The sequence below is a fragment of the Paenibacillus wenxiniae genome (genome assembly GCF_039822605.1).
Lineage (GTDB): Bacteria > Bacillota > Bacilli > Paenibacillales > Paenibacillaceae > Saccharibacillus > Saccharibacillus wenxiniae.
In genome coordinates this window covers 403,700-634,385 of record NZ_JBCGUH010000003.1, presented here as the reverse complement: position 1 = coordinate 634,385, position 230,686 = coordinate 403,700, and the positions used below count along the sequence as shown (strand labels likewise).

The window sequence follows — 230,686 nt, the reverse complement described above, 5'->3', positions numbered from 1 at the left end:
GGCGGAGATCGTAGGCTATTTCCCTGTTACGACAAAAGAACAGGCTGTTGAAGCGATTGAAGCGGCAGCAGCAGCTTTCCAAACATGGAAGAAAACCGATATCGAAGAACGCATTACGAGCATGCGCAAAGCGATCCAGAAGATCCGAGCAGCTGAGAACGAAATCGTCCATTTGCTGTCCAGAGAGCACGGTAAGCCGCTGTATGATGCACATGGCGAAATTTATGTTTCGTTGATGTGGATGGAGTTTGTTTGCAATGAAGCGGCAGCGGCTTTACAGGGAGAGGTTCAAGAGCATGATCATGGTAAAACGATTGTTTCGTATGATCCGATCGGCGTAGTAGCGGCGATTAGTCCGTGGAACTATCCGATTGCGTTGTCGACGATTAAGATCGCGCCTGCGTTGCTGGCGGGTAATACGATCGTGCTGAAACCAAGTCCGTATGCACCGCTGGCAGCAGCAAAGGTAGCTGAAATTATTGCAAGCGAATTTCCAGCGGGCGTGATCAATGTCGTTCATGGAGCTGCCGATGTGGGCGTGGAGTTGACGACGAATCCGCATGTGGCGAAGATCGCTTTTACAGGCGGAACCGAGACAGCCAAGCATATTATGAAAGCGGCGTCGGACACGATTAAAGATATGACGCTGGAGCTAGGCGGTAATGATGCGGCGATCTTCCTGGACAGCTTTGACGTTGAAGATGAGCGCGCGATGCGCCGGATTGTCGTCTCCAATTTCTTAACGACCGGTCAGATCTGTATGATCGCCAAACGTGTATATGTACATCGTTCAATCTACGATCAGTTTGTAGAAAAATATATTGAGGCAGCTAATCGCTGGATTCGCATTGGCGATCCGTTCCACCCGGATACGACGGTAGGTCCGGTCAATAATGTGAAGCAGAGGGATTATGTGCTAAGTCTGGTGGAAGACGCAAAACAGCGCGGGGCGAAGGTGATTCCGTTAGGTCGCATTTTGGATCAGCAGCGGTTTGAGCAAGGGTATTATCTGCAACCGACGCTCGTTCTAGGTTGCGATGTGCATGATCCGATCGTGGTAGAGGAACAGTTCGGTCCTACGGTTCCGATTTTGCCGTTTGATAACGAAGAGCAGGTGATTCGTCTGCACAATGAAAGCATCTATGGATTGACGAGTTCAGTATGGGGCAAAGAAGAGGATGCGATTTCTGTGGCGCGTCAGCTTGAAGCCGGCACGACGATGATTAATACGGCGGCGGTTCAGGGGTTGGACGTTCGGTTCCCATTTGGTGGTGTCAAGCAATCCGGGATCGGCCGCGAATATGGTACAGAAGGTATTCGCACGTATACGGAGCAGCATGTGATTAATGTGCCGAAGATGTTGGATTTGCCTTATATTCCGGAGTAAGTGGTTTGGGAGTTGTTCGGAAGTACTGCTGTTGATGGTAAGTGTAAAATATGATGAAGCGCCCTATTTGCTGATTGTTGAGAATCGGCAGATAGGGCGTTTTTTCTGATAGAAAGGCGAAGTTAGGCTTATAATGTATGTGGTAATGCTCGTCTGAACTTTCATAGCTAACCGGTATAGAATAATCGTTGAAATTATTCGTAGATCATTTCCTTAATAACGACTATTCAGTAGCTCTGTTAACGTATTCATTTGTTCTATCCACTTTTTATAAACATACATAAGGTGTGAATGGTAATCTGTTTATTACATATTATCTATTAAAGTCTAAAAATAACAAATGTAGAGATGGGAAATTCACCACGGTAGGGAATCGGCTTCTTTTTTTATTAAAAACATACCCTTGATAAAAATGCCAATTTACGATAAATTATCGACACTTTCATGTAAGTGTATATAGTTTATTCAAAATAACGCTAAATATAATTATATTATTTTTATAATATATACACTTAATTTTAAATGTATGTATTATAAAAAAGGAGGTGGTTGATTTGGATGATATCATCATAGAACAAATAAAAGAAATTTTTCAACAGACCGGTCTTACGGAAGAAAGATTTTTTGAAATTATACGACAAAATCCTGATATTAATAGTCTAAATGATTTTATTTTAGCGATTAAGGGACGACATACGCTAATTGATTTGAAAATTAATCGTGAGGATAATTCAGATATCCAGGAATTATTTGAGGAACATAATGGAATCATTGATGCAGCTACCCTGCGAGAAAAAGGATTTAGTTATTATCAGTTAAACAAACTTGAGAAAAAAGGTATAATCACAAAAATAAAACGAGGACTTTATGTGCTATCAGATGTTAAAAAAGAGTTACATGATATGGTGGAGGCGGCGCTGTATGTTCCTAGAGGTGTAGTATGTCTCTACTCTGCATTGGCTCATCATGAACTAAGTACATTTACTCCGAGTGAGTATCACTTTGCAATACCACGTAAGGGAAGCAAACCGTCACTTCCAATGTATCCACCCATTCGTCTGCACTATTTTGATAATGATACATTCGGAATAGGAATTGAGGAGTTCGATATAAACGGGTTTTCTGTAAAAATTTACGATCTTGAACGTACTATTTGCGATGTTATAAAGTTCAGAAATAAACTTGATGCTCATATCGTAAAGGAAAGTTTAAAACAGTATTTTACTAATAGAAAGATCAATTACGGTAAGTTAATTCAGTATGCGAAGAAAATGAGAGTTAAATCTATCCTAAATAATTATCTTGAGGTGTTGTGATTGGTTACGAACTTCGCTGCTTCAATCATTGATAAACTTAAGAATGTGGCTAAAGAAAATAATAAGGCCTTCAATGCAATATCCATTCTTTACTATCAGGAACGTTTTCTTAAACGCTTGTCGATGTCTAATTATCAGGAAAATTTCATCTTAAAAGGTGGATTATATTTATATTCAGTCACGAAATTCAAATCCAGACCAACGAAGGATATGGATTTCTCTGGTCAAAGGCTAAGCAATGATTCCGTTACTTTAGTCAAGATTATTACAGATATTTGTAAGGTACAGCCGAACGATGTTGAGAATGACGGAATCGTTTTTCATACTGAACAGATTCAGCACCTAATCATTAAAGAAGATGCTGAGTATGAAGGTGTTCGAATTACAATTCCTTGTTCCCTTGGTAATATGAAAGAAAGACTACAGTTGGATATTGGTTTTGGTGATGTCATCATCCCCAATCCGCAAACAATCGATTATCCTGTGCTTTTACCTCATATGAGTACACCAGAATTATTCGTCTATACGAATGAATCAGTCATTGCTGAAAAGTTTGAAGCGATGGTTTCTTTATCAGTCGTGAACAGTCGAATGAAAGATTTCTATGACATCTTTACACTAGCAAGAACTAGTTCGTTTAAGGGATTTCAATTGTGCCAGGCGGTTTCAGAAACGTTTAAGCGTAGAGCAACGATTACTGATAAAGATCATATTATTTTCTCCAAAGAATTCTATAATGATAAGCGTCGATTAACAATGTGGAGCAACTTCATCGACAATTTGAAACCTGATCATTCACCTACTTTTCAAGAAGTAATGGAATTCATTCATACTTTTCTCAAACCGATTTACAATCATGTACTGGATGAACGGGATTTTCTCAGTGAATGGAATCACCATAAAGCAATTTGGGAAGACTGACAAGCTAATTATCAATGAAACTGGATTTATACCACTCTGCTATCGACCCAGCAGTGGTTTTTTAGTGACGTTGGAATTAGAGTTATCCGTAGAGTTTAGATACCCAATAACATAGCTCTGTTCCAAATATTTAGCCTGGTGTCCGTTACTTTATTTTATAGATAATACGGAGAGCGACACCATAAGCAGAATAGAAATTTCACATAAAAAAGATCCAGCCACCTAACATGACTGGATCTTCTCTAACCAAACTAAACTAAACCTCAAACTCAGCCATCCCATCTTCAGTCAATGCAAACGGCCCGGCTGTAATCAGCCCATTCACTCTCTTCACCCCGAAAAAGTCCGAATCCAACAGATACGCACGTCCATCCGGCTCCTCAAACCCCATATTCGTATGATACGCCTTCCCAAGCAGATCCGTCGTCACCACCATAGCAGCACTATTTCCCCGTAGCCATTTAGCCGCATCGATCTGAACGCGCACTTTACTTATCACCGGATCAACCTCAACTTGTATCCCCTTTTGTTCATAAACGTTCCCATCGGACTCCAATTCATGCCGACTCGGAACTGCCCCATTTAGAAACACATTCCCACCCATCGCCACCGGCAGCACTGCATTTCCGATAAAAAAGTCCTTCGCCGCATCGCCAAGCTCGATAAGCTCTTCTTTCGTATATTCCCACCATCGCTTATCTTTGACATTCGGATGCTGATCATAGCCACCCAATCCCACCGCATGTAAATAGCAAATCGAATCATCTGGCACCCCGTCCATTACCGTCTTGCCATCCGCTCCAGCTTCATCCCTCGGCTTGAGCGGAAGATGCTCGAAAAACGTAATCGGCACAGGTTCTACATTGGCGTCATCGTCTCCCAAAAAGATATTGTTGTAATACCGATCATCGCCACCTGTAATATTCGAGTACCCTGCCATTGCCGTCTCATGCGGAAAATGATAAGGCGTAGTACGCGTAACCTCAGAACGAACGACAAACCGCCCTGCAAACAGATTATGAGCAAATGCCCCGCCCTGCGCCATATTTCTAAAATTCATCGGCGACAAGAATAGATTATGATCGACCATATACGGCCCATGACAAACCTCTACGAACAGGTCTTCCGACAGATTATCCCAAAACACATTACGGCAAATGCGCGTACCCTGTGCCTGCCAATCGAGCCAGAGCGCACGGTAGCAGCTATACAAAATATTGTCGCTAATTTGCGTATCTAATGCAGCATGTAGCTTGATGCCAGCCACTTCCGCACCGTGTCGAAGCCGTTTGTGATGAATATTGTAGATCCGATTCCCCACAATATGGCTGAACGCTGCACCCATATGACCGACAATGCCAGCCTGTTCGCAATCGTGAATTACATTGCCACGCACGACATGGCTACCAACGGTATCTTTATGCCAGCCGTCACGTAATGCGCGCAAAATCACTTCCTGCTCGCGCTGTGTTCCGCCTTTGCTTTGCTGCTCCAGCGACTGACTATGTCCTGTGCCGACGGCAGTACCGAGACTAATCCCTACGCATTTCGATTCGCAGATTGTATTGTTTTCAATGATCCAGCCTTTACTCCAGTGCGGGCCGATCAAGCCTTCCTGATAATCCGTCGGTGGTGCCCATTGCGGAGACGCTTGACGAAGGGTGAAGCCGCTAACGGTAATATAGTCACGCCCCGGCTGGTCAGGCCAGAAGCAATACGGGCGTACATTCACTTCAACATGTTCATGACGGGGATCTTTGCCGCCGAAATTAGCCCAGATTTTGGTTGTCGTCAAACCGACTTCTGCATACCACGTCAACAATGAATCGTGAGCATATTTGGCTTCCGGCCAAACTTTAGGATTGCGAACGCTTTCATAACTCTCGCATTCATACAATGATTTACCATCCAGATACACATCACCAAGATGAACGGGAAAGCGTCCATCGAATAACCAGTCTCCGCTAAGTTCTACTTCAAACGGATTACGCACGGAAAAGATGGAATTCGGCACTTCGGTACTCCACACGTGATCACCTTCGGATGTCCAGTTGGTAATCCGTTCAGCACCTGTAATGACCGCTTCTCCATCACCTGCGGAACGATACACGATGCGATGCTCGGCTGTGCCTCCATTCGCTGGATTTACCCATTCTCTGTACACACCTGCATGAACGATAACGGTATCGCCGGGCAAGGCATGTCCCGCAGCACATGATATCGTGCGTAGAGGTTGATCTTCTGTGCCTTTGTTGCGATCGTTGCCATGTATAGATACATGATATTCCATAATCCATCTCCTTATTCCTACCTCAAAAAGCGCTAAAAACCGCTTATACACGGAAGGCAGGCTCATTTTCAAATGGTTGCTGTATCGAATTATTATACTAGAAAGTAGGTGGAATGAGAGATATAGGAAAGTGGAAGTGAGGTGAGGAAATATCTATACAAGTTTACGGTTGGGTAGTCTTAGGTTGGATAGTCCGAGCTTGTAAATAGGTGAAGAAGTTAAAACAATAAACACGCATATATGTGTAAGCCGTCTTTCACCGTGGGAACAACCTAAGCGAAAGAACGACTTCGGTGTTAACGATCTTCTCACACGAGATGCAATGAGAAGTGATATTTGCGAAGAAAGCTGTTTTACAGCTGTAATGTTAGTGATTTCCTGGCATAAGGTGCAATGAGAGAGTGAGGTTTGCAAGCAAAACATCTTACTGCTTTTGAGCACGGGAATTTACAATGATCACTTACTCCGTAGATTCCTATACGAGACCGGAGTCCGTCCCCTTATTCCTTGCCGTAGTAGTGTCTGCTTCAGTAAAAACAGTTTGCGTATACACTCTCGATCACTAACCGATGGGTATAGACGACTGCTTCTTCATAGAATCGACCAGATACACCCACCCGATCAATCCACACAACACAAATCCAAACGCATGCAGTGCGCCGTAAATCGGAATGAAATCGAGTATGGTCAAGTCGAACATTCTTTTCAGCAATGGATAGAACATGGACACGACGATAACGGTGTAGAAGGCAAGGCAGGAAAGAACTAAAAAGACCGTCGCCTTTTTGTATAACACGTTTCGCTTCAAGTACGTAAGCAAATACGTAGTATACACTACAATATTACAGGCAAACAATGCGACACCGATGTATTCGATCGGCTTGGAAAAGATCATCCCGATCGCGATCAAAATTGGCCCGATAATATCGATGACAACGACCCACGGATACCAGTTCTTTTTCGCCATGATCCGCCCTAACATGCCGATAAAAATCGGAACAATCGCTGAGGAAAAATGAAAGTGGATGGAGCTTAATGCATGTGTTGCCGGAGTGGCTTGAAAGAAAGTCCATTGATACTGATACAACGTAAACCACACGCCCCCGATAAAAAAGTACACCAGTCCTGCGCCAATCGCAATTTCGGCTATTTTCCCTTTATGTATGATCATCGTAGCAATTCCATATAGGCCAAGCAGTAAAGTGAGCAATAACCAGCCCAGCGAAAGTGCGCCCGGTATAGACGTACCGGCTAATCCCCACATTGTACTGCTCATTACAGATACTAGTGCCAGCAGTGCGGCGGGAAATTGAAACCATTTGATTGCCCAATAGATCGCTCGTTGAGCGGTATTCTTTTCATCATATTTCAACAGTATAATGACTAGCGGTACGATGACAAAAGCCGCCAGCAGCAGGAACTTTTCGACGAGTTGCAGTTGGAAATAATCAAGCGAAAATAGGAGCAGGATGATCACTACACCTGGAAACGTTGCTGCTAGTAATGGGATCATGCGTTGCTTTGAAGAAGTAGGCATGTAGGCTCCTTTCTAAGGATGCTTTTTTTATAGGTGTCTATATCCGATTGCGAATGGAAGCTTCCAATCTTTTTTTAAATAAACGGTTACACAATACGAGCCAGCGGCGTCTTACTTATAGCACAACTCATCTTACTATATCCTACTACATACAGCTAATACGAAGGGGGCACACATATGGATATTCAAGGGATACTTAGCACGTTATTGCCGTTGCTACCTAAGGTACTGGTAATCGCGTTCGTGTTGTTAGGCGTGATTTCTCTCAGTTATATGTTCTACCGAAAGAGGGGTGGCAAGATAAAGTTTACCGTCACCCAATTTGCAGCAGGTTATTTGCTCATCCTATGGTTTGGTCTGGTCATGATGTTAACTACATTTAGCAGGGGAGCAAACTTTGAGGGATGGGTCAATTTTCGGCTGTTTAGCGGTTATTTGAGTGCATGGAATCAGTGGTCGCTTAGTGAGTTTCAACTGCTTATTTTTAATATGATGATGTTTATGCCGCTTGGTTTTTTGCTGCCACTGCTCGGTATGCGCATGCGGCGTTTTACGCCTGTGCTGGTCGTTTCGCTAATGATCACGGTGGGTATTGAGCTGACCCAGATGCTGAGCCGTAGAGGAATTTTTGAGTTAGACGATATTTTCCATAACACACTGGGTAGTATAGCAGGCTACTTGATGGTGCAGGCGATTTGGAACAGTATGAAGCAGCGAAAGCTTGACTTTAAATCGGTAGGGCTTGCGTTATGTATTCCCATCGCGTTTGTCGTATTGTTCACCAGTGCATTAGCGGTGTATGAGTCCAAAGAGCTGGGTAATCTCGCCATTCGCCCAGCAATCAAGCAAAATATGGATGGGATCGAGATTGATCTGAATACGAAGCTTCCAGAGACGGTCGAGCCAGTTTCCCTTTATGTAAATGATAAAATTTACAATCTGGCATATGGTAAGCGTATAGCTGCGCTTGTGCAACAATCGTTCCAGCTTGAGCAAAAGCAAGGCAACCGTATCGATGGAATGAACCGCATCTGGTCATTTACCGACATTAACGGCAATCCGTACACATACAATTATAATGTAAAGGACGGTGGATGGCAGCTGTATGGTGAGGGTGGGGAAGAGATGAAGCTCAGTAAGGAAAAACTGATCCAGCACAGAGGATTTTATGAACAATGGATGCAGGATCATGATATGCTGCCAGCTAACACCGTATTCAGCATTCAGAGCGAAAATACACTGAGATGGGATATCACTAAATCAGTGGATACTATGGCCGAAGATGAAACCGATTTTGCAGACGGGATGGTTATGCTTATCCCTGCTGCTGTGGACCAGGAAGCACCTCGTGATTTATTTTATATGATGAATCAGAATAAGTATGTGCGCAAAGTGGATGTGATTAGTCCGGCACAAGCGTATGCGCAAGTGCTTGCAGGAGATTTCTACATGTATGCTAATCTGGAAAAAGGCGACCTGCTGCGTGTTGAAAAACATGAGCTGGCATATACGTATGATTCAAAAGGGTATTACCAGCCAGTATATCGCTTTACTGGAACTTTAAATGGAGAGGCATGGGAAACGCTCATACCGGCGATGTCGAATGCTTGAGGATGTTGGATGCTGGAATTGATGTTTAGTTCAATCTTCAAGTGATCGTGATGATAGAACGGTGTTTATTTAGTGCCGTCTTCCAGTTTTAGTCTTGTGTAATGAGATGATAACCATCTGCGGCATCAGCTGGACACAATTGGCAGAAGGAAAGAGTCTATTTTATAAACACGACTACAGGAAATATGGAGGGTATACATGATGATCACGAAAACGATCGATGGCATAACTTTTACACTGAAAAAAGAGTTTGATTTTCGCTTTTTAGCTGAATATGGAACGGTATTTGTCGTATTTGAAAGCCAGGATTCGGGATATATTTGTTTTGGTGTACAAAACGATCAACGGAAACTATTTATTAAAGTAGCAGGCGTAGCAACGGTATACAGCAATGTAAGTGCACATATAGCGATTAGTCGGCTGCAAGCTACGGTTTCGATTTATGAGGATTTACGTCATCCAACGCTTATTGGCATGATCGAACATAAGGAGATCCGCGGCGGCTATATAACGGTGTTTGAGTGGTTTGCAGGAGATTATATGGGCAGGCAGTACGATTCGTTTGAGAAATTTATAGCGCTGCCACTGGATTAGAAATTCGCTGTGTACGATGAAATCGTGCATTTTCATATCCATGTCAATGAAAAAGGATATATTGCAGTAGACTTTTATGATCGAAATTAAAATGATTACATAAAAATTGAAGTTGAATGATTGAATAGATAGTACAAATTTCTCTCAATGAAAAGAAAATCGCAACTCTCTCTACTACAGGGACAATCTCGAAAATTCATCTTCAAAGGCAAAGTGGGTCTATTAATCCATGTATTGAGAGAGAAGGTTTCTTCTATTTAAAAGCGTTGCGTAGCTCTGCGAGTATTCGAACTAGCGTTTCAATTTGATCTAAAGATAATGTAGTAAGCATGATGCCAAAGTTATCTTGTGCCTCTCGTTGAGCTAACTCTAGCTCTTCTACTCCGCTATAAAAATCAAATAGTTCTGTAGGTTGGATTTCTAATGCTTTAACAATTTTTTCTAAAGTGTCAATAGAGAAGTTTCGTTCCCCTCGTTCTACTGAACCTATATAAGCATCATCTAGTCCTGATAATTCTGATAGTTTCTGCTGTGTGAGTCCTTTAACTTTTCTGATTGCTCTGATCCTAGTACCCACTAAATGCCTTAAATCCATTCTTTACTCACCTCGATATTAAGACTAAAAGAGTAATTAATTATAAACTATTATAATAAAGTCAGTCATAGTCATTGTTTTTACTCCTCATGAGTACTATAATTAAAATATATTAATACTTATAAGTAGTTTTTTGTGAATAGAAATTAGAAAAAATAGTATTGAATACAAAAAAATCTGTTTTAAGGATCAAAAATAAATGGATATAATTCTAGTTTGAATTGTGAAAATTATTTAATCTACCTCATTTTATTAGTTTGAAAACTAGTATAATGTTAGTTGAATGCTTAAAATTATAAGTAAAAAATATAAGAGCGTAGATTGAAAGTGAATTGTTTTTGTTGGTTGATACATTTATACTAAGTCATACTTTTTGCAAATAAATAAGAATTGTTCTAAGGTTTCCTCTCTCATGCGTGCTTCCCTTATAACTTCTCTAGCTGAAGTGAAAAACAAATCTGTAGTAACCGGTAGTATCATAGAGAGTAAGTTAATCTTAAAATCATCAAAACTAATTATGTTTAAAAAAATCCCTTTCTGTGCAGCTTGTTGTATGAGAATTTCTTCATTTTTATCGCCTAACTTAGTAGCATGAGGGCCATAAATAAAAGTTAATCTATTACAATTACTTTGGAAAGTTTTTTGAATTGCATGGTCTACGTCTGTTGGTGTAAAGATTTTATCTTTTGCCTCGATCACATAAGTAAGAATGTTATCATTATAAAAATCTATGTCGCCTACTTCTTTTGATGAGCTACCCGCCTGATTAACAACATGTGTTTCTACTTTTGTATCTCCTTTTAATGAGAAAGAATACATGTTCAATAAAGCACCGATAGCAAGAGCAAGAGCTTCGCCACCCATTGATTTTGCGACTAGATCATTCAATAGACTGTTAATTTCAAGATAGGTTGGGTTTTTTAAAGAAGAAATTGTAGCTATTCCACTATTTTTTTTGGCTATTTTTTGTAAATAATACATTGAAGAAATTAATGCTGTCATCGCTGTTCCATAGTCTGTAATTTGGGGCAAAAGCATGCACAATAATTGAAGAGTTTCTTTATCTTTCCCACTTCTAACTGCATTTGTTAAGCTTAGTTCTTCGAATCGAGCAGGTTTATTTAAAAAAGGTTCATTTGATCCACCTAAAGCATTTTGTAAAAATTCACGTTCAAATTTAATTAATACTTGATGACATAGAGAACGAGCATCATACGCTCCTGGTAATTTTGATTTCTTTTGTAAGCAAATAGGGTTAATGCTTGGGTCAGTAGCTTTAGCTAGAAACGCATTAACCATTATATATTTGTAAGTTTTATGAGTACCATGTAATACGGTATTTATAGCTTTGCTTAAAGCATCGTCAGGATCGAAAGTGATTTCTTGCGCTTCATTGTAAGATTGAAGAAGTAATTTTTCAGCGGTTTGAAAGTTCATTGCTTATTCTCCTTAGCAAAATTTTAGTTCGATATGACTATGTAAGTTTATTATACAATATATTGTAGAGAAGAGGTTTTAATGCATGCCATACAAATATAAAGGCGTTTCGCTGTTTACTGGAGCTGGAGGTATGGATGTAGGTTTTGAAAAAGCGGGGATCCAAGTGGTTTGGGCTAATGAAATTGATAAAGATGCCTGTGCTACTTTTAAAGAAAATCATCGAGAATCATTTCTTAGAGAAGGTGATATTTCTCATTATATAAATGAACTAAATGATTTAAAAAATATAGATATACTTTTTGGTGGTCCTCCTTGTCAGGGGTTTTCAGTGGCTGGAAAAATGGATCCAGAAGATATTCGTAGTCAATTAATCTGGACATTTATTGAAGCAATAGAAAGATTAAAACCTCAAGTATTTGTAATGGAAAATGTTAAAGCATTAGGTACATTAGAAAAATGGAAAGATGTTAGAGAAAGTATTCTTAAAAGAACATCTAGTATGGGATATACATGCTTTCCATTTTTATTAAATTCCTCTCATTATGGAGTCCCACAAAAAAGAGAAAGAGTCTTTTTTATAGGTTTTTTAGAAAAAAAAATAGAGTATGAAAAAATGATGTTAAGACTGAAACAATTAATGGAAAAACCTACGTCAATTCGTGAGACTCTTGCTCCTTTAGGACCTGCAAATACTGAGAGAAACCCGTTAACTTGTACTGCCAAAATTACATTGGCCTCTAATCCAATAATGCGAAAATCACCTTATGCAGGAATGATATTTAACGGTATGGGAAGACCGCTAGATATAGATCATTATGCTAATACTTTGCCTGCCTCAATGGGAGGAAATAAAACACCTATAGTAGATGAGGAATTATTGTACGGGAATGCTATAAATGACTGGGTTGTAGAATATCATTCTGCGTTACTTAACGGTAAAATAGACTCGAAATTTCAACAAGTTCCTAATAGATTAAGAAGAATTACAATTAAAGAAGCAGCTCTTCTACAAACATTTCCTGAAGATTATGTGTTTAAAGGTAGCAAATCAGCTATTTATAGACAGATTGGGAATGCAGTCCCTTGCAAATTAGCAGAAATCGTAGCTAAACTAGTAATTAGTGAATTGGAAAATGAGCCGATTATAAGAAATCAAAATATTGATGTTGGACAGGTTACATTTGAAGATTTTCTTTTAATTTAAAGAGGATTTTACTAGAGTAATAATGAGGTTGTATATAATGCTTTAGAGTCTAGTCAAAAATTTGATTATGCATCTATAAGTGTGAAATTGGATATAATAAATCTTTAATTTCTAAGTCCACATATATATGTGGACTTTTTTGTAATTAGTGTATTAATTTAGAGTATGATCACGCTGACACATGAACGTTTTTCTCTTTAAATATCGATCTACATCTTATTTATTCTCTTTAGGGTTGAGGTCGTGATGGATGAAGGGCCTAGAAATAAATATAAATAGTCAGCCCGGCGGCTAAGTGGGGCAGAACAAAATACAGCGTATCGAGAACAGTAAAGCTCAAGCAGCTCTAGCGGCTTGAGCTTTATTGTGTAGTTTGAGTTTTTATTGTTGAGTTTAAATGATTACTCCATAATGAAGAAAGAACGCAACTAAACCGGGTAGTCTTTTAACAAATCATACATACAAGTGGGAGCGTGTTAAGCATGTTTACCGAATCCAATCATGAGCAACAATTGTCATTCGATATTCGGCGGTCTATCCTCTTACATGCATTTATCCAACAATGGTCGATGCCAGCGTATCGGGTGATGCTGAACGAGCCGGATCAAGCGATTCACGTGGAAGTTTATTATTTTCCAGCCGTTACTGAGGAGGATGTGGCTAGATTTGCGACGGTTGGGTTATCCAACACCGTTCGGTCCACCGGGCAAACCATTGGTACAGAATGGATGATGGCGCTGACGTCTGATCTGGGGGACGAGCCAGTTGAACGAATATTTGCTTATATCTGTGATCTACTTGCGCACCATATTGAGGTGGCTCCACATTCTCGCATACCGCGAGTGATGGGGGAAAGTGAGCTTGCGCCGGATAACTGGTCAACGAGAGCGCTTTTGCTTGATGAGCTGAGGGGAGAAAGTGAGGAGCTGGAAGCGATTCGAATCGGGGATGAGATCGTGCAGGTGATCTGGGCGGTGCCGATTACCGGGCAAGAAGCGGGTTTGATTTTACAAGATGGTGTGGAAGCGTTCGACTTATATATGGAAGACAGCGAATATGAGATTATTGATCCTTGTCGGGTATAGGTATAGGTATAGGTATAGGTGGGGTATGGCAGTTCAGATGTATGCATATATGCCGATTCAAAGAGTACAATGGTAATACAGGTAATCAACCAAGTTGATTTCAGCGATATGAATACGCACGTATAGTGTTGGTAAGACGAGCACATTGGGATAAATGTATTCATGTTCTCATATTAAATGCATATCTGATGCACACCCAAAACACCCAAAACACCCAAAACACCGGAAAGATGTGCTACCTACATCTCTTCATCTATTTTAATCACACGCTAGTACATTATTATTCTTAATAGGAGAGTCGAACCATGATGAGGGAGAATCCTATTCATATCCTACAACATAGAACAGACTGCATTTTGTATTACGCGCAACTTGATATGCCAAACGAATCTACAGCAGGCTGGATCGGTGGGAATGCGCCAGCATATTTTGACAATGAGAAACATGTTATCGATAAGCAGGAAAAAAGTTCAACCGATGAGCAGCAAAAAAGTACAACCTATCTCTTTTACCTGAGTCTAATGCATCCCTTTAAGCCAGACCATATGATTTCGATCTTCATTCCTGGGGATTATGACGACTATGTGGAACATAACATCTATCCTCATTGTGCGATCCAGGTGATCGAGCATCCTGTTTCAATGGAGAGTAGTAAAGATACATTTACAAATCCCGATCTGATCAAGCATCATATCGTGCGCGGAGAAATGATCCATGATAGTGAAGCGATGGCAGTGCCTTTTCTAATTAAAGTAGGCGGTACGCCAAAATGGATCCAACAGGAAGACTATTATATGACAGAACTGCATGCCGAATCGTTCTCGTTCTTCTTGCAAGTGGATGAAGAAGGGTATCCTGAAACGTTAATTGCGGACGATGGTAGTTATCCGTTTGGTTTTGGTGCGCTGTATGTTTACGCTAAAATAAAGGGAAGCGAGATCGGAAAGCTTGTAGCTGGCTTCTGGCAGTTTTCTTAAAGACACTGAATGGTAATGCCCGAAGGTATAAGCAAAAAGCGAAAGGCAGCGTGAAGATCATGAGCATGCGATACACCGACTATGTTCGTTTAAAAAAAGGCAGATACCAATCTGTAGGCAAGTTTGGCGATGATATTTATGCGTATGAGATTTTAACAGGGGTGACCGACTCTCCCCAGTATCATCAGATTTCCAAAGAGGAATTTGATTCGTTTGAAAGCTGGGGGCAGCAAGAGCCAATGGATATGAAGAAGTTTTATGAAATTAAAAATCGACCTGCGCTGTGCGGTGGCTATCTGGGCAGTGAGTATTTGGATACGTCGCGGCTGCGAGATCTGTAAAGGAGTGACTCGGCTTGCATTTGTTAGATATTAATGAACTTTCCTCATCGCAAATTACAGACATCTTCAACCTAACCGATAAACTACAGCAGTCGGGTGACCAGCCATTACTACACGGTAAAACGGTCATCCTGTTTTTCCCGGAGAGCAGCTTGCGAACGAGAATTACATTTGAAAAAGGGATCAAACAATTGGGCGGCGAATCGATACTATTTCCGCCGGAGACGCTGGATCGCAGAGAAGAACTAATCGATACGATCAACTACATACAAAATTGGGCAGATGCGATCGTTGTCAGGCATGCTGACTTTTCGAAAGTAGTAGAGATGTCGGAGCATGCACGTATTCCGATCATTAATGCAATGACATCGGTTAATCATCCCTGCGAAATTTTGACGGATCTTTATTCGATTCGTGAGCAGCGAAGTGACTATACGGAGCTGACGTATACGTTTATCGGCCCTGCCAGTAACATATCCAGATCATGGGCAGACATTGCCAGCGTGATGAATTTAGATTTCCACCATGTTAGTGTACCAGGGCAGGCATTTGCGGAGCCTTCGTCTAACTATACGTTCCATACGGAGCTGGAAGAGGTTTTACCGTATAGTGATGTGATTTTGACCGACTCTTTACCGAATGAATTTCGCACCGAGGAGTATATTCGCCGCTATGGCATCACATTAGCCCGAATGCAGTTAACGAAGCCTGGCTCGATGTTGAATCCCTGTCCGCCCTTTTTCCGAGAGGAGGAAGTGAGTAGGGATGCGATCGATTCGGATTATTTTGTAGGTCATGCGTTTAAAAAGAATTTAATTTATGTGCAGCAGGCGATTTTGTTGTATTGCCTTTCTGTTTCATGCTAGATTAGCCTGATCGAAGTGAGAAGTGAGAAGTGAGAAGTGAGAAGTGAGAAGTGAGAAGTGAGGGGCAAAAATTGCGTGTACACATGTATTCCATCTGTCAATCCATGCACCAGACTTTCCATATTCGGCTGCAACCGATGCGATGTCGCAACTCATACAACAACCGTGCTCCAACAAGCAACGCTAACGCATCTGCAATGCCCAGCGACCCAATCATTCCGATCTTCCACCTTACCCGTTGAAAGGATACCTGATCACCATGAGTTTCCACTATAAAGAATATATACGCCTGAAAGATGGCGGCTACCATTCTGTCGGCAAATTTGGCGAACATATTTATGCGTATGAAGTGCTAACTGGCTTTACCGATACACCGGAGTATCATCAGATTTCCAAAGCGGAGTTTGATTCGTTTGAAGTCTGGGGTCGGAACGATAATATGGATATGCAGAAATTTTATGAGATTGCCGAGCGTCCTGTTTTGTGCAGCGGGTATCTGGGCAGAGCGGAGTTGGATACTGCACTTTTGCGGGATGTATAAGTGTAGCGATCGGCAACACCTATACATCCTACCACAATTACCAGTCGGATCATTGTTTCGATCCACGCTCTCGCTTGAGCGAAACAACTGGTGAATAGCAATGAATGTTACTTGCTACGTATGATTATGCACGATTGCTTCAAGAGGGCGCCAAACCACACGTATACACAACGATGAATCTTCTGCAACAGGCTGAACAGAAGACCTGGAATAGGAAGTTGATAAAGCTCAAGCGCGTAAGTTGCTTGAGCTTTTAGTATGGGATCATTGCGTTTCGATTTTCGTTCAGGGTACATCCCCATTCCTTGATGTGCGTTCAGGTGGTGATCATTTGGTTCATAGTGGAAGGAAAGTGAACCCGTTCAGTCTTACCGGATTGTCCACCCATCCAACAGGTTGAAAATATATATAAATCGATTGCATATGCCCATTCATCAAACGAATAAAATGTATATAAGGTGAATTTGTGACCGGTTGCACGATATTAGTAATTTGCAAATAGCAAGAGAACGTTGTCCTGCATAGGGAGAACGTACAAGCGACCCCTACAGTTGCTGCTCCAACTACGGTCATTCCGCAATATGTGAATGATGCCGAGATTGTGGACGGGCGCTTAACGTCTATGTTACGAGCATTGTCGTGGAGTGTGACCCGTTTGAAAAAGGGCATTAACTAGTTGGTTTTTGCGAATTTACTGCGGAATGCCGATGGCGTGATTCCTTCCTTTTTGGAAAAGCAGGAAGAATAATGAGAAAGATGATGAAAACCAACTTCTTCGGCAATTCGTGCTACAGGCCAAGAAGTGAGCAACAATAGTCGTTTGGACTGTTCAATCCGATAATGTTGCAAATAAGCCATCGGTGTCATGCCAAAAACTTTAAACATGTTTTTTGCCAAATAATTCGGATGGTAATTGAGTGCCTTTTGCAGCACTGTATTCGTAATATCGTCCATGTAATGGTTACGAATGTACAGCTCAATCTGCTCTGCCAAATGAAAGGCAGTAATATCGCTCGGCTCTGCTAGATCACGATCCAATTGTTGCAAAAAGGACTGAAAGATAGCTTGGCGTCGCCAGTTCCGCATCGATTTCGGTTCGGCTTCTTGTTTGAAAAACAGCTCCAGTTGTTCCATCGCTTTGGTAGAGATTTTCATATGTTTGGGAATAAAGATCGAGCATAGATCGCTATGATTCAGATACGCTTTATTTTTATGCTCTGCCATGAGTGCCTGCTGCTGATGGAGACAGTCTTTCATATCTGCACACTCTTGCCAACTGCCAAAGGTTTGAAAGTGAATCCAGATAATTTCGGTTTGTACGGTGCAGGGTGCAAATCCATAATGATGACCGTCCGGCAGCAAAATGATCCATTCGCCTGCATTTAATTGCCAGCACCCCCCGTTTTCACTGACAGGCAGACTGCCTTTGATCACAACGATCAGATCGAATACGCCGATACAGTTGCGGTCAATATGATAGTCGCCAATATCGTACGAAGCATGACCACAATCAACGAAATAAGGGATAGGCGGTGAAATAAAATGCAAAATGGACGCATTCATATACACAATTCCTCCAAAGGTTGAAAATATTAAAATTTAGGTTAAATACGCTTGTTTATTTTAATCTATAGTATGACATATTATAAGTAAAGCGCTTTCTTAAATGTTGTAATGATATAAATCGGTAGTATCCATGTATGTTTTTACAGAATGGAATATTGAACAATTATTCAGGGGGGATAGGGATGAAAAAGCAGAAATTGGCCGTATGGGTACTAGCCGCAATGACGACACTAAGCGTTATGCTGAGCGGTTGCGGAGGAAATGCAGGCAATAATGAGAGCGCTACCGCTACTGCGAATGGGGGAACCACACAGCCAACAAAAGTTGTGTTTTGGACGTTTGTGGATGCTCATCAGAAATTTATGGAGAGCATGGCGGAAAGTTGGAATAAAGCGCATCCCGATAAGCAGATCGCGCTGGAAGGCACAACGATTCCGTATGATGATATGCATACAAAGCTGCTAATTGCACTGCAATCCAGTGTGGGTGCTCCCGATCTGGTCGATATCGAACAGAGTAAATTCCCGAATTTTATGAAAGGCAAGCCGCAATTGATTACCCTGAATGATATCATTGAACCTGAATTAAGCCATATCGTAAAGTCCAGAGTGGACATTTACAGCAAGGATCATACGTATTACGGAATTGATTATCATGTTGGCGCAACGGTCATGTATTACAATAAAGAGCTGATGGATAAAGCGGGATTAAACGCCGACGATATTAAAACGTGGACTGATTTTGAAAATGCCGGTAAAGTGATGTTGGCTAAAACCGGCAAGCCGATGATTACATTTGAAGGTAACGGTAACTGGTCATGGTGGCCAGCGATCAGTCAGCAAGGCTCTGACCAGGTAGATGTTAACGGTAAACCGACTGTAGATGCACCGATCAATGTGAAGACGATGGATTTCTTTCAACATATGGTGAAAGAAGGAGTCGCTGCTGTTGCTCCAGGCGCTGGTCATGATACCGAAGAATATTTTGGTTATATGGACGCTGAAGGTGCCGCATCGGTATTTATGCCATTCTGGTTTATGGGGCGCTTTACAGACCATATGCCTGACCTTAAAGGCAAAATGATCATTCGTCCGATGCCTGCTTGGACAAAAGGCGGCAATCGTTCCGCAGGTATGGGCGGTACCGCAACCTCGATTACGAACCAGGCCCAAAATCCGGAATTGCTGAAACAGTTTTTGGCGTATGCTAAGCTGTCCAAAGAAGGTAACATTCAAATCTGGAAGCAGCTTGGATTTGATCCGATCCGTACCGATGTATGGACTGATCCGGCAATGAAGGAATCCAATAAATATACCGACTATTTTGGTACGGATATTTTTGATACATTGCTAAGCGTTAAGGATCAAATCGCCCCGGTTAACATTCGTGACATTTCGCCAAAAGTGTTTGACGATATTCGTAATGTAGCGATGCCCATGATCTTTATCGATATGAAAGACCCGGCAACCGTATTGAAAGAAGTACAACAAAAATTAGAATGATCTTCTGTAAACATGGAGTTGAAGCATCTAAAATCGGTATGACGGTAGCTGATATTCAATCGCTGCCGTCATATCAACATTAAACATACTGAAAAATGTGAAAGGAGCGGAGGTGATTCGATGCAACAAAAAATAACGAGAACAACAACTTTCGCGATCAAACCAAAACGTCGATTAGTCAATCCGCAGCAGCTTGCCCCGTATTTGTTTGTATTGCCGTTTATCATTTCGTTTCTGCTCTTTTTTGCCTATCCTTTGCTAAGTGCGATCATGATGAGTTTTCAGAGCGTATTGCCTGGAGAAGTAACATTTGTCGGTCTGGATAACTATCGGGAGCTATGGAATACAGATTTTGCTGATGCATTGTATAACAGCAGTCGGTATACGTTGTTTACGCTCGTGCTGCTGATTCCGATTCCTTTGTTGCTTGCTGTCCTGTTAAATTCCAAAAAAATGCCGTTCAGCAATTTTTTTCGCTCCACGCTATTTATTCCTGCTTTGACTTCGGTCGTAGTAGCTGGTGTCGTGTTTCGGATGATGTTTGGAGAGCTGGACGGGGCATTGATGAACTCGTTCCTCCACTTGTTCGGTATTTCTAGTCAGCGTTGGTTATACAGCTCCCAACTGTCCATGTTTGCTTTGCTCGTGCTGGCTTCATGGCGCTGGATCGGCATTAATTTGCTGTATTTTCTGTCCGCTTTGCAAAATATCCCGTCTGATTTGTATGAGGCGGCAGATATCGATGGTGCCAACACCAGAACGAAATTGCTGAAAATTACGGTGCCGCTGTTGAAGCCGATTACCATTTATGTGTTAACGATTAGCATTTACGGTGGGTATGCGATGTTTACCGAAAGCTATATGTTATGGGCAGGGAAGCCCTCTCCACAAAATATAGGGCTAACGATAGTCGGCTACATTTATCAGCAAGGTTTTCAATATTTCAATCTGGGTCTAGGTGCTGCCATAGGGATCGTACTGTTAGTCATTACGCTCGTAGTCAGCATGGTGCAGCTTACTTTAACCGGTATGTTTAAAAAGGAGGAGTAAAGTAATGAACACAGCACAGCATAAAAAATTTTCGCTTGCTTCTTTGCTCCTGTTCGCGTTGTTCTCGATTTTGGGCGTGCTGATGATGTTTCCGCTATATGCCTTGTTTTTGGCTTCGTTGAAGCCGGCGAGTGAATTATTCCGGTATGGATTAAATGTCCGGCTTGATTTCAGCTTGATGAGCTTGGACAATTACCGCAGCCTGTTTGGTGGCAAAGGTGAAGCAAGCTATTATTTTCAGTGGTATTTTAACAGTGTGATAATTACGGTTCTGTTTACGATATTTAGTCTGCTTTTTTCCTCTATGGTTGGCTATGGACTGGGGATGTATCGTTTTAAAGGCCGCAATTTGATCTTCACGCTTGTGCTGATCGTGATGATGATTCCGGTAGAGATTATTTTGCTGCCATTATACAAATTAGTAGTTGGCTTGAAGCTGATCAATTCCATCTGGGGTGTCATCCTTCCTTTTGTGGTCGCACCGCTGCCGATTTTCTTTTTTCGCCAATTTGCGCTCGGTTTGCCCAAAGATTTTATGGATGCAGGACGGATTGACGGATGTACCGAATTTGGCATTTTCTTTCGGATCATGGCACCGCTGATGGCGCCAGCATATGGAGCGATCGCGATTTTACAGGCGATGAATAGCTGGAATAATTTTCTATGGCCGCTAATCGTGCTTAGAACGACGGACAAGTTTACATTACCGATTGGGCTTGCTTCATTTGTGACACCGCTCGGCAGTAACTATGAAGCTTTGATCGCAGGTGCGGTGCTGGCGATCTTACCGATTTTGCTCCTGTTCTTATTTTTCCAGCGGTACTTTATCGAAGGACTGACTGTAGGCGGAGTTAAAGGCTAGTACATTGAGCGAGATTAATTTGAGTTTTAAGTCGGATTTAAACGCTTATTTATAATGATTTTTGTACACAAAAAATTAGAATTTAACTTGGTCTGTGTACTGGTGCTGTTGCGATTAAGCAAAGTCAGGCGGCTCCTATAGGCTGACTATGTAAATAATGAAGGATAGAGGTGAGAACTTGCATTTACTTCGGAACCATACATTTGAAATGCTCCTGTCACCTTACGGAACGTTGGAATCGTTAGTTATTGTCGACGATCCGGTAAAGATGAATTGGGTCATCGATGCCGATTATGTGACAAAAGCCGGGTACGCTGATGAAGATAAGCGATTCGGGCAGTGGAGTGTTATCGCAGATGGTGAATGGATCGAGAGCACCAGCCTACCCCTGCATATTGAAGTCGTAGAGGATCAAGCGGCTACCGTTCATTTTGCACATCCTAAACTGACTGTGCAACATGAATACGTGCTAAACAACGACGGGGAGTGGACTTGGAATATTCGTTGCTCCAATCCAAGTCATTCGGCTGTCGTGCTCAGCGGTTTTCATTGTTGGTTCTCGCTGGCGTATATTATGTTTCGCGATCATAATGTGTTAAAAAATATGAACCATTCCTGTGCGGTTTTTCCTCATCTAGGCGGAGACTATAGCAAATTTGCGGCTGTACGTCGCAGTAATGAGGCTCCTCATCTTGCCGTATACAGTACAGGTGAGCGTGTTGCCGCTTTGGGCACCCATTGCAGTTATGTCAATCGATTTTTGGAGCAGGTGTCACCATCACTGGATGGAATGTTATACCACCGACTGTCCTTTGTGGAGGATGGCAGCTCGCTACAGCAGTCGGCAGACGATGATTGGATTTACGGTGGCGACTACAGTTCCATAAAGCTTGAGCCTTTGGACGAAAAAGTATGGTCGTTTGTGTTTACGACTTTTCATGAACAAGCCGACTTTTATACTAAAGCAAAGCAATATGAGCACCCGGTGTGGAACTATTCGTCTGTAACGACGACGGAAGGAAAGTTTATAGCTGAAGTGCAATTGCCGGAAAATGAAACTTTGCAGTCGGCGATCATGTATAGCGTGACCGGTGCTACAGGCGTTGTTAAAGAAACCGATATTTTAAATGAATTTAAAAACGTGCCTGATTCCGAATGTAAGCGATTGCGAATAGTACGGCCTATCCAAGCTGCTGGAGAGATCAAGCTGGTGGCTACGCTGTCTAACGGAAAATGCGATGTGCTGGTCGGCAATGTGCTTGAACCGCTCCATATCATGATGGAGCAAAGAGCAGCCTGGCTATGTAACTATAGCTTTAACGCAGACGTTGCGACAAGGCCGTATGCGATTTTGCCACTATCCAATCAAGGAGAATCACTGGGCAAATTATCATTTATTTTAATGAAAAATCTGCTTTCAATTCCGATAACAGAGCAAATACGCAAGGTGGAAGAAACCGCTTTTTTTGATCTGAAGCAGCACTGGTTTGAAAATGGGAACTTTCAGTGTCCAAAACCGTTATATGGCGAGTTTTATCGTATTTATGATTTTGATTATATCGGTCATGTCTATTATTTGCTGTCCCAATTTGAGCCATCCCAGTTGCATTATGGAAGCCCAGTGATGTATTTGAAGTGGGCAGCCGAGGTGATGTGTATGAGGCTTGACGAACAGTTCCACCAGAATAAGCGTGAGCAGGAAGAATCCCAGCTTGTGGGCGTATTCGTGCTTTATATCGCTGATTTGTTACACGATTTGCAGGAGCATCGTTTGACGGATTGGCACGATAAGCTGAGCAAGCTATGGCTGACACTGGTAAGCAGGTTGCAGGCAGATTCTGCTACTTACAAGGGCGCGATTACAGAGCATTTTTATGATAACGCAGGCTTTGCGCTCACATGTCAAGCATTATGTCTGGCAGGGTTAACGGTTGAAGCGGAACGGTATGCGCCACTGATTGTTGCCAATATCGGGTTTAGCAATGATTACAGAGCCAATGCCCCGGATCGCTGGTGGGAAGCGTTATCCTTTATGACGCATTCGTTATGGGGTGGATTGGCGGCAAGTGCTGCTCTGTTCTGTTATGAAAAGCTTGCCCATGTTCACTTGCTCGAAGCCGGTTATCGCGCCACGATGACGATGTTCCATTGTTATGACTGGAATGTTCATTCTACGATGCGCAAGCTCAAACCAGGCGAGGCAGCTTCAACATACAGCATTGCCGCGCCGAATCTGAATATGCCGCAACTGTCCCGAAACCGCTTTGGACAATCCATTTTCAAAACATCGAATGATCCGTTATTTAGTAGTCTGTTTGCAGATATTAAAGGAGATGACTGGGATATGGGCGAAGAACTGGTGGCTTATTTGCTCGGTTTTGGATCAACGACTTATTTGTATACCGACAGTAAAGGGCAGCTTCAGTGCATCAACGGTCTAATTGAACCGGATGAATCCGGCGGCTGGATGATTACGAGCTATGCCGCTTATCCAACCCAATATGTACTGCTGGAGCAAGGGTTAGTATTTACTTCACCAACAGGAGAAATCGTGAAGCGTGTGATGCTGACAAACGGTAAATTTGAAAGTGCACAATTGATGATTTGACGAAAGCTGGGGCAATGAAGCGTTATCGAATGTCATCATCCCTCTGTATCCTGCTATAACGATCGTCGATACCGACATGAATAGGATCGATCCCTATGAAGGAGGCTACAATGAATACGTATTCCAAGAAATGGACATGTATTACGATTGCGGTGCTGCTGCTCTTTCCAAATTTGCCCCTCTATGTGAGCGCTTCGTCCGCGACAGCAACAACAGTGAAAGAGAATACAATCGCCAATGCCAGTCTATCGGCAAAGGTCGGTGATCTCGGACAAATCGAAGAACTGTATATCAATAATAATCCTCTTAACAAACAAGGACAGCCGATCAATTTTGTGCTTCCCAATACGACTTCGCCACAAAATGATATCCAGCATCAGTGGATGGGGGAGATGCTCTTTTCGTATCGTACAGGGGACAGTGCACAATTTCCATCGAACAGGGACAGTTTTGTAGAGGTGGATACGAACAAAACGCTGGCAGCTGGCGGCTCCACCGGATATTCGGTCATCAATCCCGATAACCCTTCTATTAATAAAACGGTATCCGCGGATGGAAAACGAGTCGAAATCAATTTTATCGGGCAACATTTGGATTCTTCCGCCCAGCGTGTAATGAAAGGCTTCGATGTAAAATCCGTTTTCGATATGCAAACCGATGATGGCTCGCTGCTGTGGAAAATCACCATCAAAAACAAAAGTAATAAATATATAGAATTTGGCGATATCGGCTTGCCGATGCCTTGGAACAATAAATATCAGACGTTAGCCGATACGTATGATGACCGTGTAACAGTGCATAATTTTGCTGGTGCCGATAGTGGCTATTCATATGCCATTCGTACGAGCGGTGAAGGAAACTTTATGATGTTTAGCCCGGTGCCGGAAAGCGGTGCGCGGATTGAATATGTGGATTACTGGATGCACGAAAATGGAGAGCGACGTGCTGGGGATACATTTGCCAACTGGACGGGCGACAGTGGCGGCTGGTATCCGGGGTTGAATGTGCTGTATATTCATTCCAAAGATATCCAGCAAACAGGGCGAGGTTATTTTACCGACGCCACCAGTCTGGTGCTAGCACCAGAGCAATCCCAAACGTATACATTTAAATTTTCGGCGATTCGTGCCGGCGATAATACACCGCAGAAAAATGCGGCGAGCGTCAATAACAGCTCCCACTCGATGGAAGATCGCGAAGCTAATTTGCGATCCGTTCTTTACAAATCCGGTATGATTGATGCCGTAGCACTGCCAGGCTTTCAGACCGCCATCAATATGCCTGTAAAGCTGGATTTGCATTATGACGACAGCCTGATTGATGTGAATTCGATTACTATTCAGAATGTAGGCGAAAATGATCCGTTCGATGCCGCACATATTCCGAATATTAAGCCAGGCCAGAGCCGGAGCGAGATGGTGGATCATTCGCGTGCGGGACGCGGGCTTCCCGGCGGTAATGTGGGCTACAGCAAATCGTGTACGTTTCTGGAAACGAAAATCGTAAATGGTGAGCAGCATCATCTTTATTCGCTCCAATTCGATACGCTCGGCAACAATAGCGTGCGTGTACAATATAAGCTGAAAAAAGGCGATGAATGGGTGGACAAATTTACCCAATTTGAATTTAATGTGTTGGCTGAATTGGATGCTACGGTGACAGCTCATTCCAAGTTTATGGTCGATAAGACCCAAGACAAAGACCCGACCAGCCCGACCTATGGCAACTACTTCGATTGGTATTTGAGCGGTGGGAAAGATTTGAATATCAATCACTGGGGCGACGATTGGAGCCATGATAACATTAACTTTATAACGATGAAAAATGTGCTTGCTCCCAATCCTGACGAAATTCGCTCCATTGAAACGTACTTGATCGACTTTATGTGGAAGCGGTTTATGAAAAATACGCAGGACAGCTATATCGTTGCCAACTGGCTCAAAGATTCGGGTGCGTATACGGATAAAGACAAGCCCTATACGCGTGCATTTTCCGAAGTGATGGAAGCAACTGGATTTTTTAATATGTACCGGATTCAGAAGGCTTATCCGAATCTGATTGAATATCGGGAATCACCACAATTTTATTTGGAAAAGGCGTATAACATCTATTACAAACGTGCTTCCGCTGATGCAATTGGATTTTATGGCGAACAGCAAATTCCGGATATGATTGAAGCGCTCAAGGAAGAAGGCATGCCGACCGAATCGGCTAATCTTCAGAAGAAGTTTGCTCTGGATAAAGGACGGAATATTACGTACGCGGCTTATCCGTACGGTTCGGAATTTGAATATGACAATACCGGTGAAGAAGGAGCTTATGCCGCGGCGAAGGCATTGCGAACGTATTATCCTCAAGATACACGTGCAGGCGCAGCTGAGAAAAGCATGGAAATGGCAGACTGGAAAACCCGTGCGATGAGAGGAATTCAGCCAACCTGGTTTCATTATTCCGTCCCAGTTTTCCGTGGGGGTGAAGGCTGGTGGAACTTCCAATATACCGCTTCATTAGCCGGATACATTATGGATGACTGGCTTCGTTATGAAAATGACGACAGATCATTAGCACAGACCGCGCTTGCGCAGCAGCGTAATTATGCGGCAAAGATTTCAAACTTTAATGCCGTTAACATGGGCCATATTACAGCCAACTCGGTTGGCAGCACATCCTGGCGCTACTCTATGTACAAAGGGGGCACCGGCACAAAAGATGTATACGATGGTGGCTCACGCGTGATGAGCAACGGTTGGAACGATTTCTCTGGTGAATCGGAAGAAGGGTTGTATGGCTCTTTGCTGAGCATCAGCTCTGATATCGTAACCGATCCGGTATTCGGTCTGTTCGGATATGGAGCGTTGGTTACCGTCGAAGGTGACACCTACCGGATTACACCAAAAGATGGATTTGGCAAGCGAATCAACCTGCTAGATCAAAAAATGTATCTGAATGCGGAAAGCGACAAAATCGAAAGTGCGCAAATTCAAAAAGACGGCAGTGCGTTCACATTGCAGCTGCTGAATACAGCCGGCAAAGAGCATACGTCTCGCATTTCATTTGACGGAGTAGGCATGAACAATGGCTACTATAGCCTGATGTTGAATGGCACAGCAGCCGGACAGTTTTATGTGAAAAATAACAAGGGTACAGCGATGTTCGAAATGGACAGCGCGCCAAACGCAAAATTGACCATTACCAAAATGACCGGCGGTGAAAATGCAACACCGCATAGTACAGTTGAACTGGCAACAAGCAATCCGCAGGCGCTAAAGCCGTTTATGCTAAACGGTATAGTAACCGATGATGGCGCACCAGCAGGGAAATTGACGTACCAATGGGAAGTCGTCAGCGCTCCAGAGGGCGGAAAGCTAAGCTTTAATCATCCGCAAGCAAGTATTACGCAAGCTACCGGTACCAAACAAGGTGCATATACCGTGAAACTTAGCGCGAGCGACGGACAGAAAACCGCTGCTGGGCAAGTAACGTTCGAGTTGGCTGCACCGCCAGATAAACAGCCGCCAATGATTACGCAGGCGACGGCGGTTCAGGATACGTATAATACTAGTGTCGTACTGCTGTCCGGCAAGGCGACCTCTGATCCGTTGTACAGCGAGTCAGCAACGACGCAACTGACCTATGCTTGGTCTGTTAAACAACAACCGGAAGGTAGCGCCACTATTCCGTTCATCGATGGCGCTAAAGCATCCGCCTATGCTTCGGTAAGCAAGGCAGGCACGTATGTGTTTACTTTGACCGTTGCAGATGGAGATAAGCAGGTCAGCAAAGATGTGACGCTTCAGATCAAGCAAGATGCTGTTAATGCTTATCGGGCGCTTAACGTAGTGACCAGCAAAGGTATAGCTCCGGTGCTTCCAGGTCAAATTAACGTGCTAGCCGAGGATGGATACCGTGAACGGGACATCGTTTGGGATAACATCGATCCGAACAAGTATGCCAATACAGGTCAATTTGAAGCAAGCGGTACAATCAAAGACAGTGCGTTAACCGTACAAGCTGCTGTATATGTAGTAAATGCAGAGCTGCGCAATGAGGCACTGACAGCAACTGCTTCCGCCAGCTTCTCTGGCGGCGATGGCTACCCGGAAGCGATGAACAATGGCATCGATCCGAAAAGCTCGTCAGATTTCTCACCGAACCGTAATGCTGCCAACAGCGCATGGCACAATTGGGGCAGAGAAGGTGAACCGTCATGGGTGATGTATGAATGGGACCAGCCTTTCTTAGCTTCTTCGATGAATGTGTATGTGTTCCAAGATGGCGGAGGTAACTTCCGTCCGAAAGACATGCAGCTTATGCTTCGTGATGAGGACGGACAATGGTATACGCCACGCGGTATAAACGGTCTTGGCAATGAGCTGGATAAATACAATACGACGACGTTTGAACCCACCTATATTACCGGTATCCGTCTGGATATGAAGCCTACTGCCTTGGGCACCGGTATTCTGGAATGGAAAGTAAACGGCTATACGGATGCAGTGAATAATTCAGAATTGGTCAAATTGTACAATTATGCTAACTCTTTAGATGAAACGAAGCTCGCAGAGCCGGGTCTTGAACCGATTGCCACCGCAAAAGCGGAAGCGGCTGCCGTCATCAAAAACAGAACGGCTACCGATGAAGAAGTGGCTCAAGCACGTGAAAAATTGCTTGCCGCTCTGCGTCTGCTGCGTCCACGCGAGGGCAATATGGCTTTCTTAGCTAATGTTTCGTCTAGTTATACTTCGCCGTGGGAAAATCTAGCAGCGGTCAATGACGGCAATAAAGAGAGCAATAGTTTGCATTGGGGAACATGGGGACATGACAATGAAGAGGAATGGGTGCAATACGACTGGCCACAAGGCGCTACAATCCGAAGTTCGAATCTGGTACTGTGGTCAGATGGAGGTGGCATCCAAGCACCTACCCGATTAGTCTACTCGTATATTCCGGCAGATAGCGTTACGAACGAATGGGTTATAGCGGGATCGGTTACGAACGGAATCCAAGTAGTGGATCATACCCCAGCCCAATCTTCAAATCCGTATACGTTTGGCAATGGACTGGAAGTGAAAGCACTGCGAGTGAGTCTGACAAAGCAAGCAGCGAATATTAACGGGGTTGGTCTATGGGAATGGGAAGCGTCTTCCGATGCAACCGAATCGGCTCGTGAAGCGCCGACAGCTCCAGCTGGGGTAGCACCGTCTACCTTAAATGGAAATGATGGCAAGCTGATCGATGTCACAACAGAGATGGAGTATAAAAAAGAAGATGCAACACAATATACTGCCATCACAGGCAACGAGGTTACAGGTCTGACCGCCGGCAATTATTATGTCCGATATATAAAAACCGATTCGCAAAATGCTAGCCTGGCTAAGAAAGTTACCGTTCCGGAAGGGCAAGCTCAGCAATAAGCGCTGCTGGATTCGGGCGGACGGTAGCATAGCTAATTTTTGAATGCCCAGGGGAAGTACAGGTAGCGCGCGGTAAATTATAACAAGTAGGAATGGTGTTACCGTATAGCGCTGGCTTAGTTAGGCGACATGGTACACCATACCCTATTCATGGACGAACAGCCCTTCACCGATAATGGTAGCAAGGGCTGTTTGTTGCGTTGCCAGCAGGAACACAGCATACAAAGCATGAGCCATAAGTATACAGTGACTGGCTATAATTCCATTGTACTCCTATGAAAACCATGTTACTCTGAGGAGTGGCAAACGCAAACGGGATGTTATGCAGCACATCCAGGCAACCAAACCATTTTAGCTGCAAAGAAAGGTAACACGAATGATTAAAGTTGATAATTTGTCCTTCTCGTTCCCACAGAAGGAATTGTATACGAATATTACATTTACGCTTGAGGAAGGTCAGCACTGTGCCTTTATCGGAACGAGCGGTAGTGGCAAAAGTACGCTGGTCGATATCCTGCTCGAACCAAGCAGATACTTGTTCGATGGTAAGCTGGAGATTGATCCAGCCTGCACGATTGGATATGTCAGTCAGTTCTCACAGGTGGATGCTAATGCAGAAATCACCGTTTTTGAATATATCGGCGAAACGTTTATTAAGCTGCAAAATGATATCAACGCGATCTACGCGGAGATGGAAACGACAGACGATATGGATGCATTGATGGAGCGATGCCAACTGGCGCTGGACGCATTTGAAGCGGTGGATGGACATAATTTTGAAAATACGATCAACAAGCAGCTCAATCTAGCGAACCTGATGAAGCTGAAAGATACGAACGTATCCGCTTTGAGCGGCGGCGAATTCAAGCTCGTTCAGGTGATGAAAGAAATGCTGAGTCGCCCCGATCTGATGATCATGGATGAACCGGATGTATTTTTGGACTTTGAAAACCTGAATGCACTCAAAAAGCTGATCAATTCCCACAAAGGCATGCTGCTCGTCGTGACGCATAATCGCTATCTGCTCAATCATTGCTTTAATAAAATTATTCATCTGGAAAATAAAGAACTGCAAGAGTTCGATGGACGATATATCGACTATAACTTCTCTCTACTGCAAACGAAGATCGAGATGCAGGAGATTGCCGTAGCGGAAGCGGAAGAAGTGGCACGCAATGAAGCGCTTATCGATAATCTGCGCACGATCGCCACGTACAATTCGGATGAATCGCGCGGTAGAGCGCTCAAAGCGAGAATGAAGCTACAGGAACGTTTTGAAGCGAGCCGGATTAAAGCGCCATTCGTGGATGTGAAGCAACCGACGATTTATTTTGAATTGGAGAAGCCGTTGGAGCAAGATGCGGTGGTCGTCAGCGTGCAAAACTATGGCATTTCGTTCGATGAGCTGCTGCTGGAAAACGTAAGCTTTGAGATTGGAGCGACCGATAAAGTCGCGATTATCGGCGCTAACGGAACGGGGAAAACGACGCTGCTGCGCGAAATCGCGCGAAATCAGCATCAGTCGATCACGATCAACGAGGAAGCACAAGTCGCGTATCTATCCCAGATTCAAGACGAAACGCTGCAAGGTTCCAATACGATGCTGACCGAGTTCATCGAAGCTGGATTTGCCACATATGACGATGTACGCGCCCATCTAGCGACGTATGGCTTTGAAGGCGAAATTCTGAACCAAAAGATCGAATCGTTGTCCGGCGGCGAAAAGAATATGCTGCAACTGGCGAAAGTAGCTGCCAGTGGAGCCAATCTGCTGCTGCTCGACGAGCCGACCAGTCATCTGGACATTTATACGCAGATTGCATTGGAAAGGGCGATGATCGAGTACAAAGGTGCGATAGTGATGATTTCCCATGACTTTTATTCGGTTGTGAATGGGATGGATTATGTGCTGATCATCGACAATAAGACGATTCGGAAGATGAGCATGCGGAAATTCAGACAGATGATCTATGCGAGTCATTTTAGTAAGGATTATTTGCAGGCGGAAGAGAAGAAGAAGGCTGTGGAGATGCAGATTGAGCTGCTGTTGAAGGCTGGAGAGTTTGAGAAGGCGAAGGTGTTGGTGGAGGAGTTGGAAGGGTTGATTAAGTTGGTTTAGTAGACCAGCGCGAGCGAGTGTGAATTGAAAGCTCGTAAATCATCCTAGAGAAAATACACATCTATATACGTTATAAAGTATGTCGAAAATAAATGTTAAAATGAAAACCACTTCGGAGTAAGGAGTGGTTTTCATTTTATATGCATTACTAGCAGATCATGTCATACATCAGCTCTTTAAACTAAAAATACTCTACCACTCCGCCACCCACACCGGCTTTGCCTCTACATAACCCATCCCCTCTAAAATCTCCCACCCTGAATCAATCATCTGCGGTTTGCCTTGCGACCATAATTCCGGTCGCTCCTGTAACAAATAAGCGAGAATTTCAGCGATATGCTTCGGTAAGGCTAAGTGAATAATTGTTTCTGTTTCGTTATATTGTGCAGTTACATTATAAAATGCCCAGAATGTATAAGGTTTTTCCTGGGGTGGCGTTGCTTGGAACTTTAACGTAACTTTACTATTTTTGTTGTTTTTCGCAGACAGATTCAAGGTGAAACAAGCGCCGCTGGAGTACCAGTATACAAATGCTTGATCGTGTACCGTTATATTACGAAGCGAAGTTTTCATAGGTCGATTCGTTCTCCTTCATCTCAGTCTATGTATATGTATCGCGTCCCAAATAGATTTTACTGCCACTTATGATATCATAAACGTATCCCTGTTTTATCCAAAGGAGGAATTTCAACATGCTAGGACTCGACGTGAAGAAAGTAGATCAGGATATCGTTATCAAGCATCAATTCACTAAGATTGTCATTCCGGTTGCGGATATTATCAGCGTCTCGCTGGATGATACGTATGGTGGCAAAGAAGCGGATGCGATTCGAATTGGGACGCCATATGGTACGACTGATCGGGTAGCCATTCAGACGAAGGATAGGAATTACATATTGTTTACAACGAATTATACGCAGATTATGAATACGATCGATTCCGCGATTGAAGCTAGATAATATCTCGATATATCACTAGATCATTTCAGCAATATATTTTAAAAAGGCTACTGACATTACGCTGTCAGTAGCCTTTTTCTATAATCAGATAGGTGAGCGAAGAAGGAAGGCAGGCAGGCAGGCAGGCGTAAAGATAGACAACCTTTACTTTGACTAGCTGGACTACGTGCCATTCCACTAAACAACCCAATTTGACCAACAGAAAGGATGATAGATAATGAATTTCACTTCTGTACGCATCATTACCGACGAGCTGGATCGTCTTGTATCTTTTTACGAAAAGGTACTTGGCGTTCAACCAGAACGGCTTGCGCCTGTATTTGCGGAGCTGGTGCTACCGTCTTGTACACTGGCAATTGGGCATGCGCAGACAGCGCAGTTATTTGGTGTGGATTCTGTCATAGCCGCGAGCAATCGCACGGTGATTTTGGAGTTTCGTGTTGACGATATTGAAGTGGAGTATGCGCGCCTGGAGTCAATCATAGAGCCATCGCAGTGGGTGCAGCCGCCAACTACGATGCCGTGGGGCAATCGCTCGATGCTATTTCGTGATCCGGATGGGAATTTAGTGAATCTGTTTGAGCCGGTGACGGAAGAGGCGATGCGGCGGTTTGGGGCTAGATAGATCAGAGAAGGGTTCGGAAAAGTGCCGCGATTCCTTTAGAAAATAATTATTGTGTGCTGCGGCATCCCGTATATATCCTTTCTTTATTTCATTTAGAGTAGGGGCAAAACATGCTGCTATATGCAACCATGCAAATACCTTGCTATATGCGACTATGCAAACATCTTGTGTGAAGACCCCGACTGATGAATAACCAATTATATGTGTTTGGCTCATTTAACCTATGAACTTTCTCTTCCAGCAAACTCATTCATCTATGCAGGATTCGGCTTGTGCCTTTATAGATGGGAACCGGGTAGGAGCGGATATGATTCCATCCACCATAATGTGTACATGGAATCGATATTCGACCCACATTCGCTATCCGATATAATGTGCTCAAAAATCCTGCGACAGCTCATGATAACCAGCCAGCTTCTCCCGTGTCATGGCGATAATCCGATCCAGCTCCTGACGTCTCGCTTCTAATTCCACGAGATATTTGGATAAAATCTCAGTTCGTTTGCTCAGTGTCGGTATAAAATGAGCTGGATCTTCACCTTGCTTGATCTTATCCATCACACAGCCGTCACGGGTGAACTCGGTAATTTCCTCCAGCGATAAACCTAGCTTTTTTAAATGGACAAGGCATTGGATATACGTAACATCGCTTTCGCTGTATACGCGTGCGCCGCCCGGTTTGCGATTCGGGCTTTGCAAAACGCCGATTTGTTCATAATAGCGAAGCGTGTAGGCGGTTAATCCGGTTTGTTCGGTGACCTGGCTGATGGTTAGCATGGGTGGGTCTCTCCTTCGTTCGATACGTTTGTTATGATCGTACACCTTCGAGCTAGCTCGAAGTCAAGTTTATCACGGGCTAATGTACCGATGTACGTTCGTTTAAACTACATTTGTTGCGACATGGTGCATGCTTACGCTTCATTGCATACGATGTGGTCTGGATATTGCGCTGGATACGATTTTATTTCCGATGCTTGACTTCGAGTCGGCTCGAATTTGTATACTGCAACCAGACCCATTCTGGTGCAGCGAACAAGCTACTCTACAAGTGCATAGATCCATCACATGGAGTAGATCGATATGATGCATAAGAATGGATGCCGAGAGAGGATGCGATAAGCATGGAGATTATTACCGACCAACTGACGTGGAAAGACAGCTACAAATTATATACAGGTTCGATTGTGCCGCGGCCAATTGCACTCGTATCAACGATATCTGCGGAAGGTATTCCGAATCTGGCGCCGTTTAGTAATTTTTGCGGCGTATGTCCGCAGCCATTTACGGTTGCCTTTGCGCCTTTGATTCGTCCGGAGGATGGGATGAAAAAGGATACGCTGCGCAATATTGAAGCGACCGGGCAATTTGTCATTAATATTGTGACCGAGCAAATCGTATCGCAGGTGAATGAAGCGTCATTTGAGTTTGCTTATGGTGTGAGTGAGTTCCAACAAACAGGATTAACACCGATTCCGAGTGCACAGGTACAGCCATATCGTGTGAAGGAAAGCCCCATTCATATGGAGTGTGTGTTGGAGGATATTTTAACGATTGGGGAGGGAGCCGGGTCTTCGAATCTCGTGCTTGGTCGTGTTGTACAGATGCATATTGAAGATGATCTTTATGACGATGGGAAAATTGATCTGTTCCAGCTTCAACCGGTTGCTCGTCTGGCAGGGGAGTATTATGCCCGTATGTCCGATGTGTTCACGATTGCACGTCCACAGCGTAATGGGTCGGCTCATGTAAAATAAACCGATGCATCATTGAGCGAATTGGAATTATCTATAGGACATGTAGGACATGATGATAGGCATAGGTGTGGGAGAGACTTTAGACGGACGATACAGTTTGTTGGAGCGGTGTAGATTTATTTGTATGAACGTAAATAGGTTTGTATTGTAATGGTTTGCACACGTTATGTAGTTTAATTTAATAGCAATCTATGCATTTCAGCTCTATTCGCATTATATCGAATAATCACAATCACAAATTTATAAAATCGCAAATCGCAAATCGCAAATTGTAAGTCACAAGTCACAAAGTCGCAAATTGTAAGTCACAAGTCACAAAGTCGCAAATCGTAAGTCACAAGTCACAAATCACAAATCACAAAATCGCAAGTCGTCAATTACAAATCGCAAAATCGAAAAAGGAGGAACGGTACTCATAGTCCTCCTTTTTCAATAAAGTTATCTCGACGAATGCTGACGTCTCTACGTTCGAGATCGACCTTTAGCTATTACCTGCCATCTACTATCCTCTATGCGCCACAGCGCGAATTTCTACTAATTGCTCTGGAAACGCCAGATACGTTACCCCGATCATACTGCCTGCCGGACGATGCTCACCAACATAATCTTTGAACAGCTCAATCGCTTTTTCTCCATGCTTCTGTGCATCAGTTAAGTACAGCTCCACATACGCTAAGTTGGATTTGGTCACACCGAATTGTTCCAGTACGCTATCCAAATTATTCAGCGTCTGTCGTACCTGAGCTTCGATATTTTCCGCACCTACCAGTTCGCCGTCTGCATTGTGGGCAAATTGACCGGAAATATAAATCGTGTTATCGACGCGATAGCCTTGAGAAATGCCGTGATCCCATAGGGAGTGGTTGTACGTTTGGATCGTTGTCATGATGGTAGCCCCTTTACTTTGAATTAAGGCTAGTATAAACTGGGCACAAATCTGGAGATAGTACGCACAATAAAGATAGGTACGATCGGAAAGGATAGTGTGGAAATGGGTATAACAGACTTGAAAGGGAACGAGACGATTATTGCGGATACGCCATTTGGCTATACGATGTCGGTCATTGGTGGTAAATGGAAGCTGGCGATTTTGTACCTGCTGGCGGAACGGCAACCGGTTCGTTTTAATGAGATGCAGCGCCAGCTGGGCAAGATTACGTACAAGGTACTGAGTACACAACTGAAAGAGCTGGAAGCAGACGGACTGGTGAAGCGTACCGAATATCCGCAGATTCCACCGAAAGTAGAGTATTCGCTCATGCCTAAGGCAGAGACATTGCTGCCTGTATTGGAGCAGTTATGTGAATGGGGTGCACGCAATCAATAGCGAGGTGCGGTGCTTGATCGCCTTATAGTGTGGAGTTGCTAGCATACTCATTACACCCATGATACGGATAACTTTACAATATTCGAACTAAAGCAATCTGGTTGCTAGGATACTCATTGCATCCATGATACCTTTTGCGCATCTGTCGTTGATAACTGTGCTATATATAGTTACTCATTACACCTCTGTCGTTGAGCATCGTACTATCGATCGGTCCTCTCTGCTATCGGTTCTTTAGCATCAGCCTATCGGTAGTTAATCAGTTACCCATTGCATATTTATTGTTTAGCGTAAGAATACGAGTGTCTTTTACTCGTTACATAAAATAGTTCTTACATTCGTATGACCTGCTTTCCAGCGGTGTTGGATTTAGAATGGTATTCTTTTTATGACGATGCTGCTTTCATGACAATGTTGGTCTCATGGTAATGTAACTTTGCCAACCTTATATTCCTGCTCATAAATTGCTTGTACCTGCTGCCAGATTTCCTGCGCCTGATCGCTGAATTTGAGCTTTGCGATCTTGCCTTTGGATATAAAAACGCCCCTTTGATCGCGGTGGATGCCTATCGCGCCTTGATATAACTGCTCGGCGCCGTGTGTAGGTGGAGGGAAGAATAGCTTCATGAGCGGTTTGACGAGTAGCGGTAAGCCGGAATTTTTACCTTTGCGTAGCGTATTGTTGCCGCCCGGATCGACACTGCGCAGCAGGATGCCTTCGTTGGCGAAGGATGGCGCAGCTGCCTTTGTCCATAGCGATAGCGCTAGCTTGGATGAAGCATAGGGACCGATCAGTTTGCGGAAGCGCTGCGGTCGTTTTAGCGTATCGTTACTAATGCTACGAGTGAATTGAAAAGCAGACGATGACGTGTTGATGACCGTTCGGAGCGTACTGCGCTGAAGGAGCTGTCGCAATTCCATCAGGATTATATACGGTACAACGGTCATCAGCTCATAATGAAGCTCGCGCCCTTGACGGGAATAGCTTAACTCGGAAAAGCTTCTACCTGCATTGTTAAACAGAACGTCAATCTGTTGTTCCTGTTGTTGAATCTGATGCAAAACAGTACGCAGGCTATCATAATCGGCGAGGTCTGTGACCGTATAGGGGCGCAGCTGTCTGCTCTGGGTCGCTTGCTGAATATGTGTATCGTCTGTAGGAAATTCGGAACGATTAATGGCAATGACCTGCCAGCCTTCGTGTAGAAGCTTGCGTGTAAGCTCCAGACCAATTCCAGCGTTAGCGCCTGTAATACAGGCGGTGTAAGGATGAGTAGGCATAGGTTAGACTCCTTTACGTATAGGGTGAATTGATGATGAGACCCATCGTACAACTTGAAGTCGACTCCAGGTCAAGCAGGGAAATGGGTGGAGATAAAGACGGATAAAAATACAGAGATAGACATAGGTATAAACATAGATATAAACATAAACATGGATAAAGACAGAGACAGGTATAGAAATAGAGACGCAAACACAAACAGAGATACAGACACAGAGACAAACACCAACAGAGATACAGATAGAAATAAAAACAATATGGACGGGACGATCAGCTTGACCTGGAGTCAGCTCCAGGTTGTAACATGAACAGTATAATAGTCGACGGGAGTGAGCATCATATGAGGACGGAGACCACTTTTACGATCAAACAGGTCGCTGAGCAAACTGGCATCAGTGAAGATACGATTCGTTATTATGAGCGGATTGCACTGTTGCCGAAAATTGCTCGCAAACAAAATGGACATCGTATGTACCGATCCGCGGACATTGGGACGATTCAGCTGCTCACCTGTTTGAAAAAGACAGGTATGTCGCTGGATGAAATGCGCCCTTTTCTGGATGTGTCTGCGGATGCTGATCCGGCGGAATATCCGGAGCTGGTCGATCTTTTACGCAATCATCGTGCCCATATTGTAGGCCAGATTGCTTCGTTGCAGCAGATTGTTGATTTTGTCGATCGGAAGCTAGAAGAAGGCAAGTATCGCCGTGACGTTGCCGAACGGGAGCAGGATGATTGTACAGGCGCCATCACAGTGGAAGAAAAGGAAAAGTTAGTTTCCACCGTGCAGATGAACTATTTTCCGATCACTGCGCGAACGATGGAGTAAGTTAGATAGAGATGCTGGCTGCTTCATTATCACCTGGTCTCAATTACCTGATCTCACTCACAGAAAGGACGAATCCAACATGAATAAAACAGATCGCATGCTAGCGATCATTATCGAGTTGCAACGTTATGGAATGCGGCGGGCGGAAGATCTGGCAGCGCAGTTTGAGACGAGTGTGCGGACGATTTATCGGGATGTGCAGGCGCTGAGTGAGGCAGGCGTTCCGGTGATTGGGGCGCCGGGCATAGGGTATTCGCTGATGGAAGGGTATTTTCTACCTCCGGTTAGCTTTACGGCGGAAGAAGCGGTAGCATTACTCGTTGGGGCGGACTTTGTGCATATGCGATTGGATGCGGAATATGGAATGAAGGCGCGCCATGCACAGGAGAAGATTGAGGCGATTTTGACGAAGCCTGTGCAGGAGGAAGCAGCGCGGGTACGATCGGCGATTCGGTTGCTGCATGAGCGAATGGCCGGAACGACGATGCTGGAAAAAGAGCGATTGGAGCCGCTGCGACGAGCGATTTTACATAAGCAAAGCGTGCATGTTCATTATTCGAAAAGTGTGTCGGAGTCAGCACATTCCCGTCATAGTGTGCGCACCATCGATCCGTATGGATTGGTATTCACCCAGGCGGCATGGATGCTGGTCGCCTATTGTCATGAGCGGCAGGCGATTCGGCATTTTCGATTGTCGCGTATACGAGCATTGACGGTACTGGAGCAGACATTTGAGGTACAGCCGGGCTTTGATCTGCATACACGTCAGGTGGTGGACGACCGTCATGTCGTTGTACGCATGCGATTTGATGCCGCCGCTGGAGAACAGGTGCAGGAAACGGGAAATTTTTATATGGAATCGCTGGAACCGGACGGGGAGGGATGGCTGGTGACGTTTCGCGTACGGCGGATTGAGGAAATTTTGCAATGGACACTCGGTTGGGGGGCAGCTGTGGAAGTATTGGAGCCAGAATCGCTACGCCAACGACTGCGCGAAGAAATTATACACATGCAAAAACGCTACTGACACTATGCTGTCAGTAGCGTTTTGTTATGCTGAATCCATCTTCGATATGGGATTAAAGGAGCTGGATGGAATGATGAATCAAACAGAGCAAGTATGTGTAGCTGAGGTAGTCCGCAGTCTGGAGCAGACGGTGAATAGCTATATGGAAACATTGGGGCATGTATCGTTAGAGCAGTTGCTGTGGAAGCCAGCTCCAGCAGAATGGTCGCTTGGACAGATGCTGATGCATCTGATTCAATCGGCGCAAGGGATGCAACTGGCGAATGTACGGCGTTGTCTGGCTGTGAAAGGAACAGGAGCGAATGCAGACGGTAATACACAGACTGTATCCGGTCAGCTAATAGATGACGTTCAGGTAGAGAAAACCGCGCACGGTGAAGCGTTATTCCAATACGGTAGCTTTCCACCGGAGCGCATTGAGGTGCCAGCATCGCCGTACTATACGCCCTTACCGCCGGAAAATAAGGAGCAACTTGTAGATGGATTAACGGAGACGCTGCGCCAGGTGAAGGAAATTGCTCCAGCTGTAAAAAAGGTACGGGAGCAGGTGCTGGCAAGGTGTTCAGCATCTTATGCGAAGTCAGAAGATATCGATTCCAATCGTAATCAAAATTCAAATATACATTCGTACTCACATTCAAATATAAGCTCAAAGGAAAATTCAAGCTCAAATTTAAATATAATTCATACCGATTCAACGAAAGATTCCCATACAGATGCTAATCCCAATCCCAATGCAGACGATTTCCTAAAGCACATGACAGCCAAAAGTATAGATGCCGATGATATACCAAAATGCGCCCATAGCGAACATAAGCTATCCCTGCCAACAGTCGCTCATCCACGTCTTGGTGGATTGAATGCATGGGAATGGTTTTGGCTGATCGAGATGCATTATCGGCATCATCTGCACCAACAACAACGTTTGGAGGAGGCTTGGGCATATGAGCATGCTTAAAGACAATGATGCAGCACAACGGATGGATCGTTGCTCGGCGGATCGTGATGGGGAAGGGATAACGGCAGATACGTCTGCCGATTTGGCTCCTCTTGTAGCAGTCCAATCTGGTTTCACTTCTGCCAGACAATGCTCACCACCATTCGATTTACACTCACCGTTATTCCATCTATGCTCACCGACATCCGAACGATCCTACTGGATCGGTGTCGTCTCGGAAACGCATGTGCAGCGCGGTGTTGCAGGGGGCTTTGCCCAATTATGTCATGGTAAGGCAGCACCGTTACGTAAAATGAAGCGTGGCGATTGGTTTGTATATTATTCGCCGCGCACCGAAATTAAAGGCGGTGAGCCATTACAAGCATTTACCGCCATTGGACGCGTACAAGATGATGAAGTGTATGCCTATGCGATGTCCGATACGTTTATTCCTTTTCGCCGCAATATGGATTATATCGATTGTCAGCAGGCGAGCATTCGCGGGCTGCTGGATCAGCTATCTTTTACACGCGACAATCGCAACTGGGGAGTTTTGTTCCGTAGAGGGCAGTTTCAGATTACGGCAGATGATTTTCAGCTGATCGCTGAAGCGATGGGCGTGGATATACATGTGGGATTAGATGTAGGATTAAATGATTTCAACAGGTAAGGTGTGGAAGCATCCCGATCTAACAAGCAAGGAAAAGGAAAGGGATGCTTCATGTGCGGAGAATACGCAATATGCTGGAATATTTAACGTTCTATTCATGTTTAAAATTCACTGGTATTTAAAATTACGATCCATGTTGTAATCAATCTCAATTCCGCCACATGGTGCTCCAAATGCTTTAATGCTTCAAATACTCTAAATTCCTCTCACGTTCTATTCAAAATTCCTCCAGCACTTTCGACTTATCTCCATACACTTTATCCAGATGTTCTTCGCCCCAATAGCACAGTAGATCGAGCGCAGGCTTAAGGCTTCTGCCATACGAGGTGAGGGCATAGTCGACTTTGGGCGGAATCTCGGTGTACACGTTACGAATGATAATATCATCTTTTTCCAGTGCTCGAAGCTGAGTCGTTAGCATCTTTTGCGTAATATCGGGTATTAAGCGGCGCAGCTCAGAGGTGCGTTTGGAGCCGTCCATCAGGTGGTAGATGATGAGCGGCTTCCATTTGCCGCCCATAACTTCGAGTGCAGCTTCAACGCCGACTCTGTACTTTTTCGCGGATTGTCCATGTTTGTGCTCGTTATGGTCGGTCACCGGTGCTTCCTCCTTTGAAAATCGCAGATTGTGCGGATGTTATGATAAAGATTGAAAGATTGAAAGATTGAAAGATTGAAAGATTGAATCTCCTTTTAAAAGGTACAACGCTGCTGATGAAGCTACACGCTACAATCATGCCGATTCAAACGGTATGGATCGTCCTGAAATGCAGGTACGTTGCTGTTCCTAAGGTACATTGACGTGCCTATGGCACATCAAAGTGCGTACTTCCGCGCTGCCTATAGCCATGTTTATAATAGCATTACACCCCAGTGATGACTACCGAGTATAGGCGCAGCAAGAGGAGGATATTCAGATGAACGTGTTAATTGTCGTGTCGCATCCGAGACAGGATTCGCTAACATTTCAGGCGGTAGACCGTTTTGCACAAGGATTGACAGATGCCGGGCATCAGTATGAGATCGTCGATTTGCACCGGATCGGGTTTGATCCGATTTTGCAGGGGATGGACGAACCGAATATGGAGGTTCACCATCAGACCTTTTCGGCTCAGGTTGAAACGGAGATGCAGCGTCTGAAAAGGCATGATGCGGTCGCATTCGTATTTCCGCTCTGGTGGTGGCATTTGCCAGCGATGCTGAAGGGCTATATCGATCGTGTGCTGAATAATGGTTTTGCGTATGGAGCGAACCAATTGCATTTGCAGCAGGTGCTATGGTTAACGCTGGCAGGTGTGTCGAAGGCGCAGATGGATAAGCGTAATTATCGAGTAGCGATTGAGAATTTACTTAATGTCGGCATCGCTGATTATTGCGGTGTATCCAATTCCAGAGTGGAGTTTCTGTATGAAACGGGTGGCATGGAGCCGGAGCATTATGAGCGCTTGCTGGAGCAGGCGTATCGCGCCGGATTGGAATATGCACAGGAGCCAGTGACGGAGAAGTGATTATAGCACTAATCGATAAACAGGCAGATGGACATAGGCAAGGCGAATGAGCAACCGATAAAGGTCTGAAGTTGGAATGGACGTGGACGGTAAAAGGAAAAGAGTACCTGCTGTAAACGAGTACCTACCTCTGAACAGTAGGATCGCATAATGATCCATAGCCCCAGATCACCGATCGGTTGTTCGGTAGTCTGGGGCTATTGTGTGTATATCCGCTGTATAGCTAGTATGTTGATTGAGATTAGTTTTAACTTCACATCTGCTTCAAAATATCTGCTTCAAATTCGGATAGATAAACATGTTAGCACACAGTCAAATACAATATTTAACTTGGTCAGGGTACTAGAAGTCATCGCGCTGCTAGTACTCCTTTAAAAGGATTGCCCTGCCAAAACGCGCAGGCTGGATTGCTTCAGCGTATCCATCAATTGGATGTATGGTTGCGGTCCATAGCTGATCCGCGCAACGCCGCAAGCTGTCAATGCTGGGATCGAAGGAGATGCTGCCGAGATCATTACATTGACAGCAACCTGAGACTGCTGGCAAACGAGCTGAATTAACTGCTCATCAACGAGTCCAGGTACGAAAATGCCATGCGCGCCAGCTTCGGCATAGGCGTGTGCACGCTGCAAGGCGGCTTCAATATGAGCAAGATCATGCGTTTCCACAGCAGCTTGCAAAAAGATATCGGTTCTCGCGTTAATAAATAACGGAATGGCTGCCTCGTCAGCTGCTTCGCGTGCTGCACGAATACGTGCCTGCTGTTGCTGAATGGAGTATAAGCCATTCCCTTGTGGCAGTTGATCTTCCAGATTAATACCGACGGCACCTTGTTGCATGATCTGTGCTACATGCCGCTTCACCTGTGCCGCTGTCTGCCCATATCCACCTTCGATATCAATCGTAACGGGCACATCGACGCGCTGACAAATACGCTGTACATTGGCTAGCACTAGCTCAAATGGCAGCTGCTCGCCATCCGCATAGCCATGCGCGGTAGCGACCGACCAGCTTCCAGTCGCAATCGCTGTCGCGCCTGTTTCTTGAATGATCTGTGCACTACCAGCATCCCATACGTTGACGAGTAGGAGTGGGTGATCCTGCTGATGGAGTTGGTGTAGACGTCTTGCTTGTTCTGCTTGTTGATTCATAATCTGACCTCCAAATGGAATGAATGAAAAACAACGATAGGCTTGAAATCTACGCTTATTGTAGTTGCTTTCGCTCTTCCCCATCGCCGAAAATCAGGCATGAATAATGAATAATGAATAATGAATAATGAATAATGAATAATGAATAATGAATAATGAATAGTGAAGGGTATACTTTGCTTTTTTGACCGATCTACTTTTAAATCCCCGTTCATCGACTCCCAACCAGCCAGCCTAATGCGGTTGGACTTTTTTGACGTCATAGCTACGCCGCTTCATACACTCCATAGATCACTCCATCTATCCATTTACATCTGTCAATTAATGCACCAAACTTTCCATATCCGGCTGCAACCGATGCCGCAACCCATACAACAACCCTATTCCTACAAGGAACGCTACCGCATCCGCAATGACCAGCGACCAGATGACCCCGTGGAATCCATTCAACTGATTCGCCACAAACAGCACCGGAATCAGCGTCACCCCTTGAATAACCGACATAATCATCGCCGCTGTCCCCTGCCCGGTTGCCTGGAAAATACCGATCACCAGCGTTGTCACTCCGGTAATGAACAGCGACAGAAACGTCACATGTAAAATATAACTGCCCATCATAATCAGCTGTGGATCATTAGTAAACAGGCTGATCAGATGATCGGATACAACATACACAATCATGCCAAATACGACCGCCAGCGCTACGATCGTCTTGATCGTAAATCCAATCGTTTGCTTCATGCGCAATCTGTTCGCTGTAAACGAGAAGGCGATCAATGGCACGACCCCTTCGCACAGCCCCATCAACACAAATTCCGGAAATTGCATCAGCCGTGACGAAATACCATACGCCGCTACCGCGCTATCCCCATATTCAATCAGAAAATAGTTGAAAATAAGTGACATCGCGCCAAGAAAGACGCTCATCACAAATACGGGCGCGCCGATTTTGAACACATTGCTCAGGATTTCTTTGCTTATTTTGAACCAGCGCATCGAGACGGTGAGAAACAAGCTTTTCAGCCCCAGATGATGCGTATAAAAGGCACAGGCGACCAGATTAGAACCAACGGTAGCTGTGGCTACACCGATGACGCCCCAGTGCAAAACGAAAATCGCCAGCGCATCCAGTAGGATATTAACGACTACACTCAAGATCATACCGACCATCGACGTGATCGCCGATCCTTCGGAACGTACGATATTTTCCAATGTGAAAAATAAAACGACAACCGGTGATCCAAGCAACATGACTGTTACATAATCTTTCGTATAGGCAAATGAGTCTGTCGTTGCACCAAGACTACCAACGATCCAATCGATCAACGGCAAGCCGACTGCAATCACGAGTACACCAAGCAACAGGCTGCTATAAAAGGCAAACGAGGATACATGCTTTGCATCGTCATATCTCTTCTCGCCGAGCAGACGCGAGATAAACGTACCACTGCCCATGCCGATCAGATTGCCGAGCGCCATAATGATCGCGAACAATGGCAATATCAGCGCCAGTGCAGTCAGCATCGACGTATTGTGAAGCGTGCCGAGAAAATATGCGTTCAAAATGGAATAAATAACACTCATCGACGTGCCCAGCATCATCGGAACGGCAAAGTGTGCAACGGCTTTAGCAATCGGAGCTTTTTCAAAATAGTGCAGGTTTTCGGTATCCATAGGATCACTGCTTTCTGTGAAGTTTATCTAACACTGTTAGTTTGTGCCTTACAGTGTTAGATGGTATCATGGGGATAATCAAAAGTAAAGCATAAACTTACAGTGTTAGATAAATGCGAATTGAAGGATGAAACGAGATGAAAAAACAACAGCCTCAAATTTCAGAGGATAAAATTTTGGAAGCATCGTGGGAATTGCTGGGCGAAGATGGTATCGAAAAGCTCAGCATGCGAAGGCTTGCCGATCGATTAGGCATTCAGGCACCATCGTTATACTGGCATTTTAAAAGCAAGCAACATTTATATCAGGGACTTGCTAATCAGGTGTCCAAACTCATCGTCGACCAGTGTCACAGTCAGGGCGATTGGAAGGAACGTTCGACTGAGCTAGCGGTAACGATGCGCCGTGTGCTTAGTCAGTATCCGTGTTCCACTCAAATGATGATGATGACGATGCCATTCGAGCAAGATATGATCCGGTTCACCAACTACATGCTGCGTTGTGTGGAGGATACGCCACTGGAGCCGGATGAACAGATGCAGGCGATAACGACACTGTCGAACTTTGTGCTGTTTTTCGTGCTGGATCATTATCAGCAGGAGCGCAATGTAGAGACGATTTCGGAGCAGCGGCATGCAGAGCTGGATCACGAGATGCTTGGCATTATGGATACGATGAGCGATGAAGATACCGGATTGTTTCGCCGAATGTATACGCAGCAGCTATTTGAGTTGATGGGATCAGATCGCGCCTTTGAGTTTGGGCTGCGTGTCATTTTGTTAGGGATTGAGCAGATTATTGCGGAGAAACAAAAAGAAGATGAATGATGTCTAGCCTTTTTTTCACAGAATATAGTAGGATCAGAAGGAATAGATTATGATAAAACAGAGTAAAGTATCTCCATGCACGCATATTCTTTTGAAGAGGTGTAATTCATGTCACTCCAACCTGCGGCAGTCATTGTTATCGGAATGCATCGTAGTGGAACATCGCTGTTGGCCGGGGTGATTCGTGCTCTAGGCGTTCATTTTGGTAAAGAGGAGCAGATGGTTGCTCCTCGTGAAGATAATCCAGAAGGCTTTTGGGAACATGCAGAAATAGTAACCATTCATGATGAACTGCTGCGAACGTTATCTTCTTCATGGGATACAACGCAGCCACTGCCTTACGAATGGTGGCTCACTGAAGAGGTGCAGCCATTTCGACAACGACTCATTCAGGTGATCACAAGAGACTTTGCTCATTTGTCATTATGGGGATTTAAAGATCCTCGAGCCTCCCTGTTATTACCTTTGTGGCAGTCTGTTCTGGATGAATTACAGATTGATGTACGTTATGTGATGAGTTTGCGTAATCCGCTTAATGTAGCAGACTCCCTGTATAAGCGAGATCAATTTGACTACGATAAATCTTTGGCTATGTATCATTTATACATGCTATCCTGCCTGCATGATACATATCTTCGTCCACGTATCCTCATTGATTACGATCAACTCATTGAACAACCTGTAGAAACGGGACGCAAAATTAGTGCATTTCTGAATATTCCATACACATCGGCGGATGAAGCCCAAATTAGTCTGCTATCCAAGCCTTCTTTGCGACATAGTCGTCGCTCCGTTCAGGATGTCTGGGATGATGTCTCGATTCCATCCGCAGTCAGGCATACCTATGAATTAGCTTTAATCGCTGAGCAGGAGTCCGAGCCTGTACAGGGCAACATGTTGCATCGCCGTATACAGCAAGCATATGAGCAGCTATTGCAGGCTCAAAGATTACTGTATCATCCACAATCGCATCGCATTCGCATCTATTGGGCTGAAGCTGACGCGCCATTTGGTGAAGATCGCTCAACATATATATCTGTTCATCCTGTCAAAAAGAAAAGTGTGCATATCGTGGAATTTCCAGAATCGCCTGGATCGGCGCTACGGATCGATTTCTTTGCGCAGCCGGCTTACATTAAGCTGTCTGGTCTATCCCTGCTGAACGGTGACCACGATATTAATCTTTTGCATTACCCGGTAAAGGGTGTTCATTTTTTAGCTTTTTCAAATGCGACTACACATGGCGATTCAATTTCAGGCATTACGACAGACGAAAAATCGTATATCGTTATTCACAATCTGCCTGCATGTGAAGGGAAAGTTCGTTTACGCCTGGAATTGCTGTATTCGTTTGAATTGAATGATGGCATGATTCGTGCGTTTCAGGCGAAGGAGACGATGCTCACTCATCGTCTACAGGATGCGGATGCACAACAGGCGGCTTTATTAGCTTTACATGCGCAGCAAGAAGAAATGATCGAACAGGCGGCTGCACATATTGAACAGCAGATCGAAATATTGGAGCTGCTCTGTGAAGAAGGAAGACGCAGGGAAGAACGATTGCAGGCAGTTAGTCTGGAGCTTCAGACAGAACAGGTAGAGACCACTCGCCTCCAGCTGGAACTGGAGAAGCAAGAGCAGCAACTTCATAACGAGTACAATCTTCTGTTAAGGCAAAAAAAGCTGGAAATTGACAAATATAAAAAAGAAGCATCCCTGTATGCCGACTCATTGTCATGGAAAATCACATTGCCGCTGCGCATAATAAGAGAAGTGGAGCGTAACACCAGAAAGCGTTGCAGACGATGGGCTAAACGTCTATTACAAGGATATACGATCCGCCGAGAACGTCATGCTCATTCTGCCAGTCTAAATGACAGGCTGCCGTATAAACAGTATGCGTTAATGTTTTCCCATACGAATTATTTAGAGTCGATGGGCGGCACTGAAAAGTACATTCATGAGCAGGTATCTCATCTTTCTGAAAGCAATATCGGTATTATTCAGATTTATCCAGGTCAGCGATATTTGTTTTTGGACATGAAGGAAGATACGTATTATGGCGTTGTTGTAGGTAATCAATTCCGCGGCTTTTATTCCATACGTGAGATTGCAGCGTGGCTTTCCAGCATTCATCCACGTCTAGTTCATATGTATACGCATCATTTACTGAACTGGCAAAACCGAGATTATCGAATGTTGCTGCAACAAGTAGAGACGGATGTACTGCTGCCCCACACTTTTTTTATGCACGACTTTTTTGCCGTTTGTTCCAGCTACCATATGATGTATGAGTCACGAATCAGTCATAATGTTCAGAAAGTACAGGAACGCTATACCTGTATACCTGATATTATTGCTACGGCTGGCCAGTCAGCATCGATCTGTCAAAGCTGCATACACGGCACGGTGTTAAAGGAGTGGAGACAAGCTTTAGAACCTACACTTCTGCAAGTTGACCGGGTGATCGTGCCTTCTGAATTTGTTCGAGAGACGGTGATCGCGGTTTATCCAGAGATGCAGAGCAAGCTGCTTGTGCAAGAACATCTTATTTTTGACAATCAGAAGGTTGTGACGAAGCCCAAGCCAGACCATCGAAAAATCAGGCTTGCCTATTTGGGATATCGTATGGATAACAAAGGCTGGTCAACATGGGAGCGATTGTACCAGGATGATGCGCTGAGTCGCTTATATGAATTTCATCATATCGGCTCGCAAGAACATTACTCCAATCAAGTGATTCACCATCGGTATTCCTTTCTTCGTGAAGGAACGATGGGAGCCTCCAATCTATTGATTACGCAGGACATTGATCTCGTTGTATTATGGTCCATCGTGCCAGAGAGTTATTCTTATACGTTACAGGAGGCAATAGCAGCGGGAATTCCTGTGTTAACATCGCCGATTAGCGGCAATATTGCCGCGACGATCGATGCCCATCCTGAGATTGGCAAAGTGTTCAGTGACGAGCAGGAGCTGAAAGCTTTTTTATTGGATTCTGACTATGTTAGAGCGTATGTAGCAGGCGAACGAGCACGCTATACACTCACATATAATCATCTGCCGACTGATGAAAGAGAGGTTCGTTCATGATCATTACGACATCGATATGCGCCAATTATTTGCCGAAAGCTATCGTATTGGCTCGATCCATAAAAGAGACGAATCCAGAAGTCCGCTTTATTTTGTGCTTACTGGAGCGAAATATTCATCCCGCCGCTCAGAACTGCTCTTATTTTGATGATATTGTGCTAGGCAAAGATCTTGGCTTTGAGCAATTTGATAAATTTATTTTTAAGCATGCGATCGTGGAAGCGTCAACCGCTATCAAAGGACAGCTTTTTCGCTATCTGTTTCAGCATTATCCTGATGAACATCGCTTTGTTTATTTGGACCCTGATATTAAGGTGTATGGCCAGATGCATGAGCTAAATGATGCATTAAATGAGCATGCTATCGTATTAACCCCTCATCTGTGTCATCCTGAAGATATTATGGATGCTGTGATGGATAATGAACTGAGTGCATTACAGCATGGCGTGTTTAATCTGGGCTTTCTGGCGCTTGCCCGTTCAGAGGAGTCGTTGCGATTTGCGGATTGGTGGGCAAGTCGACTGGAAATGTTTTGCTATGATGATATTCCGCGAGGTATTTTTACCGATCAAAAATGGATAGATCTAGCACCATGCTACTTTGATGTACATATTTTCAAACATCCAGGCTATAATGTGGCACCGTGGAATCTATCCAAGCGCAAGCTTGAGCTGAATTCTGAATGGACGGTGAACGGTCAACCGTTACGTTTTTTCCATTATTCCGGCTTTGATTCAGGTGCCAATGAAGGGATGATTAATAAGTATGTGCCTGATCGTAGTAACGCTGTGTATACGTTACGAGACGAATATGTACATGAGCTGGAACATGCTGATCAGTCCAAGCTTGGCCATACAGATTGGTCTTATGATTTTTATATGAGTGGCGAGCGAATTGAGCGGGAGTCTCGTCTGATCTATCGAGATACACCGGAGATGCCGTATCGGGTAGAAAATCCGTTTGCACTCAGTAACGATTATTTCAAACGGTATATTAGTGTGGAGCAGATTGCCGGCAATGTAATCAAACAGGGCAAAAAGCTGCTCAAGCGTCTCGTGAATCGCTAATCATACCAGGCAATGGACATGAAAATTAGGAGCAGCATATGACGAAAACAAGATGGGCTTATGCGGATTTGCTTGGGATTATGGCGATCGTTGGCATCGTACTGATCCATCTAACGGCACCCGTGGTTGATATTCAAAATCAGATCGAAAACATTCATTTTTGGTGGATCGCCAATAGTATGAATGTCATCTTTCGCTGGAGCATTCCTGTATTGACGATGGTGAGCGGAGCAGTATGGCTGTATTCAACGCCCAGGCAGTCGGCATGGGCTTTTTACTGGCAAACCGGCAGGGCTGCTGTGCCGTTGTTTTTACTCTGGAGCATCGTGTATACCGTATGGGATCTACGCCATGCTTCACAAGCATTCCGCTGGACAGACTGGTTAACAGGTTTAGGCAAAGGCACACTCCATTATCACCTATGGTACGTGTATATGATGTTCATTTTATGGCTATGCGTCCCCCTGTTCAGGCAGATGACAGCAAGAATGACGCCACATGCTTTACTACGTATTGGCATAGCAGGGTTCGTTGTATCCAATATATTATCGTTTTTATTTGGAAGCTGGCATCCTACGGGCTTTGTGCTGGACATGTTTAGCTTACCAGCCTATATAGGATATGTATGGATCGGTTATGGATTGTCGCTAATGCATTGCAGCAAAAGGACAGAGTGGTTGCTATATGGAGGCGGCTTGCTTGCTTGTGTCATCATCGTCATATGGAGCAGCACCATTCCAGCCACAACGATACGGATGAAGTTCGATGTGTATAGTTATACTTCCTTACTCGTACTGCTTATGGCTATTGCTGTGTTTATCGCAGTAAAGCGTTTGATGAATGCACATACGGTCAGTTCACGTTTGTTATCGATGCTTGGCGCTGCTGTATTTCCTATGTATTTAAGTCATGTATGGGTGCTGGAATGGCTGTATCAATATCGTCCCTGGGATCTCATTCATGAAAATCCATTTGCATATATCCCGATTGTAGTCGTGCTGGTTGGAGTAGGTTCATTTTTACTGGATCGTATCTGGTGCGGCCTATGTATCACCTTGCAGGAAAGCGGCAAGCTAGTTATTCGACTATGGCAGGAAAAGGATTCACTTCCCTCTCCAGTCGAGATTTATCGATACCGTGAAATGCTGCGTAATATGATTTTAAAGGACTTACGTACACGATATAAAGGGTCCATGCTCGGATTTTTATGGACATTTATGAATCCGCTATTGATGCTATGCATCTATACAGCGGTATTTTCGTTTATTATGAAAGCGAATATTCCTCATTTCCCATTGTTTATTCTAATTGGCTTGTTGCCCTGGAATTTTTTCTCACAGTCGATTACCGGAGGGTCCAGGAGCATGATCCATCATGCAGATTTGATGAAAAAGCTATATTTTCCACGAGCCATTATTCCATTGTCTGTAGTAGGCAGTAATTTGATCAACTATTTATTCACCCTTATGATTCTTATTCCGGCTTTATGGCTGGATGGCATTTCGCTGACGCCAGCGTTGATAAGCTTTCCGGTCGTGCTGATCCTACAGACATTGCTCATTTTACCTATTGTTATGGTAGCTTCTTTAGCAACGGTGTATTTCCGCGATCTGGAGCATATTTTAGGTGTGATGATGCTTGTTGGTTTTTATCTTACCCCTATTTTGTTTCCCTTATCCTTTATTCCAGCCGCGTATCGCTGGTTGTTTGAATACAATCCAATGACCACAATTGTGCAGGCCTATCGGGAGATGTTCCTCTACGGACAATGGCCGCAGATTGACTTGCTATGGCCTATATTTTTAATTGTATGCGGCGTAAATGTAATCGTATTTGTCGTATTTGCTTTACTGCAAAAAAATGTAGCTGAAGAGGTATGACGATCGTAATAAAGGAGCATACGTATGATGAATGCAATTGAGCTGCACGATGTATCCAAAAAATTCAGCAAGCGAGGCGGACAGCGTAATACGATCAAAGAGCTGTTTTTGACTCCGGGCACGGAAGAAGCTAACGACAAATGGGTGCTGCACGATATCGATTTAAGTCTTCCTCAGGGTACCAGTCTCGCGCTGCTTGGCAAAAATGGTTCTGGAAAAAGCACGCTGCTCAAGCTAATCAGCCGCATTCTGTATCCAACATCTGGTACGGTCAAAGTGAATGGTAAAGTGGCTACATTGCTAGAGCTTGGAGCCGGTTTCCATGTTGATTTTACAGGTAGAGAAAATATTTATTTTAATGGTTCTGCACTCGGTTTAACACGTCGCGAAATTCAGAAGAAGATTCAGAGCATCATTGACTTTTCTGAGCTGGGCGAGGATATCGATCAACCGGTACGTAGCTATTCCACTGGAATGTATATGCGACTTGGCTTCGCGGTTGCTATTCATATGGAGCCAGATATTTTGCTTATCGATGAAGTGCTAGCTGTAGGGGATCATGAATTTCGGAAAAAATGCATTAATGCGATTCTTCGATTAAAAAGTGCAGGCACGACCATTTTGTTTGTTAGTCATGCAGGTGAGCAGGCGAAAATGATTTGTGATGAAGCGATCTGGCTGGAGGGCGGTAGAATTAAGCTGAGTGGCCCAACACGTGACGTATTGAAGGCGTACGAGCAAAGCGAAGCAGCGCATGATTATTTGGCTGAATATTATTATCGTATGGGCAGTCGTAGTCAGCAGCAGCAAGAATTCAAGCAGGCATTAGCGTTTTTTAATCAGTCACTGGATAAAGGGTATAACGAGTTTTCGGTCAAAATTTTGCGATCATCGGTTTATTTGGAGCTGGGTATGCAGGAAGAAGCGGCTGCGGATGCCGTTCGATGTCTGGAAATTGCTCCGCCGGGCACAGATATGAACAGCGTAGTGGAGCATGTTCATTTTGTGAATAAACGTAAAGTGGAGTGGGTGAAATCGGATCGCACCAAGCTATACAATAACACCAGCACCGAGCCGTCCTTTCTGATTATCGGTACGCAAAAGGGCGGCACAACTTCACTGTATCATGATCTGGTACAGCACCCTGATATTCACGCTGCCGCTGTCAAAGAGATTCATTTCTTCGATGACCAGTATCAGCATGGGTTTGACTGGTATAAAAAGAACTTTCCACCTGATTTGCCTGCCGGTCATATGACAGGTGAGGCAAGCCCTTATTATCTTTTTCATCCGCAGGTGCCTGCACGAGTACGTGAATGGCTTCCTGATGTGAAGCTGATCGTCATGTTACGCAATCCTATAGATCGTGCCTATTCTCATTATCAGATGATGGTGCGGCGTGGATTAGAGCCGCTATCCTTTGCCGAGGCGATCCAGGCAGAGCGCTCACGAATCGAGGAAGATTATGCGCGTATGGAACGCGATCCCCGTTTTAACAGTTCCAATTGTGCCGTTTATTCGTATGTAAAGCGTGGATTGTATGTGGAGCAGCTAGAACGATGGTATCGACATTTCCCGAGAGATCAGATTCTGGTCTTGCATAGTGAGTATGGCTTTCAGCAACCCGCACACAATTACGAGAAGGTGCTGAATTTTCTCGACATGCCGCTATGGGAGCCAGAGCAGTATGTGCTACTAAATGAGGGCGATTATGAGCAATCGATACCAGCGGATACGCTTGCATGGTTAAAGGATTATTATGAAGAACCTAATCGTCGCTTATTTGCATGTATTGGAGCACAGTTTGATTGGAATTAAGTTCTACCGTTCAGAAAGGAGGGAGCGACGATATGTTTGGAATACGAAGACGGCGCACAAGAGCTATTCAGGAAATTATCATTCATGCAGGCATGCACAAAACGGGGACGACCAGTATTCAAGAAACGTTGTTTGCTCATGCTGATCAGCTCAAGCAGCGTGACCTTCTTTATCCGACATGCTGGCCCTCCAATCACTCTATACCGATATTTAGCCTATTCAAAAGAGACCCGTCTTATTTTGAAAATATCGTAGAGGAGCGGAGTCGTCAGGAGATAGAGCATACCCGTCAGCACTTTATGCGAGTGTTACAACAGGAAATCGCAACCTCTACCCCAACACGGCTCGTGCTATCGGGTGAAAATATTTCGCTATTAACGTATCGTGAGCTACGTAGCTTCCGTCTTTTTTTACAAAACATAACTGGTTACCGTGTGCCGATCCGGGTGATTGTGTGTGTGCGACATCCTGTTCCGTGGCTGATCAGCGCTACCCAGCAACGATTAAAGTCGGGGCAACATTTACAGACGATTTTGGATGTGAAAATGCGAGCGATTATTCCACAGCTTTTTCAGCAGCGAATTGGTAATTTGATGCGTGTATTTGGTAAAAAAGCACTGACGGTATATTCTTTTGATGATGCTGTGCAATCTGTGTATGGTCCGGTTGGATATTTTCTACAGCAGCTCGGTTATGCGGAAGAAGATATACTATCTTTTGATATTAAAAAAGCGAATGAAAGTATGTCGTTCATGGCAGCAAGATTTATAGCATTCATTAATGAGAAGTGTCCGATTATTTTGTGTAATCGCAAAAATGAATTACGTACACGACAGGATATCGATCCGTTGCTGGCGATTCGTGGGCCTAAGTTCGACATTGCCTATACGTACAAAAAAGATTTTTTGCAGCTGGCTCAAGCTGATCTGGCATGGCTGAAGGCGAAATTCAATATCAGCTTTACGTATGAATTATCCGAGCCAACGGAGGATAATATATCTTTTCCTGACTCTACTACGATCAAGGATATAAAAGCAGCGTATGATCGACTGCCGATTGTTTTACAACAGTTAGTCATTGAATGCTGGGATGATCATTTTCCTGAGGCACCGCTGGTAGACGTGCTTCATCTAGCTGTTACCGATTATCGCTAAGACGTGCATACGCTACACTGGAATATGTTCCTCAATAACCGTATGATGCACATCTACTACGCTAACAAACAATGTGCAGCTCTAGCCTCGTAGGGATAAAGCTGTTTGAGAAAGGAGCAATCGTTATGCATAGGACTGATCTGCAAGCACAACTCGCAGCTATTCAGCATAAGCTGGAACAGGTAAAGGCGAAAGATACCGAATTCACTGAATTTGGCTCCAGCTCGCATCGCTATGCCATGAATCCCGTTCTCTCGAAGGCAGAGCTAGAGCAGTGGCAGCGAGAGCACAAAATCATCTTGCCTGAGCCGTATGCCGAATTTCTACTGACGATCGGTAACGGTGGTGCAGGTCCGTATTATGGCGTGTACTCGTTATCAACAGCGACTTCCTATACGGAGCCGCCAGCGCTATCGTTACCTGCAATTCTTCGTCCGCGTATGCCGAAGGCAGAATGGAATCAGGTGATTGCACCGCTTATTTGGGATGAAGATATTTCAGATGAACAGTATGAGTTTACGGAATCTCAAATACTTGGCGGCATGTTATGCATCGGTACACAGGGTTGCGACTATGATATGTACCTTGTACTGGATGGAGAGTACCGTGGCAGAGTCGTATATACGAATGATTTTTATGAAGATGCGCCCTTTTTCTTCGTGTATGATCTGACGTTTCTCGACTGGTATGAACGCTGGTTGGATGAAATTCGGCTGGACTATGATCGAGCGTGGTTTGGCAGCCGTATGCCAGGGGATGAACAGACACTGTTACATACGTATACTCATGCTGCTGATTCGGATATACAAACGGATGCGCTTAACGCGCTATTTAAGTTTAAGCAGCTATCCTCGGAAGGATTGGCATTACTGCATCAGCTAGTGGAAAATGACACGGTCGGGCAGCATACCGTGACACATGAACATCGTTTAATCGCGATTCGCTTAATTTGCAAAAGTACGCCGGAGCAAGGCAAGCCGTATGTCATACAACTGCTAACGTCTGACTATGCAGATCATCTATTGCAAGGGCTACAGATCGTGCATCATTCGCGTGAGCGGTGGAATACGGCGGAGTTTGCACCGATCGTAGTGAAGCAGCTGGATCGAATCGAGCAGGCGGAGGCACTGCGTTTTGCCGGATATATTTTGCATGAACAGCCTGGGGTTACGTTGCGACACTATGAGCATGTGTTACGCAGCTCGGATGAAGAGATACAACTAGCAGCGCTGTATGCGACGCGGGATTGTACGGATAAGCTTGCCGATGTGGGGTTAATCGAGCAGCTATTGGCTGATGCGTCGCCTGATATGCGCCATCAAATGATAATGTACTGGGGCATCCTTCCGCATGAACGCCTGCTGCCCTATTATGCAACCATGTGGCCAGAGTACCGGAATCATCCGGCATTTCGGTTAAAGTTTATAGAGGCATTGCAGCAGCTTGGGTTGCCGGAAGATTATTTTGAAGGAAACGATGAATAATAAATAATGAACGATAAATAGTGAATAATAAAGTATATATTCCATATCGCCGCGTACATTCCAAGAAATAGAAATCTATATAAAATCGTAGCAAATCGGTAGAAAATACCGAAACATTCATATGAACGAGAGTGTTAGCATGCAGGCGGTAAAATAAGCTGGCATCGTAAAAAGCCGTTCTCTATGTTAGCAGAGAAAGGCTTTTTTACGTGCTCTTTATCATATCGGGTTACTGGAGCGTAAACTTGAAATTCGCCGTGGAAGAGATTTACAATAGAACTACAACATTCATTGTGGATACATGTTATCCAGTTTGAACAGTATACAAAGCTGCGGATGGAATTGAAATATCATTCATGTGTTCGATCCAGCGGCAGGTTAAATAAGGAGGTTGGTAGTTTGAAATTTAATCCGAGCCTGGAGCAGGCGATCTGTGTACTGGTGCTGCTTGCTACGCAGAAGCCGGGCATTGCGCTATCCTCTGATCGGGCTAGCGATATTCTTGGTGTATCCCGTTCCTATTTTCGCAAAATTACACGGAAGCTCGTGTTGCAAGGCATTGTTCGCTCCACCCCGGGTAATAACGGCGGACTGTCGCTCGGGCGTGCTGCTGAGGATATTACATTGCTGCATATTATCGAGGCGATGGAAGGAGAACTGGCGCTGTATGAAGATGGCGGCTTGATGAGCAATATTTTTCAAAACGGCACCTATGTAGAGCGCGGCGTGGAGCTGCTCAACGATGTATTTGCTGGTGCAGATACGCTGCTCAAGCAATATTTCTCCAGCTTCACACTGGCCAGCATGATGGCAGAAGCGATGGGCGATGATCATTCTACGCTGAATTGGAATACGACAACATTGCGTGAATGGCTGAGCCATACCGGACTGCGCATGTCCTGACGCGTTTATCCGTGTATTCTTTACCGGAGTGATGGATGCCCCGGCAACAATAGTTTGCATCAATGCCCTGGTATCTAACCTAAGTTAACTATTAATTTTAATCGTGTGCGGGCAGATCTACAACGCAGCTCATGATTGGAAGCAAATATAAAGTCAAAACTCATCTCAGTCAAAATACGAAATATGGACGGACGTAACGAACGGATTTGGACAAATGGCTCATGAATAACTCATGTTAATCAAGCCTGTATCCATATCGTGTCCAAAACGAATGGAGCATAGCTATTCATTGGGTTTGGACTCGGACGATTGCCTACCTTTTGTACACGATATCGCAATCCCGTCATTATTCACGATTCATAGATCACACCGCTTTGTCACACCGCCGTTTATTGCTGCGTCACCGAAACGAACAAGATCGACACACATTGTTATCATCAATCGGGAGGTACGAACAACATGGCAAAAAACACATCAATTCCGCAAACGAAAACTTTTGGACCAATGGGCAGCATCCCGCTGCTTGACCGGGATACGCCAACTCTTTCTCTGAGTGAGCTGGCTCGCGAGTATGGACCGATCTATCGATTCCAGCATCTAGGTGGACATTCCATTATTATTGTGACGGGACAGGAGCTGATGAAAGAGCTTGAGGATGAGCAGCGTTTTGACAAAAGTATCGATGGATCGCTGCAACGAGTACGTGATTTTGCTGGGGATGGACTGTTTACAAGCCGGACGGACGAGCCGAACTGGCGCAAAGCGCATAGCATTTTGATGCCTGCGTTTAGCCAGCAGGCGATGAAGGGCTATCATGATATGATGAGCGATATTGCGCTACAGCTAGTGCAGAAGTGGGCGCGTTTGAATCCAGATGAAGCCATTAATGTGCCGGAAGATATGACCCGGCTAACGCTGGATACCATCGGATTGTGCGGATTTAATTATCGATTTAATAGCTTTTACCGTGAGGAAGCGAATCCGTTTATTCAGAGTATGGTGCGTGCGCTGGACGAAGCGATGCATGCTACAACGCGTTCACCACTACAAAGCAAGCTGATGGTCGCCAAGCGCAAGCAGTACAAGGAAGATATCGAGTCGATGTTCTCACTCGTAGATAAGATTATTGCGGACCGCCAGCAGCAGGGCGATCAGGGAGAAACCGATCTGCTTGCACGTATGCTCGGTGCGGCTGATCCCGAAACCGGCGAGACGCTGGATAATGAAAATATTCGCTATCAGATGATTACGTTTTTGATTGCCGGGCATGAGACGACAAGTGGACTGCTCTCATTTGCGACCTATTTTCTGATGAAAAATCCGTCTGTACTGGAGAAAGCGAGAGCCGAAGCGGAGCGCGTCATTAGCGGTGATGTACCAACTTATCAGGAAGTATTGCAGCTATCGTATGTACGGATGGTGCTGAACGAATCATTGCGACTCTGGCCGACTGCTCCAGCCTTCGGTCTATACGCCAAAGAGGATACCGTAATCGGTGGTCAATATCCGCTGGCTCAAGGCGATGAGATTCGTGTGATTTTACCGGAGCTGCATCGGGATAAAGAGGCATGGGGCGATGATGTGGATGAGTTTAAGCCAGAGCGTTTTGCAGATCCGGCGAAAATTCCAGCCCATGCGTACAAGCCATTTGGTAACGGACAGCGTGCATGTATCGGCATGCAGTTTGCTCTGCATGAGGCGGTACTGGTGATGGGAATGATTTTGAAGCATTTTGACCTGTCCTTTAACGGTGAATATGAGCTGACTATCAAGCAGACACTCACGCTCAAGCCAGATCAATTTACTATCCGTCCTAAGCTACGTAGCGGTCATGTGCCTGCACTGGCAGGAGCGATCCAGTCTACAGCTATGGATGCGGAAGCAAGCAAGCAGCAGAGCGGAGCACAGGAACGTGCTGGTGCATTAAGCGGACTGAACGATCGTCCACTGCTTGTGTTATACGGCTCCAATATGGGCACCTCGGAATCGATTGCACGCTCACTGGCAGATACGGCGAGTCTGCACGGTGTGCGAAGCGAGGTAGCAGCCCTGAACGATCGCGTCGGTGATCTGCCGCGTGACGGTGCGCTGCTCATCGTCGCTTCATCCTATAACGGCAAGCCGACGACGAATGCCCTACAGTTCCTCCAATGGCTCGACCATGTAGAGGATGGCGAGCTGGAAGGTGTGACGTACGCGGTATTTGGTTGTGGGGATCGCAACTGGGCAAGCACGTATCAGCAGGTGCCACGTGATATCGACGAGCAGATGGAGAAGAAGGGTGCTGTGCGTTTCTCGGCTCGTGGTGAAGGCGATGCCAGTGGTGATTTTGAGAAGCAATTGGATGACTGGAAGCAGACGATGTGGGCGGATGCGATTGAAGCGTTTGGTTTGCGCTTTAATGAGGATGCCGCGCAGGAACGTGCTGCGCTAAGTTTGCAATTTGTGAGTAATGTAGCCGGAGCACCACTTGTTTCTTCATATGAAGCGGTATATGCGACCGTGCTGGATAATCGTGAACTACAGCATACCGATAGCGGACGCAGCACACGTCATATCGAGCTACAGCTTCCGGACAATATCGAATATCATGAGGGTGATCATCTGGGCGTGTTGCCGCAAAATCCTGCTGGCTTAGTACAGCGTGTACTGCAACGCTTCCGTTTGCAAGAAAACCATCAGGTCGTACTGACCGCAAGCGGCTTGAGTGCAGGCCATCTGCCGCTGGATCGTCCGGTACGCTTGCAGGAACTGCTCGCTTCCAGTGTGGAGCTACAGGAGCCAGCCAGTCGTGCACAGCTACGCGAATTGGCTGCCTATACGGTATGTCCTCCACATAAAAGAGAGCTGGAGCAGCTGTTACAGGAGGATCAATATTATGGGGAGATTTTGTATAAGCGTGTAACGATGCTGGATTTGCTGGAAAAATATATGGCGTGTGAAATGCCATTTGAGCGTTTTCTGGAGCTGCTGCCAGCGCTCAAACCGAGATATTATTCGATCTCCAGTTCACCGAAACAGGTACGGGATCGTGTGAGCATTACCGTGGCTGTTGTGCATGCACCTGCACGCACAGGTACAGGAATGTACAAAGGCATTGCTTCCAACTATTTGGCCGAACGTGCCCCACAGGAGCAAATTCCAGTGTTCGTGCGCACGCCAGAATCCGGCTTCCACTTGCCGGACGATCCACAGGTGCCTATCGTTATGGTAGGACCGGGCACTGGTGTGGCACCGTTCCGCGGATTCCTACAGGCGAGAGCCGCTATGCAGCAAGAAGGACAGACGCTGGGCGAAGCGCATTTGTATTTTGGTTGCCGAAATGCGGCGGATTTCCTGTATCGGGACGAGTTGGAGAAGTATGCTGCACAGGGCATCGTTTCGCTGCATACTGCCTTTTCACGCGAAACCGAGCAGTGCAAAACGTATGTTCAACATCTGATGACGCAAAATGCCGAACAGATTATGGATGTGCTGTGTGAGCGCTGCGGAATGCTGTACGTTTGCGGAGACGGCACACGTATGGCGCCGGATGTGGAAGAAGCGCTGCGTACCACCTATCGCTCACGTTATCACAAGAATGAGCAGGAGGCGGCGATCTGGCTTGATGCGCTACAACAGGAAGGTCGTTATGCGAAAGATGTATGGGCGGGTGTATAAAGTTAGCTGACGTGTAAGCATGGATGGATCAGCGTCGTGATGTAGATGATTTTATAAAAATGGTATAAAAGAGTATAGGATGTAAAAGACTATAAAAGCATATAAAAGCATATGAACAGGACAGCCTATAAAAGCCCTTTTGAGCGAATATGGGAACGGCTGTGTAAAAAGAGATATTTTAAAAAATGTATAAAAGAACTTTTTAAAAAAACCTCTAAAAGAAACGTTTAAAAGGACTTTTTAAAAGAACTGCTTAAAAGAACTGCTTAAAAGAACTGCTTAAAAGAACGATAGCTTTATACAAGTAGCGAAAACGGGTGACCCTATGCGAAGGGTTGCCCGTTTTGTTGTTTAGATGTCTGGCTAAATCTACTCAACCAGCGAGCGTTGAAAGTTGGGGAGCAGAATTGACCTGTTTGCTCGATGCTGTAGTTGTAGTTTGTTATAATTGCCTCTTTTTATAAAGATATAATTTCCATAACTGTGCCTTTTCCGTAGTGACGTCTTTTCTCTATATTAGTCTCTTCCTAATCGATATATTGGCGCGCTTGCTTACTTGGTAGATACTTTTTCTATCTTCTATCTCCTGTTTTGCTACTTTTCTACTTTCCTTCTCTCTACTTTCCTTCTCTCTACTTCCCACCTCCCTATCTCCCCCTTCTCTAAGTTGTAATTCTCTATGCTCTACCTCGGTATCTTCCGAAAAAAGACTGAATTGGTTAGGGCATCTCTACACGTTGTAGTATGATGGGAAGAGGCGAGCAGGGTAGTGATCCCTGTCTAAACAACGTTTGTTAGTACAAAGTGACTTCTATTAGGATAGAATGACTTATTTCAAGAAAGCAGGACATGAACTATGACTGAATTATCAAACGATCGAAAACGATATCGTTTTAGCGAGGCTCCGATCTGGGAGTTATTGCGTGAATATTATGAGCAGGAAGGGTTAGATGCATGGCGCAATGACGGCATACCGCAATACGTGACAAGCAATCCGATGATTGCGGCGGCGTATACGGATATGATCGTTGCTTTTTTACTGGATCGCCAGCAACAGGGTGGTGCACGGGAAACGATCTATATTGTCGAAATCGGTGCAGGGGCAGGGCGTTTGGCAGGTCATATTTTGCATGAGCTTTGCCGTGTGCGCGATGAAGTAGTGGAAGGATTACCATCCTTTCGCTATGTGATGACCGATCTGGCGGCAGACAGTGTGGCGGCATGGCAACAGCATCCGGCGCTGCAAACGTATGTGGCGCAGGGAGTGCTTGACTTGGCCCGTTTTGATGCGATGGCGGATACAGCGTTACAGCTAGCGGTAAGTGGCGAGACGCTACAGGCGGATCGGTTGCAGGAGCCGATTGTGCTGATTGCCAATTACTTTTTCGATAGTTTGCCACAGGAGCTAATCCGTCTGGAAGATGGCAAAGTGTATGAAGCGGATATTGAACTCATTCCCGTAGCGCCAGATGGGCAGACGGGTACAGACTATCCGAAGGAAATAGGGACGCAATTCCAGCAGCAGTCGGAACAGCAAGCATCCGATATCGATGATCGCGCGCGTTCGGCTTCCCATCGTTTGAACGAGCTTCGCATCGAATATACGTATCGTCATGCACCGGAATATGAGCAAGCGGATCATCGCTATGCCGATCTGTTGACCTTGTATCGGCAGCAATTGGATGATGCGTATGTACTGTTACCGTGGGCGAGCATCGATTGCTTACAGCGACTGAATCGACTGTCGAAGGCAGGATTTGTGCTCATCACCGCGGACAAAGGCGAGCATTTGCTGGATGGTTGGCGACTGGAGGAACCGCCAGAGCTGACGCTACATGGGGGCGGTGGCTTTTCACTAAATGCTAATTATCATGCGATCGGTTATGTGTTTGGTGAGCAGGGAGCCGAGGTGCTGTTTCCGCCGCATCATTATACCGGTATCAATGTAGGGTGTATGCTGAATGTGGCGCAGCCGCGGCGTTATTCCGGTTTGCGTATGGCTTATGATCGCTCGGCAGCCCGTTTTGGGCCGGATGAATTTTTTAGCCTCAAACGCTGGATCGATGAGCGACTGGATGAGATGGAGCTGGCGCCGTGGCTGGCGTTCTGGCGACTGGGCAATTATGATGCGGAATTTTTCATTCAGAGCACGGAACGTCTGTCGGAATTGCTGACGGAAGCAAATGATGAGGAATATCTGGATCTGCTGCACGGGATCGAGCGGATGTGGTCGTCGCATTATGTGATGGCGCAGCGCTATGATCTGGCACTGGATACTGGACTGCTGCTGTTCGAAATGGAACAGTATGAGCAGGCAAAACATTATTTGCAGCAGTCTGTAGCGGAGGAGCAGGAAGAGACGGTACCGACAGTGTTTTATTGTCTGGCGATCTGCTGTCTGGAGCTTGGCGAATTGGAGCAGGCTGGTGAGTATCTGGAGCAGTTGCTGGCGGTAGAGCCGGAACATGGGGAAGCGCAGGCGTTAATGGAGGCACTACGTGAAGGGGAACTGGACTAAAGCATATAGCAAGTGCGAATAAAATATCCTTATGAAAAACACCGCATTATATATGCGGTGTTTTTTCTATGCAGATAAATGATACAAGGTACGATTGATACTAGAGTAGAGGGTTATAGCCTGGTTGCTGTTCATTTTATTTAGCAGTAGAGAAGACGCTAGCAATGAGCCGAACAGCGTATGACTATATATTATGCCGATCAAATAACGTAATAGCACAATAAAGTGAAATACGTAATAACGTGATGGCGTAATAACGTCGCAATATGCCAATACAACCGCATCCAGATCAGGGCGCGGTTTTTTATCGTGGGAAGTCGGATGATGATATAAACATAAACTAAGAAAAGAAAATAGATCATTTTACAAACTTGTACGTACATGTACAAAAGTATTTAACAAACTGAATCTAAACTAGCATATAAAGGCTCTATTTTTATCATTTTTATAGATGGACGCAATCTTATATGTATGTAAGATATAGCAAACGGAAGGCAGCGAATAAGGGAAAAGGAAAACTGATCGTGTTAGTGATTTGCTAACACGAGGTTTAATGAAAAAGTGATTTTTGTGAAACAAAATATCTTACTGCTTCAACGCTAGGATTTCTTAACATGGAGTTCAATGAAAGGTGATTTTTACAAAGCGAAATATCGTACTTCTCTGGATCACGATAATCTACAACTTACTCTTACTCCGTAGATTTTTTATGATATGGGAGTCAGCTCCGTTATTCCTTCCCAAAGTATTAGAGGTCTCACAATCCGCATTTATATCTACGCCCTATTTCATCGTAACGCTCCAAACAGCGTTCAAAATATAGTTTCGCACAAGTTGTAAGGATCATACGCAATGCAAATTGACAAATGTACGTACAATATCTATACTGAGATTGTTCAGCAAAAAGAAAGCGTATTCTTTTTAACATAACATTATGTAAGATTGCGATGAAATGAAGCCGGAATCGATATAGCTTCACTCCTATAGATAGCAGTGCTAAACGGAGCAAGGCTTGCCGTACTCCGGAATAACAAACGGAATTGGGGAAAGGAGTTACGCGATGATGAGCGACAACCGTGCAAAGGATGCGATTACAAGCGGAGCGACTTCGCTGGGCATCGAATTTGGCTCGACTCGAATTAAAGCGGTATTGATCGATGAGCAGTTTGAGACGATTGCATCAGGTAGCTACGAATGGGAAAACCAGTTAAAGGATGGCTACTGGACCTACGATCGAGACCTGATCATGACCGGTATGCAGACGGCTTATCGTGAATTGAAGGAGGATGTACAGCAGCGTTATGGGGTGAAATTGCAGCAGACTGGTTCGATTGGCTTTTCCGCGATGATGCACGGCTATATCGCTCTGGATGCCAATGGCGAATTGCTCGTCCCGTTCCGTACATGGCGTAATTCCACCACAGGCGCAGCTGCACGTGAGCTAACCGAGCTGTTCGGATTTAATATTCCAGAGCGCTGGAGTATCGCGCATCTGTATCAGGCGATTCTGAATGAAGAACCACATGTAGCAGAGCTACAATCGATCACGACTTTATCCGGCTATATCCATGAGCTGTTAACGGGTGAACGTGTGATCGGTATCGGCGATGCGTCGGGGATGTTCCCGATTGAAGATTCCAGTCATGCTTATCATCCTGTCATGATCGAACAATTTGACAAGCATGTAGCAGGCAAAGGTTATCCGTGGAGGTTGGAACAGCTATTGCCAGTCATTCGTCTCGCTGGTGATGAGGCAGGCAAGCTAACGGAAGCAGGCGCGAAGTTGCTTGATCCAGCTGGTGATTTGCAAGCAGGGATTCCATTTTGCCCACCGGAAGGTGATGCCGGAACAGGCATGGTCGCGACCAACAGTGTCCGTAAGCGGACAGGCAATATTTCGGTAGGCACATCGGTATTTGCGATGATCGTGCTCGAACATGAACTGTCACGCGTCTACCCTGAAATCGATATGGTTACGACGCCAGATGGCAGTCCGGTCGGTATGGTGCATGCGAATAACTGCTCCAGCGATCTGAACGCCTGGATGGGATTGTTCCGTGAATTTGCCGTCGCGATGGGTTATGAGAGTGATGCAAACGAGCTGTTCAGTGTGCTATTGAACAAAGCGCTGGAAGCAGATCCAGATGGCGGCGGATTGCTCAGCTACGGCTATTATTCCGGTGAAAATATTACCGGATTGGAGCACGGTCGTCCGCTATTTGTGCGTACACCGGAAAGTCGCTTCAATCTGGCTAACTTTATGCGTACCCATCTGTTTACCGCATTTGGTGCGCTCAAGCTGGGCATGGACATTTTGACCGAGCAGGAGCAGGTAGCAATCGATTCGGTACTGGCGCATGGCGGTCTGTTCAAAACGCCGGTTGTTGGTCAGCGTATCGTAGCGGCAGCGCTAAATGTGCCGGTATCGGTCATGTCGACAGCAGGTGAAGGCGGCGCATGGGGCATGGCGCTACTCGCTTCATACCAGATCAATCGGGATGGCGAGCAAGCACTGGCTGATTTCCTGGAACAGCGTGTATTTAGCGGCGTTACAGCGGAACGGATCGAGCCGGATGCAGCGGATGTGGACGGATTTGGTCAATTTATCGAGCGGTATCGTCAGGGGCTTGCGATCGAGCGTGCGGCGGTTGAGCATCTGAGCTAAAACGGGAGGGAACATCAATGCTGGAGCAATTGAAAGAGCAGGTATATGAAGCGAATCTGGAGCTACCGAAGCATGGACTGGTCAAGTTCACATGGGGCAATGCGAGTGCGGTTGACCGTGAAAGCGGCTTGTTCGTAATCAAGCCGAGCGGCGTCAGCTATGAGAAGATGAAGCCAAGCGATATGGTCGTTGTCGATCTGGACGGCAATGTAGTGGAAGGCGAGATGCGTCCATCTTCCGATACTGCTACGCATGCTGTACTGTACAAGCATTATGAGCAAATTGGCGGCATTGTGCATACGCATTCCACCTGGGCGACGATCTGGGCGCAGGCTGGACTGGATGTACCGGTGATGGGCACGACGCATGCCGATACGTTTTACGGAGCGGTGCCGTGTGCACGCTTTCTGACACAGGCGGAGATTGATCGCGGTTATGAAGCGGAGACAGGCAATGTGATTATCGAGACATTCCAGCAGCGCGGGCTTGATGTGATGGCGATTCCGGCGGTACTGCTGCACGGACATGCACCGTTCACATGGGGCAAAGATGCACATGCAGCGGTTGTGAACAGCGTCGTGCTGGAGGAAGTGTGCAAAATGAATCTGTACGCACGAGAGCTAAACCATTTTGCCAAAGAATTGCCACAGGGCATTCTGGACAAGCACTATTTGCGCAAGCACGGTAAAGACGCATATTACGGTCAAAAGTAAAACATTGTAGTAGTAAAATATTGTAGTAAAAGTAAAGCATATAGCTTATAGCAACGATAAACTAGCGTATAGCAAAGATAAACGTGTAAGCGCGCGGTAACTCTATTTTACATCGACATATATGCCGAATGAATGATGACTCCATACGAACGACAACATAAATAAAGCTAGTGTAGATGCGGTTTACATGATTAACAGAGCGTCTTAGCAGGCGCGAATGATACCTAATCAACGGAAAAGAGGATGATATCCATGACAGCAACAGCAGCGAAACAGTTCTGGTTTGTTGTAGGTTCCCAGCATTTGTACGGAGAAGAAGCACTCGGACAGGTTAAAGCGAACGCACAAAAAATTACAGATGCACTCAATGCAAGCGGCGTACTGCCATATCCGCTCGTACTGCAAGACCTTGCGGTAAGCGCAGAAGCGATCACCAGCGTGATGAAAGAGATCAACTACCGTGATGAAGTAGCAGGTGTGATCACATGGATGCACACGTTCTCGCCGGCAAAAATGTGGATTCGCGGCACGAAACTGCTGCAAAAGCCACTGCTGCATCTGGCAACACAGTATAACGAAAGTATCCCGTGGTCAACGATCGATATGGACTTTATGAACTTGAATCAGGCGGCACACGGTGATCGCGAGTACGGATTTATCAATGCACGTCTGGGCAAACAGAACAAGATCGTTGTCGGCTACTGGGAGCGTCCAGAAGTGCAGCAGCAAATTGCGGATTGGATGGATGTTGCGGCTGCATACAATGAAAGCTTTAACATCAAAGTAGCCCGTTTTGGCGACAATATGCGTAATGTTGGCGTAACGGAAGGCGATAAAGTCGAAGCGCAAATTCAGTTTGGCTGGACGGTTGATTACTTCGGTATTGGCGATCTGGTCGCAGAAATCGGCAATGTAACCGAGCAAGAGATCGACGATCTGATGGCACAATACAAGGAATTGTATGATTTCGACTATGGCGATTACGAACAAGGTGCATGGGAAGCAAGTGTACGTGTGCAAGCGAGCTATGAAATTGCTCTTAAGCGTTTCCTCGATCGTGGCGGCTATAGCGCGTTCACAACGAACTTTGAAGACCTGCACGGCATGAAGCAATTGCCAGGTCTGGCGGTACAACGTCTGATGGCGCAGGGCTACGGTTTTGCTGGCGAAGGCGACTGGAAAACAGCAGCGCTGGATCGTCTGCTGAAAATTATGAGCCATAACCAGAACACTGGCTTTATGGAAGATTATACTTACGAGCTGGCGGCTGGACAGGAAGCGATCCTGCAATCGCATATGCTGGAAGTCGACCCATCGCTTGCAGCGAACAAGCCAAAAGTGGTCGTGTCCCCACTCGGTATCGGCGATCGCGAAGATCCTGCACGTCTTGTATTCGATGGCAAAGCAGGCGAAGGTGTGGTCGTATCGATGGCAGACTTCGGTACACATTACAAGCTGCTGATCAACGAAGTTTCCGCATTCGAGCCAACAGTTCCAGCACCGAAGCTGCCTGTTGCACGTGTACTGTGGACGGTCAAACCGAACTTCCAGGACGGCGTAAGAGCATGGATCGAAAATGGCGGCGGTCATCATACGGTAGTTTCCCTGAACCTGACTACAGATCAGATCGTAACGTATGCGAAGCTGGTTAATCTGCCGTATGTCGTCATTAAGTAATAGCCTAGCATGTTATAGCACTAGTTTATACGCAAACTGTTTTGGTTAGCAGACACCACTCCGGCATGGAATAAGGGGATAGACTCCGATCTTCCACAGAAATCTACCCAATATTACCATGCTGCCTACACGTAGACCAATTTGCATATAAGCCCTAGATTTATCAGTGTACTCGATAAGTTTGTTCAGCACATGTTACCCCCATGACTGCTCAGATATTGAATAGACTGACAGATAAAATATCATAACTATAGCTAGATTATAAATAGCTTCATGAATGAATAGCTTGATAGCTTTATACTTTTGTAGACTCCTATTGGTAGCTTTACTAGCTTTATATGTCTAGTAGCTTTATAAATGAACAACGATATAGCTTTAACCTGCAATTTTGCAATAAGGATGCCTTTCTTTACGGCATCCTTATTTGCCGTTCTCCTAGCTAAAATAGCCTCTATTTATATGAATCTGCCTTCCATGCACATTATTTCGCCCAATTCCTTTTACCACCAACCAGTATTGGGTAAAAACGGAAAAAGAGCCGAAGGAGGAACAGCATGTTATATGCCCATACAAAAGCAAAGCTAGTGATGTCTGCGTTACTGCTTGCCCTGCCGTTGTCTGCCTGTGCGACCGAACGTGAAGCGATGGAAACTGGAACGGAAACGACGACTGTACAGGAGGAGGTCAAGCAACCCGCTATGGCTGCGGAGCGCACGTCAGCCGCTGCTTCAAGTAAAACCGGGAATATCGCATTAGTCGATTCGCTGCAAGGCGGATACACCGAGCTAGCTACAGGTCTGGACATTCCGTGGTCGATGCAATTTGCCGGTGATACCGTGTACATTACCCAGCGTGGCGGTGGGATTGTGCAGGTAAAGGATGGCAAGCAAACGGTACAAAAGGTACAGACAAGCAAGCCGCTACGTGTCGTTGGTGAGGCAGGGCTGACCGGACTTGTGCTTGATCCCGATTTTGCCAGTAACCAGACCGCCTATATTTATCATGCTTATGAGCAAAATGGGAAAGGCTTCAATCGGATCGTGCGTGTGAAGCTGACGAATGGCGTATGGAAAGAGCAAAAGGCACTGCTGGAAGGCATTCCAGGTGGAACCATTCATGAGGGCGGACGACTTGCCTTTGGTCCGGATGGGATGCTGTACAGCACATCCGGTGAAACGGGACAACGCGAATTATCCCAGGATCGTTCCAGTCTGGGCGGTAAAATTTTACGGATGACAAAGGACGGCAAGGTGCCGCAGGATAACCCGTTTGCTAATTCGTATGTGTACGCCTACGGACTGCGTAATTCGCAAGGACTTGCCTGGACGTCAGATGGCACACTGTATGCTTCGGATCACGGACCGAGCGGCGCGCCGATTCCCGGCGGAGGGACGGATCGAACCGGACTGGACGAGATGAATATGATCAAGCCTGGCGCTAATTACGGCTGGCCCAAAGTAATGGGTTCACAGACAGCTAAAGGTATGACTGCACCGATATATGTTGCCGGCTCGCGTGCAATCGCCCCATCCGGTATCGCAGCGACACCAGAAGATACGATTCTAGTCGCAACGCTGGCGGGTGAAAGCTTGAAGCTGTTCGATCCATCTACCCGTAAAATGACGAATATTTTAACCGATGTAGGCCGTGTACGCGATGTGATGGTGCATAACGGGCATATTTATGTGCTGACGAACAATACGTCACGTGGCTCTGCGGCAGACCATGATGACCGACTGCTGCAATTGAAATAATGGAAGCGACTTATACTAACGCAGTAATGATTATAATGTAGGCATGATTAACATAGTCTAGCTTCATTGAACATATGAGACTAGATACGATAGACGTTAAGCTCCGATAAGCCGGTAACCCCTGCTGGTCGGAGCTTAAATTTACATAGTGTATACAGTAGAATCATTTATCGATTAGAGCTAAAGCATGTACACAAGCTCGTATGCGTGTAAGCCGTACAGACTAGAGGGAAGGAGATAAGGGATAAGGATAGGTTCTAGTGTTAGCGATTTCCTAACACGAGGTTCGATGAGAAAGGATTTTTGCGAAGGAAAATATCGTACTGCTTCTAGTGTTAGCGATTTCCTAACACGAGGTTCGATGAGAAAGGATTTTTGCGAAGGAAAATATCGTACTGCTTCTAGTGTTAGCGATTTCCTAACACGAGGTTCGATGAGAAAGGATTTTTGCGAAGGAAAATATCGTACTGCTTCTAGTGTTAGCGATTTCCTAACACGAGGTTCGATGAGAAAGGATTTTTGCGAAGGAAAATATCGTACTGCTTCTAGTGTTAGCGATTTCCTAACACGAAGTTCGATGAGAAAGGATTTTTGCGAAGGAAAATATCGTACTGCTTCTAGTGTTAGCGATTTCCTAACACGAGGTTTAATGAGAAAGGATTTTTGCGAAGGAAAATATCGTACTGCTTCTAGTGTTAACGATTTCCTAACACGCGGTTTGATGAGAAAGGATTTTTGCGAAGCAAAATATCGTACTTCTTTTAAGTACGGGACGCTACACCTCACTCTTAATTCGTAGATTCCTATACGAGACTGAAGTCCGAACCCGTATTCCTTGCCAGATTGGTTGATGCCCTAACATAAACAGTTTGTGCGCATGCCCTCGTTGTTCACTGCATAATAGTAAACAACATAATAAAAGCGAAGTCATAGTCAGTGATTTTACTTGGCGTTTTAGGATGCTAACAGGTATACTACAAATAGTTGTACGGACATTAAGGCAGTACAGAGTTAAAAGTATAGAGAATGGCGAGAACTGTAAGTTTCCTTACGAATGATGCAAGTGATAGATGAAGAGTAGACGATACATCCATGAGCAGGGCGATAAATCCACCAACAATGGATTCAGGACCCGAAAAGAGGAAGCATTGAAAAATAAAGAGCTAAAGAGCTAAAGAGCTAAAGAGCTATGGCAACAAAAAAATAGAATATAACTTTAACATGATTCGCACAAGCAAGATGATACAAATTCAGTCCCACTAAATCAGCCTGCTACCCCATCCCAACCATCCATGATCGAATACTGACAAATCAAATTGAAAGCGTATTCAAAAAAAGGAGCTGTTACGCATGTCTGTCTACAATGTTGCTTCCGATGTAGCCAACCCCCGTCGGCATCACCGCCTGGAAGATATTCCAGCCCACGATCCTTTCGTTCTAACCGATACTGTGACAGGTACATATTATCTGTACACCGGTGCTGCTCCGAAACTGCACGGTGTGGATCGGTATGGCGTACTGGTATACAAAAGTACCGATCTGGAGCAATGGGCAGGCCCAACTGTCGTATTTTCGATTCCAGACGACAGTTGGGCGCATCCACAGCATGGCGCATGGGCGCCAGAAGTACATGAGTATAAAGGACGCTACTATCTGCTAGTGACACTTCATAATAATGATCGGCTATTGGAGGGCGAGCCGATTCAGGGATACACCAGGCACTGGCGCGGTACATCGATTGCGGTCAGTGATACACCGGAGGGACCATTTGAGCTGATTAATCGAGACCGTCCGGTATTGCCGGAGACGATGATGACGCTGGATGGTACGCTGTATATCGATGAACAGCAGCAGCCGTGGATCGTTTACTGTCACGAATGGGTACAGACGATCGATGGCACGATTGAAGCGATGCGTCTTCATGATGATTGGACAGGTACGGTAGGTGAACCGATGCATCTATTTAGCGGCTCGGCAGCACCGTGGTTATGGTCGACTTCATCTCATACGCCAAACGCTATGCCAGATCAGGCGAGTGTCGATATAGCTTTGTCAGATATAGCTTTGTCATCCGATGCAGCTCTACCCAAACATACAGCTTCCCCAACCGATACGGCGCCATCATCCGATATGGCTTCACATGAGCCGACCGTCTATGTGACAGATGGCTGCCAGCTGTATCGCACCTCTGGCGGTTCGCTCGTTATGCTCTGGTCAAGCTATGAGCATGACAGCTATGTACAGACGATTGCGCGTTCGGTCAGCGGCAAGCTGGAAGGACCGTGGGAGCAACTTGAGCCGCTTGTACGGGAGGATAGCGGGCACGGTATGCTGTTTCAGACAGTAGAGGGCGCCTGGAAACTGATCTTGCATCGTCCATTTCGCATCCCGGAATCACGCTGTTACCTATTTGATGTGGAGGATACAGGCGATTGTTTTCGACTGGTGAAATGAATGCCGCTTGAACTGACATCGGCTTGCTTTAGTTGCGTAATTTATTTTAGTCCATATAGCTCTTTTGCCTCATCGTTAAAGTGAGCAATAAGCTGCGGCATCTCATGAATCGTTTGTCCATGCTGCCATAAGATATGCTGCACAAAGATCGTATCGATAAACAGTCGGCTAATAATCAGCGTACAACGATCCGGTTCGTCTACGAGTGCGTCGACCATCACATGAAGTTCCGCAGGATCAAACGACAGAATGTAGCAGGCATAATTTTGCAGCAGCATACCGAAGCAATGAGCATGATAGGCGTTTGGCGGCTCCATCGCTGCCTGTCTTAATACAGCGAAAAAAGCCTGTTTATCCCTACGATATTGTTCCAGCAGTCGGTTCACATCGTTCAACCACGGCAGCATATAAGATACTTCCGGCATGTTGGGAAGCTGTAGTGCCATCGCACTTCCTTCCAGATGACTGAGTAGTTCCAGCGTCAGTGCTTTGCACGGTTCCACTGCATTTGAAGGTATGTTCAGACGGTCTGCATACTGCTCGTAGTGCTGCTGAATCTCATCATGATACCGGGTCATATAGTCGCGAACACTGATGTCTGTCGCAGTATGGATAAGATGCTGCTCCTTATAGGAGAACGCCTGTAGTGTTTCCTCATTTACAGGATGTGCGTACAAATATTGATACAGCAACCAGCCGCGTATTTGCTGGCGCTGTTCATCAGTCAGCAAGGTGACCTGATTTAGCCCGGATAGCTGAAAAAAGCAATACCCTTTCATCCAATCATTCATCCGGTTGTAGCGATTGAGCGGATAAATCGATAGCGTAGTATTGATCGTGAGCAGTAAATAATGCAGGATCAGCTCATCGTGCAGATCAAGCTGAGGAAATTGCTGCGCTAGCAGTGGAGCATGTACAGGCGCGCTCAAATAGCCCGGATCGGCAGGCATTAGCTCAAATGCCCATTCGGAAAAGGCAGTCCCTTGTGCGTCACGTATAAATAGCTCGGTGCTGTCGTCCTCACAGACCTCATATTGAAAAGGATGATGATGAATCTCATCAGGGGACTTTTGATCCCTGTATTTGATGCCGATATAGGAATTGTATAGAGATTGCATATTCATCGTTTCCTCCTGTAAACTGTCCTAGATTACATGCTGCGATCGGCGCAAATAGGAAATATAGAAATAAAATGTAGGTGACCATCTCGTTATCAGCGAATTGCAGCAAGGCATTTTGCTGTGCGAACATCACATTTCATCAACACGGTGTTAGGCAATAGCTAACACTAATCATATAAAACATAAACGTATATCGCTATGTATTGCGTATCTTTTTGTAAATTGAATCGAATAGGCAATTCTAAAATTAGCACAATGGGCGATAAATACGAACGTTTATACTGTATTGTATATGTCAAAAAATATATAATGTATAGAGACACCATTCACATTTGCTGTTAGCACAAGTGATCGTGTCAGTAAATAACATCTGTAAATCCCTGTAATCCGTATTCTCTTGTTGGTTTTTCATAACGTTAGCCCTTTTCGCGCAAACTTTTCATTTTTTACCAACTCTAAATAGTATATAATTGAAGGATAAGAGTCGATAACATTTTTAACAGACTGCAATTGAGTTATAATAGTGGTATAGGATGGAATGCTCTGTGGGGTAATGGAAAATAGTCAGTATCGTGATGTTCCTGAGTGGAGCCTTGCTTCGTGTGATACCCGAGCAGGAGCGACTGCTCTTTTTTGCAAATATACGAGATAAGGAAGGTTTTTATGAGCAGCGTACAGAAAAAAACAGACGTTATCTTAATTGGTGCCGGTGTCATGAGTGCGACACTGGGATCATTGCTGAAAGAGTTAGCACCAGAATGGGAAATTAAAGTGTTTGAGAAACTCGCAAGCCCTGGAGAAGAAAGCTCTAACGAATGGAACAACGCCGGTACAGGTCATGCGGCGCTGTGCGAACTGAACTATACGTCCGAGAAGCCGGATGGCACGATCGACATCAGCAAAGCGGTGCAGATCAATGAGCAATTTCAGCTATCCCGTCAATTCTGGGCGCATCTGATCCAGACGGGTGTACTTCACAACCCGCAGCAATTTATTAAGCCGATTCCGCATATGAGTCTGGTGCTGGGTGAGAGTAACGTTTCTTTTTTGAAAAAAAGATTTAAAGCGCTTACCCAAAACCCGCTGTTTCAAGGAATGGAATATGCGGATGAGCCAGCTAAGCTCAAAGAATGGATTCCGCTCATCATGAATGGACGCACTTCGAGCGAGCCGATTGCCGCGACCAAGATCGATTCCGGTACGGACGTGAACTTTGGCGCGTTGACTCGAATGATGTTCGATTATCTGAAAGGTAAAGGCGTCGACGTTCATTATAAGCACAGCATTAAAGATATTAAGCGTACAGCAGACGGTTCATGGAACGTGAAGGTGCACAATCTGGATAATGGCCGGGTCGAGAACCATGTCGCACGCTTTGTATTTATCGGTGCTGGTGGCGGTAGTTTGCCACTACTGCAAAAGACCGGTATTCCCGAATCCCGTCAAATCGGTGGTTTCCCGGTAAGTGGTGTATTTATGGTCTGTAAAAATCCAGATGTGGTGGAACAGCATCATGCTAAAGTGTATGGCAAAGCCAAAGTCGGCGCGCCACCGATGTCTGTACCGCATCTGGATACCCGTTATATCGATAACAAAAAAGCACTGTTATTCGGGCCTTTCGCCGGCTTCTCACCAAAATTCCTGAAAACCGGATCGAATATGGACTTGATCGGCTCGGTAAAGCCAAACAATCTGATGACGATGCTGGCAGCAGGCATGAAGGAAATGGCACTGACCCGTTATCTCGTGCAACAGGTTATGCTGACGAGCGATCAACGGATGGAAGAGCTGCGCGAATTCATTCCAACGGCGAAAAGCGAAGACTGGGAGCTGGTCGTAGCCGGTCAGCGTGTACAGGTTATTAAGGATACGCCAACTGGCAAAGGTACATTGCAATTCGGTACGGAAGTGGTAAGTGCAGCCGACGGCTCTGTTGCCGCATTGCTGGGCGCTTCGCCAGGTGCATCGACTGCGGTACATGTTATGCTGGAAGTGCTTCGTCGCTGCTTCCCGCAGGAAATGCCCAAATGGGAACCGAAGATCAAGGAGATCATTCCTTCCTATGGCTTATCGCTGTCCGAACATCCTGACCTGTTCCGCCAGATTTTCAGTTCTACTTCGGAAGTGTTAGGACTGAACGGTGACGAACATGCAACGGCAGGTGTGGAAACGTCGCCGGATGTGGTGACGCGGAGTATTTAAGTCTAAATCCTGCTTTCGTAATAAGTGAGGATATTCGTGCTACAAGTTGCAAGTCGGTGAGAAGAACAATGACTTGGATTACTCGCTTCAACTTGTAGCACGAACAAGCAGGTAAGCAGATCAAATTCATAGCCGATACGAATCATTGATCTATCGTATAGATGGCTAGGCTACAGATCAAAATAGGATCGATGAGTAAGGAGCAGGACCTGGATGAAAGGGCTTGCTCCTTTTGTATGTGAACATGTATGGGTATGGAGATATAGGGCATAGGCATAGGTGTATGAAGTATGCGAATGAATACATATAAGGCGGCATCGGCTGTAAATCCCTTGCTTAAAAACACGAAATGTTGCAATCCTCTCCTATTGCCCATTTCGGTGGTCTGCTATAGTGATCACAGTAAATATGTAAGCGCTTTACAAAAAGTGGAAACGACACCGTTAGCTGTTTGGCATAAAGAAAGGGGATAAACAGATGAAAAGCAAGAAACAGACATCACTGCTATTTTTAATAGTGGCGATTGTATTGGGAACGTGGCCAATCGGCATGCATACTTCCGCTGCGGCAGAGGGTAATATCTCGCTCGCCAATGCGGGCTTTGAAAGTGACTTTTGGAGCGATCAGTCATGGAAAGTCGAGTCATCGGATTGGAGTCAGACCGAGATAAGTCGGTATACGTATGCAGATGATTCGTTTATTACTGCGGCTGAAGGCAGTCATGCGTTTAAATATTGGATCAAAGACAGTGCATCTGCCACGCAACAGATCACCGTGAGCCAATCGGTGTATTCGCTGCCTGCGGGTAGCTATGAGCTGGCACTACAGGCGATGGGTGGTGCAGGCAGTGAAGCGGCACAGGTGCAAGTATTCGCAGATACTTCGCAAGGCAAAGAGACGGCCACAACGGGCTACAACAACTGGGGCACGTTAAAGCTAAAGTTTGTATTGAAAGAGCCAGCAACAAACTTTACGATCGGTGCGCATATTCGCGGTAACGCTAAAGCATGGGGCTATGTGGACGATGTACAGCTCAAGCGATTGAGCAGTGATACATCACAGCCTGTAGCCGCCGATATTTTCGTGAAAAAGATCGATGGGCTGGGCGCTGATTTTATTAAAGGGGTCGATGTATCGAGCATCCTTTCGCTGGAGCAAAGCGGCGTGAAATTTTACGATGAGCAAGGCAAGGTGCAGGATATTTTCACCACATTGCATGAAGCAGGGGTGAACTATGTGCGTGTGCGTATATGGAATGATCCCTATACTGCCGCAGGCAAAGGCTATGGTGGTGGCGATAACGATCTGACCAAGGCGATTGCCATTGGTAAACGTGCGACCGCCAATGGCATGAAGCTGCTGGTCGATTTCCATTATTCCGATTTCTGGGCCGATCCGGCGAAGCAGCATGCACCGAAGGCATGGGCTAACTTAAGTTTTCCAGACAAAGAGCAGGCAGTATATGATTTTACGAAAAATAGTTTGCAGCAGATTGTCGATGCTGGTGTGAATGTCGGTATGGTGCAGGTCGGTAATGAGACGAACCAGTATTTTATCGGTGAAAAAGATTGGACGAATATTAGCAAACTGTTCAATAAAGGAAGTCAGGCGATTCGTGCGGTTGATCCGAACATTCTGGTCGCGCTGCATTTTACGAATCCAGAATCGGCAGGACGCTATACCTTTTATGCCAAATCACTCGCTGACAATGGCGTCGATTATGATGTGTTTGCTACGTCCTACTATCCGTTCTGGCATGGCACACTGAGTAATCTGACGGCTGTGCTGAAGCAGGTAGCAGATACGTATGGCAAAAAGGTCATGGTGGCAGAAACGTCCTATACGTACACCGCAACCGATGGGGATGGTCACGAAAATACCGCTCCACGTAGCAGCGGACAGACGCTGGATTATCCGATCAGCGTACAGGGCCAGGCGACTTCGATACGCAATGTGATGCAGGCGGTAGCCGATGTAGGCGCGGCAGGACTGGGTGTATTTTACTGGGAGCCTGCGTGGTTACCGGTTGGACCAGCAAGTGAGCTAGATAATAATAAGAAGCTATGGGAGCAATATGGTTCAGGCTGGGCGTCCAGCTATGCTGGTGAATATGACCCGGATGATGCAGGCAAATGGTATGGTGGCAGTGCGGTCGATAATCAGGCATTGTTTGATTTTACCGGTCATCCGTTGCCATCGCTAAACGTGTTCAAATACGTGAATACCGGTGCGACCGCACCGCTCAAAGTAGACGCGATTCAGCCGATATCGCTAACTGTGAATGCAGGAGATCCGATCCAACTTCCAGCAACGACAACAGCGACTTACAATGATGGTAGCACCGGTACGGTAAGCGTTGTCTGGAATCAGGAGCAGCTGGAACAGGCGATAACAAAAGGTGCAGGCAGCTATACGATCGATGGCACCGCAGATGGCGGTCATTCGGTACAGGCAAATGTATCGATCCGTAAGCCAAATTTGCTGCTGAATGGCAGCTTTGAGCAAAATGACCGTACGATGTGGAACATTACGTACGGCGAAGGTACAGCGCCGCATACGGATTATCAGAACAAAGCATCGGATGCGAAAACAGGGCAATATTCGCTTCATTTTTATGATGGAAGTCGAGTCGACTTCCGCGTAGAACAGGATGTGTACGGACTCAAACCGGGCTATTACGATCTGTCGATGAATATTCAAGGCGGTGGCGCAACGAACCCGGATATGAAGCTTTATGCGAAAACAGGCGAGAAAACATGGGAGCAGCCGACGAGTGTGAACGGCTGGGTACAGTGGAGTCAGCCAGTCATCCACGATGTGTATGTAGCGGATGGTGCACTGACGATTGGAGCACAGGTGCGTGCAGATGGTGGAGCATGGGGAACGCTCGATGATTTCTATCTGACATTTGTACGAGGGACGGACAGTACATCGTCTCCTGAACCGACACCAGAACCGACCACACCAACACCGGAGCCAACGATACCAGATCCCACTACGCCAACACCCGTACCAACAACACCTACACCAACTCCAACACCGGATGGTGGCGATGAAGGTAGCCATTCCGGCAACAACTCGTCCAGTTCCTCCGGTGGAGGTAGTGGAGGTACAGGTGCAGGCAGTCAAAGCCAGACGATTAGCATTGGTGCCAATACGCAAAATGGTAACTTAACATCTGCCTTTACGATGCAGCGCAGTGTGCGTGGAGATGGATTCATCCGCGACCAGATTAGCTATAGTGCAGCTGAGGCCAATACGGCGTTACGCGCGATGCAAGCGGTAGGTGCCGATCATGTACGTCTGGTCGTACCGACAGGTAGTACACCAGCCGCAGAGCTTGGCTTTACGCTACCAATCGATACAGCGCGTGCGTTATCAGCTGCCGCTGCTGGATTGGAGCTAAATACCGCATCTATCGGACTGTTGTTACCTTCGTCCACACTGGCTACTTTGAATGAACCGGGTCAGTTTACGATTATATCAGCAGCAGGGACTGCGGCTGCCCATGTGGCTACACGTGCCAGCAGCGATCCGATCGTCCAGCAGGCAGCAGCCGGGGCGCAGGTTCGTGTCATCGGTGAACCGGTGGAGATTACGACCAACGTACAGGGGAAGCAAGTACAGCTATCTTTGCCAGTATCATCCCAGCAATTGCCCACTGACCCTGCTCAGCGCGATCTTTTTCTGAAGCAACTGGTCGTCTATGTAGAACATAGCGATGGAAGCAAAGAACTGATTCGTCCAGAGCTGGTGACAGGCGCAGATCAATCGCTAGTCGTTCAATTTAACGTGAATAAATTCAGTACATTTACGTTGCTGCAACTAGAGCCAAAAGCAGCAACGTCTATAGCAAATGGTGCAGCTCAGCCAATAAAAGGATATATGCAAGGCTATTCGGATCACACATTCCAACCGGCTCGCACGGTAACACGTGCTGAACTGGCAACGATGTTAAACCGTCTCGCCCAAACTAAGCAAAGCGATACTGGAGCAGGCACAGCGTCAACTGAATCATCGACTTCACTGTCGGTAGCAGCGATGCGTCTGTACAATGATGTGGATGCAGATCACTGGGCTTCCTCTGCCATTGCTGCTGTAACGGTGGCAGATTGGATGAAAGGGGATGAACAACATCGTTTTGCCCCAAACCGCCCGATTACACGTGCAGAGATGGCAACGGTGCTGTCACGCTGGATGAAGCTGAGCGGTAATGCGGTAGCGACTTCTTTCAACGATACCGCGCACCACTGGGCATCCGCAGACATTGCATGCGTACAACAGGCAGGCTATATGCAAGGCTACCCGAACGGCAATTTTGAGCCGAATCGTACATTAACGCGTGCTGAAGCGGTAACTTTACTCAATCGGGTGCTGGGCATGAAGACGGCTGATGTTTCCAGTACAGGTATAGGTAATTCATGGTCGGATGTGCCATCCACGTATTGGGCCGCACGTGATATTGAGCTGGCTACAGCCGGTCAATGAGTGAGGAGTGGCAGTGTGTAGAGTAGCTGTATATAGAGATAGCCAGAGTATTGTGAATCCTTTAGTAGCGATGAATATAGATAGAGTGTGGAAGAATACGACTGGTAAACTCATAGAGAATATAGCAAGGAATAAGGGATAAGAAGCAAGAAAAGGCATAGCAAGCTAACAGCATGAGATGAAGAGTAAAAAGCAAGACATAGCGAATCAGAAGTAAGAAATAAAGAGTAGCGATGAAGTGTTATAGCATAAACCGTAGTGAGATGAAAAATAACAAGCAATCAGCAATAAAAGCTTGCTAAGAGATGTTAATGCCAAATAGCGACGCGTAGAGACATGTTCAGTCTCCATGCGTCGCTATTATAATTTTGCGATAAATAAATCAGAATACAATAATTTCTCTAGTGATTTGACGATATTCCATGCGAACGTTGATGTTATACAGCGGAGACGAGTTCATTCGGTGATCTAATCGTATCTTTCGTAACATCGAATGGATCAGACTTTATCCGAATCCGAACGAGCGAATCTATCATTCACTTCTTATCCGTACATTCCTGTGCGAGCGAGACGGCAGACTGTCCCCTTACTCCTTGCCAGAGTGGTGTATCTCCCATAACACCACTTTGCATGCCCGGCTGCTTACTCACTGTCGCTGCGATATTTAGCATCCATCAACGCATCATGCTCTGCAATCAAACGCCTATATTCATCCTCATCGGCTGCAAATACTTTCCGTTCTTCCTCCGATAGCTCCGCTCCCTGAATAAGCGAAGATAAGTCTTCAATTTCATACGTAAAATGATCATGAGGACTGGGCATGTAGTGGATAATCTCGGACATCTGATGCCGACTGTCCAGCGCGTAGGTGAGAATATGGAACTCATTCACTGCCATATATACTTCCTCCGGCACCGCCCCAAAATCCTCTTCCAACCCAAAATCAAAAGCCGCTTGCGTCAACTCTTCATCAAATACAAACTCCGGTTCCCGCATCTCATCTGGAAACAGAATATTTTGATTCAGCTTCGCCAGATCATTCAAATACGTGCGCTGCGAAGAAGCCTGTATCATCGGATGAGGTAAACGGCTTTGCGCCGTTCCAGCCGGAAGAAAATAAGCGGCATCTTTAATGACGAACATCATACGATCCTGCTCATGAATAAACTGTAAATAATCCCATGTCAGCCCGGCACGGGCTTTTTTATAACGGAATCCAAGCGCCTGGCAGCGCTCGACGACTTTGTGCTCGATAAAATTACTTTTCGTCCAGGCAAAACCTGAACTGATTGCCATCAGACTACGATATTTTTTACGAATTTCAATATAATCGCGATAACCGTCCACAATGGCATCTACGATCATACGTGCATAATGCGGCTTTAGCTTGTACGAGTCCATCCCCTGCTCCATAGCAATCACTCCGATCATCAGAATGCAAAAGGTGTATAGTTCCAGTTTACCGATAATCTAACGTGAGGAGAATGATTTTATAATAAAATCGTGAATTTTAGCTCCTTGATGCCTTTTCCCAGACATAATGAAAAAAGGAGCTTCGCTATAAAATTCCCGAAAATGGCTTTAAAATGCTTCATCTAAACTGTAAGATAATATAAAATTTAAATAATATGACGAGCAAGTAGATGAGACTCCATTGGCGTATACAGGAGTCATGGTGTAGAACAACAATGAACCCTAAAGCAAATATACGTCAAAAAAGAACAGGGGAGGAATAATAAGATTAAGGAAAATGAGTTCAGGAACAATTGGTGTAGAACAATTTGTAAGCGCTATCTTTTCAGGCGGATTGTTACATGGATCATAAGTACATCCTATTTTAATCACACAGGAGGGATTTCTTTATGACTACCCATTCCGTATCGTCTTCAACCCTGTTCCGACGAACCGCTATACTCGTTCTACTTATGGCACTCACGATGACCGGTGGCTGGTTGTCGCCGCCTCATGCCCATGCTGCGGCGATTAGTGTGACCGAAAATGGCTCTAACCTCATCGTCAATACCGGTGCTGGATTAGTATACACCGTTAACAAAAACAACGGTGATCTTATCTCCAGCAAAATGAATGGAACCGAGCTAAGCAGCTCCGGTGGTAAAGGTTCACATATCGGCTCCGGGCTAGGCTCGGCTGCGACCGTAACATGGAACACATCGCCTTCTGGTTCCACTGTGCTCATCACCGCCAAAACCAACACACTTACCCACTACTATGCTTCACGCAGCGGCGAAAATATCATCTACATGGCAACCTACATAACGGCTGAACCGTCGATTGGTGAGCTGCGCTATATTTTCCGCGGCAATAGCAATGTGCTGACCGGCGTACCGGTTGGCTCCAATCTGCGCGGCAATACGGGTGCGATTGAAAGCTCGGATGTGTTCGGCTTTTCCAATGGACAGACCGCTTCCAAATACTATGGCAATGATCAGGCGCGTGAACTCGGTATTCGCGGCGTGACAGGTAACAATGTCGGTGTATTTATGGCGTATGGCAATCGGGAAAAAAGCTCGGGTGGCCCGTTCTTCCGCGATATTCAGTTTCAAAGTGGCGGAGATACCGAGGTTTACAATTACATGAACTCTGGCCATGAGCAGACCGAAGCGTTCCGTATGGGGCTGCATGGACCGTATGCGCTCATTTTTACGACAGGTGGAACGCCAGCGGCGCCTGATTTTAGCTGGATGGCTGGACTGAATCTGACCGGCTGGGTAACGAGCCGGGGTGCGGTCGTATTGAATGGACTGTCCGGTATGGATAGCAGCTATAGCTATACGATTGGCTTTGCCAATAGCACGGCGCAATACTGGGCCACTGCATCGGCAAGTGGGGCGGCGGTCAGACACGATATGATTCCGGGCACGTATACGATGACCGTGTACAAAGGCGAACTGGCGGTGCATACCGAAAGTGTGACAGTGACCGCAGGCAATACAACGACACTGAACACACGTACAATTACAGGCGATCCCGCCACACGTGCTGCCATCTGGCGCATCGGCAACTGGGATGGAACACCGCGTGAATTCCTAAATGGACAGACGATACCGCTTCGCCATCCATCGGATAGCCGCAATGCAAGCTGGGGACCTGTCACGTACGCGACAGGCAGTGCGACCAATCGTTTTCCAGCGATTCAATTCCGCAATCAAAATTCGCCTACAAAGATTACGTTTAATCTGGACGGTGCTCAGGCAGGTTCGCCGCATGTGCTCAATATTGGCATTACCGCCGCCTATAACAATGGACGTCCTAGCGTAACGGTTAATGACACTACATTAACGAATCCAGGCGCTTCGACACAGCCAAGTTCACGTAGCTTCACGATCGGCACGTATCGTGGCAATAATCATACGTTCTCATGGACTGTGCCTGCTTCTGCGCTGCGTGCTGGATCAAATACGATCACGATTACACCGATTAGCGGATCAAGTGATCTGGGCACATGGCTGAGTGCAGGCTGGGTGTATGATGCGGTAGAGCTGCTGAATTAGAGAGATTCCGAAAGGGAACGTAAAGAAGATAAGTAGAGGTAAAATAGGGAAAAAATAGAGGGAAAGTAAAGACAGAGTAGTCGCTCTAATGTTAAAGGCCAAACTTTTATTACGGATGATTAGTGAGATCAAAATAACAGGGACGTAAAGGGCAACTCACTTGGGATATAGATTTATTTTACCGATCACGTTCATATTCACGCCAAAGCTTCTAACGCAAGCTGTCTACGAAAGTTATAGGTAACGGGTTAATGTACCATGCTATACCAACCAATAAATGGGCATATGTACGGATTAAAGATTGAACAAATTAAAGGGTCAGCACTGCTGTTTTATACGGCAGTGCTGACCCTTTTTGTATGATAACAAGTAGCCTAACAAACAGATACCAGCTAATCTGATTCCATGTACTATAGCCGATAGCTATGGAAATGGGAATGTACGCGATTAACATAATGAACTTCCAAAACAGTACAATTCCAGACTGGCAAAACTTCATGTAGCACAGTATGGTAATACAGTTGCATGATGTCAAAGCTATCGTATACTTGACCAGACACCAGACACCAGACACCAGACACCAGACACCAGACACCAGACACCAGACACCAGACACCAGACACCAGACACCAGACACCAGACACCAGACACCAGACACCAAAACTAAAAACTAGACTACATTATACTTGCCGGATCACATCATCAGCATCGGTAGAGAAAGCAAGCTCTTTTTGCGTTTCCAGTGCATCCAGACGATCAACAAGCGCTTTGCGGATATATTCGTAGGCATCGCTACCGAGCGGCAGGCGCAGTGGCATCTGATCCTCATCTACAGTTTGGATGATCTGTTTCGCCATTTTTTGTGGATCGCCAATGACGATGCGGTTAAATGTTTCCTCATCAAAGCCAGGCAACTCGCCCTTCATCATGCTGACGAATTGTCCAGCTTCCTGACCACGATACAGCTCGGTACGTTCGCCGAACACTGCATTGCTCGTAATAAAATTGGTACGGATGCCGCCGGGATCAACGATCATCGTCCGAATATGAAACGGAGCAACTTCTAATGCTAGCGCCTCCATTGCTGCTTCAACTGCCCATTTGGAGGCACAGTACAATCCCATGCCGGGAGTAGAATAATGTCCGGCCATACTGGCAATCTGGACGAGCTGTCCGCCGCCCTGTTGTCGTAGCAGGGGTAAGGCTGCTCTGGCAACACGCAGTGAGCCGAACACGTTGGTCTGAAACAGATGCTCAATTTGCTCGTCCGAAGCTTCTTCTACCGCTCCGTACAATCCATATGCGGCATTGTTGACGATTACATCGATCGTTCCCATTTCAGCAAAAGCGCGTTTCACCACGTTTTTTACCTGTTCAGGATGCGTCAGATCAAGCTCAGCAATCCATAGCTGCTCACCGTATTGCTGTTTCCAGTGATCCAGTGCGCCAGGCTTGCGAATCGTAGCGGCAACACGATCGCCGCGTTGTAACAGCTGTTCAATCATCGGCGTAGCCAGACCGCCCGTTGCACCTGTAATTAACCATGTTGTTGTCATAAATGGCCTCCTGTTATGCTGTATTTGCTTTAGCATAATCGCTGACAGCGAGGCTAGCCACACTACCGTTATACTGGTAATGGCACTACTAGGTAAAGGAGGGACAATAGATGAATTGGACAGACTGGACAACCGGTATCCGTGCAAAAGTTGCCATTTATCTAACTTTCTCCTGCAATGAGGTGCTACGGATCGTAATATGAACATCTACTGTGCAGATCGTATGCAAGCAGAAGACTGTTGGGACGTTTGACGGAAAGTTCTATTCTAGCCGTGTTCAAACGATTCAAATCGTGGTCGAACGAACCGTGCTTTATTTCAAAATCACTTCGTCGTTCTCAGCATAGTATGTGGTATAGTTCCAGCATTATATCGCTGCCCAATCAACGCTGAGTAACACGATCCTGCTCTAATAGCAGCGTCAATTTGCTGGCTGTATCGGCGGACGGAACGAAAAAGCACCAGTGTAGTCCAGGATCATTATCGATAGCAGCCGCAGAATGGACTTCGAATTCCAGCTCTTGTCTATTAGCCAGCAAGTAGGTAGCAGTAGCTACACGCTTTTGCCGAATTTCAAATTTATCCCATAGCTCGGCAAATACGGCACTTTCCCGATACAGGCGATTAAAACGTTCTACATACAACGGTTCTGCGCGATGATGTTCAAATCCAGCGCGCATAATGCCAACACTATAACGGGCAAATTCGTCCCAATTGAGCAGTTTTTGCCGATAATCCTCGTTTAGAAAAATAACATTCATCATATGCCGATCCTGCTCTGCCATGTCCGCAAAATCTGCGATCACCAGCTCTGCTGCACGGTTCCACGCGATCACATCGGTCGCTTCGTTTGTAATAAAAGAAGGATAGTGCAGTTGCTGCACCAGATTTTGTAAAAAGTGATGATTACGCTTGGGCGGCCACTGGGCAGATCGTGACTCTATATCCTGCATCGCCATTAGACTGCGCAAATATTCGTGTTCATCCGCATCCAATCGCAGTGCATGGCTAATGCTTTCCAGCACCTCCGGGGAAGGATTCGTTTCTTTGCCTTGCTCCAGCCATGTATAATACGTAACACTCACATTGGCAAGATAAGCGACTTCTTCTCGGCGTAAGCCAGGTGTACGTCGTCTGCCGGGTAATGGTTGAATGCCTGCATGTGCAGGCTGAATCCGTTCACGCCGGGAACGAATAAATTCGCCAAGTGCAGAGGAAGAGCGTTGTAATTTCATCGATTCACGTCCTTTTGAATAACGAGATGGTGTTGCGAAAGGTGGGACTGTACTTCATATGATTTGTTACGTAAGGAGGACAGATAGTACAAGAAAGAAATGATAGGGAAGAAATGATATTGCTATGCAGAAATGATATTGCTATGCAGAAATAATGATGTTCTATAGAAGTGTCATAGAGATCGAGTATTCATAAAAACGAGACAGGATGAAACTGAAGTCGAGATAGAAGACAGATAGAGCACGAATCGAATAGAAATCAAATGGAAATAATATAGAAACTAACATAGAAATGAAATAAGAATGGAGTATACGTGCCGGATTCATCAATTTTATAGGATGTTTAATCATAAGATAATAAAAAAATAGGCTGGGATGATGCTATAGCTAGTTGGGAAAAATAGCACTCATCAACGATACCAGCTCTGTTACGTATTATATCGCTTTTGACCGAAGCGCTGCAAAATAATTCCTATTGTATCGATACAAATCCGGGTAATAGGGATGATATGATAGGGATAGGTACAGGCAGTTCAATTATAGACTCGATCATCCGATGATACTGCTATGCCGCATATTACCTTCATCTTCGTTCAGACCGAAATGAAATCCCGAATCACAAACCTAATTCATTCGAAGCTCAGGAGGTCATCATTCATGTCAGATCAGATGATTATCAAAACAGACGGTCAGGAACTCACACTAGAACGTATTTTCGATGCACCAACAGAGCTGGTATTTCAGGCATTTTCTGAAGCCAAGCATCTTGAGCAATGGTGGGGACCGCACGGCTGGGAACTCACCGTATGTCATATCGATTTTCGCCCAGGTGGGGAGTGGCATTATTGCATGACCTGTATGGATCGCAATCAGAGTGACTTTTACGGACAGGAATCATGGGGGAAAGCGGTCTATAATCTGATCGAAAAGCCGAGCCAGATCGTCTATACCGACTATTTCTCTAATGCAGACGGCAGCGTCTCGGAAGACATGCCAAGCAGCCGCATTCAGACCGTGTTCCACCAGCACGAAGGCGGGAAAACGAGACTGATCAGCCGCGCGTATTTTGATTCCGAGGCATCGCTCAAGCAGGTGATGGAGATGGGTATGGCTGAGGGCATTACGCAGACATGGGATCGGTTGGAGGCGCATTTGGCGCGGATGAAGAAATAAAATTTAAATTTCGGATGATAATAACAGAAAAAGATAGCAGAAAAGGCTCGAAGTAAGAAGTAAGAAGTAAGAAGTAAGAAGTAAGAAGTAAGAAGTGAAAAGTGAAAAGTGTCTATGCTTTGCATATGTACGTTTCGGAAAAAAATCGTTATAGTACATTCAAGACGGTAGATTCGTTTGCGTATTAGCGAGTCTGCCGTTTTTATTCGTTAAATAGAGATGACATCAAAAAGAGGAACTGTCAGTCCGAAGACGAACAGTTCCTTTTTTTCTATTTGGATTCGTTTATATTGTGATCGATCGGATGCTTATTCGTAGTTGTAGCTTTTACAGCTGCTCCCCATGACTTGCAATCACCTGCTTATACCACTCGAATGAATCTTTCTTATACCGCTTCATTGAGCCATTGCCTTCATTATCACGATCCACGTAAATCATACCATAGCGCTTCTTCATCTCACCGGTCGTAAACGACACGATATCGATAATGCCCCACGGTGTATAGCCGATCAGATCAACGCCGTCGTAATGTACCGCTTGCTCCAGCGCTTCAATATGGGATTTTAAATATTCGATGCGTGCTGGATCGTGGATGGAGCCATCTGCTTCCACCTGGTCGATCGCACCAAAGCCATTTTCCACAATAAACAACGGAATCTGGTAACGATCATAAAAACGGTTAAGCGTATAACGCAGTCCGACCGGATCAATCGCCCAGCCCCAGTCGCTTGATTGGATGTATGGATTGTCGACGCTATTCGGCAGACCGCCATTTACGACATCACCGGTATTGTCGTTGTGCACATCGCTTTTGACCGTTGTCGACATATAGTAGCTAAAGCCGAGATAATCGACCGTACCGTTACGCAAAATTTCCTCATCGCCCGGCTCGAATACGATGTTATAGCCTTCACGCTCAAATTCCTTGAGTACATAGTTCGGATAGTAACCACGCACATGCACATCCGGGAAGAAGTAGCGCTCACGCATCGTTTCTTCTGCCAACATCACATCGTTCGGATTACAGGAGTATGGATAGATCGGTACATGCGATACCATCGCACCGATCTGGAATTCTGGATTGATCGCTTTGCCTTTAGCAACCGCGAGTGCACTTGCCAGCAGCTCATGATGTCCTGCCTGATACATGACCTCGCGTGCATTTTCGCCTTCTTTGACCATCACACCGGAGTTCGTCCAGAGGAAGATCGGGTTGTGCGCGTCCATTTTGTTATTGATCTCGTTAAATGTCATCCAGTATTTCACCTTATCCCGGTAACGGGTAAAGCAAACTTCGGCAAATTTCACAAAGTGCTCAATCACTTTACGGCTACGGAAACCGCCATATTCGCGTGCTAGATGGAGTGGCATTTCAAAGTGGGATAGCGTGATCACTGGCTCGATGCCATGCTTGAGCAGTTCATCGAACACATCGTCATAAAATTGCAGGCCCGCTTCATTCGGCGTATCTTCGTCACCCTGTGGAAAGATGCGGCTCCAACCGATCGATGTGCGCAAACATTTCAGACCCATTTCGGCAAACAGCGCAATATCGTCTTTGTACTGATGGTAAAAGTCGATCGCTTCGTGGTTCGGGTAAAATGTGTTCGGTTCGATTTCGTCCGTGATCTGGCGTGGTACGCCATGCGCACCGGCAGTCATCACATCGACCACGCTCGGTCCTTTGCCGCCCGCATTCCAGCCGCCTTCAAATTGATGGGCAGCGAGTGCGCCGCCCCATAGAAAGTTTACAGGTAGTTTGCTCATGATGAATTCCTCCATAGTGTCCAATATAGTTCGTTTATCTCTCTACTTACTTTGAGTTACACCGCTGTGCTAAGAACAAGGCAACAGAGTCGGGGAGAGTAGAGAATCTACGCATTAGGATGAAATGTAGATTGCTCTACTGCAAAGCTGTAAAATAAGGCTGTTTTGTATAGGCAAAGGTAAAAAATCTTTCTGGTAGCGGTCGTAGTTACACGTGCTTGTTAATCTAGTGGCCTTATCGCTTAAATTAACTCAACGAATTACGGTCAAAATATCGGCATCCGTCGTCGCTTGTTCCCCGGTGCCAACGATGATTTGTTTGTAATCAAAGCTGTTGGTCACGAGCACAGGTGTGATCGTTGGCATGCCATTGCTCTGAATCAGTGCTTTATCAAATTGCAGCAACAGGTCGCCTTTGTTGATGACATCGCCTTCTTTTACATTCAGTTGGAAGGGGGCGCCTTTGAGTTTGACAGTATCCAGTCCGATGTGCACAAACAGTTCGACGCCGGTATCGGAACGTAGTCCAATGGCGTGTCCCGTCGGTGCGACGGTAGCTACCGTGCCGTCGAATGGTGCATACAGCTTATCGTCGGATGGCTCGATCGCCAGTCCCTGACCCATTGCACCAGAGCTGAATGCTTCGTCCGGTACTTCGGTTAAAGGGACGATTTTACCGACAAGTGGAGCGCTGATCGTTTCCTCACCTGATAAGCTGTCCGTATCTGTCTGACGGTGGGCGATGTCTGCACCAGCCGTTGCACTGATGGCGCTCATCGCTTGATTGGCGCTCGCTACAGGTGCTGCTGTTGTCCCTGCTGCTGGTTGTCCTTGTTCCTTTGCCAGACTGGAATCACCAGCTGGTGTTTTGGCTTCGTCTACACCATAGCCGAACAGTTGGATCAGGATGACGGGCAGTACGATCGCAATCGCAGAACCGATCAGGATGCCCCATACGGATGTTGGATAGTCCGCGTTAATGCTATTTACGATCGTCAGTGGGCCTGGCAAACCGGCATAAGCAAAGTAATACGGATTGAAGAAGCTCGCTACAATCGCGCCAACTGCACCGGAAATACAGCCGAAGATCATTGGCTTTTTGAAACGCAGCGTTACGCCATAGATCGCTGGTTCTGTAATGCCGAACAGTCCAGTTATGCCCGCAGAAATACCAATTTTACGCGTGTCCTGACTTCTCGTTTTCAAAATAACACCAAGTACGGCACCGATCTGTGCAACTACCGCGATCGTCTGATACGCCTGGAACGAATCGCGTCCATATTGCTCGAAATTCGCCAGTACCATCGGTGTCACACCCCAGTGTACGCCGAAGATCACGATGACCTGCCAGAAACCACCGATGATCGCGCCAGCTAATGCAGGTGCATTTTCAGCAAGGAAGTTGTATCCGTTTGCAATGCCGTTAGCACCAAGTGTCGTTACTGGACCGATCAATACGATCGTCAGCGGGACCATCACGAGCAGGCATAGCAGCGGTACAAATAGTGGACGAATCACTTCATGAATACGCTTGTTCAGGAAGCGCTCCAGATAAGACAAAATCCAGACGAGAAACAGCGGTGGCAATACAGAAGAAGTATATGTAGTCTCTGTCAGCGCGATGCCGAGAAAGTTAACGGTGCCTCCATCGGCAATCTGTGCAGCCATTTCTGCCCAGGTTGGGCTGACTAACGCCGCACAACAGGCGACGGCGATATACGTATTCGTTTTAAAATGTTTGGATGCTGTAATGGCGATGAAGATTGGTAAGAACGTAAACGGCGCCCATGAAATAAAGCTGATTACTCCATACGTGCCAGATTGCGCGAAGTTTGGGAATAGCAGACTGGCAATAATGAGCAAACCTTGCATAATACCAGCTGCTGCGAGTATATACACAAACGGCGCAAACACCGCCGACATGGTCGCAATAATACGGTTCAAAATCGTACCTTTCGGCTGTGGCTCGTCAGCATTGGTGTCTAGCTGCACAAGCTTAGCGAATTCATCGTAGACTTCGCCGACATGCTGCCCGATCACCACCTGGAACTGTCCACCATTTTCAACAACGGTAATGACACCCGGCATCGTGGAAACAGTCTCTTTGGCCTGTGCACTGTTTTGCTTCAGTACAAGCCGTAGCCGGGTTGCACAGCGTGTCGCTCCAGCGATGTTTTGCTCGCCGCCAACCGCTTCCAATATGTCATGTGCCAGTTTTGGATAATCTCTAACTTTTCCCGACAATGAAACCACTCCTTCATGTATGAACAGTAAGATAGATTGCTGCACTGAAATTGTTTTTCGCTGAATTGTTCGTTGTGCTCGTATAATAAAAGCGTTATCAATATAGTACACTCATATTATAATTATAACGGTATAATTTATCAATAACCAAATTATTTAATTTTGAACACACAATTTGAAAGTGAGGTTTTAGAAAGAATATGGTACAATTTCGGTAAAGTGTCTGGTTAACAACGTCTATATGTTCTTCGAGAACCAGGTCGTATACGCAAAATCGTGTGCAAGCAGGAGGGGAATAAGGGAAAAGGACGACTTTTGAGCAGGGGTATCTACAATGTATTCCTTATGGGTACATTCCTGTACAAGACCAGAGTCCGTTCATCATTGCTTGCCGAAGTGGTATCTGTTCCAGAAAAACAGCTTGCTTACAAGCCCTAACGAATGCTTTTGGAGAAATGATGAATCGCGTTTTATTCACCGTTATCGCAGCAGATCGTTGTTGGTCTAACCCAAACTGATTAGCCAACGAATTATTAAGCTACATACCCACTACTATATTGAGAATGAAGAGGACTGCTTATGTTAAAATATCAGCATATTGCCGCAGAGATTGAAAAATACATTCAGGAGCATGCACTGCAACAGGGCGACAAATTGCCTGTACTGGACGAATTAATGGTGCAATTCGGCGTCAGCAAAAGTACGATTATCAAATCGCTGGAACTGCTGGAGGAACGCGGTGTTATTTTTCAGGTGCGGGGCAGCGGCATCTTCGTCCGCCGTCATGGTCGTAAAGGCTATATTAGTCTGCTGAAAAATCAAGGGTTTACTCGCGATCTGGATCATTTCCCGATTACATCGCAGGTGTTGGAGCTATCGGTAGGTAAGCCGACGCGTGAAGCGGCTGCTAATCTGAACATCAGCACCGAGCAGGATGTATATTATGTGAAGCGTGTGCGTTACATTTATGAACAGACGCTCTGTGTGGAGGAATCGTACTATAACAAGGCGATTGTAACGTATTTGAATAACGAGATCGTATCGGATTCAATTTTTGATTATATTCGTGAAGGGCTAGGGTTGAAGATCGGCTTTTCCGATTCGTATTTGCATGTGGGTAAGTTGGAGGAGGAAGAGGCAGGTCATTTGGGCTTGAATAAGGGTGATCCGAAGCTTGAGGTAGAAACGATCTTTCATCTAGCCAATGGACAACCGTTCGACTTCTCGCGTATTACGTATAATTATATTCAGTCGCAGTTTTTCATTCAGGCGAATGGGCATGGGATGTGAAGTGGGGTAGATGTGGGAGTAAAACTGTAAATAGGATGGGCGTGAGAAATATGGCTATCCTGTTAAAGGTAACGACTCAGCATTAAGCAGCAATTACTAAACGTCAGTCGCCAGACCAAAAAACGAAGTGAATCCATTATGGATCACTTCGTTTTTTGGTTTCGGTTATTTTTGATTTGAATGGTGTACAATCGCGATTGATGGGATATTTGAACTTAAAACTTTTATGACCCATACGTTTTTTAATATCTGTACTAGCCACTATAATTACGCCCAACAGTCATTTTATAGCGAATTCCACCAGAACCCATACTGGAATTGCAGGCTCTACAGCAATATGCATGATTGCCTGTATAACTATACCAATTATGGCGTGTAGTTCGGTCTGTATTGCGACCGATTCTATTCCAATGTGCAGCTACAGATTCAATATGGTCGATTGTCATATCTGATTTGTTTACATAACGTCTACAAGAGGAACAGCGACATTGATTTGTATTGAACGGGTGTTCATAGTTAGTTTTATATGTATCAAATGCTTGTTGAGCTGTTGAACTATAGGAACTTGGATAGTTGGAGCTACGCACATTGCCTGTAATCAAACTTTCCATCCAAGCATCCAAATCTTTTAAACGGCTATACTTCGAGCCTTTTGTAAGTTTTCGGATTCCTTCGATCGTTGCTGTAGCTAAAGAGCCAGCATCAAAATTGTTGTAAATACTATACAAGTCTTTGTATTGCTGAATATTAACGCCCCTATGATTTCTAATATCATCTTCCATTCCACTCAGCGTAATCTGAATTGCTTCTTCTATAGATCCAGCATCGTCTTTGCTCAAAAAGCGTGCACGCTGAATTACGGGTGTAGTATAGGAAGCTACCGAATTCGCTTGCCTTGCCAGCCATTTTCCCAATTGCTGATTCCCTAATTGAGAAGATAATTGCAAGATATGACGTGAAGTAGAAGAAATTGTCGTTTTCGTTTGATCAGGTTGTTGCTGCACGACAGGCATGTGCGTCGATGGTGATTTAGATTGTTGCCTAGACATCGGGTCATGGTACATGCATATCCTCCTCGTATCCTAGATTTAAGTAAAATGATAATGGATCAAATTATAATATTTTCCAATAATATATAATTCTAAGATCACATTTAATATCCTTCATGCCATATGCCCAAATAAATAATATTAAGGCTTAAACTCACCGACAGGCGTAGCATGAAGCTTTAACTTCCGCTGTTTACTCTCCTGATACAGCGCTTCTGAAATGATCGGGTTCGCAGTATACGTATATGCCAACGTAAAAAACTCATTTGCCCCAATCTTAGATTCGTCCAGCACAATCTGCTGAAAGCCTTTCGCGACGCGTCGTGGTGGAGTAGCGATCGAGCGTAGTACAAGCGGCTTGCCTGCATAGTCGGATTGTTGATAGTCGACACTATCCAGCTCCTGCAAACGATGGACAATCCAGTATGTTGCTTGTACAGGAACATGATTGTAATACTGTACATGTGTTGGGACGAATTGCGCGGTGACGTTCCACTCTTCGAGTAGCCGTTTGAAAGCATCCGAAACGACGAGCGCGCGCGTGCCGGTATAGAACAGGTCGACATTCATGTTGCGTACACTGGAATCGAGAATGACTTCGGCAATCGTGTCAGAAGCTACCTCGGTTTGGAATGGATCATAATAGGTATCCAGCTCTGGCTCGAAAGTAGCACCACCTGAAATGAACCCTTTGGGTGGATATTGGAATTCCAGCATATAATAGGTCATGGATCATGTACTCTCCTATCGGACTGATTGTGTGTTATTGATTCGTATGAGTACACTATTAAACATAAACTGCATATCCTGTATAGATCCGCATCGTGTAGGTCAGATGCTATTCGTATCTGCTCATAAAGATAGCTTATAGATCATCGGCAGTAATATCAAATCGTTGATCCTTATAATAATAGGCGCGATCCTGCTCGGTAATCGCACGAAGTACCCGACACGGATTGCCGGCAGCGACCACATTGGCGGGAATGTCTTTCGTTACAATGCTGCCTGCACCGATAACAGTGTTATTGCCAATCGTTACGCCAGGTGTGATGACGACATTGCCGCCGATCCATACATTGTCGCCAATGGTGATCGGTAGCGCGTATTCATAGCCGGCATTACGCGGAATATGATGAATCGGATGCCCGGCTGTATATAGCGATACATTGGGCGCAAACATCACCTCATGCCCGATCGTCACCTTGCCGCCATCCAGAATCGTACAGTTATAATTCGCATAAAATTGATCGCCCACTTCAATATTACTCCCATAATCGCATCGAAATGGCGCTTCGATATGAATATCGCTTCCTGCTTTGCCCAGCACGCTGCGAATAAGCGCTTCGCGTTGTACATACTCATCCGGGCGCAGATGATTGTAATCATACAGTTTGAGCTGACATGCTTCACGTTCTTGTTTGAGACCATCGAGTGAGGACTTGTATGGAAGACCGTGCTGCATGCGTTGTTTCTGATTCATATATTCCGACTCCTTTTGCTTGAGAATAAGTTAAACAACCGCTGTTATGTAACCATATAAAGTGTGTACTTCCATATGGAGTGTCTGTGCCTGCTTACTATGACGAACTTCATCAATGAACGAACTTCCACAATTATATATAACGTAATAGGTGCTTTTATTTCTGTCAAATGGTGTTTGTTAGCTTGCTTCGACGCTGCTGCCAGTAACTCATCCGAATACTGATCATTTTATAAAAGTAGGTTACCTAATATATTGACAGGCTAAATCAATTTTTGTATATTATGTGCATAATCACTCTGTACAGAGTACTCTATACAGAGTTAGAAAAGAACACAGTAACAATAAAATGAACGTTATGTCGCTACTTCAAAAATGGAAGAGCAGCGGTAAGAAGGGAAGTGGGAAGCTATTGTCTTTACAAATTTATATTCTCGGTTCGTTATGGCAGCAAGATATCCATCCTTATGAAATCAAAAAGCGCATTGCTGAGAATACAGGTGGTACCGTTAACATTACCGATGGCAATCTGTATTACAATTTTGATGCCCTGAACAAAAAAGGATATATCGAAAAGGTTGAAGTGATCCAATCGGCCAACTATCCAGATAAAAGCTTTTATCGTATTACGGACGAAGGACGCGATGGCCTGCGGAGCATGATTTATAAAAGCTTTGCCAAGCCAACTGATATTTCATCGCTTATGGCACCACTGCTGTTTATTAGGCTGGTAGATATAAAGCGGATTATTTTCTTTTTGCAGGAAGCCATTGAAAAACGTGAAGGTGAGCTAACGGACATTCAGGAGCATATTATCGATGGTAAGGTGCTTGATGATCAAACTGAGCAGAAGCAATTGTATTCATTTATTATCCGCTATGCAGTGTCCAGACGGGAACACGAGCTTGTTGCATTAAAGGATATGCTCAATGTAATCGAGCAACTGAATAACGGGCAGTAACTTAGATAAAGGTAAAATTCACATGGTTGAGGTGGAGAAAGTGAAGAAGAAACTCACATTATCGATTCTGGTTGTGCTGCTGGTCATTAGCGGCGGTGCACTCGGTTATTACTATTGGTATGAAGGCAGATATTATATCAAAAGTGATGATGCTCGTATTACAGCCGACCAGTACAAGGTAATGCCACAGATTAGCGCCAAATTAACCCATCTCGACGTCGAGGAAGGGGATACACTAACACGCAATCAGCCGATTGCCGAACAGGACGTATCTGGCTTACCGCAGGAAAACATCAGTAAATCGATGCTACGTGCACCGATTGATGGTACGATCCTTAAACTGTATTCCAGAACAGGTGAGATGGCTTCGCCAGCCGCTCCAGTAGCGATTATGGCGGATATGAACAATCTGTATGTCTCTACCAATATCGAAGAAACGGACATTAACCGTGTAAAGCTGGGTGAACTCGTTGACGTTACGCTCGACGCTGATAATGACCAGATGATTCAAGGTAAAGTGCGCCGAATTGGGCAGGCATCCAACTCGGTGTTTTCCGCCATTCCAGCGTTGAACACAAGCGGTAATTTTAATAAAGTTACGCAGCGGATTCCGGTTGAGATTGCCTTGAATATACCGAAAGGATTGCGGTTAATCCCTGGTACGAATGTCGAAGTTAAGATTCATACACCGTAAAAGGAGCGTGTTTCGATGTCAACGGAAGCTTTGAACACAGCTCCTGCCGGGCCGGAAAGTTTCACATCGCGTGAACGCTGGCTTGCCTTCTGGGCGATCGTACTGGGCACCTTTGTTGCTGTGTTGAACAACAGTTTGATTAATGTAGCGATTCCACAACTAACAAACGATCTTGGCTCAACGACGACGCGCATTCAATGGGTGATCACCGGCTATTCACTCGCCTCTGGCATTATCGTACCCATTACTAGCTTTATGGAGCAGCGGATCGGCTATAAGAAATTTATGATGTTAGCATTAGCTGTGTTTACATTAGGTACGCTGATGTGTTGTTTTGCCTGGAGCGATATGTCACTGATTGTGGCACGCATTATTGCAGGTCTCGGTGGCGGTCTAATTATGCCGCTTGGGATGACCATCATATACAAAATTATGCTGCGTGAGCAGGTAGGGTTAGCGATCGGTCTTTGGGGGATTGCTGCGATGGCAGCGCCAGCGATCGGGCCAACGCTAAGTGGCTATCTGATTCAATGGTTTAACTGGCGTTTTCTGTTTATCGCTTGTTTGCCGATCGCTCTGTTTGCGATTTTGATGGTATTCGTATTGATCAAAGAGCCACCAAAAAACAAGCCGATCCAATTTGATCTGGTAGGCTTTTTGTTAGCAGCGACCTGTGCAGGAACATTGCTGTATGCACTGTCGAACGGCTCTTCATCTGGATGGACATCTTTTAAAATTGTAGGGTTATTCTTTATCTCTTTCTGGGCACTTGTGTTCTTGATTGTTGTAGAGCGTGGCAAAGATAATGCGGTGATCGATGTATCGCTGTTTAAAAACTATAAGTTCTCGATCAGTGTGATCGCGTCCAGCTTTGTCATGATGGGCATGATGGGCGGCACGTTTCTGGCACCACTCTTTTTGCAAAATGTATTGTCGTTCTCCGCGATTCAGACTGGAATTACCTTACTGCCACAGGCGGTCGCTATGGCATTGATGATGCCGATTGCCGGTAAGCTGGTTGACCGTATCGGTATCGTGCCGCTGGCGGTTGTTGGATTAACGTTAACCAGCTTGATGACGTATCATCTGCACGTCCTGTCTCCGCAAACATCAAAAGTTTGGTTTGAAATCGTCATGTCGCTTCGTGGAATGGGAATCGGACTTTGCCTGATGCCGTTATCGACGGTGGGGATGAATGCGATTGCGGACGAAGTGTCACCAGCGAAAGTGAGTAGCGCATCGGCTGCTTCCAATCTCATTCGGACGATTGCCGGTTCGATGGCGATTGCGATTTTGACGTTTATTATGCAAAATCGGGCAGCGTTGCATACACAGCATATTTCCGAATCGGTAACAGCCGATAGTGCACAATATTTGCAGTCCGTGCTGGGTAGCTCATGGCTTTCGAGCGTGAGCAGGCTTATTTCACTCGACGCGTATGCGCGGGGAATTGCCGATGCATTCCTGTTGTCAGCGATTCCGTTATTTTGCTGTATTCCGCTCATGTTTCTGTTTCTGATCCGCAAGAGACAACCCGGACATACACGTATAACGGAAGAAATACAGACAGCGCCGTAAATGTACGATTGGTGTGCTATGGATTATAGAACGAAAGGGAAACGAGCTATGAGAATCAAAAAATGGGAAATGACTGCCACTGCACTCGTACTGAGTACTGTCCTGCTGGCAGGTTGTTCTAACGGTAATGAAGCTGCATCGACAATGAATGTGACCGTCAAGGTTGCTTCCGCTCAACAAGGACGAATCGGTCAGGGCGAAGTATATACCGGTACAGTCAATCCGTCGGAAACGGTCAATATCGTACCGAAAATGATGGGCAAAATCGCTGCCGTCTCCGTCGATGTCGGTACACCGGTGAAACCAGGTCAAGTGTTGTTCAAGCTGGAAGATGACGATCTGCGAAATAATTTGAAAATCGCGCAATCAAACGTCGATGCAGCGGCGGCTGGAGTGCAAACTGCGCAAGCTTCCCGCGAATCGGGCATCGTCTCTGCTAATTCGGGCGTGGTCGGATCAAAAAGTGGTGTTATCTCTGCCAAAAGTGCGATTACACAGGCGCAAAATGGCATCAATCAGGCGCAGTCCGCTGTCAATCAAACGAATACAGCGTTAAAACAAGCCCAAATTGGTGTATCGACCGCTAATAATGTGATCAAACAAACGGCCGAAGCGCTAAAAACGGCACAATCTACATTAACACGTACACAGTCGTTGCTGAGCAACGGTTTGGCTACGCAGGCTGCATTGGAACAGGCGCAAGCTGCCGTAAGTAGTGCACAGACGGCGTACAATAATGCAATCAATGCGAAAGCGAATGCGGAAGACCAGTTGCAAGCGGCTCAAAATGCAGTAGCTACAGCAAATAAAGGGCTGGCTACAGCACGCGAATCGTATAGTAACGCAACTAGCGGTTATGCCAATGCCAATGATGGTTATAGTAATGCACAGCGTCAATTAGCAGTATCACAAAGCACTGCCGGGATCGAAGCAAGTCAGCAAAAGCTTAAGCAAGCACAGCTAAACGTCGATATCGCCCGTGATCAACTGGACAATGCGGTCGTCAAATCACCATCGAATGGTATCGTTGTCACTAAAAATATCGAAGTAGGCGAAATGACACCGTCAGGCGCAGCATCGCTCGTCATTAGTGATATTGATACTGTGCATATTATCATTTATGTGCCAGCTGGTGAAATCGACCATGTGCAAAAAGGGGATTCCGTACAAATTAACGTATCTGCCTCGAATGTGCTGGCAACCGGGCAGGTAACACGGATCGATCCGCAGTCGACCAATGGTAATGGCTATCCGGTAGAAATTGCCGTCTCCAACAAAGATGGCAAGCTAAAACCTGGTATGCTAGCCAATGTTAGCTTTATTAGCCATGAGGCCAGAGAGGGTCTGATTATTCCAACCAAAGCGGTCGTCCAAGACGGTAAACATGCTTACGTTTATATCGCTGTAAAAGGCAAAGCCATTCGCAAACAAGTGACGATCGGCACTACAAGCGGTGCTCAAACACTGATCACCGGCGGTTTAAAAGCAGGTGATCAAGTGATCGAGAACAACCAGGCATTGCTGGATAGCAATACGACAATTACACTGTCGCAGAACGGATGACTGGCTAATAAACAACGTATAAATCAGTAATAGCTAAAGATTAGACCATGATTGCGCTGAAGAAACCAATCAAGGAAAAGTGCAATGTAATCGGACATCATCACTAGTACGGCTGATGTTTCGTATCTATGTGAGCATGTAGAAGATAGCCAACCCGGCTGCCTGCAACAATACACTAATCAATCCAATGAATAACCGAAAAAGCATAATAGCAAAAGAGAGCCGCATCGTATGCGTGCTCTCTTTTTAATTTAAGTGACCATACGACGATGATCACTACACAATTATCTAGTATCGCCTGATGATTTAGACATTGGGTTGCGCTATCTGTTTCTCATTATGCGCATGTATTCAGGTATCGCGGATAAATCTATTAGGCGTGAATCTGAATCTCTGCGCCTTGATCCGCCTGCTGCAATGCCTGCACGATCTGCGCTGCACTACGATAATGGCTGCGATTCACGATAAAATCACGTGCCAGACGTGCCGCACTCGACTTAATATGCAGACGCTTGGCATCGTCCTGAATCGCCTCAATGTCTTTCGCATGTGCCAGACCGACTACCCGCCGCATCATCTCACTACCCGCATAACCGACGGTATCTTCCAACATATGCTGTAGCTGATAATCCAGATAACCGGGAACTTTGGCAAAATACTCCTGATTATCCGCCTGCCATAGCTCGCTATAACGCGTTTGGAACACATCCCACACATTTGTTACATGATGTAACAGTTGCGCACGGGTATCATCCTGACGAGCAAGTGCAGACAGCAATGTGTTGGCAATGAACAACCCGATATCATAACCAATCGGACCATAAAAGGCGAATTCAGGATCGATCACTTTCGTCTCCTCATCACTCGCGAAAATACTGCCTGTATGCAGATCACCATGCAGCAATGCTTCCGCCGAAGTCATAAAATGCTGCTTGAGCTTTGCGCCTTCCAGCAATAGCTTCTCATCGCCCCACAATTGCTGTGCCAGTTCACTCAAGCCTGGCTCAACTGCGTTACTCTCATCGTCGATCAGCGGATAGGTGAAGACGAAATTTTCGGTAATTTTACACAGCTCCGGGTTATGAAATTGCAGTGCCAGTTCACGACGTGCCTCTGCCCCAAGTGCAAAGTCAGACGTACCATACAATGTACGTGCCAGATATTCACCGATATGGGTAGACAGTAGCGGATAGACTGCGCCTTCGGCAAAGCCTGTACGTACGATAGTGAGCCGCGATAAATCTTCCATCACGGTAATCGCATACTGCTCATCTGTATGATGTACGACAGGCACATAATCCGGTGCATAGCGGGCGAAGATTTGCAGCGCTTCGCTCTCCATCCGTGCCCGTTCTAACGTGAGCGGCCAGCTTTCCCCGATCACACGTACATAAGGCAGTGCCTGCTTAATAATAGTGCCGCGTCCAGTCGCCGACTCGATAATATGGAAGACGAGATTCAGATTGCCATCTCCAATCTCGCGACAGTGTAGTCCGGTGCTGTCGTCAAACAGGTTTAGCTTCACAGCCAGTTGAATCGCAGTTTGTTCATTTAACGGTTCGTAGGTAGCGTGGGTAGATGTGTTCATAGTTTCCTCCTTGCGTTGGTAAAAACTTGCCCATACGTTTGGGCGTGAACTGTCGGTGCGGGTAGGTACACCACTCCGGCAAGAAATAAGGGAACAGACTTCGGTGGAGACGCGGGAATCTACTGTATTAGGATAGTATGTAGATTCACGCCTATCCAAAGGTGTCCATATCCCTTATTTCCTTGCGCTGTTCTGTGCTGGTCGCAGCAATCGCAGAGGTGTTCAAAGTTCGGGTAAGTGTATTCCCTGTGCGTGTTGTAGCAGTTAAACACTTCATAAACTCGTATCATTTACTTTTGGTGATTACATGATCTTGCTTCTCGCAAGTGAATATCGGTTTCTTAGCTCCATACGTTTTTTGGAGCCATTCATCATTCATTACGTATTCCTTACGCTTACGCGCATCAACCCTTCTGCCGAGCACGATGCACGAATGTGACGGCCAGCGCCAGAACGAGTACGGCACCTTTGATAATGTCGGTGGCGTAGTATTGGACATTGAGCATCGTCATACCGTTGACGAGGATGCCCATTAAGACGGCGCCGAAAAACGTACCGATCACGTTGGGGCGGCCTGCGCCGAAGACGGAATAGCCAACGAATACGGCTGCGAGTGCGTCCATTTGCATGGAGGAACCAGCGTCCACTTGACCGGAGCCGACGCGTGCAGCGAACAGGATGCCGCCGATCGCTGCGAAGATGCCGGATGCAACGTATGCGAGTGTGCGAATACGATTGACACGCAGACCGGATAGGCGAGCAGCTTCTTCGTTGCTGCCGGTCATGATCATCTGACGACCGCCGCGTGTGTATTTGAAAAATAGATGCATGCCGATCACGGCGAGAATCATCAGAATGACCGGGAATGGAACGCCCAGCAGGCGACCCTGACCGATCCATAGGAATGAGTCTAGCATAACGCCTGGCGCTTTGGTGCCGTCCTGAAATTGCATATTGTTATAGATCGCATAGCCTTTTGTATACGTGCGATGAATCCCGCTAATGATGTACATGACCGCCAGTGTGGCGAGCAGATCGGGGATTCGGATTTTGACGATTAACAGTGAGTTGAGCAAGCCGACGAGAATACCGAGAATGATCGGTACGATGATCACGACGATTAGCGGCATTTGATACCAGACCATCATCGCCGCGGCTACGACCGTAGTCAGGGAAACGGTCGAGCCTGCGGACAGATCGAAGCCGTCGACCGTGAGTGAGATCGTAATGCCGATCGCCACAAACGTAACGATGGAGATCGAACGCAAAATGTCGGTAATATTGTTATACGTGAGAAAATGCGTGTTATATACGGAGAAGAAGATCAGTACCAGACCGATAAAGATCAGCGCTCCGTAACGATATGAGAAATGGGCTAGCTGGTGTTTCATACAAGTTCCTCCCGGCCTGCGCTGGCGTAATATAACAAATCCTGATGCGAAGCTTCGCCATAAGCGAATGATTTGGTGATCCGTCCATCACACATGACGAGGATGCGATCAGCCAGTCCAAGCGCTTCTTCAAATTCGCAGGTCAGATACAAAATGCCTTTACCCTGCTGAGCCAAACCGCCGATCACTTTGAAAATATCGCGTTTGGCTCCAATATCGACCCCTTTGGTCGGTTCATCTAAAATATAAATGTCAGCGTTCGTTTCCATCCATTTGCCGATAGCGACCTTTTGTTGATTACCACCGCTCAAATAGCCGGTGAGCTGGCGATCGGAAGCAGTTTTGATGCCGAGTGCACCGATCAGTCCATCGCCATGCTTACGTTCAGAGCGTCCGGAGATGATACCGAGCGAGGTAATCTTTTGCAGCATAGGTAAGCTCAGATTGTGGAGCACCGATTCTTTTACAAGAATCCCTTCCTTGCGCCGTTCCTCCGGCACCAGCACGATGCCTGCCTGGATCGCCTGCTGTGGTGTGCGCGCACGAACCGGTTTGCCATTTAGCTCAATCGTGCCACGGTCGGCGGTTTCGGCACCGAATAGCAGCTTGGACAGCTCGGTTTTGCCTGCGCCGACCAGACCGACGACCGCGACGATTTCACCACTGCCTACCTCAAGGCTCACATCCTGCACATACCGTCCAGCTGCCAGATGGCTAACCGTTAGCAGTGGCTCGCCAATCTCGGTAAATACTTTCGGATACTCCTCTTCAAACGCCCGTCCTAACATCGAATGCACAACTTCATTCGCATTCGTCTCCGCGGTAGGCAGTGTGCTCACACGCTTGCCATCTCGCATGACCGTAATCCGATCACAGACACGGAAAATTTCCGGCAACCGGTGTGAAATGAAAATAACGCCGATCCCCTGTGATTTGAGTTCTTCCATAATCGTGAACAGTCGCTCGGCTTCCTCGATACTAAGCGGTGCGGTTGGCTCATCCAAAATGACAAAGCGTGCCTTCTCTGCCATCACACGAGCGATGAGCACCAGCTGCTTTTCCGCGAGTGTCAATTCGCTCACCTGCTTACGCGCATCGATCGCAAAGCCAAGCCGCTTTAGCATGTTCTCCGCTTCGGTATAGATGGATTTCCAATTCAAAATCGGACTGCCGCCGGACGCGGTAATATGGTGCAGCAAAATATTTTCCGCTACAGACAGCTGTGGGATCAGCGACGTATCGACTTCCTGATACACACATTGAATACCGGCACGTTTGGCGGCGGCAGGGGAATCGATCATTACGGTCTGTCCATCAATCGTGATGCTGCCCTGATCGGCGCTGTACGCACCGGACAATATTTTCATCAGCGTGCTTTTGCCAGCGCCGTTTGCGCCGAGCAAGGCGTGAATCTCACCGCTGTTGACCTGAAATGACACATCCTGCAACGCGGGAACATTGGCAAACGATTTGAACATACCGGTCATTTGTAAACTGCCACCGGTGGTCGCTGCGGAATTGCTCATGATGATGCTCCTTTCTGTTGCTCCTGTAATAGCAAAGTATCCACCTGCACGGGCATAAACCGCACAGGTGGATCGATACTGTTATGGGTAGGTGAAGACGATCGCTGGATCGGATATCAATCCATGCGGTTTTACTGTTAGGTCTTCTCTGTTACGGGTGGAGTATGATCGCTGCATGCCATATGCTGCCTTAAAATAACCATCTATGGATATATAGGCGATCTATTTGTTTAAGCAATAGCTTCTGAAAATTCCATGTACGACGTATACGATAATCGGTATGAAGTCGCTCATTTATTGAACAATGTCTGTTAAAAATGAACGGAACGTTATATCCAAGTGAGCAAGCTCATTTATAGGATGTACTTCAATGATCGTGTCCGATGTGCCTTATTTGCCAGCAGCGACTGCTTTTTCCAGCTCTTTCAGTTGATCGGTATTCCCTTGATCGCTGTCGCCCCAGCCTTTTACGTACTGGTTCAGGTCAGCGGTCGTTACTTTTTTGTCTTTAGGAAGTTCTTCACGTGTGACGTATACCGGTTCCAGCTCGACTTTATCATCGGTTTTGTTGCCAGCGAATTTCTGGTACAAATAACGAACCTGTACGCGGCCGATTGTCGTCGGATCAACGGCTGCGGAAGCGACCCACGGGCTTTTCGGATCTTGAATCATCGTCAAATCCTCGTCGCTCATATCGATACCGTACACTTTGATTTCATCGCGGCCGGCTTGTTTGATCGCATTGGATGCGCCTTTAGCAAATTCATCCCATGCTGCCCAGACCGCAGTGATATCGCCTTTGTTCGGGTATTGCTTCAAAATTGCTTCCATTTGCGTCTGTGCATCCAGCTGTGCGTTATCAGCTGTACCGAATGCAGCGACTTCTTTAATATTCGGATATTTTTCCTGGAACTTTTTATAGGAGATTTGACGGGATTCCATCGGTGGGAAGCCAGCTACCCAGATTTTTACGATATTGCCTTTGCCACCTGCATCTTTGGCAAGTTGCTCCAGCGTCATTTCAGCCATTTTCTGATCGTTTTGCGCCAGGCTCGTTACACCCTGTACGCCATCCAGTGCGGAGTCAAAAGCGACAACCGGAATACCGGCTTGAACCGCTTTTTGTACACCGGCAGTCAATGCGCCAGCATCGCCGTGGTCGATCAGGATGCCGTCGAATTGTCCCTGGTTAACGGCTGCATCAAGCGAAGATGCCATTTTGCTTAAGTCGTTGTCTGCGGCAATAACGGTAACCGTACCGCCATACTTCGCCACCTGATTTTTTACCCCATCTACATATTGAGCGGAAAATGTACCATTATTCAGACGCATAATCAGTGCAATATTTTTACCTGCAAGCGGATTGCCAGAAGTATTCTCTGCGCTTCCAGAGGCAGTCGTATTAGCGGACCCACTTCCACAAGCGCTTAGCACGACGGTGAAGATTAGCAGAATAGCGAGCAAAGCTGTGGATTTTAAACGAATATTCATTTTCTTTTCCCCCTGTACATGGTTGCGTTAAAGCTTTAAATGAGTGCGACTAGCGATATTAGAATTTAATATAGAATCTAAATCCGAGTATGTCAATTGGTTTTGTTAAAATAAAAATAAATGACTTTTTTGCTCTGGAATTGATTTGGAGTAATGTGAATAAAATGGATATTTATATTTTTAGTTGTATAAATATAAAAAATAGACCGAACGATATCTGTTGAGAGTATAGAAGTCGAAATGTTTGCCGAGGATACGATTAGCATTTCATTTATAGTTATGCATATATTCCTAATAGATTCATAGTTTTATAAAATCACGGACTTGCGTAAGTCTGGATATTAGTTTACCACCTTATATGCTATTGGGGAGTAGGGTACAGGTATATCTTTTTCCTATAACAAGTAAAAGAGTGATGGAGCTAAGATCGGTGATTATGCGTTTAGGAGGGTATTGGAATAAATTTTGAGACGTTGAAAAGGTAAGCGATTCACTGGATCGCCCTGTAGTTAGAATCAAAAGTATGACGTTATGATGGATGGTGGAACGATGGGGTGGAGGTTAATGAGTTCGATGGGATAGGTGTTGGTAGGACAAAAGACGATGCTTTGACTGCAAATAAACAGCCTTAGTATACAGCGCAATTTCAGTATCTTGATGAAGGGAAGTATCTGATCTTGATGAAGCTACATACCTGAAAGGCTCGCTGTATAGGTATACCAAATTCAATGATACAGCGAGCAACCGGTATAGGATCGTAGGCAAATTTTCTAACGGCTACTTAGTGCGATCTTTAGTCCAATCGCAGCGAAGATCGTACCTTGAATCCAATTCATCTGTCGTGAAAAACGAGGGCTACGCACGAGCCACATACGCACCTGATCGGCAAACAGACTGATCAAAATGAACAATAATAAGGCTTGCACGAGGAAAATAACGCCCAGTAGCAGCATTTGCAGCGGAACCTGTCCGGCTTCACGATGGATAAAAGGCGGCAGCAACGCCAGAAAGAATAGCGATACTTTCGGATTGAGTACATTCATGAGAATGCCGCGGCGATACAGTGCGGTCAGTTGATCATGATTTTGCCGATCTGCACCGCTGTTCCATACTTCGCTATGGGGAGCGCGAAAAGATTGCCATGCCAGATAGAGCAGGTAGGCGGCTCCGGCATATTTTACAATATTGAAGGCGAGTGTGGATTGGTAAATCATTGCGGACACGCCAAGCGTTGCCGCTGTAATATGTACGAGCAAGCCGGTGCACAGACCGAGTGTGGTGGCGATACCGGCTTTTTTGCCCTGTGTGATGCTTTGCGCTAACACGAACATATTGTCTGGGCCGGGAATAACGGTTAATAGTATCGCTGCGCCGAGAAAAGATAGAATCGTCCAAATATCCAGTGTTATCAGCTCCTTATTGGGTCATGAGGATGCTTCTGATTATAACGGGATTTGCCGAAAATGGCATTCGTTAGTAGAGAAAAAGCGCCATAATCGTTCCAAAAAGCGATTTTGGCGCGCTGGCTATAGCGCCTAGTTATAAGTAAAGTGATTGATTTGTCCACAGCGGAGGAAATAAACCAGTTTGGAAGCGGCATCGTTCATGATGTGTACATGCTATCTTTATGAAAGCGAAGTTTGAATCGTATGTAAAATGGGAATATAGTAAAAGTAGGACAAACAACGACGATCAATTCTGCAAACATAGTACAATGACGTGCCTACACTGCTTATAATTATTTGTAATAAGAGTATAAATGTACTGGCATCATCGAATTTCATGCTGTACATATCGAATAATAGGCAGTCTGTATCGTTTATGTTGCAGGGGATCTAGCGTTTGTTGGCTCCTATATGTTAACCCGTTAACCGATACTTTTAGCTTGTAAATAGGTTCAAATGACGAAACGGAGTGATACACATGAATCAGCAGCAACAAATCGAAATGGCACGTCAGATCAGAGAGCAAAGCTTCGCTCAAGTTGATGGTTCGGTGCTTGCTCCGCCTCGGATGCCGGAAGCACAGCGCGAAGAGATTCGTATTCCTACCTCTCTAGTAGAGGCGCGTGCGAATGTATATCGTCCGCTGAACGTGCAGGAAGCACTACCGGTGTTTATTAATCTGCATGGCGGTGGCTTCATTATGGGACAACCGGAAATGGATGATCCGTGGTGTGCTTTTATCGCGGAACGTACAAATTGTGTAGTCGTCAATGTCGATTATGTGCTGGCACCGGAGTATAAGTTCCCGGCACCTGTGCATCAGTGCTATGAGATTGCCACATGGGTATATGAGAACGCTTCCGAGCTGAATGTTGATCCACAGCGGATGGCGATCGGTGGACATAGTGCGGGGGGGAATTTGTCGGCAGCGGTGTGCATTTTGAATCATGAGCGTGGTGATGTATTACCGATCCGTTATCAGATTCTGGATTATCCACCGCTTGATCTGGTCACCGATCCTGGCGATAAGCCTGACTTTGCGGAGGCAATTCCTGCGGAGATGGCGCGTACTTTCAATGCGATGTATATCGATAATGAAGAAGATGCACGCGATCGACTGGCTTCACCAGTATGGGCACCGGATGAAGCACTGCAAGGACTACCGCCAGCACTTGTCATTACAGCGGGCAAAGATTCGCTGGCTGCGGAAGCAGCGAAGTACGCGGAGCGTCTGAAAGCCGCAGGCGTACCGGTCGTGTATCGCGATTATCCAGGCGAAGCGCACGGCTTCACCCATAACGGCACCGCTGAAAATTCACTGGAAGCATGGGAATTGATGGCGGATCATTTGAAGGAAGCTTTTACGAAATAAACAAGCGAGTCGTACAGCTATCATTTATGCAATGTTCCATACTTCATAAATCACTAGCCACCAGCGCCTGTAAAGGGAGCTGGTGGCTAGTTTAGTTTTCCTATTGTTAAATCAATGTGCGCTGTTAGATCGATATACGCGGTTAGTAACAATAACAGTAGCAATAACACAGGCACATAACCTGTACTTCCCGTTATTGACTACGTGCGTATTGGATCATGAATACAGGTAGATGCGCTAAAAGAGAACGTTTGGCAATGATCGTTACCGCCGCTGATTGCGGTTGCGATAAGCACGGACAGAAGCGACAGTAACAAGGATCAATAGAGCAAGTACACCTATAATACTAATAGTAGAAATAATTAGATTCGACCATTCAATATGCATAATACGGCGTGTACGACTATTCGTATCGATGTAAAACGAACGGAACAGTGGCAAGAAAACAAGGGAAAAGGATGACTTCTAGTGTTAGCGATCTCCTAACACGGGGTGCAATGAAAAAGGATTTTTGCGAAGCAAAATATTGTACTGCTTCAGTGTTAGCGATCTCCTAACACGGGGTGCAATGAAAAAGGATTTTTGCGAAGCAAAATATCGTACAGTTTTTGAACATAGCACTCTAACTGTTCTCCTAATCATTAGATTTCCGTGCGATAGGGTAGCTTGTCCCCTTATGCCTTTGCGCTAACCCATCCGTTTGCGTACACTGCCTCACACCTCCTATCCATTCTAGTTGGGAATGAGACCATACACAGAGCTACCATTCATTTTACATAAAATCAAAGAAATAACGCACCACATGGAAAAATACCGGCGCCGTATACGTCAAACTGTCCACACGGCTTAGATAGCTTTCCTTGAGCGCTTCCACGCGATCACTATCTCCGATCAGTAGATCACGTTTGAGCACCGACAGCGTCAAACTACCGAAAAATCCAGCCAGACTAATGAGCGCCCCGATGATCAGCGCAAAGCCCCAGCCAAATGGGGTCAGGTAAGGATGGATGAGATACGAAGCCAGTGTGGTCGCGACAAAGGCACAGGCAAATCCTTCCCACGTAATATGCGGATTCGAGGTCGGCACGATCCGCCGCTTGCCGATATACATCGATGCTACATAATGCACTACATCATTAAGCTGTGTTAGCACAACGAGAAACAGCACCAGCCCACCACCATATTGCGGTGTCGCAAATGGAAAATAAGCCAGATGGCTAAGTCCAAATACCATCAGCATCAAGCCCCACTGGGTTGAGCTTACACTGCGTAAGAAGCCGCCTGTACCTTTGTTAATAAGACGTGGCAAAGGCAAGAGCAGGAATACATAGATCGGAATAAACACGATGAACATCCCGTACCAGCCAATATAAATCCAATAAAATTGCAGCGGAATCGCCAGATATGACCACAGAAATAGCCGCCGATCCGCCTTGCGCGTGCGAATCATCGAATAATATTCCTTAAGCGCGAAAAACGTCAGTACCATTAGCGACAGCAGCGAGACGATTGGATTAAACAGCGTCGCCAGACAGAAAATAAAAAACATACCCCACCACGTCTTGATGCGCGCCCCGATCACACGATAATCTCGATCCGGCTGAAGCTTGCCAATTACTATGTACACGAGCTGAATCATAAGCATAGCTACAAAAATCAAAATGAGCGTAAACGCAGAACCACTCATACCGTCTCACCACCCTATCCTTAACATGCTTACAATCTGCCAAATGATGACTGAGCAGACAGGTACTCCTATGTTATTATGAAGGAATAACGTGAACTTGATAAGAGGGGAATTGCAGCATGAACGAAGAGCAGTCGGTTTTTATTTTGTTAACCAATACCGGAACCCTATTCACGCGCATGATCCAGCTATATACGAAGGCACCGTATAACCATGCTTCGATCTCATTTGATCGCGAGCTGCACGAGCTGTATAGCTTTGGACGTAAGCATCCAAGTAATCCGCTCAACGGCGGTTTTGTAAAAGAAAATATCGAGACAGGTACATATAGCAAATATCCGAATACGACCTGTGTCATCTACGAACTCAAGGTCACTTTGCGCGAAGTGGAAAAGATGAAGCGTGTGTTAAATATTTTTATTCGCAGCAGTCCAAAATACGGATATAACCTGCTTGGTATTATCGGCGTCGCTTTGCAGGAGCCGGTGGAGTTTAGCAATTCGTACTTTTGCTCGCAGTTTGTGGCGGAGATTTTGCATCGCTCGGGGATTAAGCTGTGGAATAAACTGCCTGCGCTGGTGACGCCGAATGATCTGCGCACGAGTGAGCGGCTGCGGATCGTCTATGAAGGCAGGTTGCGTGATTATCGACCGGAACAGGAAGTGGAGTAGGGTGGCTAGAAGGCAGATCAACCTAACCATGTAATAGGGGAATACGTTTATTCGTCAAAATAGTCTTCCAAAACTTGAGGATCATATAAGTCATACAGCATGTAGACCATCCCTTTTGTGGTATCAGGATGAATATCTCCCTCAAAAACATAGCTGAAGCCGCGCTTTTGATACCATGTCCATTTCTCAAAAAGAGCATCTGTAACTATAAATCGCTCATTAATGCATATGGCAAGATTCATAATATGACTTATCATCGCAGATCCAATGCCCTGATTTTGGAATGACTTTGCAACAGCGAGCCGAGCAATATGGAGTGCAAATCAATGTTCATCTTTTATCGTGCTCGTCTTTTTAATATTTAATTTTATTCGTGTAAGTGTAAAATAAGCGAGAAGCTGTTTATCTGGATTATAAACTAAAGTTGTACTTGCATCTCTTTTGATATGTAAATAATAAGCCATTTCTTTGAGGAAAGAATTCATTGTCGAATTTTCAGAAGAAAAAGAGGCTATGTCACGCATAGCCTCTTCACTGATGGGTTGAAATTGAAGATTCTGTATTTGAATTGGCATTCATTTTTTCCTTTATCGCCATTAATTTTTTTTGATTTTTCTCATTATTTTTTTGAATCTTTTCCATAAGTCTTCGAGCATCCTCACCTTCAATTGGAGGAATCTCTCTTAAATATAGTGACATAATATAATCCTCCTCATCTTCTTGATTTCTTAAAATTACACCATGAATATATCATTTTATATAAAAAATTAATGCATATTAAACAAAATTCAACTACTCTCCTGATCCGTCTCCACATGCTCTCGATGCGCATATTCATGTTTGAGCAACCAATCCTTACGCGTCAATCCACCTGCATACCCCCCCAACTCTCCACCCGACGTAATCACACGATGGCACGGAATAATAACCGCGAGCTGGTTGGAACCGTTTGCTCGTGCCACTGCACGTGAAGCGGTAGGGCGTCCGAGTGCGATGGCGATCTGCTGGTAAGAACGTGTTTCGCCGGATGGGATCTGCATCAGTACATTCCATACACTTTGCTGAAATGGTGATCCGATCATACGAATCGGTGTCTGGAACTGCGTTAATGTTCCGGCAAAATACTGCTCCAGCTCCTTTTCAATCCAATCAATCGGACGGGTGCGACCTGGGATAATCGCTGCTTTTTCACGTATTCGTAAGCGCTCGACTTCGCGCTCCAATCCTCGTCGATCAACAAACTCCAACAGCACAAGCGACTGTTCATCCGCAATCGCCAGCATCGGACCGAGCGGTGTATCCAGCCATGTTGCTTTAAGCACATGCTCGCCGTCAAGTCTCGTCGGTGCGGTGCCCATAATACGGGCGAACGCATCGCGGAAGCCACTGCTTGATTCATAGCCCGTATCGAGCTGACTGTCGATCACACTGCGACCGGAGCGAATATTTTTGAGTGCAATCCCCATACGGCGTGCGCGTGCATATTCGACAAACGTCATTCCAAACCGTTTTTTAAACTGGCGTCGTGCGGTCGATTCATCGATGGATAGCTCGCGAAAATCTTGCGTTTTCCAGCGCTTTTCTGGATGGCGTTCGACGGCTTCGACCAGTGTGCGGATCACGGCTGATACATGGTTAGGATGAGATAGCGGTCGGCAGCGCTGACAGGGGCGAAAGGAAGCGAGCAATGCCTGCTGTGCTGTTTCGTAAAATTCACAATTTTCAAACTTCGGCTTGCGCGCCGGACAGGTTGGACGACAGAAGATGCCCGTCGTTTTGACACCGACGTAAAATAAGCCTTCGTATTCTGTATTTTTGGACACTAATGCCTCATAATATTCCCGTTTGCGATCCAGTGTAATCATCCGCACACGTCCTTTCTGCACGTTGTTGTCTATAGATTTATTATAGCGTCAACGTCAGCAGACATCGCCGAAAATCAGGCATGTATTTTGAAGAAATAATTTTTAATACCGCGAAAAGGGGGAGAATCTCAGATTGGTGGCGATGTGGTCATTCATTCGGAGCAGGGTACTACTATGTATTCCAATGTAAAAAAATAAAAAATGGAGGATAGCCCCCCATTTTTTATTTCGTATCCTCCGGCACGATCACTTCCACATACTCCGGCAAAATATGCATTTCAATCGGCAATGTCGGTCCTTCCTCACCATCTACATTCGTTCGCACCGGCTCGTCCGAGCGCACAGCGATCTGACGTGCAGTAAAATAAGTGACCTCATGGTGCTCTTTGAGCTGACCGAGCAGTAGCGATGTACCGACTGCGAGCGAATTGAGCAGGCTCAAATTATGAATAATAAAGCCGTGCAATAACCCATCATCGACTTTAGCATCCGGTGCGATCTGTTCAAAGCCACCGACCGAATTGGTCAAAGTAGCGAGAAACAGCGGCGATTCACCTGACCAGGTTTGGCCGTCATATTCAATCGTGAGCGGTGATGCCGAGCCGCCGAATATTTCTTTGACCCCTTCACGGAAATAAGCAAAAGCACCAAATTTGGATTTGTCCTCCGAGCTGACCGAAGATAATGTTTCGGCCAGTGAACCAGCGGCGACCACATTGGCGAATAGCTGGTCATTTAACCGCCCCATATCAACTTTGCGGCGATGGGGAGATAGCAGCGTCCGAATCGCTTCATCCGTATTGAGCGGAATATGTAGTGCGCGTGCAAAATCGTTTACCGTTCCGAGCGGAATCACACCGAGTAGCGGACGATGTTCCTGATCCAGCAGTCCGTTAATCGTTTCGTGCAATGTGCCATCTCCGCCCACTGAGATGACCAGATCAAAGCAATCTGCACAGGCAGATGCACAGTATTTGGTAGCATCCAGTTCTTTGGCGGTTTCGTTAATGACCACATCATAGTCAGCCTCATCGCGCAGTAATTGCTCGATCTTCTCCACATATTCCTGCGCCTGTTCTTTACCGGAGGAAGGATTGATAATAATCATAGCTCGCTTCACAGTCCATGTTCCCTTCTATAATGGATTATAAAAAGTGATTATCTAAAATGACGGTATAACGTAATTTCTGCACAGCAAAACGTCTTACACTTATATACCCTAAAATCACCAGTGTTCTCACCTCTATCCATTACACATACACCGTAAATGTAGTCGATTCGCCAATGGTGCTGGTCGCTTCAATACGACCGCGATGCTGCTCTACAATCGATTTGGCAATGGCCAGTCCAAGCCCATGTCCACCTAACTGGCGAGCACGTGAAGCATCTGTCCGATAAAAGCGATCAAAGATGCGTGTGAGATGCTCAGCTGCGATACCATCGCCTGTGTTTGTTACTGCCAGTACGGTCTGATTACCGTGACGATGCAGCTTCACAGTGATGCTACCACCTGGATTGCAATATTTAATCGCATTATCCAGCAAAATCATCGTGACCTGGTACATTTGCTGGCTATTGCCTTCGATCATCAGCTGAGGGGAGATCTCATAGTGCAGCGATAAATTTTTCTCAAAAATAACAGCTTCCATCGTTAAAATAATTGTTTCCACCGTCTCGCTCAGATCAAACGGAGTGAATACAACATGGGTACGTGCTTGTTCCATCTCGGTCAAATAGAGCAGATCACCGGTCAGCCGCGCCATGCGCTCCGTTTCTCCTTTAATATAATGCAGCCATTTGGATTGATCACGAATCGGATCGTCCAGATTCGCTAGCAGTACATCGGTGTTGGTGTTGATGACGGCAAGCGGTGTTTTTAGCTCATGCGAAGCGTCCGCGATAAACTGCTTTTGCTTGTCGAACGCTTCCTGTACAGGCTGAATTGAACGGTTAGCAAAGTAGCGACTGGTGAAAAATAGCAGCACCAGCATAATAAAACCGACAGCTGCAAAGCTATAGATCAGATTCGTCAAAATTTCCTGCCGTGCGGTCACATCCAAAAAGGTATACAGGTAGCCATTGTTTAGCTGCAAACGCAAATAAGCCCAATCGCTGCCATCGAGACTGAATTGCCCTCGTTCCTGATTGCGCTGAAGTGCTTGCGCCAGCGCGTTATTGTAGATATCGCTGTCCAGCTCTACCTGCGAGCTTCGCTTCGTTTCTTTGCCCCCTGCATCGGTTTGAATAGTAAACGCAACGAGTCGTTCTGGACGCATATTGCTGCCGTTATTGATCGGCGCTGCCCCAGAGCTGTTCGTAGGTGGCTCGGTGCTGGATGTCTCGGAATAGGTGCTTGCATTGCTGCTCGTTGTGGAGACACCATTAGTCGTGCCAGTGCCAGTGCCAGTGCCAGTGCCAGTGCCAGTGCCAGTGCCAGTGCCAGTGCCAGTGCCAGTGCCAGTGCCAGTGCCAGTGCCAGTGCCAGTGCCAGTATTATTGCGCTCCGGGCGAGGGCGGTCGTTAGGGTGCAAATAGGATTCGGAGATGCGACCGAGATCCTGCTGGATATCATTTTGCACATCCCGATACGTGATCAGGTAGATGGAAGCGAAGGCAACGAGCATCAGAATCGAAATTGTCGCCAGATTTAGAATCAAAAATCGATTGCGCAGTTGTTGGAACATCACGTATTCACCTCAAGCACATACCCGACATTGCGAATCGTCTGAATGCGTGTAGTCGAGTGTAGAAAATTCAGCTTTTTGCGTAGAAACGATACATACACCTCTACATTGTTATGCTCTGCTTCCGAATCAAAGCCCCATAGCTTCTCAATCATTTGCTCTTTGGAGGTGATCGATTGCTTACGCACAAGCAGTAGCTCCAGCAGCTCCGCTTCCTTTAAGTTCAGTTTCATTTCTTTGCCACCTACTGCCAGCTTGAGATTTGCCATGTTCAGCTCCAGATCACCATAACGGAGCGAGTCGTCTGGCGGTACTTCGCCTTTACGCCGTAGTGCGGCACGAATACGCGCCATCAACTCTTCCGATGAAAAAGGCTTAGCGATATAATCGTCTGCGCCATAGTCCAATCCGGTCACTTTGTCGGAAATTTCACCTTTGGCAGTTAGTAAAATAACGGGTGTCGAATCGCCCTGATTGCGCAGTGTTTGGAGTACGCTGATGCCGTCCATTTCTGGCATCATAATATCGAGCAAGAGTAGATCGTAAATGCCACTCTGGGCATAGTCCAGTCCGGTTCGTCCATCGTATACGGCATCGACGGAGTAATGATGCTTTTTAAGAATCTGCATAAGCGCTTCGGCTAGATGCAGTTCATCTTCTACGATTAAAATTCGCATGGTGGGTTCATCCTTTGTTAGTATATTTGCGTACTAATGCTACAGATTGCTTTGTTGCCGGGCACCGCTCTGGCAAGGAATAAGGGAACAGACTCAGTGGAACCACGGGAATCTTTTAGATTAAGAATAGATGAAGATTCCTGCATCTCGGAATCAGTACGATATTTTGCTATGTCCAAATCGCTTTTTATTGCACATCGTGTTAGGAGAACGCTAACACTGTAAATCGTTTCGTCTATGTGAACCTGGTAGTCTCATTCATAAACAGAATACGTAGCGTAGCTTTAGTGAAACTTAAATGTAGTAGTGAAGTTTAAATAGAAGTTTAAATATAGTAGGAGTACATATGAGTTTAAATAGTATTAACAACAATAATACATAATTATGAGTGTGAAGGAGCATTGTTGTGCGAGTTTCTTGTATGAATGTAGCTTCATTTCAAACGATAAAACAAAGTCATGTGCTTGCTGCGCATGGCTTTTTTGTTATGACTTGAAGCTTCGTTTTGTGCGCCTCATTCATTGATCTACGCCTACTTTCATCAACTGAGTGATGCACCTATTCTCAATCCTAACTAATTTTTCTGTAGATTTGTTATCGCAATGTAAAATATTTAAGTTTCACTAAAGGTTCCCCTTTTAAGATACAACTATCAGCAACAGACACACATCTTCAAGCAACACATACAGGGACGACAAGACAAACTGCTCACAACTTACTTTATACATCTATCTACTACACTTACGAAAGGAATGAACAAACATGGCGATTGAAGTGTTTAACCGCTACGAAAGTAAATATTTGATGAATACCGCGCAGTTCGGTGAGCTATACACCGATTTGCTGGAATATATGGAGCTGGATGCGTACAACAAGCAGCATGATTTTTACTCAATCAGCAATATCTATTACGATACGCCGACCGATGCGTTGATCCGAGCGAGCCTATCCAAGCCCAAATACAAAGAAAAGCTACGTCTGCGTGCGTATGGCGTGCCGAAGGAGACGGATCGCGTCTATCTGGAAATTAAAAAGAAATTTACCGGGCTGGTGAATAAACGACGCACCGCACTGCGGCTGGATGAAGCGTATGCGTTTGTACAAACCGGCGCTGCGCCTGCATTACAGGACTATATGAACAAGCAGGTGGTGAACGAGATTACGTACTTTTTGCAGCTATATAATCTGGCACCGAAGCTGTATTTATCGTATGACCGCAAAGCGCTGTTCAGTAAAGAAAGCCGCGATCTGCGCATTACCTTTGATACGAATATCCGCTGTCGCCGCTATGATCTGAAGCTGGAGCAGGGTGACTATGGCGAACAACTGCTGGAGTCGAATCAATGGCTAATGGAAGTGAAAGCGGAAAATACAGTGCCCTTCTGGTTATCCCGTTTGCTCGCTAAGCATGGTCTGTATCGGACGAGCTTTTCCAAATACGGCAACGAATACAAAAAGCTGCTGCGGAGCCGTCAGCCGGTTACTCCACTGGCGCAACCGCAGTTCGTACCGACACCGCAGCCGACCATTCATATTCCGACCGACAAGGAGACGATTCAATATGCTTGAAAATCTATTCAACAGCACACTCAGCACTAGCGCTACTGATTTGACGCTAAGCAATGCGCTGATCACGATCGTGATCTCGATTGTGCTGGGTGGCATCATTAGCCTGACCTATATGTATACAAACCGATCTGGATTTTCGCAAAATTTCACCCTGACGATGGTGCTATTACCGACCATTGTCGCGATTATCATCCTGCTGATCGGCAGTAATATCGCGCGCGCATTTAGTCTCGCCGGAGCGTTCTCGATTATTCGCTTCCGCAGTGCACCTGGTGATCCAAAAGATATCGCTTACGTGCTGTTCACGATGGCAGCCGGACTTGCGGTAGGGACAGGTTATTATGGCTATGCGATTCTATTTACGATAGTTTTATGCGTCATGATGATCGTCCTGAATCGATTGAACTTTGGGACTCGCAAAACGATGCAGCGCACACTCAAAGTGACCATTCCTGAAAATCTAGGCTATGAGGAAGCATTTAATGAAGTGTTCCAACGTTTTGGCGTGCAGCATGAGCTGAAAAAAATTCGCACTACCGAGCTGGGCAGTCTATATGAATTGATCTACACCGTCACTATGCAAGCAGCGACCGACCAGAAAGCATTTCTCGACGAAATTCGTTGTCGTAACGGCAATCTGGACCTGTCGCTGACGATGAGTCCATCCCCGGTAAATGAATATTGAGAAGATGACTGTATATGGATCTATGAACTTTATATCGATCTATAAACTTAGTATCGATCAATCAACTTCATAAAGATCATATGACAACGTATAAACAAACTTTTAATCGGAACAACTAAAACGGAAGTACACACGAAAGGAAGATTCCAATGAGAAAAGTACATTCATCCAAAGCATCCCAACCTAAAGCATCTCCATCCCAAATCGCAGAGCCGACATTATCCACTACATCACACGCCCGAACCAGAACGTCGATCCCGAAAAAAGTAACTACTGTGTTTGGCGCACTGATCCTGTCGGCTTCGATTTTGGCAGCTTGCACAAGCACATCTACCAGCGCGACAGGTGCACTTACGTCCTCTACATCCACAGCAGCCACAGTTAGCACTGCTACGGTAACGACTCCGGTTAAAACGACAAGCGCCGATCTGGTCACCTTTAAAAATAAAGACCTCTCGACGGAATGGAGTGCAGATACCTCAACTGCCATCAAGCTGAATGGTACAACGGCGACGGTTACTGGCTCAGGTGCCCAAACATCGGGCAGCACCGTTACGATTTCCAGTGCAGGGACGTATGTGATCAGCGGTAAGCTGACCGATGGGCAAATTGTCGTGAATAGCACAGCAGAAGGAGATGTGCATATCGTATTGAATGGTGTCAGCATCACGAATAGCGATAGCGCACCGATTTACATTCAAGAAGCAGACAATGTGATCGTCACCTTGCAAGAAGGCACAGACAATACGCTTACGGATGGCGCTCATTATGTGTTTGCCGATAGCTCGACCGATGAGCCAAGCGCTGCCCTGTTCAGCAAAGCGGATTTGACGATTAACGGTACAGGTACGCTGAATATCGATGCGAATTACAAGGATGGCATCACAAGTAAGGACGATCTGAAAATCGTATCCGGTACATTCCAGATCGATGCAGCCGATGATGGGATCGTTGGTAAAGATATGGTGGCGATCAAAGCCGGTACTTTTACGATTAACGCAGGTGGAGATGGTATCAAATCGACCAATGACGAAGCGGCAGATCAGGGCTTTGTTGCAATCGCGGATGGTACATTCCACATCACAGCGACTAATGATGGCATTCAAGCAGAAACAGTACTCGTTGCCGATGATGGCACATATACGATTACAACGGGTGGTGGCAGTGCCGAAGCCGAGCCGCATACACAGGCAATGCCGCAGGGGGGTATGGGCGGCGGTGGCACACCTCCAGCCAAACCGGGTGCAGGCAGTCAAGGAAACACAGGCGCACCGAGCAGTACAGGTAGTCAGACAGGCACAGCAAATCGTGCAACGAATACGGCTACTTCTAGCGGTGCAAACGCAAGCACTTCGACCGCGATAGTGACAGCCAATGCAACCACAAGTAGTGCGCAGACAGCTTCATCTATCGCTACAACGGCAACGAAGTCCACTTCCACTGCTACCAGTCGTGAAGCCTTTTCCACAACAGCGACGACAGACGATAACACTGATGCGGATGATACATCTACCTCATCCGATAGCGCAAAGGCGCTCAAAGCCGGAACCGATCTGGTGATTAATGGCGGTACATTTACAATCGATGCGAAAGATGACAGTGTGCACAGTAATGGCAGCGTAACGATTAACGGTGGCTCACTCCAATTAACAACTGGCGATGATGGTATACATGCCGAGACAACGCTAAGTATTACAGCAGGTACGGTCCATATCGTGAACAGCTATGAAGGATTGGAAGGTACAACGATTGATATTAGCGGTGGCGATATCCATGTCATTGCGAGTGATGATGGCGTTAACGCAGCCGAAGGCACAACAGCAACAGCAGTGACCACAACGGATGCGGCGACAAGCGATGCAGCAGCACAGTCAGCGGATACAGCAGCGAAGTCCACTCAACCGACCGCATCCAGTGCAAATACAGCAGCACAGTCGACCGAGCAATCCGCATCCCGTCCAAATACAGCAGGAGTAGGCACGACAACAACATCTGCACAATCAGCAACAACGACGGGCGTAGCTACTACGGTAGCAACAACTACAGCTACACTAGCAACAACACCTAAAGCGTCAACGAGTTCAGGCGATCAAACGACAGATTCGCAGCAGCCACCTAGCCCACCGACTGGCGGCATGGGCGGCGGAGGTCCAGAAGCAGCAGGCAATGCACTGCTCCATATTAGCGGCGGCACATTGTATGTAGATGCCGCAGGTGACGGGCTGGATGCTAACGGCTCGATCATGATGTCCGGTGGTACGGTTATCGTCAATGGCCCTACTAATAACGGTAATGGTGCGCTCGATTATGATGGCACTTTTGAAATGACAGGTGGTTATCTGGTCGCTGCTGGTAGCTCTGGTATGCTGCAATCGACATCGGATCGCTCTGCTCAGTACTCGCTCGCAATGACCTACTCGGCAACACAGACAGCAGGTACACTCGTTCACGTACAGGATCGCGCAGGCAATACGGTACTCACTTTTGCACCGGACAAAGATTACCAGTCCGTTGTGATCAGCTCACCAGCGTTAAAGACAGGCAGTTACACGCTGTATAGCGGAGGACAATCGACAGGCACTGCAACGAACGGTTGGTATGCAGATGGCACCTATAGCGGTGGCACAGAGGTAGTAAGCTTCAATGTAACGAATAAAGTAACATGGCTGACGGAATCCGGTGTATCGGATAGCAATCCGAATGGAGCGTTTGGACCTGGCGGTGGCAGCGGCGGCAGAGGAATGATGCGTCCGGATGATACAACAAATGAGGCGACATCCAGTAGGAAGAGCGACACAGGCAATGCGTTAACGGATAGCACGACAACTAGCACAAAATAAGCGAATGAAATTTTCAGGCATCCCTTATTATAGGGGGATGCCTGATTTTCATGTTGCTAGTCATCTAATTCTATTGTGGAATAATGTCATTTGTAATTGAGATTCTTATAATCGGCATAAATACCCCAAAATATATTTTAAATTAGCTAATTTTTGATTTAAATATACATATATTTACTTTATTTATGAATTTAAATACATATAATTAATGTTGTTAGTAACATATTGATAGAAGGAGTTGATTGTATGCACGTATCAAGTTCTACTGGCGGAAGAGTACATTCGAGTAACAATAGTCATGTAGCTTCGACTACAGGAGGGAAAACATTTGGACAGAAAGTAATGGAAGATGTTAAAAGTAATATTGTGCCAAATGCAAGACATGGGGCAGAAGCTGGAGCAGTAGGGGGAGCAATCGCTTTTTCAGAGTTTGGTCTACCAGGCGTAATTGTAGGAGGAGTCACTGGAGCTTCTTTCGGAGCGCTTGGAGGTGTTATAACAACTGGTTGGCAAGCTATAGATAATGCGATTTTTAAATAATTTAATCGTGGAGTGATTAGGATGAAGCCTAAAACAGCTTTTCTTTTAAAAAACTCCTTCATTACAGGGGTTATCTGTAGCATAATGATTATTTTATTACTTCAAATTGATCATAGCTTGACAACGCCTAAAGATACATGGATTCAATTAAGTACTTGGATTCCGGTCTGTTTTGTTATGGGTTATGGGATCAGCGAAGTAAAATGGAGATTTAAAAATCGACGTTCTGGTGAATAACATGCTTACTGTTTGCAAATATATTCATTCACAATCTATGGATCCAGGGCCGAAATGTAAATATTTTTATGTTATAGATCAAATGGTGTTTGCAGTAATAGAATGTAGCTTTATTTTTCAAACCACATTTATAGAAATTAATTGGCTCTACAGTAATGAAATTGTGCAACATCAAGCTAGTTTTTATACTCCTCAAAAAAATAATAACAATAAGAAAATAGTTAGTTATATCTACGTTCCTGTTATTGCTCACCGTAAATGGTATGGTAAGTGGAGGGTTGAGGTTAATATAGATAATCAACATGTAGATAGTTATACATTTTATTTACAACCGCCCTTAAATTCATTTACGGAGTCTCGTAAAATTTTAGATTTAAAAGCATAATGATTAATTTATGAAGTGTATTTCGAACATAATTTATACACGATGTACTTACTTGAAAAGCTGCCGAAATCAATACATTCGACAGCTTTTTCTTCTTTTAACAAGGTTGTATGAAATCTTCGTATTTCTTAATCCCCTTCAGCATAACGAATATCCTGCTCACTATATACATACGCATACCAGTTAGCTGAGCCTGTGATCGAATACGTTAATCGCATCAGACCATCCGGGTTCACATTCAGTTGAGCGGTTGTGATGCCTTGTTCGTAAAAGTCACCGTTAACCACATAATGGATCGTCTCGGGATTTTCGAGGAACACATCGATCTGACCGGCAAACGGTTTATTTAAGCTGCCAAACACATGCACAAGATGATATGAAATGATGCGTTTGATCGAACGGGTCGAACCGTTTTGTTCGGTCTCGCAATATATTTTAATATAGGGTGTGAATGCGTCGGTTGCGTGGAAGAAGGAAGTGAATACGATATATCTTGCCTGATCATTGCTGCCTATTTCTGGACTTTGATCGGCTTCGATCCATTGCATCGCTTCATCGATCGTAATATTCGTATCGGTGGACATTTGTGCGGCAAGACCTTCCATCGTCATGCTTTCGCTCGTCATGGTGCGTGCGGGTAAAGATGCGGGTGCGGTAGGATTGCTGCCGTTATTTGGCGTGCTATTCGCGAGTGCAAGTGTGGCAGGAGTCGTCGTTTGGCTGGCTAACCAATCGGATGATGACTTGGAGACACTGTGACGCTGGCTTGCGGTGTGTACATACGCAACAAGCGCGATGGCAACAGCAAGCAGAGCAGCAGACTTCTTATTCATCGTCATCTCTCCTCCCGTAAAATGGACGTCATAGCAGCGAAGCATCAGGGGACAGTGGCAAATTACATGGCATAGGACAGAATCGTTAGCACTTTTATGTTAATCTTACGTACTTTCTATAGTAATCATAAGTGCTATTTATATGTATTGTCATCTACATTTAGGAGAAATAAAGGGTGAATGTGTATCAATCGAGTATATATAGTGTGCTATTCTCTAAATTTTAGCATAATTGGAATCCTAATAGTTATATACCCGAAAATTAAAAAAGGCTTTCATCCGCATCTATTCCATGTACATCGCTGGCAATGGATAGTGGGTGAAAGCCCTATTTGTTATATGATTTTGCTAACGATCACAAGCACGATCCAATGGACGACTCTATCTGTTAGTTATTGCCTACAAGCGTCATAACCGAGCGAGCCGGGATCGTGACCGTTTTCTTCACCGGAACGGCAGGCATTGCTTTAAGATTAGTCGTGTCTGACGTCAGGTAAGGCTTGAGCTGTGTAATATCTTTGCCACTTGGTAGTTGATCGATATCCAGCTGAATTGTACGTGCTTCATTTCCATAGTTTACGAATACCATCGATAGCTGGCGATCTTTGTTATGATAGTAAGCGGAACCCATCAATCCATTTGGATCGTTGGCACCATCCAGAGCGATACGTTCGGCACCTGGACGCACGAAGCGACTATAGTTACCCATCGTCCATAGCAGCTTGGATTCGATGATTGATTCCGGATCGCCCGGGTTGTTATAGTCGGTGTAGATCAGACCGTCTTTATAATCTTCCTTCGATACGGCGAGCCACCATTGCCATGCCGATGCCTGCGTCTCGACCATATCAAAATGGATCACGCGCGCTACATCTAGCGCTGTATTCATCGTGAGATCGCGACCCGGTCCGCGATCGCCAAGAATGCAATATTCCGACATCCAGAACGCAGCGGATGGAGTATAACGTTCCAGATTTTCATGCACGAGCTTACGCAGCTGAACAAGGCGATCATCGCCAGCGTTCGGTTGATCTGACCAGTAAGCATGTGCGCTAATTTTGTTGCCGATCATCGCGGCAGTGGCTGGATCGCCAAGCAGCTCGCGAATATATTCGCTGTATTTGCCTTCGTACTTGCCACCTGCATTTCCGCTTGTGTACTGGCTGCCTGGCTTGCCTGTGAACTGTGCATACAGATCATGATCGAGCAAGGACAAATATTCGACGGCTTCAATCGCATCGACTTCAGTATGCAGTCCGCGGCGTTCCAGCTCTGTGTGCAAGGCGCTTAGCACCTGCTTAATGTCCTGCATATTGTAGCGGTTGCCTTCCTGCCCGGATTTGTTCCAATCCCATGTCGGTTCGTTAATCGGACTAATATAATCAAAACCAAGCTTTTGCTGATCAAAATGCTCCAGCACATCAGCAAGGAAAACCGCATAAGCTTGAATCTGATCTGCCTTCAGATTCGTACTGCCTACAGAATCATCGGGCTGCCCATGTCCATTTTTCGTCATCCACACCGGAGGACTATTCACAAATGCAACCGTTTTGCCGACGCCGCGCTGCTTGGCAGCTTTCAAAAACCACTGCTGTCCCGCCTGCTTGGACCAATCATATGGAGCGGTAGCGCTGGACTTAAAGCTTTCGGCACGTCGCCACGGATCACCAATAATGTCCTTATCGGTCTCGGTACTTCCTGCCCCAATATTAAAACGCCAGATCGATAGACCAATTCCTTTATCCTTGGAAAAGAGCAGATCGGCGATCTTTTGCTTATTTTTCTCCGACCATTCTGAACCGATATGATCGATACTCCATGCGCCTGAAGCACCAAAGCCGTCCATCGTCTGATACTGCTGTTGTCCATTGACATGAATATGCTGCACTCCACTAACCTCCCTGGAGATGATATGGCTGTCCTGTGCATGTGTCACCTGCGCGGCTGCTCCTGATAGCAGAAGTGCAGATAAAGATAGCGCGCCTAGCCTGGTGCCCATTCCTATACGTTTGCTTCCATGATGTTGCATAGTTGATCCTCCTTAAACTGAATAGTGAAATGGCAGCGACTCCTGTTCATCGTCTGCTGCAAAAGTATGTAAAGACCGTTGAACACAGATGAAGCGAAGCATGGAATTTCCTAAAGCGAAGTGTGGGAATCCATACACATTAAGTAAAGAATCCAATAAAATATAAACATACAAATTTGTATACGCTTACAATAAAGTATAGAGCATTCCAATTGATTTATGTATAGGGAATTTTATGCAAATTGATTTTGAGATAGGTCTGTCGTTCCTGTTTTTTAATCGTTCAGGAGCGTCTTGAGAAGCAGTAGATAGGGAAACAGTGAATAGGGAAACAGTGAATAGGGAAACGAACGACTTTTGAGCATAGGAATCTACGATGTACTTCTACACTATAGATTCCTGTGCGAGACAGCAGTCCATCCCATTATTTCTGCCCGGAGTGGTTGCTGCCCAGTAAAGAATTTGAATCTATACTCTAGTTCAATTTGGCATAAACAATGACACACTTTAATATTGAAACCGATCGATGCCTGTGATTGATACGATGTTACGCAGTAGATATTCCGACAATAAGCGTCATGCAGAACAAATTCATGATCTTGCTAAATGTAAACTATTGCCGAATGTATACGATTATGGTGCATTGTAGTGCCACGCTAGATCATGTGCATCATCACGACAGGGGATGCTCTGGAGGACGATTCATTTTCATATAGTTTCATATAGTAGCGTAATAAATGATTAAACTCAGGATCGAGATCATGGTGTGGATCGTCCAATAATGAGCGTCGATGAAGCAATAAACAATCAAAGGGAGGGTGCATCACATATGAAGCCAGTGAGCCAGGAAATTCAGGATTTATCCATCGCATCGCTACAATCAACGTATAACAAGCTTGTTCATGCTTATCAAACTACAGTCGCCAGAGGTTCATCTATAACGCTGATCGAAAAGAGACTACATGCAGTGAAGATAGGTCTGGACAGTGTAAAGCAGATATGGCGAGAGGAACAGTTTGACTATGACCAAGCAAATATACGAATGTCCAAAAAAGTTTTGGAAAGCATCCTCCCCTCTAGCGAGCAGCAGCTCATCAAAGCCAGAGCAGGCAGCCCGCAAAAAACGTTAAATGAGCGCCGTTTCACTGCGCTCCAACTGGCGATCGAATCTCTGGCCGAGCGGCTGAATGAAGATGATTGTATAGATTGAATTTTAGGAGCATGGAGGTGCAGTAATGGATATGCCGATCGATGTAAATCATCATTATGCAGCTCTGTACAAATTAGCGCTGCGAGCCGACGTGACGTTATCGCAGTGGAAGCTACTGCAAGAACATACGACATTGCGTGATATTACCGCAGGAACAAAGTTAATCGAAACAGGACAGCAGGTAGATCGGGCATTTTTTTGTGTAAGCGGATTGTTTCGGCTGTATTATCTGCTGGAGGATGGACGCGAATACAATGTTGCTTTTACACTGGAAGGCGATTTTGCCACTTCTCACGCCGCGATGATCGCCCATCAGCCATCCTCTTTTACCATCGAGGCGCTGGAAGATTCGCTTGTGATTGAGATCGAATATGATCTACTCCAGCAATGGATGCGACAACATCATAGCTGGGAACGGTTTGTACGTCTGAGTGTAGAACGACTCTACCTGCGCAAAGAGGAGCGCGAACGCGAGTTACTTTATCTGTCTGCCAAACAGCGCTATTATGCCTTCCTGCACAAATACCCCGGACTTGCCCAGCGTATTGCCCAGTACCATATCGCCTCCTACATTGGCATCTCTCCCGTATCGCTCAGTCGCTTACTTCATCAGGAAGAGGACGGCATGGAGTAATGTAGTGCGACCAGAGTAAGCTGAGCATCTGTCATTAACCTGTGTTAATGCGCGCTGACCACACCAGGCGCTACACTGTACATACATCAATCAGTGTGTGCAGATGCGTACCAAGCCCATTGCCACTGTGACAAAGGAGAGAATGACGATGCGTTATATGATGATCGTTTTACTTGAATTTTACCCTGCCTGGCTTGCTTTGCCGCGTGAACAACGACGTGTTCATGCCGAGCATTTGCAAACCATTATCGCCGATTACAAAGATCGTGTGGATGTACGCTTTTTCGATGCGGAAGCTTTACCGGGGAAAGACTATACCGACTTTGTCGTCTGCGAAACGGAAGATATGGCATCCTATCATTACATGTGGGAAGCGATCCGCGACTCCGAGCCATACACACGCGGTTATATGCGGATTAAAAACGTCATTATGGGTCTGGAAAATGCGTTTGAATCGTATGAGAAACAAGTATTAGGCATGGAATAGAATCGTTGTTACGTGTATTTCGGGTCATACGCTCATACAGCACGAATCAGTCACTGTGATTGGCTTGAATCGTTACCGGCAGCCTGTTACCCTTCCCCAGCTCATGCATCGATATGTCTCGTGCGTACTAATCTGTCTTATGTATCGATATGATAAATATATACACCAAACCGATGCGTACAAATACGACTCAAGCGCATACAGCAGTCTGTGAAAATAGATCGCTGTATGCGCTTTTTTAGTGAATAAGCGAAGCGAGATTTTGTATAGGCTTGCAGGTGGACGTTGTATTACAGGTAGCCATTGTAATGAATGTAGGATGGAACAGGCATAGCTATGGTATAGAGAGCAGGGAATGAGTGCCATAGAGAATAGATAGCTTAAGAAAATGCGTCGTCCACTCCAAAATCCAATTTGCATATTATGCACAAACATTTATATTTATGTGAATTTACTTGACGCTAAATAAATAAATTCATTATAATCAAGCTCAAATAAGTGATTGTATGTTATTAAATATTACATATAATTTATTTTCAAACTAACGGTTATCACGTTTGTATTTGAAGTGAATATATTTGATATCGACACAATGGGGGTGGACATCGACTATTTGATTTGGGGAAATATCAAATGCTCTCTATGAATTGTTTCTGTAATCGAATTTTTATACATACATACGTACATATAAGGCGAGTTATGGCGTATATAGCGATCGCTATATGTTCTGGCATTGCTCAACCTACATTTTTAAAGGAGGAATACATAGGATGAAATGGAATGGCTGGACACGAAATATAGGGGCACTGGTACTAGTAACCGCGCTGACACTGCCGATCACACTGGAATCAGCAGCAGCGGCAACCCCAACGACAGTAAGTGGTACGGTTACGTCAACATCAATGACATCGATCTCTACGGCGGCTAGTACAGCTACAGCTGTCTCCACCGCAGCAACAACAACAGCGACTACGCCCGACCAAAAGGCAGGTCTGCCTAATATTAAAATACTGGCGACCGGTGGTACGATTGCTGGCTCCTCTGCATCCAATACCGATGTGACTGGCTATAAGGCGGGAGCGCTCGGTATCGATACACTCATTAACGCCGTTCCGGAAATGAAAAATATCGCCAATGTGAGCGGCGAGCAGATCGCTAATGTCGGTAGCCCGGATGTGGACAATGCTGTGCTGCTCAAGCTTGCCAAACGTATTAATGAACTGCTTGCTTCTGAAGATGTGGACGGTGTCGTCGTGACGCATGGCACGGATACACTGGAAGAAACGGCATATTTTCTCGATCTTGTTGTAAAAAGCAATAAGCCAGTCGTGGTGGTAGGAGCGATGCGTCCGGCAACAGCGATCAGTGCAGATGGTTCGTTTAACCTGTACAATGCTGTGAAAATCGCCGGTACACCGGCAGCGCAAGGCAAAGGCGTTATGATTGAGTTAAATGACCGTATCGGTGCAGCGCGTTATATTACGAAAACGAACACGACCGGCACAGACACATTCAAATCGACCGAGCAGGGGTATCTGGGCGTCGTCTCCGGTGACAAAGTATATTTTTATAACGAGCCGACTCGTAAGCATACTGCTGATTCGGTATTCAATATTACCAATCTGACGGAATTGCCGCAGGTGGATATTTTGTACGAATATCAGAATAATGGCAGTTATCTGTACGATGCAGCCGTAGCTGCTGGTGCTAAAGGGATCGTCGTTGCGGGAAGCGGTAATGGCTCATTGTCCAAGCTGTCCAAAGCAGGCGCGATCAAAGCTGTCGCTTCCGGCGTGGCGGTCGTCCGTTCCACCCGTACCGGTAGCGGTGTTGTTACTCATTCAAGTGAGGATGACGAGAACGGCATGATCTCATCTGACTCGCTCAATCCGCAAAAAGCACGCATTCTGCTTATGCTAGCTTTAACTCAAACGAAAGATGCGAAGCAAATTCAGACGTTTTTTGATGAATATTGAGTGATCACTGAAACTTCGATGATGTTGTGCTGTCCCCAAGCCGTTCTCATGTGAGAGCGGCTTTTTGCTTGCAGTCGTGTGACCAGCGTACACTGGAAGTGATAAAATAAATAAAGTGGACGTGTTGCGATAAATACCGTAATGGCTTTTTCTTTTTGAACTTTTGCTTGATTTCTTTCTCAAACGCCTTCTTAATCTGTTTGAGTTTGAGTTTGAGTTTGAGTTTGAGTTTGAGTTTGAGTTTGAGTTTGAGTTTGAGTTTGAGTGCAGATTGCGATCCATCTTTTAACGACATACATAACAAGAACAGGAGAATCATCATGAGCAAAATTCGTATCGCTGTTACCGGGCTGGGTAACATGGGAGAAAGTTTAGTATATCATTGGCTGCCACATTATGCGGAGCAGGCGGAGGTCGTCGCTGTGTGTGATGCGGATCGTGACAAGCGCAGTCGTGCGGTGGCGGCAACGGGGGCTAGCGAATATGAGGCGGCACAATATATCCAGATGCTGGACGAAATGAAGCCGGATTTAGTATATATCGCTGTGCCACCTGCTTTTCATTATGAGGCAGCAGTGGCTGCATTTGAACGTGGGTTAGCTGTATTTTGTGAAAAGCCGCTGGCGAACAGTTTGGAGGAAGCACGCACGTTATTGAAATGTGCCGAGGAGTCGGGCAAGCTGCATGCAGTGCATTTCTCCTTTCCGCAGGAGCCTGCCGTACTACAGTTAGGTCAATGGGTAAATGAAGGCAAAGTAGGCGATATTCGTGAACTGGAATTGCTGCTACAGTTTCCCCAGTGGCCGCGTGCATGGCAGCAAAATAGCTGGATCGCTACGCGTCATCAGGGCGGATTTATTTTGGAGGTAGGGGTACATTGGATTCATATGATCCAGCAGGTTTTTGGCGAGATTACGCATGTGCAAAGCCATGTGACTTATCCAGACGATCCGCAGCAATGTGAGCGAAAAGTACAGGCGACGCTGACACTGGATAGTGGACTGCGCGTACATCTGTCCGGTCATAGCGGTGTGGTAGAGCAGGAACGTGTCTCGCTACTCGTCCATGGCAAACAGGGCGATATGGCACTGGAAAACTGGGAGCAGCTTTACTGGAACGAAGTCGGTCAAGCGCCGCAACGCGTAGAGCCAGCAATCCTACCAGAACAAAGTCACCTGCCGGTTTTCGGTGAGATTGTGAAGCTGCTGCAAGGTCATTCGGGTCAAATCTATGACTTTTACGATGGATACAATGCACAGGTGGTGCTGGAAGCATTACGTCAGCCGTCAGCCGAAAGCGATGTGGATGTGCGTCCGCTTTACATTCGGCGCAAGCAGTAGAGCAGTAGATTACACTAGGTAGGTTCGGATCAGGCTCATCATGAAGCAGATATTGAATAAAGCGAGCCATAGTTGGTAATAAGTGATGTTTGGAATCACATCGTAATCATCTCGTAACAGCGTACAGCAATGAAGCCTGCAACGATCGAGTTGCAGGCTTCGTTAGTTCAGATGGGATGGCAGTTCTAGGTAGGATGCTTTGGTCAGTCAGGTGATTGGGCAGTGTATGTTGATACAGCTTATAGATGAACGAATATTCGCTGCATTAACATACACATACTACATCCTTTTCACAGCCCACTACCTTTTGCACGAGAATAGCTGTCACCTTCACACATCCATTACATTGAAGCTTCGTTCTCTGAACAATTTGCATGTGCGTGCATGGTCACATGCAAATATTGATGACATTAAAACCTCCCAGTCGTAGTACGATTTCGCCTATAGAAATATCACTCACATGAACATGATTCATCGTACAAAAATCATTGATTACAACCAATGATTACACCCAATATCAATTACACGAAAATGCCGAGCAATACCGCTCCGGCGATAGCGAGTAGCAACAGTTTCTTTTCACAGGCAGTGACCGAAGAAGGTTGCTGTACGTCCATTTTCCAAATCCACCAGATCGATAGCAGTACGATCATGCCGATCCCGACCGCAGCGATACAGCGTCCGCTGACTGCCAGCCAGATCGCGCACAGTGCGATCAGCAGCATATACGCTATCGCAGGCACACGGCTGAAGCCTTCGCCCCAGCGGTCAGCACACCAGACGACACTGGTACGTTTGATCGGGGAAGCCTGTCGGTCAGCGTCCAGATCGGGAATATGGTGCACCATCACCCAGGCGATGCAGTAGAGGGCATTAATGATAGCATTTTGCACCGACCAGAGCGGAAATGCGCCCGTTGCCAGCCATGCTCCGCCCAGACCAAGAAACAATGCAGACGGAAATGTACTGATCCATTCGCCGGCGAGCGGATAATAGCTGAGCCGCAGTGCAGGCAGTGAATACGACGCCGCACCCCAGATGCCAACCAGCAGCAAAATCGCCAAACGATACTGTCCGGTCAACAGCAGGATCATATCCAGCACCAGCAAAATGCCCATTAGCCACAGACCGAACCGATACAGCAGTCCTGGCGTAATGCGCTCTTCCTGAATGACGCGACTGCCGCCAGACAGCATTGCCGGGCTAAGCTGATCCGTACCTGACAGATGATCGGTATAGTCATTCAGCGCATGGGTGAGCATGCCGTGGATCAGAATACAGCCGACGAGCAATACTGCACTGATCAGCACGATGGTAGACACGGGAACGTCTCCGTATGTAAGCAGCGGAAAAACGCCGGAGAAAATAATCGCGACACTGGAGCAAAGTACTGCAATCGGACGTACCAGACGCATCAGATTACGCAGCGTCAATGCCTGTAAAATAGAATGGCTCATACCACACTCCCTTTCATCGCTCGTTTTTTGGTCGTTCTTTATTATCGTTCTTTCATGTATACCACCGCGCTTCGGTCCTTTAACAGATTAACGAGCATTTAAGGGAAAACTTGTTACTTTTCCGAAAATATTTGCAATTTGAATGGAAATATCCGACATTGCCAGATGGTGAAGGATGTGGGAAAATAGGCGCACCTAACTCATGAATGGAGAAGTGAACCATGAACGAATTGCCAAACTGCCCGGAATGCAACTCCGCGTACACCTACGAGGACGGTAGCGGACTGCTCGTCTGTCCAGAATGCGCATACGAATGGACGCCAGGTAGCGAAACAGGTGGAACGGAAGAGGCATTTGTTGTACGCGATGCCAACGGTAACGTCCTACAGGATGGCGACAGTGTGACGGTCATCAAAGATCTTAAAGTGAAAGGAAGCTCATCTGTCCTGAAAATCGGTACCCGTGTGAAAAGTATTCGCCTGATCGAAGAAGGCGACCACAATATCGATTGCAAAATCGATGGTTTTGGTGCAATGAAGCTGAAGTCCGAATTTGTTAAAAAAGCCTGACTGGAACGTGATTAGAACGCATATGTACGTGTGGATGAACAAATCGCTATAAACGCATGTATACATGCTGATGAACGAATAGTCATAAACGCATGTGTACGTGCTGATGAACGAATGGTCATAAACGTATGTATGCGTGCTGATGAACGAATCGCTATAAACGCATGTATACGTGCTGATGAACGAATCGCTATAAACGCATGTATACGTGCTGATGAACGAATAGTCATAAACGCATGTATACATGCTGATGAACGAATCGCCATAAACGTATGTATACATGCTGATGAACGAATCGCCATAAACGTATGTATACGTGCTAATGAACGAATCGTCATAAACATAGGTATACCTGTTGATGAATGATCGTCACATTACATGTGTACGTGGGATAAGTATATCGCTATCATCGTATGTTTAAGGATGATAGCGATATGACTATCACCATCATCTGATCTGGATAGCCTGCTGTATGCTCACCGAGCGCAGCGGGCTATTTGTCATGGCACACAGCCACGACCCTATGTTTTACAGACGGAATTAGCCGAAACACTTGCATTGCCTTTCAAAATAGTTTTAAATAAAGATATCTGATATTTTGAAATAAAGATATTTGGTGGATATGCACATATACATCGCAATTATGCGTATCGATAAACGTTTGGATGAATGTTATATACGAAGTGAAATAACAGGATACAGCTAATAGATACAACTAGCATACACAGCCAATAGATACAATCAATCGACAGAGCTAACAGATATAACTAGCATGCACAGCCAAAAGCTACCATAAACCGATACAACCACTACTAGGAGGTTAACGAACATGGAAATAGGAATTAGTACATTTGTAGAGACAACGCCGGATACGGAGACAGGGGTAACGATCAGTCACGCCGAGCGTATTCGTCAGGTTGTAGACGAGATCGTGCTGGCGGATGAGGTCGGATTGGACATTTTTGGTGTAGGTGAGCATCATCGTGCTGATTATGCAGCGTCTGCCCCAGCGGTAATTCTGGCAGCCGCAGCTGCACGAACTGAGCGTATTCGTTTAACGAGCGCGGTAACGGTGCTGTCATCGGCTGATCCGGTGCGTGTGTTTCAGGAATTTGCAACCGTAGATGCGATCTCGAACGGACGTGCCGAAATTATGGCAGGGCGTGGTTCTTTTATCGAGTCATTTCCACTGTTCGGCTATAATCTGGACGATTATGATGCATTATTCGATGAAAAGCTGGAGCTGCTACTGCAAATTCAGCAATCCGAAAAAGTAACGTGGCGCGGCGGTCACCGCCCGGCGATCGATAACCGCGGCATCTACCCACGTCCGGTGCAAGATCCGCTGCCGGTATGGATCGGCAGTGGCGGCAATACCGAATCAGTTGTACGCGCAGGCTTGCTCGGTTTGCCGCTCGTACTGGCGATTATCGGTGGTCGTCCAACTCAGTTTGCACCGCTGGTGGAGCTATACTACAAAGCCGCTGCCCATGCCGGACACGATGCTTCCAAGCTGTCGGTCGCTTCGCACTCACACGGCTTTATCGCAGATACAAGCGAGAGCGCCGCAGATAAATTTTTTCCATCTACGCAGGCTGTCATGAATGCGCTTGGACGTGAACGTGGCTGGGGACCGTATACACGCGCTAGCTTTGACGCTGCACGCAGCTTCGAGGGCGCGCTGTATGTAGGAGATGTGGAAACGGTAGCGAAGAAGATTATCCATCTGCGCAAAGAAGTCGGCATTACTCGCTTCATGCTGCACACACCGGTAGGCACAATGTCCAACCATGATGATGTGATGCGTGCGATTGAACTGCTCGGTAAAGAGGTCGCACCGATCGTGCGTGAGGAAGTGGCACGCTGGGAGCAGGAGAACGGGAAGTAAGCTGAATGAAATCTACACAAAAAGGCAGTCTCATTTCATAGAGACTGCCTTTTGCTATGAATCGTAATGGACGAGAAAGCTATAAAATGGATGTAATAAAAATGAACTTATGAGATAAGCCAATTGTTTTTTGCTTCACAGGAGCTTATAATATAGGTAAGAGATCTCACCCGCACGTTGCCTATGGCAAGTGGAACAGGGTGAGACATTTTTTTTATAAAGGTGGTTTTTTACGATGAATGAACGAATCTTAAAAAGACCCACTACTGTTCGTGAACAATTAGATATTTTAATCGATAAAAAACTTATTGTAGAAAACGAAATTGCAGCTCTGAACCTACTTCGTAAAGTGAATTATTATAGATTTACAGCCTATACATTACCATTTAAACAAAATAACATATTTTCCTCCGGAATTACTTTTAATAAAGTATATGAGTTATATCAGTTTGATGCTAAGTTTAGAAATGCCTTGATGGAGATTATCGAGTACATAGAGATTTCATTTCGAACTCAAATTTCAAACGACATTGCTTTGAAATATGGAAGTACAGGATATCGAAACAGCAATAACTTTTATAAGCAAGCTTGGCACTTGAAGTTTATACAAGAAATAGATCGTTGCATTGAACATTCCTATAGAGAGCCTGTCATTACTCATTATCGAGAAAACTATAACGCTCAGTATCCAATTTGGGTTGTAAGTGAAGTCATGACTTTCGGTATCGTATCTAAACTTTATAAAAATATGAAGCTGGAAGATCGTAAAAGGATCGCTCGTACATACTATGCGAATGTTGACTATAGAGACATTGAAAACTGGTTAGAAGTACTAACAATTATACGAAATAGATGTGCACATTATAGTAGACTATTTAATTATAAAATTCCTACATCTATCAAATATACTCGTAATGAAAAAGCTACCCTCGCCAAAAATCTAGTATATGGCATAATTTATAATTCTAAATATTTAATCACAGATCAAGATTTTTGGACTAATTGGGTTATTAGACTGGTAGATTTGATATCGAGATATAAAGAAATTGATCTTACATGGATGGGTTTTCCGCCAGATTGGAAACAACTATTGATCTCAAAATAAAAGCAAGCTATAAGAAAAGGCTACCGATGAGATTCGGTAGCCTTTTCTTATAGCTTTATCGATCATTATAGTTGTTCGCATACTGCCTTAGAACTTCGCCGGATACCGTTTCACAATCGCTTCAGACAGCGTATTGGCTGTTTTCCACATATGATTATAGCCAGTACGCAATGCTTCGTATGATTTGGCATAATCGCCTGCACGATAAGCATCGAGTGCGGTAATCACATGCGCACCATGCATTGCATTTGCCTGATAGGTTGCTGTTTTGTTCAGCGACGGTAGACGGCCTGTTTGGAATGCAGTCAGATCGGCAACGAATTTACCCAGATCGTCTTTCGCTGCCTGACGTTTAGCGTTATCGCCTGTCATTGTGCCTTCCAGATACATCTGGTAGTCCATAATGTGGCGGTTCCAGAGTGTGTTGAATGTCTGACCTGCGGCACTACCAAAAATCATTTTGTGCGTAGCTGTTAAGGCATCGGTATTGCGGTTCAGTGCTGATTTTGCCGCAGCCAGATCGGGTGCGTTATCAGTACCTTTTTGCATGACGAGAATGGACAGAATCGCATGCTCTCCGAGTGCTTCACCTGTTTTTTGACGGAAATACGCGGCATCGGTTTGTGTAGTCGAGCGTTTGAAACGAGTTGGATAGCGCTCAGCCGTTGCTGTTGCAATCACAGCGCCAACGGTGCCTGCACGTACATAAGCGGAATGCACTTCCGAGTAAGTAGTAGCATATTGTCCTTTCGCATAGGCATCAAAAGAACGAACGAGGCTATTGTTATGTGCGTTTAATTCGTTTCGCAGCTTCTGCTCGTTGATGTAGGGGTTTTGCTGTTTGAGGATCGTCACCATCATGTTACTGGTGGATTTGATGCCAGCAAGTGCGCCTTTCTGGTTATTCGTGTCTTTGTCACGAATCGCGACAGCATACTCGATAAAGCGCTGGTTATGTGTGTTCCACTGTGATTTAAATTGAGCCGCCGCTGCATCGGTATATGTACCTGTGAGCAGAGAAGCGATACTGTTCGTATTAGCATTCAGTGCAGTCATCGCTTGTTGTGTATCCGGTGCTTGCTTGAGCTGCTTTTGCATCGCCAGCATGATCAGGTAGCTATGTTCACCGAACACTTTCGCAGAAGTGGCACGCAGATCGGCAGCGAGCGTTTTGGTCGTTTTAGCTGTAGCTGCTGAAGCATTGGAAGCGATACCAAAGCTAAAGATGAGAGACAAACAGACAAGCAGGAGAGCAGGTGTACGGAATTTGTTTTTCATTCATGTCGCTCCTTATTGGGGGATAAGTTCATACAGGATTAATAACGAATAAATATACGTTTGAACCACAAATATTACCAGATTAATAATTATTTTGGAGCGTATGCGGATAAGCCGCATCAGGCGCGCGTGGAGGAAGCAGTTAGGATACGTGATACTCACAACAAGCGCGGTTTCGGGATTTTTGCATAGAGCAATCATTTGTAACTGCTTGCTTGAGCGTGATATGGTAAAGAGGAAACACACACAAGCTTACATTTACAACGGTGAATTGAACGATAAGCTTGGCAGCAAAGTTTGGATGAGATTATGTAGTTCATTTCATGGAGGTGCAACAATGAAAGCATTGTTTATCGGAGGCACAGGAACGATTAGTGAAGCCATCTCCAGGCAATTGCTGGAGCAAGGACATGAATTATATTTGCTCAATCGGGGTAACCGTAATGAAGGCTTACCGGAAGGAGCGCATGTATTACAAGCAGATATTGCAGATGAGCAAAAAGTCGCCAGCCTGATCGAAGAGCTGGAGTTTGATGTGGTAGCGGACTTTATTGCCTTCGTGCCGGAGCAACTGGAACGGGATTACCGACTATTTGCCGGACGGACGAAGCAGTTTATATTCATTAGCTCGGCATCCGCCTACCAGACACCGCTGTCTGATTACCGGATTACCGAAGGGACACCGCTTGCCAATCCGTACTGGGAATATTCACGTAACAAAATTGCCTGTGAGGACTATCTTATGAAGCAATATCGCGAACAAGGCTTCCCGATCACGATCGTGCGTCCAAGCCATACGTATAGCGATCGTTCGCTGCCGCTTGGTGTGCATGGCGCAAAAGGAAGCTGGCAGGTCGCACGCCGAATGCAGCAACATAAGCCGATCCTTATCCACGGAGATGGCACATCGCTCTGGACGCTGACGCATAGCGACGATTTTGCACGCGGATTCATCGGGCTGATGGGCAATGTGCATGCGATTGGCGAATCGGTACATATCACTTCCGATGAATCGGTCACGTGGAACCAGATTCATGAGGTGATTGCTGACGCACTAGGCGTGAAGCTGAATGCGGTGCATGTCGCGTCATCGTTTCTGGATGCTTGCAGCAGCGAGGATTATCGCGGTAGTCTGCTAGGTGACAAAGCGAATACGGTTGTGTTTGACAATAGCAAGCTAAAACGCCTTGTGCCGGGCTTTACGGCTAAGATTCGTGTCGATCAGGGGATCAAGCGAGTCGTGCAACATGTGCTGGCTCATCCAGAGCTACAGCAGGAGGATGCGGAGTTTGATGCGTGGTGTGACCGTGTGATTGCGGCGCTGGAGCAGGCGAAAGCATCGCTGCAAGCGGATATGGGAACGGTAGAGTGATAGGGTGGAAGTTGCTGTGTGATTGTTTTGTTTTAAAGGATATAGGGTAGATGGACAGATCAATAGATGTATAGAGTAAGATGGGTAGATAAATAGAGAAGCCGCATTCGTGTAGGAGGAATGCGGCTTTTGGTTATCCAAATTGTTGCTTCGATTCGAGCATCATTTGTATATTTTGAAGGAGAAAACTTTTTTATTCGATCCCCTCAAAAAAACACATGGTTCTGCAAAAGCTGTAGCGCCTGTCCAACCTGCTCCAATTCCTCACTCGATAGGTTTCGGGTACGTTCGCGGAAACGCACTTCGATCTGGCTGAATATATTTTCCATCAGCTGTTGACCTTCAGTCGTCAGATGGATTACCTGCTTTCTGCCGTCCGATGGATCGGACATTTTCTCGCATAGTCCTTTTTCGCTTAATTTACGCAGCTCGCGGCTCGTATTGGGCAGTGACATATGCATACAGACGCTAATGGAGCTAGGCGTTTGCGGTGGGCTAACTGCGAGATACTCCAAAATTTTATATTGAACAGGCGTAATCGCATCATGTTGAATATCGCCTGTCATATCGGCGGTTGCCTGATGGACAGATGTGACAAATTGAATCAATTGTTGAAACAGCGCAGAATCCTGCATATACTCACCTCTTTCTCTTAAAATAACAAACTAGTTATCGTAAAACAATTATCATTTGACAACTAAATAGTATTGGATTACTATTTTAGTTATCAAATGATAATTAAAGGTGGACGACAATGAACATATTAATCGTGTATACGCATCCGAATCATAACAGTCTATGTCATGCCATGCTGGAGCAAGTACAGCGCGGCATCGCAACGCATGGAGCCACTACACAAATGAAAACAATTGATCTATACAGGGATGAATTTGATCCGGCGCTTGTATTCAATGAGCAGAAGCGTAGGCGGGATATGCATCTGGACCCGGAGCTGGATCATTATCGGGAGCTGGTGCGCTGGGCAGATCAATTGGTATTCATTTATCCGATCTGGTGGGGCAGACCACCGGCTATGCTACTCGGCTTTTTCGATCGGATGATGGCATCTGGTTTTGCATACAAGCATCGGAAAGCCGAAGACCTGTTGCCCGAAGGACTGCTCAAAGGCAAATCGGTGGTGTGTATTTCGACAATGAAAGGGCCACCAGGTTATTTACAATACTGGCTCGGTAATGCGCATCGTATTCTAATGCGGCGCACATTGTTTAGCTATATTGGCATTCGAAAAGTGAAGTTCTGGGAATTTGGCAGTATGGAAAAGAAGAATGGCAAACAACAGCAGAAGCTGGAGCGGATCTATCGCTATTTTCGCGATATGAAGCCTGAGCATGGAAAGCGTGAACAGGTTCAAACGGCAAAAGGTTGGGAAAGTTAGCATTGGCGCGCCATATGAACAGGCGCATCGGCTAAACAAGGCGGTTGTACGTATAGTTGCTGTATTGAAAGTAGCTTTAGCGTAGCCCGGTAATAGGCAGTCCTATGAAAACCACACTATTTGTAAGCAAAACAAAGCGGCTACACCTTTGCATCCGCAAGGCATAGCCGCTTTATCATGAGCAGATCCGTAGCGGTTAAGCGAGAATCATACAAGAAGGAATAAAGGGGCGGATTCCAGTCTAGCACAGCAATCTACGGAGTAGGAGGTCATGGTAGATTCCTGTGCTAGGAGGAGATAACATAAATTAATTTCGCCCCAATAGCTCTCTATTGAATCCTGTGTTAGAAATTCACTCACACTAGAAACACACTAGAGATCGTCCTTTTCCCTTATTTCTTTCTGGAAGTGAAATAATGCTTACAGGTAAGTATACGAGTTTGCATACGCACTCTAATACATTGATCGCGCTACCTATTTATTTTTATGGTGTACTGATATCAATAACTTATAGAACAGGCATCCGTTGCAACTTCGCATTCATGACGTTCAAGCGATGGGTAGATACACTCTTCTGATTTAGCCTGTATTATCGTTTATGTCTTGTGTTCCCAGCCAATTGCTGGCTTACAGTTCATAACTCTCGCCATCTTCTGGCACAAGCACATGTCCATGCATTCCTTTTTCCTCAATATACGCACGTAGCTCGTCACGCGATAAGGTCCAATGATTGACCGCCTCCATATGCACCGATAGTATTGTCGCTTGCGGTGCGGCTTGAAACACTTCGTAAATGTCCTCTTTGCCCATCACCAGTGAACCGCCTTGTAGAAACTGATTATCTCCGCCATTTACCACAATAACCTGCGGCTTGTACGTATCCAGCGCTTTTTGCACACCATCGTACCATACGGTATCTCCAGCTACATAAAGTGTCGCTTCATCAGGATGTTGGAATACAACGCCACATACCTGCCCCAGTCTTTGCAAAATATCACCTCGGCCATGCTCACCGGCTGTTTTGCTGAGGGAGATGCCTTCAAAAGCGGTATTTTCCGTTAGTACAGTAACATTCTGGAAGCCATCCTGACGTACCTTTTCCGCATCGGTTTCATTTTGCACAAACATCGGGATATCGTGAGCTAACACTTCAGCAGCGCGCGCATCGTAATGATCCAGATGCAAATGAGTCACGATTACCGCATCCACCTGTGCCAATTGCTGCACATCAACAGGCAGGTCGACGAGTGGATTATTTTGATCCTGACGGAGGGAGCCTGCAAACGGGGGATAGGTGCCCTTTTCAGCCAGAAATGGATCTATTAAAAATCGTGTCCCAGCATAGTCTATAACCAGTGTTGCATTGCGAATCAATTGTATATTCAATATGAGCAGCTCCTTTACTATTCGTAACTTGTTTATGAATGTATTGTATCGAAGATGTCACGGTTAGGGGAATAGGATCGATCAAGTCTTTGGTAGGTTTGACTTGAACAATGAAAGAGTTGGAGGTTGTGCATCAACTCATATATGGTGGGGGCATATCGTGGCTGGCGGTATACATAGTGTGGGCTTGCTTGCGGCAATCACTCCAGACCGGGAACATGCCAGCGACCTCCGGTTAAGCCGGAATACCTGAAGTGGGGGAAAAGAGGGCGTATTCCGGCTTAAAGGTCGGTCTTTTGGCATTATTCCTGGTCTTGCGTTCCGTGCGCAGAGGGGCTGGGTGATGCTTGCAGGCGCAGGATATGCGGCGGTGTAGAGGAGTTGATGCATATGCTGGAGGGGGGAGGCAGTTTTGAAGTGTCTTGAGTGCCTTGAGTGCTCTGAGTGCTCTGAGTGCTCTAAGTGCTCTAAGTGCTCTAAGTGCTCTAAGTGCTCTAAGTGCTCTAAGTGCTCTAGCTACTTACTGACGACGATGGACAATTGGTAGTTTACGTACTGGTTGAGTTCCACCAGGAAACGATCCAGCTCGGTGTTAGAAGGGAAGCGGCATTCAAGCAGGTAGCAGCCTTTGCCGCTGATTTTGTAATTGGCGACGACGTATTGAGGCCTGCTGTCGATAAAAGACAGGTAGGGCTGGTGGTGCAGGCTCTGGGTGATGATCGTTAAAAAGACGTGTACAGGATAGCCGAGTCGGGCGGGATCGGTACGGATGGTGTAGCCTTCGATGATGCCCTGTTCTTCCAGACGAGCAACGCGTGTAGCGGTTGCCTGTCCGGTCAGATGTACTTTTTCGCCCAGTTCTTTCATGGTGATGCGGCCGTTATGTTGGAGATGCTCGATAATGTGCTGATCGATATGATCCATAGGTTGTATTGTCCTTTCGATAGGTGTAAATGCAATAATAGATAGAAATGAATCCATAAGGATAGAAAATATCTTAATTATTCGACAAAAATCGCTGTTCGTGCTCCTTACTTACTCCGATATAATATATAGAACCCATCATATGGTGAGTGCCACGCTAAACAATATACCGATCTACAATAGATGGAGCAGGTGAGGAATGGAGCAAGAGTTATTAAACTACGCCCTGATCATTATGCTGGGCGGTCTGCTGAGCTTGGGGATGTCGTTCTATGCATTATTTCGGCTACATGCTGCACCGGGTGGCGTGTATTATTGCGTGGCTACCTTTCTCGCATCCATGTTCGGCTTTTCGTATTTATTTGAACTGTTAAGCACAACGCTCAAATCAACCTGGTTCTGGTTGCGTGCTGAATATGTTTTTCTCCCTTTTATCCCTGCATGTACGTTACTCATGTGCTGTGCTTATATTGGATACAGACCAAAACGCTGGATGTATGTGGTGCTGTTTGCTATTCCGTTATCGACTGTCGTGATGCAGCATACGAATGAGCTGCATCATCTGTATTATACATCGCTCCACTTGAGCACGGATACGCCATTTCCAGTATCACGGATTGAGCATGGACCGTATTTTTATGTGCATTCATTCTATTTATATTTCTGTCTGGCGCTCGGTGTAGTGCTGTTGCTGAATCAGGCGCGTCAGGTGCAGCTTCGTTTTCGATTGCAAATTTTCACGATGGTCGCAGGGCTGCTTACGCCTGTAATTGCCAGTCTCTTTTATGTAAGCGGACAGAGTATGTATGGGATTGATCTAGGGCCGGTATTTATTAGTGTATCGTTCATCTTTCACAGCATCGCGCTATTTCGTTATCAGATGTTCGATGTGGCGCCGATCGCGCGGGACATCGTATTTGAGAGTATGGCGGATGGTGTCATGGTCATTAATGAAAATGACGTGGTCGTCGACTACAATCGCGCGATGAAGGAGCTTATGCTTGGTGTGACAATGAATCTGGTCGGTCGCGCGATGACGGATATTTTGCATAATCGACCAGAGCTATACGAACTGGTGGAAGTAGGGCAAGACTGCGAATATGTGGGCTGGTATGAAAATGTACGCTACTGCTACCGAATACGCTTTTCGCCGGTATTAAGTAAAAATAATGCACAGGTCGGGCGCATCATTCACGTATCGGACATGACCGAGCAAGCGAATTTGCAAGATCAGCTGCAATATCTGGCAGATACGGACGGTCTGACTCGTCTGTTTAACAAAACAGCGTTTATGCATCGGGCCAATCAAGAGCTAGAGCGGATTGCGCGTAGAGGTGGACATCTGTCCATGATCATGTTTGATATCGACGAATTCAAACAGGTGAACGATACGTTTGGGCATGAAGCTGGTGATATGGCGCTGCTGTATCTGGCGGATACGGTACACGAATATACAGATGACTACATGCTGGCAGGACGTTACGGCGGCGATGAGTTCATGCTCTGTATGCCAGGTAGTGATGTGGATGCAGCTTGTGAGCTGGCAGAGAAATTACGCGGGCATATTGCAGACGGCGAAATTTCAGTAGAGAGCGAGCGGTTATGTATTACGTCGAGCTTTGGCGTAACTTCTGTGTATGTAGCGCCAGATGAGCAAGAAATATCGATTCCATTGCTCATTCGGCAAGCAGATCAGGCGCTGTATGCGTCCAAGCGTTCCGGACGAAATCGTGTGCAGGTGTATGGGGAGCTGGACGGTATAGTGCGGGCTGTTGATGCGCAGTGAAGGATTGGGAATTACGAAGGCTCTGAGCAAGAAGCTAGCTGATCACCCGATATGCAGGAAGAATGATAATATATGGTAGTGGAATACAGGCGATCTCGCAATTTAATGTTGTTGTTATAGTAGAAGAGGATACCAAGCCTGCCATGTATTTTGAAAAAGAAATCATCCGATTTTTGTACGATATTGAGGGTGAGATTGATATTGATCTATACAACTACAGTTAATTTGAACGTGTTGGTAAGTAAAAAAGCAGCTGTTGCATAATAGCAACAGCTGCTTTTTTACTTTACCCCTTAAACAACATCCGTACCGCCACGGCAAACAAACACACCGCCAGCACGCGCACGACCGCCTTCGCCGGAATCTTCGACGCAATCCGAGCACCGATCTGTCCACCAACGAGCGCACCGATCGCGAGCCAGACGAACTTATCCCACATCACATGCCCCAGACTCACATGCGAAATCGTGCCGACTAATGACGACAGCAAAATTGAAAACATCGATGTCGCGGTCGCAATATGTGGTGGGAAGGCGAGAAACAGAATCATCGTCGGCACCATCACCGAGCCGCCGCCAATCCCGAACAGACTCGACAGGAAGCCGACGAACAATGCCACCACACAGCCAAACCACATATTAAACGAATATTCATGTACCTGTCCGCTCTGGTCAACCAGGCGATGACTCGTATTCGGACGCAGCCATCCGCCACGGCTGGAGGTCGGTTTGAAATTGATCAACACCGCCATCATCATTAGAAACACACCAAGCGCGATAAAAAAGGTGCGACTGCCGACGACCGTTGTCGTCAGCGCACCCAAAATCGAGCCAGGGATCATCGCAACTGAAAACGCCAGTCCACTCCGATAATCGATCCGGCGCTGACGTGCATAGGCAATCGTACTGGAAATGGCGCTCACAAACAGCACCGCCATCGACGTACCGGAGATGCTCGCTACCGGAATGGTATATAGAAAGGCGAGCACGGGCACAATAATAAAACCACCACCGAGTCCGGCTACCGCTCCGCAAATGGAGGCTAGCATACCGACAGCGAGCAGAAGTAAAGCTTCAAGCATACGATCAGAGTCCTTTCCTGCTAGATCAGATTGGATATTGTATCTAAGCAGTATAGCATGGAAAGCTGCTCTGTATGTGGAACGGACGATACCTAAGCATATGCTTAGGCACATCATCTATATCTACCTCATGTATATTTGTTCGTTAGCCCGATACCGCTTCGGCTGTCTGTTTTGTTACTGGTATGCGTTCCTGACGCGGAGCAGCTGCACGCGGATTCCCTCTGGCAATCCGCTGTTTGAAATAACTAATCATGCCGGATACGATCACGACAGACAATGCAGACAGCATCGCTTCATACCAGCCAACCGAGTAGAATCCAATACAGACAACCAGTGAATCAAATACAAAATTCACAATCCCCGGATTCCAGCCCAGTCGCTGTTGAAGGAAGAGCGCGACAATGTTCACACCGCCCAGCGAAGCCCGATTCATGAACAGCACCGAAAGCCCGAAGCCGCATAACACACTGCCCAACATCGTACCAATGATCGCTGGCATCTCGAACAGCGGTAGCCATACGCCAAGTGAACTGACCAGTGAAACGAGACAGACAGCTAGGATCGTAGACAGTGTAAAGCTCCACCCCATCCGCACAAACGAAAATACATAAAACGGAATATTAATCATGAAAAACAACAGTGCAAACGGCAGTTGTAGCAAATAACTCAAACTTAACGCCAACCCTGCTGTTCCATCAGTAACGACTTGCGCGTGACGCAATAATAGCAAGCCGAGGCTCACAAGCACACAGCCTGCCACAATCGCGAGCAAACGTTTTGGAGCGCATGTATTCATATGTAATAGTCCTTTCTTGTCACGGGATGAACAAAATGATCATGATACAGAAACAGCCCACCCATAATCGTACCGATCGTGACCGCGCTCGTTACGGCGCTAATCACGACAACACGAAATGAATGTTTATACATTTTGCTGTATCGATTTTGCTTATTAACATGATATAATGCCAAAAAACCAATTCATATGTAAAAAGAGAGCTTATCCGATCCCTTTATATGCAAAACGAATAATAATATTTTGGTATCTATGCAAAATAGAAATATACAATAATCGATGTGAACATACAGCGCGATTTCAGTACCCATAAAGCCCAAATACATAAAAGGAGGAATCGATATGGATCGGATCGATGTTAAAATGCTGGGCTTGCTCCAGCAGGATGCGCGAATGACGATTAGTGAACTGTCCAAACAGCTTACACTCAGTCGTCCAAGCGTGACGGAACGGCTGCATCGTTTGCAGGAAAAAGGCATTATTGAGGGGTTTACGGCTGTTGTATCACCAGCAGCAGTGGGGCGCAGTATTTTACTAATGATTCAGATTAGCGATTTAAAAGTATCGGCAGGCGAGTGGGAGAAGATGATTGCATTGGAGCAAGATGTGATCGAATGTCATCGGGTGACGGGAGAGATTGGCTACATCATAAAGGCGGCAGTGGATGGCATGGAGGGCTTACGTCAGCTGGTAGATCGGCTGATGGTATATAGCTATGTGAACACATCAGTTGTACTCACATCGCCGGTACAGCGCAGACATGTGTTGCCCGTAGATGTGGAGGACTAATTTGGCGATACAGGGAGTAACCGATGGATAAGCATGATAAAAAAACAGACCGTCTCTATATTAAGAGCGGTCTGTTCCATATGCAGCCATACTGGCATTATGCTGTTCAAGCGACAGGTCAAAGTTATCACGATTGCCAATCGTTGTACTTGAGCCGCCGCCATGACGTTTATACAGTACGAGCCAGTAAAAGATCGGATATTGCCGCAGCGGTTGACGTTGCGGGCCGACATACACATCGGCAAGCTGTTCATAGGGCGACCAGTAATCCGCAATATTAGGCGTAATGCGGCGATGGGCACGGCTACTTGGAATATGCTCACATACCCGTTCCGAACTGAATCGTTCGCGCCATGTGCCATAAAACGTATGCGAACTACCATGAGTACGGCAAATAAACGGGCGTACCGGATACACACGACAGATGCCTTTTTCCGGATCAAGCAGCGGACAGGCGAAGCTGTTACGTCCAGCATGACGCCGAATCGAATCCAGCTCTTGCTTACGGCTTGTCCGGTTCACCAGCGCTTCGTACATCGGCTCATTATCATGCTGGAATCGCTCCAAATTGCGCTCGGCTTGCTGGAAAGCAGCATCGATATCTGCCTTGCTCCAGCTGTGCTCCATATACGTGAGCAGCAGTTCAAACTCCACCTGTGAGACTGGAAAATAGTCCGAACAGCAGCTACTACAACCTGCTGCACATGGCGGATGCTTGCTGCTATGTGCGTGATATTCCTCGATGACCGCATCGACCTGCTCATACAGCGCCGTCATATGCATGGCGCGACTATCCGCTGCGGAGCGAGAATGACAATGTTTTAAAGGACGTCCGCTGCCGCAAAAGCAGGGGTAATCTGGCGACAGACGGAATGCCGATGGATGAGAAGGATCAGGATCAATAGACTTGGAATTGTGAAGTTGCACAGCCTCTTGTAGTTGCGTGCGATTTTGTAATTCACTGCGATCTCGTAATTCGCTGTGATCTCGTAATTCATCATAGTGCTGTAGTGAACGGTTATCTTGCCATGAACTATTATTTTGCAGTGAACCTTTGTCTTGCAGTGGACGTTGATCCTGCGCCTGCTGACCATCCTGTACATGATGACGATGCTGCGGCTGATCGATTCCTGTATCTCGATTGTGCCGATTATGTTTTTTCTGATTGCGATCTGGCATGGAAATCCTGTCCTTTCCGCTCCGTCGCTGCTGTATTTATACATATTTATACATGCAAAGGAAAGCATAACTTTCCCTGTCAGCAGCCGATTCGGACGCTCCACCGTTCAACATCATCTCAAACGAGGCAGAGCAAGAACGAAGCTTGTCCTTCCATTATACCGCAACCGATCGCTACACTTAACCTTCCAGCTCTTTATACATAAAATAATCAAAGTCCGCCGGACGGCGTCTGCCACCCATATCGATACAGTTCATGCCCACAAAGGCACCGGTGAAAAAGCCACCGCCCTGCACATAATCATCCGACAGCTTGTAACATTCAAATTCGACCGGAACGGTATGCCAGTGCTGTCCGTCAAACGAGTAGCTGTACTGATATTGCTGTACACGCACTTCCACTTTAATATGCACCAGCTCTGTTTCTTCTGGCATCGGAATCGGTTTACGTCCGAATGGCTGGCTGAACTGTCCGTTATCACAGATGAGCAGATCGAGCACGCGTCCGTATTTTTCATGCCAGGTGATTTGCAGTGTTGACCAGTTCTCGGTGTTGTAATAACAGGTCAGTCCGGCGCCCTGCTGGAACGTCTCCGGCCGGAAGTCGATCGCTGTGGCGGCATCAAATGAAAATGCCTGCCAGCGACGTGCCACATATGCCTGCGTGAACAGCGAACTGAGCGATTCGCGTCCATACAATCGCAGATAGCCCGGACGACTTTCCAGACAGGCGATATCTGTAGTGAGTGGAATACGCAGCGTTTGAAAATGCTTATTCAATTCGGTGCTGTCAAAGTCATCATGTTCTGGATAGTCTTGCTCCCACACGACCGGTTCCATTTGTGGTGCAGGCACTTCGACCTGGCCTTGCTTACCACCAACGACCATCGGCCAGCCATCGACCCATTCAATCTGTTGCAGAGCTGTTTCACGTCCGAGCGGGCAATAGCCGCGATTGTCCAAAATCGGTAATGTATCGTTAGGCAATGGGCGTCCGGTCAGATGCGCCAGATACCATTCGCCTGTATGGGTATGCAGCAGGGACGCATGACCGCATTTTTGCAATGGATGACGTGGGTCCTGCCATGCGCTTAGCATTGGATAATCCGGCTGTGTCTCATACAGCCCGAACAGCTCACGCGAGCGTGCCACCGTCTCGGCATGCTGGTAAGTTGTGCCGCCTTCTGCCACGAACAGATAATAGTAGTCGTTTACACGATACAGATGTGGGCCTTCGGTATAACGCAGATCGGTGCCTTTATAAATGATCTGTGGCTCGCCGATCAATTGCTGCTGCTCATGATCATACTCCTGTAGCGAAATGCCGTAAAATGGATGATGATACATCCGATGATCCCAGTACATATTAAGCAAATATTTACGTCCATCTTCATCATGGAACAGCGATGCATCAAAACCTACACCGTTCAGCAAAATCGGCTCAGACCATTCCCCATCGATCGTATCGCACGTCACCAGATAGTTGAGACAGTCTTTCCAGATGCCATTAACGACTTTCACATCGGTGTACACAAGCCAGAATTTGCCGTCATGGTAGCTCAAGTCCGGTGCCCAGATCCCGCCGGAGTTCGGATTGCCTTTCATATCAAGCTGGGACAGACGATTCAGTGGACGATGCACCAGATGCCAGTTGACCAGATCACGGGAATGATGCAGCTGCACACCAGGGAACCATTCAAATGTAGATGTAGCAATATAATAGTCTTCCCCAGCGCGACAGATGCTCGGGTCAGGGTTAAAGCCGCGTAATACAGGATTTTGGATTGCCATCATGTTTACCTCCATTGGGGTTAAATTGAAATACGATAGCCAGAACAGAGTAATAGCGTGCGAAACGATATCATCTTTGGTGTGTAATTTTTTTGTAAAGCGCTTACAAATTCATTGTGTGCACTACTGTCAGTGTCAACCGTTCTGTTGTAGAGCTGTCTGTCAGAGAGCGATAGCTGTTTGTCCAGAGAGCGATAGCTGTTTGTCCAGAGAGTGATAGCTGTTTGTCCAGAGAGTGATAGCTGTTTGTCCAGAGAGTGATAGCTGTTTGTCCAGAGAGCGATAACTGTTTGTCCAGAGAGTGATAACTGTTTGTCCAGAGAGCGATAGCTGTTTGTCCAGAGAGCGATAGCTGTTTGTCCAGAGAGCGATAGCTGTTTGTCCAGAGAGCGATAGCTGTTTGTCCAGAGAGCGATAGCTGTTTGTCCAGAGAGCGATAGCTGTTTGTCCAGAGAGCGATAGCTGTTTGTCCAGAAAGCGATAGCTGTTTGTCCAGAGAGTGATAACTGTTTGTCCAGAGAGCCATAGCTGCTCGTTCCATGGAATAATGAACGCCTGATATGTAAAGTATCCGCTATTGTTGTACAACAACGATGATCAAGTAAAGAACAGGACGCTCATACAAAATAGTACGCTCAAACAAAACAGTACGCTCCTGTACAACAAGATGCTCGTGTGAAAATGGACTAACCAGCACACGTGAGTGCGAATACACGTGACCGCAATCCGATCCGTTCAGCACACCAACTCCAAACAAAAAGCCCAGCAGAAAACTTTGTATAATGGTTAAACTAACTTTTCTTGAAGGTAACACAATTTATGGAAGAGCGCAATGTGCAAACCGGATTATGGTACAATGAATGGACGAAACTTTGGCATCATAGGAGCGAAATCATAATCAATCTATTATGAATCCAGTGAGAATCTATTACAAATTCAGTACGAATCCTGTATGAATGGATTAACGGATTACAAACCAATTCATCGTATGAAATTGTAGAAGCACACCTAGCCACATATACTCAATTCAACCTACCCAACCGTCTGATTTTAAAAGCACAATGGAGGCTCATTCAATATGCAATCATCTGATCAAAATAAATCTGCCTGGAATGGCAGCACCTATCAATCCTGGCTTAATCGATTCGGTACGCCGCAGGAAGCAGCTGCCAAAATTACAGCCGATCCGCGCAAACGTGTCAGCGGCGCTCTGCATCATATGGGCGACGATATAAAAGGAAAACGTATCATTAATCTGATGGGTTCGAACGGCAACAAAGCCGTTGCACTTGCCCTGCTCGGTGCCGAGCTAACCGTAGCTGATTTCTCGCCGGAAAATGAGCAATACGCACTGGAGCTGGCGGCTGCGGCGGATGTGCCTTTGCAGTACATCGTTTCGGATGTGCTGGAGCTACCACAGACGCTGAATGGGCACTACGATATCGCCTTTATGGAGTTCGGTATTTTGCATTATTTTACCGATCTGCATCCGCTATGGGCAGTTGTAGCCAGACTATTACAGCCCGGCGGTAGACTGGTGCTACAGGACTTTCACCCGATCTCAACCAAGCTGATCTCCTCACGCGGTACGACAGCGAAAATCCGTAAGCATAAAGTGGACGGCGATTACTTCGATACATCACTGGTAGAGAAGGAAGTATCGTATTCCAAATATGCAGAATCCGGCCAGGTACAGGAAGAAAAGCAAAAGGTCTACCTGCGCAATTGGACGCTCGGTGAAATTGTAACGTCCATCGCGAATACGGGCTTGATCATCAAAACGCTGGAAGAGCTGCCTAACCAGTCATCCGAAGTGTTTGATAAAGGCATTCCGAAAACGTTCACGATCGTAGCGGAGAAGGCACGTTAATCGAACTGTCCGTCTGTTCTAAAATGTGGCGGTAGTAGACGCTGGATCAATGAGCAAAAGCGCGCATCCATAAGCTAATGAACGAACGAATGCACGAATAAACGAATGAACGAACGAATAGGAGTAAAGGGGAGCAGCACATACTATATCTATACTCATCCGTTACATCGATTCCCAGTCAGCGGATCGACCAGCCGCTTTCCTATACGAATTTTGTATGTGTATCCATGATTGATCAAACATAATGAATGAGCAGTTCAAGGGGAGTTAAACGTGGATTGTCTTAGGGCTGTGTTGAGATCAGCTTTAAAAGAAAAAAATAAAACTCAACCTTAAGCTTCATTCCAAATGTTCAAAACTCGATCCACTCCTAAAACTCAATCTACTTCCAAATCTCAATCTAACTCTCAAACCTAACTCCTAAACTTCAATCCAAACCTCAAAACTCAAATCTAAAAACTAAAAAGCACGAACACGCTCCTACCCGTTTTTGCAAAACAATGCCTGCAAAAGCGGATCGGAGTGGTGTTCGTGCTTTTCCTTTAGCAAAACCACATCACTATATATTCATACCGTTGAGTTCAAACGCTGCTGGAACTGCATACGCCACTGACTGAAAATCACTATATACTCCTACTGTTCAGTTCAACCCCAGCTTTGGAAAACGAGATCGATCCTACACATATGATCATTCTACGCTACCCATTGCCCTTCAAAACAAACGATCAAACGGCTTATCCCTTACACCTATAAGGCGAATGCTTTAAGCAGTATCGATCCCTGTCACCTTTAATTTTCCCTTAAAATCAACAGCAAACGGTGGCATCCCCAGCAGCTTGCCCAACTCTTCAGCGGATACAGGTTTGCTGAACAGATAGCCTTGCATCTCGTGACAGCGAATTTGCTGGAGCAAGGAGGCTTGCTCCGGCTTCTCCACACCTTCTGCGATCACATTCATATTCAGGCTGCGAGCCAGATTGACGATAGAGCTAATAATCATATGGTTGGCCTGACTGCTGCCGATGCGGCTGGTGAATTCGCGGGCGATTTTGAGCTTGTCAACCGGGAAGTTTTCCAGATAAGCCAGGGACGAATAGCCTGTTCCAAAATCATCAATCGAGATCGATACACCGAGCTTTTTCAATGCTTTGAGCTTGGTAATCACATTACTAATGTGTGTCATCGCAATCGATTCAGTAATCTCCAGATCGATGTACGTTGGATCAACGCCGGTCTGCTTTAAAATGCGTGCTACCGTACCGACAAAACTCTCCTGCTCGAATTGCTGTGCCGACAAATTGATACCAATCTTGATCATATGACCTTCATCCTGCCATTGTTTCGCTTGCTGGCAAGCTTCCTGTAACACCCATTCGCCAATGGACAGCATCAGACCGGTTTCCTCAGCGATCGGAATGAATTCACCCGGCATAATCATACCGAGCGTCGCATGCTCCCAGCGAATCAGCGCCTCGACGCCGATCACGCATCCTTGTTGTGCATCGATTTGCGGCTGATAATGAAGCATCAGCTCATTGCGGTATAGCGCCTGACTCAGCTCTTTTTCCAGCATTAACTTTTTGGAATAGAGCTGGTCTTTATCGTTATAGAAGCGGTAATGTCCTTTGCCGTTTTTCTTCACCTGATACATGGCGATATCGGCTTTTTTCATCAATGTGATCGGCGATTCATCTTCGCCTGCATAGAGGGCGATGCCGATGCTTGGTGTGGCGATAATCTCATAGCCTTGAATATAATGAGGCTGGTTCATCCCGTCGAGAATGCGCTGAGCAATGACCGACGCTTCACGTGTATCTTTCATATGGCGAATGAGCAGGGTGAACTCGTCACCGCCCAGACGTGCGACCATATCGTTATCGCGGACACATCCTTGCAGACGCTGCGCGACCGAACGCAGCAGCTGATCGCCTACATCATGACCAAGTGTATCATTGATATTTTTGAAACGATCCAGATCGATGAACAGAATGGAAAACAGTTCCTGATTCGTCCGCGCAATTTGTACGGTATCGCTCAGCGCATGTTCAAATGAAGCCCGATTCATCAGTCCGGTTAATGGATCGTGATAGGCGAGATAATGAATCTGTTCTTCATGACGCTTATTTTCGGTAATATCTTTGGCAATCGCATACATGCCAACGACTTTGCCCTGTACGATAATGGGGACAGTGGTCATTCGCACTTGAAACAGGTCGCCGCGGCAATTACTCAGTGCGGTTTCATAAATTTGCGGCTCGCCTTGAAGCACTCGTTCAATCCGTTCTACGATCTCATCCATATGAGCATCCTGAAAATAATTCATCATATGTTTACCGACAATCTGCTCCTCCGTGACGCCATGCATTAGCAGTGCCTGTGGATTGGCACTTTCGATGCGGCCATCGAGACCGATCGTAATGATCGCATCAGGGTGAAAATCAACAATGGAACGATAGCGATTTTCACTGCTTTCCAGTTCAAGTTTCTTATCGTACAGCTTGCGAGCGAGCCGATGATTTTCCAAAATGATCATCACCTGACGAATCATAACGAGCACAATTGCCAGACCGGTGCCCACCGTCAGCACATATCTGCCATCTGCATGCAAAATCATAAAGATAAACAGCGCAGAAATCCCGATATAAGGTAATACCAATTGTGGAATGTCCAGACGCGGAATATCCGGTTTGGACAGGCCGGTTGCTCCCTTGTGCAGCGGCTGTTCAACATCTGCCATATGCAAAATACCCGCGAAACCTACAAACAACAAACCGAGAATAAACAGCGGATCAACCCAGCTCCCGGAGCTATAACTATGCGTAGTCGTCATGTATAAAAAGGTCGTATCACCGATAATCTGTACGATCAACCCCGCGCATAACGATAGCACCACCCGGTTAGACATTGTACGTGCATTGCTTAAATACAAACTTGCTGCACCACCAAGCAGTGCCAGATCACCTATCGCATAGCCGATCGAGAGCAGCACATCCGGTGCAATATGGATCATGCCAGTAATCTCTAGCATAAAGCGAATCAGGAAATGCCAGCTTAGTGTGGTCACTACCGTCATTAAAATGGCGATATCCAGCACTAATCGAATCATCGACAAACTGTTTTTGTCATGCTTGAGTTTATAAAAAAATGCGAACATATAAAAAAGCACCTGAAGCACGTAAAAAAGATCAGGGTATCCTGGGAAAGGTACTTCGATATGGAGCAGAGTTTCATACATGAACCAGATCGCCTCGGCAATCCCGTAACTAGTACAACCCATAAACAAAAGCAGCCAAAAGGGACGATGACGAAGATGACTGCTTTTCCATGCGATATATAGCCAGCTACAAGCGATAAGAGTGCCAACCGTCGACAGTATATTGCTTCCTGTTGTACGCATGGCATCATGATCCTGCCATATCCAAATCCATATATAATACACAACTGTGAACACGACGATGAAGGCCAGTGATAGTAATCTTGTGATTTGAGCCTTTTTAGGCATATTTCATTCCCTCTAATTTCAATTTGTTTAGTTAATAATACCCAATTAAAGCATGTATATACCTAAATTCGTGATTAATTTTATAGGTCTAAAGGCTGTATAGTTTAATCACTTAATAGTACGTCATTTCACATGCAATTGAAATACGCATTCATGCATTTTTTCAGAAAAATTTAGTGAAATTTGGATAAGAAAGGGCGATATTCAGCGGAATATTCTTTTGGGAAGCAAAAACAGCCAAATTAGCTTGAAAAGTCTGCAATTGGCGGCGGAAACTATAGTATTTCCAAACATTGAATTGTATAATCGAACAGAACGTAAGGAATGGTAACGCAGGTTACTGCCCGTTTATTTTTATGATGAAAAGAGGGGTTAGAGGATGACAGGATCAAACGGATTATCCGTCAAAACGATTGTTGCAATCGGGATTGGTTCAGCACTATTTGTCATTCTGGGCCGTTTTGCTTCGATACCGACTTTTATTCCGGATACGAATATCGAAGTGACGTATGCGTTGCTGGCGTTGTTTGCGCTGCTGTATGGACCGTGGGCAGGCTTGCTGATCGGTCTGATTGGACACACGCTGAAGGATGCTATTTTCTATGGCTCGCCGTGGTTTAGCTGGATTATCGCTTCCGGTGTATTCGGTCTGGTCGTTGGATTGATGACGCGCCGTATTCGCATTGCAGACGGAGAGTTTGGTGGCATGGCTATCGTGCGCTTTAACGTGGCACAGCTCACTGCTAACGTGATCTGCTGGCTCGTTGTAGCGCCGGTGCTGGACATTCTGATCTATTCCGAGCCAGCGAACAAAGTATTCGTACAGGGTGTAGGGGCAACGATTTCCAATACGCTGACGGTAGCCGTTGTCGGTACGCTGCTGGCGCTCGCTTATTCCAAAACAAGAACGAAGCGTGGCAGTCTGAGTCGAGAATCTTGATCGATTTACAGCCTGTCGGTGTATGATCAGGAAGTACACGAATTTGCTGCTCGCAGCAGCATAGTGGTACAGTAAGAGCGATAGACCGGTGGGTGTCACCGGTCTTTTTCGTTGACACGATCGCGTAGAGGAAATTTTACTACTAAAGAGCGAACTAGAGCGTGTACGTATAAGCCGCACTTCACTACGGGAAGGTAATAAAGGAAAAGGTCGACTTGCCGTGTTAGCGATTTCCTAACACGGAAATTTACACTTACTCGACTCCATAGATTACTGTGCGAGACCGGAGTCTGTTCCCTTATTCCTTCTCGGAGTGGTGTATGTCACAGCAAAAACAGTTTGCGTATACGCCCTAGCTCGGCGTGGATCATATAAATGGTTCGTATAGATTGAAGGCATATGGCCAATGTATATCACATCGTTGAATCGGATGTGTACATAACGCCAGTATAGAAGGAAGGACAGGTATGAAGAAACCAGTTATTGAATTTAACCATTTTAGCTTTCAGTATCGAGCACAGGCAGAGCCTACACTGCATGATATCAATTTAACGATTTATGAAGGTGAAAAAATAGTGATCGTAGGTCCTTCGGGTTCAGGTAAAAGCACACTGGCGCACTGTATGAATGGCTTGATTCCATTTGTGTATGAGGGCGAGATAAGCGGTACGCTGCGTGTAGCAGGCGAGCATGTGAATAATGGGGGGATTGCGCTATTGTCGGACGAAGTAGGAACGGTGATGCAGGACCCGGACGGACAATTCGTCGGTTTGACCGTAGCTGAGGATATTGCGTTTAAGCTGGAAAATGACGCTATACCCCAGGCGGAAATGATGCGGCGCGTGTTCGAAGCCGCCGATACCGTCGAGTTTGCTGATTTTTTGGAAGCATCGCCTCATTCGCTCTCCGGTGGGCAAAAGCAGAAAACGACGATTGCCGGTGTACTGGTCAGTCAGGCGGCGATTTTACTATTTGATGAACCGTTAGCCAGTCTGGACCCGCATACCGGACAGCTAACCGTTGATCTGATTGACCGCATCCACCGTGAAACAAGCCAAACGATTGTGATCATCGAGCACCGTCTGGAGGAAGTGCTGGAGCGTCCCGTCGATCGTGTGATTGTCGTTAGTGAGGGACGGATTGTAGGAGATATGACGCCGGATGAATTGCTTTGCACCGATCTGCTGCGTACGACAGGCATTCGAGAACCGTTATATGTCAATGCGCTGCATTATGCAGGCTGTGAAATCACACCGGCGATGCAGCCTGGGCATATCGATCATATTCAACTGGACAGCTGCATTGCTCCGCTTCAGCAGTGGTACGAATGTGTGCATCAGGAACAGCTGCCTGTGATTGAACAGCCGGTGCTGGAGATTGAACATGTCTCGTTTGGCTATGAAGCCGGGCAGCCTATTTTACATGATGTATCCTTCCAGATTGGTAAAGGCGAGATCGTCTGCATTGCTGGACGCAATGGAGCGGGCAAATCGACGATTTCAAAGCTCATTTGTGGCTTTTATCGTCCGAGTGCCGGACGCATTTTGCTTAATGGACGTGACCTCAGTGGCGATACGATCAAGGAGCGTGCTGAGCATATTGGCTTTGTCATGCAAAACCCGAATCATATGTTATCCAAGCCGCTACTTTACGATGAAGTAGCGCTCGGTCTGCGTACACGAGGTGTACATGAAGATACGATTCGTGAGCGGGTGCATGAAGTGCTGAAGGTGTGCGGTTTGTATCCATTTCGCAGCTGGCCGGTATCGGCGCTTAGCTATGGACAAAAGAAGCGGGTGACGATCGCTTCGATTCTGGTGCTGGAACCGGAAATTATGATCCTGGATGAGCCAACAGCCGGACAGGATTTCCGTCATTATAATGAAATGATGGAGTTTCTGAATCAGCTCAATCGACGTGGTATGACGATCATTATGATCACGCATGATATGCATCTGATGATGGAATACGGACAGCGCGCAGTAGTGATGGCAGATGGGAAAAAGATCGCTGACGATTGTCCATCCCGTGTGCTAGTCCAGCCAGATACGATCGCTGCCGCCCATCTAAAGCAGACGTCGTTACATGCGCTGTCGGTGAAGTCAGGCGTAGGCGAGCCGGATGAGTTTGTCGGACGGTTCATCGCTTATGACAGGGGGCTGCGTCATCCATGAGTACCAAAATGTTAACTTATACGAACCAGAATACGCCTATTCATCGGCTAACCGGAGCGAGTAAGCTGTTGTTTTTTGTACTATGGGCGCTGACGGCGATGATTATTTACGATACGCGCTGTCTGCTGGCGATGTTTGTGATCGCGATTGTCATTTTTGCCGTTTCGCGTGTTCCGTTTAAAAATTATTCATTTGTGCTGTATTTGATCCTGATCTTTTTTGCCTTTAATCAGATTGCGATCTTCCTGTTCTCACCGCTGTATGGGGTGGAGCTATATGGCACACGGCATAATATTGTGCATCTGTTCGCCTGGTATACGCTCACATGGGAGCAATTATTTTATCAGTTTAATGTGGCGCTTAAATATGCGGTTGTGGTGCCGATCGGTCTACTATTTTTACTTGTGACCGATCCGAGTGAATTTGCCGCATCGCTCCATCGACTTGGGGTAAGCTATAAAGTCGCTTATTCAGTCGCCATTGCACTGCGCTACATTCCAGATATTCAGCAAGATTTCCAAAATATCTCCTTCGCTGCACAGGCACGCGGCATCGACATTTCGCGCAAGGAGAAGTTCGGCAAGCGTTTGAAAAATGTCGTATCCATTCTGCTGCCATTGATTCTCACCAGTGTGGAACGGATCGAGAAGATTAGTACAGCGATGGAGCTACGCGGCTTCGGACGTGGCAAGAAGCGCACATGGTATCGTGCGCGTCCCTTACGAAGGGGCGATTATGTCGCGATTGTGATGATCCTCATCGTGACGATCGCGTGTCTGGTGATCACGTTTGCGGATGGGTCGAGGTTTTATAATATTTTTAAATGAGTTTGGATAGATAGGTGTAAGGATCGAATGGTGGAATAGCTCTTGACGAGCGCAGGAATTGCTTTAGTTAGCGTTGCTTTTGCAGTAAGCGCAACTCCATGTCAGTGAACAAAACGGACGTCAGTACATGACTGATGTCCGTTTGGTGTTCGGAATTGTTTAACTGTTCATAGAATGGTTTCTCATTAACTCCTTTACAATTAGAAAATGACGCCTACTCAGCGTCATTTTCTAATTTAAACATATTCGTTTGGCTTTCTTTGTTTAAGGTGGGCTGCCATTCGCACCACGATATACGTGTAGATTAACACATTTTTCTTACATCGTGAATATTGAAGTAGCTTTTTTGCGTGTTTTTTTACATTAATAAATACAATTGCGTATTTGACGAATAGGAATGAAATATGTTTAATCCATCATTTATACGTATCGACCATTCGCTTCGCGTGTTCAAGTGAAAGCCCGTATTTACTGCGAAGTTGTTTGATCGCTTCGATGGTGGAAGCTTGCCGTAGATCCTGCTGGATATACTGCTTTACTTCTGGATTGTCTTTGTACACGTCGAAAAGCCGATGTTCCAGCTGCCGGATTCTTTTGGAATTGTATATATTCGCTACGCATGATAATGCAAAAGCAATAAATAGTAGCGTCTGGATCAACAATTGATCATTCATACGATCCCTCCTTCTTCAGTATGCTGCATTTCTGTTATTTTCAATCATCAGTTTATGTCTACTATGTACGTCTAATTTACAAAAAAAGCTCGGCTTTCTCAAGGAATCTAGCAACCGAGAGAAAGCCGAGCTTGAGGTTACATTAACATGATCATACGTACAGCGACGTATAGCAAATGACAGCGGAGGTGCGTTATCATCCTTTGTCGCTGTCGCTGTCGCTGTCGCTGTCGCTGTCGCTGTCGTAGCGATCCATGTACGCTTATCCGCTATGCAGAAAATAGCATTACAGATTCTGACTTGCTGGACGTGGAATTTGATTGGTCGCTGCTACCTGATCGAGGAACAGTAACAGCTCTTTGTCGAATTTTTCCGCTTCATCGAACATCATCGCATGTCCGCTATGTTCAAACGGCACTACCCTTGCATCTGTAATCGATTCGCTCAGCAGCTGGGCAAATTGTGGATCACAGATTTTATCTTTCATGCCCTGGAAAATGACCGTTGGCACGTTCACCGCAGCGAGATCGCCACGCAGATCTTCATCGCGCAGAGCGATGGCTGCTTTAATTGTACCGTGATGAGATGCTTGCAGGCAGAGCGATTCCAGCCATACCATCGTGCCGGCTCTCTTTTTGCTGTGCGTGAATTGCAGACCGAACTTGCTCAGCATTTTAGGACGATCTTCATACGTTGCTTCAATCATATCTGTCGTAAAGTCATCCGCTGTCATCAATCCATAATCAAAATCAGGACGTTTTACAAATACAGGTGCCGCTGCGCCCATTAAAGCGAGCTGCGCAATCCCATGTCCTTGATGACGTGCCATATAACGAATCGCGACTGCGCCGCCCATAGAGAAGCCGACCAGTACGGCATTTTCCAGACCGAGTTCATCGATGACTGCACGCACATCATCTGCCATTCGATCATACGTATAGCCATCCCACGGCGCATCCGATTTACCAAAACCACGGAAATCAATCCCGATACAGCGATATCCGTTCATTGGCAGCTTAGAAAATTGATATTCGAACATCAATTGATTTGCAGGCCAGCCGTGTAAGAAAATGACCGGAATCCCTTCACCAAGATCCTGTACAAACAAATTCACGCCATCTTCTACCTGTATATATCTACCCATCTTTATCGCCTCCATTGTTATATTCGTCCATCCTGCTGCATGCGTGTGAATCCATCCTGTTGTTGTTTGACCGTCATGATGAACGCAAGTCATACAGCACGTTGCTAATACCTTAAACGTAATCATTTACTTACAAACCTTGCTGTCTTGCTAAGCAAGTGAGCATATCACTTGCTGGGAGTCGTTTCTCACCATTGCTGTTGGGGGTACATTATGTTAGGTGAATGTATGGGTTGATTCGTTATTGGTGCTTTATGTGGTGGATTGGAACGAGCTAGGAATGAATAGAGCTTTGGGCAGACTTAGGTTATGGATGCATACACCACTTCCGACAAGGAATAAGGGAACGATGTCCAAAGACCAACCTTTAAGCCGGGATACGTCTGCTTTTTCCATTCGGAGTATTCCGGCTTAACCGGAGATCGTTGGCATGTTGCCGGGCTGGAGTGGATGAAGTCAAAAGCAAAAATAGTATCGCTCACTTCCTATTTGCTTACACAGTAAATGATACTTAGAAGAAGTAGACATACTAGTATCTACAAAAGATGCTGGATGCGGCAATAAAGTGCACTAGAGGTCGTTCAGAAGTATTGGATTCCGTACACAGTAAACACAATTTGAAGGAGGCCACCCTATGAAATGGCAGGGCAGAAGGGGAAGTAATAATGTAGAGGATCGGCGTGGAATGGGTGGTGGCGGTAAGACGCTGGTAGGTGGCGGCATCGGTGGGATTATCGTTGTCATTATTGTGCTGTTGCTTGGTGGAAATCCAGCTAGTTTGCTGGGAGATATCGGTTCGAGTACAACGACGCAGACAGCGGGCAATTATCAGGGGACGGCTCAGGAGGAAGAGCTGGCGAACTTTGTCTCGGTTGTGCTGGCAGATACGGAGGATGTGTGGAGCGATGTGTTTCGGCAGCAAGGGCTGACGTATACCAATCCAACGCTGGTGCTGTATAGCGGCAGTGTGAAGTCGGCGTGTGGGATGGCGAGTTCGGCGGTTGGGCCTTTTTATTGTCCGGGTGATGAGAAGCTGTATATCGATCTGAGTTTTTATGATGAACTGAAGCAGCAGTTCCAGGCGCCAGGTGATTTTGCGATGGCGTATGTTGTGGCGCATGAGGTCGGTCATCATGTGCAAAATTTGCTCGGCACGATGGATAAGCTGGAGCCGTATCGTCAGCAGCTCAGTGAGCAACAATTTAATACAAAGTACCAGGTTCGATTGGAATTACAGGCAGACTATTATGCTGGCGTATGGGCGCATTATGAGCAGGGGAAAAATTTGCTAGAACAGGGCGATCTGGAGGAAGCTCTCACGGCGGCCAGTGCAGTCGGAGATGACACGATTCAGCAGCGTACACGCGGTTATGTAGTGCCAGATAGCTTTACACATGGCACGTCAGAGCAGCGGAAACGCTGGTTTAATAAAGGCTTTGAATCCGGCAGTCTGACTGGTGGCGATACGTTTAGCGTAAGCAACGGTCAGCTATAAATATTTAATTCAACCTGGAGCGATATTTTCATCGGTTATTAATAAATGTCTGCTATGCTAAATGCAACGCTGGTTACGGCAGGTCGTCTATATAGAGATAGAGCGATAACCGAAGTAGAAAAAGGAGTGGGATGATGAACAACATACGTTTGAAAAGCAGTTTGGATCGTGCGAGTCTGGATAACCGTTTACAATATGATCCGGAAATTATCGAGCTGTACTTGCGAACCGATGACTTGCAGCAGGAATCGCTCATTCGCGAGCGTATTCGTGAACTGAAGCAGCGCGGCATTCGTGTGTATTTACACCATCCGAGTCGTTACAATGGCAAGTATCTGGACATTATGAGCACAGAGCCAGACATGTACCAATTTTATCGGGAATCGACACAGCAACTGGTACGTATCTGTCAGGAAGAAGGCAGCAAGTGTGTCATTCATGCTAACTATTTGCGCAGCGACAATCCTGAAATATCTCGGGAACGCACGATTGCGCTGCGTCAGCAAATCAACGAAATATTGACCTATGGCCGTGATGTACTGCTTTGGGAAGATTCAACCGAAGGATTGTTCTGTTATGCAAATCCGTACCTGATCGATGAAGTGATCATTCCGCTAAAGCTTCCGGTCAATGTCGATGTGAGTCATACATTTATTAGTTTCCGTGGCGATAATGATCGTCTGCGCGAAGTGCTGGAGCGTACTGCACCTTACGCGGTATATTACCATCTGGTCGACAGTATGGGACAATTCCACGATTCGTTACCTCTCGGACAGGGAGGAATCGATTGGAAGATGGTCAAGTCGTTCGTGCAGGGGAAAGAATATATTTTTGAAATTAATCTGGAAGGTGGGCATATCGACTGTACGCCAATGGTCGAGAGCGCGCGTTTCTTTGATCGTTTGAGTATGGAGCAAGCTAGCCTGTAAGTTGAGGTGTGCGGGTGATGAAGTGAGAAGGAAGCGTAGTGTTAGCGATAGGTGGAAGTATTTTAACATGGGTGAAAAAGCTATGGTTTGTATTTTATTCGTTGTATTTTATTCGTTGTATTTCATTCAGTGTATTTATTATTCTAACACTTCGCCGTCTTTTATATACTTCTAGTCTATATCACTCCAGATCTATATCACTCACTGTGTATGTATTTCGCGATTGATAGTTCTCGTTGTCTATATATTTTACTGTCTATGTTCAAAGATAAAGCTCTGTATGACGCAATAACGGTACATCCCGTACCGGTCGCGTCGTGCAGAGCTTTTGGTAGTGCACATCAATATCAATTGTTGTCATTGTCGGCAGAGAGCTTACGATAGCGATAACTGCGATAACTGCGATAACCGAAATAACTGCAATAACCGAAATAACCGAAATAACCGCAATCGTTATAACTACTATAACATCCACAATAGCTCATACTTTGACCCATTTAAATTTTAATTCAAATCAGATTCGAAGTGAGATCGACTGCATCTTACCAAACATCCCTTTACACCGCATCATATCAAAGCGTCATATCAAAGCATCATATCAAAATACCAAATCATGAATTTCTCCCATACCATCCGCTATTCAACTTCACCTATAACGCAGTCAAACAATGCAGTTACATAACATAGTTAAAGCACTATGGCATATAAGGATCAATGCTTAACGAACTTTCTCCTTTTGCGCTTTGAGCAGTGCACGTGCGGCGCGTTGCCCGGAGATTGTTGCGCCTTCCATCGTAGCCAGCAGTGGCTGACTCGTATAGTCTCCGGCGAGAAACAGACCGGGAATCGGGGTAGTTTGTCTTGGACGATACTGTTCATTGTCTGTTGATAGACGGTAGAAGCTATCCCGCATACGAATGACGCGATAATCGGTCATCGTATCAACACCGGAAAGGCCGATCTTTTGCAAAGAATCTTTCGTTTTAGCCCATACTTCTTCTTCCGGCAGATCGATCAGCTCATCTGGATCGACCAGAATGATCGACGCTCGTCCACTGTCACGCTTGAAGGTGGTGCGTGATTGCTCGCTGAACGAACCGAGCTGTGTGCCAGGGCCGAAAAAAGTATGATCCGCGTGAGCGAGCTTTTCCTTCGCTTCAAATTGCACCGTCACATACGGCATGATCTCCAGCTTCATCAGATCAGCAAAGCCTTCGTGATCGCCAAATTGCTGACCGATCAGTCGCTTCGCCTGTCCAATATTGACCGCGACCACGATCTGATCCGCCTGCATGACCGTACCATCCTGTAGCTGCACACCGTTCATGCGCCCATCCTGCACGATTAATTGCTCCACCGGAGCATTGGTCATCACTTTACCACCGCGCTGTTCAATCGCATGCGCGAGCGGACCTGTCATCACGTCCGTCATACCGCCTTCAAAAGCGCCGATTCGGATAAGCTGCGGACGCGGTAATGCAGGGGCGAATAGTCCGAAAAAGGCATACGTGGAATACTGCTCGATCGGCAAAAAGAAAATACCTGACGATAACGGCTCAATTAGTCGTTCCAATGCATCAATCGTCACTCCATGTTCAAACGCATAATCACGAATCGGAATATGATCCAGTTTCTTCGGATTGGCTACATAATCTTTAAAGCCTGCGGTAAAGAAAGGAATAAGCGATGCTTTGTCCATTGGGGATAACAGTGTATTGTTGCCGAGCGCGCCGGCGATTGTTTTGAGTGGTGCCTTGAGTGGGTCCAAACCGAAAACGCCCTGTGCTTCAGGGTGACAGATCTGTGTAGTCTTTTCCCAGTGTACGATTGAATCCAGTTCGATGCCTGCACGCTGGAGCAGCTCCGGCAATGCGACATAGTAGCCGATGAATTTGTGAAATCCGGATTCGACTTCCATTCCATCCTCGTTCCAGTTGGCTGTCCGTCCGCCAACATGGGGTGCAGCCTCTAATACGGTTACAGAAAGCCCTTTTTCAACAAGCTCAAATGCACAGCTAAGTCCTGCCAGACCTGCGCCGATCACAATGACGTGCGATGCATCGTTGAACCGTTCATTGTTATTCATTCTGTTGCCCACCCTTCGCTGGAAAAATATGAATAAATCATCATGCTATACTATTAACCTGTTTAGCCTGGTAGAGCTTGCTAGGTGGATATTTTAAGTAGGATTGGATCGGAATGGAATATGTATGATGAACATAACATTCAGCTAACAACACAATCTCAAATGCGCGAGAAAATTTTATTGTTTACGCAAAAAAAAGGCTTAATGATTAAGCTTTTCCGTCCGATAATGTGTGTATTCTCTGGATTTAGCTACGGAAATAAGTCGGAGCGATGGACAATATGTAACGGGGGTTTAACGATGGCGCAAGAGTGGAATCATGATGTGTACAAATGGCTGCTAGCCGCAGTATTGGCGGGTACGGCATGGTCGCCTGCATGGACAGGCCATGCCGCAGGGGAGAACGGTCTTTCGCAGGGCAATCTCTCTGAGTCGAAGGGGGCAATCGTTACTTTTAACGATCTAAGCCAGCTACCTGTGAACCAGGTACAGGGCATTAACGAGGCGGTACAACGAGGAATTCTGTCCGGGTATCCCGATGGATCATTCAAGCCGCAAATGAATATGACACGTATGGAATTTGCTGTCATTTTAGCTAAAGCGCTTCAACTGTCGCCGGTTGAGGACAGTGCATCTTTTAGCGATGTATCCAGCAATTGGGCGAGCGGCTATATTGAAGCGGTCAAGCGCGCAGGCTTGATGAATGGCGATGCGGACGGCAAATTTTATCCGAACGAAGTCATTAACCGCGAACAACTCGCTACGATTTTCGTACGAGCGATTGGCGCAACCGATATAAAAAGCGATCCGATGCTCACTTCAGCCGCTCAGCCGGAGACGAGCACATGGGCAAATGCAGCGGTAAAAACAGCCTTAACACTAGGGCTGCTGCCTGCTGGCGATGATAGATTCCGCTCCACCGAGCCGGTTCATCGCGGCGATGTGGCACAGCTGATGATGAATTTGCTGCAATCCGAACAACGTTCAGCTAGCATCACCGCGGTACATGGTGATCTGGTGACAGTCGATGGCAAAACATACATGATCGGCAAGCAGCTCAAATCGTTATTTAAAACCGATAATTTAAACGCATTAATCGGTTCAGATATTACATTTGAATCGTTAAATCATAGTCTTGCTAACTTGACTGCTATTGATCTGAAAGCGAGTGGAACCGAGCAAGCATCGCTTGTATTTGATGCAGGTACAGCCTTTTCCGGTGATCTGACACTATCTGGTGATCATCTTAGTGTGCGAGGAAGCGAGCTGAATGGCGTTCAAGTGCAGCAAGGTGTAACGCGTCTGGATTTGCAAGCCAATACGAAGCAGCTCATTATTAACACCGATCAGCGTCTGCAAATTACAGGCACGAGTCAGGTCGGACAGATTCAGGTGACTTCTCCTAACGCACGTGTCCAGATGGATGAACGAATTGTGCCTGCTGGAGTGACACTACCGACAGGCGTGACCGATCGAGAAATTATTTTCGGCAATGCTAACTCTTCTGCTATCCCTACGATAGGCGGTTCATCCATAACGCCATCCAACAATATCAACACGAATAAAGACGATAAGGATAAAAAAAGTAATCATGCTCCTGTCGTGACACATCCGTTGTCAGATCGTTCGGTCACTCTGGGCGATGACGAGACGATGATCGAATTGGATGGACTATTTCAGGATGAGGATGGAGATGAATTGACCTACGCAGCGGTAAGCTCGGATGTGTATGTCGCCGATGCGTCGATTCGTCATTCCCGTCTGGTCGTTCATCCGAATGCAATTGGACAGACTCGTATTGCCGTCACGGCGCAGGATGCGAAAAGTAAAGCAGCGGAAACCTCGTTTACGTACACCGTTAGCGCGGCTACGTATGAAGAACAGCCGAATCACAATCCACTCGTACTGACGACACCTAATGATCTGAATCTGCTGGCAGGTGCGTTATCCGATCCGATTCTACTTGCTAATCTGTTTAGTGATCCAGATGGCGATTCACTCCGTTACACGTATACGATTGATGATACCAGTATAGTGAGTGCATTACAGACTGGAAATGAACTGGTGCTGTCTGCACAAAATGCCGGCACAGCTACCGTGACGATCAATGCTAGTGATCATCGCGGTGGCAGTACGTATGTGCAGTTCCACGTTCAAGTACAGCCGGTAATCCAATTAAACCGCAAGCCGATCATTATTCGCCAGATGGATAATGTGACACTGACCGCCACACCTGATGTGTATTCGATCAAACTATCCGAGCTGTTCAGCGATCCGGATGGCGATCCGCTCGTTTACGATGCTCTATTAACGATGCCATATATGCAATCTACACTGGTCGGAGACAAGCTTGATCTGATGCCGCTTCAAGCAGGAGAATTAAACGTGATTTTGCGTGCAATTGATTCGCATGGAGCCTATGCAAGCCAGATGTTCACGATCAAGCTAACCGTGCCTACGTTTAATCATGCACCTTATATTAAAAAAACACTCGCTCCATTCAGCATCGGGTTGCTGGATCAACCGTATACTGTCGATCTGGCAACACTTTTTGGCGATAACGATAACGACGTATTGACCTATACAGCAACGAGTTCAGATACCAATGTCATGCAAACATCATTGAACGGCTCCATCCTGACAGCAACCCCTGTCGGTGCAGGTTCAACCACCTTAAATCTAAAAGTAAACGATGGTCAGGGCGGCACAAATGCGCAAAATGTCAATGTATCGGTTGTGAAAAACGGACCGTTTATCTCGGAAATGGTGTGGAAGGATAGCAATAATCAGGCGATTGAGCTGTACAATCCAACGAATGCTTCGCTTCGTTATAGCGACTTGTATTTGAAAATATCTGATAGTAATTCAACTATTGATCAGATGTTCATATTAAATGATTCACAGGCTGTAGTGCAGACGAAAGCTACACTTGTAATTCAAGAAAATAATGGATTAGATCTGATGAGTCAAGGAGAGTCTTACTATGGTGATCTTGGGCTGGGCAATACGTCAGGGCCAGTAACCGTCAAGCTGTACTACAAAAATCAGCTGATGGATATCGCTACCTTCTCGACCGATCAGACGCTGCGTAGAGATCAACGTACGGTAGGCAATCCCATTAGCTTCAATAGCTCAGAATGGATGATCACATCGGGTGCAGATGATTCCAATCTTGGTGTGTATGGCATGGCGAAACCGTAAAGGGCAAGCCTGGCTTTGCTAGCATCTACGTATTCCATTTTCCCTGAAGGGTAGGACTTGTCCATGAAAAAAAATAAAACGCTTGCGCTGAAAGTAGCTGCGGCGTTACTCGTTGCGATGCCATCATTACCGTTTCTGGCAGTGACACAGGCGGCTCCAGTTGCATGGCAAAATGCGCTGACTTCGGCGCAAGGCTGGAATGATATTAGCGGACTATCTTCCGCACAACAGGCGCAGTTGAACCGCGCGCTTGCAGTTGGGTTAATTCAAGGCGCGCCTGACGGCCATTTTCGTCCGCAGGCAGCATTAAGTCGTCAGGAGCTGGCGGCATTACTCGTACAGGCATTGAAGCTGCCATTGCCAGCACAGCCTCAATCGTCATTCCGTGATGTGGCAGCATCCGCTTGGAGTTTGCCTGCCATTGAGGCGGTAAAGCGGTCAGGCTTGATGCAGGGGGATCGTGATGGTCGTTTCCGTCCACAGGATTCGGTAACGGTGCAAGAATTGGTCGCACTGGCGGTCCGTATCGCGCAGCCTAATCTGGAAGTCGACACCCACACTAAGCTGCCTGAGCAATGGAACGGTGCCAGTGAATGGGCGGCTCCATCGCTGATCGCGGCTTCACAACATGAGCTATTGAGCGAATTCAGTGGCAAGCTACAGCCTAAAGCCGCTGTGAAGCGTGCAGATGCAGCAAGTATTTTATTGTCAGCGCTGTTTCCACAGCAGCGTATCTCGACGCTGCAAACGGTATCGGATCAACAGGTACAGATCAACGGTATCACTTATGATCTTGGGCAGAATGTGAAAGGTCTGCTCAATGACCGTAATGCCGCCGCATTACAAGGCGCCGGGCTAACCTTTGATACAAACGGACGCACGATCACGGCGGTTCGTTCGCTACATCTGCATGCTACCGGTCAGCCAGCTTTAGCAGGTGCTGCTGAATTTAGCGGTAATATGAAGCTGGATGCAGGCGATACGGTCATTGGTGGTGATGTAACGGTAGCAGGGGATTATACGTCCTTGCTAAACGCGCATATTCAAGGCAATCTGACGATTGCGGATAGCGTGGCGAATGACTTTTATTCGGAAGGACTTCAAGTGGAGGGTACGACCATTGTTAAAGGTGGAGACGATAATACGGTCGTATTTAACAGTGCTGTACTAAATGATGTGAATGTGAACAAGCAGGATGTTCATGTGGTGATGGACGCGAACTCGGTCGTGTCTACCGTCAATGTGAATACAAATGCGAATATTGAAAGTGGTGCCACACTGCCGCTAGTAAATGTGAATAATGGTGCTAGCCATGTGCAATTACAGGGTAATGTGGCGAATCTGAATGTGAACAGCAATCAATCGACACAGTTGAGCGGTACTAGCTCTATTTCACAGCTAACCGTGAGCGGTGCGGGAGCACTGGCGCTGAATACGACGGGAACGGTACAGACATTGCAAGTAACGAATCCATCTGCACTGGTGAGTGTCAACTCAACAACGCAGGTGAGCAATCTATCCCTGTCGACCGGCGTAGCGAGCAGCAATGTGACCGGAGTAGCGACGACAACGGGTTCACCGGGTACAACGACTGGCCCGACAAGTTCCGGTTCTTCCGGCTCCAGCAACCGTGCGCCTGTATTGACAGCTCCAATTAAAGACATGGTCGCTACGGAGAAAAGTACCGATCGAATCATCGATCTGAATAATTATTTTAACGATCCAGATGGCGATACATTAACGTACTCTGCCTCCTCATCCAAGTCATTGATTGCCAAAACATCCGTAAGCGGCGGCAAGCTGACCGTTAGTATGCTGTCCGCAGGCGCAGCTACCATTACCGTTGCTGCCAACGATGGCAAAGGCAAGCGCTCCAATACGACATTTAAAGTAACGGTAAATGGCAACCCGGTTGTCACTAATGCGCCAGATCAGACGCTCACATTACAGCAGCCGGGCGTATCGTTAACATTGAGCGATTATTTTGCCGATCCAGAGCAAGGCACATTGACGTACAGTGCTATAGTGAGTCAGCCTAATGTAACGAAGCTGACGCTAGATAACAGCGGCAATCTACAACTTGATCCATTACAGGTAGGCACGGCGATGATAACGGTGACCGCAAAAGATAATGCGATCACCGATGATGGTGTACAAGGACAATCGACGCTGACCTTTCAGGTTGAGGTGTTGCCTGTCCCTAACCGTAAGCCTGTTGCGGCACCATTACTGCCCGTAACGGTCACCGTGCGCGGAGAGGATGAGACCGTTAGCCTGAGCAACATATTCACCGACCCGGATGGGGACGTAATTCAGCTGTCCGCCGCATCCATCGATGCAGGTATAGCCAGCGCAACACTCAGTGGTACACAGCTGTCCGTGCACGCAGTCAAAGAAGGGACGACGAAGATTGCGATTACGGGAAAGGATGGACGTGGTGGTGAAACGGTCGCCGAGCTGCTCGTTACTGTATTGCCAGCCCCGAATCGCAGTCCAGTGGTGGCCCATACACCGCAGGCAGTGACTCTAATTGTTGGACGCTCAGCCACCGAGGTGGATCTGTCCACACTGTTCTCTGATCCAGACGATGATACACTGACGTATGAAGCGGTATCATCCGATGTATATGCAGTTCATACCTCGGTAAATGCAAACAAGCTTAGCATAACGCCAGGCACAGCAGGCATAACATCGATTAAGGTGTATGCACGCGATGGGCGTGGTGGCGAGATCAACACGAATATTCCAGTAACGGTATTAGAGGAAGCTTCGATCTCGTTCATTCCGTTGCAAATTGTTAATCTGAGCAAACCGCCAGTATGGTTCGGTTTGCTGCCGTATTTACAAAATATCGATCCAGATTCGATCAGTGTGACCGCAGATACGTATGATCATTCGACCGCAACCGTATCGACGGGCAATGCGCGTATTTTGCTCACGCCGATTCAGCTTGGCAATACGACCGTTACGTTTGACGTTTACGATAAATACGGTCGCCGCAATAGCTCTTCCTTTGCCGTGCAGGTTGTAAAAATCAATCATGCACCAACCGTTGTCGCTTCGGTTTCAGAGCAAATGCTTACGCCGGGCGTAACGAATGATCGCAATTACGATCTGAGTCAACTGTTCAGTGATGAGGATGGAGACGTATTAACGTATACGCTGACTTCCAGCAATACGGATGTGGCTAATGCATCGATTAGTGGCAATATGCTCACGCTCAAAGCAGGCGCGATCAGCGGTGTAACGAATGTGATCATTACAGCAGACGATGGGGCTGGCGGCACGGTTCAATACACGCTCAAGGTGCATAATGCATTGCTAATGAACACGTCTATCATTACCGTGAATATGAAATATGGTATGAATTCCGTGAATTATGATCTGTCTGATCTGTTCCCAGGACAGAATTCCTTCACGATGTATATGGGTACAGCCGATTCTACCTTTACAGGCCCAACGCCTCTGAACAATACGTCACTGTCATTGACCTCACTGCCTGTGCTGCAATGGGTAATCGGTGCAGATGGACGAGCTGTCGTATTCGCAGTGAAGCAGGACCCGGTAACGACGAAGGATATGTATTTCTCGCAATATGTAGAAGGTTCAAATGGACGTACGGTGCTATTGATGAATACAAGCTCGGCTGCAAGCAAAAATAAAGATTACAGCCTGACGTTTTATAAGTGGACGAAAAACACCAATACGATCAGCAGCTTTAATCTTCCGCTCCTGTACGACGGTAGTTCACAAGGAATGAACTATATTGTGCTAAATTCGAACTTTTACGATTTCTTTGATATTACGTCTGCGTCTTATTATAATGACGAGGTGATGTTCGCTTCAACAGCCGATTACAATATTACAGGTATTGTTCTGAAGCGAGGCAACACCGTGCTGGATGTGCTCGGTGATCCGAATTCAAAAAATCCAATCCTGTCTAACGGCGGAACCATTTTACGTAAAGACGGTATCGGGTATGGTTCCAATCAGTTTAACTTATCGTATGAGTGGAGCAAGTATCCGAAAGACACGTATATGTTTATAAAATAAGCCGTTTCTCACCTGCTCGGTCGTTGATCTGCTTGACAGACGTAATCGTGCTGTGTAGAGTAAAAAGCAATCAAACAGCTCTGCTGTCATCCGCTTCGTTAGGGGAGATGCAGGACTTATACGAGAAAGACCACTAGGGGAGCCATATACTGGCTGAGACGAGATTGCCTCGGACCCTTGGAACCTGATCTAGTTCGTACTAGCGTAGGAAAGTGGAGACCGTGCAGGGATAGGATCATCTATGCCGTTTATACTGCCGCTCCATATGGAGCGGCTTTTTTGCGTCGCAAAACATTGTATGATCTAGTGTTAGCGATCTCCTAACACGGGGTGCAATGAAAAAGGATTTTTGCGCAGCAAAATATCGTACGCTACTAGTGTTAGCGATCTACTAACACGAGGTGCAATGAAAAGGATTTTTGCGCAGCAAAATATCGCACTGATCTAGTGTTAGCGGTCTCCTAACACGTGATGCGATGAAAAGGATTTTTGCACAGCAAAATATCGTACGCTACTAGCTCAGGGAGGCTCTTTCCGATTACTTTTACTTGAAAAGGAGCGAGGAAATGATGAGTTTTTCAAAAGAAATTAGACAGGCAGCCGATCCGGTATTTGAGGCGATTTATGCCCATCCTTTTGTACGTGGGATTGCGGAAGGGACGTTAAAGCCGGAGCAGTTAGTACATTATGTGAAGCAGGATTTTGAATATTTAAATGCATTTATGCGCATTTATGGTACGGCGATTGCCAAATGCCAGCATCGTGACGATATGGCGATGTTTAATGAGCAGATTGGCTTTGTACTGCATAGCGAGATTCATCCGCACAATAACTTTTGTGAGATAGCAGGTGTACCCTACGAGCAATTGCAAGGTTATCCGCTGGCACCGTCGGCGCACAACTATATTCGGCATATGCTCACCGCAGCACAGGAAGGCGATCTGGGTGATATTTTGGCGGTATTGCTACCCTGCCCGTGGACATACTGGGAAATTGGCAAGCGTCTGCTGGATGAAGTGAAGCCAGATGCCACGCATCCATTTTACGAGTGGATCGACTTTTATGGTAATCGCACCGATACGATTACCGAGCGCTTTTGCCAGCGATTGGATGAAATTGCAGCGCGTACAACACTAGAGCATCGGGAGCGGATGAAGCGCCATTTTATTTTGAGCTGCCAGTATGAATATCTGTTCTGGGATATGGCGTACACGCTGGAAGATTGGCCGGTGCCGCTGAATGAGCATGATGCGGTGGAGGTGACACGCGCATGAGCCGGACGTGGAATATGAAGGAGGTCGTGCTCGCGGTCATTTTGTCTGTGGCATGTGGGGTAGTATATCTGGGCTGGTCTACACTATGGATTCCGATCTCTGCGCTCGTTGGGCCGGTAGGAGCAGGCTTTATGTTTGGTATCTGGGTCATTGCCAGTCCGATTGTGGCGTATATTATCCGCAAGCCGGGAGCCGCGCTTATTGCTGAAGTGGCAGCGGCAGCGGTTGAGATGCTGACCGGGAGTCATTTTGGTTTGTCGGCGCTGCTGATCGGGGTATTTCAAGGACTGGGGGCAGAGCTGGCATTTGCGATTTTTGGCTATCGTCGCTTTAATGTGTGGACGCTGATGTTATCCGGCGCATTGGCTGCGGTTGGCAGTATGATTTACAGCGTGATTGCGAATGGAATGGGCTATTACACGATGACGATGTTCTGGCTGACGCTCGGCATTCAGGTCGTGAGTGGCATCCTGCTGGGCGGACTGCTTGCCAAGATTGTAGTTGAAGCGCTGGCGCGTACCGGTGTGCTAAATTCGTATGAAATGATGAAGTCGCGTCGCAGAAGAGGAACAGGCAATGGTCTTCCAACCGGTTCATAAGGCAAAGTATCTCGGCTGTGATGGATTATCGGTACGCTTTTACAGTCAGGAGCGACCGGTACTGCATGGATTGAACGTCCATATTCGTCAGGGGGAAAAGGTGCTCATTCTCGGACCAAGTGGCAGCGGCAAGTCGACGTTATTATCGGTGCTCGCCGGAATTATTCCTGAGCATATGGAAGCGGAGCTGGAAGGGGAGGTGTATCGTCAGCCTGCCTGTGGTGTGATGTTTCAGGACCCGGATACGCAATTTTGCATGTTGCATGTCGATGAGGAGATCGCCTTTAGTTTGGAAAATCGTTCCGTGCCGCGTGAAGAGATGGAGCCACTTATCGACCGGGCGATGGAGCAGGTTGGATTGCGTATTCCGCGTCATACGCCGATTGAGACATTATCCGGCGGGATGAAGCAACGGCTGGCACTGGCGTGTTTGCTTGCGTTAGAGCCGGAGGTACTTTTTTTCGATGAGCCGACCGCCCAGCTCGATCCTGCCAGTCGTAATGAAGTGTTCACTTTGCTACGCCAGCTTGGCGATGCGTCTAATCATACGATGATCATCGTTGAGCATGTGCTGGATGGGTGTATCGAGTGGATGGATCGGGTTATTTTGCTGGATGGACAGGGGCGATTGATAGCAGAGGGCGAACCTGTGGAGATGATGACGAAGTATCGGCAGGACATGGTGGAAGCAGGCATATGGTTGCCACAGCTATTCCCGTATCATTGGGAGGATGTATGCCATCATCCGGCGCATCCGCTCGCGGTACAGCTCACGCAACAGCTACAGCAGCGCATGGCGCAGCATGATCAGATGCAGTTACCGTCGGACACTCGGTCTACGGTGACAACGACGGACGCTGCCTCCATGTTGATCCAAACCGAGCAGCTTGCGATCGGATACGGGCGTAAGGCAGTCATGCAAGGCGTAGACGTAGCCTTCTCGCCGGGACAATGGATCGCTATCGTCGGTGAAAATGGCAGTGGCAAAAGCACTTTTTTGAAAAGCTTGCTGCGGCTTGTACCTGCGCTATCAGGGCGAGTACATTTTCACGGTAAAGAGCTGCGCAAATGGTCAGATCGAGAGCTGTATGCACGGGCAGGCTTTGTTTTTCAAAATCCAGAGCTGCAATTTGTCACCGATACGGTCTACGATGAAATCGCTTTTGGCGGACGAGAACGCGGATGGGATGAACAGCAACTGGAAGAGCGGACGCTACAATTGCTGCGCGAATTTGGATTGGAAGAGCTGCGGGAGGAGCATCCGTTCTCGCTCAGTCTCGGTCAAAAGCGCCGTTTAAGTGTGGCGACGATGCTGTTATTTGATCAGGAGCTTTTACTGCTCGATGAACCGACCTTTGGACAGGATGCACGTACAGCAGCAGAGCTGGTCGGTCGCCTGCATCGACGTCAGCAAGAGGGCACAACGATTGTGATGGTTACGCATGATATGGAGCTGGTCGATCAATATGCCGATCGAGTGTTGTTATTTCAGCAGGGTAGCATTGTGTATGATGGCGATCCGCTGCGGCTGTTTTTGAATCGACAGCTGTTACAGCAGAGTGTAATCGAAGCACCGCTGCCGTATCGCCTGCATTTGGAGCGGAAGGAGCGACATATGATATGAAAAGTAATGGCTCCTGGTTATCGACCCTTAATCCGTCCTGCAAACTGATCGTCCATGTGATCGTGATGGCGGTGCTTATGGCGATTCATGACCCGATTCTGACGCTTGCGATCTGGCTCGTTGCCGTTGCTATCGGCATAAGCATTGGTGGCTGGACACCGGGGTATCTGCTACGCCGTTTGCTGCCGTATACGCTATTCTTCGTGCTCGTTTGCTGGATGCTGGCGGCATTTGGTAAAGGAGAGCATGTACTCTGGCAATGGGCATGGTTTCGCGTCACGACAGAGAGCTTGAACAACGGTTTATTGATCGGATTGCGTATGCTCGGTTTTGTCACCTATGGCATGCTGTTCACATCCACAACCGAGCTGAACCGGCTCATGATGAGCCTGATCCACCAGCTGCGCTTGTCGCCCAAATGGGCCTATGGTATGCTGGCAGGCTTTCGCTTTATCCCCCTTTTTCAAAGTGAACTGCACCAGATGAAGATTGCCCATCGTGTGCGCGGCTATCGTCATGGAGGTGGAGGAAAAGCGTTTTTGCGTTATGCGCTGCCTCTGTTCAGCCAGGGCGTACGCAAATCAGAGCGAATTGCGATTGCGATGGAAGCAAGAGGCTTTACCGGCACGCGTGAGCGCACATATTATGTTCATCCGCTGGTGGCACGGCGTGATGTGGTGTATGCGGTGGCATTGCTTGGTGTGACGACGTTGTTGATCGTGTTGCTGTAGATGGGCAGAAATAGAAAAGATACAAAAGTATAGAAGCAACAGAAAACATACTTGTGACTTTACAGGATACGGGTAGAATCCCATTGTAGAAAGTAAGGCGGTTGGAGAGCAGGCAGCATGAATCGATACGTCTAAATTCAATCATGCGGAAAAACGGAATGCACAAACTACATTTGCTCAAATCCAAAGTAAACCTGTGAGAGCCGCAAGTACATTTACTAGAACGGAAAGTATATTTACTAAAACTGAACGTACATTCACCGGGACTAAAAATGCTAAAAGTAAAAGCAAATGTACTCGAACTCCAATTAACTTTGCTAGAACAAAAGGACACTGCTGTCAAAGCGGCGTCCTTTTCGTGTGCATTTCAGCTATCCAGTCATGGGGAGCAAGGATGAAGCGTATAGATTGTAATGATTTTAATCATTGATGTTAACTACAGATATTGAAGGTCAATAGATGAGAAGCCTAAAAAAATAAGCAAAATTCGCGCCATACATAAAAAGTTATGATGCTCCTTGCCCCCGATGAGCCGATTCCCTACAATCAGAAATGAAGATATATCTCGAAGCGCATAGACCTGTTCGCACAGACCGGTTAGCTTCAAGCCAATCATCCCAAATGATAATCCATTGGAGGAACGAGCCATGAACGGAAAACGTTTGATTGATCTATCGGTAACACTTAAAGCAGGAATCGCCTCTGACCCACCTGGCGGTTTGCCGGAAATTGACTACATCTCCCATCAGCAAGGCGCTCAGCAACTACTGGCTGGATTTTCCGGACTGACAAAGGATGATCTGCCCGGCGGTGAAGGCTGGGCAATTGAGCAGCTTCGCGTAACGACTCATGTGGGCACCCATGTCGATGCACCGTATCATTACCGCTCCATGACCGATGAGGGTCAGCCGATGATGACGATTGACGAAGTCCCATTGGACTGGTTTTATGGACCCGGTGTGAAGCTCGATTTCCGCCATTTGCCAGATGGTCATATCGTGAGCGCTGCCGAAATTCAGCAGGAGTTAGTGCGCATTGGACATGAATTACAACCCGGCGACGTTGTGCTTGTTCATACTTCCGCGGGCGAACGATACGGCGAAGACGATTTTATGCTCAAAGGCTGCGGTTTCGGACGCGAAGCTACCCTGTATTTAACCGAACGCGGTGTGCGTCTTGTTGGCACTGACGCATGGAGCTGGGATGCCCCATTTGCCCACACCGCCCGTCGTTATGCCGAACAACAGGACCCTTCGATCATCTGGGAAGGCCATTACGCGGGTAGCACGATCCCTTATTGCCAGATCGAAAAGCTCGCTAATCTCGACCAACTTCCATCCTACGGCTTTCAGGTCATGGCCTTCCCCGTCAAAATCGAAAAAGCTTCCGCAGGCTGGGCAAGACCGGTGGCCATCGTGGATGAAGTGTAAGAAAACAATCCATATATACAACCGTATCCGCTTACATGCTAAAATGGCGATACGACTTACTACAATGACTTCATACAGCACATGACCCTACAAGGGAGGCGAGACGATGATTCACCTGTTACCGTTAATGCTGGAGCGTGTCGGAATTTTGATCATTCTCGCTTTTGTGCTGTCTCAATTTAGAATATTCCGGCAAATGATTTCCAATCGGCGCGGACGCTTCGGTTCGTTGCTGCTCATCGCGGTATTTGGTCTGTTTGGCGTGATCAGCAACTATACCGGTATTGAGATTCATCTGAGCGAGGTCGTTTCACAAAGCTGGCTGAATCAGGTCGATTCTGACAATGCGATTGCCAATACACGCATTATGGGCGTGAGTATTGGCGGTTTGCTCGGTGGGCCGCTGGTCGGTCTCGGTGTTGGACTGGTGGCAGGGCTACATCGTTATCCACTCGGCGGCTTTACGGCGTTGGAATGTGCGATATCGTCTGTGCTTGCAGGCATCGTCTCCGGTTTGCTTGGCAACGGGTATCGTCGTCATGGTCTCATTCCACCGTGGTTTGCGGCGCTGGTCGGGATGGCGATGCAAGCGGTGGAAATGCTGCTCATTTTGCTCTTTTCCAAGCCGTATGACGCAGCGGTGATGCTTGTACAGACGATTGGTGTGCCGATGATTTTGCTCAATGGATTGGGTACATTGCTGTTTATGGTCATTATTCGTTCGATTGTAAAAGAACAGGAACGTCAGAGTGCGACACAGACGCATCTGGCTTTTCATATTGCAGATCGAACACTGCCGTTTTTTCGGCAGGGCTTGAACCCGGATTCCTGCCGGGAAGCGGCGCATATTTTGCTGCGTTTGACAGAAGCAGATGCGATCTCTATCACCAATCGGACGCATATTCTGGCACATGTTGGTGCGGCGGCGGATCACCATATTGCCGGGCAGGAGGTGAGCACGGGATTGACACGAACGGTGCTGGAGCAAGGCAGATTGATGCTGGCACGATTGCCAAAGGATATTCGCTGCTCGCATCGAGGATGTCCACTCGAAGCAGCGATCGTGCTGCCATTGCTCGTACACGGCGAGGCGGTGGGCACGCTGAAGCTGTACTTTTGTCAGGCAAATCATCTGAGTAAGGTGGAGGAGGAGCTGGCTGAGGGATTGGGCAAGCTGTTCTCCGCACAGCTAGAACTGGCGGAGGCAGAGCAGCAGAGCGCCCTGCTCAAAACGGCACGCATCAAGGCGTTACAGGCACAGGTGCACCCGCATTTTCTATTTAATGCGATCAATACGATCTCCGTGCTCTGCCGTACCGATTCTGAGCGCGCACGTCGCTTGTTGCTGGAACTGGGCACCTTTTTCCGCAGCAATTTACAGGGTGCACAGCAACTGCTAATTCCATTGCATAAAGAGCTGGAATATGTGGAAGCGTATCTCCAATTAGAGCAGGCACGGTTTCCAGATAAATATACGGTCGAGCTGGATATTGAGCCGGGGCTTGAACAGGTTCAGGTGCCGCCTTTTATTATCCAGCCGCTGGTGGAAAATGCCGTGCGGCACGGCTTCCGCCGCTTGCAAACACGTGGTTCGATTCGGGTCACGGTGCGCAGTCAATCTGGCGAGCTATTGGTGGCGGTGGCGGATAACGGAACCGGCATTGCTGCCGACCGGCTTGCCTGGCTCGGTCATGAAGCGAATCTAGCAAGCGAGGGTAGCGGTACAGCACTGTGCAATATTCGGGAGCGGTTGGAGGGGATTTATCGCCATACGGCGAACTTCGCGATTCAGAGCACCGAAGGAGAAGGGACATTGATCCAGATCGTGCTGCCGCTACAATATCAGGAAGGGGGCAACGTACATGCTAACAGCATTTATCGTAGATGACGAGCCACTGGCACGGGATGAACTGGTCTATTTACTCAAACGTAGCAAAATGGTCGAAGTGATCGGCGAAGCCGAAGCGCTGGAGCAAGCTTATGCAGACATTGTACGCTTGCAACCGGAACTGGTTTTCCTCGATATTGAGCTGGCGGAGCATAGCGGATTGGAGCTAGCCAGACAACTACTTGATCTGCCCAAGCCGCCTGCGGTCATTTTTGCAACGGCATTTGACGAATATGCGTTACAGGCGTTTGATCTGAATGCGATTGATTATGTGCTCAAGCCATTTGATGAGCGGCGCATTCGGCAGGCGCTGGATAAGCTCCTACGTCTAAAACAGGAGCCTGCGATTCCAGCGCCTACATTTCCACGTCCACTGCTCAAAAAGCTTGCTGTCTCGGTCGAAGACCGCATCCTCATGCTGGATCTGGAGCAGATGATTGCGCTCAGTTCGGAGGAAGGGAAAGTGGTGATCGCTACAGCGCAGGGCAGATTCACACTCAATGAACCGCTTGCCCATATGGAGCGACGGCTGGACCCGGCGCGATTTATGCGTGTGCATCGTAATTATATTGTCAATCTGTCCGGCATTACCGAGATTCAGCCGTGGTTTAACTCGACCTATCTGCTCGTGATGAGCGACAATTCGCGTATTCCGGTTAGTCGCAGCTATGTGAAGCAACTGCGCGAGCAGCTTGGCTTTTAATTCAATGTAATCCGCTTGGAACAATTGCAACTGGGGAAGCGATTGCTGCAACTCATCCTTGAAATCCGGTAAGTCAGCGTGAAACCCTTATGATTACGCTTACATTTGCTATCTTTAAGCTAGAGACGAGATTAAAGGCAAGCTGTAAGGCGAAAAGGGAGGAACGATGATATGAGTGCAATTCCAATTATGATCGGCACAATCTGTGTACTGCTCATTGCCTACCGACTGTACGGAACATTTATGGCAGTCAAGGTACTCAAACTGAAGCAAATGGACGAGCAAACCCAGACGCCAGCCTATAAGCTGGAAGACGGTAAAGATTATGTGCCCACGAGTAAAGTGGTTTCATTTGGACATCATTTTGCTGCGATTGCCGCAGCCGGGCCGCTCGTAGGGCCGATTCTTGCGGCACAGTTCGGATATTTGCCCGGATTGATCTGGTTGCTGGTCGGTGCGGTTGTTGGTGGTGCGGTGCATGATGCGGTCGTACTGTTTGCTTCGATGCGCAAGGATGGACAATCTCTATCCGAAGTGGCGAAAAAAGAGCTTGGTCCTGTAGCTGGCTTCTGTACCGGTCTGGCGATGCTGTTCATTATTACCATTACGATGGCAGGGCTATCCCTGGTCGTATTGCATGCATTGGAACGGAACCCGTGGGGTACATTTGCAGTGGGTATTACGATCCCGATTGCGATGGCAGTTGGATTGTATTATAAACGCACTGGAGATTTGAAAACGCCTTCAATTGTCGGCTTCTTACTGATCATGGTTGGCGTGGCAGTCGGTCCCTTCATCCAGCATTCGGTATTGGGGCAATGGCTGACGCTGGAAATGTCCACGCTAGCGATTTTGCTGCCTGTATACGCATTTTTTGCGGCGGCGCTGCCGGTCTGGTTGCTGCTGGCACCACGCGATTATTTAAGCAGTATTATGAAAATTGGCGTGTTCGTTGCGCTTGTCATCGGTGTCTTTATCGTCAATCCGGCGATATCGTTCCCTGCTGTTACGGAATTTATTCATGGCGGCGGCCCGATTCTGGCAGGGCCAGTATGGCCGTTCATCTCGATCACGATTGCCTGTGGTGCCATTTCAGGCTTCCATGCCTTTGTCGGCTCAGGTACGACGCCGAAAATGTTAATGCGCTGGACGGATATCAAGTCGGTCGGTTTTGGCGCGATGCTGGTGGAATGTCTCGTTGCCGTGATGGCGCTAATCGCCGCGATTGCCCTGCAACCGGGTGACTATTTTGCGATTAACTCCAAGCCGGAAGTGTTCCAGACACTCGGCATGCAGACGGTGCATCTGGCAGAGCTAAGCCGTGAGATTGGCATCAATCTGGAAGGACGTACCGGTGGTGCGGTCACACTGGCGGTCGGTATGACGTACATTTTCAAAAGTATCCCGTGGTTTGAAACGTTGGCCGCGTACTTCTTCCAATTCGTGATTTTGTTCGAAGCGGTATTTATTTTAACAGCGGTCGATGCGGGTACACGTGTATCACGTTATCTGATTCAGGACTTTTTCGGTGAATTTTATAAGCCGCTCAAACGATTGGATTGGATGCCTGGCGCGATACTGGCAAGTGCACTCGCCTGTCTATCCTGGGGCTACCTGCTGTTCTCCGGCGATATTAGCTCCATCTGGGCACTGTTCGGCGTATCCAACCAGCTCATGGCATCGATTGGACTGATCATCGGCGCGACCGTCATTTTAAAATTCGCCGATAAACGAAGATATATGCTCACCTGTCTCATCCCACTGGCGTATCTGTATGTAACGGTCAACTATGCTGGCTACTGGATGGTACGAAACGTCTACCTCAATTCTGAATCAAGCGGTTATAGCGTGCTGAATGGGATACTGTCGATCATTATGCTCATTCTGGGAGCGGTCATCCTGATCACTGCGATTCTCAAATGGCGTGAGCTGTGGAGCGATCCGAAAGGGTTGAAAGCACAGGAGGTAGGTAAGGTGGATGGGAAGGCAGAGCCTGTTGTACTGGCTTCTTCGTCGCAGTCTTAAAGCATACAAATAAACTATAGCTAAATGTTAAAGTAGGCTAAAGAACAACCCATTTGTGCATACTAAAAACCGGACAGCAGTCTCTCACCGCTGTCCGGTTTTTGCTATTTTTTATTAAAGAAGTGCTCACACCATTCAAACCTGCTTCACCCGAAGCTGCTTGAGCAACAACGGATAAAACACAATCCCACTCACAATCATCAACACACCAAACCCGAACGTCTTCCAATCCGCCGTCCCCGCATAAATGACCCATACCGAGTACACCATCGCCAGTACGCCAATGATCCCATCGCGCACTCGACTTTCGTTGACGCCATAACCCTCACCCGTCACGACCAGTCGCAGCTGATACAAGGCTGAGATCAGATAAGGCACCAGATATGCCAGCGTTGCAATCGCAATAATAAAATCAAACGCCTGCGAGATCGAGCCGGAGATCGTGGAGAAGATCAACAGCTGTCCAAGTCCGTTCGATATCCATAATGACAGCCGCGGCATCCCTTTGCTATTCACATCGCGAAATGGACGTAAAAATACACCCTGACGTGCCGCTTCATACGGCACTTCCGCACTGAGCAGTACCCAGCCAATCGTGGAGCCGATCAAACTGATCAATCCCAGTCCAGCTAGCAAATAACCGCCGCTTGGACCTAGCACCGCGCTCATCGCATCGACGAGTGGATTTTGCGATTGCTGGAGCTGGTCGCCTGGCAACAGACCCATCGTCAAAATACTAATGCCCACATACAACGCCAGCGCGATCAGCAAACCGACCATCGTGGCGCGTGATACATCCTGCTTACGCTTTGCCCGTGCCGCGAATACCATCGCTGATTCGACCCCGATAAATGCCCACAGTGTCACCACCGCTGCACTATTTACCTGTGACAGTAAGCTTACCGTTTGTCCGTCTGCATTCACATGCGGAGCGGCAAATGGCCCGATATTCGCCTCTTGAAACGCAAATAACGCGATCACAATAAACAGTGCAAACCCGATTACCTTTGTCGCTGTAGCGAGCAGATTCATTTTGCCTGCGCCTTCAATTCCGCGCAGCGCAAGCGCATGTGTACCCCATAATAATAATGAGCAGACGATAAAGTTCAGCGCATTACCGGTTTTAATATCCAGACTGCCGATCGTAAACCAGACCGCCTCACTTTTCATCGCGGGTATAAAGGTAGACAAATAACTGGAAAAGGTCGTAATAACCGCCACAAAGCCTGCCACATTACCGACCCAGTAGCCCCATGAGGACATAAAGCCAGACAGCAGCGACAGTACCGGACTATTCGGAAACAGCTCTTTCGCATAAATTTGCGGCCCACCGCTTAATTCCGGCTTACGCAATGCCAGATTGCCAAACACAAGTGCCAGCATGAGTACGCCAAATCCGGTCACACCCCATGCCAGCACTGTGCCTGCTGGATTCGATACTTCTGCCAGTGAACGCGGCAGCATAAAGATCCCGGAGCCGACCATATTGCCCACGACAAGGGCGGTCAGAATCCAGAATCCAACTCTATTTTGACTCATCTATAAGACTCCTTCCATTCCATCAACATGGATACCTATTCATTATTTATTGATTCACATAAAATCATTTCTCTGTTGCCCTCATCTTTATTAGGTAGCTTGCGCCTGTCAAAAACATAGGACAGTTTTCTACTATACACTTTTCTCTGGTAAAGCGAAAGAGTGTTTTTTGTGAAAATCGGTGAACTTTCTAAAATTTGAACGATGAATTGTACGTTTTCTATTGTTTTCATGTACGAATTTTGGGACAATAGAGGGCATGAGCGGTATGGGTCTAGCTGCAACAAGGGCTGGACCTGTACTGCGTTTTATTGTGACAATCGGATGAATTTTGCATATATAGGGCAGTGGAAGGACATATGTACTCGGACGGTGGAGCTGTACACAGGCGACGCCGCGGGTAACAGAAAAGAGGACAGGACAATGAATAAACCATCCATATACGGATTAACGATGGTCCAGCTGGCAGATTGGCTGGAGCAACACGGACAGAAGCGTTCGCGCTCGGTTCAAGTTTGGAACAGTCTGTACAAGCAGCGCGTGATGCGCTTTGAAGATATGGACGTGCGTGAGGAATGTCGCACGTTGCTGGCAGAGCATTTTAGCATGCGTACATTGGAAGAACATGTGAAGCAAGAAGCATCCGACGGTACAGTGAAATTCCTGCTTCGTTTGCAAGATGGCAATCTGATCGAAACAGTGCTCATGCGTCAGAAATACGGTCAATCCGTCTGTGTCACCACACAGGTAGGCTGTAATATCGGGTGCAGCTTCTGTGCGAGCGGGCTGATCAAAAAAAGCCGTGACCTGAACGCAGGTGAGATCGTCGAGCAGATCATGAAGGTGCAACAGCATCTGGACGAACAGGGCGAAGGCAAGCTTGTAACGCATATCGTCGTGATGGGCATTGGCGAGCCATTTGATAATTTCGAGAATATGGTCGATTTTATCAATATCGTCAAAGATCAAAAAGGACTTGTCATCGCCCCGAAACGGATTACCGTGTCTACCAGTGGCTTGCCTGACAAAATCCGTGAGTTCGCAGATAGCGATCTGCTCGTGAATCTGGCACTGTCGCTGCACGCGCCAAACAATGAACTGCGTACACGCATTATGAAAATTAACCGCGCTTTCCCGTTAGAGCAACTGATGGATGCGGTCGACTACTACCTGCAAAAAACGAATCGCCGCATTATGATGGAGTACATCCTGCTGCAAGGTGTGAATGATCAGGTCGAGCAAGCACACGAACTGGCAGCCCTGCTCGCCGACAAGAAACAGATGACCAGCGTCAATCTGATCCCGTACAATCCGGTCGATGAGCATAGCCAGTATCAGCGCAGTAAGCAGGAAGATATTCTCGCATTTTATGATGTACTCAAAAAGAACGGCATCAACTGTACCGTTCGTATGGAACATGGCACCGATATCGACGCCGCATGCGGACAATTACGCAGTAAACAGATGAAAAAAGCAGAACGTAGCCGTGAACATGATTCGACGACGCTCATTAGCGGATAATCCCCCGCAATATTGTATGTTTACATTCTATATGGGTTTCTGAAAAAGCCATCGGTACAAGTACCGGTGGTTTTTTCGGATACAAAATAAGCTGATCCGCGCCACAAATAAATCTACAGCCATTCAGCACTCCATGTAACTCATTTTATCCCCAGCATTTTTTTCAATTACGTATTTGAAATCCTTCAACAAATTCCGATAAAGATATAACAAATAATTTAAGCGATTAAACTAAAAACCTATCATTTGATCTATACGAATACGGCAAGATATGTGAAAATAAATCCAAAGAGTAGGAACAAGACGACGTGTAGCTCCTTCTTTTGGCCCACTATTATGATAAAGATGAGCTGGCTCCCGTGAAGCCCAGCCAGGGAGGTGCAGATGCACGTAACGAAAAACCGTCGCGTCCGAGTCATACTGCTAATTGTAATCGCAGTGATGGTTGGGCTGGCGGCGCTACTAGTGATAAACATGACGAAAAAAGAACCCTCTCCTACCGCATTGTTCATGAAGCAATCGATGACGAATGCCAATGGGACGATTGCCTCTTATCTCAAATCAGCTCCTTCTACCGATCCTAACGTCGTTGCCGGACGAGAGGCGCTATCCGAATCGGTTGGGTTATGGATGCAGTACACATTGCTTGCAGATGATCGGGCTGATTTTGATAACAGCTATCAGTTGCTAAACAAGTATTTTATGTCTCCCCAGCATTATATCCGCTGGAAGCTGGAACCGGATGGACAGTCCCGTGTGAATACGTATGCGCTTGGTGATGATCTGCGCATCGTCAGCGCCTTGCTGGACGCTTATGGACAATGGAACAAGCCGGAATATCTCGCAACTGCCAAAGAAATTACCGATACGCTGTGGGCAAAAGGACTGAATAACGGCTATCTAGTCGATTACCACGATTTTCAGCATAATACCTCCAGTAATCTGCTGAGTCTCACCTATATTGATACGCTTGCTTTTGAGCGAATGAAGCAATACGGTCTGATTAGTGATGAGCTGTATGAGCGGCATCTTCAGCTGCTGCGCACCATTCCGAATGATGGACTGTTTTACCCAAGAACGTATGATGTGACGACAGGCCAATACGGCTATGATGCACAGGTGAACTTGATTGACCAGCTCATTATCGGATTGCATCTTGCCGAGTTGAAACAACCGCCTGACAAGCTGGTGGCGTTTATCAAACAGCAATTTGCGAAGGATGGTCATTTATACGGACGCTATCATGCTTCGGATCATCAGCCGGCTGTGCGCTATGAATCGCCTTCTGTGTACGGACTTGCGATTTTGCTCGCCGTGCAGATGGATGATCGGGCATGGGCACAGCAGCTTTATGATCGGATGATTATGTTTCGTGCTTCGGAAGGCAGCGATGCAGGCGGCTATGTATCGGATGGAGACACACACGCATTTGATAACCTACTTGCACTGCTAGCGGAAACAACGCTACAGCAGACACGCTAAACCAGGGAAAAAGGAAGAGGAAAAATGACAAATAGTATACCGATTCGGCGTACGATGATCGGGTACACGTTGCTCGTTGCAGTCGCCATTCTGGAGCAACTGATCTTATTTTGGGATGTTGCTATGCATCAGCGCTTCGGCGTGATCGAGCTGCTTGTAATGCTCGGTTCATTGTTAGGTTTGCTCGTCGGCTTTTGGCTGCCGCGAGGTGTAGCGGTCGTATTAATTTTTGTGTTTTTGGTCACTTATTTTGTATGGATGGTGACGATTGCGCCGCTCAATCCGGTCGTGTTTTTTAATATGTTTTTAATTCCGGCGAATACGTTGATCGCATTGATCGTCAAATACAGTCTGATCGATACGCGTCGATTGAAAGAACGGCTGGAGGCGCTGCATGAGATTACACCGCAGGTCGATATCGATACGACGCTCGGTAATCGAGCAGCATTGAGCGAAGCGCTGATTAAGCATTCCAATCTAGCGCGCCGCTATTCCGATCAATACAACTTTTGTATGGCGATGTTCAAAATTGAATTTTTGCCACTGGTGCAGGAAGCGGTCGGATCAGCAGGGTATGCCCGTCTGCTGCTGGAGCTGTCCAATACGATTCAAAAGCAGATTCGTTTTGAAGATTATAAGTTTTCGATTGATAATGGTCGCTTTATTATTCTTTGTCCGATGACGAATAGAGACTATTTGCCACCGCTAACCCATCGTATTCGTGATGCGATGATGAATGTGCAGTTTCCTGATTTAAAAGGGCAGGAACTGCAACTGGTCATTCGTTCGGGCGCACTTGTATTTCAGGCAGATCAATTTGAAAAATACGAAAGTCTGGATGCCGTTATTGCCACGCTGGAACGAAATACCGAAACGGATCTGATCGGCGAATACATTTGATCAGTGTCCGGCATTATACATTTAGGAGAAGATGAAAGATGGCTTATACGGATTGGTTTATCCCGTTATGTACGGCGGTTAGCGGCTTGTTTGCAATTGCGATTGCCATTTTGACGATTGCTACGCTCCGGTTTCGCAGTCACGTGAACCGTAAATACAACCGGGGACGGGGGTAACGAAGTGGCAGATGGCATTCTAATTTTTTCGATCATTAGCATCTGGATCGCGGTGCTGGAAGCGATCATCATTATGGCAGGAGCCATTCGTTTTCTATCCAGACAAAATAAGGCGGGGATCGTATTTCCAGAAACGATGAAGAACTATCCAACCGTTACGGTGATGGTGCCCGCGCACAATGAAGAGGTCGTTGTCGCTATTACGACCGAGCATATTTTGAACCTCAATTATCCGCAGCATAAAGTACAGGTGATCGTCATTGCAGATAACTGTAGTGATGGTACGGCGGCATCGCTGTATCGGTTAAAAGAACGACCGGAATTTGCCGATCGCGATTTTACGATTATCGAACGTACCGGAACGGGTGGTAAATCCGGTGCACTGAATGAAGCGCTCAAAATTACGAAAAGTGAATGGATTCTCGTCTATGACGCGGATGCTGCACCGGAGCGTAATGCGTTGATGTTTCTCATGCAAAAGGCGTTAGAGGAGCCGGAGAAATACGGCGCGGTATTCGGACGCAACAAAGCGCGCAACCGGGGGCAAAACTTCCTGTCGCGCTGTATTAATTTGGAGCTGGTCACCATTCAGCGTGTGCACCATACCGGATTATGGGAGCTATTCAAAGTCGGTACGATTCCAGGTACGAACTTTATCGTCAAGACGGATCTGATCCGCGATATCGGCGGCTGGGACCCGGATGCGATTACCGAGGATACGGCGATCACGTTTGATATTTTGACCCGTGGACAGCTGATTGCACTGGCTCCGCAAGCGGAAGCATATCAGCAGGAGCCGGAGCAGCTGAGCGTATACATGAGTCAGCGTCAACGCTGGTCAAAAGGGAATTATCGCGTTATTTTGGACAATATTCATCATCTGTTTGGCAGCTCTAGCTGGCGTATCAAAATTCAGGTGCTTTATTATGCAGCCAGTTATTTCTGGTTTATGATCGCGATTATTATCTCGGATATTATTTTCGTAGCCAATATTGTGTATCAAATTATCTCGCTATTCAATCCGAATGTGCTCTCGCCGTTCCAGTTTGCAAGTGATGTGTATGTGTATCTCGTCATTTCGTGGGCGCTGATGTATTACATTTATGTACTACAGATCAATCTGGCGCTTGCTTCGGATATCGGGCAAAGTAATACGATGAACTTTGTACTGGCATGTATTTCGTATTTCACCTATGCACAGTTGTTTCTGATTATCTCGATCAAGGCATTTTACTCGTTGCTTGTCGATATTTTAACTGGACGTAAATCAAGCTGGTACAAAACGAAGCGGTTTAACTGAGCCGTATCGTTAATAATAGTTAGCAATGTATACGCAATGATACTGCAATCGATAGTATATATTATGAAATGAAGTAAAAACGTGATTTTCGTATTGATTATGTATAGCTTATCGCCTATTGACGCAGCACATATGCAATTGGATAGAGCGCATTAGCGTTATTTATTCGTGTTCACATTTCGAGCTTGTGCAGATGTATCCATTTTAAATTCAGGTAGAATGAACAGCGGCTCGTTGACGAAAGCCGTACATTAGATAGGGCAGCTGTCATTCATGTATACACGACAATAACTCAAATATTAAACTTTAATTCCACTATAGAATCATAACAAAACAGGCTGGTAGACTGCGTCATCACGCGGTCTACTAGCCTGTTTTTATATTCGGATTCATCGTTGTTGGTCGATGAACGAATGACATGCCGTAAGCACGCTAGCTTACTTAATGCCTTTCATATAACTTTGAATTTTCGGACCCATCAGGAATAAAATAATACCGAGCACGATCGACACGCCGCCAATCGTACCAAAGTATAGCAGTTCGCTATCTTTATTATATAGCGTTGTCAGTACGGCATTAATTGCCTGTGCTGCTGCATTGGACAGGAACCATAGACTCATCGTTTGGGCAGAGAAGGCGGCTGGTGCCAGCTTCGTCGTTGCCGACAGGCCGACCGGAGACAGGCACAGCTCACCGATCACGATAATAAAGTAACTCAATACGAGCCAGAGCGGGCTGACCAATTCATTTTCACCGCTAAAATAAACCGGCAGCAGGATGACAAGGAATGATAGTCCTGCGAACAAAAGACCGATTGCAAATTTATGCGGAATCGTCGGCTGACGATCGCCTAGCTTCATCCAGAACCAGGCAAACACAGGTGCCAGAATAATAATAAACAGCGGATTTAGCGATTGGAACCAGGTTGGCGAGATCGGAATACCTATAAATTGCAGCTGTGTACGTTGATCTGCAAACAACGCCAGCACGGTAGACGTCTGCTCTTGAATCGACCAGAACATCACCGCAGCGATAAATAACGGAATATACGCGGTCAGACGCGAACGCTCCACATCATTCGTTTTCGGACTGCGATACATGACGACAAAATAGCAGATCGGGATGAGTACACCGAGTACTGCGACCACAAGCACGAATGTTTTTAAGGTGAGCCAGCCGAGACTGATCGCAACTGTCAGCAAAATCGCCACGACAATAGCGCCGATGATGAGCAGCTTGGTCACTTTGCGACGCTCGTCTTTATCCATCGGATTTGGCACGATCATACCAGCAAGACCGAGACTTTTCTTACGTGTCAGCATAAACACGATCAGTCCGATCAACATACCGATTGCAGCAAGACCAAAGCCAAGATGGAAATTGTATTCTGTACCTACCGTACCGACAATAAGCGGCGCGATAAAGCCGCCCAGGTTAATGCCCATATAGAAAATGCTAAAGCCAGAATCACGGCGTGCATCTTCTTCACTGTACATTTCCCCTACGATGGTAGAGACGTTCGGTTTGAGCAGACCCGTACCGAGTACGATCAGTGCCATCGATGTGAACAGCATCGTTGCGCCGCCAGGAAAAGCGAGCACAATATGACCGAACATGATCAGTATACCGCCATAAAAGACGGAGCGTGATGGCCCGAGCACACGGTCAGCTAGCCAGCCGCCGATAATGCCCGACATGTATACGAGTGAGCCGTAGATCGACATGATCGCTGTTGCCATCGTCTGATCCAGACCTAGACCGCCCTTACTCACTTCGTAGTACATGTAGTAGATCAGAATCGCTCTCATACCATAGTAAGAAAAGCGCTCCCAGAACTCCGTGAAAAAAAGTGTGAACAATCCGCGCGGATGTCCGAAAAACCCGCGCTGAGGAACACTATCTACGATATCTTGTTTTGTTGGATTAGACACGATATACCTCCTTGAAGTGGTCATGTCCGGAGCAGTTTAAAGGATTCGTGAGAGGCTTCCTTCCGCTGTCCATGACACTGCCCGCTGCCGTACCGTTGTAAGTGACTTATTGCAATGTACTTACACGTTCAGTAAACAGGCGAACCATTACGATATAATATAATCTGCATATAATCAATCGAAAAAATTGGAAAAGTAGATCATTTTCATGGAGAAATCCGTACATTTTTCTTGGAAATGGAGTTTGGATACTACCGAACTTGTAGTGCCCGGCATTTAATTTGCAGTGAAGCAGGGCAAATTGCTTCTAGTAAGGTATAATAAGAATAAGGAGTTGAGAGTATATGGCAAACGAAAATGAAGAAGTTATTTTGACCCCGGACGGACTCGCGAAGCTGGAAGAAGAGCTGAAGGAGCTGAAAGGGCCACGCCGGAAGGAACTGGCTGCACGTCTGAAAACGGCGATCAGCTATGGCGACTTGAAAGAGAACAGTGAGTATCATTCCGCGAAAGAAGATCAGGCGTTTATGGAAACGCGCATTTTGACGCTGGAGCGTATGTTGCGTAATTCGCGCGTGATTAGTGCCGATCAAATGGATACTTCCCGTGTGAGCATTGGCTCGATCGCGGTATTGAAAGATATCGAGTTTGATGAAGTGATCGAGTATCAGATGGTTGGACCTGCTGAGGCGGATCTGGCGAACAATAAGCTATCTTACGAAAGTCCACTGGGCAAAGCATTGATGGGTCACCAGTCAGGTGACAAAATCGCCTTTGAAGCACCGATGGGCACATTCTACTATGAGCTGCTGAAAATTAAACCAGGTCAATAAGCGTGATGGCTAGCTATGGCTAAACGAGCGATATAGAAGCTTAAATTAATGAGCGCTAGAGCTACCGCATCGCTTAGCCATATCCAGCATTTTTACAGTGTAAATAGGTTGAACGAGTCATATGTTCACTTATCAGGATGCATGAACAATCACGTTCACAGGATGAATGAACAGAACGTTAAAAAGAAGCTGCCGGAATGATGCCGAGCAGCTTTTTGCTGTACTTACTTTATTTATACACGTTACGTTTTGTAAAGCATTCGCTGAAGTTATATACTATGGGTATTGTACAACAAGAGAATCATAGACATGCTTGCAGCATGTCAAACTACGCTGGAATAGGAGCTACCGACTTTGTGGATAGGGATTGCAATACTGATCGTGTATCATCTGTTTATTCTGTATGTTGGTTGGAACGGCTGGGTGTGGCTGGCTACATTGTTTCCACATCAAATGCTGCCGCGCTACATTATGATTATTGTGCTGGTCATTTTGGCGTATGGGCTGTTCCTCGGTTTCTGGCAAAATGAGATCGGTATATTTAAATGGATCGGTGCTGTGTGGGTGGCGATCGCGTATTTTTCCGTGCTATGGCTACCGATTATGAACCTTGTATTATGGTTACTACGCTGGTCGCCGCTTTCCATGAACACCGCCGTTGTCTGGGCTGGCTGGATTACGATTGCCGGACTGGTCATAACGGTCAGTATAGGGGCATACAATGCGTATAGTCCGGTTGTGCGCTCGTATACGATTGAGATCGATAAGCCGGTCAATGGGCCGTCTGAGATGAATATGGTGATGGCGTCGGATATGCACTTTGGAGCGCTATCCAATGAAAGCCATGCGCGCCGCCTTGTCGAACAAGTGAATGCCTTGAATCCGGATCTGATTCTGTTCCCCGGCGATATCATCGACGATAATTTGAAGTATTATACTCGAACTGCGATTCCAGACATTTTAAAAGGTTTCAAGGCGCCGGTCTATTCCTCACTCGGCAATCATGATCGATTTGAAAAAGGCGTCGATCTGGTCGATGTGCTAAATAAAAGCAACTTGAATGTACTTTATGATGAGTCGGTTGTGCTGGATAATGGCATTACGCTCGTCGGTCGCCGCGATTACAGCGATAAACCACGTACCGAGCTGGGCAAGCTGCTGGATGAAGTCGATCATACCCATCCGGTCATCGTGCTGGATCACCAGCCGTATGAGCTGGATGCGGAGCAAAAGCTGGGCACCGATCTGGTCGTTTCCGGCCATACGCATCGCGGACAGATGGCACCATTCTCACTCATTACACATCGTATTTTTGAAAATGACTGGGGGTATTTGCGCAAAGGACAGCTGCATTCAATCGTATCGTCCGGTTTTGGCTTCTGGGGTTCACCGCTGCGGATTGGCACACGTTCGGAAATTGTGCAAATTCATGTGAAGTTTAAAAATGGCAGTGCAGCCAGCTCTACCGATACCGTCGATGAAGTTACACCTGCTTCTACGGAGAGCTGAGGAATAGACACAGACGTCGTGGAGTGGTAGTCGTTTCCGGGTACTGCTAGCCGAACTCGTCGAAGGGTTGCTTCTGATTTTTTTGTATTAGACATTTTGTATGAGACAGACTGTTTTAAATGTAGATAGAGCTTTTTAAACCCAAAGTTGCGGGTCGAATGTAACGTGATGAGCGAAAACGATAGTTATGCTGAAAAGCCTTCTCCGCTATATGATGGGAGAAGGCTTTTCAGCATGTTCGCGAATGATAAGAGAATGCTGCATTGTAGGGTGCAGCTGTTCGGATGCGGCTACAACTGGCTATAATACAGCTTGCACATAGCTACAAGATGATTACAAATCTACCTACAACCGACAGCCTAGAACCCAAAACCCAGAACTCACAACCGAGAACTCACAACCCGGAACCCAGAACCCAGAAATCCTTACCCCTTAATGCAGAGCAGCACGAATCTGTTTAATATAAAAGAACTTAACGATGAAGAAATAGATGAGCTGAATCAGGAAAAATATACTGAGTACAAATGCTGATTCCTGCACTAGCGATCGTTCCAACATATGCGACAGTGTCGTTAAAGCTACCGCGCCGTGAACGAGCGCAACGACGATCGGTGTAAAGAACAATAGGGCAATCTGGCGCGTCAGCACCCGATTCAATTCACGTTCGGTCAGACCGAGCTTGGCGATGGCACGAAACTTCTCTTTGTCTTCATCCAGATCGCTATACAGCCGGAAGTACAGAAAGCTACCGGCGGAGACAAAGAATACAATGCCGATAAACAAACCGATGAACATCGAAATGCCGTATAGCGCTTGTACTTGATACAGAGTGAAGGCAGGTATAGCCAGATTGCTCTTTGCATCTAACTCGGCGAATAATGTATTTATATTTCTTTCGGTTTGTAGTAGTTTATCCTGGTCTGTATTTGTTTTCCATGCTACTGTATGCTGCACGGCTTTAGGTTTACCGATCTGCGCATACAGGTTGTCAGGGATAATCAAAGCTTCACTTGCTCCCGGCAATATACTGGAAACGATCGGTGCTCCGCTCTGCACAGCGATGCCGCTGGTGGTCTCCAACGTGCGGTTACTCCATTTAGAAACGGACGAATTGTTTTCATCGGAGATCAATAACACAGCCTGATTTCCAGTGACCTGAATCGGTTGCTCTCCAAACTTAGTTTGGATCTGGTTGAACTCGCTGTTGCTTAATACGGTCAGATCGGATAGCCCATCTTTAAACCCATAGCGATTTAACGGTTGATCGAATACCTGGTAAGCGACGCCATCTGCTTTTAATTGATCAGAGATCATTTGTACATGCGTCGCAAACTGTTTATCCTGAGGTTCATCGTAGTATGCAATGCTGTAATATCCGTCAGAACTTGCCCCTTTATTTAATACGGATTGAAAGCCATACAATGTACCGATCGCACAAAAAGCTACCGTCGATACCATCGTCACGAGAAAGAAAGTACGGGCATTATCTTTCATACGGTAGGACAGATCGGAGAACAGTAACATATTCGTCTTGCGCCAGAACAGACGCTTCCGCTTCTTCATCGCACGAATCAGATACACGCTGAGCTGTGTGAATAACAGATAGGTCGCCATGCTGACCATGATTACAATCGGTAACAGCAGCTGAAGTGCTGCATTCATATTACTCATCAGTGCAAGGGCATAACTGCTGACGAGTAAAATAACGACAAGTAGCGATAACAATACAGAAGCACGCGGCTCGCTTTTTGCGGCATTTTTGCTACGAATCAGTTGGATGAGTGTGCTGCTGCGTAGCGAAGTCGAGATAAATAGCGAAATGAGCACAAATAGCACCATAAAGGACAATATCGTCAGCCCGATCGCCTTGATCGGTAGATAGAAATTTAGCGGTTGACTGAGTACGAGAATATTTTCTCCAATGAGTAGAATCGCTTTAGCAAAGACAAGCCCCAACACAATCCCGCCAATCGTAGCGCCAAAGCCAATCAGCATATTTTCCATAAAGACCATACGCCGTAACTGACCTTGCGACATGCCCTGCAACATGAGTAGTCCGAATTCCCGTTTACGTGTCTTCAAAAAGGAACCCATCGAATACAGTACGAAAAAGAACGAGAAGCCATAAATGAGCCATTTGGATGTCGACATGGCTGTCTGTGCCGTATGATTCACATCGCTGCCGCTGAGCGCTGGATGATAGGCAAACACAGCAAAGGTGAAAAAGATCATCACCGTGAACATACTGCTTAGAAAATAAGCGGCATACAGTCGTTTGTTGCGAAGCACATTGTTAAACGCGAATTGACGAAATGTCACTCGAATGACCCCCTAACAAGGACAGCGTGTCGATAATTTTTTGGAAAAAGGCTTGGCGGTTATCGCCGCGATGAATCTCGCTGTATAGCTCGCCATCACGAATGAAAATAACCCGGCTGCAATAGCTGGCAGCGACGGCATCATGAGTGACAAGCATCATCGTTTTGCCTTCCTCGCGATTGAGCTGTTCCAACATTTCCATCACATCACGTGCAGATTTGGAGTCCAGATTACCGGTCGGCTCATCTGCCAGCAACAGCTGTGGCGAATGGATCATCGCCCGCGCAATCGCTGTCCGCTGCGCCTGTCCGCCGGAAATTTCATACGTGCGCTTATTCATAATCGACTGGATGCCCAGTCGTTCGGCGATGGCAGCGGCCTTTTGCTTCATTTCGCCCACCGGACGACCATCCAGTGTGAGCGGCAATACGATATTTTCCTCAATCGTGAGCGTGTTCAGTAGATTAAAGTCCTGAAATATAAAGCCCAGTTCACGGCGCCGGAACTGCGCCAGCTCGTTCTTCTGCAACTGATTCACATTGCGTCCGCCGATCAAAATCTCGCCTGTCGTCGGGCGATCGATCGTTGCGATCATATTAAGCAGCGTCGTTTTACCGCTACCGGATGGTCCCATAATACCAACAAACTCTCCATCCTCAATCGTAAACTGAATATCGGTTAATGCCTTATAGGCGATTTTGCCTTCATAGATTTTACTAACATGCTGTACTTGTAGCATCGTAAAAACCTCCCTATATGTGTGATTACTGTGCTTGCTTATGGTAGAGTGTCTTTGTCTATCGTCTGCTGTCTTGAGCGCTGGTGTGTGATGTGAACCTATACAGTTCATATGAATCAGTATAGTTACAGTATAGAGAGCTTGTTAGTGATGGACTATCGAATTGCCTTTCATCTTTCTTACAGTCGTGTAAGGTACGTTGATCTCATGGTTGTTTTGTAGCGACGAGTGAGCGTTCAGTTTCTAAGTACGTTGCTCGCGATTGATTTTAACTTTACATCCGATTCAAATCTTTATTTGCCAGGATCGATGATAAGTGTATTAGCAGGACAGCAGGACAGGCATAGGATGAGGGAGGGGCGGCAGTAATACATCATATAAATTATGGAAAAATTTATATCGTAATTTCGATTAGCTTCCTATACGATCTTTATGTACTGATCCATATTGTGAAAATAGGGGGAACGGATGTGAAGCAACGTGTTCTGATTAGTGGTGCAAGCTTTGCAGGTCTCGCAACAGCATACTGGATGAATCAACGCGGATATGAGGTTACGGTTGTGGAGATGGGTGGCGGTCTGAAGCAAGGTGGAACTCCCGTTAATATTCGCGAACATACGGTAGATATTGTAAAGCGGATGGGGTTACTTGATCGTATTCGAGCCAATCCGATTCAGATGGAGTTGACGGAATACAAAAATGCGGACGATGTGACAGAAGCATCCGAAGTGCGTGAACCGCTTGCAGATGATGAATATGAAATTGAGCGTGATGTGCTGCTACATATGATGTTTGATGCGGTCAAAGACGAGGCACAGTTTATATTCGATGACAGTATCGCTTCATTAGAACAACATGATGATATCGTGGATGTGACGTTCCGAAGTGGACAACAGCATGTGTATGATCTTGTGTTTGGCTGTGATGGTATTCATTCGGTGGTGCGCAAATTATGCTTTGGCGAAGAAGCGCAATTTGCTCATTTTCTCAACGCCTATTTCTCGATCACGATTGTGGATAAGCTGTTGATTCTTGAACATACTACGCAGATGTACAATGAGCCAGACAGAATGGTCATGGTGAACGCCTATAATGGCAAAACAGATATTGTGCTCTGCTTGGCTTCAGATTATGAAATTCCGTATGACTATCGTAATGAGCAACAGCAACGGGCAATTATGATAGAACATTTCAGCGGCATGAACTGGCGCGTACCTGAACTGCTGGACGAAGTGCAGCAATCGCCTAAATTTTATTTTGATAAAATGTGCCAGATGCGGATGCCTTCATGGACACAGGGTCGTGTCGCACTGGTCGGTGATGCAGGCTACTGCGCTTCACCAGCTGCGGGCATGGGCGGATCACTGGCAATTGATGGAGCTGCGGCGCTTGCAGATGCTTTTGAACAGCATGATGGCGATGTAGTCCTTGCTTTCCAGACCTACAATCGCGGTTTCCGTCCATTTATTGAAGAGGTTCAGGAAACGGCTCAGATGATGGTACAGTTTCTCATCCCACGCACAGCAGAAGCGATTCGAGAGCGACATTCGCAGTAATGCTCTATCAGCAATGTCCGCTGGTGAATGACATTATTAAGCCCTATGTTGGACGGCATCACTTGTTGCTTGTAGTCTGGTTGTAGTCAGGTCGTAGGATAGGCGACTGTTGAGTACTGGAATCTATAGCTCATTTGTACGCTGTAGATTCTTGTGCGAGACGGAAGCCCATCCCTTTATTTCTTGCGAAGTAAAGGCTGTTCTAGCAAAAATAGTTTGCGTACACATTGTATGATGAAGCGTCGTTTGATTAAGAGGGTATATCTTTGTTTTATTCCACTTCAGGCGTGCATCGCAAACTAGTTCCTTATTCGTTCTCAGATGGGTTCATCTGTCCAGCCGCTCCCACCTGATACGATTGAAATGTAATTCGTACTGTAGTGCCTTCACCTGGTACGGATTCGATCTCCAACCCATGATCAAGTCGCATCGCTGCTTCTCTCGTGAGATACAGTCCCATACCGGTAGATTCACGGAAATGGCGGCCATTTTCGCCAGTGAAAAAGGGTTCGAACACGCGTCGAATATCGTGTGCAGGGATGCCGACACCATGATCCTGTACTGCAACGATCGCTTTATTGTTGGCGATGGAGGTGATCAGGTGTACCTTTTTGCCGCTGCCGGAGGAATATTTGACAGCATTATTCACAAGCTGGGATAGCATGAAAAAGAGCCATTTTTCATCCGTTTCGACGATAAGTTGTCCAGCGTGTTCCTGCACGTCCGGGTATACACCACTGCGGATAAAAGAGCGCTTTTGCTCGTGCACGACCTCGCTAATGATGCGGGATAGCGATACAGGCTTCACATGAAAATCCTGCTGAAAATTACGCAGGCGTGCCATATAAAGCACCATATTCAGGTTGGCACGCATCTGCTCGGCTTCTTCACGAATGCTGGCAAACTCCGGTTCATCCACCTGCTGTACGGTTAGCTCAATGACGGAGAGCGGTGTTTTCATCTGATGCACCCATTGATCCATAAAGGTTAGATGCTCACGTTGCTCATGCCGATTTTGATCCAATTGCTGCTGGTAATAACGATATTGTGTGCGTAGCAGCTCTTGCAGCGCTTCACCGATCGGCGTTAGATCACGTTGCAACACATCTTCCGGTGCTTGCAGCGGCTTACTTAATAATCCATAAAAGCGCCGCCGGCTTACATAATGATAGGCCAGATAGACCGCCGTCAGAAACATACCTAGAAAGACGGAATAGAGTGCAGGCAGCAGACGATGATAACCATCCAGCCAGTAGATGCCGAGCACGCCAAACAGCACGACAACCTGTGTAAACATAAACAGTTTATGTTCCTGCCAGAATAGCTTCATGTTCGCTCACGTCCTTGCGCGGTTTCGGGCAAATAGAGACGGTAGCCGATCCCACGCACCGTCTCGACGGCTTGCTCTAAACCTAGCTCCTGTAGCTTTTTGCGCACACGGGTAATATTAACGTTAAGCGTATTTTCATCGACAAATGTCTGGTCATCCCACAGCTTTTCTAGTAATGCCTCACGGCTGGCAACACGTGGATAACGCTCCATCAGACTTTCGATAATGTCCGCTTCTTTTTTCGTTAGAGATATCATTTCATGGCCGTAGGTTAATTCCAGCCGTTCCACATACAGGGTTAGCCCTTCTTTTTGCACCAGTCGTTCTTCCTGACGAGTAGCGTATTCACCATAGGCTCGCCGAAGCTGGCTGCGGATTTTAGCCATGACAACGCCGTAATCAAATGGCTTGGTGATGTAATCGTCCGCCCCATTTTCCAGCGCCATAATTTGATCCATCTCTCCAGCACGTGCAGAAATAAACAGCACCGGACAGATCGAATGATTGCGAATCTGGCGGCACCAGTAATAGCCGTCAAAGCTGGGCAAATTCACATCCAGTAACACCAGATCGGGTTGTATATCGTTAAACTGCTCCATCACTCGCTCAAAATCAGTCGTGAGCATTACCCGATAGCCATATCGTTCAATATGGGATTGTAGCAGGCTGGCAATTTTATAGTCATCCTCGACGATCATAATCGTTTGCATGGCGGTCCGCTCCTGTTCGTATCCAGATAAAATATGATGTGCATTGTATGATTGTGTCGTTAAAATCAACTTGTCGCTGTCGCTGTCGCTGTCGCTGTCGCTGTCGCTGTCGCTGTCGCTGTCGCTGTCGCTGTCGCTGTCGCTGTCGCTGTCGCTGTCGCTGTCGCTGTCGCTGTCACTGTCACTGTCACTGTCACTGTCACTGTCACTTTTCAATACGAATAAGCCAGTACAGTCGTCTGGCTATGTAAATGAATATTTTATGCATTGCGATGAGATTATTATATACTCGCTATCCATTGTATCGTACACTGTATTTCTTACCCCAACACCCTGGATCATATCTGAATAATGGGTAGCGAGTTATTTCTAACATATAGAAGCGAATAGAAGAGGCTTGCCTCATCATAATTGTATGTCATTGGAATATGACAGTGATTGCACCTGCAAACTTCATCCTTGTAGCTTCTGGTGTAGCTTCTGGAGCTGTTGATAACAACAGATACACATATATAATATACACAGCAAAATAGAGCGAGCGAATACCCTGCACATACGAGCAGGTTGACTCGCAGTACAGGGTACAAATGGTAGAATATATGCTAGTAGGGAGGCAAGAGTGGGTTAGGTGCCCATTGGCTATTAATGATTCAAAGAGTCGAAGTTGAGCTACGGCGCTGTTAACGATGCATAGCATCACATGGTTGCTATTATGCTGTTAACGATGTATAGCATCACATGATTGCTATTACGCTGTTAATAATACATAAAGTCCCATTGTTATCATTATGTTGTTGACGATACCCCGATTACATTCTTATCGTCATCAGCTGATCGATGACCGAGCTTTCAACGACTGATGTATAATCAACACCCACTTATAGACTGCTCTTTTCCTTCAAATGCGCCCTTACCGTAGCAGGCAATTCATCGGGCTGTACTTCATTATACGAGAGGATGTAACCGCCTTTGGAAATGAGGCGGATATACGCACCAGAACGTAATTTTTTCATTCCGGTAAATGTAATCTGCTGCATGGTTCCATCTTCACGCCATGCGGGTAATGTGTATTCGACCGCTCCACGCGCATTATCACTAACCCCGGTGTTGTTGATTTGCACATAGGCATATTGTTCATGAATAAAGGGGTTGAATTGTACTCGATTGCGCTCGGGCATGAGCTGATACACTCCATAACCGACGACAGAGGTAGCGATAACGATAAGCGCACTTAATAAGATAATCCATTTTTTCATAGGAATCATCGTCCTTTCGGGTTGAGATGTAGATGATCGTGATCTCTTTTGATGTCTCTATCGTAGTTCATAACGGAAGAAGCGGATATCGATTTGGCTTACGGCAAGCTTACATTACTGTAAGGCAACAAACTCTTTTCAAAAGTTTCAGGTTAGGCTATACATAAATAAATAGACAATGGAATATGGAGCTGGAGGAGATGGAGGATGTATATACTGTGTGCGGCGCTGCTATTGCTGGCGCTATTTGCGTTTAGCCACGCGGCAGATCGAAGGCGATTGCAAAATGGGGTCTATCTGACCAGCGGATTGCTATTGCTGCTCTTTGCCTTTGCCATTTATATGTGGCGTAGCCCGGATGGGTTTTGGCAGTATGCAAGTGTACTGCTGCTCATTATTGCGGTCGCGCTGTTGCCAGTGATGATTTTGGCGATTAGTGTAGGACTGCTGTATAACGGACGTATTTTACTCCGCAAAGAAGGTTGGAAGCTGCGCAACACACTGCCGGTTATGGCAGGCATTGCGATCATTGTCGTGCCCGTATTGACGCTGATCGTGCCTCCGGTTCGCTGGTTGCAGTTACCGGTATTACTGCTGGAGCTGTATATGATGTATTTTGGCTTTCTGTTTGTCTGTTATCTCGTATCTTCGCTGTTATATAACCGCTATCAACCGACATACAAGACAGATTTTATCGTTGTGCTCGGCAGTGGTCTCATTCGAGATCGCGTGCCGCCACTACTTGCCAGCCGGCTGGATGGCGGGATCAAATGGTATCATCAGCAGAAGCTGCGCGGACAGGCGCCGACTTTTGTCGTTTCCGGTGGTCAGGGAGCAGATGAACTCGTCTCTGAAGGCGCAGCGATGCGACTTTATTTGCTCCAGCATCAGATTCCAGATCAACATATTATCGTTGAGGATCGTTCGGTAAATACGATGCAAAATATGCGTTTCTCCCGTAGTATTATGGACGACATTATGGGTGAACGATCATATCGTTGTGTGTTTGTTACGAATAATTTCCATCTGTTCCGTGCAGGCATTTATGCACGTATCGCTGGAATACGTGGAGACGGAATCGGCACACCGACCGCACCTTACTATTTGCCCGGCGCGTTTATACGCGAATATATTGCCGTACTGGTCATGCATAGACGGATTCATATTACGATAATGCTGTTTATTTTGCTTAGTATTTTGGCGCTGTTTGAACTGCTTCCGCAGGTGATGTATGTACTGGCAGACTGAGGGAATTTTCAGAATTGCACATTCATGTTGTTTGATGCTGTATGTTCTACTTTAGCATTGGTGATTTTATAAACGTTAACACAGAACAGATGTATCGCTACGACTATCGAACGACAGCGAAGTAAATCCAGCTTGAAGCTGCGCGCTGCGCTGTCGCCGCTGTCTTTGCACGACTATCTTTCAGTAGATCAAACGATTCGCTCTGAATAGGGTGCCTGTTTTTCGGCGGCATCGCCTTTTCGCAAACGATATAATGGAAACATACGATACATAAAAATAGTTACGAATAAGCAAGAAGGAGTGGCAAAAATGAAAGCAAACGATACACTTACACTGGTGCTACTGGCAGCGATGTGGGGAGCCTCCTTCTTATTTATGAGGGTGGCGGTCCCCGTGCTTGGTCCTATCGTACTGATCGATCTGCGGGTGCTCATCGCCGGATTCGGTTTGCTACTATACGCCATGTTACTACGCAGAAAACCGCAGTTGATTCACAAATGGAAGCAGTATTTGCTGCTAGGTGCATGTAACGCTGCGATTCCTTTTTGCCTGATTGCCGGTGCGGAATTGAGCATGAATGCTTCACTGGCAGCCATTCTAAATTCGATGACACCGCTATTTACCGCGATCATCGCTTATGTATGGATGAAGGAGCCGTTAACAGCGAAAAAGATGATCGGTTTGTTACTCGGCGTGGCTGGCGTTATTGTACTCGTTAGCTGGAATGCACATGCTGGCAGTACGGGTACGTGGGGGGCTGTTCTCATGTCGTTAGGGGCGGCATTCTTTTATGGAATTGGCGGCATTTATTCGGCGCGTCATTTTAAAGGGGAACAACCGCTCAATCTGGCAATCGGACAGCAACTTGCCGCAGGGATATTGCTATTGCCAGTGGCGTTATTTTTCCTGCCGACTCAGATTCCATCTGCATCGGTGATTGGATCGGTGCTGGCACTGGCGCTATTGTCCACTTCACTCGGATATTTGCTGTACTTCCGACTGATTATGAATGTAGGGGCGGTGAAGACGCTGAGTGTCACTTTTCTCGTTCCAGTATTCGGCATCGGATGGGGCTGGATGTTTCTGGGCGAGCCATTATCGCTGGGGATGCTGGTCGGTTTGTTGATTATTTTGCTTGGGGTTGTACTGGTGACCGGGATTAAGCTACGTTCACGGCGAGATGCGATGCAGTGAGGGGATTGGAAATGAAAAGAGGAGACGGGAAATAGAAAGAGTGGATCGGCGCGTCGTGATCATGAATCTGGTGGATTGGATGCAAATTGGATAATGAAGATCCAACTAAACGTAAAAAAACGCTCATCTGCGAACATGCAGGTGGGCGTTTTTTATAACATGCGAATCCGAACTACAATGTGTGCACGCAAGCATTTCCAGCAAATCAGTACAGAGCAACTAAAATATGAAGTAGTAAATAACGATGATGAACTGCTCAATATAGTAAGAGTATGAATTATTAATAGCGTATAAAAGTCATTTCATGATATGATCAATAATGGAGAAATAAGAACCGGCGGAATGAATATGGCATCGCAACCCGAAAGGGGGTGACGCCATGTCATGGATGGAGCTGTTGTTAAAGATTCTGGATACTCTAGCTAAATTAGTTGGCTTGATTGTTGGAGCCGACAGGCTATATGAGATCTGGAAGCGTACAACAGACGACAAAGACCGCCGGGATAAAGGTTGAGAGCCTCCGGCGGTCCAAGCAAGACAATCTTTCTAAGCGATCGCCGTATGATTCCGCCGATCTTATGATCCAGCCTGTAGTGTTAGCGCACTACAGGCTTTCTTTATATATGTAGTATACACAACCTCCATCCAAAATGAAACGCTAAAACCTAAAAAATATCTTAATTACGTATATTCAATCAAGTTCGTAGCCCTTTCTTTCACATCCATGAAAATATGAAAATTATCCTTGAAAGCTAACATGAATACGTGTAGTATACATATATAATTTCATAAACCGACAGGCGGAAACAGGATCATCGATCCGACATCGCGCAGTCGTAACACTCATATAATATTGGGAATAAGGCCCAGGAGTTTCTACCGGATGACCACTGCAATTGTCCGACTATGAGTGAAGAACGTGCTGGCTGCTGCCATCGTATTTGTGTACGGCAGTAGTTGGGAATGCTTTTTGGCATTCTGTATTGGAACCATCCTACAGACAGGCTTCACTTGAGAACATAAACTCAGGTGACCTGTCTTTTTTGTTTTTACGGCCTTTTTTCACTTCGAAACGATAGGTTTTCCTCTATATACAATTAAAGGAGAGAATAAATATGAAAATATTGGAGCAGCGTATACAGGCGGAAGGCAACATCCTGTCCGACCGTGTGCTGAAAGTCGATTCCTTTTTAAATCATCAGGTGGATACAGAGCTGGCAGTAGCAATTGGACAGGAGTTTGCCCAATTGTTCGCGCACGAGCAGATTACGAAAGTGCTGACGATTGAAGCGAGCGGCATCCAGTTTGCGATGGCGACCGGTATAGCGCTGAATGTACCATTTGTATACGCCAAAAAGAAAAAGGCGATTACGCAGGGCGATCGTGTCTATGCGGCTTCGGTGCATTCTTTTACGCGCGGTGAGACGTACCAGGTTAGCATTGTGCAGGATTATTTACAGCCGGGTGAACGTGTGCTCATCGTAGACGATTTTCTGGCGACCGGTGCGGCATTAGTTGGATTGGCAGATATTGTGGAGCAGGCAGGTGCACATCTGGTTGGCGTTGGTTGTGTGATTGAGAAGACGTTCCAGGAGGGACGCGGCTTGCTGGAGGAGCGCGGTATTGCAGTTCAGTCGCTGGCACGGATCTCGGCGATGTCACCGGGACATGTGGAGTTTATTGATGAGCTGCCATTGTTACCGACTGCGTTGAAAGCATAGCGTATCGGTGGAAAATGTAGCGTGTCGATGGAAGGCTCAGCATACAGACTGTGAGTGAACAAGCGAGCGTAAAATATATATTGTATTGCGCAAACATTTTACAAAAACGCGGTTGTGCAGCAGATGGAACATCGATCCAGTGTCTGCGTTTTAGCGTGTACAAATGGCGATACGATGATGCCATATCGTGTTGACGAGCTAAGCATATATGAAATAATTCGCTCACTTTACGTTATATTTATTAACATTAAAATATAATAAATGCACAAAAAATAGCTAGATCATTATGCTTATTATGAAATTACTTGCAAAACACATTACACGATATGAGTTTGAAGCTACGATAAGCGTACTTTAACGTTCAAATAGAGCGAAACCTCTCTAAACCGGGCACAAGCCACAATATATAACTATTCTCTATATAACGATCAAAATATAACGATCAAGTTTAAGAAAAAGGGGTACAGGGCAATGGAAAATAGAATGAACAGGGGTAAAGTGTTATCGCTTGGTTTACAACATGTGATGGCGATGTACGCAGGTGCGATTGCGGTGCCGCTCATTATCGGGAATGCACTGCATTTGACGCCGGAACAGCTTGCGTATCTGATCGCGGCGGATATGTTTACCTGCGGGCTGGCAACGCTGCTTCAAGTGCTGAGTACACGTTATTTTGGCAGCGGCTTGCCGGTCGTGCTTGGGTGTACATTTACAGCGGTAGGACCGATTATTGCGATTGCATCGACGAGTAATTTACCGACCGCTTATGGGGCCATTATTATATCCGGTCTGTTCGTCGTGCTGGCAGCGCCGTTATATGGTAAGCTATTACGCTTTTTCCCAAAAATCGTGACCGGCTCGGTCGTGACAATTATCGGTCTGTCCCTGATTCCGGTAGCGATGAACAACGTCGCTGGTGGTCAGGGCAGTGCCGATTTCGGTGCGCTGCACAATCTGCTGCTGGCGCTCGTGACACTGGTCGTCATTTTGCTCGTAAACCGCTTTGCGACTGGTTTCATGCGTTCGATCTCTGTGCTGATCGGTCTTGCTATCGGAACGGTGCTGGCGTATATGATGGGCATGGTGCATTTTGGTGCGGTCGGTGAAGCATCCTGGCTGCGCGTCGCTCAACCCTTTTACTTTGGTACGCCACAGTTTAGCTGGATTGCGATCGCGACGATGATCATCGTGAACATCGTCAGTATGGTCGAGTCGACCGGCGTGTATATCGCAGTTGGCAAAGCGACCGAGCAAAAGGTGGAGCAGCGCCGCATCGTGAGCGGGTTACGTTCAGAAGGTCTGGCGATTATGCTGGGTGGTATTTTTAATGCTTTTCCCTATACGGCGTTCTCGCAAAATGTCGGTTTGATCTCGCTCACACGTGTGAAAACGCGTAACGTCATTTTCGCCGCAGGGGGGATTATGGTCGTGCTTGGACTACTACCGAAGCTTGCCGCGCTTACGACGATCATTCCAAGCGCCGTACTGGGCGGTGCCATGATCGTCATGTTTGGCTCGGTAGCAGCTTCAGGTATGTCCATTCTGGCAGAAGTGAATCTGCGCAATGATCGTAATCTGATGATCGTCGCATGTAGCATCGCGATTGGTGTCGGCTCGGCGGTATTGCCGGCGATCTTTGGACAAATGCCAAGCTTCCTGCAACCATTGCTGCAAAACGGTATCGTGACCGGTTCGGTCGCTGCTGTTGTGCTTAATCTGCTGCTGTCTGATAAGCGTACAGCAGAAACAGAGAATGAAGATGATTCTGTTTCTGGACTTGGCATGGACGCAGGCGAGAGTGCGCCGGTTGCGGCAGGCGCGAAGCAGTAAATTCATCTAGTCAAGCCATCTCACAAGCTGCAAACGCATCGGCAGGTTCAACGATCTGCACGATGCGTTTTTTGTGAGGATTGTTTTGAACGCAAGCCACAGATGTCATAAAATATTTGGGTATATTCAAATCGTTTCTGTAAATGAATATTGAAGTAGTGTTTACACCTCAGTATAAATTCCCACAAAGGCAGTAATTTACACCACCCATCAAAAGTGTTACATTAAATTGTTGTCAGGCATACGATACGGAGGGAAGACGGGCGATGAAAAATATTTTGTTTATTAATACAGGCGGTACGATTTCTTCTTCGGCAGAAGGTCATGGTTTGACGCCAACCCAATCGGCGGAAAATATCGTGGCTGCTGTGCCAGAATTAGCAGGAATTTGCCAGATTGCAGCGATGAATCTGATGAGTGTAGACAGCACCAATATTCAGCCAGAAGAATGGGTAACGATCGCGCGTACCGTGCATGAGCAGCTACCCGCTTATGATGGAATCGTTATTGCGCACGGTACAGACACGATGGCCTACACGGCATCAGCGCTAAGCTTTATGCTCGGCAAGCTCGATAAGCCAGTCGTGATCACCGGTTCACAGGTGTCCGTACTGGCGGAGTACAGCGACTCCCGTAAAAATATTAAAGATGCGTTCCGCACTGCATCCAGTGAGCTGACCGGTGTGTTCGTCGTATTTAATGGCAAAATTATTAACGGCGCCCGTGCGTCCAAAGTCAAAACGAAAAGCTATGATGCGTTTGAAAGCATCAATCATCCGTACATCGGCTATCTGGAAGATGATGATATCATCTATAGCGATATTCCACACACTCGCCAGAGTGAAGGTCACGTCTACAATGATGGCTATTCACCCGATGTATTCCTGATCAAGCTCATTCCAGGCATGCGTCCCGACATCTTTGATGCCGTGCATAAACTTGGTTATCGCGGCATTATTGTTGAAGGTTTCGGAATGGGCGGCGTACCGTTTAAAGAGATCAATCTGATCGATAAGATTGAGGAGCTGGTACAGGAAGGTGTTAGTATCGTCGTTACGACCCAGTGTCTGTACGAGGGCGGCGATCTGACGATCTATGAGGTCGGTCAGCGAGCGCTGGAGAAAGGTGTTATTCCGTGCTATGACATGACGACCGAAGCATTAACGACCAAAATGATGTGGGTACTTGGACAAACGTCTGATTCTGCACAGGTCGCGCGTATGATGGCGACGAACTACGTCGACGAGATCACCCTTCCGAATAAGTAATGGAATGGTATAGCCTGTATATAAAATAAAAAGCTGCGAATGGGTGATGATTCGATCACCCATTCGCAGCATCATGTATCGCCTGAGTCGATTGAAATCAATATCGATTCAGGTGATTTTTTATAGCTAAATAAATTGGATTGTGACATATTTATTTAGCGAATAATATAGCTCGAAGATTTGATTTTCGCGTAAAATCTAATTGTTTAATGGTAATTAATAGCCATTTGGAGTGAGTGAATTTGGATCTGGAATGATTCGATAGTGCTCAATTCATTTATCCAAATAAACTTAATTAGTTGGCTCGGATTCACAGGGGGGATTGATCTGCTAAAGTAACTAGAAATGGGTTTGCGACTAATCAAAACCAAGCTAAGTTAAGTTATGCGTATTAACTTGTAGCATTCTAGCCATACTCCAAATTAGACTGAGGCAGTTTCAATACGCTCGATCTATCCCGAACGATTCCAGGACAGCTCCAATACGCTCGATCTATCCCAAACGATTCCAGGACAGCTCCAATACGCTCGATCTATCCCAAACGATTCCAGGACAGCTCCAACATGCTCGATCTATCCCAAACGATTCCAGGGTAGCTCCAATACGCTCAATCTATCTCAAACGATTCCAGGACAGCTCCAATATGCTCGATCTATCTCAAACGATCCCGCCCATTCCCCCAAATCGTTAACTGCCTGAAAATCCCCATCTCTGCACATCATATCAGCGCATACCAAAAAGGAGAACTCCGATGCGGAATTCCCCTTTTTAACGTTCATCCATTGTATACTCGCGAACCTGAATACAGTGGATGCCTTGTGCTCACAGCGCTTCCCAGCGCGGGAAGATGGTGATCAGTCTTTGTTATTATTGTTGTTGGAACGTGCCTGACCGCCTTTACGTCCTGCTTCCTCGCGGCTCATCCCATCAGAGTCGCTGCGCGCTTTACCGCCTTCGCTGCCGATCTCCTGATAGAATTCCTTGCCGTGGGATTCAGATGTAGCTTCGCCGCCCTTTTGCCCGATTTCTTGATAGAAGTCTTTGTCATGAGAGTCGGACGTGGATTGTCCACCCTTCTGACCGATTTCCTGATAAAATTCTTTGTCGTGATTTTTAGAAGTGGCTTCTCCACCCAGGCGACCAGCTTCTTCTCTGCTCATTTTGCCATTGTTGTTATTGCTGTTGTTGTTTGCCATTTTCTATTCACTCCTCATAAGAATTTTTCTTGATCTCGGTGCGCTGTGTTAGCGTCACAATATGTTATTACCCTTCCAAAAATAGAATAAACATCTAAATCAGAAAAAATATTGTATTATGCCATGTAAATAAATCTCTATATACTGGGCGAATAACTAACATGATATGAAAACAATAGCGTGGCACACCTTATGTTATTACCCGATGGGTTAGACGATTTGGCAACTGGCTCGGCACAAAAAAGGAACTATTTTTGCTATCTTCCTGGCGTGTCTTTATACACGTTGCAGCGACTGCGAACTGTATCCTCAGACGCACAGGTGCAAGGTGATCTAGCTCCAAAGGTGCTTGTCCATCTAGCTAAAAATAACTTTTCTGAACAGTGATGATCTAAAAAATCTAAAAAATCTAAAAAATCTAAAGCATACTTCTTTCCCAAACATGCTTCCTTACAATTACATTGTTTTCAAAAGGATTTCCTGAACAGGAGCACCGCTTAAACTGCCAGCTACTCTAACCGATCTTACTCAAAAGGATGAGTTGCCAGGCGGTAACCAAATATGACGCAGATCCACCCAGCCCTGACTGTTAAATGTAATGCCACGCACGCTGGGCAAATATGTTGTTTGCACTGGCTTTTCGTACAGTACATGAAGCTGATAACCTTGCACAAGCCGCCGCTCAATCTCATCGAATAGCATTTGCCGTGTCGTCGCATCCGGTTGACGTAATATATCCTGTAGCCGATACGTAATATCGGTCGTCACATGCGGCTCCACATGTCCTGCCATCGTCTGATACAGGTCGAACAAACGTAGCTGTTCATCCTGATCGCGAATAAGCGAGAACACGAGCAAATCCGACTCCATACGCACATCGCCTTTAAACTGTTCGATGGGCACGGAGCGCACTTCACATGGGTAACCCACCTGCCCTAGACGCTCCGCGATTTTCATGGCATCACGGCGATATTGCGGAATGGTCAAAATACGCAGCGACCGTTCGCTGTCTGTACTTTCGTTATGATGAGGGGCAACCGCTGCGAACATCGTCGCATATGGCTCTGGAATAGTTGCCGTGGGAAAGGCTGCATCCGCACTATCCGGCAATGGATGCTCTACCTGCTTATCTCCCTGCAAACACTGGCAAATATGACTGCGCACCTCTGGGTGCTGCAATAAACCGGATTTTTGCGTATTAAACGTTACAAATTTGCGCACGGACACAGGCGAAGGCAACTGGCTCCAGCTTTCTCCCTGTTCACCTTCGACCGGACCGGGCATGACCTGAAAAGGCGAAGCCGTCTCACTCTCACTACGTGCGCGCCGCTCATCGTCCGCATGGCGGACACGCCACGGAATATGAATAATTTCCGCGCGATCCAGATGCGGTCTGCCGTGAAAATATGGCTTAAATGCCTCCAGCACAACCCGATCTTGATCCCGTTCCACAAGCCGAAAAGGACCCGTCCCGCTGGGACGATGCCCAAATTCCTCCTCGCCCATACGATTCAATCCTGCCGGCACAATCCCGGCACGACTTGTACAAAGAAACGGCAAAAACAGCTCACACGGCTGACGAAGTCGAATCACGACCGCTCCGGTATGTAGCGCCTGCACCGAAGCGATCTGTTTAAAAATAAAGCGATACAACGCAGGTCGCGAACTTTGCATTAAGCGCTCAAACGTATACACCACATCATCAGCCGTCAACGTCTGACCGTGATGAAACAGCACATCTTTGCGCAAATAAAAGGTCCACTGCGTACGTGTGGCATCGGTTTCCCACGCATGAGCAAGATGAGGCACAATCTGCCCGCTCCCACTTTCTTTTCGCACCAATCCATCAAAAATATGACTCGATACAAACGATTCTGCCAGCAGATTCATATACAGCGGGTCCACCGTATGAATTTGTTGCCGAATCGGCAGGCGGAGCTGGTCAATTTGCCGATCCTGTCTTATTTCGGAGTGTGGGCCAAAATACGTCAGCAGCCATTGCTGTAACTGATCGTCCAACTCTGGCGAACGTGCCTGCTCGCGAATCTGTTCGATGCTCGTGCGAATATCTCCACGCCGAATCGTCTGCATCATTGATTCCAGCGCAATTTGTTCAGCGGTAACGAGAAAGCGTAGCAGTGAGCGTTTGCCCCGTCCACGCTGGGCTTGCCAGTCGATCCAGCCTTCTTTACGCATATTGCCAATAATAGTAAGCGCACTACGATGTGTCCGCTCCAGCATGGTTGCAATTTCATCAAGCGTCACCCAGCGTCCATCCCGATCAGCATACTGCGCATGCAGTAGTAAAAATTGACGGTGTAGCTTCATCCGTTCATCTTCCTTTCTTAAAATACGAAATTAATGGTTTCAATTCTTCTATTTATTTTCCTATTTTAATATTTACAATGAGACTTGTACGGCACAGCGCAGGGAGGTTACATCAGACTTCGATCTCACACTGATTCTCACGTCTACAATGACCAGCGTCTGGGAAGTAATGAAGCATGATCTAAGAAGAAGCATCATCTAAGAATATGATCTAACAAATAAAAACAAACAATAGGAAGCTAGAACAGGGAGGTTTGGTGATGTATCAAAAGCTGATCGTCGCTCCGCAGCGCGCATGGATGGCGCTAGCTACAGCACTCGTGCTGGCGGTTATTCATCAGTATTTATTTTGTGGACATGCGATGGGGGTATCGTATCCGGTATTTGTGATTTTGTTTTACTTATATATGTACACGCACGGAGGCGATCGGTTGCGGCCAGGTTCGGCGATAAGTCGGTTACTGATGACGGCAATTGTATTGCTATCGCTGACATATGCGTTATTTGCAAATCCATTATTTTCGGTGCTCAATCTGCTGGCTGTACCGGTTTTGATTGTGCTGCATACGACGTATATGTTAAGCGAGCGTCGTCCAGCATGGAGTAGTGCAGCATTAGGTTGGGCGGCAGTAGAGCAGGTGCTGGTGCATATGTTTGCCCATGTACCGACACCGATCCGTATGCTGTATCATCAGCTGGCAAAACGGATGGAGCAGGAGCGCAGACGTACACTGGGACGCATTCTGATCGGCGTTGTTACGGCTTTACCGCTGTTAGTCGTCGTTTTGCTACTGCTCACTTCTGCGGATCGTATGTTTGATGAGTTGCTGTCCAATCTGCCTTCCTGGTTTGTCGGACTGACGCCGGGTCCTGTACTGTTCCGTATCGCATGGATTGGTGTGATGATGCTGGTCATATTTGCTTATTTATGGGGATTTGTTCGTCCGTTACATCGTGATCCGCTGAGCGGACGATATATATCGGAAAAGGATGCTAATGTGCCATACCACGAACCATTGTCTGGAGAAATTGAAAAGTCCAGCGCACAGGCAGGGCAGACGGAGGATGGAGGAACGACGGCATATAAAGGACAGCCGAGATCTGAACGACAAACACCGTATGAAAGACCAATAGAGCATGAACGACAAACAGAGCAGGCAAGACCAATAGAGCATGAACAACAGGCAGGATATGGAGGGCAAAGCCAAAGTAAATATGGAAAGCTATCTCAACATACCGAGCACATAACTACAGCCCCATCCACGCCAGCGATCCTATGGGATGCCCCTATCGAACCGCTGCGTCTGTTACGGCTTGATCCCATCGTAGCCGCAACGATACTGGTACTCGTCAATCTGGTATATATGCTATTTGTATGGTTGCAGTTTTCGTATTTGTTTGGTGCTGGACAGGGTCGATTGCCGGATGGAAGTACGTATGCGGAATATGCACGCAGTGGGTTTGGCGAGCTAGTGATCGTGACGGCGATTAATTTCACTTTATTGCTATCTGTGCTGTATACGAGTGCGCCTGCCCGTTCTTTGCTAATGAAGGTCAATCGCTGGCTGCTGTATATTCTCGTCATTTGCTCGGCGGTCATGCTGAGTTCTGCTTTTACTCGGCTTGTACTGTATGAGCAAGCTTATGGCTATACGGTCACTCGTTTGCTAGTGCATATTTTTATGCTGTTTCTAGGTGTGCTGCTTCTGCTGGCTGGTCTGCGGATACGCTTTAGTCGTTTGCCACTGTATAAATGCTTTCTCATTTTGGGACTGAGCGTGTACGTTGTACTGAACTATGCTGGTATGGAAAGCTGGATTGCCGAGCGGAACATTGAGCGCTATGCCGAGAGCGGACAAATCGATCAGGATTATTTAATCGGGTTATCGGCAGATGCCGTGCCGATCTTGCTGGAGTTTGCCGATCAGCACCCGCAACTTGGTCTGACGACACGTTTACGACAGAGCAAGCAGGATCTATTGGAGCAAGATCACAGCTGGCAGGCATTTAATTGGTCGATTTATCGTGCGGCACGCGAGCTTCGTTAGTTTATGGATGGAATTATTGCGCTGCGTATGAGCTTTTTAGTTCATGGGTGAATCTATCGCGCTGCGTATGAGCTTTTTAGTTCATGGGTGAATCTATCGCGCTGCGTATGAGTTTTTTAGTTCATGGATGGATCTATCGCGCTGTGTATGAGTTTTTTAGTTCATGGATGGATCTATCGCGCTGCGTATGAGCTTTTTAGTTCATGGGTGAATCTATCGCGCTGTGTATGAGCTTTTTAGTTCATAGATGGATCTATCGCGCTGCGTATGAGTTTTTTAGTTCATGGATGGATCTATCGCGCTGTGTATGAGTTTTTTAGTTCATGGATGGATCTATCGCGCTGTGTATGAGTTTTTTAGTTCATGGATGGATCTATCGCGCTGTGTATGAGTTTTTTAGTTCATGGATGGATCTATCGCGCTGTGTATGAGTTTTTTAGTTCATGGATGGATCTATCGCGCTGTGTATGAGTTTTTTAGTTCATGGATGGATCTATCGCGCTGTGTATGAGTTTTTTAGTTCATGGATGGATCTATCGCGCTGCGTATGAGCTTTTTAGTTCATAGATGGATCTATCGCGCTGCGTATGAGCTTTTTTAGTTAACAGATTGATCTATCGTAATGAGCACGAGCTTCGCTAGTTAACAGGTAGGTTGACTTTACTATACTGCGTGTTAGCCTCACAAGTTAGCAGCTTGTCTTACCGTGCTAGCCAACATGTTCAATCACAGTGTATTTGCACATACTTTTGAAATTTTGAAATATAGCAACGATGATAATCGTCTTTTATATACCCAATCTTATTTAAAGGAGCGATACATGATGATCCTACCTGTATATATCCAGTGGGAGATCAATCCAGCACAGCTTCCATATCAGCAGTGGTTTAGCACAACCGGATGGAAGGAGCAATTCATCGAAGGGAAAAATGCGTTTAATGCAGCAAGTGATACAACAAGCGTAGGCTTGATCGAAAATAGATACAGTGAACCTCATAAAAAGTCAGCGAGTCACTACCTAAACCCGTCCCAGCTATGGACAGGCATGGATGAGCATGACGTGCGCCTGTATATTGCAAGCCGCAGTCCAGACCATTGGGATACAACCGGCAGCATGTGGCTACCGGACGATGGATCAATGGCAGCGATGGAACAGGGAAGCCGCTTCTGGCTATGCGAAGAGGAAGTGCTTGCAGTTGTGACAGTAACGGAGGATCAGATGAATAGCGTACATCATCCATTGTGGATACGCTCGGCAGGATACTGGAATGATAAAGCAGATTCTATAGCAGACTTTGCTGCTCACTCGATAAAGCATTACAGTTTTTGAGACAGAACAATCTGCCACGTATACTCACGCGGCAGATTGTTTAGCATGCAGTATGTTGTCTGTTCCAGTGTTAGCGATCTTCTAACACGAGGTTCAATGAAAAAGGATTTTTGCCAAGCAAAATATCGCACTGCTCCAGTGTTAGCGATCTTCTAACACGAGGTTCAATGAAAAGGATTTTTGCCAAGCAAAATATCGTACTGCTTCAGTGTTAGCGATCTTCTAACCCAACAGATTCCTGCGGCTCCACCTGAGTCCGCACCCTTATTCCTTCCCTAAGTGCGGTCTGCCTTACAACCTACATTGCATCCTACCTGCGTGGCTACGTGCTCTTTTCCAACATCCGCTCCAGCGGCTCCGTATCGATAAGTAGCCCTTTCCGCACCTTCAAATACTGATATTCCCCATCAATATGCAGTTTAAGCAATCCATTTTCAAAATCCGTATGCATTTCCTTGAAAAATACACCTTCCGCTACAATCGGCTGATCGGTTTCGTAGCGAATCTGATAGCCTTTTGGTGTGCGGATCACATCGACTTCCACGCCATCCTCATGCGTTTCTTCCAGATTCGCTTTCATACGCTGAACCGCGACGATATGTAGATCGACTGCGCCCAGATGCTCCAGCAGATCATTGACGAGCGAACCGCGCGTAATTTCTTCCCAGAACGAACGCACCGATTGACCGATAATGAGCTGAGTGATTTCATGCTGATGCGCGACATCAGCGATCACCTCTGCCAGCTCGCGATCCTCGTTCAGCTTCACCACGAATGTACCGCCTGCTTCTTCGGTTAGCTTTTTCCAGGCATTATAGTATTGCTGCATATTCATATCCAGTTCACTTACCGGCTCGCTGAGTACACTCAGTACAATCAATGGCGCATTCAGCAGTTGTGCCAGACGAATACCGCGCCGAATCAGACGTTCCCCATTTAGACTGTAATGAACACCAACCATAATTTTTTCTCCGCTCATTGCAATAACAACGCTCCTTTAATCCGTAATACAGGCTTCCAACATGCGATAATGTGCAGATAGCCGATGCTGCTGGATTCATGATCATCCATTTGCTTGCTGCCAGGTGCCCTTTATAGACACTTAACCAGCATCGCTCAAAAAGAATAATAAGACTGGCAATAATAACTAAGAAATTCCCGTTCCATGGGTAAATGTGTCCATGCTTTCATATAAGTTGACGGCTCGGTCGGCACATGTGTAGGTGAGATGCTTTGCAATAGTGCCTTTTGCCATGCGGCTACCGCTTCAGCAGCCAGATGGGTACGTGTGAAGCCCCATTGCTGCTCATATTGACGAATGAATGTCATTGCTTCTGCTGCGTCCAGCCGTTTCAGGTGCCGGAATGCTTGTCCCCACTTTACCAGATCGAGATGTGCCGATCCATCGGAAAACTCAAACTCTGCCCAGCCCGTAGCCCCGTTGCCAGATAGGCGCAGCAAGCCGCAATGTAGAGGACGGTAGGATGCGGGTAAGGCGAGCTTGGCCTGATCGTACAGAAACAGTTCCATCCGATGAATACGTGCCTCATCCATAAACGATTCCGGGCAGGCAACAGACTGAATCAGTGGAGCAACAGCAGATAACATACGTACATACACTCCTTTGAATGTGAGGTTTAGTTGAGAGCCATCATAGGGCATTTTGCACAGAACGTAAATATCCGGTAAAGATGGTGCGCTGTCCTATGAGCTTGCCGCGATGCATGTAATCGGATTCATTCCATCCATTCGTGCCGTTATAGCCATAATGCTCGGTTTTGCTCTTGTTTAGATAAAAAGCTAGTATTTCTGCATAATATGGCGTAAGCAAGCGAAAATGGAAGAAAAATATGCTCTTTAGTGCTCGTATTAGTCAAATTGACAGCAAATGCGAAACGGCTCGTCTTTACTTTGCTATGACAGGAGAGTATGATTCGTCTCAAGTTCATAAATTACGGTGTACGACATCTATATTGGCGCCGTAACCAGCTTAATGTCCGAGCCACAGCGTAAATGTACTGTAGCCGGGGAGCGGGGGAACCAGCGAACAGTGAGTACGATAAGTACAGACTGTTCAGGGGTGAATCGGGTTTGCAGCAGTTTCAAAAGAACGGCTGCCATCCGTAGGGAGACTCTTACTTCCGAATCCGTCAGCTAACCTCGTAAGCTGAATATAAGAGAGGCGACAATGATCATGACATCCGGTAAGCACAGCTCTGTCTGTGTGCGGATTGCCTGAGAAGCTGGCGAGGAAACCTCTTGTGCAGCTTCTTTTTTGTTTGCCTTCACACAATTGGAGGAGAAAGAGATGGAGTTGGAGCAGGAATCGGAGTTGCCTAAGGAGTATGTACTGGTATCTCCAGCGACGCGTGCAGGAGAGCAGTTTATGCAGCTGCTTAAAGTGAAAGGCATTGCCTTTGCCGCGATCGTAAATAGTTATGCAGAAAAAGTAAAACTAGAACGAATGGGTGTAACTCATGTGCTGCTACTTGATACACAGCGTCAGGAGGAATGGACGATTCCGCAGCTCGCTGTCGGCAAAGTGTATCTGTTTGAACGCAGCCTGCCGCTCTGCTGCCGGTATATTCAAATGTGCCGGACATGGACGAGCGAACCGATCTATGTGATTACCGAAAGCAGCAATTCGCGCATGATCTACAGAGGACTCGGTGCCAATCATATTGTGCATACAAATGGCGGCAGTGTCGCCTTTTTGCTCTGAGCAACACCACAGTTTGATACCCGACACCCGAATGACGTAGCATTTGCGCATTCGGGTATACAAGTTTAGAGGATACGTCAGGTACGAATAAAGTATAAAAGTGCGAATAAATGATATGCGGATAAACGATAAAAATATGGCTATACGATAAATGAACAAAGCGATCTATGGATAGGGTACGGATATGGATAGATAAAGTGACTATAGATGAGCTACATCGAGTAGAAGCCTTATAGCTTCAAATAAAGTAATCCAGCTAAAGTAATCCAGCGAATTGGTAGGATGGAGCGATAATATCGCGTACACTCCATCCACTACACCGTCTAATGATAGCGATAAGTAGAAGCGGAAGGAGGGAATACATAAGATGACAGAACGCATAGCATTGGTCGCAGGCGCCACCGGTCTGGTCGGACGCTCACTCGTCGACATCCTCGTCCATGAGCAGACATATGACCGCATCCGAATACTCGTCCGTCAAACCGTAGCGCACTGGCAACCCTATCCGCAAGTCGAACAGATTGTCACCGACTACGATCATCTGGAGCAGCAGGCAGGGACATGGCACGCAACCGATGTGTATTGCTGCCTCGGCACCACGATCAAAAAAGCAGGGAGCCAGGAACGCATGTACCAGATCGATGTGACCTATCCGCTCCGTCTGGCTGAACTTGCCCGTCAGCAAGGAGCCGAGCATTTCCTACTCATTAGCGCGATGGGTGCCGATGCCAACTCACGCATCTTCTATTCGCGGATCAAAGGCGAATTGGAGCAACAACTGTCCCGTCTTGGCTATCCATCCCTGTCCATCGTCCAGCCCTCCTTGCTACTAGGAGACCGCGAAGAATTCCGCCCTGGCGAACGCACCGCCGCTGTCGCTGCTCGCGTCTTATCCCCGTTACTGCGGGGGAGTCTGTCAAAGTATAAACCAATCCAAGCGACCACTGTCGCTCAAGCGATGTACCGTCTTGCCTTAAAGCGCAAAGCAGGTGTAAAGGTTTATTCTTCTCACGAATTACAGCAACTCGGCTCAAAATGAGGGAGATATCGTTGACTGGATTGAAATGGTTGAAGTGGATGATGAAACTAACACATAAAGTCTGCACCAGGACAACACACTAACTAACCCACTGTACGCCAACAATCCTAGCCGCTACAATGGTAACATGGAACCGGATGCCCATCTTAAGCGGCATACCGGATAATTAACATGTGCAGCGATGTCTGCAATGAAACGGAGAATAAATATGTCACAGATGGACGCGAAGCAGGCTGCTTCATTAATTGAGAAATGGATCGCCTTTTACGATATGGATAACCCGGAAGCTTGGGATCGCGATGATTACAAGTTTGTCCAGCAGTCTTGCCGCACGATGCGCGCGGCGATACAGATGTTGCGAGGCAAAAGTGTACCAGATCAACGCAAGCTTGCCGATGGACTGGAGGAGTTTATCGAGGATTCGTTTATGGATGATCCGCATGAATGGGAGCCGGAAAACCGTACCTTTGTCAAACAGGCGATGGAGGCGCTCCAATACACGGCGGCTCAATTACGCAAATCTTTCTCCACTGGAACAAAGCCAGCTACAGGTGCACCACAGCAACGTGGTAACAAAGGGCAGCATAGCAAGTCGGCGGCAGGCAGCACCAACGCGAGCAAAAGCGCAACGATCAAAGCCATAACGACCAAAGGCGGCACAAGCAAACCGTCAAACGCCAAAACTGTCAGTAACCAGAGCACAGGCAACAAAACGGCTCGGAATCAAAATAGTACAAATCCAAACCGTCCGAACAAAACGAGCAACAATAACACTAACAAGACATCCGCAGCCAAAAGCAATCCTACTCGATCCACTTCAAGCAACCGAAATGATCGCGACGGTGGACGCGGCAAAAATGGAGGACGTTAAGTTCTCGGCTAAACAGGAGGCTGATATGAATATCAATCCGAATATCGAGCCAGCAGTGATAGAACACGAACAACATGTACAGATTGAGCTTTGTCCGGCTGAGGACAAACATATTATTTGCAATCTGTATCCTTTTTATTTATATGATCTGTCCGAAATCTGGGAGCGTCTGCCGAATCGGTATGGTGTATTCGAGGAAGAAGATAGCTGTGCTACGCTTGCGCAACAAAGCGAAGTGTTCCAAATTTGGTGGCGTCATCCAGGCACCTTATTTCCTTTTCTCATTCGTGTGAATGGCATTCCAGCTGGCTTTGCGCTCGTATCGACACCGCCGTATGTGCCAGCAGGCGAGCAGGTGGACTATTTTCTACATGAATTTTTCCTAATGCGACCGTTTCGCGGCAAAGGTATTGCACAGCAGGCGGCAAAGCATGTGTTTGATCACTTCGCCGGGCGCTGGGCGCTGCATACTAACCCAACGGGACGTAATACGCACACTCGCCGCTTCTGGCGCCAGCTGCTGGCGGATTACACCAGCTACAAATACGATGAAGAACCATTTGAATCGGATGAGCAGGAGCAGTTTCTAACGTTCCGTTTTGTCAGCCAGGCGACCCCACCATCTAGTTAAAGATGGATACGAGGTGTAGCTAAGTTGAAATTCACAGAGGGATGGGATACATTAAGCTAGAAATCGTAAGCGATTGGGCGATTGTCCATATCACTTCGTATTGAATCCGTATCCGATAGGGATCAACATTAGAAATGGAGCGAAATACACATGAGTGATACAGCAGAACAAGCCTTTTCCAGAGCGTTAGTACAATCTCTAGTCGGCGAACGAGGGCATTTACCGATTGCTCGCGCGCTGTCAGATATTCATCTGAAGCTGGCAGGTGAGCAGGTACAAGGATTGCCGTATACGATCTATCAGCTCGTTAGTCATATGAGCTATTGGCAGGACTTTATGCTGGCTCATGTGCGTGGCGAACAGCCTGCGCGCCCACCCGCTGTAGCAGACAGCTGGCCTGTACAAACCAATGCCGCAGACGAAGCAAGCTGGCAAGTCGTACTGGATGATTTCCTGCAAGGCATCGACACCGCCTGCGAACTCGCGCGCACACTGGAACTGGCTCAACCTTTAGCGTTCATTCCCACCGAAACGGTTGCGGGATTCCTGCGCAATATCGCTTCACATAATACGTATCACCTCGGTGAAATCGTCATTATCCGCCGTCTACTCGGATCATGGCCCCCACCAGGAGGAGGCTTTCCAGCGTAAGCTGGATGGTCTTTTTTGATTTTAAAAGATCACAGGTATTCGGTTAGCTGCTTAGATTCTTGTGCTCCATCTGAGGACGTTCTCTTATTCCCCTTACTAGAAGTAGAGGGTGCAGTAACCAGTAACCAGTAACCAATCCAGTTTGCGTACATTTCTAAAAAATACGCTCAACAAGGTACACCCAACAAGGTACACCCAACATGCAATCATTTTGCCGATGCCGATATGTATTAAATAACCTTGTCAATCAACCCTAAGTCAACGAAACCCCCAAACGAAAACAGCACCCGGACAACGCAACCCGCGCCGTCCAGATGCTGTAACTTAAACCTTTGCCATATTATGCTTTACCGATGCCCTCAACAATCAGGCAAAAATATGATCAATCTGCTCGATTTCCTGCGGTGTCAATTGCACATCCAGCGTCTTGAGATTATCAAGCACCTGATCTGCACGCTTTGCTCCCGGAATGATTGCGTCCAGCGAATCGCGTGTGAGATACCAGGCGAGCACTAGATGAGCAACCTCGATTCCTTTCGCCTGCGCGATCGGACGCAGCATATCGACCTTTTGCAGATTGTGCTGGAATGCTTCGCCTGCAAATAGCGGATCTTTCGCACGCAGATCGTCAAAGCGGGTATCCGCATCATACTTACCAGCCAGTAGACCGGATGCAAGTGGGAAATACGGAATAAAGCTAATTTTATTCGCCGCAGTGTAGGGCAGCAGCTCTTGCTCTGCCGAACGCTTGAACAGATTATATTCGGATTGCAGCACATCGACATAGCCGTCTTTGTTCGCTTCCTTTAATTGATCGATCGAGAAGTTAGACACGCCAATTGCACGAATTTTGCCTTCGTCTTTGAGCTTTTTCAGCTCACCGACCGCTTCATCCTTCGGTGTATGTTCATCTGGAAAGTGAATATAAAACAGATCGATATAATCGGTTTGCAAGCGCTGCAAGCTGCCTTCGACGCTGGCGCGCAGGAAGGCTGGTGAGTTATCGAACGTCACATCGCCTTGTTCGGTAAATTTATGCGCGCCTTTAGTAGCGATAACGAGCTTGTCGCGGTTACCGGTTTCCTTCAGCACTTCACCGATCAGCTCCTCCGAACGTTTCGGTCCATAAATGAATGCTGTATCAATAAAGTTTAGTCCGTGCGCAATTGCGGTACGCACGACCTCTTTGCCTGCTTCCTCGTCGAGATTTGGATACAGATTGTGACCGCCTACTGCATTGGCACCAAGTCCAATCGGATTTACGAGCAGGTCACTTTTACCAAGTCGTTGATGTTGTGTCATTTTCATTCAGCTCCCTTTCCTGTAACATAAGGCCATAATGACATATTGGACATGGTTAACGCTTTCTGAAACGCTGGCTGGCAATAAAGCGAGCATGGTAGTCGTTATCGACTCTTTCTGCTTTGTTCTCTAGCCTCATGATTACAGGAAAAGGAGCCTACCATTCACCTGATGCTCTCCTGCTCCACTTTATTAACTGAACACGAATCATCAAGAAATTGTTATTTTTGTATATGTTGCTTTTTATACGTACAAAATAAGTACGTCCACTGCTCCCCTTTATGGTTACAATCGAGCCTAAATGAGCATTTTCTTCATAGGGATAGGATGTAAAGTAGCCACTTTTGCTTCCAAATTCTGATGCTAAGCTCCTATAGATTAATAAGGAAAAGTAATTTGTTTTGCAATCGTTTGTGCAATCGTGCGCACAAACTTTTGCAGCAAAAATGGAATTGGTTCCACAATTGTCGAAGTGCCCAAAAAAGGAATCGGATCATTCTGAATCGATTCATGCCAAAATCGAATACAAAAATCGCTAAAAAACCGCGCTATTATCATCTTTTCGTGAATTTAAAATTTTATATATCTTCCTCTCAAACACAGTCGGAAAATCGCTTTTTCCTATCGTTTTTAAATATGCTTATGATTAACTATTTTGCTGATGAAAGATAAGGACAAAAAATATTATTTTCATTTGTGAAAAAAGGATTGATTATCTGTAAGCGATATCATAAAATGTTCTTGCGAACAACTGTAAACGCTTACAGGTAGATAATCCATTCTTCTATACGTTGCAAAATATCAGGATAATTAAACGAACGCAAGAATTTGATAAAATTTTGTAATCGCTATCAAATTGTTGTTTACTTTTCCTGATAAAAATAAGAAAATGGTATAAAAGTAAAATTTATCTATTTGTAGCCAGGTGTTTTGTACTTATCAAGCTAAACAAGGTCAAGCCACAAAAGGGATCATATCAAAAGAGAGGGTTGAGTCCATGAAACAGAGTAAACTGAAAAGAAATGGTTCTTTAAGTTTAATGCTGGTGTTGCTGTTCTCCGTCGTGCTGACTGCATGTTCTGGAGGTAATAATGCGGGGACAACAGGCAGTGCGCAGACTGGCAACGAAGGCACAACCGGTACGACAGCAACGACAAGTGGTTCAGATTTGATCAAAACAGCACAGGTTCCTGCCGGCTCCGATCTGGAAAAGGCACTGAATGGTGAATACAAAGGTAAAAAAGTAACGATGTACGGCCCATTCGTCGACGCGGATGAGCAGAAGTTCAATGCAAGTATCAAAGCATTTGAAGATGCAACTGGCATCGATATCGCTTATGAAGGCTCCAAAGAATTTGAAGCGACAATCAACGTTCGTGTAAATGGTGGTAACGCACCGGATATCGCGGACTTCCCGCAACCAGGTCTGCTGGAAACTTTCGCCAAAGCAGGTAAAGTGGTTGACGTATCCACCTTTATGGATGCGGATTATATGAAAAAACAGTACAAACAAAGCTGGCTGGACATGGCACAAATGGCAGGTCCGGACAAAGATATCACAGCTGGCGTTTGGGCGCGTAGCAGTGTGAAAAGCCTTGTATGGTACAACAAAAAAGCCTTCGACGAAGCAGGCTACACTGTACCAAAAACATGGGATGAAATGATGAAGCTGACCGAGCAGATCGCTGCGGACGGCGACCCTGCCTGGAGTATCGGTATCGAGAGTGGCGCGGCAACAGGCTGGCCTGCTACCGACTGGGTAGAGGATATCATGCTGCGTACAACAACGCCTGAAAACTATGATAAATGGGTGAAAGGCGAACTGCCATTCACCGATCCAATTGTGAAAAATGCCGTTGAGAAAATGTCCGAGATCTGGTTCAACAAAGATTATGTATACGGTGGTCGTAGCTCTATCGCAACAACGAACTTTGGTGATGCAATCGCTCCGCTGTTTACGAATCCTCCAAAAGCATGGCTGCACCGTCAAGCTGGATTCATCACTTCCTTCATTCCTGAAGGCGTAAAACCAGAAGATTACGATTGGTTCCCATTCCCATCGATCGATGCACAATACGGTACACCAGCGCTGATCTCCGGCGATATTTATGCAATGTTTAATGATCGTCCTGAAGTACGTGCAGTGATGGAATTCTTCACAACGGCGGAGTCTCTGCAAAGCTGGATCAAATCCGGCGGTGTAACACCTCCAATGAACGGTACACCGGATGATTGGTTCGCTAACGAGCAAGAGCGTCGTATGTCTGAATTTGTACAAACTGCCAAAACAATCCGCTTCGATGGTTCTGACCTGATGCCAGGTTCTGTTGGTGCAGGTACGTTCTGGAAAGGAATGACTGACTACGTGAGTGGTACAGCCAACCTCGATCAAGCGATGCAAGGAATTCAAGCCGGCTGGAAAAAATAAACCGGCGAATACCAATTAAGACCAACCGCCAAAACGGACCGGGATTGATTCGGTCCGCTTTGGTTTGATTAGAACCAATTTTTGAGGTTTGTTTGCAAATTGCTGAAGGGGGAAAGCCAATGGACGTAAGCAAAACAATGGATGCGCGTTCGAATCAACGATTCACGCCCAAACTGATCCTGTTATCCATCCTTGTCCCGTTACTGAATCTCGGTCTGCACACGCTGATCTTCCTGTTTTTCAGAAGTTCAGACCTGCCGCCAATGGTCAATGCCTTCCTTGCGGTCATCTGGGGGATCTTCGGGATTTATTCGATTTATTTTTCATTGAACTGGGTCGTTGAGCAATATCCAGATAAGTGGAAAGATCGCGTCATTCCGTATGTGTTCGTTGGTCCAGCGGTATTGCTGCTTGGCTGGTTGTTATTCCTGCCAACACTGCGCACGCTGTATTTAAGCTTTTTCAATGCCGATTCTACCCAGTTTGTCGGGTTCGCCAACTTTGCGGCGGTGTTTACCGACCGGCTGCTCGTAACGGCGCTTCGTAACAACTTGTTGTGGGTTGTATTTGGCACACTGGCTTGCGTTATTCTCGGTCTGTTGATTGCTGTGCTGGCAGATCGCAGTAGCTTTGAACGTCTGGCGAAAGCGGTTGTATTTATGCCGATGGCGATCTCCTTCGTTGCGGCAGGCGTGATCTGGAAGTTCATTTACTACTATCAGCCAGGTGCCGATCAAATCGGTCTGCTGAATGCGATTATTGTAAATATGGGCTTTCAACCGCAGGGCTGGCTCAGTATGGTGCAGCCGTGGAACAACCTGTTCCTCATTGTCATTCTCGTCTGGATGCAGACCGGATTTGCGATGGTTATTTTCTCGGCTGCGATCAAAGGGATTCCGGAAGATATGCTGGAAGCAGCACGAATGGACGGTGCAGGCGAAATTCGTATCTTCTTCAAAATCATGCTGCCGGTCATTTCCAGTACGGTACTGGCGGTTACGACAACTATTATCGTGTTTACTCTCAAAATATTTGACGTCGTTATGATCATGACGGGCGGTCAATACGGTACAGAAGTCGTAGCGACCGAGTTTTATCGTCAGTTGTTCATGTATCAGAATGCAGGCTACGGCTCGACGCTGGCAATTGTGCTGCTCATTGCCGTTATTCCGGTCATCATTCTGAATGTGCGTCAGTTGAAGAAGGGAGGAAACCTGTAATGCGCAAAGCCAAAATCAAAGGACAAAAACGCAAAGGTCACTGGCTCGTCAATTTGATACTCGGCATAATCTGTGTGCTCTGGTTTATCCCCACGCTTGGACTGCTTATTTCCTCTGTGCGTCCAGCAGCAGACATCCTACAAAGTGGCTGGTGGACGGTATTTCCGCATCGTCAGTGGGATACGGTTAGTGAACTCAAGCTCGATCGCGATACCGATCTGCGTAAGCCGATCACCGTGAACGGCAAAACATTTTCCGATGATCAGCTTAAAGCTGGTGTGGAAGTAGACGGTCAGCGCCTGATCTGGGAAAATCGCCGGGCACGTACACTGGATGTGCAGGAGAAGAAATGGGGCGCTTCCAACCATTTCACCCTGCAAAACTATGAAACCGTGCTTGGTGGTAAAGAGTATAAGATCACCCAGCCTGACGGTACGATCAAAACGGAACAGGGTAGCGGGATGGGACGCTCGTTCTGGAATACGATTGCGGTCGTTATTCCGTCTACGGTCATTCCGATCTTTATCGCCTCGTTTGCAGCTTATGCGTTTGCCTGGCTGAAATTCCGAGGACGTAATATTTTCTTCATCGTCATTATCGCGTTGCTTGTCGTACCGCTTCAGGTTGCGCTCATTCCGATTTTGCGTGATTATACGACACTCGGATTGAACGGGACGTACTTCGGGATCTGGATGGCGCATACAGCGTTTGGTTTGCCGCTGATCACCTACTTTATGTACAACTCGATCAGTCAGCTGCCTAAAGATCTGTTTGAATCGGCATTTATGGATGGAGCGACCAACTTCACCATTTTCTCAAAGTTGATTTTGCCACTGTCCGTACCGGCGCTGGCATCGATCTCGATCTTCCAGTTCCTGTGGGTGTGGAACGATTATCTCGTGTCCCTCATCTTCCTCGGCTCTCAGCCGGAAGTACAGGTACTGTCGATGAGTATCGCCAACCTGGTCGGCTCGCGTGGTAATGACTGGCATCTGCTCACATCGGCGGCATTCGTGTCGATGCTGACACCACTGGCTGTATTCTTCGCACTGCAAAAGTACTTTGTACGCGGTTTGCTGGGCGGTTCGGTCAAAGGGTAATGGTGCAACTGTGCATGGAATAGACAGCAAGACCGATTCATTCGAGCTTGGAAAGTCAGGCATTCCCCCTTCTGCTGCGACCTGCTCGTGGATCGGTTTGGCGTTTGTGCTGTGTCGTCGTTGCTGCGGTATAGTCGTTTTGCGGTATAGTCGTTTGGATGATAATAGGTAGTGAAGTAGGAGTTAAAAGAGTGCTGTCGATCCATTCGGCAGCACTTTTTTTAATAAGGGCAGGATCAATGCGTTTGCCGTATCATGGACACGGATTGTGAATATCCGATGTACGTTGTTTACTGCGCCAACAGACTTCGTTTTACGTTAAAAGTACGTTAAAAGATCAGTCATTGCGGATATACTGTGTAGGTAGTTTACACTGTTTGTGGAAGCACCCAATTGAGAGTGTACCGAGTCGGAGTCGTATAAGTAAACGCGTATGGATGAACTGCAAACTTGGTTTTATTCATAACGTAAGCTGGCGTCCTTATTCTTATTCTAGCAACGGAGGAGGGAGAAGCTTGAGTACATATGGAATCGTGATGTTATGCGTTGTTATTGTATTGGCGGTGCCAGCGCTGCTTTTGCTTGTGTATTATAGCTGGCGTAACGGGATTTCGCCGATGCCTACCTCTGCTAAAGTGCGAAGTATCGTGAGTAGGCAGGTGAAGATTGCCGCGGAGCAGGTTGTACATTTGAGGCATGAGTCTATAATCATTTTGGAACAACAGGAACAACAGGAACAACAGGAACAACAGGAACAACAGGAACAACAGGAACAACAGGAACAACAGGAACATCAGGAGCAACAGAAACATCAGGAGCAACAGAAGTTGCAGGATTCACAGCGTTTACAACAGTCAGCTATCGTTACAAAGCCAGAGGAAACAGCCAGTCATGCGAAGCAGCAAGCATCCAAGCTAGCTCATTCCGTCCATGTGATTGAAGCAGGCTCTGGCTGGGGAACACTGGCTCTGCACATTATTCAGGACAATCCTACCGTACACATAATCGGAATTGAAAATTCACCGCTACCGTTATTGGTTTCGCGTTTGCTAGCGAAACTCAAGCGCCAACCTGTTCATTTTCAACAGGGCGACCTGTATCATTATCCGTATGAACAAGCAGATATTATCGTCTGCTATTTGTTTCCCGGCGCTATGAGCAGGCTTAACTCTATACTG

Annotated in this window: 175 protein-coding genes and 3 riboswitches (2 of these 178 cut by a window edge); of the genes, 110 read left to right on the top strand and 65 right to left on the bottom strand. The window is 46.3% G+C overall.

The annotated features are described in order from the left end of the window. From AAHF22_RS08595 to AAHF22_RS08585, 3 genes are all read left to right on the top strand, one after another. Positions 1-1,387, top strand: partial view of an aldehyde dehydrogenase family protein gene (locus AAHF22_RS08595; protein ID WP_347324583.1) — the 3' portion only. It extends 113 nt beyond the left edge of the window; only the last 1,387 of its 1,500 coding nucleotides appear in the window; the start codon falls outside the window, past its left edge; the stop codon is at positions 1,385-1,387. Between the two features lie 554 nt (positions 1,388-1,941). Continuing rightward, the gene (locus tag AAHF22_RS08590; protein WP_347324582.1) at positions 1,942-2,703 is read left to right on the top strand and encodes a type IV toxin-antitoxin system AbiEi family antitoxin domain-containing protein; all 762 of its coding nucleotides are present in this window, start codon (positions 1,942-1,944) and stop codon (positions 2,701-2,703) included. Continuing rightward, positions 2,704-3,624: a nucleotidyl transferase AbiEii/AbiGii toxin family protein gene (locus AAHF22_RS08585; protein WP_347324581.1), complete on the top strand. Its 921-nt coding sequence runs from the start codon at positions 2,704-2,706 to the stop codon at positions 3,622-3,624. It begins immediately after the preceding gene. A gap of 256 nt (positions 3,625-3,880) precedes the next feature. Here the strand turns inward: AAHF22_RS08585 and AAHF22_RS08580 are convergent, their stop codons facing one another. Together AAHF22_RS08580 and AAHF22_RS08575 are read right to left on the bottom strand one after the other, a co-directional pair. Continuing rightward, positions 3,881-5,914, bottom strand: coding sequence for a right-handed parallel beta-helix repeat-containing protein (locus AAHF22_RS08580; RefSeq protein WP_347324580.1), 2,034 nt, complete (start codon positions 5,912-5,914; stop codon positions 3,881-3,883). Between the two features lie 562 nt (positions 5,915-6,476). Continuing rightward, entirely contained in the window at positions 6,477-7,451 is a 975-nt protein-coding gene (locus AAHF22_RS08575; RefSeq protein ID WP_347324579.1) for a YndJ family transporter, read from the bottom strand. A gap of 177 nt (positions 7,452-7,628) precedes the next feature. Here AAHF22_RS08575 and AAHF22_RS08570 point away from each other — a divergent pair, with 177 nt between their 5' ends. Together AAHF22_RS08570 and AAHF22_RS08565 are read left to right on the top strand one after the other, a co-directional pair. Further along, positions 7,629-9,062: a VanZ family protein gene (locus AAHF22_RS08570; RefSeq protein ID WP_347324578.1), complete on the top strand. Its 1,434-nt coding sequence runs from the start codon at positions 7,629-7,631 to the stop codon at positions 9,060-9,062. 198 nt (positions 9,063-9,260) lie between these two features. Continuing rightward, the gene (locus AAHF22_RS08565; RefSeq protein ID WP_347324577.1) at positions 9,261-9,656 is read left to right on the top strand and encodes a hypothetical protein; all 396 of its coding nucleotides are present in this window, start codon (positions 9,261-9,263) and stop codon (positions 9,654-9,656) included. Positions 9,657-9,909: 253 nt separating this feature from the next. On the opposite strand, the gene AAHF22_RS08560 is transcribed toward AAHF22_RS08565, so the two are convergent. Both AAHF22_RS08560 and AAHF22_RS08555 read right to left on the bottom strand, forming a co-directional pair. After that, positions 9,910-10,251: a helix-turn-helix domain-containing protein gene (locus AAHF22_RS08560; protein ID WP_347324576.1), complete on the bottom strand. Its 342-nt coding sequence runs from the start codon at positions 10,249-10,251 to the stop codon at positions 9,910-9,912. Positions 10,252-10,605: 354 nt separating this feature from the next. Then, positions 10,606-11,688, bottom strand: coding sequence for a restriction endonuclease, SacI family (locus AAHF22_RS08555; protein ID WP_347324575.1), 1,083 nt, complete (start codon positions 11,686-11,688; stop codon positions 10,606-10,608). A gap of 85 nt (positions 11,689-11,773) precedes the next feature. On the opposite strand from AAHF22_RS08555, the gene AAHF22_RS08550 reads away from it, so the two are divergent. The 6 genes from AAHF22_RS08550 (at position 11,774) to AAHF22_RS08525 (ending at position 16,705) form a co-directional block, all read left to right on the top strand. Next, complete coding sequence (locus tag AAHF22_RS08550) at positions 11,774-12,895, top strand: DNA cytosine methyltransferase (protein WP_347324574.1); 1,122 nt, start codon at positions 11,774-11,776, stop codon at positions 12,893-12,895. A 482-nt stretch (positions 12,896-13,377) separates the two neighbouring features. Then, positions 13,378-13,980, top strand: a complete 603-nt coding sequence (locus AAHF22_RS08545; RefSeq protein WP_347324573.1) for a suppressor of fused domain protein — start codon at positions 13,378-13,380, stop codon at positions 13,978-13,980. Between the two features lie 305 nt (positions 13,981-14,285). Next, on the top strand, positions 14,286-14,957 hold the full coding sequence (locus tag AAHF22_RS08540; protein ID WP_347324572.1) for a hypothetical protein: 672 nt from the start codon (positions 14,286-14,288) through the stop codon (positions 14,955-14,957). A 59-nt stretch (positions 14,958-15,016) separates the two neighbouring features. Then, positions 15,017-15,298 carry a hypothetical protein gene (locus AAHF22_RS08535; protein WP_347324571.1) on the top strand — a complete coding sequence of 94 codons (282 nt, stop codon included), beginning with the start codon at positions 15,017-15,019 and terminating at the stop codon, positions 15,296-15,298. 14 nt (positions 15,299-15,312) lie between these two features. Further along, complete coding sequence (locus AAHF22_RS08530; RefSeq protein WP_347324570.1) at positions 15,313-16,164, top strand: ornithine carbamoyltransferase; 852 nt, start codon at positions 15,313-15,315, stop codon at positions 16,162-16,164. A 259-nt stretch (positions 16,165-16,423) separates the two neighbouring features. After that, on the top strand, positions 16,424-16,705 hold the full coding sequence (locus AAHF22_RS08525; RefSeq protein WP_347324569.1) for a hypothetical protein: 282 nt from the start codon (positions 16,424-16,426) through the stop codon (positions 16,703-16,705). Positions 16,706-17,377: 672 nt separating this feature from the next. On the opposite strand, the gene AAHF22_RS08520 is transcribed toward AAHF22_RS08525, so the two are convergent. After that, positions 17,378-18,268: a helix-turn-helix transcriptional regulator gene (locus tag AAHF22_RS08520; RefSeq protein WP_347324568.1), complete on the bottom strand. Its 891-nt coding sequence runs from the start codon at positions 18,266-18,268 to the stop codon at positions 17,378-17,380. 185 nt (positions 18,269-18,453) lie between these two features. Between AAHF22_RS08520 and AAHF22_RS08515 the strand changes: the two genes are divergently transcribed. From AAHF22_RS08515 to AAHF22_RS08490, 6 genes are all read left to right on the top strand, one after another. Further along, complete coding sequence (locus AAHF22_RS08515) at positions 18,454-19,773, top strand: ABC transporter substrate-binding protein (protein ID WP_347324567.1); 1,320 nt, start codon at positions 18,454-18,456, stop codon at positions 19,771-19,773. A gap of 120 nt (positions 19,774-19,893) precedes the next feature. Next, positions 19,894-20,823, top strand: coding sequence for a carbohydrate ABC transporter permease (locus AAHF22_RS08510; protein WP_347324566.1), 930 nt, complete (start codon positions 19,894-19,896; stop codon positions 20,821-20,823). A 4-nt stretch (positions 20,824-20,827) separates the two neighbouring features. After that, positions 20,828-21,685, top strand: a complete 858-nt coding sequence (locus tag AAHF22_RS08505) for a carbohydrate ABC transporter permease (RefSeq protein WP_347324565.1) — start codon at positions 20,828-20,830, stop codon at positions 21,683-21,685. A gap of 178 nt (positions 21,686-21,863) precedes the next feature. Next, positions 21,864-24,293: a hypothetical protein gene (locus AAHF22_RS08500; RefSeq protein ID WP_347324564.1), complete on the top strand. Its 2,430-nt coding sequence runs from the start codon at positions 21,864-21,866 to the stop codon at positions 24,291-24,293. Between the two features lie 110 nt (positions 24,294-24,403). Further along, on the top strand, positions 24,404-29,707 hold the full coding sequence (locus AAHF22_RS08495) for a DUF5695 domain-containing protein (RefSeq protein ID WP_347324563.1): 5,304 nt from the start codon (positions 24,404-24,406) through the stop codon (positions 29,705-29,707). Between the two features lie 376 nt (positions 29,708-30,083). Next, positions 30,084-31,826: an ABC-F family ATP-binding cassette domain-containing protein gene (locus AAHF22_RS08490; RefSeq protein WP_347324562.1), complete on the top strand. Its 1,743-nt coding sequence runs from the start codon at positions 30,084-30,086 to the stop codon at positions 31,824-31,826. A 192-nt stretch (positions 31,827-32,018) separates the two neighbouring features. Here the strand turns inward: AAHF22_RS08490 and AAHF22_RS08485 are convergent, their stop codons facing one another. Then, positions 32,019-32,399, bottom strand: coding sequence for a hypothetical protein (locus tag AAHF22_RS08485; protein ID WP_347324561.1), 381 nt, complete (start codon positions 32,397-32,399; stop codon positions 32,019-32,021). Positions 32,400-32,518: 119 nt separating this feature from the next. Here AAHF22_RS08485 and AAHF22_RS08480 point away from each other — a divergent pair, with 119 nt between their 5' ends. Together AAHF22_RS08480 and AAHF22_RS08475 are read left to right on the top strand one after the other, a co-directional pair. Further along, complete coding sequence (locus AAHF22_RS08480; RefSeq protein WP_347324560.1) at positions 32,519-32,785, top strand: SunI/YnzG family protein; 267 nt, start codon at positions 32,519-32,521, stop codon at positions 32,783-32,785. A 217-nt stretch (positions 32,786-33,002) separates the two neighbouring features. Further along, complete coding sequence (locus AAHF22_RS08475; RefSeq protein ID WP_347324559.1) at positions 33,003-33,410, top strand: VOC family protein; 408 nt, start codon at positions 33,003-33,005, stop codon at positions 33,408-33,410. Positions 33,411-33,788: 378 nt separating this feature from the next. Here AAHF22_RS08475 and AAHF22_RS08470 read toward each other — a convergent pair whose 3' ends face one another. After that, a complete protein-coding gene (locus tag AAHF22_RS08470; RefSeq protein ID WP_347324558.1) occupies positions 33,789-34,187 on the bottom strand; it encodes a MerR family transcriptional regulator in 399 nt (132 codons plus the stop codon). 344 nt (positions 34,188-34,531) lie between these two features. Here AAHF22_RS08470 and AAHF22_RS08465 point away from each other — a divergent pair, with 344 nt between their 5' ends. Continuing rightward, positions 34,532-35,164 carry a flavin reductase family protein gene (locus AAHF22_RS08465; RefSeq protein WP_347324557.1) on the top strand — a complete coding sequence of 211 codons (633 nt, stop codon included), beginning with the start codon at positions 34,532-34,534 and terminating at the stop codon, positions 35,162-35,164. A 502-nt stretch (positions 35,165-35,666) separates the two neighbouring features. Here the strand turns inward: AAHF22_RS08465 and AAHF22_RS08460 are convergent. Further along, a complete protein-coding gene (locus AAHF22_RS08460; protein WP_347324556.1) occupies positions 35,667-36,050 on the bottom strand; it encodes a RidA family protein in 384 nt (127 codons plus the stop codon). Between the two features lie 105 nt (positions 36,051-36,155). On the opposite strand from AAHF22_RS08460, the gene AAHF22_RS08455 reads away from it, so the two are divergent. Beyond that, positions 36,156-36,491, top strand: a complete 336-nt coding sequence (locus tag AAHF22_RS08455; RefSeq protein ID WP_347324555.1) for a winged helix-turn-helix transcriptional regulator — start codon at positions 36,156-36,158, stop codon at positions 36,489-36,491. 420 nt (positions 36,492-36,911) lie between these two features. Here AAHF22_RS08455 and AAHF22_RS08450 read toward each other — a convergent pair whose 3' ends face one another. Continuing rightward, positions 36,912-37,772, bottom strand: a complete 861-nt coding sequence (locus tag AAHF22_RS08450; RefSeq protein ID WP_347324554.1) for an SDR family NAD(P)-dependent oxidoreductase — start codon at positions 37,770-37,772, stop codon at positions 36,912-36,914. Positions 37,773-38,113: 341 nt separating this feature from the next. On the opposite strand from AAHF22_RS08450, the gene AAHF22_RS08445 reads away from it, so the two are divergent. From AAHF22_RS08445 to AAHF22_RS08425, 4 genes are all read left to right on the top strand, one after another. Then, positions 38,114-38,602, top strand: coding sequence for a MerR family transcriptional regulator (locus AAHF22_RS08445; protein WP_347324553.1), 489 nt, complete (start codon positions 38,114-38,116; stop codon positions 38,600-38,602). Between the two features lie 79 nt (positions 38,603-38,681). Next, positions 38,682-39,629, top strand: coding sequence for a helix-turn-helix transcriptional regulator (locus AAHF22_RS08440; RefSeq protein WP_347324552.1), 948 nt, complete (start codon positions 38,682-38,684; stop codon positions 39,627-39,629). Positions 39,630-39,699: 70 nt separating this feature from the next. Next, positions 39,700-40,587 carry a DinB family protein gene (locus tag AAHF22_RS23875; protein WP_371834032.1) on the top strand — a complete coding sequence of 296 codons (888 nt, stop codon included), beginning with the start codon at positions 39,700-39,702 and terminating at the stop codon, positions 40,585-40,587. Positions 40,588-40,789: 202 nt separating this feature from the next. Next, positions 40,790-41,236: an EVE domain-containing protein gene (locus AAHF22_RS08425; protein ID WP_371834037.1), complete on the top strand. Its 447-nt coding sequence runs from the start codon at positions 40,790-40,792 to the stop codon at positions 41,234-41,236. A 217-nt stretch (positions 41,237-41,453) separates the two neighbouring features. Here the strand turns inward: AAHF22_RS08425 and AAHF22_RS08420 are convergent, their stop codons facing one another. After that, positions 41,454-41,756, bottom strand: a complete 303-nt coding sequence (locus AAHF22_RS08420; RefSeq protein ID WP_347324651.1) for a winged helix-turn-helix transcriptional regulator — start codon at positions 41,754-41,756, stop codon at positions 41,454-41,456. Between the two features lie 397 nt (positions 41,757-42,153). Here AAHF22_RS08420 and AAHF22_RS08415 point away from each other — a divergent pair, with 397 nt between their 5' ends. Beyond that, on the top strand, positions 42,154-42,744 hold the full coding sequence (locus AAHF22_RS08415) for an NAD(P)H oxidoreductase (protein ID WP_347324550.1): 591 nt from the start codon (positions 42,154-42,156) through the stop codon (positions 42,742-42,744). A gap of 371 nt (positions 42,745-43,115) precedes the next feature. On the opposite strand, the gene AAHF22_RS08410 is transcribed toward AAHF22_RS08415, so the two are convergent. Then, positions 43,116-43,895 carry an isocitrate lyase/PEP mutase family protein gene (locus AAHF22_RS08410; RefSeq protein ID WP_347324549.1) on the bottom strand — a complete coding sequence of 260 codons (780 nt, stop codon included), beginning with the start codon at positions 43,893-43,895 and terminating at the stop codon, positions 43,116-43,118. A gap of 321 nt (positions 43,896-44,216) precedes the next feature. Beyond that, positions 44,217-45,569, bottom strand: a complete 1,353-nt coding sequence (locus AAHF22_RS08405; RefSeq protein ID WP_347324548.1) for an MATE family efflux transporter — start codon at positions 45,567-45,569, stop codon at positions 44,217-44,219. 137 nt (positions 45,570-45,706) lie between these two features. Between AAHF22_RS08405 and AAHF22_RS08400 the strand changes: the two genes are divergently transcribed. From AAHF22_RS08400 to AAHF22_RS08330, 15 genes are all read left to right on the top strand, one after another. Then, a complete protein-coding gene (locus AAHF22_RS08400; RefSeq protein WP_347324547.1) occupies positions 45,707-46,396 on the top strand; it encodes a TetR/AcrR family transcriptional regulator in 690 nt (229 codons plus the stop codon). A gap of 108 nt (positions 46,397-46,504) precedes the next feature. Next, positions 46,505-49,489: a hypothetical protein gene (locus AAHF22_RS08395; RefSeq protein ID WP_347324546.1), complete on the top strand. Its 2,985-nt coding sequence runs from the start codon at positions 46,505-46,507 to the stop codon at positions 49,487-49,489. Next, on the top strand, positions 49,486-50,556 hold the full coding sequence (locus AAHF22_RS08390) for a glycosyltransferase (RefSeq protein WP_347324545.1): 1,071 nt from the start codon (positions 49,486-49,488) through the stop codon (positions 50,554-50,556). The genes AAHF22_RS08395 and AAHF22_RS08390 overlap by 4 nt, the downstream gene beginning before the upstream one ends. A 38-nt stretch (positions 50,557-50,594) precedes the next feature. Further along, the gene (locus AAHF22_RS08385) at positions 50,595-52,436 is read left to right on the top strand and encodes an acyltransferase family protein (protein ID WP_347324544.1); all 1,842 of its coding nucleotides are present in this window, start codon (positions 50,595-50,597) and stop codon (positions 52,434-52,436) included. Positions 52,437-52,460: 24 nt separating this feature from the next. Then, positions 52,461-54,254, top strand: coding sequence for an ATP-binding cassette domain-containing protein (locus tag AAHF22_RS08380; protein WP_347324543.1), 1,794 nt, complete (start codon positions 52,461-52,463; stop codon positions 54,252-54,254). 32 nt (positions 54,255-54,286) lie between these two features. Next, positions 54,287-55,408, top strand: coding sequence for a hypothetical protein (locus AAHF22_RS08375; RefSeq protein WP_347324542.1), 1,122 nt, complete (start codon positions 54,287-54,289; stop codon positions 55,406-55,408). 125 nt (positions 55,409-55,533) lie between these two features. Further along, on the top strand, positions 55,534-56,892 hold the full coding sequence (locus AAHF22_RS08370) for an SMI1/KNR4 family protein (RefSeq protein ID WP_347324541.1): 1,359 nt from the start codon (positions 55,534-55,536) through the stop codon (positions 56,890-56,892). Positions 56,893-57,291: 399 nt separating this feature from the next. Continuing rightward, a complete protein-coding gene (locus AAHF22_RS08365; RefSeq protein ID WP_347324540.1) occupies positions 57,292-57,795 on the top strand; it encodes an RrF2 family transcriptional regulator in 504 nt (167 codons plus the stop codon). 459 nt (positions 57,796-58,254) lie between these two features. Then, positions 58,255-61,455, top strand: a complete 3,201-nt coding sequence (locus AAHF22_RS08360; RefSeq protein ID WP_347324539.1) for a bifunctional cytochrome P450/NADPH--P450 reductase — start codon at positions 58,255-58,257, stop codon at positions 61,453-61,455. Positions 61,456-62,311: 856 nt separating this feature from the next. Further along, positions 62,312-63,973, top strand: a complete 1,662-nt coding sequence (locus tag AAHF22_RS08355) for an SAM-dependent methyltransferase (protein ID WP_347324538.1) — start codon at positions 62,312-62,314, stop codon at positions 63,971-63,973. A gap of 1,063 nt (positions 63,974-65,036) precedes the next feature. Continuing rightward, on the top strand, positions 65,037-66,638 hold the full coding sequence (locus tag AAHF22_RS08350; protein WP_347324537.1) for a xylulokinase: 1,602 nt from the start codon (positions 65,037-65,039) through the stop codon (positions 66,636-66,638). Positions 66,639-66,655: 17 nt separating this feature from the next. Continuing rightward, entirely contained in the window at positions 66,656-67,351 is a 696-nt protein-coding gene (locus AAHF22_RS08345; RefSeq protein WP_347324536.1) for an L-ribulose-5-phosphate 4-epimerase, read from the top strand. 252 nt (positions 67,352-67,603) lie between these two features. Further along, positions 67,604-69,028 (top strand): L-arabinose isomerase, encoded by a 1,425-nt coding sequence (araA, locus tag AAHF22_RS08340; RefSeq protein ID WP_347324535.1) that lies wholly within the window; start codon positions 67,604-67,606, stop codon positions 69,026-69,028. Between the two features lie 554 nt (positions 69,029-69,582). Next, positions 69,583-70,782, top strand: a complete 1,200-nt coding sequence (locus AAHF22_RS08335) for a PQQ-dependent sugar dehydrogenase (protein WP_347324534.1) — start codon at positions 69,583-69,585, stop codon at positions 70,780-70,782. 1,350 nt (positions 70,783-72,132) lie between these two features. Further along, positions 72,133-73,236: a glycoside hydrolase family 43 protein gene (locus tag AAHF22_RS08330; protein WP_347324533.1), complete on the top strand. Its 1,104-nt coding sequence runs from the start codon at positions 72,133-72,135 to the stop codon at positions 73,234-73,236. A gap of 41 nt (positions 73,237-73,277) precedes the next feature. Here AAHF22_RS08330 and AAHF22_RS08325 read toward each other — a convergent pair whose 3' ends face one another. Next, a complete protein-coding gene (locus tag AAHF22_RS08325) occupies positions 73,278-74,360 on the bottom strand; it encodes a hypothetical protein (protein WP_347324532.1) in 1,083 nt (360 codons plus the stop codon). Between the two features lie 660 nt (positions 74,361-75,020). On the opposite strand from AAHF22_RS08325, the gene AAHF22_RS08320 reads away from it, so the two are divergent. Then, positions 75,021-76,559 (top strand): malate:quinone oxidoreductase, encoded by a 1,539-nt coding sequence (locus tag AAHF22_RS08320; RefSeq protein WP_347324531.1) that lies wholly within the window; start codon positions 75,021-75,023, stop codon positions 76,557-76,559. Between the two features lie 477 nt (positions 76,560-77,036). Beyond that, complete coding sequence (locus tag AAHF22_RS08315; RefSeq protein ID WP_347324530.1) at positions 77,037-81,047, top strand: glycosyl hydrolase 53 family protein; 4,011 nt, start codon at positions 77,037-77,039, stop codon at positions 81,045-81,047. Positions 81,048-81,583: 536 nt separating this feature from the next. On the opposite strand, the gene AAHF22_RS08310 is transcribed toward AAHF22_RS08315, so the two are convergent. Beyond that, positions 81,584-81,718 (bottom strand): hypothetical protein, encoded by a 135-nt coding sequence (locus AAHF22_RS08310; RefSeq protein WP_347324529.1) that lies wholly within the window; start codon positions 81,716-81,718, stop codon positions 81,584-81,586. Then, entirely contained in the window at positions 81,690-82,460 is a 771-nt protein-coding gene (locus AAHF22_RS08305) for a spr1630 family ClpXP-sensitive toxin (RefSeq protein ID WP_347324528.1), read from the bottom strand. The genes AAHF22_RS08310 and AAHF22_RS08305 overlap by 29 nt, the downstream gene beginning before the upstream one ends. Before the next feature lie 449 nt (positions 82,461-82,909). On the opposite strand from AAHF22_RS08305, the gene AAHF22_RS08300 reads away from it, so the two are divergent. Continuing rightward, on the top strand, positions 82,910-84,559 hold the full coding sequence (locus AAHF22_RS08300; protein WP_347324527.1) for a rhamnogalacturonan lyase B N-terminal domain-containing protein: 1,650 nt from the start codon (positions 82,910-82,912) through the stop codon (positions 84,557-84,559). A gap of 410 nt (positions 84,560-84,969) precedes the next feature. On the opposite strand, the gene AAHF22_RS08295 is transcribed toward AAHF22_RS08300, so the two are convergent. The 3 genes from AAHF22_RS08295 to AAHF22_RS08285 form a co-directional block, all read right to left on the bottom strand. Then, positions 84,970-85,203, bottom strand: coding sequence for a hypothetical protein (locus AAHF22_RS08295; RefSeq protein ID WP_347324526.1), 234 nt, complete (start codon positions 85,201-85,203; stop codon positions 84,970-84,972). Between the two features lie 36 nt (positions 85,204-85,239). Beyond that, positions 85,240-86,115, bottom strand: a complete 876-nt coding sequence (locus AAHF22_RS08290) for an SDR family oxidoreductase (protein ID WP_347324525.1) — start codon at positions 86,113-86,115, stop codon at positions 85,240-85,242. A gap of 383 nt (positions 86,116-86,498) precedes the next feature. Next, the gene (locus tag AAHF22_RS08285) at positions 86,499-87,350 is read right to left on the bottom strand and encodes a helix-turn-helix transcriptional regulator (RefSeq protein WP_347324524.1); all 852 of its coding nucleotides are present in this window, start codon (positions 87,348-87,350) and stop codon (positions 86,499-86,501) included. Between the two features lie 657 nt (positions 87,351-88,007). Between AAHF22_RS08285 and AAHF22_RS08280 the strand changes: the two genes are divergently transcribed. Then, positions 88,008-88,523, top strand: a complete 516-nt coding sequence (locus AAHF22_RS08280) for an SRPBCC domain-containing protein (RefSeq protein WP_347324523.1) — start codon at positions 88,008-88,010, stop codon at positions 88,521-88,523. A 327-nt stretch (positions 88,524-88,850) separates the two neighbouring features. On the opposite strand, the gene bglA is transcribed toward AAHF22_RS08280, so the two are convergent. Together bglA and AAHF22_RS08270 are read right to left on the bottom strand one after the other, a co-directional pair. Then, complete coding sequence (bglA, locus tag AAHF22_RS08275; protein WP_347324522.1) at positions 88,851-90,290, bottom strand: 6-phospho-beta-glucosidase BglA; 1,440 nt, start codon at positions 90,288-90,290, stop codon at positions 88,851-88,853. Between the two features lie 252 nt (positions 90,291-90,542). Further along, complete coding sequence (locus AAHF22_RS08270; RefSeq protein WP_347324521.1) at positions 90,543-92,534, bottom strand: beta-glucoside-specific PTS transporter subunit IIABC; 1,992 nt, start codon at positions 92,532-92,534, stop codon at positions 90,543-90,545. Positions 92,535-93,113: 579 nt separating this feature from the next. Here AAHF22_RS08270 and AAHF22_RS08265 point away from each other — a divergent pair. Continuing rightward, positions 93,114-93,824, top strand: coding sequence for a GntR family transcriptional regulator (locus AAHF22_RS08265; protein ID WP_347324520.1), 711 nt, complete (start codon positions 93,114-93,116; stop codon positions 93,822-93,824). 254 nt (positions 93,825-94,078) lie between these two features. Here the strand turns inward: AAHF22_RS08265 and AAHF22_RS08260 are convergent, their stop codons facing one another. The 3 genes from AAHF22_RS08260 to AAHF22_RS08250 form a co-directional block, all read right to left on the bottom strand. Further along, positions 94,079-94,888 (bottom strand): HNH endonuclease, encoded by an 810-nt coding sequence (locus AAHF22_RS08260; protein ID WP_347324519.1) that lies wholly within the window; start codon positions 94,886-94,888, stop codon positions 94,079-94,081. A 126-nt stretch (positions 94,889-95,014) separates the two neighbouring features. Further along, on the bottom strand, positions 95,015-95,602 hold the full coding sequence (locus AAHF22_RS08255) for an imm11 family protein (protein ID WP_347324518.1): 588 nt from the start codon (positions 95,600-95,602) through the stop codon (positions 95,015-95,017). A gap of 136 nt (positions 95,603-95,738) precedes the next feature. Then, a complete protein-coding gene (locus AAHF22_RS08250; RefSeq protein WP_347324517.1) occupies positions 95,739-96,353 on the bottom strand; it encodes a sugar O-acetyltransferase in 615 nt (204 codons plus the stop codon). A gap of 412 nt (positions 96,354-96,765) precedes the next feature. Between AAHF22_RS08250 and AAHF22_RS08245 the strand changes: the two genes are divergently transcribed. From AAHF22_RS08245 to AAHF22_RS08230, 4 genes are read left to right on the top strand one after another with little or no spacing between them, the layout of a single operon-like run. Further along, positions 96,766-97,314 (top strand): PadR family transcriptional regulator, encoded by a 549-nt coding sequence (locus AAHF22_RS08245; protein WP_347324516.1) that lies wholly within the window; start codon positions 96,766-96,768, stop codon positions 97,312-97,314. Between the two features lie 40 nt (positions 97,315-97,354). Beyond that, positions 97,355-98,008 carry an HlyD family secretion protein gene (locus AAHF22_RS08240; protein ID WP_347324515.1) on the top strand — a complete coding sequence of 218 codons (654 nt, stop codon included), beginning with the start codon at positions 97,355-97,357 and terminating at the stop codon, positions 98,006-98,008. Positions 98,009-98,023: 15 nt separating this feature from the next. After that, positions 98,024-99,586 (top strand): DHA2 family efflux MFS transporter permease subunit, encoded by a 1,563-nt coding sequence (locus tag AAHF22_RS08235; RefSeq protein ID WP_347324514.1) that lies wholly within the window; start codon positions 98,024-98,026, stop codon positions 99,584-99,586. A gap of 48 nt (positions 99,587-99,634) precedes the next feature. Continuing rightward, positions 99,635-101,149, top strand: a complete 1,515-nt coding sequence (locus AAHF22_RS08230) for an efflux RND transporter periplasmic adaptor subunit (protein ID WP_347324513.1) — start codon at positions 99,635-99,637, stop codon at positions 101,147-101,149. Between the two features lie 373 nt (positions 101,150-101,522). Here AAHF22_RS08230 and mtnK read toward each other — a convergent pair whose 3' ends face one another. From mtnK to AAHF22_RS08205, 5 genes are all read right to left on the bottom strand, one after another. Continuing rightward, complete coding sequence (mtnK, locus tag AAHF22_RS08225) at positions 101,523-102,737, bottom strand: S-methyl-5-thioribose kinase (protein ID WP_347324512.1); 1,215 nt, start codon at positions 102,735-102,737, stop codon at positions 101,523-101,525. A 404-nt stretch (positions 102,738-103,141) separates the two neighbouring features. Then, a complete protein-coding gene (locus tag AAHF22_RS08220; protein ID WP_347324511.1) occupies positions 103,142-104,128 on the bottom strand; it encodes an ABC transporter permease in 987 nt (328 codons plus the stop codon). Next, positions 104,125-105,654, bottom strand: coding sequence for a sugar ABC transporter ATP-binding protein (locus AAHF22_RS08215; protein ID WP_347324510.1), 1,530 nt, complete (start codon positions 105,652-105,654; stop codon positions 104,125-104,127). Before AAHF22_RS08215 ends, AAHF22_RS08220 begins: the two co-directional genes overlap by 4 nt. Before the next feature lie 390 nt (positions 105,655-106,044). Next, complete coding sequence (locus tag AAHF22_RS08210; protein WP_347324509.1) at positions 106,045-107,145, bottom strand: sugar ABC transporter substrate-binding protein; 1,101 nt, start codon at positions 107,143-107,145, stop codon at positions 106,045-106,047. A gap of 770 nt (positions 107,146-107,915) precedes the next feature. Further along, positions 107,916-108,548 (bottom strand): LysE family translocator, encoded by a 633-nt coding sequence (locus tag AAHF22_RS08205; RefSeq protein ID WP_347324650.1) that lies wholly within the window; start codon positions 108,546-108,548, stop codon positions 107,916-107,918. A 520-nt stretch (positions 108,549-109,068) separates the two neighbouring features. Between AAHF22_RS08205 and AAHF22_RS08200 the strand changes: the two genes are divergently transcribed. Beyond that, positions 109,069-109,962 (top strand): alpha/beta hydrolase, encoded by an 894-nt coding sequence (locus AAHF22_RS08200; protein ID WP_347324508.1) that lies wholly within the window; start codon positions 109,069-109,071, stop codon positions 109,960-109,962. A gap of 772 nt (positions 109,963-110,734) precedes the next feature. Here the strand turns inward: AAHF22_RS08200 and AAHF22_RS08195 are convergent. Further along, positions 110,735-111,649, bottom strand: a complete 915-nt coding sequence (locus AAHF22_RS08195) for a phosphatidate cytidylyltransferase (protein WP_347324507.1) — start codon at positions 111,647-111,649, stop codon at positions 110,735-110,737. A gap of 119 nt (positions 111,650-111,768) precedes the next feature. Here AAHF22_RS08195 and AAHF22_RS08190 point away from each other — a divergent pair, with 119 nt between their 5' ends. Beyond that, complete coding sequence (locus AAHF22_RS08190) at positions 111,769-112,320, top strand: hypothetical protein (protein WP_347324506.1); 552 nt, start codon at positions 111,769-111,771, stop codon at positions 112,318-112,320. Between the two features lie 47 nt (positions 112,321-112,367). Here AAHF22_RS08190 and AAHF22_RS23870 read toward each other — a convergent pair whose 3' ends face one another. The 6 genes from AAHF22_RS23870 to AAHF22_RS08165 all read right to left on the bottom strand — a co-directional run bounded on the left by AAHF22_RS23870 (position 112,368) and on the right by AAHF22_RS08165 (position 117,546). Next, positions 112,368-112,631, bottom strand: coding sequence for a GNAT family N-acetyltransferase (locus tag AAHF22_RS23870; RefSeq protein ID WP_371834036.1), 264 nt, complete (start codon positions 112,629-112,631; stop codon positions 112,368-112,370). Between the two features lie 220 nt (positions 112,632-112,851). Then, positions 112,852-113,019 carry a hypothetical protein gene (locus tag AAHF22_RS08185; RefSeq protein WP_347324505.1) on the bottom strand — a complete coding sequence of 56 codons (168 nt, stop codon included), beginning with the start codon at positions 113,017-113,019 and terminating at the stop codon, positions 112,852-112,854. A gap of 89 nt (positions 113,020-113,108) precedes the next feature. Next, positions 113,109-114,185: a bifunctional transcriptional activator/DNA repair enzyme AdaA gene (locus AAHF22_RS08180; RefSeq protein ID WP_347324504.1), complete on the bottom strand. Its 1,077-nt coding sequence runs from the start codon at positions 114,183-114,185 to the stop codon at positions 113,109-113,111. Positions 114,186-114,408: 223 nt separating this feature from the next. Then, entirely contained in the window at positions 114,409-115,305 is an 897-nt protein-coding gene (locus tag AAHF22_RS08175; protein WP_347324503.1) for a diacylglycerol/lipid kinase family protein, read from the bottom strand. A 130-nt stretch (positions 115,306-115,435) separates the two neighbouring features. After that, positions 115,436-116,869 (bottom strand): sensor histidine kinase, encoded by a 1,434-nt coding sequence (locus AAHF22_RS08170; protein ID WP_347324502.1) that lies wholly within the window; start codon positions 116,867-116,869, stop codon positions 115,436-115,438. After that, entirely contained in the window at positions 116,869-117,546 is a 678-nt protein-coding gene (locus tag AAHF22_RS08165) for a response regulator transcription factor (protein ID WP_347324501.1), read from the bottom strand. Before AAHF22_RS08165 ends, AAHF22_RS08170 begins: the two co-directional genes overlap by 1 nt. A 762-nt stretch (positions 117,547-118,308) precedes the next feature. On the opposite strand from AAHF22_RS08165, the gene AAHF22_RS08160 reads away from it, so the two are divergent. The 5 genes from AAHF22_RS08160 (at position 118,309) to AAHF22_RS08140 (ending at position 123,417) form a co-directional block, all read left to right on the top strand. After that, positions 118,309-119,115, top strand: coding sequence for a polyphosphate polymerase domain-containing protein (locus AAHF22_RS08160; RefSeq protein ID WP_347324500.1), 807 nt, complete (start codon positions 118,309-118,311; stop codon positions 119,113-119,115). After that, positions 119,108-119,800: a DUF4956 domain-containing protein gene (locus tag AAHF22_RS08155; protein WP_347324499.1), complete on the top strand. Its 693-nt coding sequence runs from the start codon at positions 119,108-119,110 to the stop codon at positions 119,798-119,800. Before AAHF22_RS08160 ends, AAHF22_RS08155 begins: the two co-directional genes overlap by 8 nt. Before the next feature lie 149 nt (positions 119,801-119,949). Further along, positions 119,950-122,640: a carbohydrate-binding domain-containing protein gene (locus AAHF22_RS08150; protein ID WP_347324498.1), complete on the top strand. Its 2,691-nt coding sequence runs from the start codon at positions 119,950-119,952 to the stop codon at positions 122,638-122,640. A gap of 246 nt (positions 122,641-122,886) precedes the next feature. Beyond that, on the top strand, positions 122,887-123,180 hold the full coding sequence (locus AAHF22_RS08145) for a hypothetical protein (protein ID WP_347324497.1): 294 nt from the start codon (positions 122,887-122,889) through the stop codon (positions 123,178-123,180). Between the two features lie 21 nt (positions 123,181-123,201). Beyond that, complete coding sequence (locus AAHF22_RS08140) at positions 123,202-123,417, top strand: hypothetical protein (protein ID WP_347324496.1); 216 nt, start codon at positions 123,202-123,204, stop codon at positions 123,415-123,417. 513 nt (positions 123,418-123,930) lie between these two features. On the opposite strand, the gene AAHF22_RS08135 is transcribed toward AAHF22_RS08140, so the two are convergent. Together AAHF22_RS08135 and AAHF22_RS08130 are read right to left on the bottom strand one after the other, a co-directional pair. Then, positions 123,931-124,635 carry a hypothetical protein gene (locus AAHF22_RS08135; protein WP_347324495.1) on the bottom strand — a complete coding sequence of 235 codons (705 nt, stop codon included), beginning with the start codon at positions 124,633-124,635 and terminating at the stop codon, positions 123,931-123,933. A 388-nt stretch (positions 124,636-125,023) separates the two neighbouring features. Continuing rightward, positions 125,024-126,664, bottom strand: coding sequence for a glycoside hydrolase (locus AAHF22_RS08130; protein ID WP_347324494.1), 1,641 nt, complete (start codon positions 126,662-126,664; stop codon positions 125,024-125,026). Positions 126,665-127,493: 829 nt separating this feature from the next. Between AAHF22_RS08130 and AAHF22_RS08125 the strand changes: the two genes are divergently transcribed. From AAHF22_RS08125 to AAHF22_RS08105, 5 genes are all read left to right on the top strand, one after another. Beyond that, positions 127,494-127,874, top strand: coding sequence for a hypothetical protein (locus AAHF22_RS08125; protein WP_347324493.1), 381 nt, complete (start codon positions 127,494-127,496; stop codon positions 127,872-127,874). Positions 127,875-127,899: 25 nt separating this feature from the next. Further along, positions 127,900-128,508 (top strand): Crp/Fnr family transcriptional regulator, encoded by a 609-nt coding sequence (locus AAHF22_RS08120; RefSeq protein ID WP_347324492.1) that lies wholly within the window; start codon positions 127,900-127,902, stop codon positions 128,506-128,508. A gap of 103 nt (positions 128,509-128,611) precedes the next feature. After that, complete coding sequence (locus tag AAHF22_RS08115) at positions 128,612-128,995, top strand: darcynin family protein (RefSeq protein ID WP_347324491.1); 384 nt, start codon at positions 128,612-128,614, stop codon at positions 128,993-128,995. 902 nt (positions 128,996-129,897) lie between these two features. Beyond that, complete coding sequence (locus AAHF22_RS08110; protein ID WP_347324649.1) at positions 129,898-130,971, top strand: type II asparaginase; 1,074 nt, start codon at positions 129,898-129,900, stop codon at positions 130,969-130,971. 320 nt (positions 130,972-131,291) lie between these two features. Then, entirely contained in the window at positions 131,292-132,311 is a 1,020-nt protein-coding gene (locus AAHF22_RS08105; RefSeq protein ID WP_347324490.1) for a Gfo/Idh/MocA family protein, read from the top strand. Positions 132,312-132,832: 521 nt separating this feature from the next. Here AAHF22_RS08105 and AAHF22_RS08100 read toward each other — a convergent pair. Further along, positions 132,833-133,768: a prenyltransferase gene (locus AAHF22_RS08100; protein ID WP_347324489.1), complete on the bottom strand. Its 936-nt coding sequence runs from the start codon at positions 133,766-133,768 to the stop codon at positions 132,833-132,835. A 221-nt stretch (positions 133,769-133,989) separates the two neighbouring features. Between AAHF22_RS08100 and AAHF22_RS08095 the strand changes: the two genes are divergently transcribed. Next, positions 133,990-134,337, top strand: a complete 348-nt coding sequence (locus tag AAHF22_RS08095; RefSeq protein WP_347324488.1) for a zinc ribbon domain-containing protein YjdM — start codon at positions 133,990-133,992, stop codon at positions 134,335-134,337. An 11-nt stretch (positions 134,338-134,348) separates the two neighbouring features. Here the strand turns inward: AAHF22_RS08095 and AAHF22_RS08090 are convergent, their stop codons facing one another. Then, complete coding sequence (locus AAHF22_RS08090; RefSeq protein WP_347324487.1) at positions 134,349-134,681, bottom strand: hypothetical protein; 333 nt, start codon at positions 134,679-134,681, stop codon at positions 134,349-134,351. A gap of 485 nt (positions 134,682-135,166) precedes the next feature. Between AAHF22_RS08090 and AAHF22_RS08085 the strand changes: the two genes are divergently transcribed. Continuing rightward, positions 135,167-136,225 (top strand): LLM class flavin-dependent oxidoreductase, encoded by a 1,059-nt coding sequence (locus AAHF22_RS08085; RefSeq protein ID WP_347324486.1) that lies wholly within the window; start codon positions 135,167-135,169, stop codon positions 136,223-136,225. A gap of 235 nt (positions 136,226-136,460) precedes the next feature. Beyond that, positions 136,461-137,330 (top strand): Abi family protein, encoded by an 870-nt coding sequence (locus tag AAHF22_RS08080; protein WP_347324485.1) that lies wholly within the window; start codon positions 136,461-136,463, stop codon positions 137,328-137,330. An 87-nt stretch (positions 137,331-137,417) separates the two neighbouring features. Here AAHF22_RS08080 and AAHF22_RS08075 read toward each other — a convergent pair whose 3' ends face one another. Further along, positions 137,418-138,608, bottom strand: coding sequence for a hypothetical protein (locus AAHF22_RS08075; RefSeq protein WP_347324484.1), 1,191 nt, complete (start codon positions 138,606-138,608; stop codon positions 137,418-137,420). A 337-nt stretch (positions 138,609-138,945) separates the two neighbouring features. On the opposite strand from AAHF22_RS08075, the gene AAHF22_RS08070 reads away from it, so the two are divergent. Beyond that, positions 138,946-139,980 carry an SDR family oxidoreductase gene (locus AAHF22_RS08070; protein ID WP_347324483.1) on the top strand — a complete coding sequence of 345 codons (1,035 nt, stop codon included), beginning with the start codon at positions 138,946-138,948 and terminating at the stop codon, positions 139,978-139,980. 206 nt (positions 139,981-140,186) lie between these two features. Here the strand turns inward: AAHF22_RS08070 and AAHF22_RS08065 are convergent, their stop codons facing one another. Continuing rightward, positions 140,187-140,615, bottom strand: coding sequence for a MarR family winged helix-turn-helix transcriptional regulator (locus AAHF22_RS08065; protein WP_347324482.1), 429 nt, complete (start codon positions 140,613-140,615; stop codon positions 140,187-140,189). Positions 140,616-140,734: 119 nt separating this feature from the next. On the opposite strand from AAHF22_RS08065, the gene AAHF22_RS08060 reads away from it, so the two are divergent. After that, positions 140,735-141,376, top strand: a complete 642-nt coding sequence (locus tag AAHF22_RS08060) for an NAD(P)H-dependent oxidoreductase (protein ID WP_347324481.1) — start codon at positions 140,735-140,737, stop codon at positions 141,374-141,376. A gap of 627 nt (positions 141,377-142,003) precedes the next feature. On the opposite strand, the gene AAHF22_RS08055 is transcribed toward AAHF22_RS08060, so the two are convergent. Continuing rightward, positions 142,004-142,762 (bottom strand): MBL fold metallo-hydrolase, encoded by a 759-nt coding sequence (locus tag AAHF22_RS08055; protein WP_347324480.1) that lies wholly within the window; start codon positions 142,760-142,762, stop codon positions 142,004-142,006. 516 nt (positions 142,763-143,278) lie between these two features. Further along, a complete protein-coding gene (locus AAHF22_RS08050; protein ID WP_347324479.1) occupies positions 143,279-143,686 on the bottom strand; it encodes an Lrp/AsnC family transcriptional regulator in 408 nt (135 codons plus the stop codon). 199 nt (positions 143,687-143,885) lie between these two features. On the opposite strand from AAHF22_RS08050, the gene AAHF22_RS08045 reads away from it, so the two are divergent. Continuing rightward, positions 143,886-145,472 carry a histidine kinase N-terminal 7TM domain-containing diguanylate cyclase gene (locus AAHF22_RS08045; RefSeq protein ID WP_347324478.1) on the top strand — a complete coding sequence of 529 codons (1,587 nt, stop codon included), beginning with the start codon at positions 143,886-143,888 and terminating at the stop codon, positions 145,470-145,472. 286 nt (positions 145,473-145,758) lie between these two features. On the opposite strand, the gene AAHF22_RS08040 is transcribed toward AAHF22_RS08045, so the two are convergent. Together AAHF22_RS08040 and AAHF22_RS08035 are read right to left on the bottom strand one after the other, a co-directional pair. Next, positions 145,759-146,553: a sulfite exporter TauE/SafE family protein gene (locus AAHF22_RS08040; protein WP_347324477.1), complete on the bottom strand. Its 795-nt coding sequence runs from the start codon at positions 146,551-146,553 to the stop codon at positions 145,759-145,761. Positions 146,554-146,698: 145 nt separating this feature from the next. After that, a complete protein-coding gene (locus AAHF22_RS08035) occupies positions 146,699-147,352 on the bottom strand; it encodes a YitT family protein (RefSeq protein WP_347324476.1) in 654 nt (217 codons plus the stop codon). Positions 147,353-147,694: 342 nt separating this feature from the next. Between AAHF22_RS08035 and AAHF22_RS08030 the strand changes: the two genes are divergently transcribed. After that, a complete protein-coding gene (locus AAHF22_RS08030) occupies positions 147,695-148,141 on the top strand; it encodes an Lrp/AsnC family transcriptional regulator (protein WP_347324475.1) in 447 nt (148 codons plus the stop codon). 60 nt (positions 148,142-148,201) lie between these two features. On the opposite strand, the gene AAHF22_RS08025 is transcribed toward AAHF22_RS08030, so the two are convergent. The 3 genes from AAHF22_RS08025 to AAHF22_RS08015 all read right to left on the bottom strand — a co-directional run bounded on the left by AAHF22_RS08025 (position 148,202) and on the right by AAHF22_RS08015 (position 151,652). Further along, positions 148,202-149,320: a YkgJ family cysteine cluster protein gene (locus AAHF22_RS08025; RefSeq protein WP_347324474.1), complete on the bottom strand. Its 1,119-nt coding sequence runs from the start codon at positions 149,318-149,320 to the stop codon at positions 148,202-148,204. A gap of 180 nt (positions 149,321-149,500) precedes the next feature. After that, a complete protein-coding gene (locus tag AAHF22_RS08020; protein WP_347324473.1) occupies positions 149,501-151,114 on the bottom strand; it encodes a glycoside hydrolase family 43 protein in 1,614 nt (537 codons plus the stop codon). Between the two features lie 100 nt (positions 151,115-151,214). Then, a complete protein-coding gene (locus AAHF22_RS08015; RefSeq protein ID WP_347324472.1) occupies positions 151,215-151,652 on the bottom strand; it encodes a hypothetical protein in 438 nt (145 codons plus the stop codon). 537 nt (positions 151,653-152,189) lie between these two features. On the opposite strand from AAHF22_RS08015, the gene AAHF22_RS08010 reads away from it, so the two are divergent. Then, the gene (locus AAHF22_RS08010; protein WP_347324471.1) at positions 152,190-152,981 is read left to right on the top strand and encodes a class I SAM-dependent methyltransferase; all 792 of its coding nucleotides are present in this window, start codon (positions 152,190-152,192) and stop codon (positions 152,979-152,981) included. 763 nt (positions 152,982-153,744) lie between these two features. Here the strand turns inward: AAHF22_RS08010 and AAHF22_RS08005 are convergent. Then, the gene (locus AAHF22_RS08005) at positions 153,745-156,483 is read right to left on the bottom strand and encodes a DUF4084 domain-containing protein (protein WP_347324470.1); all 2,739 of its coding nucleotides are present in this window, start codon (positions 156,481-156,483) and stop codon (positions 153,745-153,747) included. 379 nt (positions 156,484-156,862) lie between these two features. Between AAHF22_RS08005 and AAHF22_RS08000 the strand changes: the two genes are divergently transcribed. The 3 genes from AAHF22_RS08000 (at position 156,863) to AAHF22_RS07990 (ending at position 160,424) form a co-directional block, all read left to right on the top strand. Then, the gene (locus AAHF22_RS08000; protein ID WP_347324469.1) at positions 156,863-157,423 is read left to right on the top strand and encodes an ECF-type riboflavin transporter substrate-binding protein; all 561 of its coding nucleotides are present in this window, start codon (positions 156,863-156,865) and stop codon (positions 157,421-157,423) included. Between the two features lie 467 nt (positions 157,424-157,890). Continuing rightward, positions 157,891-159,597, top strand: coding sequence for an ABC transporter ATP-binding protein (locus tag AAHF22_RS07995; protein ID WP_347324468.1), 1,707 nt, complete (start codon positions 157,891-157,893; stop codon positions 159,595-159,597). Continuing rightward, the gene (locus AAHF22_RS07990; RefSeq protein ID WP_347324467.1) at positions 159,594-160,424 is read left to right on the top strand and encodes an energy-coupling factor transporter transmembrane component T family protein; all 831 of its coding nucleotides are present in this window, start codon (positions 159,594-159,596) and stop codon (positions 160,422-160,424) included. The genes AAHF22_RS07995 and AAHF22_RS07990 overlap by 4 nt, the downstream gene beginning before the upstream one ends. 416 nt (positions 160,425-160,840) lie before the next feature. Here AAHF22_RS07990 and AAHF22_RS07985 read toward each other — a convergent pair whose 3' ends face one another. Both AAHF22_RS07985 and AAHF22_RS07980 read right to left on the bottom strand, forming a co-directional pair. Beyond that, entirely contained in the window at positions 160,841-161,098 is a 258-nt protein-coding gene (locus AAHF22_RS07985; protein ID WP_347324466.1) for a hypothetical protein, read from the bottom strand. Positions 161,099-161,384: 286 nt separating this feature from the next. Next, the gene (locus AAHF22_RS07980) at positions 161,385-162,242 is read right to left on the bottom strand and encodes an alpha/beta fold hydrolase (protein ID WP_347324465.1); all 858 of its coding nucleotides are present in this window, start codon (positions 162,240-162,242) and stop codon (positions 161,385-161,387) included. Positions 162,243-162,876: 634 nt separating this feature from the next. On the opposite strand from AAHF22_RS07980, the gene ypfJ reads away from it, so the two are divergent. Further along, positions 162,877-163,737, top strand: a complete 861-nt coding sequence (gene ypfJ / locus AAHF22_RS07975; RefSeq protein WP_347324464.1) for a KPN_02809 family neutral zinc metallopeptidase — start codon at positions 162,877-162,879, stop codon at positions 163,735-163,737. 134 nt (positions 163,738-163,871) lie between these two features. Then, positions 163,872-164,666 carry a TIM barrel protein gene (locus AAHF22_RS07970; protein WP_347324463.1) on the top strand — a complete coding sequence of 265 codons (795 nt, stop codon included), beginning with the start codon at positions 163,872-163,874 and terminating at the stop codon, positions 164,664-164,666. A 718-nt stretch (positions 164,667-165,384) separates the two neighbouring features. On the opposite strand, the gene AAHF22_RS07965 is transcribed toward AAHF22_RS07970, so the two are convergent. Next, the gene (locus tag AAHF22_RS07965) at positions 165,385-166,752 is read right to left on the bottom strand and encodes a hydroxysqualene dehydroxylase (RefSeq protein ID WP_347324462.1); all 1,368 of its coding nucleotides are present in this window, start codon (positions 166,750-166,752) and stop codon (positions 165,385-165,387) included. 300 nt (positions 166,753-167,052) lie between these two features. On the opposite strand from AAHF22_RS07965, the gene AAHF22_RS07960 reads away from it, so the two are divergent. The 10 genes from AAHF22_RS07960 (at position 167,053) to AAHF22_RS07915 (ending at position 184,280) form a co-directional block, all read left to right on the top strand. Then, positions 167,053-169,953, top strand: a complete 2,901-nt coding sequence (locus AAHF22_RS07960) for an S-layer homology domain-containing protein (protein WP_347324461.1) — start codon at positions 167,053-167,055, stop codon at positions 169,951-169,953. 63 nt (positions 169,954-170,016) lie between these two features. Beyond that, on the top strand, positions 170,017-174,006 hold the full coding sequence (locus tag AAHF22_RS07955) for an S-layer homology domain-containing protein (protein ID WP_347324460.1): 3,990 nt from the start codon (positions 170,017-170,019) through the stop codon (positions 174,004-174,006). A gap of 125 nt (positions 174,007-174,131) precedes the next feature. Next, a riboswitch (TPP riboswitch) is annotated at positions 174,132-174,234 on the top strand. A 341-nt stretch (positions 174,235-174,575) separates the two neighbouring features. Continuing rightward, a complete protein-coding gene (gene tenA / locus AAHF22_RS07950; RefSeq protein WP_347324459.1) occupies positions 174,576-175,280 on the top strand; it encodes a thiaminase II in 705 nt (234 codons plus the stop codon). After that, on the top strand, positions 175,277-175,879 hold the full coding sequence (locus tag AAHF22_RS07945) for an ECF transporter S component (RefSeq protein WP_347324458.1): 603 nt from the start codon (positions 175,277-175,279) through the stop codon (positions 175,877-175,879). The genes tenA and AAHF22_RS07945 overlap by 4 nt, the downstream gene beginning before the upstream one ends. After that, entirely contained in the window at positions 175,857-177,503 is a 1,647-nt protein-coding gene (locus AAHF22_RS07940) for an ABC transporter ATP-binding protein (RefSeq protein ID WP_347324457.1), read from the top strand. The genes AAHF22_RS07945 and AAHF22_RS07940 overlap by 23 nt, the downstream gene beginning before the upstream one ends. Further along, positions 177,500-178,234, top strand: a complete 735-nt coding sequence (locus AAHF22_RS07935; RefSeq protein ID WP_347324456.1) for an energy-coupling factor transporter transmembrane component T family protein — start codon at positions 177,500-177,502, stop codon at positions 178,232-178,234. The genes AAHF22_RS07940 and AAHF22_RS07935 overlap by 4 nt, the downstream gene beginning before the upstream one ends. Before the next feature lie 647 nt (positions 178,235-178,881). Further along, positions 178,882-179,664 (top strand): cyclase family protein, encoded by a 783-nt coding sequence (locus AAHF22_RS07930; protein ID WP_347324455.1) that lies wholly within the window; start codon positions 178,882-178,884, stop codon positions 179,662-179,664. 106 nt (positions 179,665-179,770) lie between these two features. Continuing rightward, complete coding sequence (locus tag AAHF22_RS07925; protein ID WP_347324454.1) at positions 179,771-181,552, top strand: LytS/YhcK type 5TM receptor domain-containing protein; 1,782 nt, start codon at positions 179,771-179,773, stop codon at positions 181,550-181,552. Next, positions 181,527-182,255, top strand: coding sequence for a LytR/AlgR family response regulator transcription factor (locus tag AAHF22_RS07920; RefSeq protein ID WP_347324453.1), 729 nt, complete (start codon positions 181,527-181,529; stop codon positions 182,253-182,255). The genes AAHF22_RS07925 and AAHF22_RS07920 overlap by 26 nt, the downstream gene beginning before the upstream one ends. Before the next feature lie 171 nt (positions 182,256-182,426). Further along, complete coding sequence (locus AAHF22_RS07915; protein ID WP_347324452.1) at positions 182,427-184,280, top strand: carbon starvation CstA family protein; 1,854 nt, start codon at positions 182,427-182,429, stop codon at positions 184,278-184,280. A 135-nt stretch (positions 184,281-184,415) separates the two neighbouring features. Here AAHF22_RS07915 and AAHF22_RS07910 read toward each other — a convergent pair whose 3' ends face one another. Then, entirely contained in the window at positions 184,416-185,819 is a 1,404-nt protein-coding gene (locus AAHF22_RS07910) for an amino acid permease (protein WP_347324451.1), read from the bottom strand. A 423-nt stretch (positions 185,820-186,242) separates the two neighbouring features. On the opposite strand from AAHF22_RS07910, the gene rlmN reads away from it, so the two are divergent. The 5 genes from rlmN (at position 186,243) to AAHF22_RS07885 (ending at position 191,198) form a co-directional block, all read left to right on the top strand. Further along, complete coding sequence (rlmN, locus tag AAHF22_RS07905) at positions 186,243-187,340, top strand: dual-specificity RNA methyltransferase RlmN (RefSeq protein WP_347324450.1); 1,098 nt, start codon at positions 186,243-186,245, stop codon at positions 187,338-187,340. A 384-nt stretch (positions 187,341-187,724) separates the two neighbouring features. Continuing rightward, entirely contained in the window at positions 187,725-188,822 is a 1,098-nt protein-coding gene (locus AAHF22_RS07900; RefSeq protein ID WP_347324449.1) for a glycosyl hydrolase, read from the top strand. A 24-nt stretch (positions 188,823-188,846) separates the two neighbouring features. Further along, positions 188,847-189,722: a GGDEF domain-containing protein gene (locus AAHF22_RS07895; protein WP_347324448.1), complete on the top strand. Its 876-nt coding sequence runs from the start codon at positions 188,847-188,849 to the stop codon at positions 189,720-189,722. Between the two features lie 38 nt (positions 189,723-189,760). Beyond that, on the top strand, positions 189,761-189,898 hold the full coding sequence (locus tag AAHF22_RS07890) for a hypothetical protein (protein ID WP_347324447.1): 138 nt from the start codon (positions 189,761-189,763) through the stop codon (positions 189,896-189,898). 4 nt (positions 189,899-189,902) lie between these two features. After that, a complete protein-coding gene (locus tag AAHF22_RS07885; protein ID WP_347324446.1) occupies positions 189,903-191,198 on the top strand; it encodes a glycosyltransferase family 2 protein in 1,296 nt (431 codons plus the stop codon). A gap of 437 nt (positions 191,199-191,635) precedes the next feature. Here AAHF22_RS07885 and AAHF22_RS07880 read toward each other — a convergent pair whose 3' ends face one another. Further along, positions 191,636-193,129: a peptide MFS transporter gene (locus tag AAHF22_RS07880; protein ID WP_347324445.1), complete on the bottom strand. Its 1,494-nt coding sequence runs from the start codon at positions 193,127-193,129 to the stop codon at positions 191,636-191,638. 344 nt (positions 193,130-193,473) lie between these two features. Here AAHF22_RS07880 and greA point away from each other — a divergent pair, with 344 nt between their 5' ends. Next, complete coding sequence (gene greA / locus AAHF22_RS07875; RefSeq protein ID WP_347324444.1) at positions 193,474-193,962, top strand: transcription elongation factor GreA; 489 nt, start codon at positions 193,474-193,476, stop codon at positions 193,960-193,962. 354 nt (positions 193,963-194,316) lie between these two features. Continuing rightward, on the top strand, positions 194,317-195,471 hold the full coding sequence (locus AAHF22_RS07870; RefSeq protein ID WP_347324443.1) for a metallophosphoesterase: 1,155 nt from the start codon (positions 194,317-194,319) through the stop codon (positions 195,469-195,471). Between the two features lie 432 nt (positions 195,472-195,903). On the opposite strand, the gene AAHF22_RS07865 is transcribed toward AAHF22_RS07870, so the two are convergent. Both AAHF22_RS07865 and AAHF22_RS07860 read right to left on the bottom strand, forming a co-directional pair. Beyond that, positions 195,904-197,790 (bottom strand): ABC transporter permease, encoded by a 1,887-nt coding sequence (locus AAHF22_RS07865; RefSeq protein ID WP_347324442.1) that lies wholly within the window; start codon positions 197,788-197,790, stop codon positions 195,904-195,906. Further along, a complete protein-coding gene (locus AAHF22_RS07860; RefSeq protein WP_347324441.1) occupies positions 197,765-198,529 on the bottom strand; it encodes an ABC transporter ATP-binding protein in 765 nt (254 codons plus the stop codon). Before AAHF22_RS07860 ends, AAHF22_RS07865 begins: the two co-directional genes overlap by 26 nt. Before the next feature lie 470 nt (positions 198,530-198,999). Here AAHF22_RS07860 and AAHF22_RS07855 point away from each other — a divergent pair, with 470 nt between their 5' ends. After that, positions 199,000-200,085, top strand: coding sequence for an FAD-dependent monooxygenase (locus tag AAHF22_RS07855; RefSeq protein WP_347324440.1), 1,086 nt, complete (start codon positions 199,000-199,002; stop codon positions 200,083-200,085). Between the two features lie 307 nt (positions 200,086-200,392). Here AAHF22_RS07855 and AAHF22_RS07850 read toward each other — a convergent pair whose 3' ends face one another. From AAHF22_RS07850 to AAHF22_RS07835, 4 genes are all read right to left on the bottom strand, one after another. Next, on the bottom strand, positions 200,393-201,415 hold the full coding sequence (locus AAHF22_RS07850) for a sensor histidine kinase (protein ID WP_347324439.1): 1,023 nt from the start codon (positions 201,413-201,415) through the stop codon (positions 200,393-200,395). Continuing rightward, on the bottom strand, positions 201,412-202,125 hold the full coding sequence (locus tag AAHF22_RS07845; protein ID WP_347324438.1) for a response regulator transcription factor: 714 nt from the start codon (positions 202,123-202,125) through the stop codon (positions 201,412-201,414). Before AAHF22_RS07845 ends, AAHF22_RS07850 begins: the two co-directional genes overlap by 4 nt. A gap of 65 nt (positions 202,126-202,190) precedes the next feature. Then, entirely contained in the window at positions 202,191-202,322 is a 132-nt protein-coding gene (locus AAHF22_RS07840) for a hypothetical protein (protein WP_347324437.1), read from the bottom strand. Between the two features lie 681 nt (positions 202,323-203,003). Beyond that, entirely contained in the window at positions 203,004-203,381 is a 378-nt protein-coding gene (locus tag AAHF22_RS07835; protein ID WP_347324436.1) for a YxeA family protein, read from the bottom strand. A gap of 207 nt (positions 203,382-203,588) precedes the next feature. On the opposite strand from AAHF22_RS07835, the gene AAHF22_RS07830 reads away from it, so the two are divergent. The 6 genes from AAHF22_RS07830 (at position 203,589) to AAHF22_RS07805 (ending at position 210,642) form a co-directional block, all read left to right on the top strand. Continuing rightward, a complete protein-coding gene (locus AAHF22_RS07830) occupies positions 203,589-204,629 on the top strand; it encodes a YdcF family protein (protein WP_347324435.1) in 1,041 nt (346 codons plus the stop codon). 309 nt (positions 204,630-204,938) lie between these two features. Further along, on the top strand, positions 204,939-205,823 hold the full coding sequence (locus AAHF22_RS07825) for a DMT family transporter (RefSeq protein ID WP_347324434.1): 885 nt from the start codon (positions 204,939-204,941) through the stop codon (positions 205,821-205,823). Between the two features lie 379 nt (positions 205,824-206,202). Continuing rightward, a complete protein-coding gene (locus tag AAHF22_RS07820) occupies positions 206,203-206,337 on the top strand; it encodes a hypothetical protein (protein ID WP_347324433.1) in 135 nt (44 codons plus the stop codon). 309 nt (positions 206,338-206,646) lie between these two features. Next, positions 206,647-206,750: riboswitch (purine riboswitch) on the top strand. Between the two features lie 188 nt (positions 206,751-206,938). Further along, positions 206,939-207,544 (top strand): xanthine phosphoribosyltransferase, encoded by a 606-nt coding sequence (locus tag AAHF22_RS07815; protein ID WP_347324432.1) that lies wholly within the window; start codon positions 206,939-206,941, stop codon positions 207,542-207,544. Between the two features lie 471 nt (positions 207,545-208,015). Continuing rightward, a complete protein-coding gene (locus AAHF22_RS07810; protein ID WP_347324431.1) occupies positions 208,016-209,374 on the top strand; it encodes a nucleobase:cation symporter-2 family protein in 1,359 nt (452 codons plus the stop codon). Between the two features lie 266 nt (positions 209,375-209,640). After that, positions 209,641-210,642: an asparaginase gene (locus AAHF22_RS07805; RefSeq protein WP_347324430.1), complete on the top strand. Its 1,002-nt coding sequence runs from the start codon at positions 209,641-209,643 to the stop codon at positions 210,640-210,642. An 854-nt stretch (positions 210,643-211,496) separates the two neighbouring features. Here AAHF22_RS07805 and AAHF22_RS07800 read toward each other — a convergent pair. Beyond that, positions 211,497-211,838, bottom strand: a complete 342-nt coding sequence (locus tag AAHF22_RS07800; RefSeq protein ID WP_347324429.1) for a KGG domain-containing protein — start codon at positions 211,836-211,838, stop codon at positions 211,497-211,499. 528 nt (positions 211,839-212,366) lie between these two features. Continuing rightward, positions 212,367-214,166 carry an ABC transporter substrate-binding protein gene (locus tag AAHF22_RS07795; protein WP_347324428.1) on the bottom strand — a complete coding sequence of 600 codons (1,800 nt, stop codon included), beginning with the start codon at positions 214,164-214,166 and terminating at the stop codon, positions 212,367-212,369. A 260-nt stretch (positions 214,167-214,426) separates the two neighbouring features. Here AAHF22_RS07795 and AAHF22_RS07790 point away from each other — a divergent pair, with 260 nt between their 5' ends. Then, the gene (locus AAHF22_RS07790; protein WP_347324427.1) at positions 214,427-216,214 is read left to right on the top strand and encodes a DUF4153 domain-containing protein; all 1,788 of its coding nucleotides are present in this window, start codon (positions 214,427-214,429) and stop codon (positions 216,212-216,214) included. A gap of 823 nt (positions 216,215-217,037) precedes the next feature. Continuing rightward, positions 217,038-217,544, top strand: coding sequence for a hypothetical protein (locus tag AAHF22_RS07785; protein ID WP_347324426.1), 507 nt, complete (start codon positions 217,038-217,040; stop codon positions 217,542-217,544). A 322-nt stretch (positions 217,545-217,866) separates the two neighbouring features. Here AAHF22_RS07785 and AAHF22_RS07780 read toward each other — a convergent pair whose 3' ends face one another. After that, a complete protein-coding gene (locus AAHF22_RS07780) occupies positions 217,867-218,523 on the bottom strand; it encodes a universal stress protein (protein ID WP_347324425.1) in 657 nt (218 codons plus the stop codon). Positions 218,524-218,660: 137 nt separating this feature from the next. After that, positions 218,661-219,152, bottom strand: coding sequence for a hypothetical protein (locus tag AAHF22_RS07775; protein ID WP_347324424.1), 492 nt, complete (start codon positions 219,150-219,152; stop codon positions 218,661-218,663). Positions 219,153-219,550: 398 nt separating this feature from the next. Then, positions 219,551-219,729, top strand: a riboswitch (cyclic di-AMP (ydaO/yuaA leader). A 123-nt stretch (positions 219,730-219,852) separates the two neighbouring features. Here AAHF22_RS07775 and AAHF22_RS07770 point away from each other — a divergent pair. The 5 genes from AAHF22_RS07770 (at position 219,853) to AAHF22_RS07750 (ending at position 223,458) form a co-directional block, all read left to right on the top strand. Then, positions 219,853-220,266: an MDR/zinc-dependent alcohol dehydrogenase-like family protein gene (locus AAHF22_RS07770; RefSeq protein WP_347324423.1), complete on the top strand. Its 414-nt coding sequence runs from the start codon at positions 219,853-219,855 to the stop codon at positions 220,264-220,266. A gap of 367 nt (positions 220,267-220,633) precedes the next feature. Further along, positions 220,634-221,305: an oxidoreductase gene (locus AAHF22_RS07765; RefSeq protein ID WP_347324422.1), complete on the top strand. Its 672-nt coding sequence runs from the start codon at positions 220,634-220,636 to the stop codon at positions 221,303-221,305. Positions 221,306-221,513: 208 nt separating this feature from the next. Further along, a complete protein-coding gene (locus tag AAHF22_RS07760) occupies positions 221,514-222,176 on the top strand; it encodes a hypothetical protein (RefSeq protein ID WP_347324421.1) in 663 nt (220 codons plus the stop codon). A 25-nt stretch (positions 222,177-222,201) separates the two neighbouring features. Then, complete coding sequence (locus AAHF22_RS07755) at positions 222,202-222,807, top strand: GNAT family N-acetyltransferase (RefSeq protein ID WP_347324420.1); 606 nt, start codon at positions 222,202-222,204, stop codon at positions 222,805-222,807. Between the two features lie 150 nt (positions 222,808-222,957). Next, positions 222,958-223,458 carry a DinB family protein gene (locus tag AAHF22_RS07750; RefSeq protein WP_347324419.1) on the top strand — a complete coding sequence of 167 codons (501 nt, stop codon included), beginning with the start codon at positions 222,958-222,960 and terminating at the stop codon, positions 223,456-223,458. Between the two features lie 366 nt (positions 223,459-223,824). Here AAHF22_RS07750 and AAHF22_RS07745 read toward each other — a convergent pair whose 3' ends face one another. Continuing rightward, entirely contained in the window at positions 223,825-224,760 is a 936-nt protein-coding gene (locus tag AAHF22_RS07745) for an aldo/keto reductase (RefSeq protein ID WP_347324418.1), read from the bottom strand. A gap of 997 nt (positions 224,761-225,757) precedes the next feature. Here AAHF22_RS07745 and AAHF22_RS07740 point away from each other — a divergent pair. The 4 genes from AAHF22_RS07740 to AAHF22_RS07725 form a co-directional block, all read left to right on the top strand. Further along, a complete protein-coding gene (locus tag AAHF22_RS07740; RefSeq protein WP_347324417.1) occupies positions 225,758-227,188 on the top strand; it encodes an ABC transporter substrate-binding protein in 1,431 nt (476 codons plus the stop codon). Positions 227,189-227,307: 119 nt separating this feature from the next. Then, on the top strand, positions 227,308-228,408 hold the full coding sequence (locus AAHF22_RS07735; RefSeq protein ID WP_371834031.1) for a carbohydrate ABC transporter permease: 1,101 nt from the start codon (positions 227,308-227,310) through the stop codon (positions 228,406-228,408). Further along, on the top strand, positions 228,408-229,508 hold the full coding sequence (locus AAHF22_RS07730) for a carbohydrate ABC transporter permease (RefSeq protein ID WP_347324416.1): 1,101 nt from the start codon (positions 228,408-228,410) through the stop codon (positions 229,506-229,508). The genes AAHF22_RS07735 and AAHF22_RS07730 overlap by 1 nt, the downstream gene beginning before the upstream one ends. Positions 229,509-230,023: 515 nt before the next feature. Next, on the top strand, positions 230,024-230,686 hold the 5' portion of the coding sequence (locus tag AAHF22_RS07725; RefSeq protein ID WP_347324415.1) for a class I SAM-dependent methyltransferase. It continues 147 nt past the right edge of the window; the window shows 663 of its 810 coding nt (coding positions 1-663); its start codon is at positions 230,024-230,026; its stop codon lies beyond the right edge, outside the window.

Coding starts and splice junctions, on each gene's coding strand:
- AAHF22_RS08580 (WP_347324580.1), bottom strand. CDS start 5,914: ATGGAATATCATGTATCTATACATGGCAACGATCGCAACAAAGGCACA.
- AAHF22_RS08575 (WP_347324579.1), bottom strand. CDS start 7,451: ATGCCTACTTCTTCAAAGCAACGCATGATCCCATTACTAGCAGCAACG.
- AAHF22_RS08570 (WP_347324578.1), top strand. CDS start 7,629: ATGGATATTCAAGGGATACTTAGCACGTTATTGCCGTTGCTACCTAAG.
- AAHF22_RS08565 (WP_347324577.1), top strand. CDS start 9,261: ATGATGATCACGAAAACGATCGATGGCATAACTTTTACACTGAAAAAA.
- AAHF22_RS08560 (WP_347324576.1), bottom strand. CDS start 10,251: ATGGATTTAAGGCATTTAGTGGGTACTAGGATCAGAGCAATCAGAAAA.
- AAHF22_RS08555 (WP_347324575.1), bottom strand. CDS start 11,688: ATGAACTTTCAAACCGCTGAAAAATTACTTCTTCAATCTTACAATGAA.
- AAHF22_RS08550 (WP_347324574.1), top strand. CDS start 11,774: ATGCCATACAAATATAAAGGCGTTTCGCTGTTTACTGGAGCTGGAGGT.
- AAHF22_RS08545 (WP_347324573.1), top strand. CDS start 13,378: ATGTTTACCGAATCCAATCATGAGCAACAATTGTCATTCGATATTCGG.
- AAHF22_RS08540 (WP_347324572.1), top strand. CDS start 14,286: ATGATGAGGGAGAATCCTATTCATATCCTACAACATAGAACAGACTGC.
- AAHF22_RS08535 (WP_347324571.1), top strand. CDS start 15,017: ATGAGCATGCGATACACCGACTATGTTCGTTTAAAAAAAGGCAGATAC.
- AAHF22_RS08525 (WP_347324569.1), top strand. CDS start 16,424: ATGAGTTTCCACTATAAAGAATATATACGCCTGAAAGATGGCGGCTAC.
- AAHF22_RS08520 (WP_347324568.1), bottom strand. CDS start 18,268: ATGAATGCGTCCATTTTGCATTTTATTTCACCGCCTATCCCTTATTTC.
- AAHF22_RS08515 (WP_347324567.1), top strand. CDS start 18,454: ATGAAAAAGCAGAAATTGGCCGTATGGGTACTAGCCGCAATGACGACA.
- AAHF22_RS08510 (WP_347324566.1), top strand. CDS start 19,894: ATGCAACAAAAAATAACGAGAACAACAACTTTCGCGATCAAACCAAAA.
- AAHF22_RS08505 (WP_347324565.1), top strand. CDS start 20,828: ATGAACACAGCACAGCATAAAAAATTTTCGCTTGCTTCTTTGCTCCTG.
- AAHF22_RS08495 (WP_347324563.1), top strand. CDS start 24,404: ATGAATACGTATTCCAAGAAATGGACATGTATTACGATTGCGGTGCTG.
- AAHF22_RS08490 (WP_347324562.1), top strand. CDS start 30,084: ATGATTAAAGTTGATAATTTGTCCTTCTCGTTCCCACAGAAGGAATTG.
- AAHF22_RS08485 (WP_347324561.1), bottom strand. CDS start 32,399: ATGAAAACTTCGCTTCGTAATATAACGGTACACGATCAAGCATTTGTA.
- AAHF22_RS08480 (WP_347324560.1), top strand. CDS start 32,519: ATGCTAGGACTCGACGTGAAGAAAGTAGATCAGGATATCGTTATCAAG.
- AAHF22_RS08475 (WP_347324559.1), top strand. CDS start 33,003: ATGAATTTCACTTCTGTACGCATCATTACCGACGAGCTGGATCGTCTT.
- AAHF22_RS08470 (WP_347324558.1), bottom strand. CDS start 34,187: ATGCTAACCATCAGCCAGGTCACCGAACAAACCGGATTAACCGCCTAC.
- AAHF22_RS08465 (WP_347324557.1), top strand. CDS start 34,532: ATGGAGATTATTACCGACCAACTGACGTGGAAAGACAGCTACAAATTA.
- AAHF22_RS08460 (WP_347324556.1), bottom strand. CDS start 36,050: ATGACAACGATCCAAACGTACAACCACTCCCTATGGGATCACGGCATT.
- AAHF22_RS08455 (WP_347324555.1), top strand. CDS start 36,156: ATGGGTATAACAGACTTGAAAGGGAACGAGACGATTATTGCGGATACG.
- AAHF22_RS08450 (WP_347324554.1), bottom strand. CDS start 37,772: ATGCCTACTCATCCTTACACCGCCTGTATTACAGGCGCTAACGCTGGA.
- AAHF22_RS08445 (WP_347324553.1), top strand. CDS start 38,114: ATGAGGACGGAGACCACTTTTACGATCAAACAGGTCGCTGAGCAAACT.
- AAHF22_RS08440 (WP_347324552.1), top strand. CDS start 38,682: ATGAATAAAACAGATCGCATGCTAGCGATCATTATCGAGTTGCAACGT.
- AAHF22_RS23875 (WP_371834032.1), top strand. CDS start 39,700: ATGATGAATCAAACAGAGCAAGTATGTGTAGCTGAGGTAGTCCGCAGT.
- AAHF22_RS08420 (WP_347324651.1), bottom strand. CDS start 41,756: ATGGGCGGCAAATGGAAGCCGCTCATCATCTACCACCTGATGGACGGC.
- AAHF22_RS08415 (WP_347324550.1), top strand. CDS start 42,154: ATGAACGTGTTAATTGTCGTGTCGCATCCGAGACAGGATTCGCTAACA.
- AAHF22_RS08410 (WP_347324549.1), bottom strand. CDS start 43,895: ATGAATCAACAAGCAGAACAAGCAAGACGTCTACACCAACTCCATCAG.
- AAHF22_RS08405 (WP_347324548.1), bottom strand. CDS start 45,569: ATGGATACCGAAAACCTGCACTATTTTGAAAAAGCTCCGATTGCTAAA.
- AAHF22_RS08400 (WP_347324547.1), top strand. CDS start 45,707: ATGAAAAAACAACAGCCTCAAATTTCAGAGGATAAAATTTTGGAAGCA.
- AAHF22_RS08395 (WP_347324546.1), top strand. CDS start 46,505: ATGTCACTCCAACCTGCGGCAGTCATTGTTATCGGAATGCATCGTAGT.
- AAHF22_RS08390 (WP_347324545.1), top strand. CDS start 49,486: ATGATCATTACGACATCGATATGCGCCAATTATTTGCCGAAAGCTATC.
- AAHF22_RS08385 (WP_347324544.1), top strand. CDS start 50,595: ATGACGAAAACAAGATGGGCTTATGCGGATTTGCTTGGGATTATGGCG.
- AAHF22_RS08380 (WP_347324543.1), top strand. CDS start 52,461: ATGATGAATGCAATTGAGCTGCACGATGTATCCAAAAAATTCAGCAAG.
- AAHF22_RS08375 (WP_347324542.1), top strand. CDS start 54,287: ATGTTTGGAATACGAAGACGGCGCACAAGAGCTATTCAGGAAATTATC.
- AAHF22_RS08370 (WP_347324541.1), top strand. CDS start 55,534: ATGCATAGGACTGATCTGCAAGCACAACTCGCAGCTATTCAGCATAAG.
- AAHF22_RS08360 (WP_347324539.1), top strand. CDS start 58,255: ATGGCAAAAAACACATCAATTCCGCAAACGAAAACTTTTGGACCAATG.
- AAHF22_RS08355 (WP_347324538.1), top strand. CDS start 62,312: ATGACTGAATTATCAAACGATCGAAAACGATATCGTTTTAGCGAGGCT.
- AAHF22_RS08350 (WP_347324537.1), top strand. CDS start 65,037: ATGAGCGACAACCGTGCAAAGGATGCGATTACAAGCGGAGCGACTTCG.
- AAHF22_RS08345 (WP_347324536.1), top strand. CDS start 66,656: ATGCTGGAGCAATTGAAAGAGCAGGTATATGAAGCGAATCTGGAGCTA.
- araA (WP_347324535.1), top strand. CDS start 67,604: ATGACAGCAACAGCAGCGAAACAGTTCTGGTTTGTTGTAGGTTCCCAG.
- AAHF22_RS08335 (WP_347324534.1), top strand. CDS start 69,583: ATGTTATATGCCCATACAAAAGCAAAGCTAGTGATGTCTGCGTTACTG.
- AAHF22_RS08330 (WP_347324533.1), top strand. CDS start 72,133: ATGTCTGTCTACAATGTTGCTTCCGATGTAGCCAACCCCCGTCGGCAT.
- AAHF22_RS08325 (WP_347324532.1), bottom strand. CDS start 74,360: ATGAATATGCAATCTCTATACAATTCCTATATCGGCATCAAATACAGG.
- AAHF22_RS08320 (WP_347324531.1), top strand. CDS start 75,021: ATGAGCAGCGTACAGAAAAAAACAGACGTTATCTTAATTGGTGCCGGT.
- AAHF22_RS08315 (WP_347324530.1), top strand. CDS start 77,037: ATGAAAAGCAAGAAACAGACATCACTGCTATTTTTAATAGTGGCGATT.
- AAHF22_RS08310 (WP_347324529.1), bottom strand. CDS start 81,718: ATGCTAAATATCGCAGCGACAGTGAGTAAGCAGCCGGGCATGCAAAGT.
- AAHF22_RS08305 (WP_347324528.1), bottom strand. CDS start 82,460: ATGGAGCAGGGGATGGACTCGTACAAGCTAAAGCCGCATTATGCACGT.
- AAHF22_RS08300 (WP_347324527.1), top strand. CDS start 82,910: ATGACTACCCATTCCGTATCGTCTTCAACCCTGTTCCGACGAACCGCT.
- AAHF22_RS08290 (WP_347324525.1), bottom strand. CDS start 86,115: ATGACAACAACATGGTTAATTACAGGTGCAACGGGCGGTCTGGCTACG.
- AAHF22_RS08285 (WP_347324524.1), bottom strand. CDS start 87,350: ATGAAATTACAACGCTCTTCCTCTGCACTTGGCGAATTTATTCGTTCC.
- AAHF22_RS08280 (WP_347324523.1), top strand. CDS start 88,008: ATGTCAGATCAGATGATTATCAAAACAGACGGTCAGGAACTCACACTA.
- bglA (WP_347324522.1), bottom strand. CDS start 90,290: ATGAGCAAACTACCTGTAAACTTTCTATGGGGCGGCGCACTCGCTGCC.
- AAHF22_RS08265 (WP_347324520.1), top strand. CDS start 93,114: ATGTTAAAATATCAGCATATTGCCGCAGAGATTGAAAAATACATTCAG.
- AAHF22_RS08260 (WP_347324519.1), bottom strand. CDS start 94,888: ATGTACCATGACCCGATGTCTAGGCAACAATCTAAATCACCATCGACG.
- AAHF22_RS08255 (WP_347324518.1), bottom strand. CDS start 95,602: ATGACCTATTATATGCTGGAATTCCAATATCCACCCAAAGGGTTCATT.
- AAHF22_RS08250 (WP_347324517.1), bottom strand. CDS start 96,353: ATGAATCAGAAACAACGCATGCAGCACGGTCTTCCATACAAGTCCTCA.
- AAHF22_RS08235 (WP_347324514.1), top strand. CDS start 98,024: ATGTCAACGGAAGCTTTGAACACAGCTCCTGCCGGGCCGGAAAGTTTC.
- AAHF22_RS08230 (WP_347324513.1), top strand. CDS start 99,635: ATGAGAATCAAAAAATGGGAAATGACTGCCACTGCACTCGTACTGAGT.
- mtnK (WP_347324512.1), bottom strand. CDS start 102,737: ATGAACACATCTACCCACGCTACCTACGAACCGTTAAATGAACAAACT.
- AAHF22_RS08220 (WP_347324511.1), bottom strand. CDS start 104,128: ATGAAACACCAGCTAGCCCATTTCTCATATCGTTACGGAGCGCTGATC.
- AAHF22_RS08215 (WP_347324510.1), bottom strand. CDS start 105,654: ATGAGCAATTCCGCAGCGACCACCGGTGGCAGTTTACAAATGACCGGT.
- AAHF22_RS08210 (WP_347324509.1), bottom strand. CDS start 107,145: ATGAATATTCGTTTAAAATCCACAGCTTTGCTCGCTATTCTGCTAATC.
- AAHF22_RS08200 (WP_347324508.1), top strand. CDS start 109,069: ATGAATCAGCAGCAACAAATCGAAATGGCACGTCAGATCAGAGAGCAA.
- AAHF22_RS08195 (WP_347324507.1), bottom strand. CDS start 111,649: ATGAGTGGTTCTGCGTTTACGCTCATTTTGATTTTTGTAGCTATGCTT.
- AAHF22_RS08190 (WP_347324506.1), top strand. CDS start 111,769: ATGAACGAAGAGCAGTCGGTTTTTATTTTGTTAACCAATACCGGAACC.
- AAHF22_RS08185 (WP_347324505.1), bottom strand. CDS start 113,019: ATGTCACTATATTTAAGAGAGATTCCTCCAATTGAAGGTGAGGATGCT.
- AAHF22_RS08180 (WP_347324504.1), bottom strand. CDS start 114,185: ATGATTACACTGGATCGCAAACGGGAATATTATGAGGCATTAGTGTCC.
- AAHF22_RS08170 (WP_347324502.1), bottom strand. CDS start 116,869: ATGTTCCAACAACTGCGCAATCGATTTTTGATTCTAAATCTGGCGACA.
- AAHF22_RS08165 (WP_347324501.1), bottom strand. CDS start 117,546: ATGCGAATTTTAATCGTAGAAGATGAACTGCATCTAGCCGAAGCGCTT.
- AAHF22_RS08160 (WP_347324500.1), top strand. CDS start 118,309: ATGGCGATTGAAGTGTTTAACCGCTACGAAAGTAAATATTTGATGAAT.
- AAHF22_RS08155 (WP_347324499.1), top strand. CDS start 119,108: ATGCTTGAAAATCTATTCAACAGCACACTCAGCACTAGCGCTACTGAT.
- AAHF22_RS08150 (WP_347324498.1), top strand. CDS start 119,950: ATGAGAAAAGTACATTCATCCAAAGCATCCCAACCTAAAGCATCTCCA.
- AAHF22_RS08145 (WP_347324497.1), top strand. CDS start 122,887: ATGCACGTATCAAGTTCTACTGGCGGAAGAGTACATTCGAGTAACAAT.
- AAHF22_RS08140 (WP_347324496.1), top strand. CDS start 123,202: ATGAAGCCTAAAACAGCTTTTCTTTTAAAAAACTCCTTCATTACAGGG.
- AAHF22_RS08135 (WP_347324495.1), bottom strand. CDS start 124,635: ATGAATAAGAAGTCTGCTGCTCTGCTTGCTGTTGCCATCGCGCTTGTT.
- AAHF22_RS08130 (WP_347324494.1), bottom strand. CDS start 126,664: ATGCAACATCATGGAAGCAAACGTATAGGAATGGGCACCAGGCTAGGC.
- AAHF22_RS08125 (WP_347324493.1), top strand. CDS start 127,494: ATGAAGCCAGTGAGCCAGGAAATTCAGGATTTATCCATCGCATCGCTA.
- AAHF22_RS08120 (WP_347324492.1), top strand. CDS start 127,900: ATGGATATGCCGATCGATGTAAATCATCATTATGCAGCTCTGTACAAA.
- AAHF22_RS08115 (WP_347324491.1), top strand. CDS start 128,612: ATGCGTACCAAGCCCATTGCCACTGTGACAAAGGAGAGAATGACGATG.
- AAHF22_RS08110 (WP_347324649.1), top strand. CDS start 129,898: ATGACATCGATCTCTACGGCGGCTAGTACAGCTACAGCTGTCTCCACC.
- AAHF22_RS08105 (WP_347324490.1), top strand. CDS start 131,292: ATGAGCAAAATTCGTATCGCTGTTACCGGGCTGGGTAACATGGGAGAA.
- AAHF22_RS08100 (WP_347324489.1), bottom strand. CDS start 133,768: ATGAGCCATTCTATTTTACAGGCATTGACGCTGCGTAATCTGATGCGT.
- AAHF22_RS08095 (WP_347324488.1), top strand. CDS start 133,990: ATGAACGAATTGCCAAACTGCCCGGAATGCAACTCCGCGTACACCTAC.
- AAHF22_RS08090 (WP_347324487.1), bottom strand. CDS start 134,681: ATGTTTATGACGATTCGTTCATTAGCACGTATACATACGTTTATGGCG.
- AAHF22_RS08085 (WP_347324486.1), top strand. CDS start 135,167: ATGGAAATAGGAATTAGTACATTTGTAGAGACAACGCCGGATACGGAG.
- AAHF22_RS08080 (WP_347324485.1), top strand. CDS start 136,461: ATGAATGAACGAATCTTAAAAAGACCCACTACTGTTCGTGAACAATTA.
- AAHF22_RS08075 (WP_347324484.1), bottom strand. CDS start 138,608: ATGAAAAACAAATTCCGTACACCTGCTCTCCTGCTTGTCTGTTTGTCT.
- AAHF22_RS08070 (WP_347324483.1), top strand. CDS start 138,946: ATGAAAGCATTGTTTATCGGAGGCACAGGAACGATTAGTGAAGCCATC.
- AAHF22_RS08065 (WP_347324482.1), bottom strand. CDS start 140,615: ATGCAGGATTCTGCGCTGTTTCAACAATTGATTCAATTTGTCACATCT.
- AAHF22_RS08060 (WP_347324481.1), top strand. CDS start 140,735: ATGAACATATTAATCGTGTATACGCATCCGAATCATAACAGTCTATGT.
- AAHF22_RS08050 (WP_347324479.1), bottom strand. CDS start 143,686: ATGGATCATATCGATCAGCACATTATCGAGCATCTCCAACATAACGGC.
- AAHF22_RS08045 (WP_347324478.1), top strand. CDS start 143,886: ATGGAGCAAGAGTTATTAAACTACGCCCTGATCATTATGCTGGGCGGT.
- AAHF22_RS08040 (WP_347324477.1), bottom strand. CDS start 146,553: ATGCTTGAAGCTTTACTTCTGCTCGCTGTCGGTATGCTAGCCTCCATT.
- AAHF22_RS08035 (WP_347324476.1), bottom strand. CDS start 147,352: ATGAATACATGCGCTCCAAAACGTTTGCTCGCGATTGTGGCAGGCTGT.
- AAHF22_RS08030 (WP_347324475.1), top strand. CDS start 147,695: ATGGATCGGATCGATGTTAAAATGCTGGGCTTGCTCCAGCAGGATGCG.
- AAHF22_RS08025 (WP_347324474.1), bottom strand. CDS start 149,320: ATGCCAGATCGCAATCAGAAAAAACATAATCGGCACAATCGAGATACA.
- AAHF22_RS08020 (WP_347324473.1), bottom strand. CDS start 151,114: ATGATGGCAATCCAAAATCCTGTATTACGCGGCTTTAACCCTGACCCG.
- AAHF22_RS08015 (WP_347324472.1), bottom strand. CDS start 151,652: ATGGAACGAGCAGCTATGGCTCTCTGGACAAACAGTTATCACTCTCTG.
- AAHF22_RS08010 (WP_347324471.1), top strand. CDS start 152,190: ATGCAATCATCTGATCAAAATAAATCTGCCTGGAATGGCAGCACCTAT.
- AAHF22_RS08005 (WP_347324470.1), bottom strand. CDS start 156,483: ATGCCTAAAAAGGCTCAAATCACAAGATTACTATCACTGGCCTTCATC.
- AAHF22_RS08000 (WP_347324469.1), top strand. CDS start 156,863: ATGACAGGATCAAACGGATTATCCGTCAAAACGATTGTTGCAATCGGG.
- AAHF22_RS07995 (WP_347324468.1), top strand. CDS start 157,891: ATGAAGAAACCAGTTATTGAATTTAACCATTTTAGCTTTCAGTATCGA.
- AAHF22_RS07990 (WP_347324467.1), top strand. CDS start 159,594: ATGAGTACCAAAATGTTAACTTATACGAACCAGAATACGCCTATTCAT.
- AAHF22_RS07985 (WP_347324466.1), bottom strand. CDS start 161,098: ATGAATGATCAATTGTTGATCCAGACGCTACTATTTATTGCTTTTGCA.
- AAHF22_RS07980 (WP_347324465.1), bottom strand. CDS start 162,242: ATGGGTAGATATATACAGGTAGAAGATGGCGTGAATTTGTTTGTACAG.
- ypfJ (WP_347324464.1), top strand. CDS start 162,877: ATGAAATGGCAGGGCAGAAGGGGAAGTAATAATGTAGAGGATCGGCGT.
- AAHF22_RS07970 (WP_347324463.1), top strand. CDS start 163,872: ATGAACAACATACGTTTGAAAAGCAGTTTGGATCGTGCGAGTCTGGAT.
- AAHF22_RS07965 (WP_347324462.1), bottom strand. CDS start 166,752: ATGAATAACAATGAACGGTTCAACGATGCATCGCACGTCATTGTGATC.
- AAHF22_RS07960 (WP_347324461.1), top strand. CDS start 167,053: ATGGCGCAAGAGTGGAATCATGATGTGTACAAATGGCTGCTAGCCGCA.
- AAHF22_RS07955 (WP_347324460.1), top strand. CDS start 170,017: ATGAAAAAAAATAAAACGCTTGCGCTGAAAGTAGCTGCGGCGTTACTC.
- tenA (WP_347324459.1), top strand. CDS start 174,576: ATGAGTTTTTCAAAAGAAATTAGACAGGCAGCCGATCCGGTATTTGAG.
- AAHF22_RS07945 (WP_347324458.1), top strand. CDS start 175,277: ATGAGCCGGACGTGGAATATGAAGGAGGTCGTGCTCGCGGTCATTTTG.
- AAHF22_RS07940 (WP_347324457.1), top strand. CDS start 175,857: ATGGTCTTCCAACCGGTTCATAAGGCAAAGTATCTCGGCTGTGATGGA.
- AAHF22_RS07935 (WP_347324456.1), top strand. CDS start 177,500: ATGAAAAGTAATGGCTCCTGGTTATCGACCCTTAATCCGTCCTGCAAA.
- AAHF22_RS07930 (WP_347324455.1), top strand. CDS start 178,882: ATGAACGGAAAACGTTTGATTGATCTATCGGTAACACTTAAAGCAGGA.
- AAHF22_RS07925 (WP_347324454.1), top strand. CDS start 179,771: ATGATTCACCTGTTACCGTTAATGCTGGAGCGTGTCGGAATTTTGATC.
- AAHF22_RS07920 (WP_347324453.1), top strand. CDS start 181,527: ATGCTAACAGCATTTATCGTAGATGACGAGCCACTGGCACGGGATGAA.
- AAHF22_RS07915 (WP_347324452.1), top strand. CDS start 182,427: ATGAGTGCAATTCCAATTATGATCGGCACAATCTGTGTACTGCTCATT.
- AAHF22_RS07910 (WP_347324451.1), bottom strand. CDS start 185,819: ATGAGTCAAAATAGAGTTGGATTCTGGATTCTGACCGCCCTTGTCGTG.
- rlmN (WP_347324450.1), top strand. CDS start 186,243: ATGAATAAACCATCCATATACGGATTAACGATGGTCCAGCTGGCAGAT.
- AAHF22_RS07900 (WP_347324449.1), top strand. CDS start 187,725: ATGCACGTAACGAAAAACCGTCGCGTCCGAGTCATACTGCTAATTGTA.
- AAHF22_RS07895 (WP_347324448.1), top strand. CDS start 188,847: ATGACAAATAGTATACCGATTCGGCGTACGATGATCGGGTACACGTTG.
- AAHF22_RS07890 (WP_347324447.1), top strand. CDS start 189,761: ATGGCTTATACGGATTGGTTTATCCCGTTATGTACGGCGGTTAGCGGC.
- greA (WP_347324444.1), top strand. CDS start 193,474: ATGGCAAACGAAAATGAAGAAGTTATTTTGACCCCGGACGGACTCGCG.
- AAHF22_RS07860 (WP_347324441.1), bottom strand. CDS start 198,529: ATGCTACAAGTACAGCATGTTAGTAAAATCTATGAAGGCAAAATCGCC.
- AAHF22_RS07850 (WP_347324439.1), bottom strand. CDS start 201,415: ATGAAGCTATTCTGGCAGGAACATAAACTGTTTATGTTTACACAGGTT.
- AAHF22_RS07845 (WP_347324438.1), bottom strand. CDS start 202,125: ATGCAAACGATTATGATCGTCGAGGATGACTATAAAATTGCCAGCCTG.
- AAHF22_RS07835 (WP_347324436.1), bottom strand. CDS start 203,381: ATGAAAAAATGGATTATCTTATTAAGTGCGCTTATCGTTATCGCTACC.
- AAHF22_RS07830 (WP_347324435.1), top strand. CDS start 203,589: ATGTATATACTGTGTGCGGCGCTGCTATTGCTGGCGCTATTTGCGTTT.
- AAHF22_RS07825 (WP_347324434.1), top strand. CDS start 204,939: ATGAAAGCAAACGATACACTTACACTGGTGCTACTGGCAGCGATGTGG.
- AAHF22_RS07820 (WP_347324433.1), top strand. CDS start 206,203: ATGTCATGGATGGAGCTGTTGTTAAAGATTCTGGATACTCTAGCTAAA.
- AAHF22_RS07815 (WP_347324432.1), top strand. CDS start 206,939: ATGAAAATATTGGAGCAGCGTATACAGGCGGAAGGCAACATCCTGTCC.
- AAHF22_RS07810 (WP_347324431.1), top strand. CDS start 208,016: ATGGAAAATAGAATGAACAGGGGTAAAGTGTTATCGCTTGGTTTACAA.
- AAHF22_RS07805 (WP_347324430.1), top strand. CDS start 209,641: ATGAAAAATATTTTGTTTATTAATACAGGCGGTACGATTTCTTCTTCG.
- AAHF22_RS07800 (WP_347324429.1), bottom strand. CDS start 211,838: ATGGCAAACAACAACAGCAATAACAACAATGGCAAAATGAGCAGAGAA.
- AAHF22_RS07795 (WP_347324428.1), bottom strand. CDS start 214,166: ATGAAGCTACACCGTCAATTTTTACTACTGCATGCGCAGTATGCTGAT.
- AAHF22_RS07790 (WP_347324427.1), top strand. CDS start 214,427: ATGTATCAAAAGCTGATCGTCGCTCCGCAGCGCGCATGGATGGCGCTA.
- AAHF22_RS07785 (WP_347324426.1), top strand. CDS start 217,038: ATGATCCTACCTGTATATATCCAGTGGGAGATCAATCCAGCACAGCTT.
- AAHF22_RS07780 (WP_347324425.1), bottom strand. CDS start 218,523: ATGAGCGGAGAAAAAATTATGGTTGGTGTTCATTACAGTCTAAATGGG.
- AAHF22_RS07775 (WP_347324424.1), bottom strand. CDS start 219,152: ATGTTATCTGCTGTTGCTCCACTGATTCAGTCTGTTGCCTGCCCGGAA.
- AAHF22_RS07770 (WP_347324423.1), top strand. CDS start 219,853: ATGGAGTTGGAGCAGGAATCGGAGTTGCCTAAGGAGTATGTACTGGTA.
- AAHF22_RS07765 (WP_347324422.1), top strand. CDS start 220,634: ATGACAGAACGCATAGCATTGGTCGCAGGCGCCACCGGTCTGGTCGGA.
- AAHF22_RS07760 (WP_347324421.1), top strand. CDS start 221,514: ATGTCACAGATGGACGCGAAGCAGGCTGCTTCATTAATTGAGAAATGG.
- AAHF22_RS07755 (WP_347324420.1), top strand. CDS start 222,202: ATGAATATCAATCCGAATATCGAGCCAGCAGTGATAGAACACGAACAA.
- AAHF22_RS07750 (WP_347324419.1), top strand. CDS start 222,958: ATGAGTGATACAGCAGAACAAGCCTTTTCCAGAGCGTTAGTACAATCT.
- AAHF22_RS07745 (WP_347324418.1), bottom strand. CDS start 224,760: ATGACACAACATCAACGACTTGGTAAAAGTGACCTGCTCGTAAATCCG.
- AAHF22_RS07740 (WP_347324417.1), top strand. CDS start 225,758: ATGAAACAGAGTAAACTGAAAAGAAATGGTTCTTTAAGTTTAATGCTG.
- AAHF22_RS07735 (WP_371834031.1), top strand. CDS start 227,308: ATGGACGTAAGCAAAACAATGGATGCGCGTTCGAATCAACGATTCACG.
- AAHF22_RS07730 (WP_347324416.1), top strand. CDS start 228,408: ATGCGCAAAGCCAAAATCAAAGGACAAAAACGCAAAGGTCACTGGCTC.